Source organism: Roseovarius aquimarinus (genome assembly GCF_043661195.1).
Lineage (GTDB): Bacteria > Pseudomonadota > Alphaproteobacteria > Rhodobacterales > Rhodobacteraceae > Roseovarius > Roseovarius aquimarinus.
This window is the reverse complement of the sequence record NZ_JBIHMM010000004.1, coordinates 54,941-249,528: the sequence shown is the minus strand read 5'-3', so window position 1 is coordinate 249,528 and position 194,588 is coordinate 54,941. Positions and strand designations below refer to the sequence as shown.

Annotated in this window: 178 protein-coding genes and 1 pseudogene (1 of these 179 cut by a window edge); 109 read left to right on the top strand and 70 right to left on the bottom strand. The window is 65.4% G+C overall.

Annotated elements, in window-relative coordinates:
- Positions 1–343 precede the first annotated feature (343 nt).
- The 10 genes from ACGRVM_RS14890 to ACGRVM_RS14845 form a co-directional block, all read right to left on the bottom strand.
- A complete protein-coding gene (locus ACGRVM_RS14890; RefSeq protein WP_377173297.1) occupies positions 344–856 on the bottom strand; it encodes a hypothetical protein in 513 nt (170 codons plus the stop codon).
- A complete protein-coding gene (locus ACGRVM_RS14885) occupies positions 849–3,680 on the bottom strand; it encodes a 2Fe-2S iron-sulfur cluster-binding protein (RefSeq protein ID WP_377173298.1) in 2,832 nt (943 codons plus the stop codon). Before ACGRVM_RS14885 ends, ACGRVM_RS14890 begins: the two co-directional genes overlap by 8 nt.
- The gene (locus ACGRVM_RS14880) at positions 3,677–3,943 is read right to left on the bottom strand and encodes a sarcosine oxidase subunit delta (protein WP_377173300.1); all 267 of its coding nucleotides are present in this window, start codon (positions 3,941–3,943) and stop codon (positions 3,677–3,679) included. Before ACGRVM_RS14880 ends, ACGRVM_RS14885 begins: the two co-directional genes overlap by 4 nt.
- Before the next feature lie 12 nt (positions 3,944–3,955).
- Positions 3,956–5,206, bottom strand: a complete 1,251-nt coding sequence (locus ACGRVM_RS14875) for a sarcosine oxidase subunit beta family protein (RefSeq protein ID WP_377173339.1) — start codon at positions 5,204–5,206, stop codon at positions 3,956–3,958.
- Complete coding sequence (locus tag ACGRVM_RS14870; RefSeq protein ID WP_377173301.1) at positions 5,206–5,877, bottom strand: TetR/AcrR family transcriptional regulator; 672 nt, start codon at positions 5,875–5,877, stop codon at positions 5,206–5,208. Before ACGRVM_RS14870 ends, ACGRVM_RS14875 begins: the two co-directional genes overlap by 1 nt.
- A gap of 3 nt (positions 5,878–5,880) precedes the next feature.
- Entirely contained in the window at positions 5,881–7,428 is a 1,548-nt protein-coding gene (locus ACGRVM_RS14865; protein ID WP_377173302.1) for a trimethylamine methyltransferase family protein, read from the bottom strand.
- Positions 7,425–9,878, bottom strand: coding sequence for a GcvT family protein (locus ACGRVM_RS14860; RefSeq protein WP_377173304.1), 2,454 nt, complete (start codon positions 9,876–9,878; stop codon positions 7,425–7,427). Before ACGRVM_RS14860 ends, ACGRVM_RS14865 begins: the two co-directional genes overlap by 4 nt.
- Before the next feature lie 1,071 nt (positions 9,879–10,949).
- Positions 10,950–11,345: a carboxymuconolactone decarboxylase family protein gene (locus tag ACGRVM_RS14855; protein ID WP_377173305.1), complete on the bottom strand. Its 396-nt coding sequence runs from the start codon at positions 11,343–11,345 to the stop codon at positions 10,950–10,952.
- Entirely contained in the window at positions 11,345–12,472 is a 1,128-nt protein-coding gene (locus ACGRVM_RS14850) for an aromatic ring-hydroxylating oxygenase subunit alpha (RefSeq protein ID WP_377173307.1), read from the bottom strand. The genes ACGRVM_RS14855 and ACGRVM_RS14850 overlap by 1 nt, the downstream gene beginning before the upstream one ends.
- Positions 12,469–13,380, bottom strand: a complete 912-nt coding sequence (locus tag ACGRVM_RS14845; protein ID WP_377173309.1) for a MurR/RpiR family transcriptional regulator — start codon at positions 13,378–13,380, stop codon at positions 12,469–12,471. The genes ACGRVM_RS14850 and ACGRVM_RS14845 overlap by 4 nt, the downstream gene beginning before the upstream one ends.
- A 68-nt stretch (positions 13,381–13,448) precedes the next feature.
- Here ACGRVM_RS14845 and ACGRVM_RS14840 point away from each other — a divergent pair, with 68 nt between their 5' ends.
- From ACGRVM_RS14840 to ACGRVM_RS14795, 10 genes are all read left to right on the top strand, one after another.
- Positions 13,449–15,899 carry an FAD-dependent oxidoreductase gene (locus ACGRVM_RS14840; protein ID WP_377173311.1) on the top strand — a complete coding sequence of 817 codons (2,451 nt, stop codon included), beginning with the start codon at positions 13,449–13,451 and terminating at the stop codon, positions 15,897–15,899.
- An 8-nt stretch (positions 15,900–15,907) separates the two neighbouring features.
- The gene (locus tag ACGRVM_RS14835; RefSeq protein WP_377173313.1) at positions 15,908–16,972 is read left to right on the top strand and encodes an alcohol dehydrogenase family protein; all 1,065 of its coding nucleotides are present in this window, start codon (positions 15,908–15,910) and stop codon (positions 16,970–16,972) included.
- Positions 16,969–18,075 carry a mandelate racemase/muconate lactonizing enzyme family protein gene (locus ACGRVM_RS14830; protein ID WP_377173315.1) on the top strand — a complete coding sequence of 369 codons (1,107 nt, stop codon included), beginning with the start codon at positions 16,969–16,971 and terminating at the stop codon, positions 18,073–18,075. The genes ACGRVM_RS14835 and ACGRVM_RS14830 overlap by 4 nt, the downstream gene beginning before the upstream one ends.
- Complete coding sequence (locus tag ACGRVM_RS14825) at positions 18,072–19,187, top strand: mandelate racemase/muconate lactonizing enzyme family protein (RefSeq protein ID WP_377173317.1); 1,116 nt, start codon at positions 18,072–18,074, stop codon at positions 19,185–19,187. Before ACGRVM_RS14830 ends, ACGRVM_RS14825 begins: the two co-directional genes overlap by 4 nt.
- Positions 19,184–20,287 (top strand): mandelate racemase/muconate lactonizing enzyme family protein, encoded by a 1,104-nt coding sequence (locus ACGRVM_RS14820; protein ID WP_377173318.1) that lies wholly within the window; start codon positions 19,184–19,186, stop codon positions 20,285–20,287. The genes ACGRVM_RS14825 and ACGRVM_RS14820 overlap by 4 nt, the downstream gene beginning before the upstream one ends.
- 9 nt (positions 20,288–20,296) lie before the next feature.
- Complete coding sequence (locus ACGRVM_RS14815) at positions 20,297–21,577, top strand: aspartate aminotransferase family protein (protein WP_377173320.1); 1,281 nt, start codon at positions 20,297–20,299, stop codon at positions 21,575–21,577.
- A 42-nt stretch (positions 21,578–21,619) separates the two neighbouring features.
- Positions 21,620–22,657 (top strand): ABC transporter substrate-binding protein, encoded by a 1,038-nt coding sequence (locus tag ACGRVM_RS14810; RefSeq protein ID WP_377173321.1) that lies wholly within the window; start codon positions 21,620–21,622, stop codon positions 22,655–22,657.
- Positions 22,658–22,712: 55 nt separating this feature from the next.
- A complete protein-coding gene (locus ACGRVM_RS14805) occupies positions 22,713–23,768 on the top strand; it encodes an ABC transporter ATP-binding protein (protein WP_377173323.1) in 1,056 nt (351 codons plus the stop codon).
- A 76-nt stretch (positions 23,769–23,844) separates the two neighbouring features.
- Positions 23,845–24,654, top strand: coding sequence for an ABC transporter permease (locus ACGRVM_RS14800; protein ID WP_394624065.1), 810 nt, complete (start codon positions 23,845–23,847; stop codon positions 24,652–24,654).
- Positions 24,644–25,441, top strand: a complete 798-nt coding sequence (locus ACGRVM_RS14795; protein WP_377173326.1) for an ABC transporter permease — start codon at positions 24,644–24,646, stop codon at positions 25,439–25,441. The genes ACGRVM_RS14800 and ACGRVM_RS14795 overlap by 11 nt, the downstream gene beginning before the upstream one ends.
- A gap of 302 nt (positions 25,442–25,743) precedes the next feature.
- Here the strand turns inward: ACGRVM_RS14795 and ACGRVM_RS14790 are convergent, their stop codons facing one another.
- The gene (locus tag ACGRVM_RS14790) at positions 25,744–25,992 is read right to left on the bottom strand and encodes a DUF6552 family protein (RefSeq protein WP_377173328.1); all 249 of its coding nucleotides are present in this window, start codon (positions 25,990–25,992) and stop codon (positions 25,744–25,746) included.
- Positions 25,982–26,686 (bottom strand): SDR family oxidoreductase, encoded by a 705-nt coding sequence (locus ACGRVM_RS14785; protein ID WP_377173329.1) that lies wholly within the window; start codon positions 26,684–26,686, stop codon positions 25,982–25,984. The genes ACGRVM_RS14790 and ACGRVM_RS14785 overlap by 11 nt, the downstream gene beginning before the upstream one ends.
- Before the next feature lie 118 nt (positions 26,687–26,804).
- On the opposite strand from ACGRVM_RS14785, the gene ACGRVM_RS14780 reads away from it, so the two are divergent.
- Both ACGRVM_RS14780 and ACGRVM_RS14775 read left to right on the top strand, forming a co-directional pair.
- Entirely contained in the window at positions 26,805–27,692 is an 888-nt protein-coding gene (locus ACGRVM_RS14780) for a LysR substrate-binding domain-containing protein (RefSeq protein WP_377173331.1), read from the top strand.
- 27 nt (positions 27,693–27,719) lie between these two features.
- The gene (locus ACGRVM_RS14775; protein ID WP_377173333.1) at positions 27,720–27,917 is read left to right on the top strand and encodes a hypothetical protein; all 198 of its coding nucleotides are present in this window, start codon (positions 27,720–27,722) and stop codon (positions 27,915–27,917) included.
- A 220-nt stretch (positions 27,918–28,137) separates the two neighbouring features.
- Here the strand turns inward: ACGRVM_RS14775 and ACGRVM_RS14770 are convergent, their stop codons facing one another.
- On the bottom strand, positions 28,138–28,554 hold the full coding sequence (locus ACGRVM_RS14770) for a MerR family transcriptional regulator (protein ID WP_377173336.1): 417 nt from the start codon (positions 28,552–28,554) through the stop codon (positions 28,138–28,140).
- A 438-nt stretch (positions 28,555–28,992) separates the two neighbouring features.
- Here ACGRVM_RS14770 and ACGRVM_RS14765 point away from each other — a divergent pair, with 438 nt between their 5' ends.
- Both ACGRVM_RS14765 and ACGRVM_RS14760 read left to right on the top strand, forming a co-directional pair.
- On the top strand, positions 28,993–29,982 hold the full coding sequence (locus ACGRVM_RS14765; RefSeq protein ID WP_394624064.1) for a permease: 990 nt from the start codon (positions 28,993–28,995) through the stop codon (positions 29,980–29,982).
- A 32-nt stretch (positions 29,983–30,014) separates the two neighbouring features.
- A complete protein-coding gene (locus ACGRVM_RS14760; protein ID WP_394624063.1) occupies positions 30,015–30,485 on the top strand; it encodes a DUF411 domain-containing protein in 471 nt (156 codons plus the stop codon).
- Between the two features lie 136 nt (positions 30,486–30,621).
- On the opposite strand, the pseudogene ACGRVM_RS14755 reads toward ACGRVM_RS14760, so the two are convergent.
- The 3 genes and pseudogenes from ACGRVM_RS14755 to ACGRVM_RS14745 form a co-directional block, all read right to left on the bottom strand.
- A pseudogene (locus ACGRVM_RS14755) lies at positions 30,622–30,897 on the bottom strand (transposase); the annotation flags it as partial.
- A 192-nt stretch (positions 30,898–31,089) separates the two neighbouring features.
- Positions 31,090–31,980: a LysR family transcriptional regulator gene (locus tag ACGRVM_RS14750; protein ID WP_377172466.1), complete on the bottom strand. Its 891-nt coding sequence runs from the start codon at positions 31,978–31,980 to the stop codon at positions 31,090–31,092.
- A gap of 139 nt (positions 31,981–32,119) precedes the next feature.
- A complete protein-coding gene (locus ACGRVM_RS14745; RefSeq protein WP_377172467.1) occupies positions 32,120–32,986 on the bottom strand; it encodes a dioxygenase family protein in 867 nt (288 codons plus the stop codon).
- 227 nt (positions 32,987–33,213) lie between these two features.
- Here ACGRVM_RS14745 and ACGRVM_RS14740 point away from each other — a divergent pair, with 227 nt between their 5' ends.
- The 14 genes from ACGRVM_RS14740 to ACGRVM_RS14675 all read left to right on the top strand — a co-directional run bounded on the left by ACGRVM_RS14740 (position 33,214) and on the right by ACGRVM_RS14675 (position 46,274).
- Positions 33,214–33,594, top strand: coding sequence for a hypothetical protein (locus ACGRVM_RS14740; protein ID WP_377172468.1), 381 nt, complete (start codon positions 33,214–33,216; stop codon positions 33,592–33,594).
- Positions 33,591–34,439 (top strand): alpha/beta fold hydrolase, encoded by an 849-nt coding sequence (locus ACGRVM_RS14735; protein ID WP_377172469.1) that lies wholly within the window; start codon positions 33,591–33,593, stop codon positions 34,437–34,439. Before ACGRVM_RS14740 ends, ACGRVM_RS14735 begins: the two co-directional genes overlap by 4 nt.
- Positions 34,440–35,666 carry a benzoate/H(+) symporter BenE family transporter gene (locus tag ACGRVM_RS14730; RefSeq protein WP_377172470.1) on the top strand — a complete coding sequence of 409 codons (1,227 nt, stop codon included), beginning with the start codon at positions 34,440–34,442 and terminating at the stop codon, positions 35,664–35,666.
- Between the two features lie 39 nt (positions 35,667–35,705).
- Positions 35,706–36,551, top strand: coding sequence for a BKACE family enzyme (locus ACGRVM_RS14725; protein ID WP_377172471.1), 846 nt, complete (start codon positions 35,706–35,708; stop codon positions 36,549–36,551).
- 125 nt (positions 36,552–36,676) lie between these two features.
- Positions 36,677–37,837: a muconate/chloromuconate family cycloisomerase gene (locus tag ACGRVM_RS14720; RefSeq protein WP_377172472.1), complete on the top strand. Its 1,161-nt coding sequence runs from the start codon at positions 36,677–36,679 to the stop codon at positions 37,835–37,837.
- Positions 37,838–37,885: 48 nt separating this feature from the next.
- The gene (benA, locus tag ACGRVM_RS14715; protein WP_377172473.1) at positions 37,886–39,280 is read left to right on the top strand and encodes a benzoate 1,2-dioxygenase large subunit; all 1,395 of its coding nucleotides are present in this window, start codon (positions 37,886–37,888) and stop codon (positions 39,278–39,280) included.
- 5 nt (positions 39,281–39,285) lie between these two features.
- Positions 39,286–39,822: a benzoate 1,2-dioxygenase small subunit gene (benB, locus tag ACGRVM_RS14710; protein WP_377172474.1), complete on the top strand. Its 537-nt coding sequence runs from the start codon at positions 39,286–39,288 to the stop codon at positions 39,820–39,822.
- A gap of 78 nt (positions 39,823–39,900) precedes the next feature.
- Entirely contained in the window at positions 39,901–40,917 is a 1,017-nt protein-coding gene (benC, locus tag ACGRVM_RS14705; RefSeq protein ID WP_377172475.1) for a benzoate 1,2-dioxygenase electron transfer component BenC, read from the top strand.
- On the top strand, positions 40,914–41,693 hold the full coding sequence (gene benD, locus ACGRVM_RS14700; protein WP_377172476.1) for a benzoate diol dehydrogenase BenD: 780 nt from the start codon (positions 40,914–40,916) through the stop codon (positions 41,691–41,693). Before benC ends, benD begins: the two co-directional genes overlap by 4 nt.
- Before the next feature lie 42 nt (positions 41,694–41,735).
- Positions 41,736–42,911, top strand: coding sequence for an ABC transporter substrate-binding protein (locus ACGRVM_RS14695; protein WP_377172477.1), 1,176 nt, complete (start codon positions 41,736–41,738; stop codon positions 42,909–42,911).
- A 67-nt stretch (positions 42,912–42,978) separates the two neighbouring features.
- Entirely contained in the window at positions 42,979–43,842 is an 864-nt protein-coding gene (locus ACGRVM_RS14690; protein WP_377172478.1) for a branched-chain amino acid ABC transporter permease, read from the top strand.
- 57 nt (positions 43,843–43,899) lie between these two features.
- On the top strand, positions 43,900–44,850 hold the full coding sequence (locus ACGRVM_RS14685) for a branched-chain amino acid ABC transporter permease (RefSeq protein WP_377172479.1): 951 nt from the start codon (positions 43,900–43,902) through the stop codon (positions 44,848–44,850).
- Complete coding sequence (locus ACGRVM_RS14680) at positions 44,843–45,586, top strand: ABC transporter ATP-binding protein (protein ID WP_377172481.1); 744 nt, start codon at positions 44,843–44,845, stop codon at positions 45,584–45,586. The genes ACGRVM_RS14685 and ACGRVM_RS14680 overlap by 8 nt, the downstream gene beginning before the upstream one ends.
- Complete coding sequence (locus ACGRVM_RS14675) at positions 45,579–46,274, top strand: ABC transporter ATP-binding protein (RefSeq protein ID WP_377172483.1); 696 nt, start codon at positions 45,579–45,581, stop codon at positions 46,272–46,274. The genes ACGRVM_RS14680 and ACGRVM_RS14675 overlap by 8 nt, the downstream gene beginning before the upstream one ends.
- Before the next feature lie 574 nt (positions 46,275–46,848).
- Here the strand turns inward: ACGRVM_RS14675 and ACGRVM_RS14670 are convergent.
- Both ACGRVM_RS14670 and ACGRVM_RS14665 read right to left on the bottom strand, forming a co-directional pair.
- On the bottom strand, positions 46,849–47,877 hold the full coding sequence (locus ACGRVM_RS14670) for a trans-3-hydroxy-L-proline dehydratase (protein WP_377172485.1): 1,029 nt from the start codon (positions 47,875–47,877) through the stop codon (positions 46,849–46,851).
- 1 nt (position 47,878) lies between these two features.
- Complete coding sequence (locus ACGRVM_RS14665; protein WP_377172486.1) at positions 47,879–49,918, bottom strand: oxidoreductase; 2,040 nt, start codon at positions 49,916–49,918, stop codon at positions 47,879–47,881.
- Positions 49,919–50,030: 112 nt separating this feature from the next.
- Between ACGRVM_RS14665 and ACGRVM_RS14660 the strand changes: the two genes are divergently transcribed.
- Positions 50,031–50,675 (top strand): TetR/AcrR family transcriptional regulator, encoded by a 645-nt coding sequence (locus ACGRVM_RS14660; RefSeq protein WP_377172488.1) that lies wholly within the window; start codon positions 50,031–50,033, stop codon positions 50,673–50,675.
- A gap of 31 nt (positions 50,676–50,706) precedes the next feature.
- Here ACGRVM_RS14660 and ACGRVM_RS14655 read toward each other — a convergent pair whose 3' ends face one another.
- Together ACGRVM_RS14655 and ACGRVM_RS14650 are read right to left on the bottom strand one after the other, a co-directional pair.
- A complete protein-coding gene (locus ACGRVM_RS14655) occupies positions 50,707–51,600 on the bottom strand; it encodes an SMP-30/gluconolactonase/LRE family protein (RefSeq protein WP_377172489.1) in 894 nt (297 codons plus the stop codon).
- Positions 51,597–52,367, bottom strand: a complete 771-nt coding sequence (locus ACGRVM_RS14650; RefSeq protein ID WP_377172672.1) for an SDR family NAD(P)-dependent oxidoreductase — start codon at positions 52,365–52,367, stop codon at positions 51,597–51,599. The genes ACGRVM_RS14655 and ACGRVM_RS14650 overlap by 4 nt, the downstream gene beginning before the upstream one ends.
- 192 nt (positions 52,368–52,559) lie before the next feature.
- On the opposite strand from ACGRVM_RS14650, the gene ACGRVM_RS14645 reads away from it, so the two are divergent.
- From ACGRVM_RS14645 to ACGRVM_RS14620, 6 genes are read left to right on the top strand one after another with little or no spacing between them, the layout of a single operon-like run.
- Positions 52,560–53,546, top strand: a complete 987-nt coding sequence (locus ACGRVM_RS14645) for a glycosyltransferase (protein WP_377172490.1) — start codon at positions 52,560–52,562, stop codon at positions 53,544–53,546.
- Positions 53,521–54,186, top strand: a complete 666-nt coding sequence (locus ACGRVM_RS14640; protein WP_377172491.1) for an acylneuraminate cytidylyltransferase family protein — start codon at positions 53,521–53,523, stop codon at positions 54,184–54,186. The genes ACGRVM_RS14645 and ACGRVM_RS14640 overlap by 26 nt, the downstream gene beginning before the upstream one ends.
- Positions 54,183–55,166: a phosphoglycerate dehydrogenase gene (locus ACGRVM_RS14635; RefSeq protein WP_377172492.1), complete on the top strand. Its 984-nt coding sequence runs from the start codon at positions 54,183–54,185 to the stop codon at positions 55,164–55,166. The genes ACGRVM_RS14640 and ACGRVM_RS14635 overlap by 4 nt, the downstream gene beginning before the upstream one ends.
- Entirely contained in the window at positions 55,163–57,472 is a 2,310-nt protein-coding gene (locus ACGRVM_RS14630; protein WP_377172493.1) for a glycosyltransferase family 2 protein, read from the top strand. The genes ACGRVM_RS14635 and ACGRVM_RS14630 overlap by 4 nt, the downstream gene beginning before the upstream one ends.
- Before the next feature lie 44 nt (positions 57,473–57,516).
- Complete coding sequence (locus tag ACGRVM_RS14625; protein ID WP_377172494.1) at positions 57,517–58,509, top strand: GDP-L-fucose synthase family protein; 993 nt, start codon at positions 57,517–57,519, stop codon at positions 58,507–58,509.
- The gene (locus ACGRVM_RS14620) at positions 58,470–59,609 is read left to right on the top strand and encodes a glycosyltransferase (RefSeq protein WP_377172495.1); all 1,140 of its coding nucleotides are present in this window, start codon (positions 58,470–58,472) and stop codon (positions 59,607–59,609) included. The genes ACGRVM_RS14625 and ACGRVM_RS14620 overlap by 40 nt, the downstream gene beginning before the upstream one ends.
- On the opposite strand, the gene ACGRVM_RS14615 is transcribed toward ACGRVM_RS14620, so the two are convergent.
- A complete protein-coding gene (locus ACGRVM_RS14615) occupies positions 59,521–60,333 on the bottom strand; it encodes an ABC transporter permease (protein WP_377172496.1) in 813 nt (270 codons plus the stop codon). The genes ACGRVM_RS14620 and ACGRVM_RS14615 overlap by 89 nt on opposite strands.
- A gap of 128 nt (positions 60,334–60,461) precedes the next feature.
- On the opposite strand from ACGRVM_RS14615, the gene ACGRVM_RS14610 reads away from it, so the two are divergent.
- Genes ACGRVM_RS14610 through ACGRVM_RS14595 form a run of 4 tightly spaced genes read left to right on the top strand, consistent with a single transcriptional unit; the run spans position 60,462 to position 64,619 of the window.
- On the top strand, positions 60,462–61,646 hold the full coding sequence (locus ACGRVM_RS14610) for a sugar transporter (RefSeq protein ID WP_377172497.1): 1,185 nt from the start codon (positions 60,462–60,464) through the stop codon (positions 61,644–61,646).
- Positions 61,647–61,656: 10 nt separating this feature from the next.
- Positions 61,657–62,316, top strand: a complete 660-nt coding sequence (locus tag ACGRVM_RS14605) for an ABC transporter ATP-binding protein (protein ID WP_377172498.1) — start codon at positions 61,657–61,659, stop codon at positions 62,314–62,316.
- Positions 62,317–62,364: 48 nt separating this feature from the next.
- The gene (locus ACGRVM_RS14600; RefSeq protein WP_377172499.1) at positions 62,365–63,084 is read left to right on the top strand and encodes a sulfotransferase; all 720 of its coding nucleotides are present in this window, start codon (positions 62,365–62,367) and stop codon (positions 63,082–63,084) included.
- Entirely contained in the window at positions 63,081–64,619 is a 1,539-nt protein-coding gene (locus ACGRVM_RS14595) for a glycosyltransferase (protein ID WP_377172500.1), read from the top strand. Before ACGRVM_RS14600 ends, ACGRVM_RS14595 begins: the two co-directional genes overlap by 4 nt.
- Here the strand turns inward: ACGRVM_RS14595 and ACGRVM_RS14590 are convergent.
- Entirely contained in the window at positions 64,553–70,411 is a 5,859-nt protein-coding gene (locus tag ACGRVM_RS14590) for a glycosyltransferase (protein ID WP_377172501.1), read from the bottom strand. The two genes, ACGRVM_RS14595 and ACGRVM_RS14590, sit on opposite strands and share 67 nt — an antisense overlap.
- A 140-nt stretch (positions 70,412–70,551) precedes the next feature.
- Here ACGRVM_RS14590 and ACGRVM_RS14585 point away from each other — a divergent pair, with 140 nt between their 5' ends.
- Positions 70,552–71,322 carry a hypothetical protein gene (locus tag ACGRVM_RS14585; RefSeq protein WP_377172502.1) on the top strand — a complete coding sequence of 257 codons (771 nt, stop codon included), beginning with the start codon at positions 70,552–70,554 and terminating at the stop codon, positions 71,320–71,322.
- A gap of 7 nt (positions 71,323–71,329) precedes the next feature.
- Here the strand turns inward: ACGRVM_RS14585 and galE are convergent, their stop codons facing one another.
- Positions 71,330–72,319: a UDP-glucose 4-epimerase GalE gene (gene galE / locus ACGRVM_RS14580; protein ID WP_377172503.1), complete on the bottom strand. Its 990-nt coding sequence runs from the start codon at positions 72,317–72,319 to the stop codon at positions 71,330–71,332.
- Between the two features lie 221 nt (positions 72,320–72,540).
- Here galE and ACGRVM_RS14575 point away from each other — a divergent pair, with 221 nt between their 5' ends.
- Positions 72,541–73,707, top strand: a complete 1,167-nt coding sequence (locus tag ACGRVM_RS14575; protein ID WP_377172504.1) for a nucleotide sugar dehydrogenase — start codon at positions 72,541–72,543, stop codon at positions 73,705–73,707.
- Between the two features lie 17 nt (positions 73,708–73,724).
- On the opposite strand, the gene ACGRVM_RS14570 is transcribed toward ACGRVM_RS14575, so the two are convergent.
- Entirely contained in the window at positions 73,725–76,460 is a 2,736-nt protein-coding gene (locus tag ACGRVM_RS14570; protein ID WP_377172505.1) for a hypothetical protein, read from the bottom strand.
- Between the two features lie 193 nt (positions 76,461–76,653).
- Between ACGRVM_RS14570 and glf the strand changes: the two genes are divergently transcribed.
- The 5 genes from glf to ACGRVM_RS14545 all read left to right on the top strand — a co-directional run bounded on the left by glf (position 76,654) and on the right by ACGRVM_RS14545 (position 82,636).
- Entirely contained in the window at positions 76,654–77,766 is a 1,113-nt protein-coding gene (gene glf / locus ACGRVM_RS14565) for a UDP-galactopyranose mutase (protein ID WP_377172506.1), read from the top strand.
- A 180-nt stretch (positions 77,767–77,946) separates the two neighbouring features.
- Positions 77,947–79,368, top strand: a complete 1,422-nt coding sequence (locus tag ACGRVM_RS14560; protein WP_377172507.1) for a mannose-1-phosphate guanylyltransferase/mannose-6-phosphate isomerase — start codon at positions 77,947–77,949, stop codon at positions 79,366–79,368.
- 48 nt (positions 79,369–79,416) lie between these two features.
- Complete coding sequence (gene gmd / locus ACGRVM_RS14555; protein WP_377172508.1) at positions 79,417–80,532, top strand: GDP-mannose 4,6-dehydratase; 1,116 nt, start codon at positions 79,417–79,419, stop codon at positions 80,530–80,532.
- Complete coding sequence (locus ACGRVM_RS14550) at positions 80,529–81,473, top strand: GDP-L-fucose synthase family protein (protein WP_377172509.1); 945 nt, start codon at positions 80,529–80,531, stop codon at positions 81,471–81,473. Before gmd ends, ACGRVM_RS14550 begins: the two co-directional genes overlap by 4 nt.
- On the top strand, positions 81,470–82,636 hold the full coding sequence (locus ACGRVM_RS14545; protein ID WP_377172510.1) for a DegT/DnrJ/EryC1/StrS family aminotransferase: 1,167 nt from the start codon (positions 81,470–81,472) through the stop codon (positions 82,634–82,636). Before ACGRVM_RS14550 ends, ACGRVM_RS14545 begins: the two co-directional genes overlap by 4 nt.
- A 6-nt stretch (positions 82,637–82,642) precedes the next feature.
- On the opposite strand, the gene rfbA is transcribed toward ACGRVM_RS14545, so the two are convergent.
- The 4 genes from rfbA to rfbC are packed head-to-tail and all read right to left on the bottom strand — an operon-like array spanning position 82,643 to position 85,963.
- The gene (gene rfbA, locus ACGRVM_RS14540; protein ID WP_377172511.1) at positions 82,643–83,515 is read right to left on the bottom strand and encodes a glucose-1-phosphate thymidylyltransferase RfbA; all 873 of its coding nucleotides are present in this window, start codon (positions 83,513–83,515) and stop codon (positions 82,643–82,645) included.
- Positions 83,512–84,354, bottom strand: a complete 843-nt coding sequence (gene rfbD / locus ACGRVM_RS14535) for a dTDP-4-dehydrorhamnose reductase (protein WP_377172512.1) — start codon at positions 84,352–84,354, stop codon at positions 83,512–83,514. The genes rfbA and rfbD overlap by 4 nt, the downstream gene beginning before the upstream one ends.
- The gene (gene rfbB, locus ACGRVM_RS14530; RefSeq protein WP_377172513.1) at positions 84,351–85,394 is read right to left on the bottom strand and encodes a dTDP-glucose 4,6-dehydratase; all 1,044 of its coding nucleotides are present in this window, start codon (positions 85,392–85,394) and stop codon (positions 84,351–84,353) included. The genes rfbD and rfbB overlap by 4 nt, the downstream gene beginning before the upstream one ends.
- Positions 85,391–85,963 carry a dTDP-4-dehydrorhamnose 3,5-epimerase gene (gene rfbC / locus ACGRVM_RS14525; protein ID WP_377172514.1) on the bottom strand — a complete coding sequence of 191 codons (573 nt, stop codon included), beginning with the start codon at positions 85,961–85,963 and terminating at the stop codon, positions 85,391–85,393. Before rfbC ends, rfbB begins: the two co-directional genes overlap by 4 nt.
- Before the next feature lie 424 nt (positions 85,964–86,387).
- Here rfbC and ACGRVM_RS14520 point away from each other — a divergent pair, with 424 nt between their 5' ends.
- Positions 86,388–87,290, top strand: coding sequence for a hypothetical protein (locus tag ACGRVM_RS14520; RefSeq protein ID WP_377172516.1), 903 nt, complete (start codon positions 86,388–86,390; stop codon positions 87,288–87,290).
- Positions 87,291–87,317: 27 nt separating this feature from the next.
- On the opposite strand, the gene ACGRVM_RS14515 is transcribed toward ACGRVM_RS14520, so the two are convergent.
- Both ACGRVM_RS14515 and ACGRVM_RS14510 read right to left on the bottom strand, forming a co-directional pair.
- A complete protein-coding gene (locus ACGRVM_RS14515; RefSeq protein ID WP_377172517.1) occupies positions 87,318–87,851 on the bottom strand; it encodes a hypothetical protein in 534 nt (177 codons plus the stop codon).
- A gap of 150 nt (positions 87,852–88,001) precedes the next feature.
- Positions 88,002–89,168, bottom strand: coding sequence for a hypothetical protein (locus ACGRVM_RS14510; protein WP_377172518.1), 1,167 nt, complete (start codon positions 89,166–89,168; stop codon positions 88,002–88,004).
- 159 nt (positions 89,169–89,327) lie between these two features.
- On the opposite strand from ACGRVM_RS14510, the gene ACGRVM_RS14505 reads away from it, so the two are divergent.
- The 4 genes from ACGRVM_RS14505 (at position 89,328) to ACGRVM_RS14490 (ending at position 93,246) form a co-directional block, all read left to right on the top strand.
- Entirely contained in the window at positions 89,328–90,854 is a 1,527-nt protein-coding gene (locus ACGRVM_RS14505; protein WP_377172519.1) for a DUF2793 domain-containing protein, read from the top strand.
- 10 nt (positions 90,855–90,864) lie between these two features.
- Complete coding sequence (locus ACGRVM_RS14500) at positions 90,865–91,161, top strand: hypothetical protein (protein WP_377172520.1); 297 nt, start codon at positions 90,865–90,867, stop codon at positions 91,159–91,161.
- 141 nt (positions 91,162–91,302) lie between these two features.
- The gene (locus tag ACGRVM_RS14495; RefSeq protein WP_377172521.1) at positions 91,303–92,160 is read left to right on the top strand and encodes an O-fucosyltransferase family protein; all 858 of its coding nucleotides are present in this window, start codon (positions 91,303–91,305) and stop codon (positions 92,158–92,160) included.
- A gap of 96 nt (positions 92,161–92,256) precedes the next feature.
- A complete protein-coding gene (locus ACGRVM_RS14490; RefSeq protein ID WP_377172522.1) occupies positions 92,257–93,246 on the top strand; it encodes a KpsF/GutQ family sugar-phosphate isomerase in 990 nt (329 codons plus the stop codon).
- A 5-nt stretch (positions 93,247–93,251) separates the two neighbouring features.
- Here the strand turns inward: ACGRVM_RS14490 and ACGRVM_RS14485 are convergent, their stop codons facing one another.
- Entirely contained in the window at positions 93,252–94,028 is a 777-nt protein-coding gene (locus tag ACGRVM_RS14485) for an IclR family transcriptional regulator (RefSeq protein WP_377172523.1), read from the bottom strand.
- 229 nt (positions 94,029–94,257) lie between these two features.
- Between ACGRVM_RS14485 and ACGRVM_RS14480 the strand changes: the two genes are divergently transcribed.
- The 12 genes from ACGRVM_RS14480 (at position 94,258) to ACGRVM_RS14425 (ending at position 109,950) form a co-directional block, all read left to right on the top strand.
- Positions 94,258–95,730, top strand: a complete 1,473-nt coding sequence (locus ACGRVM_RS14480; RefSeq protein WP_377172673.1) for an ABC transporter substrate-binding protein — start codon at positions 94,258–94,260, stop codon at positions 95,728–95,730.
- A gap of 99 nt (positions 95,731–95,829) precedes the next feature.
- Positions 95,830–96,747 carry an ABC transporter permease gene (locus ACGRVM_RS14475; protein WP_377172524.1) on the top strand — a complete coding sequence of 306 codons (918 nt, stop codon included), beginning with the start codon at positions 95,830–95,832 and terminating at the stop codon, positions 96,745–96,747.
- 22 nt (positions 96,748–96,769) lie between these two features.
- Positions 96,770–97,666, top strand: coding sequence for an ABC transporter permease (locus ACGRVM_RS14470; RefSeq protein WP_377172674.1), 897 nt, complete (start codon positions 96,770–96,772; stop codon positions 97,664–97,666).
- 4 nt (positions 97,667–97,670) lie between these two features.
- Positions 97,671–98,678, top strand: coding sequence for an ABC transporter ATP-binding protein (locus tag ACGRVM_RS14465; RefSeq protein ID WP_377172525.1), 1,008 nt, complete (start codon positions 97,671–97,673; stop codon positions 98,676–98,678).
- Positions 98,675–99,664, top strand: a complete 990-nt coding sequence (locus tag ACGRVM_RS14460; RefSeq protein ID WP_377172526.1) for an ABC transporter ATP-binding protein — start codon at positions 98,675–98,677, stop codon at positions 99,662–99,664. The genes ACGRVM_RS14465 and ACGRVM_RS14460 overlap by 4 nt, the downstream gene beginning before the upstream one ends.
- Positions 99,665–99,681: 17 nt before the next feature.
- On the top strand, positions 99,682–101,250 hold the full coding sequence (locus ACGRVM_RS14455; RefSeq protein ID WP_377172527.1) for a gamma-glutamyltransferase family protein: 1,569 nt from the start codon (positions 99,682–99,684) through the stop codon (positions 101,248–101,250).
- A 3-nt stretch (positions 101,251–101,253) separates the two neighbouring features.
- Complete coding sequence (locus tag ACGRVM_RS14450) at positions 101,254–102,642, top strand: M20 family metallopeptidase (protein WP_377172528.1); 1,389 nt, start codon at positions 101,254–101,256, stop codon at positions 102,640–102,642.
- Between the two features lie 65 nt (positions 102,643–102,707).
- The gene (locus ACGRVM_RS14445; protein ID WP_377172529.1) at positions 102,708–104,483 is read left to right on the top strand and encodes an ATP-binding protein; all 1,776 of its coding nucleotides are present in this window, start codon (positions 102,708–102,710) and stop codon (positions 104,481–104,483) included.
- Positions 104,480–105,811 (top strand): sigma-54-dependent transcriptional regulator, encoded by a 1,332-nt coding sequence (locus tag ACGRVM_RS14440; protein WP_377172530.1) that lies wholly within the window; start codon positions 104,480–104,482, stop codon positions 105,809–105,811. The genes ACGRVM_RS14445 and ACGRVM_RS14440 overlap by 4 nt, the downstream gene beginning before the upstream one ends.
- A gap of 209 nt (positions 105,812–106,020) precedes the next feature.
- Positions 106,021–107,004 (top strand): TAXI family TRAP transporter solute-binding subunit, encoded by a 984-nt coding sequence (locus tag ACGRVM_RS14435; protein ID WP_377172531.1) that lies wholly within the window; start codon positions 106,021–106,023, stop codon positions 107,002–107,004.
- Positions 107,005–107,106: 102 nt separating this feature from the next.
- Positions 107,107–109,362 (top strand): TRAP transporter permease, encoded by a 2,256-nt coding sequence (locus ACGRVM_RS14430; RefSeq protein WP_377172532.1) that lies wholly within the window; start codon positions 107,107–107,109, stop codon positions 109,360–109,362.
- A gap of 114 nt (positions 109,363–109,476) precedes the next feature.
- Positions 109,477–109,950, top strand: coding sequence for a flavin reductase family protein (locus tag ACGRVM_RS14425; RefSeq protein WP_377172533.1), 474 nt, complete (start codon positions 109,477–109,479; stop codon positions 109,948–109,950).
- 24 nt (positions 109,951–109,974) lie between these two features.
- On the opposite strand, the gene ACGRVM_RS14420 is transcribed toward ACGRVM_RS14425, so the two are convergent.
- The 3 genes from ACGRVM_RS14420 to ACGRVM_RS14410 all read right to left on the bottom strand — a co-directional run bounded on the left by ACGRVM_RS14420 (position 109,975) and on the right by ACGRVM_RS14410 (position 112,675).
- Positions 109,975–111,345, bottom strand: a complete 1,371-nt coding sequence (locus ACGRVM_RS14420; protein WP_377172534.1) for a glutamate--cysteine ligase — start codon at positions 111,343–111,345, stop codon at positions 109,975–109,977.
- A 77-nt stretch (positions 111,346–111,422) separates the two neighbouring features.
- The gene (locus ACGRVM_RS14415; protein ID WP_377172535.1) at positions 111,423–111,953 is read right to left on the bottom strand and encodes a hypothetical protein; all 531 of its coding nucleotides are present in this window, start codon (positions 111,951–111,953) and stop codon (positions 111,423–111,425) included.
- Positions 111,950–112,675: a 16S rRNA (uracil(1498)-N(3))-methyltransferase gene (locus ACGRVM_RS14410; RefSeq protein ID WP_377172536.1), complete on the bottom strand. Its 726-nt coding sequence runs from the start codon at positions 112,673–112,675 to the stop codon at positions 111,950–111,952. The genes ACGRVM_RS14415 and ACGRVM_RS14410 overlap by 4 nt, the downstream gene beginning before the upstream one ends.
- A gap of 12 nt (positions 112,676–112,687) precedes the next feature.
- Between ACGRVM_RS14410 and ubiA the strand changes: the two genes are divergently transcribed.
- From ubiA to ACGRVM_RS14370, 8 genes are all read left to right on the top strand, one after another.
- Positions 112,688–113,659: a 4-hydroxybenzoate octaprenyltransferase gene (gene ubiA / locus ACGRVM_RS14405; protein WP_377172538.1), complete on the top strand. Its 972-nt coding sequence runs from the start codon at positions 112,688–112,690 to the stop codon at positions 113,657–113,659.
- A gap of 61 nt (positions 113,660–113,720) precedes the next feature.
- Positions 113,721–115,667 (top strand): OmpA family protein, encoded by a 1,947-nt coding sequence (locus ACGRVM_RS14400; RefSeq protein ID WP_377172539.1) that lies wholly within the window; start codon positions 113,721–113,723, stop codon positions 115,665–115,667.
- Complete coding sequence (locus ACGRVM_RS14395) at positions 115,654–115,977, top strand: hypothetical protein (protein WP_377172540.1); 324 nt, start codon at positions 115,654–115,656, stop codon at positions 115,975–115,977. The genes ACGRVM_RS14400 and ACGRVM_RS14395 overlap by 14 nt, the downstream gene beginning before the upstream one ends.
- A gap of 156 nt (positions 115,978–116,133) precedes the next feature.
- Positions 116,134–116,967: a flagellar motor protein MotB gene (locus ACGRVM_RS14390; protein WP_377172541.1), complete on the top strand. Its 834-nt coding sequence runs from the start codon at positions 116,134–116,136 to the stop codon at positions 116,965–116,967.
- Positions 116,968–117,086: 119 nt separating this feature from the next.
- A complete protein-coding gene (locus ACGRVM_RS14385) occupies positions 117,087–118,391 on the top strand; it encodes a flagellar hook protein FlgE (RefSeq protein ID WP_377172542.1) in 1,305 nt (434 codons plus the stop codon).
- 51 nt (positions 118,392–118,442) lie between these two features.
- Positions 118,443–119,903 (top strand): flagellar hook-associated protein FlgK, encoded by a 1,461-nt coding sequence (gene flgK / locus ACGRVM_RS14380; RefSeq protein WP_377172543.1) that lies wholly within the window; start codon positions 118,443–118,445, stop codon positions 119,901–119,903.
- Positions 119,900–120,907 carry a flagellin gene (locus tag ACGRVM_RS14375; protein ID WP_377172544.1) on the top strand — a complete coding sequence of 336 codons (1,008 nt, stop codon included), beginning with the start codon at positions 119,900–119,902 and terminating at the stop codon, positions 120,905–120,907. The genes flgK and ACGRVM_RS14375 overlap by 4 nt, the downstream gene beginning before the upstream one ends.
- On the top strand, positions 120,904–122,016 hold the full coding sequence (locus ACGRVM_RS14370) for a flagellar basal body P-ring protein FlgI (RefSeq protein ID WP_377172545.1): 1,113 nt from the start codon (positions 120,904–120,906) through the stop codon (positions 122,014–122,016). The genes ACGRVM_RS14375 and ACGRVM_RS14370 overlap by 4 nt, the downstream gene beginning before the upstream one ends.
- A gap of 12 nt (positions 122,017–122,028) precedes the next feature.
- Here the strand turns inward: ACGRVM_RS14370 and glpK are convergent, their stop codons facing one another.
- From glpK to glpD, 8 genes are all read right to left on the bottom strand, one after another.
- Positions 122,029–123,528, bottom strand: coding sequence for a glycerol kinase GlpK (glpK, locus tag ACGRVM_RS14365; RefSeq protein ID WP_377172546.1), 1,500 nt, complete (start codon positions 123,526–123,528; stop codon positions 122,029–122,031).
- A 67-nt stretch (positions 123,529–123,595) separates the two neighbouring features.
- The gene (locus ACGRVM_RS14360; RefSeq protein ID WP_377172547.1) at positions 123,596–125,320 is read right to left on the bottom strand and encodes an ABC transporter substrate-binding protein; all 1,725 of its coding nucleotides are present in this window, start codon (positions 125,318–125,320) and stop codon (positions 123,596–123,598) included.
- A 50-nt stretch (positions 125,321–125,370) separates the two neighbouring features.
- Positions 125,371–125,643, bottom strand: coding sequence for a DUF2160 domain-containing protein (locus ACGRVM_RS14355; RefSeq protein WP_377172675.1), 273 nt, complete (start codon positions 125,641–125,643; stop codon positions 125,371–125,373).
- 4 nt (positions 125,644–125,647) lie between these two features.
- Positions 125,648–126,445, bottom strand: coding sequence for a carbohydrate ABC transporter permease (locus ACGRVM_RS14350; protein WP_377172676.1), 798 nt, complete (start codon positions 126,443–126,445; stop codon positions 125,648–125,650).
- Between the two features lie 75 nt (positions 126,446–126,520).
- Complete coding sequence (locus tag ACGRVM_RS14345; RefSeq protein WP_377172548.1) at positions 126,521–127,390, bottom strand: carbohydrate ABC transporter permease; 870 nt, start codon at positions 127,388–127,390, stop codon at positions 126,521–126,523.
- Positions 127,387–128,469, bottom strand: a complete 1,083-nt coding sequence (locus ACGRVM_RS14340) for an ABC transporter ATP-binding protein (RefSeq protein WP_377172549.1) — start codon at positions 128,467–128,469, stop codon at positions 127,387–127,389. The genes ACGRVM_RS14345 and ACGRVM_RS14340 overlap by 4 nt, the downstream gene beginning before the upstream one ends.
- Positions 128,470–129,552 carry an ABC transporter ATP-binding protein gene (locus ACGRVM_RS14335; RefSeq protein WP_377172550.1) on the bottom strand — a complete coding sequence of 361 codons (1,083 nt, stop codon included), beginning with the start codon at positions 129,550–129,552 and terminating at the stop codon, positions 128,470–128,472.
- 16 nt (positions 129,553–129,568) lie between these two features.
- Positions 129,569–131,164, bottom strand: a complete 1,596-nt coding sequence (glpD, locus tag ACGRVM_RS14330) for a glycerol-3-phosphate dehydrogenase (RefSeq protein ID WP_377172551.1) — start codon at positions 131,162–131,164, stop codon at positions 129,569–129,571.
- A 261-nt stretch (positions 131,165–131,425) separates the two neighbouring features.
- Here glpD and ACGRVM_RS14325 point away from each other — a divergent pair, with 261 nt between their 5' ends.
- Entirely contained in the window at positions 131,426–132,232 is an 807-nt protein-coding gene (locus ACGRVM_RS14325) for a DeoR/GlpR family DNA-binding transcription regulator (protein WP_377172552.1), read from the top strand.
- On the opposite strand, the gene fliP is transcribed toward ACGRVM_RS14325, so the two are convergent.
- Genes fliP through fliF form a run of 4 tightly spaced genes read right to left on the bottom strand, consistent with a single transcriptional unit; the run spans position 132,194 to position 135,418 of the window.
- On the bottom strand, positions 132,194–132,922 hold the full coding sequence (gene fliP, locus ACGRVM_RS14320) for a flagellar type III secretion system pore protein FliP (protein ID WP_377172553.1): 729 nt from the start codon (positions 132,920–132,922) through the stop codon (positions 132,194–132,196). The two genes, ACGRVM_RS14325 and fliP, sit on opposite strands and share 39 nt — an antisense overlap.
- The gene (locus ACGRVM_RS14315) at positions 132,919–133,227 is read right to left on the bottom strand and encodes a FliM/FliN family flagellar motor switch protein (protein WP_377172678.1); all 309 of its coding nucleotides are present in this window, start codon (positions 133,225–133,227) and stop codon (positions 132,919–132,921) included. Before ACGRVM_RS14315 ends, fliP begins: the two co-directional genes overlap by 4 nt.
- Entirely contained in the window at positions 133,227–133,811 is a 585-nt protein-coding gene (locus tag ACGRVM_RS14310) for a FliH/SctL family protein (protein WP_377172554.1), read from the bottom strand. Before ACGRVM_RS14310 ends, ACGRVM_RS14315 begins: the two co-directional genes overlap by 1 nt.
- The gene (fliF, locus tag ACGRVM_RS14305; RefSeq protein ID WP_377172555.1) at positions 133,811–135,418 is read right to left on the bottom strand and encodes a flagellar basal-body MS-ring/collar protein FliF; all 1,608 of its coding nucleotides are present in this window, start codon (positions 135,416–135,418) and stop codon (positions 133,811–133,813) included. Before fliF ends, ACGRVM_RS14310 begins: the two co-directional genes overlap by 1 nt.
- A 123-nt stretch (positions 135,419–135,541) precedes the next feature.
- Between fliF and ACGRVM_RS14300 the strand changes: the two genes are divergently transcribed.
- The 10 genes from ACGRVM_RS14300 (at position 135,542) to ACGRVM_RS14255 (ending at position 145,199) form a co-directional block, all read left to right on the top strand.
- Positions 135,542–136,042 (top strand): flagellar basal body-associated FliL family protein, encoded by a 501-nt coding sequence (locus tag ACGRVM_RS14300; RefSeq protein WP_377172556.1) that lies wholly within the window; start codon positions 135,542–135,544, stop codon positions 136,040–136,042.
- A gap of 9 nt (positions 136,043–136,051) precedes the next feature.
- On the top strand, positions 136,052–136,417 hold the full coding sequence (locus ACGRVM_RS14295) for a hypothetical protein (RefSeq protein WP_377172557.1): 366 nt from the start codon (positions 136,052–136,054) through the stop codon (positions 136,415–136,417).
- Entirely contained in the window at positions 136,414–136,998 is a 585-nt protein-coding gene (locus ACGRVM_RS14290; protein WP_377172558.1) for a MotE family protein, read from the top strand. Before ACGRVM_RS14295 ends, ACGRVM_RS14290 begins: the two co-directional genes overlap by 4 nt.
- Positions 136,999–137,082: 84 nt before the next feature.
- Positions 137,083–137,952: a flagellar motor stator protein MotA gene (gene motA / locus ACGRVM_RS14285; RefSeq protein ID WP_377172559.1), complete on the top strand. Its 870-nt coding sequence runs from the start codon at positions 137,083–137,085 to the stop codon at positions 137,950–137,952.
- Positions 137,952–139,973 (top strand): hypothetical protein, encoded by a 2,022-nt coding sequence (locus tag ACGRVM_RS14280; RefSeq protein WP_377172560.1) that lies wholly within the window; start codon positions 137,952–137,954, stop codon positions 139,971–139,973. The genes motA and ACGRVM_RS14280 overlap by 1 nt, the downstream gene beginning before the upstream one ends.
- A gap of 79 nt (positions 139,974–140,052) precedes the next feature.
- Complete coding sequence (locus tag ACGRVM_RS14275) at positions 140,053–140,832, top strand: transglycosylase SLT domain-containing protein (RefSeq protein ID WP_377172561.1); 780 nt, start codon at positions 140,053–140,055, stop codon at positions 140,830–140,832.
- Complete coding sequence (gene flhA / locus ACGRVM_RS14270) at positions 140,829–142,910, top strand: flagellar biosynthesis protein FlhA (RefSeq protein WP_377172562.1); 2,082 nt, start codon at positions 140,829–140,831, stop codon at positions 142,908–142,910. The genes ACGRVM_RS14275 and flhA overlap by 4 nt, the downstream gene beginning before the upstream one ends.
- On the top strand, positions 142,907–143,680 hold the full coding sequence (locus ACGRVM_RS14265) for a flagellar biosynthetic protein FliR (protein ID WP_377172563.1): 774 nt from the start codon (positions 142,907–142,909) through the stop codon (positions 143,678–143,680). Before flhA ends, ACGRVM_RS14265 begins: the two co-directional genes overlap by 4 nt.
- Positions 143,680–144,765 (top strand): EscU/YscU/HrcU family type III secretion system export apparatus switch protein, encoded by a 1,086-nt coding sequence (locus ACGRVM_RS14260; RefSeq protein WP_377172564.1) that lies wholly within the window; start codon positions 143,680–143,682, stop codon positions 144,763–144,765. The genes ACGRVM_RS14265 and ACGRVM_RS14260 overlap by 1 nt, the downstream gene beginning before the upstream one ends.
- Positions 144,762–145,199, top strand: coding sequence for a hypothetical protein (locus tag ACGRVM_RS14255; protein WP_377172565.1), 438 nt, complete (start codon positions 144,762–144,764; stop codon positions 145,197–145,199). The genes ACGRVM_RS14260 and ACGRVM_RS14255 overlap by 4 nt, the downstream gene beginning before the upstream one ends.
- Here ACGRVM_RS14255 and ACGRVM_RS14250 read toward each other — a convergent pair.
- Genes ACGRVM_RS14250 through ACGRVM_RS14210 form a run of 9 tightly spaced genes read right to left on the bottom strand, consistent with a single transcriptional unit; the run spans position 145,171 to position 149,756 of the window.
- Entirely contained in the window at positions 145,171–145,692 is a 522-nt protein-coding gene (locus ACGRVM_RS14250; RefSeq protein ID WP_377172566.1) for a flagellar basal body-associated FliL family protein, read from the bottom strand. The two genes, ACGRVM_RS14255 and ACGRVM_RS14250, sit on opposite strands and share 29 nt — an antisense overlap.
- 10 nt (positions 145,693–145,702) lie before the next feature.
- On the bottom strand, positions 145,703–146,431 hold the full coding sequence (flgH, locus tag ACGRVM_RS14245; protein WP_377172567.1) for a flagellar basal body L-ring protein FlgH: 729 nt from the start codon (positions 146,429–146,431) through the stop codon (positions 145,703–145,705).
- Positions 146,432–146,439: 8 nt separating this feature from the next.
- Positions 146,440–146,856: a flagellar basal body P-ring formation chaperone FlgA gene (gene flgA / locus ACGRVM_RS14240; protein ID WP_377172569.1), complete on the bottom strand. Its 417-nt coding sequence runs from the start codon at positions 146,854–146,856 to the stop codon at positions 146,440–146,442.
- Positions 146,856–147,641, bottom strand: a complete 786-nt coding sequence (gene flgG / locus ACGRVM_RS14235) for a flagellar basal-body rod protein FlgG (protein ID WP_377172570.1) — start codon at positions 147,639–147,641, stop codon at positions 146,856–146,858. Before flgG ends, flgA begins: the two co-directional genes overlap by 1 nt.
- An 11-nt stretch (positions 147,642–147,652) precedes the next feature.
- On the bottom strand, positions 147,653–148,372 hold the full coding sequence (locus ACGRVM_RS14230) for a flagellar hook-basal body complex protein (RefSeq protein ID WP_377172572.1): 720 nt from the start codon (positions 148,370–148,372) through the stop codon (positions 147,653–147,655).
- Between the two features lie 3 nt (positions 148,373–148,375).
- Positions 148,376–148,645 (bottom strand): flagellar biosynthetic protein FliQ, encoded by a 270-nt coding sequence (locus tag ACGRVM_RS14225; RefSeq protein WP_377172573.1) that lies wholly within the window; start codon positions 148,643–148,645, stop codon positions 148,376–148,378.
- Between the two features lie 4 nt (positions 148,646–148,649).
- Positions 148,650–148,934 (bottom strand): flagellar hook-basal body complex protein FliE, encoded by a 285-nt coding sequence (gene fliE / locus ACGRVM_RS14220; protein WP_377172574.1) that lies wholly within the window; start codon positions 148,932–148,934, stop codon positions 148,650–148,652.
- Positions 148,935–148,967: 33 nt separating this feature from the next.
- Positions 148,968–149,357, bottom strand: a complete 390-nt coding sequence (gene flgC / locus ACGRVM_RS14215) for a flagellar basal body rod protein FlgC (protein ID WP_377172575.1) — start codon at positions 149,355–149,357, stop codon at positions 148,968–148,970.
- 12 nt (positions 149,358–149,369) lie between these two features.
- The gene (locus ACGRVM_RS14210; RefSeq protein WP_377172576.1) at positions 149,370–149,756 is read right to left on the bottom strand and encodes a FlgB family protein; all 387 of its coding nucleotides are present in this window, start codon (positions 149,754–149,756) and stop codon (positions 149,370–149,372) included.
- Between the two features lie 87 nt (positions 149,757–149,843).
- Here ACGRVM_RS14210 and ACGRVM_RS14205 point away from each other — a divergent pair, with 87 nt between their 5' ends.
- Positions 149,844–151,292 carry a FliI/YscN family ATPase gene (locus tag ACGRVM_RS14205; protein ID WP_377172577.1) on the top strand — a complete coding sequence of 483 codons (1,449 nt, stop codon included), beginning with the start codon at positions 149,844–149,846 and terminating at the stop codon, positions 151,290–151,292.
- 33 nt (positions 151,293–151,325) lie between these two features.
- On the opposite strand, the gene ACGRVM_RS14200 is transcribed toward ACGRVM_RS14205, so the two are convergent.
- The 6 genes from ACGRVM_RS14200 to ACGRVM_RS14175 form a co-directional block, all read right to left on the bottom strand.
- Positions 151,326–152,129: a DUF1217 domain-containing protein gene (locus ACGRVM_RS14200; RefSeq protein ID WP_377172579.1), complete on the bottom strand. Its 804-nt coding sequence runs from the start codon at positions 152,127–152,129 to the stop codon at positions 151,326–151,328.
- On the bottom strand, positions 152,126–152,530 hold the full coding sequence (flbT, locus tag ACGRVM_RS14195; protein WP_377172580.1) for a flagellar biosynthesis repressor FlbT: 405 nt from the start codon (positions 152,528–152,530) through the stop codon (positions 152,126–152,128). The genes ACGRVM_RS14200 and flbT overlap by 4 nt, the downstream gene beginning before the upstream one ends.
- Complete coding sequence (gene flaF, locus ACGRVM_RS14190; RefSeq protein WP_377172581.1) at positions 152,527–152,904, bottom strand: flagellar biosynthesis regulator FlaF; 378 nt, start codon at positions 152,902–152,904, stop codon at positions 152,527–152,529. The genes flbT and flaF overlap by 4 nt, the downstream gene beginning before the upstream one ends.
- A 75-nt stretch (positions 152,905–152,979) precedes the next feature.
- On the bottom strand, positions 152,980–153,855 hold the full coding sequence (locus tag ACGRVM_RS14185) for a flagellin N-terminal helical domain-containing protein (RefSeq protein ID WP_377172582.1): 876 nt from the start codon (positions 153,853–153,855) through the stop codon (positions 152,980–152,982).
- 206 nt (positions 153,856–154,061) lie between these two features.
- Positions 154,062–154,418, bottom strand: a complete 357-nt coding sequence (locus tag ACGRVM_RS14180; protein ID WP_377172583.1) for a flagellar protein FlgN — start codon at positions 154,416–154,418, stop codon at positions 154,062–154,064.
- Entirely contained in the window at positions 154,408–154,689 is a 282-nt protein-coding gene (locus ACGRVM_RS14175; RefSeq protein ID WP_377172584.1) for a rod-binding protein, read from the bottom strand. The genes ACGRVM_RS14180 and ACGRVM_RS14175 overlap by 11 nt, the downstream gene beginning before the upstream one ends.
- A 111-nt stretch (positions 154,690–154,800) precedes the next feature.
- On the opposite strand from ACGRVM_RS14175, the gene ACGRVM_RS14170 reads away from it, so the two are divergent.
- Both ACGRVM_RS14170 and ACGRVM_RS14165 read left to right on the top strand, forming a co-directional pair.
- Entirely contained in the window at positions 154,801–156,108 is a 1,308-nt protein-coding gene (locus ACGRVM_RS14170) for a flagellar hook-length control protein FliK (protein WP_377172585.1), read from the top strand.
- 12 nt (positions 156,109–156,120) lie between these two features.
- Complete coding sequence (locus ACGRVM_RS14165) at positions 156,121–156,798, top strand: flagellar hook capping FlgD N-terminal domain-containing protein (RefSeq protein ID WP_377172586.1); 678 nt, start codon at positions 156,121–156,123, stop codon at positions 156,796–156,798.
- Positions 156,799–156,832: 34 nt separating this feature from the next.
- On the opposite strand, the gene ubiB is transcribed toward ACGRVM_RS14165, so the two are convergent.
- Together ubiB and ubiE are read right to left on the bottom strand one after the other, a co-directional pair.
- A complete protein-coding gene (gene ubiB / locus ACGRVM_RS14160; protein WP_377172587.1) occupies positions 156,833–158,368 on the bottom strand; it encodes a 2-polyprenylphenol 6-hydroxylase in 1,536 nt (511 codons plus the stop codon).
- Between the two features lie 3 nt (positions 158,369–158,371).
- Positions 158,372–159,115 carry a bifunctional demethylmenaquinone methyltransferase/2-methoxy-6-polyprenyl-1,4-benzoquinol methylase UbiE gene (ubiE, locus tag ACGRVM_RS14155; RefSeq protein WP_377172588.1) on the bottom strand — a complete coding sequence of 248 codons (744 nt, stop codon included), beginning with the start codon at positions 159,113–159,115 and terminating at the stop codon, positions 158,372–158,374.
- Positions 159,116–159,200: 85 nt separating this feature from the next.
- Between ubiE and mutM the strand changes: the two genes are divergently transcribed.
- The 7 genes from mutM to gyrB all read left to right on the top strand — a co-directional run bounded on the left by mutM (position 159,201) and on the right by gyrB (position 168,151).
- Complete coding sequence (mutM, locus tag ACGRVM_RS14150; protein ID WP_377172589.1) at positions 159,201–160,052, top strand: bifunctional DNA-formamidopyrimidine glycosylase/DNA-(apurinic or apyrimidinic site) lyase; 852 nt, start codon at positions 159,201–159,203, stop codon at positions 160,050–160,052.
- A gap of 82 nt (positions 160,053–160,134) precedes the next feature.
- Complete coding sequence (locus ACGRVM_RS14145; protein WP_377172590.1) at positions 160,135–160,911, top strand: enoyl-CoA hydratase; 777 nt, start codon at positions 160,135–160,137, stop codon at positions 160,909–160,911.
- A 198-nt stretch (positions 160,912–161,109) separates the two neighbouring features.
- Complete coding sequence (rpsT, locus tag ACGRVM_RS14140) at positions 161,110–161,373, top strand: 30S ribosomal protein S20 (RefSeq protein ID WP_377172591.1); 264 nt, start codon at positions 161,110–161,112, stop codon at positions 161,371–161,373.
- Between the two features lie 476 nt (positions 161,374–161,849).
- Positions 161,850–163,220, top strand: coding sequence for a chromosomal replication initiator protein DnaA (gene dnaA / locus ACGRVM_RS14135; RefSeq protein ID WP_377172592.1), 1,371 nt, complete (start codon positions 161,850–161,852; stop codon positions 163,218–163,220).
- A gap of 149 nt (positions 163,221–163,369) precedes the next feature.
- On the top strand, positions 163,370–164,488 hold the full coding sequence (gene dnaN / locus ACGRVM_RS14130) for a DNA polymerase III subunit beta (protein WP_377172593.1): 1,119 nt from the start codon (positions 163,370–163,372) through the stop codon (positions 164,486–164,488).
- Between the two features lie 44 nt (positions 164,489–164,532).
- Positions 164,533–165,636, top strand: coding sequence for a DNA replication/repair protein RecF (recF, locus tag ACGRVM_RS14125; protein ID WP_377172594.1), 1,104 nt, complete (start codon positions 164,533–164,535; stop codon positions 165,634–165,636).
- Positions 165,637–165,733: 97 nt separating this feature from the next.
- Complete coding sequence (gyrB, locus tag ACGRVM_RS14120) at positions 165,734–168,151, top strand: DNA topoisomerase (ATP-hydrolyzing) subunit B (RefSeq protein WP_377172595.1); 2,418 nt, start codon at positions 165,734–165,736, stop codon at positions 168,149–168,151.
- Between the two features lie 42 nt (positions 168,152–168,193).
- Here gyrB and ACGRVM_RS14115 read toward each other — a convergent pair whose 3' ends face one another.
- From ACGRVM_RS14115 to ACGRVM_RS14105, 3 genes are all read right to left on the bottom strand, one after another.
- The gene (locus tag ACGRVM_RS14115; RefSeq protein ID WP_377172596.1) at positions 168,194–168,790 is read right to left on the bottom strand and encodes an SDR family oxidoreductase; all 597 of its coding nucleotides are present in this window, start codon (positions 168,788–168,790) and stop codon (positions 168,194–168,196) included.
- 135 nt (positions 168,791–168,925) lie between these two features.
- Positions 168,926–170,311 carry an aminotransferase family protein gene (locus tag ACGRVM_RS14110; RefSeq protein ID WP_377172679.1) on the bottom strand — a complete coding sequence of 462 codons (1,386 nt, stop codon included), beginning with the start codon at positions 170,309–170,311 and terminating at the stop codon, positions 168,926–168,928.
- Positions 170,312–170,427: 116 nt separating this feature from the next.
- Positions 170,428–171,006 carry a DUF1285 domain-containing protein gene (locus ACGRVM_RS14105; RefSeq protein WP_377172597.1) on the bottom strand — a complete coding sequence of 193 codons (579 nt, stop codon included), beginning with the start codon at positions 171,004–171,006 and terminating at the stop codon, positions 170,428–170,430.
- A gap of 67 nt (positions 171,007–171,073) precedes the next feature.
- Here ACGRVM_RS14105 and ACGRVM_RS14100 point away from each other — a divergent pair, with 67 nt between their 5' ends.
- The 4 genes from ACGRVM_RS14100 to ACGRVM_RS14085 are packed head-to-tail and all read left to right on the top strand — an operon-like array spanning position 171,074 to position 177,775.
- Positions 171,074–172,099, top strand: a complete 1,026-nt coding sequence (locus tag ACGRVM_RS14100) for an AAA family ATPase (protein ID WP_377172598.1) — start codon at positions 171,074–171,076, stop codon at positions 172,097–172,099.
- Positions 172,099–172,989, top strand: coding sequence for a DUF58 domain-containing protein (locus ACGRVM_RS14095; protein WP_377172599.1), 891 nt, complete (start codon positions 172,099–172,101; stop codon positions 172,987–172,989). The genes ACGRVM_RS14100 and ACGRVM_RS14095 overlap by 1 nt, the downstream gene beginning before the upstream one ends.
- Positions 172,989–175,736, top strand: a complete 2,748-nt coding sequence (locus tag ACGRVM_RS14090) for a DUF4159 domain-containing protein (protein WP_377172600.1) — start codon at positions 172,989–172,991, stop codon at positions 175,734–175,736. The genes ACGRVM_RS14095 and ACGRVM_RS14090 overlap by 1 nt, the downstream gene beginning before the upstream one ends.
- The gene (locus ACGRVM_RS14085; protein ID WP_377172601.1) at positions 175,733–177,775 is read left to right on the top strand and encodes a hypothetical protein; all 2,043 of its coding nucleotides are present in this window, start codon (positions 175,733–175,735) and stop codon (positions 177,773–177,775) included. The genes ACGRVM_RS14090 and ACGRVM_RS14085 overlap by 4 nt, the downstream gene beginning before the upstream one ends.
- 6 nt (positions 177,776–177,781) lie before the next feature.
- On the opposite strand, the gene ACGRVM_RS14080 is transcribed toward ACGRVM_RS14085, so the two are convergent.
- Entirely contained in the window at positions 177,782–178,150 is a 369-nt protein-coding gene (locus ACGRVM_RS14080; protein WP_377172602.1) for a hypothetical protein, read from the bottom strand.
- A gap of 111 nt (positions 178,151–178,261) precedes the next feature.
- Between ACGRVM_RS14080 and ACGRVM_RS14075 the strand changes: the two genes are divergently transcribed.
- From ACGRVM_RS14075 to ACGRVM_RS14050, 6 genes are all read left to right on the top strand, one after another.
- Positions 178,262–179,701, top strand: a complete 1,440-nt coding sequence (locus ACGRVM_RS14075) for an FAD-linked oxidase C-terminal domain-containing protein (protein WP_377172603.1) — start codon at positions 178,262–178,264, stop codon at positions 179,699–179,701.
- A gap of 55 nt (positions 179,702–179,756) precedes the next feature.
- A complete protein-coding gene (locus tag ACGRVM_RS14070) occupies positions 179,757–180,893 on the top strand; it encodes an FAD-binding protein (protein WP_377172680.1) in 1,137 nt (378 codons plus the stop codon).
- Positions 180,893–182,221, top strand: coding sequence for a glycolate oxidase subunit GlcF (gene glcF / locus ACGRVM_RS14065; RefSeq protein ID WP_377172604.1), 1,329 nt, complete (start codon positions 180,893–180,895; stop codon positions 182,219–182,221). Before ACGRVM_RS14070 ends, glcF begins: the two co-directional genes overlap by 1 nt.
- A 62-nt stretch (positions 182,222–182,283) precedes the next feature.
- Positions 182,284–183,102, top strand: a complete 819-nt coding sequence (locus ACGRVM_RS14060) for a trypsin-like serine peptidase (protein ID WP_377172605.1) — start codon at positions 182,284–182,286, stop codon at positions 183,100–183,102.
- Complete coding sequence (locus ACGRVM_RS14055) at positions 183,099–183,905, top strand: trypsin-like serine peptidase (protein ID WP_377172606.1); 807 nt, start codon at positions 183,099–183,101, stop codon at positions 183,903–183,905. Before ACGRVM_RS14060 ends, ACGRVM_RS14055 begins: the two co-directional genes overlap by 4 nt.
- A gap of 135 nt (positions 183,906–184,040) precedes the next feature.
- Positions 184,041–184,508 (top strand): Hsp20 family protein, encoded by a 468-nt coding sequence (locus ACGRVM_RS14050; protein ID WP_377172607.1) that lies wholly within the window; start codon positions 184,041–184,043, stop codon positions 184,506–184,508.
- 65 nt (positions 184,509–184,573) lie between these two features.
- Here the strand turns inward: ACGRVM_RS14050 and ACGRVM_RS14045 are convergent, their stop codons facing one another.
- Together ACGRVM_RS14045 and ACGRVM_RS14040 are read right to left on the bottom strand one after the other, a co-directional pair.
- Positions 184,574–186,043, bottom strand: coding sequence for an NAD-dependent succinate-semialdehyde dehydrogenase (locus ACGRVM_RS14045; protein ID WP_377172608.1), 1,470 nt, complete (start codon positions 186,041–186,043; stop codon positions 184,574–184,576).
- A gap of 164 nt (positions 186,044–186,207) precedes the next feature.
- A complete protein-coding gene (locus ACGRVM_RS14040; protein WP_394624062.1) occupies positions 186,208–187,227 on the bottom strand; it encodes a P1 family peptidase in 1,020 nt (339 codons plus the stop codon).
- A 144-nt stretch (positions 187,228–187,371) separates the two neighbouring features.
- On the opposite strand from ACGRVM_RS14040, the gene ACGRVM_RS14035 reads away from it, so the two are divergent.
- A complete protein-coding gene (locus tag ACGRVM_RS14035) occupies positions 187,372–188,580 on the top strand; it encodes an aminopeptidase P family protein (protein WP_377172610.1) in 1,209 nt (402 codons plus the stop codon).
- Positions 188,581–188,650: 70 nt separating this feature from the next.
- Here the strand turns inward: ACGRVM_RS14035 and ACGRVM_RS14030 are convergent, their stop codons facing one another.
- Complete coding sequence (locus ACGRVM_RS14030) at positions 188,651–189,280, bottom strand: inner membrane-spanning protein YciB (protein ID WP_377172611.1); 630 nt, start codon at positions 189,278–189,280, stop codon at positions 188,651–188,653.
- A 206-nt stretch (positions 189,281–189,486) separates the two neighbouring features.
- Between ACGRVM_RS14030 and ACGRVM_RS14025 the strand changes: the two genes are divergently transcribed.
- The 6 genes from ACGRVM_RS14025 to ACGRVM_RS14000 form a co-directional block, all read left to right on the top strand.
- On the top strand, positions 189,487–189,753 hold the full coding sequence (locus ACGRVM_RS14025; RefSeq protein WP_377172612.1) for a hypothetical protein: 267 nt from the start codon (positions 189,487–189,489) through the stop codon (positions 189,751–189,753).
- Between the two features lie 11 nt (positions 189,754–189,764).
- A complete protein-coding gene (locus tag ACGRVM_RS14020; protein WP_377172613.1) occupies positions 189,765–190,343 on the top strand; it encodes a DUF1523 family protein in 579 nt (192 codons plus the stop codon).
- Between the two features lie 169 nt (positions 190,344–190,512).
- Positions 190,513–193,356 (top strand): molybdopterin oxidoreductase family protein, encoded by a 2,844-nt coding sequence (locus ACGRVM_RS14015; protein WP_377172614.1) that lies wholly within the window; start codon positions 190,513–190,515, stop codon positions 193,354–193,356.
- Complete coding sequence (locus tag ACGRVM_RS14010) at positions 193,353–193,544, top strand: hypothetical protein (protein ID WP_377172615.1); 192 nt, start codon at positions 193,353–193,355, stop codon at positions 193,542–193,544. The genes ACGRVM_RS14015 and ACGRVM_RS14010 overlap by 4 nt, the downstream gene beginning before the upstream one ends.
- Complete coding sequence (locus ACGRVM_RS14005; RefSeq protein ID WP_377172616.1) at positions 193,541–194,305, top strand: 4Fe-4S dicluster domain-containing protein; 765 nt, start codon at positions 193,541–193,543, stop codon at positions 194,303–194,305. The genes ACGRVM_RS14010 and ACGRVM_RS14005 overlap by 4 nt, the downstream gene beginning before the upstream one ends.
- Before the next feature lies 1 nt (position 194,306).
- A protein-coding gene (locus ACGRVM_RS14000; RefSeq protein ID WP_377172617.1) for a dimethyl sulfoxide reductase anchor subunit family protein crosses the window boundary here: on the top strand, positions 194,307–194,588 show its beginning. Its footprint extends 597 nt past the window's final position; 282 of the gene's 879 nt are visible here — the first part of the coding sequence; the start codon lies at positions 194,307–194,309; its stop codon lies beyond the right edge, outside the window.

Here is a 194,588-nt window from a genome sequence, read left to right as displayed (position 1 = left end):
GCGGGATGGAGCAGCCCGGTAGCTCGTCAGGCTCATAACCTGAAGGTCGTAGGTTCAAATCCTACTCCCGCAACCAACACTAATTCCTCAATATCTTCAATGGCTTGAGCTTCGTCGCTCAGGCCCCTCCGCCGCGTGCCGCCCAGGCCCAGCATGAGCAGCGCAGCGAGCGCGCCTTCAAGATGGATGGCCTTCAACAACCACCAACGCTCACACTCATCGCTTGGCGGCGGGCCGCCAACCGTGGTCTCTTCACTACGAAACGAAGAAATCCAACTCGATCTGCAGGTGCAAAAAGTAGCTTAATTTTCGCCTTATCCTATTGAATCACTGGGGGAGCAGCTCAGTGGTCTGAAATCCCATTCAGAAAGCGGGTCACGAATGTGATCTCAGCCCCCAGCACCCAAAGCGCGAAGCCGTCCGGCAAGCCGGTGACAAGCATTGTTCGGTGCGCAAACCGCACGGCGCAGGAAAGCGAGCCGACGGGAAGAACAGAGTTGAGCCCGTGGCCCAGAATGGCCTCAGCCCGTGGCCCGCGTAAGGTAAACAATGCGTATGCATCCGGAGCAGGCGACAGGGCGAACCCCTCCGGCTGCCAACCCGATCGGCGCTCGACAGGGCGATCGGTCACCAGCGCGGCATGATCGCGGGAAATCGTAATCATGTAGTCCGAGCCTGCCGGAACGTCCGCAAGGCCCAGTTTCTGCGCACCCGAGGCAAGTGTGAGAGAAATCAAGCCAAGATCGCCTGACACAAGGGTCACATGAGGAACCGCCTCGCGGGATATCCGACAGTCCCGCTTTTCAAGTGAGTGGCCGATTTGCAGCGGTCGGTCTGTCCATATGCGCTCATCCATGAAGCCGTTCACCTTTCGGATCGAAGGAACATGCGGCAGCGACCGTCGCGTCGTATATCGCTCCATTGTCGAAGACCTTGACGGTCTCACCGATACGGCTCTGTCCTGCCTCCAGAAGCGCGAGGGCGATGGGGCGACCGAGTGTGGGGCTGAGGTAGCTGGACGTCACGAAGCCGAGCGACCGGCGTTGACCGTCCTGCGGCACGAGATGGGCGCCCGTTGGCAGCGGCGGCGCGCCAGGCGGAACGGTCAGGCCGACGAGTTGTCGCCTCCGCTCGCTATTGGCCGCCTCGGTGAACAGAGATCGCTTGCCCAGATATTCATCCTCCCGCCGGTCGCGTGGGCCACCCCAACCAAGATCGTGGGGCATGGTCAGACCGTCCGTGTCCTTGCCGATCAGGATGTATCCTTTCTCCGCCCGGAGGATCATCACCGCTTCAAGCCCGATCCAGCGCCCTTCATGGGCGCCTAGCGCGCTGTCCAGAGCCGCCCGCAGGCCTTCGCCATAGCGTGTGGGCACGCTCAGTTCATAGCTCACATCGCCCGTAAAGCTGATGCGCGCCACCCGTAGCGGCGCGTGCTGCCATTTGGTCTCGAGCACGCTCATATGCGGCATAACCGGCAGGACGATCCCGGCATCCGCAAGAAGCGTGCTCGCACGTGGCCCGGTCACGGTTAAAGTCGTATAGGCCTGCGTCACGTCGTGGATGAAGACAGCGCCGCGCCCGACGCGATCTTGACGCGCGTCCTCGAGGGCGAAGCGCACACCGTCCACATGGCTGGAAGAGGCCGAGACGATGAACCGTGTGTCCTCCAGCCGCAGCACAACGCCGTCATCATAGACGACACCGCTTTCCGACAGGTTGAAACCGTAGCGCGCGCGGCCCGGCCTCACTGTGGACATGCGGATATAGCTGGTGAAATCCAACAGTTCGGCGGCGCGCGGGCCGATCACCTCCAGTTTCCCGAGAGGGGACGCATCAAAGATCGCAACAGTCTGCCGCGCCGTGCGGGCCTCGTCCTGTGCAAGCGCCGCCTCGTCTCCCGCGCCGTAGACCGAGGGTCGTAGCCATCCGCCATATTCGCGGAATCGCGCGCCTCGACTCGCGTGCGCCTCTTCCAGCGCCAAACGCTTGGGTGCGTGATACAGATCGCCGCGCCACGGCCCCCCGATCAGGTTGAGAGGCGTCGGCTTGAAGGGCGGACGATATGTCGTCGTGCCCGTTTCCGGGATGGTCTTGCCGGTCAGGTCCGCCATCGCCGCAAGCCCGGCGAAGTTCGAACTCCGGCCCTGATCGGTCGCCATGCCCAATGTGGTATATCGCTTCAGATGCTCGACCGATCGGAAACCTTCACGATGCGCAAGGGCCACATCCTTGAGCGTCACATCATTTTGCATGTCGATCCACTGACGACCGGGGAGCGCAGGATCGGGGCGCAGCGCGATGCCGGCTGTCGCCGCACCGGTGGCGAAGGGTGGCGCGCCTTCCCCGCCGCCCGCCCGGTGCCCTTCGGCGAGGGCCGAGGGCAGGTCAAGCGTTCCGTTGGCCCCTCCGATCACGACCATTGGTGCGGTGCCGGGTCGTGGCACCAGCACGTCGCGCGTCGCGTCCCAATCGAGTTTGCCCCCTGCCTGGCACCACAGATGCACAGTCGGTGTCATGCCGCCCGCACACAGGATGGCGTCGCAGGCAATGCGGCGCTTGCCGAGGCTTGCAGCGGTGACACCACTTCGCCCATGGGCCGCTGTGACGCGGGCGCCCTTGATGTGCTCTACGTTTTCGACATCCGGCGCATCCGGACGGGCATCCACAAGAATGACCTCTGCGCCTGCCGCGCCGAGCGCCGAGGCGATAGCGGTGCTGCGATCGCTCGCAGTGGCAAGAAGCACGCGTCGTCCGGGCAGGACCCCGTGGCATGTCAGGTAGAAGAGGGCCGCTTCGGCGGACATCACACCGGGCCGGTCATTATTCGCAAACCACAAGGGGCGTTCGATGGCCCCCGCCGCAACGATGGTTTCGGTGGCCCGAATGCGCCAAAGCGTGTCGAGCGGGCCACGCTGCCATGCCGCGAACGTGCCGTGATCGAAGGCAGCCCAGAGCGTCGTGTCCATCATGACCCTGCCGCCCGCATTCGCGATGTCGTCCTGCGTTTGATGAACGAAATCCTGCCAAGGGGCTTCGTCTATCACGCCACTCCGCCAGCGCAATGCGCCGCCTGCCCGATGGGCATCCTCGACCAGCCAGACGCGCTTGCCCCGGCGGGCGGCGGCGCGCGCGGCGGCAAGTCCCGCAGGGCCGGCACCAATCACGAGCACGTCGCAGTTCGCAACCTGCCGGGGGCAATCGGCGGGTGGAGCATGCGTGCCGTCGAGCCGCCCCAATCCGGCTGCGCGACGAATGAGAGGCTCGTAGAACTTCCATGGCAGCCGCATCATCGTCTTGTAGTAGAATCCGGCCGGAATGAAGCGATGGGCCAGGTCCATCCACCCGAAGATATCACGCCGCGCATTCGGCCATGCATTGACCGACCGCAACTCCATTCCGTCTTTCAACGGCGTCAGCGTGGCGCGCGCGTTCGGCTCGACATCGGCACCGTCGCGCAGATCGACGATGGCGTTCGGCTCTTCCGCACCCATGCCCCACAGGCCGCGGGGGCGATGATACTTGAAGCTGCGGCCGATACAGCGCTGGCCCGATGCAAGCAGGGCCGAGGCCAGCGTGTCGCCTCGATACCCGGTGAATGACTGACCGTCGAAGCGAAAGGTCAGGGCGCGCGCGCGGTCGATTTCCGATCCGGCGGAAGGATGACGCCACCCCGTCACGGCTTGACCCCGGGCAACGGCTCGGACCCGTCGATGTGGCGCGTGACCGTGTCCCGGGTCATCACGAAATACTCCCCGCAGGTCACGTGCAGCCATATTTCGAGCGCTGCGCCCTTCGGGGAACGATTTTTATAGAGGTAGCCGGCCCAATCCGTGTCCGACACCTCGGTTGCCGGTTCGGGTCGGGAATGCCCGGCCTCTACGGCGAAACGGAATTCGGTTTCGTCACGCGGGCCGCAGAATGGGCAGATGAAAACTTGCATCTTTCGAGCTCCTCAATGCGCAATACCGGAGCCGGCGGCTTCATCGATGAGATGACCGGTCTCGAAACGGTCGAGATCGAACGGGCGGCTGATCTCGTGATGCGCGCCCGTCGCCAGAAGGTGGGCGAGCAGCCAGCCGCCGGCCGGGATGGTCTTGAACCCGCCGGTGCCCCAGCCGCAGTTGATGAACAGACCTTCCGGCCCGGCCGGGCCCAAAAGAGGCGAGCTGTCGGGCACGACATCGACCACGCCGCCCCATTGGCGCAGCAGCTTGAGTTGGCCGAAGGCGGGAAACATCTCCAGCAGCCCGGCTGTCACTTCTTCCTGCACCGGCAGGTTGCCGCGCTGCCCATATGTCGGGACGCGGTCCAGACCGCCGCCGAAGACAAGCTCGCCCTTGTCGGACTGGCTCACGTAAGTGCCGGTCCCGAGATAGAGCAGCACCGTATCGAGGCAGGGTTTCACAGGCTCGGACACAAAAGCCTGAAGCGCGTAATTGTGGATCGGCAGATCGACATCCACAAGCGCGGTCAGACCCGGCGTCGCGCCCGCGGCGGCGATGCCCAACCGCTCCGTACGGATTGGGCCGAGGGTTGTTTCGAGACCGCTGATCGCTCCGTTTCGTACGTCGATGCCAGTGACTTCGCAGTTCTCGATGATGTCGATGCCCATTGCGCTGGCTGCGCGTGCATAGCCCCAAGCGACCGCATCGTGGCGCGCGGTGCCGGCGCGGCCCTGCCAGATGCCGCCCATCAGCCTGTAGCGCGCGTCAGGTCCGGTATTGACCAGCGGGACACGCGCCGCGGCCTCCGCCGCGTCCATCAGCTTGCCATCTACCCCGTTCAACTGCATCGCATTGGCGATCCGATTGCATATTTCCATCTGCGCGGGGGTATGCGCGGCGATCAGCATCCCGCGCTGGCTGAGCATGACGTTGTAGTTCAGCTCCCGGCTGAGCCCTTCGTAAAGGCGCAGCGCCAAATCGTAGAGAGCGACGCTTTCGGGATAGAAGTAGTTGGATCGGCAAACGGTCGTGTTGCGCCCGGTATTCCCTCCCCCGATCCAGCCTTTTTCCAGAACGGCTACGCGGGTCATGCCGTGGTTCTTGCCGAGGTAGTAAGCCGTGGCGAGACCGTGCCCGCCGCCGCCGATGACGATGGCATCATAGGCCTCCTTCGGACGTGCGCGTTTCCAGGCAGGGGTCCAGCCGGTATGACCCGTGAGCCCCTCCCGGAAAAGCGACCATGCCGAATAGCGCTGCATCATGTCAGGGCCATCTTCGCTACGTCATCGAGGAACCGTGCGACCTCCTCGGTCTCCGGTTCCTGCCCGGTGAAGCCCCGCAGGTAGGGCACGACACGCGACAGGCGCGTGTCGATATCCTCGCGCACGTCCAGCGCATGATAGCCGAGCTGCATGAAGTAAAGGATGCGCGCGCGGGCATGGGCATCAGCCGGTGTATAGCCGTAACGCAGGAACATCGCGGTGACGGCGGCAAGGCGCGCCATGTCGGCGGCATCGACCCGGGCGCGCAATGCTTCGTCCCGGCGCGACCATTCCCGCACGGCGAAATCAAGGCCACGGTCGAAGCGCGAGGGGTCGATGAAGCATCGAAAAAAGTTCAGTACGGCCTCGTTGATCGTCGTGGCTCGCCGCTCGCAATGCTCCACGACACGGGCGGTATTCGATGTTTCCCAATCGTCCAGAAGTGCCTGTAGCAGATCGTCACGGTTGGAAAAATACCAGTAGAAGCTGGACCGCGACACCCCCATGCGGTTGGCGAGAACGAGGATCTTCACCTCTCCCGCACCATCCTTGACCAAAGTGTCACGCGCCGTGGCCAGCCAGTCTTCGCGCGTGACCTTGGTGTGACCGGGGAGCGGTTCGCGATCGGGATCGTTGCGGTGCAAAACAGGGCTATCGGTCGCGGCCATGGTTCAACTTTCCGGCGGCGCGCCACCTTCGGCGGCGCGTTTGTCGATGAAGGCCGCGAGCGCTTCGAGCCGGTCGGGCGGTGTTTGCGAAAGGGGGGGACTTGTTAGGACGCTCTCCCAGACAGATGTCGCGCGGGCGTTGGCATCCATTGCTCCGCGCTCGGTCCAGGTGCCGAAGTTCGCGTAGTCGTGAACGATCGGCTGATAGAATTCGGTCGTGTAGCGGTCCATGGTCTGTGGTGCGGCGAAGAAATGGCCCGAGGGCGCGACTTTGGCCAGCGCGTTGGCAAAGCCGATCTCGTCGGTGCCTGCCTTGTTGCCCGCGCAAAGCTCGGCCACCATGTTCAGGACTTCGACGTCGGTTATGATCTTTTCATAGGAAACGGTCAGGCCGCCTTCCAGCCAGCCCGCGGAATGAATGATGACCGTGGCCCCGCCGAGCAGGCAGCCCCAGAGGCCAAGCTGGTTCTCGTTCGCCGCCTGCACATCATTGGTGTTGGATGCCGATCCGGCGGCCGATCTCCATGGCAGGCCCAGCATCCGCGCCATCTGGCCTGCGGCGAGTGAGGCCTGGAAATGCGTCGGAGTGCCGAAGGCCGGCGCACCGGACTTCATGTCCACATTCGACGTGAAGGTGCCGTAGCAGACCGGCGCGCCCGGGTTGACCAGTTGCGTCAACGTGATCGCCGCGAGGCATTCGGCATGGCTGAGCGTGATCGCGCCCGCGACCGTGATGGGCGCCATCGCTCCCATCAAAGTAAATGGGGTGACGATCGACATCTGCCCATGACGGGCGAAATCGATGAGACCCTGCGCCATGGGGATATCGAGCGTGCGGGGGCTGTTGGTATTGATGATCGTGTAGGCATGAACACCCGACTGGAATTGCTCGTCCGAGAGACCGCGCGCGATGCGAAGCATCTCGAAATTATCGAGCGTCTGGGGGGTGCCGCGCGCGAAGAGAAAGGGAAACTTGTCGGTATGCTCGACTTGAGCTCGCGTGGTGAAAAAATGCCGCAAATGCGTCGGGATATCTTGCGGCTCGATCGAAGGCGACATCATCTGGAACACGTCGAAATGATGGGCAAGACGCGTGTATTCGACGAAGTCGGCGCCCGAGCCGGGCCGCCGGCCGCGTATGAGATCGGTGACATGCGGAGCGCCCGCACCGGGCTGGAAGGCCAGTGCGCCCAGCTCTAGCGTCACGTCGCGCGCCGGGTTGCCCGCGACGCAATGGATGGATCTGGGCGCCGTTGCCAAGGCTGCGGCCACCATCTCGCGCCCGATGAAGACCATGTCGTCCTCGACCCGCGCACCACCCGAGGCATAGACCTTGCGCGCCTCGGGCAACAAGACACGCATGCCCAGTTCTTCGAGCGTTCTGAGCGCGGTTTCGTGCATGTTGGCCGCCTCGTCGTCGGAAAAGACGGACGTGACAGGGAAAGGGTTGCGCAATTGCCGGTAGTTCGGCGCTCTTGCAGGGGCCGCGGGCGCCGCGCTTCGTCTGCCGCGTCTGTGCGGCGCAGCTGGCGTCTGTATGGACGCGCTCATTCAGCGGCCTCCACAATCTTCTTGTCCTTGAGTGCGGCGTGATTGCCGCGCATCGCCAGGCCCTCGGGATCGTAAGGTGAGGGCGCGATAACCCTGGCGTCCCGCTCCTGGCCAACGATGTGAACCGACAGCGCGGTCCCGATCCTGGCGCAGGCACGATCGACCATCGCCAGCGCGTAGGATTTACCAAGCGTGTGGCCATAGCCGCCCGAGGTCACGAACCCGACTCTGCGACCTTCCTGCCAGACCGGCTCGAAGCCGCTCGCATCGGCATCGCCTTCGGCCACTTCGAGCATCGCGATCACTTGCGCCGGACCATCTCCGGCGCGTTCGGCAAGGGCCGCCTCGCGTCCCACGAAGTCTTCCTTGTCCCAGGCGATCCAGCGGTCCATCCCAGTTTGGGCCGGGGTGTAGCCTTGGGTGAATTCCGCATTCCAGATACCAAAGCTTTTTTCCAGTCGGAGCGACAGCAGGGCATTGAAGCCGTATTCGCGGATACCGAGATCCGCCCCGGCGGCGAGGAGCAGACGGCGCAATCCGATATGTTCCGATGCCTTGCAGTGGATCTCGTAGCCAAGTTCCCCCGCGACAGACAGCCGCCCGACCTTGCAATGGTAGAGCCCGATATCGAAGCCGCCGCAGCCCATGAAAGGCAGGTCGGCGATGGGGCCTTCGGTCAGCTTTTCGAGCGCCTCTCGGGAATTTGGTCCGGCGAGTGAGAAGCCGACGATGGCGTCCGAGAGATCCCTGATTTCGACATCTGCATTCATGTGATCGTGGAACCAGCGCATATGCCATTCGCGCAGGTAGTAGCTTCCCATGATCCACCAGGTCCCGTCACCCCAATTGAAAACGGTCAGATCGCCTTTCAGCTTACCTTCGGGCGAGAGCATCGGCGCGAGCCGCGCCCGGCCCGGTCCCGGCAAGCGCGAGGCCATGATCCGATCGAGCCATGCCTCGGCACCGGCGCCCGATACCTCGAACCGCGAGAAACCGGAGATATCCAGCAGGCCCACTGCTTCGCGGACCGCTTTGCATTCCTCAGCCACGATCTGATGCGTATTTGGCCGTTTCAGCGTGGGTTTCTCTTTGAAGGACGCATCCGGCGCGAAATAAAGCGGGACTTCCAGACCGTAGCTCGCACCCCAGCGGCACCCTGCATTGGTCATGTCGGTATAGGCCGGCGACATCCGCAGCGGGCGGCCCGCCGGCAGTTGCTCATTGGGGTAGGTCATCACGAAGCGCCGGGTATAGAACTGCCCCGTCGTTTCCTTGATGAAGCGCTTGTTCTGCGCGTAGTCGCCGTAGCGCGCCACATCCATTCCGAACACATCCGCTTCCGGCTCGCCATGGATCATCCATTCGGCGAGCGACTTGCCGACGCCGCCGCCTTGGAGGAAGCCCGCCATAACGGCGCAAGCGCACCAATAGCCGGGCTTGCCCCGCACCGGGCCGACCAGCGGATTTCCGTCGGGCGAGAAGGTGAAGGCGCCGTTAACCCATGTCTTGACGCCGACCTCCTGCAAGGCAGGGTAGCGCTCGAAGCCGAGGGTCAGCTCCTTTTCGATGCGGTCAGGGTCTTCCTTTTGCAACTCGAACCCGTATTCCCACGGCGCGCCATCGACCATCCAGTGTTCGTGGTCGATCTCGTAGATGCCCAACAGGATGCCCTTTTGATCCTGCCGCATGTAGGTGAAGCCCTCGAGATCCACGACGAGGGGCAATTCGCGATCGAGTGCCGCGACTTCGGGGATCGTGTCGGAAATCAGGTAGTGGTGGTTGAGGGGGGAGACCGGCAATTCGATACCCGCCATGCGGCCCACCTGCTTGGCCCAGAGCCCGGCTGCGTTCACCACGTGCTCGCAGTTGATCGTGCCTTTCTCGGTCACGACCTCCCAGCCGTCGGCGGTCTGGTTCAGTTCCAGCACCCGGTTGTTCTCGATCACCGAGGCGCCGTATTTCTTGGCTGCTCCGGCATAGGCATGCACCGTGCCGGTCGTGTCGATATAGCCTTCCCGGTCGGCCCACATCCCGCCCAGAATGCCGTGCGGAGACATGATCGGGCAAAGTTCCGTAGCCTCTTCGGGCGTGACGAGGCGCACGTCCTCGATCCCGATTGACTGGAAAGTCCGGTAGGCCGATTGCAGCCATTCCCAACGGTCCGGCGTACCCGCGAGCGTCAGCCCGCCAGTCATATGCATGCCAACCGACTGGCCGGATTCCTTCTCGATCTCGGACAAAAGGTCGATCGTGTAGGCTTGGAGGCTTGCGATGTTGGGGTCTGCATTGAGCGCATGAAACCCGCCCGCCGCGTGCCAGCTCGACCCCGCCGTCAACACCTTGCGTTCGATCAGGCAGACATCGGTCCAGCCCATCTTCGCCAGATGATACAGCACCGAGGTGCCGACAACGCCCCCGCCGATAACCACGACCCGATAATGGCTGTTCATGACTGTCCTCCCTTGATCGTCACGAAAAACGCTAGTCGGCGTTTCAGCGTCTGTCTAGACACAAGTGTCCATAGGTTTGATGTCTTTCCGTGCTGGTCAGCAGCGTGACTTGGATAAAGAGCGGGGTGAGAGGTCTCTGACGCCAGCTCAGACCATGGTCTCTTGATGTGTGTCTGGCCGCGGCTGACTGCTTCTGTCGAGGCCTGCCATCCGCTGCGGCCATGGCCATGAATTCGGCCGCGGCAGGAGCGATCAGGGCTGTGTCAAACGCCTTACGAGTTGCATGACGTCGCACGCGCATACCGTCCGCATCGTGATATGCCGCCGCCTGGGTTGGAGCATGAGTGATGACCGACGCCCCCTCCAAAAGGGTATCGGCAGCCGTAAAGCCAAGGGCCAATTCGACACGGGCGTCGACGCGGTCGGACAGGCCAGCTATCTGCCATCTCGACCGCGGGAAGTCCTGCCCGTCCGATGGCGAAAGTATTGGTCTCGTGCTGAAACCCGGTGATGGCGATCCGTGGCAAGGGGGGCTGGCGAAGGCCAAAGTATCGGACAATAGGAGGTGGCGAAATGAACCACCACCCTGTGACCTGTCATGACCCGAGAGCCGATGCCGTAGAGCGGCACTGTGAGCTGCATTCCCTCGCCCGATGGGTCAAGCGTTGGATCGGTATCGCTGTTGCGTTGGCAAAGTGGCGGCCGATCGCTTTTTTGTCCTCCGTCATGTCTTTCATTCGCCTGTAGAAAGGTGACGGATCGCTACAGGCGGTCGGCGCAGACGGCGAGCGTTCAGCAACATTCAAAAAAGGATCAAACCCATAATAAAGCAAACATCTGAACGCGTGCCCCTATTGTAAGAGGTTAACGGCAACTTATAGCCGATTACGTGGGTCAAGGGGACGGCCTATGAGATCTTGGCGCGACTGAGGCGCCAAAAGTCAAATTCTTCGCCGGATTCGAGTGCCCGATACCCAAAGGCGTGAAGCCGCCATCGGCAAAAATAGAGCCGACCATGAAAAGTGTCGGTCGTCGTTCTGTGCGAGAGGAGCGAAAACAAACTGGTTGCGCTCAGTTGTCCAGCTCGCCGGCTTCCACCAGCACCTTGCGCGCGACGCGGAAGCATTCCAAGGCTTGCGGCACGCCGCAATAGATACCGATCGCGTGGATGATCGCGCGGATCTCGTCGCGGGTCACACCATTGGTCAGGGCACCGCGGCAATGTATTTCCCATTCGTGCATCTTGCCCAAGGCGCCGATCATGGCGAGGTTCATCATCGAGCGGGTCTTGGGCGGGATCACCTCGTCGCCCCAGCCGAATCCCCAGCACCACGCCGTCATGGCTTCTTGAAATGGGCGAGTGAAATCATCCGCCGCGGCGAGATTTTTCTCGACATATTCTGCCCCCAGCGTTGCCTTGCGCTGCGCGAGACCCTTGAGAAACAAATCTTCGTCAAACGTATCCATCAGTGCTGCTCAACCTTTCCAGCATCGCCCATATCCACAGCATCGCGCATCCACTGCTGCAATATCTGCACCGAATGTTCAGAATTCAGGCCGCATGCCGGGTCTAGAACTAGCGGCCCGGGCCGGTATCCCCGGCTTTGTAGGCCGCGATAAACGCTCTCGACCAAGTGGATATCCTCTTCGACCGTGGTGGCGCGATCCTGGATGGCAAGGCGGCGAACCACCTCGCTGTCCTCGCCGTGCGGGCTGAACCAGCCGCGCCAGACTGTACATGAACCGACATCATGCGCGCGCCAATGATAGGTGTTCAGAACGTTGCCCGGATAGACTTGGAACGAGAACATCGGCCACAGGAAGAAGCTGCGATATTCGGCTGCATGGGGCTGCGACAGGTCGATGTCGTAAGTCATCGCCTCCATGGACTGGCATTCGGTGGTGTGGCGCAGGACGTACCCTTGAGCTGAAGGCTGGATGTCGTAGGTTTCGGGCTTGATCACGCCGGTCGAAAATGTCGGGTGATTGAGCGAGCAATGATAGCATTCGGAGTAATTCTCGACCGAGACCTTCCAGTTGCAATGCTCGGCGATCTCGACCCATTCCAGCGGCTCCAGCGTGTCGATCTGCGGCACGTACTCGCCCAGCTCTTCGCGCACGCCCGGGTACCACGTGTCCATCGGCGCGGCGTCATTGTCGAGATTGACGAAAATGAAGCCGTGGAAGAGTTCGGTGCGTACCGATGTCAGGCAAATCTTGCTGCGATCGAAGCCCGGCACCGATTTGGTGTTTGGGCCCGAGCGCAGCTCGCCCGTCATCTCGTAGGTCCAGGCATGGTAAGGGCAGACGACGACGCGGGTCGTGCCCGAGCCCGACACCAATTGATGCGCGCGGTGCTGGCAGACATTGTAGAACGTGCGCAATGCGCCGTCGCGCCCGCGGATGCAGAACAGGCTTTCGCCCGCCACGTCGAAGCTGAAGTAGTCGCCCGCCGAACGCACCTGGCTTTCATGCCCGGCATAATGCCACGTCCGGGCCAGCAGCCCCGTGCGCTCCTTCTCGAAGATCGCCGGATCGGTGTAGTAGCGCGCCTCGAGCGAGAGGGCCGGAGCCGGAGGCTTGTGAGCGGTCATGTCTTCCAATCCTTTTCCTCGACATAGATACCCAAGGCTTGCCGCTGGGCGTGATACGATTCGATCGACGCCACGACGTCTTCGCCCGCCTCGGCGATGATGAATGCGATCAAGACTTCGAAAAACGCTGTCAGCGCGATCGTCGATATGAAGAATTGTGGCGTCTCTGTCGGGACGGTGAATCTGTGCTGGGCGTTCACCATGATCGGGCACACCGGGCTGTCGGAGACGGCAATGACGCGCACGCCCTTGGCGCGGGCCGCGTCCACCGCCTCGACGATCTCACGCCGATAGGGTCGGAAAGTCATGGCGATCACGATATCGCCCGCACCGGCGCGCGCGATGCCGTCCACCGGGAGTGTGCCGCCCTGCGGGAGGGCGTGGACATTGTCGATCGCCATGCCGGCGAGATAGGCAAAGTTGCGGGCCACCGCATTGTTCACTCCGACGCCCAGAACGTAACAGCGCCGGGCGGCGACGATATCGCGCGCCGCAGCCTCGATAAGACGGTGATCAATCGACGCAAATAGACTTTCGATGTTGTCGATGGCCGACTCGGCGCTTGCGACGTAAAGCGCACCCATCTCACCGCGCTGCGCGAGGGACTGAAGCCAGCGGGCGCGGTCTGGATAGGTCTCGCGGCCCTGGCGGATTTCGTCGCGGAAAACTTCGCGAAACGAATCGTAGCTCTCGATACCGAGGCTGCGGGACAAACGTACCAAGGTGTTTGGCTTGACGTCAGCTTTGGCGGCAAGCTGCCGGATCGAGCAGACTCCAATCTCGAAAGGATTCTCGAGCAGAAAATCAGCCAGTTTTCTGAGCTCAGGCGTTAAATCGGCACGTGCGGCCTGGAGCGCCTCCAGAAGATCGGCGGGTGTCGCGGGGGATGGGACATTTGTTTTATTCATGATTGACGAGGCTACATTTGTCGCATACGCCTGTCTATAGAAAACATTTGTTTGGAAGGGTGCCTCACATGGTTCCGTCTCACGCTCGGGTCGTCATTATCGGCGGCGGTGTCATGGGGTGCGGTCTTGCCTATCACCTCGCACATGAAGGTTGGACAGACGTCGTGCTGCTGGAAAAAGCAGAGCTGACTTCGGGGTCTACCTGGCATGCCGCGGGGCAGATCACGCATTCCACCTCCAGCTTCGCCTTGGGGAAATGCGTTGGCTACAACATCGATCTTTATTCGAAAGTGCTCGAGGAGGAGACCGGCCAGTCGGTCACCTGGCATGGTTGCGGATCGCTGCGGCTGGCTTATACCGAGGATGAGATGGACTGGCTCTACCAGACGATCTCGGTCGGAAAGGGCCTCGGCTTTCCGATGGAGATGGTCGGCCCGGATCGCATCCGCGAGTTGCATCCCTTCTACAATCTCGACGGAGTGAAGGCGGCGCTGCATACGCCCGACGATGGCCATGTCGATCCCGCCGGCGCGGCTTTCGCGCTCGCCAAGGGCGCACGTCAGCTGGGGGTCAAGGTGATCCGCCAGTGCCGCGCCACGAATGTCACCCAAGATGCGAGCGGCGAATGGCTGGTCGAAACGGAACAGGGCGATATCACCTGCGAACATGTGGTGAACGCGGGCGGCACCTATGCGCGTCAAATGGCGCTTTGGTCAGGGTATGACCTGCCCACGACCTCGATGACGCACCATTATCTCATCACCGATACCGTGCCGGAATTCGAGGCGCTCGACGCCGAATTGCCGGTCGTCCGCGATGATCGATTGGTGTCGGGCTATATCCGGATGGAACAGAAATCGGGCCTGATCGGGATCTACGAGAAGTCCAATCCGAATACCGTCTGGGAGGATCATTGCCCGTGGGACGCCGAGCATGAGCTCTTCGAGCCCGATTACGACCGCATCATGCCTTGGCTCGAGAACGCTATGGATCGGATGCCGGTCCTGTCCGAGCTTGGCATCAAGCGTGCCGTGCATGGCGCGATCAGCCATCCGCCCGATGGCAACCCGCTCATCGGCCCGGCGCCGGGCTTGCGCAATTACTGGTGCTGCTGCGGCACGCAGATCGGCATCGGCTGGGGGCCGGGCCTCACGCGCGAGCTGGCCCGCTGGATGGTGCATGGAGCCGCCGACATCAACATGCGCGAATTCGATCCGCGTCGCTTCGGGCCTTACGCAGATCACGCCTACCAGATCGCCAAGGCCAAGGAAGACTATCTTCTGCGCCATGAAATCCCGTTCCCGCATTTCAACCGACTGGACGCACGCCCTGTCAAACCCTCGGCGCTTTACGACGACCTGAACGCCGCGGGCGCGGTGTTCGAGGAGGTGTTCGGTCATGAGCGGCCCCGCTGGTTCGCGCCCGAAGGTGTCGAGGCGAAGGACATCTACGGCTTTCGCCGCACCGCGCTGCACGACATCGTCGGCGCCGAGGTGCGCGCCGTGCGCGAGCGGGCAGGGATCATGGACATCTCGGCCTTCTCCAAGATCGAGGTTTCCGGCCCCGATGCGGCGGGGTTCCTCGACGCGCTGGTGCCGAACCGGTTGCCTTCCGCGCCGGGCCGCATCGCGCTGACGCATCTGCTGACCGAAGGTGGACGGATCGAGCTGGAGATGACTATCGTCCGGCTGGCCGAGGATCGGTTCTACCTGGTCTGCGCCGCCTTCTTCGAACAGCGGCTGGCAGACTACCTGACCTTCGCGCGCGCTGCGCAGAATGTCACCATCACCAATCGCTCGACCGAATGGGGCGCCTTTGCGCTGAACGGCCCTCTGGCCCGCGAAATCCTATCGGCCTGCACGGATGCGGACCTTTCGAATGCCGGGTTCCCTTGGATGACGGCCCGAATGATCCGCGTCGGCGGCCATGATCTCTGGGCCTTCCGCATGTCCTATGCCGGCGAGCTGGGCTGGGAGATCCACGGCCCCCGTGACGCGATCCTTGCTGGCTTCCGGGCGGTTCGCGCTGCGGGTAAGGCGCATGGTCTGACCAATTATGGCTCCTTCGCGATGAACGCGATGCGGATGGAGAAGGGTTTCAAGGGTGCTGGCGAGCTCACCAACGAGGTCACGCTGCCCGAGGCCGACGTGATGCGCTTCGTGCGCATGGACAAGGCTTTCCGCGGCAAGACGGCAACCGAGACAGCGTTATCAAAGCCTTTGCGCTGGACCTGCGCTTATCTCGAGGTCGAGGATGATGGCACTTCTGACGGCAATGGCGGCGAGGCGGTGCTGTCGGAGGGTCGGCAGGTGGGCACCGTCAGTTCCATCGCTTTCGGTCATGCCGTGGGCAAGCTTTTGGCTTTCGCTTATGTGAAAGCAGATTACGCCGCACATGGAACGCCTCTCGAGGTGGTCGTGATGGGAACGCCGCGCCGCGCCAGAATCCTCACATCGCCTGCATATGATCCCGAGAACGCGCTGCCTCGCACAGATGCGCGGGCGGTCGCCGCGCAATGACCGCGACCATGAAAGCGATGGTTCTGACGGGGCATGGCGGCCTCGACAAATACGTCTGGCACGAGGATTGGCCGCGGCCCGAGCCCAGCCCGATGGAAGCGCTGATCCGCGTCGGCGCCTGCGGGCTGAACAACACGGACGTCAACACCCGGTCGGGCTGGTATTCCAAAACCGTCAGCGAGGCGACGACTGGCGGCGCCTACGCGTCCGTCGCCGACGATGATCCGACATGGGGCGGGGCGCCCATCACCTTTCCGCGGATTCAGGGGGCGGACGCCGTGGGCGAGGTGGTCGCGGTCGGCGAGGGCGCGGATCCCGCGCTGATCGGCAAGCGGGTCATGACCAATGGCTGGTGCCGTGACTGGTCGGACCCCGAGAACATGAAGAAGGCCAAGTATTTCGGCTCGGAAGTCGATGGCGGCTTTGCCGAGTACACCAAGACCGACATCCGCGACATGGCGGTTGTTACGTCGGATTTGAGCGATGCCGAGCTTGCGACGTTCTCATGCTCCTATTCGACCGCCGAAGGCATGCTGTCTCGCGCGCAGGTCACCGCGCAGGACACCGTTCTCGTTCCGGGCGCATCCGGGGGGGTCGGCGGCGCGCTGGTCCAGCTCGCCAAACTGCGCGGGGCACGTGTGATCGCGATGGCGTCCGACGCGAAACATGGCGATGTCTCAAGGCTCGGCCCCGATCGGATCCTGCCGCGCGCACCCGATGATCTGCGTGCCGCGCTCGGCGATGAGAACGTCACCGTCGTGGCAGATGTCGTCGGCGGGCCTTATTGGCCGATGCTGATCGATATTCTCGAGCGCGGTGGACGCTACACCTGTTCCGGAGCGATCGCGGGGCCGATGGTGACGCTGGATCTGCGCACGCTCTATCTGCGGGATCTGACATTCACCGGATCAACCGTCATTCCGCTGCACGTCTTCGGCGATCTTGTCAGCTACATCGAGCGCGGGGATATTCAGCCCGTCCTTGCCGCAACCTACCCGCTGCGCGACTTACGCGAGGCGCAGCAAGCCTTCATCGACAAGCGCCACGTCGGCAATATCGTCGTGATACCATGAAAATCACCCGCATCCGTGTCTTCAAGACCGACCTGCCCTATGTCGGCGGCAGCTATGGCTGGGGTGCCGGCAATGCGATCACCGTCTCGCGGGCTTCGGTTGTGGTGATCGACACGGATGCCGGGCTACAAGGCTGCGGCGAATTCAGCCCATGCGGCGAAAACTACATGGTCGCCCATTCCGAAGGGGTCGAGGCCATCGCCCGATTGATCGCGCCAAAGCTGATCGGCGAAGACCCCCGCCAACTGGCCCTCATCGAGCGGATCATGGATCACTTGGTTCAGGGGCACGGCTATGCCAAGGCACCGTTCGATGCGGCCTGCTGGGATATTTTGGGTCAGGCGCTGTCTACCCCGGTCTGGATGCTGCTGGGTGGCAAGCTGACGGATGGCGCGCCGATGTACCGGGTCGCACCGCAAAAGCCGACGCAGGAAACCATCGTCGAAATGGATCGCTACCGCGAGCAGGGATACCGGCAGTTCCAGATCAAGGTCGGGGGCGACTGGGCGGCTGATATTGATCGCATCCGGTCGACGGTGCCGCTGCTCAAGGCGGGCGAAAAGGCCATGGCCGATGCCAACCAGGGCTGGCGGGTGGATAATGCGATCCGCGTCGCCCGGGCGACGCGCGATCTGGATTTTATTCTGGAACAGCCCTGTCAAACCTACGAGGAATGCCAGCAGGTCCGCCGCGTTGCGCAGCAGCCGATGAAACTGGATGAATGCGTAACCGGAATGAAGGCGGCGCAGCGCATCGTAGCGGATCGCGGTGCGGAAATCTGTTGTCTCAAGATTTCGAACCTTGGCGGCCTGTCCAAGGCGCGCCGGGTCCGCGATTTCCTTGTCGACAACCGCATTCCCGTCGTCAGCGAGGATACCTGGGGTGGTGAAATCACGTCCTCTGTGGTTGCGCATTTCGCCGCCTCCACCCCGCCCGAATACCTGCAGAACACCACCGACCTGATGAACTACAACACACGCTCGACCGGCATCGGCGGACCGGTGGCACGGGATGGCATGCTCTATGCCACTGATGTCCCCGGTCTGGGTGTGACGGCGGATTTCGACAGCCTCGGCGGACCTGTAGCGGAGTATGGTGCGTGAAGATCACTCGCATCACCGTCTGGGCGCTCGATCTGCCGCTCTCGCAGCCCTACTGGCTGTCCGGCGGGCGGCTCAAGTTCGAGCGGCTGGACAGTACCTTCGTATGCATCGACACTGACGAGGGGATCAGCGGCTGGGGCGAGGGGTGTCCCTGGGGCAATACCTATCTGCCGGCGCATGGGCCGGGCATCCGCGCCGGCATCGCCACTTTGGCGCCTGCGCTGCTGGGGCGCGATCCGCGCAGTTTGCGGGCGTTGAACGACGCGATGGATGTGCAGTTGCCGGGGCATCTCTATGTCAAATCCGCGATCGACATCGCCTGCTGGGACATTCTGGGGCAGATCGCCGGTGTGCCGCTCTGGCAGCTTTTCGGAGGCGACCACGCCGCGCCGGTAGCGGTCAACTCTTCGATCTCGACGGGTACGCCTGCGGAGATGATCGCGCTCATTCGCAGCGCCAGCCGACAAGGCTATCGCGTCCATTCCGCCAAGCTGGGGGGGCATGACATCGCCGCCGATATCGCCCGGATCGAGGCGATCTCCGCCGCCTTGCCGACGGATGAGAAAGTGACATACGACATCAATCGTGCCTGGACGCCCGGCGTGGCGGTGCAGGTGCTGAACACCGCGCCCTCGCGCGACTGGGTCGAACAGCCCTGCGAGACGCTGGATCAATGCGCCCATGTCGCGCGCCGTGTGTCGAACCCGATCATGTTGGATGAATGCCTGCACAGTTTCCAGAATCATCTGGAGGCTTGGCGGCTGGGCGCCTGCGAGGGCGTCAAGGTCAAGCCGAACCGCGTCGGCGGCCTGACGCGCGCACTTCAGATCCGTGATTTCGGCGTCTCGGTCGGCTGGCAGATGCATATCGAGGATGTAGGCGGCTCGGCGCTGGCCGACACGGCGGCGATCCATCTGGCCAGCGCCACGCCAGCCGCGAACCGTCTGGCCAGTTGGCTATGCCATTATCACCTCTCGGTCGACCCGGTGGCGGGGCAGGGTGCGAGGAACGAGGGCGGGTTCGCGGTACCGCCCTCAGCCCCCGGCCTCGGCGTCATGCCGGACCCATCGGCGCTGGGCACGCCCGTTGCAACCTACGAGAGCGCGCTATGAAGATCACGAAACTGACCCTCTGGCATGTCGAACTGACCAGCCACGTCGCCTACCACATGGCTGCCGGCAAGACCTGCGACGCCGTCATCTCGGCCGTTTTGAGGGTCGATACGGATGCGGGCGTGTCCGGATGGGGCGAGGTCTGCCCGATCCCTCATTATCTTCCTGCCTATGCCGAGGGCGTGGGCCCCGCGCTGGAATACTTGGCTCCTGTTTTGCTTGGTGGGGATCCGCTGGGCGCCGAGGCGTTGATGGCGCGGGCGGATGCCTATCTGCAAGGCCATGTCTATGCAAAATCCGCGCTCGACATCGCGTTCTGGGACATCACCGGCCGTGTCGCGGGCCTGCCGCTTCATACGCTTCTGGGCGGACGGCAGGCGGCCGACTTGCCGCTCTACCACTCGATCACCTGCGTGGCGCCCGAGGAAATGGCCCGCATGGCGCGCGAGGCGCAGGCCGAGGGCATCACGCACTTTCAGGTCAAGCTGGGAGCCGACGGCGACTGGCAGGCCGACGTGGCGCGGCTGCGCCTGGTGCGCGAGGCGGTAGGCAATGGCCCGCTCGTCTATGGCGACTGGAACTGCGGCGCCACGCGCATGGATGCGACCCGGGTCGGCCGGGCGGTGGCGCATCTCGACATCATGCTGGAGCAGCCTTGCGCCACGCTGGAGGAATGCGCGGCGGTACGCGCCGCCACCAACCTGCCTATGAAGATCGACGAATGCTGCTTTGATGCCGCCTCGCTGCTAAAGGCGTATGATCTGGGCTGCATGGATGCGCTGGCCCTGAAGCTGTCGAAATTCGGCGGACTTTCGGCCACGCGCCGTGCCCGCGATCTGTGCCTGCATCTCGGGGCAAAGATGTGCATCGAAGACACCTGGGGCTCGGACGTGACCACGGGGGCGTTGCTGCATCTTGCCGCCGCCACGCCGCCCCGGATGCTTCTGAATACGTGCGATTTATCGGGCTATGTCGGCCCGCGTCTCGATGCGGGTGCGCCGATGCGCAAGGCCGGCCGCATTGCCCCGCCCGAGGGCCCGGGCCTCGGCGTGACGCCGGATTCGGCCATCCTTGGTGAGCCCGTGGCGATCATTGATTAGGAGAATGCGATGCTCGACAACGCACCGATGAAAAGCTGGGCCGAGCGCGCCCGCGCGGTTCTGCCCGCCGGCGGATTCGGCAATTTCGATCCGTCGATGTTCATACGAAGCGGCAAGGGCAGCCGTGTCTGGGACGAGAACGGCAAGGAATATGTCGACTACCTGATCGGCTCGGGTCCGATGCTCTTGGGCCACGGCCATCCCGAGGTGCTGGAGGCGGTGGCCGAACAATTGCCTAAGGGCATGACGTTCTTTGCAAATAACTGCGCCGGAGTGGAACTGGCCGAGGAAATCTGCCGCGCCGTTCCCTGCGCCGAGCAGGTCCGTTTCCTGGCTTCGGGCGGAGAGGCGGACATGTATGCGATGCGCCTTGCGCGGGCCTATACCGGGCGGGACAAGATCCTGAAATGCGAGGGCGGCTATCATGGAATGTCCGCCGAGGCGCAGATGAGCCTTGCGCCCTCGAGTATGGTGAATTTTCCGCAAGCCGTCCCCGACAGCGCCGGCATTCCCGAAGCGGTGCGCGCCGAGATGCTGATCGCGCCCTTCAATGACCCCGACTATCTCGAAAGCCTCTTGGCCGAGCATGGTGACCAGATCGCCGGCATGATCGTCGAGCCGTTGCAGCGGATCATTCCGCCCGCCCCCGGCTTTCTTCAGGCGGTACGCGATCTGTGTGACCGCTATGGCATCGTTCTGATCTTCGACGAGGTGGTCACGGGTTTTCGCTTCGCCTATGGCGGCGCGCAGGAGGCCTATGGCGTGATGCCCGATCTTTGCACTCTGGGCAAGATCATCGGCGGCGGCTTCCCCCTCGCTGCCGTGGCCGGGCGCAAGGACATCATGGATCACTTCGACAAGGCGATCGTCGGGGCCGATCGCTGGCTGATGATGCTGGGCACGCTGTCGGGCAATCCGGTCGCGGCGATCGCGGGCCTCAAGACCATGGAGATCCTGCGGCGCGATGGCGCCTATGACCTGCTCAGGTCGCATGGTGCCCGGCTGATGAAGCTTTATTCCTCGCATCTGGATGCGGCGGGCGTCGCGCACCGAATCGTCGGCCACGAGACATTGTTCGATGTCGTGTTCACCGGTCGCGACGTGCTCAACTACCGCGATGTCTCGCAGGCCGATGCCGCAAGGAATGCCCGTTTCAACGCGGTGCTGCGCGAGCACGGCGTCTTCAAATCTCCCGGCAAGACCTATCCTCATCTGGCCCTGACCGAAGAGGACTTCGAGCTGACCGATGCGGCGATCGCCAAGGCGGCTGAGGCCATCGCCGGAGACTGATGGAACTGCACGAAAACTCAATTTAACAAGGGAGAACAGACAATGTCACTTTCGAAACATTTGATTGCTTCTGTTGCAGCCGTTTCCTCGGCTGGAATGGCGCACGCCACCGAAAGCCTCAACGTATCCGCCTACGGCGGCAGCTGGGGTGATGCGCTGGCGTCCTGCATTTTCACACCGTTCGAGTCGGAGACGGGCATCGCGATCAAGTTGGAGCCGAGTGCCTCGACTGTCACCCTCTCCAAGCTTCAGGCCGAAGCCTCGGCTCCGGTCATGGATGTCGCTTGGATGGACGGCGGCGTGTCAGAGTTGGCGCGTGACAGCGGCGTGGTCGCTGCCATCGACCCGGCAATGGCACCCGGACTGAGCGGTGTGGCCAATCAGGCAAAATACATGACGGAAGGTGGCGACATCTATGCCGTCGGCAATGGCTATTTCGCGGTCGGCATCGTCTACAATACCGAAGAGATCACGACTCCGCCGACCTCATGGGAGGACCTGTGGAACCCCGACTATGCTGGGCGCGTCATCCTTCCCAGTGCCGTAAACTCAATCGGAGTTCCTGTTTTCGCAGCTTTCAACAGCCTGGCTGGCGGCACGCTTGAGGATCTGGCCCCCGGGGTCGAGAAAATGTCAGCGCTCGAAGCTGCACTTTTCTTCGACTCCTCGGGCGTCGCAAACAGCGGCTTTCAGACCGGTGAGGGCGTGATCGGCGCGCATTACGCGACGCAGGCCTTCACCATGGCCGACGGCGGGCTGCCCATCGCCTACGCGATCCCCGAGGAAGGTGCGATGGCATCCGACATTCGCATACACATCGTCAAGGGGACCGACGACTTGGAAGCCGCGCATCAGTTGGTCGATTTTGCGGTTCAACCCGCACAAGCAGGCTGCCTGGCCGCAGCCTTGCAGGTGGGTCCGGCAACCGAGGGTGTCGATCTGCCCGCGGATGTCGCGGCCCGGATGCCGTGGGGACCGAATGGATCGATTGACGATCTCGCCGTCGCGGATTGGAGTTCGATCAACGCCCATCGAGATCAGTTGAACGAAGCTTGGAGCCGGATTGCCACGAGTCAGTGAAAATCAGTTCCGGCGGCAGGGTTGCCGCCGGGCCGTTTTCTTGAAAGGCGACGCAATGTTCGACGACCTTATCCAACTCGATAGCATATCGCGCAGGTTTGGATCCGTCACCGCGCTGTCGGATGTATCGCTCTCGGTCAGGCGGGGTGAGTTTCTGGCGCTACTCGGTCCCTCAGGGTGCGGCAAGACAACTCTTCTTCGCTTGATTGCTGGCTTCCTCGATCCGTCTTCCGGCACATTAATGATCGGCGGGATTAGAATGAACAACGTCCCGCCTGACAAGCGGCCGGTCAATACCGTCTTTCAGAATTACGCGCTCTTTCCGCATATGGATGTTTCGGAAAACATCGCTTTCGGCCTCAAACGCAAACGTCTCGGAAAGGCCGAGATTCGAAGCCGCGTGATCGAGGCTTTGGAGATGGTCGGCATGGAGAGTTTCGCCGAGCGTTGGCCCGCCGAACTTTCGGGCGGTCAGCAGCAACGCGTGGCGCTTGCGCGTGCGCTGGTCAATCGCCCCGAGGTACTCCTTCTGGACGAACCGCTGGCCGCACTGGATCTGAAGCTGCGCAAGCGCATGCAGATTGAGCTGAAACGACTGCATGAACGGCTGGGGATGACGTTCATTCTGGTCACGCACGACCAGGAAGAGGCCCTGACGATCGCCGACCGGATAGTTGTCATGGATCATGGCAAGATCGCGCAGATCGGCACGGGCAAGGATCTGTACGATGCGCCAACTGATCGCTTCGTCGCCGACTTTATCGGCGAGGCGAACCTCCTTGCGCTTGCCAGCACGGAGGGACGCGCCGAGAGCGCGGGGCTGATTTTGCCGGACGCCTTGCAGGTTGATACGCGGAGCGCAGATGCGATCATGGTGCGGCCCGAGACCATTAGGCTGATCCAAGGAAATGCGCCGGAGGGCTGGATCACCGGACAAGGCACGTTGGCCCGCAAAATTTTTCGCGGCGTCGCATGGCGGCTCTTTGTCAACATGCCATCCGGCGAAGAGCTACTGATCGACACGCAGCAGGACGAGGTGAGCTCTTTCGAAGCCGGCAGCCATATCAACTTCGGCTGGCCCGCCGGACGCTGCAAGGTGCTGGGCAAGTGAGCGGCCGGGAAGGGGCTGGGGCGTGAGGTTGGGGATCTGGACGACCGTTTTGTTGCTGGCGGGGCCTGTTGCCTTCATGTTGGCATTCTTCGCGGCACCATTCGCAGCTGTCGTCGTGACCAGCCTGCACGATCAGGAGGGCGGCTGGAGTGTCGCCAATTATGTCCGTCTCATCAGCGATCCGTATTACCGCGGGGCGCTCTGGACGACGCTCAGCATCGCGCTTCAGGTGACCGTCATCACGCTGATCCTTGGCTATCCGCTGGCCTACTTCATAACGTTCCGCGTGCGCAACAAGTGGCTTAAGCGGCTGATATACATTGTGGTGGTCACACCGCTCTTTACCAGCAACGTGGTGCGCGCGTTCAGCTGGATCATCCTCCTAGGGCGCAACGGCTTCGTAAACGACATGCTACAGTGGTTGCACCTGACGGACGAGCCCTTACCGCTGTTGTTCAACAAGGTGTCCATCATTATCGGCCTCAGCTACATCATGCTGCCGTTTATGGTCTTGTCGGTTGCGGCGATCCTTCAGAACACCGACATTCGGCTTAAGGACGCGGCGCGCGATTTGGGTGCAGGGCCGTGGTCGACCTTTGCCTTTGTGACCTTACCGCTTAGTCTACCGGGCGTGGTGTCGGGCGCATTGATGGTCTTCACGCTCTGTGTTTCGGCCTACGTCACGCCCAGCATTCTCAGCGGCGGCCGCGAGGTTGTCATGTCTATTCTGGTCTTCCAGCAATATGCAACCGTGCTCAACTACGGCTTTGGCGCGGCGCTGGCTGTTGCCCTGCTCATCACCGCATTCGCGCTACTGGGTGCCTACCAGATTGTGCGGATCATATTTGGGTCATCACGCAGAAGGCGCGCTTTTGATGCTGCATAAACTCGTTGGGCGCTTTGGTCTCGGCCTCTATAGCTGGGTGGTCATTCTGTACCTGTTCTTTCCGCTGGTTGTGTTGATCGCCGCATCATTCACTGCCGGTGACTTTCTCGCATTCCCACCCGAGGGGGTTTCATTGAAATGGTATGCGCGTCTTGCAGGAAATGAGGGGTTCTTGGAAGCCGCTTGGGTTAGTATCAAATTGGCTGCAACGGCATCTCTACTGTCGCTCATTCTCGGGGTTCCTGCGGCTCTGGTCCTAGCGCGTCAGAACTTCGCGGGTAAGTCTGCCATCGGCGCATTATTCATCTCACCACTGCTTTTGCCTGCGATCGTGATCGGCGTGGCCATCTTGCAATACGCCCATCTGCTTGGCTTCGCGCGCAGCTTTCTTGCGCTTCTGGTTGGGCATGTCGTGATTATGGTGCCCTACATCATTCGCACCACCATGGCGTCGCTGGGCGGATTACCGATGAACATCGAAGAGGCTGCCCAAGATCTTGGGGCCAATCGTGTCGAGACATTTTTCTTGATCACGCTTCCACAGATCAAACCGGGTGTGATTGCGGGCGCCCTCTTCGCCTTCATCATATCCTGGATCAATGTCGAGGTGAGCATTTTCAATTCCACCGCCGATCTAATTCCTATTCCTGTCAAGCTGTTCAACTACATCCAGTACAACATTGATCCGCTGGTCGCTGCGATATCGGCCGTGACGGTCTATGTCGCTTTTGTAGCCGTTTGCCTTATCGATATATTGATCGGTTTGGACAAGGCTACATCTGGATAGAGCTGGTAATGCAAGGATCAGGAACGTTAATTCTGTCCACTTTGTTTAGACTAGTAAAACTGTCTTTCAATAACGCGGTGGATCGCCGATCCGTGCGGGAGAATCCACATAGCAAGTGCCGCCCGCACTGAGAACTGCTGGATGAAGATCGCCGAGTTGTTGACTGAAGTTCGCGATGGGTGCGGCCGCGGCTGCGCAGCATCGAATCTCTGCTATCCGAATATTCGTGAAGGAAGCTGTTCTCGGCCCAGAGCCGACCTTCACCCCTTTTTAAACAAACATCCGCTACGCATCCAAGCCCATCACCGGCTCGCCATTCCGACCAGCATCGAGCCGAGCGCAACGAAGTGGACCAGCATCAGCGCCCGGTCGTTCCAGAGGACGCCCACCAGCAGCCAGCCCAAAACACCGACGAGAAAGAGATAGAGGTTCCACGGCGCCCATCCGAACCCGGTCGCCCCATAGCCCATGATCTGGATGACCGAGGCCACCCATTTCACAACGAATGCGGTCCGCCCTCTCTCGGCGATATCGGTTGCCTCAGACGCCACGGGTCAGGCCTCCGTCGATCCGCCAGTTCTGCCCGGTGACGTAGCCGCCGCCCTCGGACGCCAGCCATCCGATCAGCGAGGAGACCTCATCCTCTTTGCCATACCGACCCATCGGAATGCGGACGCGGCGGTCTTCTGTCTCGGGAAGGCTGTCGATGAAGCCGGGCAGGACGTTGTTCATGCGGATGTTCTGCGCCGCATATTTGTCCGCGAAGAGCTTGGTGAAGCCTGCAAGGCCGGCGCGGAAAATGCCCGAGGTGGGAAAGAGTGGGTCGGGCTCGAAGGCCGCGAAGGTCGAAATGTTGATGATCGCGCCACCACCCTGTTCGATCATGATCGGCGTGACCAGCCTTACGGGCCGGATCACGTTCATCAAGTAGACATCCATCCCGGCGTGCCAGTCTTCATCCGACATCTCGAGGATGTCTTCCTTGGGTCCATGGCCAGCCGAGTTCACCAGAACGTCGACGCGGCCCCAGCGATGCATTGCGCCCTCGACGAGCCTTGCGAGATCCTCCTTCGACTGGTTCGATCCGGTGACGCCGAAGCCGCCGAGTTCCTGGGCCAAGGCCTCTCCCTTACCGGAGGAAGACAGAACGCCGACCTTGAAGCCATCGGCCGACAGGCGCCTTGCCGCCGCAGCTCCCATGCCGCTGCCACCTGCCGTGATAAGCGCCACTTTTTCTCTGGTCATGATCTTTGCCTCCTTCTTCGGCCGGGCCGTGTAAGACTCTTCTGTTCATACCCAGATAGTCGGCCTACGATGATCGAACCAGCCAGGCGAGCTGTTGCGTGAATGTAGGAAAACTATAGTGTCTGATGAGTCAGATCTTCCGCCTCTGAACGGTCTTCGAGCGTTTGCGGCGGCGGGCAGGCATCTGACCTTCCGCGCGGCGGCCGGGGACTTGGGCGTGACCCAAGGGGCTGTGGCGCAGCAGGTTCGCGGCCTCGAAGAGCATCTCGGCCTCCGCCTGTTCCTGCGGGAGCCGCGCGGCCTTGCGTTCACCGAGGAGGGCCGCGCCTATCACGCGGCGGTCTCGCGCGCGTTCTCCCAGCTTTCCGAGGCGACCGCCGCACTCCGTGCAGCCCCTTCGCGGGTGACGATCAGCGTAACTCCGACTTTTGCCTCGAAATGGCTCATCCCGCGGCTTGCAGAACTCACCAAAGCCCACCCGGACATCGACCTCAGGATTACCGCCACCGAGCGCGTTTCGAGCTTCCATGCCGACGGGATCGATCTCGCGGTGCGGCAAGGACGACCGCCTTTCGGGGCGAGCCTACGCGCGGACCTTCTTTTCCCGCAGGAAGTGATCGCCGTCTGCTCACCCAATCTGCTCGGACACCGGAATCTCCCGCTCAATGCGGTAGCGACGACTGGCTTGACGCTGCTGCATGACACGCACGATCTCTGGCCCGCATTCATCGAGCTTGCTTTCGGCCCTGACTTGGATCTGCCGCATGGCCTCCGGTTCAACCAAACGACGCTAAGCCTCGACGCGGCTCTTGCCGGCCAGGGGATCGCCTTGGCGAGCCGCTTTCTCGTCCAGCGAGATCTGGATGCCGGTCGCCTAGTGCAACCGATCGACAAAACCCTCGCGGGTGGATCGGACTTCTACCTCTTGGCACCACGACAGGGCGCATCCGGCGCCTCGCTGAATGTGCGCGACTGGCTGCTCGGTATGACGAGCGACACGGATTGAATTCATGGTTCTACATTTCTGCCGTTCGTGCGTAGCGCAGCGAATGGCAGCTCTTCGCCCAATCTGCGCGCCACCTGGCAGCCGGATCAGGGGTGGCTCGAGGATACGGCGGTGCGGTTCGGCATCGAGAACCTGCTGGATGAGGCCTATGTCGGGCACCTGTCCTCGCCCACACGGCCGGCGCCGGGCCTGACGTTCAAGGTCTCGGTGACGCGGACATTCTGACGAAGCGCGAGATGGCGGGCGCCGCTTGGCTCCGGCCATCGACATCATCCGGCAAAGAAGAGAGGCGTGAGCGTTCGGTTCTCGCGAGGCGCCCAGTGTAGTTTACGGGACTGACGAATTTTCATTTCAAACGAAACTCTCGCTTCGAGCCATCGCCGTAACCAGCCCAAGTGACGAAGTGTATTGGCAGGCTGCTATCATCCCACCGATCCTACACGCTCTAACGGTGATCGGTCAGACAGGCGGCGTGATCGCTCAGCACCTCGAGGACGCGGCAATCCGCGACCGTGTCATGGCGGCATTCGCTCAGCATGCGCTTCAGTTCCATTCGCAATGCCTCAAGCCGGACGATGCGCGCTTCGACCTCCTTGAGTTGGCGATGCGCGATACGGTCGATATCTGCGCAGGACTGGTTGGGGTTGTCCGATAGATCTAGCAATTCACGGATCGCGTCGAGCGTGAAGCCTAGTTGGCGCGCGTGGCGAATGAAGGAGAGGCGGTCGAGATCGCCGTCGTCATAGCGGCGCTGACCGCCCGCCGTCCGGCCCGGTTCGGGCAAGAGGCCGATCTGCTCGTAGTATCGGATGGTCTGCACCTTGGTGCCGGTTCGCTGGGCAAGCGTGCCGATAGAAAGCATGCGAAGTCTCCTGATTTCTACAGCCAATGTAGATTTGGGCTTGGCCGTTCACAAGAAATCCAGACGGCCTGGCACGCCGTTCATGAAGGCTAGGTGCCGGTCATCGCGATTCTCAGCGGGATCAAGGCGCTGAGGAATTCGATCATATTAAACGGCGCGCAGTGAGCAGGAAACCGGTTCGGAAAAAACTTTCGAAACCCCATTGAACCTACAGCGGCTAGAGGGCGCATATGCCGACTCGTGACTGGAAAGAACGACATGAGCGATAGCCGCGCCAAGACTGGAACACGATCCTGCGACGTGGACACGTTCGTCCTGCCGGAAAGTCCGCCGTCGCGGACCGCGTCCGCCTGTTGCGGCGGAGGTGGGCAGACGGCGGTGTCTTGCTGTGGTCCATCGTCGAGCGAGACCGCACCGCTTTGGCGGCGCTTCGACTGGATGCTCTGGGGCTCGGGCTCCATCATTCTCGTCTCTTGTCTTGCGGCGTTCCTCCTGCCGCATGACGCGTCCCTCGGCCTAGGGGTTTTCACCCATGGCGTGCAGGAGATGATGAACCTGATGTGGTGGGGCATCCTTATCGGCATGCTTGCCGTCGGCCTGATCGACCGTGTGCCCCGGCAATTCGTCATCGGCATCATCGGTCGCGATCAGGGCGCGAGCAGCCTCGTGCGCGCGGTGCTGGCCGGGGTGCTGCTAGATATGTGCAATCATGGCGTGCTGATGGTCGGTGCCAAGCTTTACGAGCGCGGAGCGAGCCTCGGACAGGTCTTCGCCTTTCTCATCGCCTCGCCGTGGAATTCGCTCTCGCTGACCATCATCATCGGGGTGCTGATGGGCTGGGGATGGATGGCGGTCTTTCTTGTGGGCTCTCTGGTCGTCGCGTTCGTCACCGGCCTCGCTGTCGAAGCCTTGGAGCGCAAGGGGAAGGTGAAGCCCAATCCGAACCGCGTGGATCTGCCGGCGGATTTCCATGTCTGGCGCGAGGCGAAAGCTGGTCTGCGCGCTACCCGGTATGAATTAGATTTGCTGCGGGATATCGCGCGCCGCTCTGTCACGGCGAGCCGCATGGTCCTGCGCTGGCTCTTGTTCGGGGTGGTGCTCGCGGCGCTGATTCGGGCGACGGTGCCGACCGAGATTTTCGAGACATGGTTCGGTGCGACGCTTCTTGGTCTCTTCATCACGCTTCTTGCCGCGACGATCATCGAGGTCTGCTCGGAAGGGTCGGTGCCGATCGCCGCCGACCTGATGACGCGCGCGGCCGCGCCGGGCAATGCCTTCACCTTCCTGATGGCGGGCGTGGCGACAGACTACACCGAGATGCTGGTCCTGCGAGAAGTCACGGGACGCCTGAAGGCGGCGTTCCTCCTGCCGCTGCTGACTGTGCCTCAAGTGCTTGTGATCGGCTGGGCCTTGAACGCGGCGGGATGAGAGTGCAGACCGTTTGAAATGGAGGGACGATCATGCCGAACCTGAACCGCCGCAACCTGCTCATCGGAGCCGCGAGCTTCGCGGCTGTCGCGCCGCATGTCGGCCTTGCCGGGGCCGTGCCCAAGATCCACGTGCTCAAGGACCGCAATTGCGGCTGCTGCGGGGCGTGGGTTGAAATTCTGAGCGCCGACGGCTTCGACGTGTCGACCGAAAACAGCTTCGGCACGCTTCTGACCCGCCACAAGATCGATGCGGGCATTCCGGACGCGATGATGTCCTGCCATACCGGCGAGATCGAAGGTTATTTCATCGAAGGACACGTGCCACCCGCAGATATACGCAGGCTCCTAGCTGAGCGGCCCGACGCGATCGGCCTTGCCGTGCCGGGAATGCCTTACGGCTCTCCCGGCATGGGGCCCGAGGACCAGCGCGAGGCTTATGACGTATTCCTGATCCGCCGTGACGGAAGCACCGAAGTATTCTCGAGCTACGACGCCGCATGAGCTTTTCATCTCGCTCGTTTGCGCGATGCAGGTATCGGTCCGGGTATGGGCATTCTTAATCGTGACAATGCTCGGACGATCGAACACGGCATCGCAGTCGTGGGCCGTGTCCCGGGTCATGGGGTGGGTGCTCGACTCATAGCCAGTAGATGAGGGTTGCGGCGAGCGGGGTTGCTGAGAGGAAGACCTTAGGACATCGGTCGTAGGGTGTCGCTATGCTTCGTCAGTCCTGCAGTCTTCCGAACATGATCTCGATCCGGCTGCGACATTTGTATCGCCGCTTGTCGTTTTTTACGGCCGCCTTGCGTTGCTTCCGGCCAGGGATGCAGGCACGTATCCCTATGTCTTCCAACTCTTCTCAGAACCAATCGGCGTCATAGCTGCGGTCCCCAGGCAGCCAGTCGATCCTCGGCGGGCTCGCTCCGCGGGAGTATCACCAACGGTCAAGAGAGGACCAAACCCTGAACAGAGCTAACCAATAAACGCGGAATCAAAGAGGAGCAGGTTACGACCACTGTCCCAAGGCCTTTCTGCAAGCAATCGCGTTCACCGCATTCGCAATTTTTTGATTGTAAGTTCTGAGCCTAAATTCAAACACACAACTTCAAAAAATCTTACGTGCAACACGCTGCGCGATATTTATGAACTGGCGCACGTGAACGCCTTGCTCGTCGAGGCGATAGTTCACCGAAAGCGCAGTTTGCGCTAGATCCGGTTCGATCTTAAGGAACTTGATCCCGTTGCGCTGCGCGTTGCCGACCGAGGCGGGTACGATGCACACGCCTTCTCCAATCGCCACGAGGCTGAGCGCGGTTTGCAAGTCCATCGTGAATACGCGGTTCTTGATTTCGACGCCCTTCGCGGCGCAGGCCTCGAGTACGAAATCTGCGTAGCTAGGGCGCGGATATTCTGGGTAGAGAATCATGTTGTACTTGGTGAATTGTGCCAGATCGGCGCTGCGCCGGTTGCCGGTGTCGATTGTGTCGGGCGTGGCAAGAACCAGCGGCTCTTCCCCGAGTTTCTTGACCGTGATCTCGACATCGACAAGCGTGGGGCGCGCAAAGGCCACATCGATGGCGCGGTTGATCAGTTGGCGGTGTAGCTGGGCGTTGTTCATCGGCAGCAGACTGAGGTTGATCTGCGGGTAATTGGCGCGGAACGACTTGATGATATTCGGCAAAATTCCGTAGGTCGCGGACCCTACGAAGCCGATGCGCAGGCGCCCTTCGGCGCCTTGGCCGATGCGCCGCACTTCCAATTGCGTATCCTCGATCTGGTTCAGGATATCGCGGCCACGCTCGTGCAGGCGCTCGCCTGCTTGCGTCAAGGTGATTGAGCTACGCCCACGGCTGAAGAGGATGGCTCCCATATCCTCTTCCATCTGCTTGATCTGGCGCGACAAAGGCGGCTGCGCAATGCCCAGCCGCTCGGCCGCCCGGCCAAAATGCAGCTCGTCTGCGACGGCCATAAAATACGTCAGTTGTTTAAGATTCATCTAAGGCTTTCCAACAGTCGCTCGACTGTATCCAACTCTGCGGGAAAGGTGTTAACTATTTCGGGAGCACGTGATCGGGGTGGCGCAGCATGCAAAAAGAACGGCCAACGAGGGCCGCCCTTGATGCGCTTCCGGTGGATCAGGCCGCCTTGGCAGGGGCCTCTGCCTTGAGCACGAAGTCGAACTTCATGTGCAGGTCGGTGCCCAGCGACGGGTCGGCCTTTTCGAACTTGCCGATCAGACTGTCCTTGACGGCAAAAACGCTGTCATCTTCCAGCCAGCCGCTATCGGCATCGAAGATCTGGCTGACAAGGGGGCGATAGCCATCCTTGGAGACGATGAAGTGCATATGGCCGGGGCGCATGGCGTGGTGGCCCATGTAACGCAGCAGCTCGCCCGCCGTCTCGTTGTCGGGAATGGGGTAGGGCACCGGGCGCACTGCAACGAAGGCATAATGGCCGTTCTCGTCCGTCTCGAAGCGGCCACGCAGGTTGTATTCTGGCTGATCGGGGTCGAGGTTTTCGTAGATCCCGTTGGGCGCGTCCTGCCAGACATCCATGGTCACACCGGCCAGCGGGTTGCCGTCCGTGTCGTGGATGTAGCCCTCGTAATAGGCGGTTTCCTCATTGTCGAAATGCTTCATGATAGTCGAGGCGCCCTTGGGTAGGACGGGCGGGTTTTCGCGGTAGAACGGGCCAAGGACCGTCGAGGCGCTCTCGCCTTTTTCGACCGGGTTGGTCAGCATGTCGGCCAGTACCTCGATGCCCAGAATGTCGCCGAGAAGGATGAATTCCTGGCGGTTGTCGTCGCAGGTCTGGCCCGCGCGCTTGAGAAATTCGCAGGCTTGGATGAATTCGCTGTGCTGCAAGTTCACTTCTTTGCAAAAGTCATGCATGTGGCGCACCAGCGCGGACATGATCTCGCGCTGGCGGTCGCTAATATCGCCATTCTTGCCCAGTGCCGCGATGACGACGTCTGTGATGTTCTCTTGTGATACGATGCCCATTTGGGTCCTCCTGATACGATCCTGATACGGTACGGACTGACACATGAGGGCCCCGTGTTCCCTCCTCCCTGTGTTGACTCACCTTTTCTCAAATGCCCACCGATCCCAATACCTCGACCGGTATCAGGCGATACTTTGACCGGACCGCAAGGATGCTGTCGTTTCAGCGGCAATGACCGCAAAAACGCGCGGCGACGCTCCAAGGACATCAGACAAGGACGCTGGACGTGATCGACACACTCAAGACGATGCAAGAGGCGCTGAACGGTACGCCCCACCTGCGGCGATTGGGTCGGCTTTTCTCCGAGACAGTGCTGCTGGGCGTGGACGAGAACGAGTATTATCTGACCTTCGACAAGGGCGCGTTGGTCGACATCGCCGAGGGACCCAGCCGCAAGACGCCGTATCGGTTCTCGTATCACACCGACAGCGAGGCGCTGGAGAAGTTTTGGGAGCCACTGCCGGCGCCCGGCTTTCACGATATTTTCGGCCTTGTGAAGATTGGGCGCGGACGCATCTCTGGCGATATCCTCGTGCTGGTCAAGAATCTGCGGTTTTTCAAGGAGTTCATGATGTTGCCGCGCGATATCACGGGAGGCCGGGCATGAGTATCGAGCCGATCACCGGGCGCTACCTGACAATCCAGGTAGACGGCGCCCCGCGCCGCATTTACTTCGAGGAGGCGGGGAAGGGCACGCCCGTCCTTTGTCTGCATACGGCGGGCGCGGATACGCGCCAATGGCGCCACTTGATGAACGATACCGAGATCACAGACGCGTATCGTCTGATTGCCTTCGATATGCCGCTGCATGGCAAATCCCTGCCGCCCGAAGGCTATGAGACCGAAGAGTACCTACTGACGACCGAGGCGTATATCGAGACGATCCTCGCCATCATGAATGGTCTTGGCCTCGACACTCCTATCTTGGCTGGGTGTTCGATGGGGGGGCGTATCGCGTTGCAACTCGCCGCGCTCCACCCCGAGCGGTTCGCGGGCTTCATCGCCATCGAGGCCAGTGATTTTCAGCCCGCCTGGTATGATATCGACTGGTTCCATCGTCCCGACGCGCATGGTGGCGAGATGGGTGCAGCGCTGGTTTCCGCCAACATCAGCCCACATGCCCCACATGCGGAGCGCTGGAATACACTGTGGATGTTCATGCAATCGGGGCCGGGCGTTTTTCGCGGTGATCTAAGTTTCTACACGCGCGACGAAAGCCTGGTTGCGCGCCTTGGCCAAATCGATACGGCCAAGACGCCGGTGCATATCATCGTCGGCGCCTATGATCTGACCTGCACGCCCGAAGATGCCAAGCGCACGGCGGATGCTATTCCCGGCGCTACGCTGGCGGTGATGGACGAGGTAGGCCATTTTCCGATGTCTGAGCATCCAGCAGGCTTCCGGCCATTTTTCATCGATGCACTGGCCAAGATGCCAAAGGACGCAGCCTGAGTGAGCGCCCCTGCCAATACGCGCGCGGCCGAGAACGCCGGCAGCCATGGCCGTAGTTTGATGCGCGATGCGTCGGCCTCGGCCATCGCGGCGGGGTTCCTGGCGGTGCTGGTGTCGAATGCGGGGCCGCTCCTGATCTTCTTGCAATCGGCGCGGGCGATGGGCGTGTCCGAGGCGGTTTTTTCGGGCTGGGTCGCCGCCATCTCGCTAACGGCAGGGCTGGCCTCCATCGGGCTCAGTCTGGCTTTTCGCGCGCCCGTGCTGGTCGCGTGGTCGGCGCCAGGCGTCGTTCTTTTAGGCACCGTGGGGCCGGGCCTGCCATTCCCGGACATCGTGGGGGCCTATCTGGTCTCGGCCGGGATCATTCTATTGGTGGGGCTCAGCGGCCTTTTCGACCGGCTCTTGTCCCTCGTTCCGCCCGCCGTGGCGAGCGGGATGATGGCAGGCATCCTCTTTACCTTCGGCGCAAGTGCGATGAGCGGCTTTGCGACGGCGCCAATCATGGTTGGTGTTCTCCTTCTGGCCTTCGTGGTGCTGTCGGTCATCACGCCGCGCTTTGCGCTGATCTGGCTGTTGGCCGGTGTGCTGATCCTGACATTCGCGGCTGCAGACGGCGGGCAGGGGGCGCCGCGCGTCTTTCCTCAACTGGCCCCGACTTGGCCGACTTTCTCGGTCACGGCGCTTTTGGGGCTGGCCCTGCCGCTGGCGCTGACCACGCTGACGGGGCAGTTCCTTGCGGGTCTTGCGATCCTGCGGGCGCATGATTTTCGTCTGCCTGCACGCCCCATTCTGGTTGTCGCCAGCCTCGCCTCCTTCGCCGGAGCGATCTTCGGCGGGATCACCACCGCGCTTGCCTCGATCACCATGGCGCTGGGCGCCAGCGCCGAGGCGCATCCGGATCCGTGCCGCCGCTATGTGGCCGGCGTGGCGACGGGCAGCTTCTTCGTGCTCTGCGCTCTCTTCGCGGGCACGATCGGCTGGGCCATGCTGCGCATTCCCGCCGAGCTTATCGCTCTTCTGGCCGGGCTGGCCCTCTTGGGCGCCATCGCCAAGGGGTTGACGGACATGCTGGGCAGCGGCGCCGACATGCAGGCGGGCATGTTGACCTTCATCACCACAGCCTCGGGCGTGACCATCTTCGATATAGGATCCGCCTTCTGGGGCATCCTTGTCGGGATTGTCGCGGTGCATGCCGCCCGCCTGACCCAACGATTGCGCGGCGCCTGAGCGGGCGCCCATCCATCTTTCATCGATAGGACGTATCTCATGACGAAACCTTGCATTCTATGCGTCGCAATCACCGGCTCTTTGCCCACCAAGGCGCACAATCCCGCCGTGCCCATCAACATTTCGGAGCAGGTCGAGAGCACGCAAGAAGCCTTTGAAGCAGGCGCTACGATCGCCCATTGCCACGTCCGTGACGAGAGCGGCAAACCCACCGCCGACCCCGAGCGCTATGGCCGCCTTCTGGAAGGGCTGCGGCAGCATTGCCCCGGCATGATCGTCCAGCTCTCAACGGGCGGTCGTTCGGGCGCGGGGCGCGAGCGAGGCGGCATGCTGCCGCTGCGGCCCGACATGGCATCGCTGGCCGTCGGATCGAACAACTTTCCGACTCGCGTTTACGAGAACGCGCCGGATCTCGTCGATTGGCTGGCTTCGGAAATGCGCAGCTACGATGTGCTGCCCGAGATCGAAGCCTTCGATCTGAGCCATATACATCAAGCCGCTGCAATGCATGCGGACGGACGCCTGCCGCGCAAGCTCTATGTGCAGTTCGTCATGGGGGTGAAGAACGCGACGCCAGTAGATCGCGATATCTTCGACTACTACGTCAAAACGATGGAGCGCATCGCGCCGGACGCCAATTGGTGCGCGGCTGGGATCGGGCGGCATCAACTGACGGTCAACGAATGGGCCATCGCGGCGGGCGGGCACACGCGCACCGGCCTCGAGGATAACGTGCGCCTAGACAAGGGTAGGCTGGCGCCGTCCAACGCCGCGCTGGTCGCCCGCGCTGCCGCCCTCTGCGAAAAATACGGGCGCCCGGTCGCCACTTGGCAGCAGGCGCGCGATATCCTCGGTCTGGCGCAGCCGAAACAGCGCGCCGGGTAACGATTTCGCGCCTTTGGGTATCAGACCTTACCGAAGCGGTATTGGACTTGGCCCCTGCAGAGGCGCACCCTCCCAATCAATGCAAGCGTGCAGACTTAAGCGAAGACCAAAAAGGGGACACGGCTTTGCCCAAGATCGAGACTATCAGCACAAGGATCGTCGATTTGCCCACTATCCGCGGGCATGTCCTTTCGATGGCGACGATGACGGTCCAGTCCGTGGTGCTGGTCCATGTGCAATTCTCGGATGGCTCGGTCGGCATCGGCGAGGGCACGTCCATAGGCGGTCTCAGCTATGGCGCCGAAAGCCCCGAGAGCATCGCGTCCGCTATCGAGACCTACATCACCCCGGCCATCGTCGGCCGCGATGGAGACAACGTGAACGCCGCCCGCCGCGCTGCCGAGCGCGCCGTGATGGGCAATCCCATCGCGCGCTGCGCGGTAGAGAACGCCCTTTGGGACGGCCTCGGCAAGCGCGCGGGCAAGTCCGTAGCAGAGCTTTTCGGTGGTGCGCTACACTCCGGCCTCGAGGTGGCGTGGACGCTGGCCTCAGGCAACGCGTCGCAGGATATCGAAGAGGCGATGTCGATGCTAGAGCAGCGCCGCCATCGCCAGTTTAAGCTGAAGATCGGCAAGCGAGCCGTCCGCGACGACATCGTCCATGTCGCCAAGATCAAAAGCGCGCTTGGCGATCGCGCCAAGGTGACGGTCGACGTCAATCAGGCCTGGAGCCTGCATGACGCGCGCATTGGCCTTGCTGGCTTGCAAGAGATTGGCGTTGATATGGTCGAGCAGCCCATAGCGGCTTGCCATCGACACGCGCTGGGCACGCTGACGCGTGATTATCAGATCGCCGTCATGGCCGACGAGGCGCTGCGCGGCCCCGAGGATGCGCTCAACCACGCTTGTGAGCATGCTGCAGACGCCTTTGCGGTCAAGATCGCGCAATCAGGCGGTCTCAGCCGCGCGGCCGAGGTCATTGCCATCGGGCAGGCCGCCGGGCTGGGTCTTTATGGCGGCACCATGCTGGAATCCGGTGTTGGCACTGCCGCCGCACTACAACTTTTTTCGACCACTCGCCATCTGGCATGGGGGACCGAGCTGTTCGGCCCTCTTCTGTTCAAGGACGACATCCTGACGCAGTCACTGGTCTATTCGGACTTTCAGGTGCATGTCCCCGACGGGGATGGATGCGGTGTGACGCTGGATCAGGACAAGGTTGATTTTTATACGCGCGGCCGAAGCCGCGCGGTGCCCACGCACACAAATATCAAGGCAAGCGTCTGAAACCCGGAGGAGGGGACAGACGATGACCAACGAGGAGGAGAATACATCATGCTGACACTGCCCAAACTGGACGAGCTTGATCGTCGTTTGCAGAACATCGTGCAGGACGACCCAGAGAACGGGGTGTATCGCGCCCGCCGCGATATGTTCACCGATCCCGACCTTTTCGAGCTGGAGATGAAGCACATATTCGAAGGCAACTGGATCTACATGGCCCATGAAAGCCAGATACCGAACCCTGGCGACTACTTCACGCTGCATATGGGCCGCACGCCTGTCGTCATCACCCGCGATAAGGATGGCGAGTTGCACGCGCTGGTGAATGCCTGCTCGCATCGAGGCGCCATGCTCTGCCGGTTCAAACGCCGCAATCAGAAGACGTTCACCTGCCCGTTCCATGGCTGGACCTTCTCGAACACCGGCAAGCTCTTGAAGGTCAAGGACCCTAAGGGCGCTGGCTACCCAGAGCAGTTCAATCAGGATGGCAGTCACGACCTGACGCGCGTCGCCAAGTTCGGCAACTATCGCGGCTTCCTCTTCGGCTCGCTGAACCCCGATGTGGAGGAGCTGGAGGATTACCTCGGCGAAGCCAAGAAGATGATCGACCTTGTGGCCGATCAGTCGCCCGATGGGTTGGAGGTTTTGCGCGGTGCGTCGACTTATACCTATGATGGCAACTGGAAGCTTCAGGCCGAGAACGGCGCAGATGGGTATCACGTCTCGGCAGTGCATTGGAATTACGTGGCCACCACTGGCCGCCGCACTCAGGACGGGAAGGAAGACAAGATTAAGGCCACTGATGCGTCGAAATGGGCAAAGCAGAAAGGCGGTTTTCACTCCTATGTAAACGGCCACCTGCTGCTCTGGACGACATGGGCCGACCCCACCAACCGTCCCAACTATGCCAAGCTGGGTGAGTGGACCGAGCAATTCGGCAAGGAAAAGGCCGAGTGGATGACAGGCGTTCTGCGTAACCTCTGCCTCTACCCCAACGTCTTCCTGATGGATCAGTTCTCGAGCCAGCTGCGTATCTTTCGCCCCATCTCGGTCGATCAGACTGAAGTGACGATCTACTGCATCGCCCCCAAGGGCGAGAGCAAGGAAAGTCGCGCACACCGCATCCGCCAATACGAGGATTTCTTCAACGCCTCGGGCATGGCAACGCCGGACGACACCGAGGAATTCCGCGCGACGCAGCGCGGCTATCAAGGTGGCGCGCACGCCAAGTGGAATGACCTGACGCGCGGTGCGGTGCAATGGATCGAAGGCCCGGACGAGGATGCAAAAGCCTTGGGTATCAACCCGATCTTGTCGGGCGCGCGCACCGAGGATGAGGGTCTTTTTGTGATCCAGCACAGCCAATGGGCCGAGCGGATGCGCGATGCGGTAAGCGCAGAGCGTCAGGTTTTGTCGGGCGAAGATAAGCAAGTGGCGGCGGAGTGATCGACATGAGCACTAACACCATTGAAAAACCCGCCGCCGCCGCTAACGCGAAATCCATCAGCTACGAGGAGATCCAGCAGTTCCTCTTTGCCGAGGCGCGCTGCCTCGATGACCGTGACTGGGATGCATGGCTGGATTTCTACCATGCGGATTGCGAATTCTGGATGCCCGCATGGGATGACTTCGACACGCTGACCGAGGACCCTCAGTCGGAAATGTCGCTGATCTGGTACCCCGACAAGTCCGGGATCGAGGATCGCGTGTTTCGGATCAAGACGGACCGTTCGTCGGCGACGTCACTGCCCGAGCCGCGCACGGCGCATTATCTGGCCAATATCGAGGTGTTGTCGCGTGAGGGCACTGAAATAAAGCTGCGGTTCAATTGGCAGACGCTGAGCTTCCGCTACGGTCAGACCGACCGGCACTGGGGCACATCGTTCTACACGCTGGATGTCAGCGGCAAGACGCCCCTGATCGCGGCCAAAAAAGTGGTGCTGAAGGACGACCACATTCACCACGTGGTCGATGTCTATCACACCTGAGCCTACCCGGCCCCCACAGAACTAAAGACGCGCGCAATCCGGCCATTCGTTGGATCGCCACGAGGGAGGAGTATACGCATGGCCTTTCAGGTCGCATTGAATTTCGAAGACGGCGTGACCCGCGTGATTGACGTGGACGAGGACGAAAAAGTCACCGACGCCGCCTTTCGCCAAAAGATCAATCTTCCCATGGATTGCCGCGATGGCGTCTGCGGCACCTGCAAGTGCAAGTGCGAGGAGGGTGCATACGAACTCGAGTTCTACATGGACGAGGCTATGACCGACGAAGAGGCCGAGGAGCGTTTTGTTCTGGCCTGTCAAATGACAGTCGAAAGCGATTGCATCATCTCGGTCCCGGTCTCGTCGCAGGTCTGCAAAACGGGCGCGCAGACGGTTGCCGGCAGCGTGCAGTCCATCGACGCACTTTCGGACACTTCCTACAACCTCACGGTGAAGCTGCATAAGCCCATGGGGTTCCTGCCGGGCCAATACGTCAACATCAGCGTGCCCGGCACCGACGCGCACCGCTCATATAGCTTTTCCTCGCGCCCTGGCGCCGAGGAGGCCACATTCCTCATTCGTAATCTCCAAGGCGGCGTGATGTCGAGCTATCTCGAGGCTGGATCAACCGGCGACGAGGTCAAGCTGACCGGCCCGATGGGCGCGTTCTATCTGCGGAGTCTGGAGCGGCCCCAGCTTTGGCTGGCGGGGGGCACCGGCCTTGCGCCCTTTCTGTCGATGTTGGAGACGCTGGCTGAGCAGGGCACCGAGCAGGCGATCACGCTCTATTACGCCGTGACCAATGCCGCCGATTTGGTTGAGCTCGCGCGCGTACAGGAGCTGGCCGAGAAAATTGGAACGGTCCGCGTCATCACGATCCTCGCGTCGGAGGATGAGGATCATGAGCGTAAGGGCTTTGTCACCGATCACGTTACCGCCGAGGAACTGAACGGCGGCAACGTCGATGTCTATCTCTGCGGCCCGCCCCCCATGGTCGAGGCCGTGCGCCAGCACTTCAAATCGCTGGGCACCGAGCCTGCGAATTTCTACTTTGAGAAATTCACACCCAATGATGCGATCGAGGTCGCTGCATGAAACCGCGCTTTGAAAATAAGCGCGCGGTGATCACCGGCGCGGGGCAGGGCATAGGCCGCCGCGTGGCTGAACGCATGGCCGCCGAGGGCGCCGAGGTGCTGGTCGTCGATCGCTCTGACGCGCGCCACGATACGGTCGCGTCCATCAAAAAGGAGGGCGGCACCGCGCATGAGCTGGCCGTCGATCTGGAGACATATGAGGGCTGCCAAGCAGCTATCGCGAAGGCGGTCGAGCTGTGGGGCCGGGTCGACATCCTGGTGAATAACGTGGGCGGCACGATCTGGGCAAAACCGTTCGAGCATTATGAGCCGCACCAGATCGACGCTGAGATCAGCCGCTCGCTTATGCCGACGCTCTATGGCTGCCACGCCGCGCTCGAGCCGATGCTGAAGGCCGGATCGGGCGTCATCGTCAATGTCAGCTCCATCGCCACGCGCGGGCTCAACCGCGTGCCCTACGGCGCGGCGAAAGGCGGGGTGAACGCCATCACTGTCAATCTCGCTTGGGAAGTGGCCGAGCGCGGCATCCGCGTTGTCGCCACCGCCCCCGGTGGAACAGAGGCGCCGCCGCGCCCCGTGCCGCGCAACCCGAACGCCGCGGAGGAGCAGCGCGAGGATTGGTACCAGACGCTCGTCGAGCAAACGCTCCAGTCGAGCTTCATGAAACGCTACGGCACGCTGGATGAGCAGGCAGGGGCGATCTTGTTCCTCGCGTCGGATGACGCGTCGTACATCACCGGGGTCACGTTGCCAGTCGGCGGCGGGGATCTCGGATAACCGGTCTCACGGACCAAGTTGTTTTCAGGGAGGAAACACATAATGAAAAAACTGACACAAACGGCCGCAGCGGCGCTTATCGCTGCACTCGGAACTTCGGCGGCCTACGCGGAGGATATCAAGGTCGGGCTGCTTCTGCCTTACTCCGGCGTCTATGCATCGCTCGGCAACGAGATCGAAGCGGGTTTCCGCCTTGGCCTCGAGACTTTCGGCGGCGAGACCGACGACACCTTCACCATCGTTACCGAGGATACCGAGGTGAAGCCACCTGTCGCTCTTGGCAAGGCCAAGAAGCTGGTCCTGCAGGATGAGGTCGACGTGATGGTCGGTATCGTCAGCTCGGGCGTTCTGGGCGCCGTGCGCGATTTCGTCGATGGCGCCAAGGTGCCGTTGATCGTTGCCAACGCGGGCAATGACGAAGCGACCGGCGAGGCGTGCAGCGCTTACATCACGCGCCTCTCATTCTCGAACCAGCAGGTCAACCGCCCGATGGGCACGCATCTCTACGAGCAGGGCGTGCGCAAGGTGTTCACTATGGCATCCGACTATGCTGCAGGCCGCCAGATGATCGGCGCCTTCGCGGACGCGTTCACCGAGGCGGGTGGCGAGATTGTTGGCCAAGAATGGACTCCGTTCCAGAAGACGCAGGATTTTGGCCCCTATATGGCGAACGCACAGGCCAGCGGCGCCGATGCCGTCTATGTCTTTTACGCGGGCGGTGAGGCGATTTCCTTCGTCAAGCAGTATGACAGCTTTGGCCTCAAGGCGGATTTGCCGCTCTACGGCGCGGGCTTTCTGACGTCGCCCCTCTATGTCAACGCGGAAGGCCCGGCGGCTATCGGCGTGATCGCGGCGCTGCACTACGTGCCGACCATCGACAACCCCGAGAACAAGGTCTTTGTCGATGCCTTCATGGCGGCGAACGACCGCGCCCCGTCCGAGTTCGCGGTCCATGGCTTCGATGCGGCGCGCGCGCTGGTTCTGGCCTCGGCTGGCGGTGCGAATGATCGCGAAGCGCTGGCTGCGGCCCTCAGCAAGACCTCCTTCGACGGCCCGCGCGGCACCACCTCGATCGACCCGGCGACCAACAACATCGTCCAGCCGATCTATGTCTACGAGACCGTCGCGATGGAAAATGGCGAAGGCCTGACCCAGAAGGTCTTGGCGACGCTGCCCGCCACCGCCGATCCGGCCAATGGCTGCACGCTGGCAAACTGAGCCAGCCTACCGGGCCGCGCACCCACGGGCGCGCGGCCCCTCCTCATTCCCCGAAAGGTGACGCAAGATGGACGTCGGTTTCTGGCTTTTCCAAACGCTGAATGCATTGCAGCTGTCGATGCTGCTGTTCCTGCTGTCCGTCGGGCTGACGGTCATCTTCGGATTGATGCATTTCGTGAACCTCGCGCATGGCTCGCTCTACGCATTCGGTGCCTATGTCGCCGCCGGAACGGCGGGCGTAATCGGCTATTGGGGCGCGTTCATCCTGGGGCCCATCGTGGTCGCCGTGATTGGCTTCATCCTCTACGCCACTTTGATCCGCCGGATGCGCAAGTCCGGGCCGATGGCTCAGGTGTTAGTCACCTTTGGGCTGATCTTTGTCTTGCTCGACATCACGCGCATCATCTGGGGCGATCTGGCGTTGGGTATCCAGCTTCCCCCCATCCTGTCTGGGCGCGTGTCGCTGGGCGCGCTGGAGTATCCGCTCTATCGCGTCTTCATCATCGCATTGGGCATTGCGATCTTTGTCGCGCTGTCGCTGGTGCTGAGCCGCACACAGATCGGCGCAATGATCCGCGCGGGCGTCGACAATGACAACATGGCGGCCTGCCTCGGCATCAATGTCGAGAAGCTCTTTTTCGCGGTCTTCTGTGTCGGCTGCGCCCTAGCGGGCCTTGCCGGGGTTGTCGCGGCGCCGATCCTATCGGTCACGCCCGATATGGGTCTGCAAATCCTCATCCCGACGCTGATTGTCATCGTGATCGGGGGCCTCGGATCGCTTAAGGGCGCGTTCATTGGATCGCTGATCTATGGCTTCGTACAAACCTTCGGTGCGGTCCTGGTGCCCTCGCTGGCCTCGGTCATCGTCTATGCGCTGCTGGCCATCGTGCTGGTGACACGGCCCACCGGCCTGTTTCCGGCAAAGGTGTAACTTATGTTCAGGCACACTCCTCTCCGCATCGCAACGCTACTGGCCCTTCTGGCGGGCATGATCGTCGCGGCTTTTACCGCAGGCTATTTCGGCCTCGAGATCCTGGCAGAGATCGTCGTTCTGGCGATCCTCGTCGTCGCGCTCGATCTGGTTGCGGGGTTCGGTGGGATGGTCTCGCTCTGCCACGGCGCTTTGCTGGGCTTTGGCGCCTACACATTCGCGGTGCTCACCGGCACCCTGGGATGGGACGCGCTGCCCGCTATGGCGGCGGCGATCGCCATGACAGGCGCGGTCGCTTGGATCATCGGGGCGATCTGCTCGGGCAGTCATGGGATCTACTTCATCATGGTCACGCTGGCCTTTGGCCAGATGGCTTATTCCTATATCTTCAGCAGCCCTTTTCTTGGCGGCGATGACGGCTTGGGCGGTATTTCCCGGCCAGATCTTTCGATGATCGGCTTCAACCTGAACGACAGCCGGACCTTCGTGCTCTATGCGCTGGTCTGCGCGGTGATCGCCTATCTCTTTGCAGCCGCCTTCCTGCGCTCGGGCGTCGGGCGCAGCCTTGTCGGCGTCAAGCAAAGCGAGCAGCGGATGCGCGCGTTGGGTCTGGTTCCATGGCGCACCAAGGCACATGCTTTCGGGGTCTCGGGCCTTATCGCGGGTCTGGCGGGCGTTCTGGCTGCGCAACATATCATGTATATCTCGCCCGGGCTTCTGTCATGGACAGTCTCGGGAGAGGCGCTGGTAGTCGTCATCTTAGGCGGTCTTGGCACGCTAGTCGGTCCGATGGTAGGCGCAGTAGCCTTCGTTCTGATCAAGCACGAGATCAGCGCCATAACACCCTATTGGCATCTTTTCGTCGGTGTCATCCTCATTGCGGTGGTGATGAGTCGAGCAAATGGTATTTTCGGCTTTGTCGAAGCGCGGCTGGAGGCGCGGCGCAAGCGGGCAACGCTTAAAGAGCCGACCACGAGAGATCTGGAGCCCGAGGTGCGCGATGCTTGAGGTGAAGGGACTGGACAAGAGCTTTGGCGCGATCCACGTGACGCGGAACGTGTCGCTGAAGCTTGAAAAGGGCGAGCGGCGGGTGATCCTCGGCCCCAACGGGGCGGGCAAGACGACCCTCTTCAATCAGCTGGTGGGCGAGCTGACACCCGATAAGGGCAGCGTCATCTTGGATGGCGAGGATATCACGCCGCTTGGCGTCGCCGCCCGCGCGGGCAAAGGCCTGTCGCGCAGCTATCAGAAAAACACGCTTTTCGATGAACTGAGCCTCCGCGATAATCTAAGCCTCGCCGCCGCGATCCGCACAAGGGCCAGCCGCTCGTTTTTCCGTGACTCTCTGTCGGACAAGGGCGTGGCTGAGATCGTCGCCGAGACGGCCAAGCTCGTTCATCTGACGCCGCACCTGGATCTTATGGTGTCCGAGGTATCGTATGGCATCCGCCGCCAGTTGGAGGTCGGCATCGCACTCGCCACGCGGCCTCGCGTGATCCTTATGGACGAGCCGACATCGGGCATCGGCCCCGAGATGAGTCATGCGTTCCACGCCATGCTGAACGAACTGCCGCGCGATCTGACGCTGCTGATCATCGAGCATGACATGGATCTGGCCTTCGACGTAGCCGACAGCATCACGGTGCTGAACTATGGCGAAGTCGTTTTTGATGGTACGCCCGAGGCGGCGCAGGGCTCGAGCATGCTTAAAGAGATTTATCTAGGGAGCTGGGAAGATGCTTGAACTCAAAGGCGTCGAGTCGGGTTACGGCGACACTCAGGTTCTCTATGGCATTGATTTCAACGCGCAGGCGGGCCGCGTTCTGGCCGTTCTGGGCCGTAACGGCGCGGGCAAGAGTACGACGCTTAAGACCGTCATGGGATTGCTGCCGCTCAAGGCCGGGACGATTTCACTTGACGGGTCGGTCATCAACGGCACAGCGCCCTATGATGTGGCGCGCGCCGGCATCGGTTATGTTCCCGAGACGCGCGACATCTTTCCGTCACTGACAGTGCGCGAAAATCTCGATCTGGCCGCATCGCGTGGCCGGACCGGCGATTGGACCATGCAGACCGTTACGGATCTATTCCCACGTCTCGGCGAGCGGATGGATAATGGCGGCCAACAGCTGTCGGGCGGCGAGCAGCAGATGCTTTCCATCGCGCGGGCACTTCTGCTCAATCCACGACTTCTGATCCTCGACGAGCCGACCGAGGGTCTGGCCCCAATCATCGTCAAACTCATCCACGACAAGCTGCAGGAACTGCGCAGTGCAGGCTTGTCTATGGTGCTGGTCGAGCAGAATTTCGGATTTGCGACCTCGCTCGCCGATGACGTCGCCGTGGTGTCTAAAGGGCAGGTTGTATGGACCGGAACACCTTCGGACATACGGAAAAACACCGAGCTTCAGCATAAATGGCTTGGAGTGTAGCTCGAGTGATCTAGTGTTTGTCGTTTGAATTTACTTTTCTGATCGAAATGACGTTAGAAATGTGAGCGATTTTTAAATAAGAAGTCGATCTCGAGTGAGCGGCCAGTTATATTGGCTTCTTACATTGATCTATCTTTTTTAATCAAATTGCGAACATATTTTTCAGTATATGCTGGATCAAAATCTACCTGCTGCTAACTAATCGATCTCGCTGAAAAATTACGGGTGGTATGTTCCTTGGCAGATCGTGGTAAAATAAGAAATACACAAAGTAGTAACTTGAACCCTTGATTTCGAAACGGCCATATAAAGCATTTGCATCCTCCTCCCCACGAATAATCTGTTTCATATGCCACATATTTCTGGAATCCAACAGAGCGACAGCGCATTCGAAACAAACCGTTCATCAACGCATGATCCCGCTTTTGCTGATCTCTGACAAACAATGTTTAAATCGAGCTCCCGCAACCAAATCAGCCAAAAACACCACCTGGACCGAAGCAACGCCGAGCGCCCAATGCGCAAGCCGCGCGGCCAGCGGCCAAGCCTCAGGCATTTTCCATCCCTCAAAACCTCACCGCGCTCCCCATGTGTCCGAAAGCTTGTAGCCTCGCGGCCAAGGGTCGGTGGGGTCCAGCATGTGCTGATGGATGCCGGTGATCCAGCCGCGGCCCGAGAGTTCCGGGTGGATGGCGGTACGCTCGCCTACACGCGTTTCGCCGAGGATGCGTCCCGCGAAGCTCGACCCGATGATCGAGCGGGCGGTCAGTCGGTCTCCGGTCTTCATCACGCCTTGCGCATGCAGGAGCGCCATGCGGGCCGAGAGGGCCGTGCCCGTGGGCGAGCGGTCTACCTTGCCGGGCCGGATTGCGACGGCGGCGGTCGTCTCCAGGCCTGTCGCACCGTCCGAGAGAGGACCGGCGAAGAGGCAGAAGGAGATATGGCGCCAGTCCGGGTTTTCGGGATGATCGAAGCCGATCTGCTCATTGGCCGCAGCGGTGATCCGCATGCCGAGCGTCGCGATATCGTGGGCCTCGTCCTCGGTCAGAGCGAAGCCCAACGCCGCCGCATCCACGATGACGAAGCTGTCGCCGCCATAGGCTGTATCGACACCGAGGCTGCCCAGCCCGTCCACCTCGAGCGCGCGGCCCATCTCGGCCGCGAAGGAGGGCAGGTTCCGCACGAAGATCCGCTCGGCCTTGCCATCCCTGCATTCTGCGCGCACGCGGACCAGCCCGCCGGGCGCTTCGAGGACGAGATGCGTCTCCGGCTCCTGCATCTCGATAATGCCGGCATCCAGAAGGACGGTGGCGACGCAGATGGAATTGGAGCCGGACATGGGCGGCGTATCCTCGGGCTCCATGATGATCCACGCCGCCTGCGCCTCGGGGTGCTTGGGCGGCACCAGCAGGTTCACATGACGAAAGACGCCGCCGCGCGGCTCGTTCAGGACGAAGTCGCGCAGCGTGCCGTCCCTGGCGATCCACCGGCTCTGTTCCCAGAGCGTCTCGCCGGGGGGCGGAAGAACGCCGCCCACGATGACATCACCGACCTCGCCCTCGGCATGGGCGGAAATGACGTGGATGGTCTTGCTGGAGCGCATGTCAAAGCGCCTTGCAGAGGCGCAGCGCGTCATAGATTGCGGCATGGGTGTTGCGGGCGGCGACGGCGTCGCCGATGCGGAAGAGCCGATAGCGGCCCGTGGGGTTGCGGACGACCGCCTGGGGCCGCCCCGCGATCAGGGCATCGTGATCCACCTCGCCGCCGTTCAGCGCGCCCTCGACCAGATCGAAATAGAGATCGTCGAGAGGGCGCGTGCCGTGATTGACGACCACCTGATCGACGCGCCGCTCGCGGGTTTCGGAGATGTAATCGCTGCCGATGGTGGCGACGAGATGATTGCCGTCCCGGCGCACATGGTCGAGCTTCCATGTGACGGTGAAGGTCACATCGCGCTTTTGCAGCTCGCGCATGGCGGGGGTGAGGGACATGGCCATGACCTCTGGTGCGAAGCTCCGATCGCGGGTCATGATCTCGACCGACGCGCCCGTCGCCGCGATCTTCTCGGCGGCCTGAAGCCCGGCGAAATCGCCCGCCTCGTCGTAGATGAGAACATTGCTTCCGGGGCTCGCATCGCCCGAGAGAATGTCCCAAGCCGAAACGACCAGCGCGTCGGCCCCCTCGAACATGTCGGTATGGGGCAGGCCGCCGGTTGCGACGATCACCACATCGGGTCGCTCGGCCACCACCGTGCCTGCATCGGCGAAGCTGTTGAAATGGAAGGTGACGCCCATCCGCATGCATTCCGCGTGACGCCACTGGATCAGCTGCATCATCTCGGCGCGGCGCGGCGTTCGGGCCGTCAGGCGGACCTGGCCGCCCGGGTCGCTGGCGGCCTCGTGGACGATCACCTCATGGCCGCGCTCGGCGGCAACGCGCGCCGCCTCCATCCCGCCGGGGCCGGCGCCGATGATGACGATGCGCTGGCGCGTCTCGGCTTTCGGCACGACATGCGGCTCCTCGAGCTCGCGGCCCGTCGCCGGGTTGTGCAGGCACAGCGCGATGCCGCCCTGATAAATTCGGTCGAGGCAATAATTCGCGCCGACGCAGGGACGGATGCGGTCTTCCTCGCCGCGCAGGATCTTCGCCATGATATGCGGCTCGGCGATATGGGCGCGGGTCATGCCGACCATGTCGAGCTTCCCGCTCGCGATCGCGTGGCGCGCGGTGGCGACGTCCTGGATCTTGGCGGCGTGGAAGGTGGGGAATTGAGTGGCGGCCCTGATTTCGCCGGCGAAGTCGAGATGCGGATTGGCGCGCATCCCCTGCACAGGAATGACGTCGGTCATGGCCGCGTCCGTCTCGATATGGCCGCGCACGACGTTCAGGAAATCCACCAGTCCGCTGGATTTGAGCCGCCGGGTGATCTCCATTCCCTCGGTCTTGGTGATGCCGCCTTCCATGTCCTCGTCGGCGACATAGCGGATCCCGACGAGGAAATCGGGGCCGACCCGCGCGCGCACCGCCTCGAGCACCTGCATCGACAGGCGCATGCGGTTCTCGAGGCTGCCGCCGTAATCGGTGCCCTCCATCGCGTTGCTGGCGGGTGACCAGAACTGGTCGAGCAGATGGCCGTAAGCCTCGAGCTCGATACCGTCGAGCCCGGCGGCCTGCATCCGCTCGGCGGCCTCGGCATAGTCGCGGACGATGCGCTCGATGTCCCAGATCTCGGCGCGTTTGGCGACGGCGCGGTGAGCGGGCTCGCGCTCGCTCGTCGCCGAGATGGTGGGCAGCCAGTCGCCCTTGTCCCAGCGCGTGCGGCGCCCGAGATGCGTGAGCTGGATCATGACGGCGCATTCATGCTCGTGGCAGTCGTCGGCGATCTTCTTCATCCATCCGATGACCTCGTCCTTGTAGGCGAGGATGTTGTTGAAAGCGGGAGGGCTGTCGCGCGACACGGCGGCCGAGCCCGCGGTCATCGTGAGCGCGACACCGCCCTTCGCGCGCTCGCGGTGGTAGGCGCGATAGCGGTCCTTGGGCATGCCGTCCTCGGGATAGGCCGGCTCGTGACTGGTGATCATCAAGCGGTTCTTGAGGGTGAGATGCCTCAGCCGGTAGGGCTGCAAAAGAGGGTCGTTGGACATGGCGCACTCCGCAGGAACGGTTGACGATCCCGCAAAATGTTCACTAGTGTCAAGAAATATGTCGCGACGGCCATGAGGCCTGTGACGGCTGCGTGAAGACGGGACGGACCCGATGAAAAATGCCGAGGAACGCGAGCGGGATACCGGATGGCGCGGCTCGCGTGCGCTCTGGCTGGGCGCGGCCAAGACGGCCTTTGTCGAAACCGGCCTCGATGCGGTGAAGATCGCGCCGCTGGCGGCGCGGCTCGATATCTCGCGGACCAGCTTCTACTGGTTTTTCAAGGATCGCGCGGCGCTGCTCGATGCGCTTCTGGAGGATTGGGACGCCAAGAATACCGGCGCCTTCGTCACCGCTTGCGCGGCGGACGCGCGCACGATCCCGGAGGCCGTTCTGAACCTCATCACGGTCTTTCACGACGAGGCGCTTTTCGAGCCGCAGCTCGATTTCGCGGTGCGTGGCTGGGCGCATCGGTCGGACGCGGTGATGGAACGGGTCAATGCGGCGGATGCGGTGCGGCTCGATGCCATCCGCGCGATGTTCATGCGCTTCGGCTTTGCGCCCGACGAGGCGGATGTGCGCGCGCGGACCGTCTATCTTGTGCAGATCGGCTATATCTCGATGCAGGTCCGGGAAGATCGCGCCGAGCGAATGAGCCGTGTTCCAGCCTATGTGCAGACCTTCTGCGGCGCGGCCCCAAGCGCCGAGGAACTTGCGCGGTTTCACGCGCGGATCGCGTTCGATCCCGTGTCGGGATAGGTGCCTCGTTCCCGGTTTGCCTCGAAAGCGATCAGGGCGTGCCGTCTTCGCCATGTCTGAATGTGTCGAGCCGCACGCGATGCTCCGCCTGGCCACTGACGCCGGAGGGAGCGCGGAATGTCTGGCCCGACAGCGGCGCGGCGGCCCGCTGCTGCCTGCCCAGCCCTTTTGTCGCGCTGGTCACGAAGAGGGTGCCCAGATCCTCGCCGCCGAGAGCGGGACAGGATGTGTTGGGCGCGGGCAGCGGGATCGCCGCGAGCAACTCGCCGTGCGGCGCGTAGCGCCTCACGCTCGATGCGCCCCACAGGGCGATCCAGAGAGCGCCCTCACCGTCGATCACCGCGCCGTCCGGCGCCAGACCTTCGGCGGAAAGGTCGAGGCAACACTCGGGCGCGCCGATCGGCCAGCCGTCTGGTCCGAGCGCGACGCGCATGATCCGGGCGGTGGGTGTGTCGCAGAAACAGGCGCTGCGCTCATCGGGGGCGAAACAGATCGCGTTGGGGATGGTGAGGGACGCGTAAAGCCGCCGCATCTCGCCGCGATACCAGCGCCAGATCGCACCGGCGCCGCGTCTTTCGCCCTTGTGCATCGTGCTGATCCAGAAGCCGCCTTGCGGATCGGCGCGCCCGTCATTGGTCCGTATCATGCTGCCTTCTGTCTCGAGAGGAGCGATCAATCGCCGCTCTGCGCTTTTCAGATCGAAATACCAAAGACCGCTTTCGGAGGCGAGCAGGAGCCCGCCTTCATCGATCCAGCCGGCGGCGGAATGCATTTCGTCGAACGCCCATTCACGCGCAACCTCGCCCTTGCGCGAGAGCATGCGGCGCCCGGTGATGTCGAACCAGAAGAGCTCCCGGCGCATCGGATGCCAGAGCGGGGCTTCGCCCAAATCGCAGACGCGATCGTCGAAGACCCGCGCGCTCATCCCGTCGTTACCACGCCGCCGTCGATGACGAGCGCCTGTCCCGTCATCATCCGGCTGGCCCGCGATGCGAGAAAAAGCGCGCCGCCGGCAATGTCATGCGGGGCGAGCGGCTCCTTGAGGCACTGGCGGCCCAGATGCGCCTCGAGGGCTTCGGGCGTCACCCACATCTCGCGCTGCTTTCGGGTCATGACCCAGCCCGGCGCCAGCGCATTGACCCGGATTCCGTCCGCCCCGAACTCACGCGCGAGCGCGCGGGTAAGCCCGTTGATGCCCGAATTCGCCGCCACATAAGCCGGATAGCCCGCGTTGCCCATCATGTAGCTGATCGACGTCATGTTCACGATGGAGCCGCCACCGAGCGCGCGCATGCCCGGAATGACAGCTTGGGATGTCATGAAATACGCCTTGAGATTGACATCCATGAGGCGGTCCCAGTCTTCGCCGGTGGTGTCGAGCGTGCCGTGCCGCGCGTCGTTCGCGGCGTTGTTCATCAGGATCCGCACCGGCCCATGCACTTCCGCGGCCTCGGCGATGGCGGCCCGCATCGCGGCGCTGTCGGTCACATCGCAGCGCAAAAAGAGGGGCCGATTGCCCGTGAGGCTCTGCATGGCGTCGCAGAATGGGCTGGCATCGGACCTTTGCGAAAAGGCGACGCGGCTTCCCTGGCGTAGAAAAGCCTCCGTCAGGGCCGCGCCGATCCCGCTGCCGCCGCCGGTGATGAAGACCGACGCGCCTTCGAGATCGGGAAAGACGGGCAGATCGATCATGTCGGGGCGGCTCTCGGCGGACTTGTTCAATTGCGATCCTATCACAGCTTGTCTCGCCGAAATCAATCTATGCGTGTGTTTTTCTGGACAACGCAAACGAATGGCTCATAAATGGTCACGCAACACGTTAAAGATGCGCGATTAATCAGTGCGCTCTCATGAGTTGCTCGGTCAACGGCAGGGGGCAGCCATGTGCCCCTTCTTCGGGAGCGGCTAGTGCGCGCGAGCGTCGTCATTCGGACCTTGAACGAGGCGGAGCACCTCGACGACCTGATGCGCATGATCGCGCGGCAGGTGACGCCCGATTTCGATGTCGAGACCGTGCTGGTGGATTCGGGATCCAAGGACGGCACGGTCGAGATCGCCCGGCGGCACGGCGCGCGCATCACGACCATCTCGAAATCCGAATTCTCCTTCGGGCGGTCGCTGAACCGGGGCTGCGGTTTCGCGGCCGGCGATCTTCTGGTGTTCGTGTCGGGCCATTGCGTGCCCGCGGATGAGCATTGGCTTGCCCGGCTATGCCGCCCGCTGCTCGACGGCAGGGCGCACTACACCTACGGGCGGCAGATCGGCGATGATCGCAGCAATTACAGCGAGCGGCGCATCTTCGCGAAGTATTATCCCGAGACGTCGCAGCTCCCGCAGGCGGATTTCTTCTGCAACAATGCGAATTCCGCGCTCTTGCGCGCCGTGTGGGAGGCATATCCGTTCGACGAGACCCTGACCGGCCTCGAAGACATGGACCTGGCCAAGAGGCTGACGGCGACGGGGATGCGGATCGGGTATGTCGCGGAGGCGGCGGTCTTTCATCATCATCAGGAGACGTGGCGCGAGGTGAAACGCCGCTTCGAGCGCGAGGCGCTCGCCCTGCGCTCGATCATGCCCGAGGTGCATCTGTCATGGCTCGACGTGCTGCGCTTCGTGGCGGTCAGCGCGGTGGGCGACTGGCGCTCGGCACGGCGGAACGGCACCACATCGACGCCCCTTACAGGCATGATCCGCTATCGCTGGAGCCAGTTCTCGGGGTCCTACAAGGGCAATCACGAGCACAGGATCCTGTCGCAGTCCGCGAAAGAAAGATTTTTCTACCCGAACATTTCGAGAGAGGCAGACCAGGATGAGTGGCTCAAACCGATGCGTCGCACTGCTCCCAATGAAATTGAACAGCCAGAGGGTTAGCGGCAAGAATTTCCGTGATCTGCGGGGCAGGCCGCTCTTTCGGTGGATCCTCGAGAGCCTGCTCGCGATCGACGAGATCGACGAGATCATCATCAATACCGATGCGCGGCAGATGCTGGCGCAGAAGGGCCTGGCCGATGGCCCGCGCCTGCGTATCCGCGACCGCAAGCCGGAACTGTGCGGTGACGCCATCTCGATGAACCGGATCCTCGCCGACGATCTCGAGGCGGTGGAGGCGGGATGCTATGTGATGACGCATACGACCAACCCGATGCTGACGCCCCGGACGATCCGCGCCGCTCTTGCCCGCTACAGGGACGGCATGGCGCGCGGGACGGCGGATTCGCTCTTTACCGTCACCAAGGTTCAGGCGCGGTTCTACCGCGCCGACGGGAGCGCGGTGAATCACGACCCGCAGAACCTGATCCAGACCCAGGATCTAGAGCCGTGGTACGAGGAGAATTCGAACCTCTTCATCTTCTCGCGCCGGAGCTTCGCGGCCACGGGCGCGCGGATCGGACGCGCGCCGATCCTCCACGAGATGAGCAAACTGGAAGCCATCGACATCGACACGCCCGAGGATTGGGCGCTGGCCGAAGCGGTCGCCGGGATGGCTCGGCGCGCGATGGAGGCGGCATGAAGGACGTTCTGGTGACCTGCCCGCCGATGCTGGGCCAGATCGAGCGGTTTCACGATTTCGCGGCCGAGCGGGGGCTGAGGCTTCATCCGGCGGAAGTGACCCAGGTTCTGAGCGAGGACGCGCTCTGCCGTCTTCTGCCGCGTTATGACGGGTGGATCATCGGAGACGATCCCGCCACGAGGCGGGTGTTCGAGACCGCGCGGCGGGGCCGGTTGCGCGCTGCGGTGAAGTGGGGCATCGGCGTCGACAATGTCGATTTCGTCGCCTGTGAGGCGCTGGGCATTCCCATCACCAACACGCCGAGGATGTTCGGGGCCGAGGTGGCGGATGTCGCGACGGCCTATGTCATCGGGCTGGCCCGGCATCTCTTCGAGATCGATCGCGGCGTGCGTGCCGGGGACTGGCCGAAGCCCGCCGGGATCAGCCTGACGGGGCGCCGCTGCGGCCTTGTCGGCCTCGGCGATATCGGTCAGCACACCGCGCGCCGCTTGATGGTCTTGGGAATGGAGATCGTCGCCTATGATCCGGGCGTCGAGGGCGATGCCGGGATCGAGGGCCTCGAGCGCGCGGTCTGGCCCGAAGGTATCGGGACGCTCGATTTTCTGGTCTTCACCTGCGCACTCAATGCGCGCAATCGCCACATGCTGGATGCGGAGGCGCTGGCGCGGTGCAGCCAGGGCGTGCGCATCGTCAACGTCGCCCGCGGTCCGCTGATCGACGAGGCGGCGCTGGTCGCGGCGCTCCGCTCGGGCCGGGTACATTCCGCCGCGCTCGACGTGTTCGAGGAAGAGCCCTTGCCGCCGACAAGCCCGCTGCGCGAGATGGAGCGGTGCATCTTCGGCTCGCATAACGGCTCGAACTCCGTGGATGCGGTCATCCGCGCCAGCCACGAGGCGATCACGCGGCTGGCGGCGTTCCATGCCTCGGACCGGCACCGCGTGGTGCAGGGGCGGACGGGCGGCGTTCGGTGTGCCTCATGACCGCGCGCTTCGATCTTTCGATCATCGTGACGGTCTACAATTCCGAGGATTATCTCGACGCGTGTCTCGCCAGCATCGAGCGGCAAACTGTCGAACGGCTCGAGGTCGTAATCGTCAATGACGGAAGCACGGACTCGAGCGAGGCGATCATCCGGAGCTTTTTGCGCCGCAATCCGGAGTGGCGGTATTTCAGCCAACCGAACAAGGGCGTCGGGTTCACCCGCAATCGTGCCCTGCTTCTGGCGCGCGGCGACTATGTCGGGTTTCTTGACAGCGACGATCGGGCCGAAGATGCGATGTATGGCGATCTTCTGCATATCGCGCGCCGGGACGAGGCCTGCGTGGTGCTGTCGAATTTCTCGAAATGGGATTACACGGCGCGATGCGAGATCACCGAGCGGAAGGACCGCTTCACTGAGCTATCCGCGCTGAGCGACGAGGAGCGGCTCGCCCATATCTTCGGCGGGAAGATCTTCGGGATGGCCTGCTGTTCCATCTTCCGGCGGGCGCTCTTTCTCGAGGCCGGGTCGTTCTTTCCGGTCTCGACGTTCCACGAAGACATCTTCGTCATGCCTATCCTCTACGCCCATGCGGCGCGCATTTCGGCGTCGCCTGACAAGGGATATGTCTGGCGCATGCGGCCGCAGTCGGAGAGCCATTCGATCAACAGCAAGCATGTCCTCGGCGTGATGCACGCCCTGAGCCACCTTCAGGCCCATCTCGTGTCCCTCGGCCAATACGATGCCTTGAGGCGCAATTTCACGACCTATTGCATCATGTATCTCAACGGCCTCCTGAAGCGTGTCGAGAGTCTTGCGGAAAGTGTGCCGTCGAAGTCCTACCTTCTCGATCTGATGGGCTCCGCCACGAACCAGATCCTCGCCGACAAGCGGGATTTCGTTCCGCTCCATGCCGGCTCCTACGGCCCCTTCGTGGCTTTCGCAGAGGCGGCGCGCGCTTCGCAGAAGAAGATCGTGAATGCGGCCCTCGTCAAACCGCTTCGGTCCTTTCACTGCGACGTGGCCTTCTTTCCGCACAAGACCTATCACACGCTCACGATGCTGCCGATCGCGCGCGCCTTGCAGGAGCGTGGTCTTTCTTGCGCGTTCATCGACATGAGCGAGGCCTATGCCGACGAAGGCGCCTATGCCGCGTTCGACCGCTCCGAATTCCCGGTCGTCTCCTTTGCCGAGCTGGGCGCGTCGAGCGCGAGCTATGCGGCTTCGGTCTTCATGAATGATTGGGATGTCAAATGCGCCCTGCCCACCGTGCTCGCGGATAACGCGAGGGGGCGCGCGACCTTCGGCATCGTGGAGGGCATTCAGGATTTCTGGGATGTCGACACCGGCCGGCACCGGAACGCCTATCAATATGTGCGCTACCTGATCGCCGCCGGCGCGCATGACCTGCGCCATTTTACGGCGGGACTGCACAAGGACGTGCATATCGGCGGGGTTCCGAGGATCGCGCCGCTCTTGCAGAGAGACGCGCGGTTTCCATCCGAGAAGACCGCGCTCATCAACGTCAACTTCACCTATGGCGTTCTGGAAAGCGAGCGGGCGGCCTTCATCGCGTCGGCCGTCGCCGCGTCGCGCGCTGCCGGGTTCCGGCCGCTCCTCACTCGGCATCCACAGGATCTGGGGGATTTGAGCGGTCATGAGGTCGCCGCTTGCGACATGTACAGCGCCATCGACGGGGCGTCGGTGCTCATCAGCCGGTTCAGCAGCGCGATCATCGAGAGCGTCGCGATGGGCAAGCCAGCCATCTATTTCAATCCCGGCCTCGAGCGCGTCGACAAGTTTCTCGAGCCTCTCGGAGCGTTCGAGATCTGCCGCTCGGAAGACGCGCTGGCGGCTGCGCTGCGCGCGTTGGCGAGAATGCTCGACGAGGCGCCTGCGGAAGCGATGGGAAAGAAAGTGCGCGGGGCTGCCGCGCAATTTCTGGAACGGCATTGCGGCGTCGGCTCTGAGGCGGCGACTTCGGACGCCATCGCAGAATTCATCGCGTCGAAAACCGAGGTGCTGTCCTGGAGTCCGCCGCGCCGCGACGGTCTGCCGGTGGTCTCTGTCTCGCCGGACGCCTTGCCACCGCAGGAGGATACCGCGGTCTCGTCCCTGCGCGCCGCCGCGACCGCGCTTTTGCTCGACCCCGCTACGGGATTGGCGCGGATCGGGCGGGACGGTGATCTCGCCGGTCCGGTAGCCAAGGCGCTCGCGCAGGTCTCGGACGGCGCGCCGATCAGGGTGCATTTCGAGAAAGCGCGCGCTTTTGCCGAAGCCGCATCGCGTGCGCGGGTGACGGGATGAGCCTCGACGGACCTGCCCACGAATTGGGGCCCCTTGGGTGTGCCGTGCCAACCGCGCTGCGCCCGCAGCGCATCTTTCTCGCGGGGCATGCCGGAATGGTCGGAAGCGCCATCGTGCGGCAGCTCGGCCAGAGGCGCGAAGCGGGTGCTCCCATCGAGATCATCACCGCCCCGCGCGGCACCCTCGATCTGCGCGATCAGCGCGCCGTGCGGGACTTCATGCAGGCCGAGCGGCCCGATCTGGTCATTCACGCGGCGGCGAAAGTCGGCGGAATTCTCGCCAATTGCGGCCAGCCCGCCGATTTCCTCTTCGAGAACCTGATGATGAGTTGCAACGTCATCAACGAGGCTTACGGCGCGGGCGTGCGCAGGCTGCTCTATCTCGGCTCGTCCTGCATCTACCCGCGCGCGGCGCCGCAGCCGATGCAGGAGGGCGCGCTTCTGACCGGGCCGCTCGAGCCGACGAACGAGCCTTACGCCATTGCAAAGATCGCGGGCATCAAGCTCTGCGAGAGTTACAACCGGCAACATGGCACCGATTACTGTTCGGTCATGCCGACCAATCTCTACGGGCCCGGTGACAATTTTCATCCCGAGACGAGCCATGTGATCCCCGCCCTGATCCGCCGCTTTTACGAGGCTGCGCGGCGCGGAGACGATGCCGTGCGGATATGGGGGACGGGCCTGCCCCGGCGCGAGTTCCTCCATGTCGACGATCTGGCCGAGGCGGCGCTTTTCGTGCTGGACCTGAGCCAGGCCGATTACGCGCGCCGGACCGAGCCGATGCGGAGCCATTTGAATGTCGGCACCGGCGAGGACGTCACGATCCTCGAGCTTGCCGCCATGGTCGCGCGCGTGACCGGCTTCGATGGCCGAATCGAGACCGATGCGAGCAAACCCGATGGCGCGCCGCGAAAGATGCTCGACGTCTCGCGCCTCTCGGAGATGGGGTGGCGCGCGCGGACGGGGCTCGAGGACGGGCTCGCGCAGACCTATCGATGCTTCCTCGCGCAGGATCCCGCAGCGATGCGCATGTGACGGGGGCGGGTGCCGAAAACGCCGCCGAAGGGCGCAGGCTCGTCGCGGTCGTCGTCACCTGCAACCGCCTTGCGCAATTGCGGGCGACGCTCACGCGGCTTCGCGCGGCGAAGGCCGAGGGGCTCGGCGACATCATCGTCATCGACAATGCCTCGAGCGACGGGACCGCCGAGTGGCTGGCGGGGCAGAACGGTGCGGGAGTTTTCATCGAGCGCTGCGCCGAGAACCGTGGCGGCGCGGGGGGCTTCGCGCTGGGCCTCCGGCTGGCGGCCGAGCGGTTCGGCGCGGACTGGACACTCGTCATGGACGATGACGCGCGGCCCGAGCCGGGTGCGATCGCCGCCTTTCTCGCGGCGCCGCGCGGCGACGCGATGGCCTGGGCGGCAGCGGTCTATCATCCGGATGGGCGCATCTGCGACATGAACCGCCCGGCGCTCAATCCCTTTTGGGACGCGAAGGTCATGCGGCGCACCGTCCGGGCGCTCCTGTCGCGGCGAAGCAGGGACGGCTTTCACCTCGGCGCCTCCGATTATGCCGGGGCGCGCCAAGTGCCGGTCGACACCGGCTCCTTCGTCGGGCTTTTCGTCTCGCGCGCCGCGATCGACGCTGTGGGACATCCGGATGCGTCGCTCTTCATCTATGGCGACGATGTGCTCTACTCGCTCGCCATTCGGCGTGCGGGCGGGAGGATCCTTTTCGATCCCGCCATCAGGTTCGAGCATGATTTCCAGACGATGACGCGGGCGGACCCGCGGTTTCACCCCTTGTGGAAGACCTATTACCATTACCGCAACCTGCTGATCGTCTACCGTATCGCTGCGGGTGGCTGGTTCTGGCTCATCCTGCCTCTCTTCGTGACGAAATGGGCCTTCAAGGCGAAATTCCACAGGCACGAACGGGGGCGCTATCTGGCGCTTCTCGCGCGCGCGGTGCGCGACGGGCTTCGGCGCAGGACGCAAGTGCCGCACGGCCTGGTCCTCTCTTGGTCGGGCGCTGCGGAGGCGGCTCCGTTCAACGATTCAGGATCATGCGATGATACCGGCCCAGAAGCACGACCCCGAGAAAGAGACAGACCAGCGACACTCCGGCGACGAAGCTGATACTGACATAGGCCGCGTCGTAATTGCCGTAGAAGCCGCGCCGCATGAGGCCCGTGATGTGCAGCAGCGGATTGAACCAGAGAATATCCTGAATGAGAGGCGGCATGTCCTCGTAAAGGAAGAAGACGCCCGAGACGAAGAAGAGCGGCCGCGTGGCGATGCTCCAGATCTGCATCCAGACATCGAAGAGGCCGAAGAGCACACAGTTGAGGACGCCGACGCCCAGCCCGAAGAGGGCGGTGAGCGCCACCGCCTCGACGATGGTGCCGAGGTCGAGAAGTGCGCGCGTGTCGCTGACGATCAGAAGGCCGGTGAAAAGGATGCTCATCACCACCACATGGGTGAGCACCGTCAAAATGAACCGCGCCAGAACCGCATCGACCCACGTCACCGCCGGGTAGAAGAGCAGCGCGCGCGAGAAATTGATACAGCGCCCGATATCGTTGGCCATCTGCTGATACATCGTGAAGGGCAGGAAGGCGGTCGCGAAGAAGAGAAGAAAGCTGCTGCCGACGGGCGGGGTGCGGATCAGGAGCGAGAGGCCGAAGCCCAGCACGATGATGCCGCCCAAGGGCTCGAGCACCGCCCAGGCATACCCGCCGGGCGAGCGGCCGTATCGCGTCGCCATTTCGCGCAGGATCAGCGCCATGACGGCGCGGAACGTTCCGAAGCGGCGATTGGGTCCGGCCCCGACCCTGGGCGTCTGCGGTGCGCGCGCGTGCATCTGTGGTCAATCCCGTGCTGGCAAATGAAAAGGGACCATGTAAAAGAGAATTAAGGACACGTTAATGTCTTTAAGGTTGTATAGTGAACGATATTGCCAAGAAAGACGTTAACGTGGTTGCAGCGAATATGCCGGGCAGCGAGCGGCAGCGGGCGCACATGGGCGAGGCCAAGCCGCGCCGCCCCGTGCGCGCCGCGCGCTTTCGCAAACGGCATTACGGTCTTGCGGTCTCCTTCGCCTGTATCGTGCTGATCCCGCTCACCGTCGCGGCGCTCTATCTCTTCTTCGTCGCCGAGAAGCAGTACGGCTCTCAGGCCGGGTTCACCGTCCGCCAGGAGGAGGGCGGCGGGGCGTCCGAGCTCCTCGGCGGGTTGGCGAGCCTCGCGGGCGGGTCGATGGCCTCGGATGGCGAGATCCTCTACGAGTTCATTCTCAGCCAGCAGCTCATCCGCCAGATCGACGCGGCGCTCGATCTTCGCGGGCATTACAGCGCGCGTTGGAGCAGCGATCCGGTTTTCGCGCTGCGCCCCGACGCCAGCATCGAGGAGCTCGAGGAATACTGGAGCCGCATCGTGCGCGTCGCCTATGACCGCAGCTCGGGCCTCATGGACATGCGGGTGCTGGCCTTCACGCCCGAGACGGCGCAGCAGATCGCGGCCGAGACGATCCGTCTCAGCCAGGACATGATCAACGAGCTGAACGAGCAGGCCCGCAGCGATGCGATGCGCTATGCGCGGGCCGATCTCGACGAGGCGGTCGCGCGGCTCAAATCCGCGCGCGAAGACCTGACGCGCTTTCGCTCGGGAAACCAGCTCGTCAATCCCGACGCGGATCTTCAGGGGCGCATGGGCGTCATGAACAACCTGCAGCAGCAATTGGCCGAAGCGCTGATCGACATGGATCTTCTCAGCGGCACGACCAGCGAGAGCGATCCCCGGATGCGGCAGGCCGAGCGGCTGATCGAGGTCATCCGCGGGCGCATCGCGAACGAGCGCGAGCAGCTGGCCTCGGGCGGGGTGACGACGGACGGCCTGGGCGAGGATTATCCGAGCCTCATCGCGGCCTATGAGGGGCTGGTCGTGGACCGGGAATTCGCCGAGGAGAATTACCGCGTCGCGCTGGCCGCGCTGGATCTGGCGCGCGCCAATGCGCAGCGGCAGAGCCGGTACCTCGCGACCTATATCAAGCCGACCCTCGCCCAGACGAGCGAGTATCCCCGCGAAGCCGTCATCCTGGGCCTCGTCGCACTCTTCCTGACGCTCGGATGGTCGGTCATGGCGCTGGTCTTCTACTCGATCCGCGATCGCAGCTGACGGGGGCGCGATGATCCGTTTCGAAAATCTCACGAAAACCTACCGCGTTCAGGGCGCCAGAAAGACGATCATAGACGATCTCACGATCGAGCTGCCGACCGGCACGTCGCTGGGCCTTCTGGGCCTCAACGGCGCGGGCAAGTCGACGCTCATGCAACTCATAGCCGGGACGTTGCGGCCCGACAGGGGCCGGGTGATCTCGGACGGGTCGATCTCGTGGCCGGTGGGGTTCGGCGGCTCGTTCCATCCCGACCTGACGGGCGCACAGAACGTGCGCTTCATCGCCCGCGTCTACGGCGTCGACACGGACGAGCTGATGGCCTTCGTTGAGGAGTTCTCGGAGCTCGGCAAGCATTTCCACATGCCGGTGCGCAGCTATTCGGCGGGGATGAAATCGCGGCTCACCTTCGGGGCGTCCTTCGGCATCCGCTTCGATACCTACCTCGTGGACGAGGTGACTTCGGTCGGGGACGCCGCGTTCCGCCGCAAGAGCGAGGCGCTTTTCAAGGACCGGATGCAAGCCTCCAGCGCGATCCTCGTCAGTCACGAGATGGGCCAGCTGCGCAGTTACTGCGATTCCGGCATCGTCCTCGATCGCGGCACGCTGACCTATTTCGACGATATCGAGGACGCGATCGAGGCGCATCTCGCGACCGTCAGGAAGAGCTAGGTTGCGAGGGCCGGGAATGGGAGGGGCAAGCATGGGGATCGGGGCCGCGTGAAACGTTTCGTCATTCTCGGGCTGCCGCGCAGCGGATCGACCTATCTCATGACGTTGCTCGGCGCGCATCGGGATGTCTTTTGCAGCGGTGAGCAGTTCAATCCCTACGCCGTCATCGGGATCGGTGCGCAGGACGACAGTCACGAAGCGGTTCTGCGCCGGGACAAGGATCCCGTGGGGCACATGAACGCGTTTTTCGCCGCCGAAAAGGTGCGCGGCACGGCCTGCGCCGGGTTCAAGTTCATGATAGGGCACAATATCCGCCTGCTCGAGGAGCTTGGGAGGCGATCCGATATCGCGATCATCCATGTGTGGCGCGACAACCGGCTGGCGCAGGCTTCCTCGCTGATGAAAGCGGCCAAGACCCGCAACTGGGCGCAGACCCGGCGCGATGCGCATGTGCATCAGAAGATCCACGCGACGCCCCGGCAAATCAGCCATCGCTGGCACGAATACGCGACGTTCGATCATCTCGTCACAATCTGGCTGGCGTCCTTGCCGCATCATCGCATGGCCGTGGAATATCGCGAGATGTTCAAGCCGGGCTTCGAGCAAGAGATATGCGCCTTTCTGGGCATCCGGCCCCACGCGGGCATGAAAAGTCCGCTCGTCAAGCAGGGCAGCAATGCCATCCTCGATCGTTTCTCGCAGCCGGCGCCGCTGCGTTATTACTTCACGCAGCTCGGGCTCGAGCATTGGCTGGGCGAGGAATTGTGACGGCCCCTCTTCGTGTCCTTTACTACAACTGGGTCGATTACCTCGATCCCGAAGGGCGGGGCGGGGGCGTCACGCTTTATCAGGCGAACCTGATGCGGGCGCTGGGCGAGACGCGGGGCGTCGAGGCCGTCTTTCTCAGCGCGGGCGTCTCGCATGATCTGCGGCGTCGCGCCCCTCGGTGGGAGCGAGTGCGTCACGGCCCCGATACGGACCGGGGCAGGCGTTTCGAGATCGTGAACTCGGGCGTGCTCGCGCCCGCGCATCACAGCTTCGGAGATGCGGCGCAGCTCTCGCATCCGGCGACGCGAGACGTCTTCTTCGATTTCATCGAGCGGAACGGCCCGTTCGACGTCGTGCATTTCAACAATCTCGAGGGGCTGCCCGCCGACGCGCTCGCGCTGCGCGAGCGGTGGCCGCAGATGCGCGTCGTGCTGTCGCTCCACAATTACTACGCCTTCTGCCCGCAGGTGAACCTTTGGCACAATGAGCGCCGCTCCTGCGAGGATTTCGGTGGCGGCGCGCGCTGCATTGGGTGCCTGCCGCACCGCCACGATGGCAAATCGCTACGGCTCGCGGATGCGGTGGCCTACAGGATGAAACGCGCGGGGGTGCGTCCCGGCGGCTGGGCCTTCGATGGCGTCTTTCGCTTTGGTCTGCGCCCGGTGGGGCGTGCGCTCCGTATCCTCGGCAAGCTTCGGCGGAAGGCGCGCGCGCCGCGCGCGGAGGCGGCTTTCGCAGAGAGGCGCCGCCGCATGGTCGAGACCATCAACCGCAATTGCACCGATGTCCTTTGCGTCTCGGACGCGGTGCGCACGCTGGCCGAGCGCTACGGGATCTCGGCCGAACTGACGCGCACCGGCTATATCGGCACGCGGGCCGCCGAGCTTTTCGCGCAGACGGCGCCTGCGCCGAAACTGCCGAAGAGCGCGCTTCTGACGCTGGGGTTTCTCGGCTACATGCGCCGCGACAAGGGCTTTTACTTCCTGCTCGGCGCGCTCGAGGCGCTGCCCGCACAGATCGCACGGCGCATCAAGCTGGTCGTGGCGGCCCGCGCTGGCGGGCGCGAGGCGATGGACCGTCTCGCCGCGCTGCGGGGGCATCTGGGGGACGTCGTGCATCATGACGGCTATACCCATGACGCGCTGGACGGCCTTCTGGCCGAGGTGGATGTCGGGGTGGTTCCGATGCTCTGGCATGACAACCTGCCGCAAGTCGCCATCGAGATGCATGCGCGCCATATCCCGCTTCTGGTCTCGGACATGGGCGGCGCTTCCGAGCTCGGCCGCTGCGCCGACATGGTTTTCACAGCCGGAAGCATGCAGGATTTCGCCCGTTGCATCACGCGTCTCCTAAGCGGCGAGATCGACATGGACGCCTATTGGCGCGGCGCGATGCCGCCTCCGGACATGCGCGCGCATGTGGCCGATCTTCTCCACCTCTATCGCTCGTCCGAGGCGAATGTCGTCGATCAGGAGCCGAGACGGCGGCGCACGAAAGGCACGTCCGACCAGCGCATCGAGAGGTCCGCGTCGTAGATCACGCTCCGGCCCTCCGAGGCGAGGGCGAGGTATTTTCGGTATTCCTCGGCATCGTTGAAATGCTGGCCGCGCGCGACTTCGGCCTGTGCCTTGCGGCGGAAATCCGAATTGTACTTGAAATGCCCGAAGATGAGCTCGCGCTCCGCCACGCGCGTGCCGCCGACGAAGTGAAGTCCCGCCGAGAGGCGCATCCACGGCTGATATTTCAACAATGCGAGCTTCTGCGCGACGAAGAGATTCTGCGGCGAAGCGGGGATGAGCCTGTGGCGCAGCGCCGAGGTCCAGCAGGGCTGATCCGAGAAGGGACCTCGCCCGAGCGTGTTGCGCAAGAAGGGCTCGGCATCCGCGTATCCGGCCTCGGCGAACGGATCGCCCGAGGCGAAATCGGCCTTTTCGAGCGGGCCGCCCGGATACATGTCGAGCATGAAGACGCGGGCGGCATCGGCATTCTTAAACGCGGCGCCGGCCAGAAGGTCTTGCAACGTCTGGTCGCGGTTTTCCTGCCAGACCAGCAGCTCGTCCGCATCCGCGATCAGCGACCATTTCCCGACGCGGAACGCGGCCAGCATGGCCTGCTGCCACGCCACGCCGTAATGCGACAGCCTGTAATCCGTATCGACCGAGAAGAGCGCCACATCCGGCTGATCGGCCAGATATTCCAGCGTGCCGTCGACGGAGGAGTTGTCGGCGATGAGGAACGCCTCGACGCCGAGACGGCGGTAATGGGCGAGGAAATGTGGGAGCATGAACATCTCGTTGCGCATGCAGGCGACGACGGCGACCGGCGCGTCGCGGGCCGCTCTCACGCTGGCCTCGCCGCTGACCAGCTCGAGCGCGTTGCTCTGGTAGCCGAGGCGCGCGTTCTGATAGCTCGGCCAGATCTTGCGCGGCCAGAGACCGGGGGCGGAGAGGCGCTTCAGTGCGTCCCGTTGATCGAGATGTGTGTCGAGATGCACGAGGTGCACCGGCGCGGATCGGCTGGGAAAGAAGCTGTTGAGCCAAGAGGCCACGGGAATCGCCTTCGGGTGCGCGCGCCGCCGGATCGAGACGCGGTATTCCTCCTGCGAGACGCGGATGTCGCGCATGGCCAGAAGATCGCCCAGCATCTTGTCCTCCATGAAGGCGGCCGCGATGAGGCGGCGGCCTTCGGCGCTCGCGGCGGCGTCGAGCGCCGCGCGCATACCCCGCCGGCTGAGCGTGTAGCCCGACCCGCCATCCGCGTATTCCGAAGGCTCCGGCGACTTGTCGAGATCCATGCGCCCGCGCTCCGAGGTGGATTTGGCCTGATGCCAGACGCGGTCGAGCTGGCCCGGAACGCGGTGGAGCCGCCGGCCGTGATAGTCGAACTTGCGATAGGTGAGCGCGCCGAAGAAAAGCGGGGCGTTCAGAAAGCAGTCGTCATCGATCTTGAGCATGTGGCCGAAGCGGGTGTTGCGGTGAACCCAATCGATCGCCGCCAATGTCTTTTGCGGCAGACCCTCGTAATCGTCGGGCGCATCGAGATGAAGAATATCCCCCTCGAGCGTGCCGTCGCCGCCGCCCACCACCACGATGAAAGGGATCCCGAGTGGCTCGAGCAGGCTGAGCCAGCCGCTGCGCAAGGCGGGAATGCGCGTTTCGAGATAGGGCCTGCAGGAGAAAACAACGACGAGCGTATCGAAGAGGGGCGCGCCATCGGGCAGGCCGCCGGCATCACTGCCGCTCGGCGCCACGTCCAGCCGATCGAGCTGGTCAAGAAGGTGGCGAAGCGCGGCCGGGGGGGCGGACATACGGAGCAAACGGCGCGCTGGTCCCTCGAGCGCGGTCGCGGCACGGCACGCGGTATCGCCCGCCTTGTCCATCCGGCTCGCGCTCCATGTCGCCAGTGTCGCGACATCGGCGGCATTGGTGTCGCGGAATCCCGCGATCACCGAGAGCGCGATGCCGATCCCGAGGTGATGCGACGCGGCATCGCAAAGGGGCGCGAGCGCGCCGAGCAAGCCGGGTATGAGCCGCTGCTCGTCGAGGCTGCGCCGGGCGAGATCGGCAGCTATATGCTGCGCGGCGAGCTGCGGCGCGCGGGGCGTTTCGGGGTAAAGTTCAGCGAGCCGTTCGGGGAGCGTGTCCGCCGCCCTGTCAGGTAGATCGCAGCTCCCGGGGAATGCCATGTGCCGCAGCACGTCACCCGTGGGCGCGCGGCTCGGGTCCGACAGCTCGCGCCGCAGGCGGGGTGCGTCGATTGCATCTGCCGCATCGAACGTTGCAAGCGCCTTGTTCGTAGTCTCGCCGGAAGACATGGCCGCGAATGCGCCCCGCAGCTTCGTCATCTCGCGGGGCAGGGTTTCGCCTTCCAACGCCGACCAGAAGACTGGCGAGAGCGCGTAGATCCGGCCGAGCCTGTGCATGGTCTCGTCGCGGAGCGGGCGGGGAAGGCGGCGCCTGCGCTTCACGATCTGGGCCGCCGCGAGAGTGAGCTCGCGGCAATGGGCGCGGTCCCAATAGCCCGAGGCCTGAGCGGTCAGGAATTCGAGAAAGGCCGCGGTGATCCAGCCGAGACTGTCCTCCGGGAGCGTTCGATCCTCGAAGGCGCGCTGCAAGGTCCAACCGATCGCGGGCGTCACGATCCATTCGTCGCTCGGCCCCGCCATCGCATGGAGCGCGTCCGAGACATCGGTGTAACGCTTGGCCATCATCGAGAAGGGCAGGCTCGCCGAAAGCGCCCAGCGTCCGGGGGGCGGCGCAAGCGGCAGAAGGCACCGCGTGGCGGCGATCTCGTGAAGTCCGTCGAAATCGTTGCCCGAAAGGCAGAAGAACTCGGTCAACTGGAGAAAATAGGGGATAGTGGCCGCAGCGGAAATCTCGGTATCCGCAACGATGGCCAGCGGGTCGGGCCGCTGTCCTTTCGGGGCGATCTGGCTCTGGGCGAGGCGCGCAACGGCGCTGTCGATCTCGGCGCGCAGACGGTTCTGCGGCACGGGCGGGGGTCTGCTCGGCGCGAGACGGATCGATGGGGCAGCTGCGAGGAATTCCGAGAGACCGAAATGCCGCGCGATCTCATCGGCCCGCCGCCCCGCCTCTTCGCTGAGGCGCGGGCGCAGATCGGCATTGCGCATATGCTCGAGGATCGTCAAGCAAAGCGCGCTGTCCTCCACGGCGAGGGGCAGGCGTAGCAGGGCGTCGATGCGGGCGGCGATCTCGGCGCGGGTGATGCAGAAGGGCGGTTCATGCGCCATGCCTTTGGCCGAAATGACCAGCGGATCTTCCTCGCCCACATGCTGCCAGAGGCGTCCCGGCAGCATCGCCCTTCCGCCGTTCCGACCCGGCGCCGGGTCGATCTCGAGCGCGGTGCCATGCGCATCGCAAAGATGGGTCGCGCCGAAATGCTCGGGAACGCGCAGATCGAGCCGCGCGTCGAGGCTGATCCCGCCGCCCGTCTCGAGCGGGCAAAGCACCGTGGAGACATGAACCCCTCCGCCGATCTCGAAGCCGGTCGCTTCGTGCAGGCCCGCGAAGCGTCTGCGGCGGGGCAATGGGCCTTTGGTGGACCCGAAAATCTCGCGCTCATCGAGGGATACGCAAAGCTGCCGGTCGTCGAAGCGTATCGACAGGCGCGTGGTAATTTGCTCGAAAGTCGCAGCGCAACGATGCTCGCGGCGCCAGGTCAGGTCGCTGCGTTGATCGTTGAACACGACAACGCCCTCTTGAGGGCGGATCGAGATGTGGAGAAGCGCCGGCCCGTCGCTGCGCGCGGCGAAGGTGATGTTCGCATGCGCGCCGCCGCTCAGATCGGCGCGGCAATCGATGAGGGCGCCCTGCCCGCCATCCAATGCGTGCAGCCTTCGGGCAGATTGAGGCGCGGCCACCGGCGCGCGCGCGATGGCCTCGGCGATGAGAGCGCGGGGTCGCAGCACCTTGGCGAGCTTGGGGCCGATCTGCGGATCGAGGCCTGCGGCGCGATCCTGCCCGTAGCCCAGCCGTGCGGAGGCGAGCGCGGCATGCGTCGCCAGCATCATCCGCGCCCGGCGGGAATGTGACGTCCCGAAATAGGCCCGCTCGCGCAGCGCGCGCGCGAAAAGACGGCGCTCCCACCCGGAGGGCAGCGCGGCGCGCGTGTGAGTGGGCAATGTTGCCTTGAGCGTCGCCACGAGAATTGCATGGCTGCGCCGAAGCATGCCGGGGGCCTCGGGCCGATGCCACCGCGCGAAGCCGTCCCCGATCAGGGGGATCTCGGCTCCGGCCTCTGCGAGATAGATGCATCGCTCGGCCAGCAGCGCGGCCGCGAGACAGGGCGCCCAGTCGGAGCGTGGACCTTCGGAAAAGCGAATGCCGTGGGCCTCTATGAACGAACGGCGAAAAATTTTGGCCGAAGCATGCGCTTCGAGGCTGAGCGCCTGCGCCGGTGTGAGGGAAACCTCCCCGGCGACCGGCGTGCCCATCGGACAGGGCGCCATGTCGTGGATACCGTTATGCCAGATCGCCTGCGGATCGTCTTGCCGAACAAGCCGCATCGGGGCGAAACCGAAATCGGCTTCGCTGCGCAGCATGGCTTCTGTTCGCAGGAGAAGATTGCCTGGCGGCAGCGTGTCTCCGGCCAGTAGGAACACGACAAAAGCCCCGCGCGCATGCGCCAGCCCGTGATTGAAGGCGGCGCCCTCGTCGGGCAATTCGGAATGCGTGATGGTCCAGTTCGAGGGAAGATCGGGCAAGGCAGCTTTCGCTTTTCGCTGCGCAGCGAAAGTCTCGCAGACGAGCCGGACTTCATGGCCCGGCGAGGTCTGCTGCAGGAGGCTTCGGGCGGTGTTCGACAGGGCTTCGGTGTCCTCCCCGTTCCATGCGATCACGATGGTGAGGGGCAGATCGCCCTCCATCTCCACCCGCCAACTCTGCGCGATGTCGTCGTCCCAATTCGGCTCGAATGTCAGGCCGTTCGTCTGGAAATGACGCTGCGCGGCGGCGGCGAAATCGGCGCGGCGCTCCGGGTTGGCGAGGATCGTGCTGCGCTCGAAGACGAGGCGGGTTGCGATACGCGAGAGCGCCCTTTGGGCGCCTGGCCTGTTCGAGCGCTCGAAGATGCCGCGCAACCTGTCCAGAACACCCAACTGCTCGAACACGCGGTCGTCGTCGAGGCTCGTGATCTGGCCGCTCCGGTCTCGGGTCTGGATGTAGAGCGGCTCGGGCAGATGAAGAAGATGATCGGTGCGCGCGGCGGCGGCATGAAAGAAGGCGTGATCCTCGAACCATGTACCCTCGTCGAACCGAAGCCCGTCGATCAGGCTGCGCCGGTAAAGCTTGTTCCAGACGGAGGGAAAATGCGGGATTACATCGCACCAATCGCGAAAGCGGTAGAGGCGCCGCGCCCCATGCCAAGCCATATCGGGCGCGCCGTGGATCGCGGAATGGCGCCCTCCCGTGCCGTCCGGCAATGAGAATTGGATGCCGCAAGCGGCCCAATCGGCGCCGGTCTCGTCGAGGCTGCGCCAAAGCCGCGACAGGAAATCGGGCGCGAGCCTGTCGTCGCTGTCGAGAAAGGCGATGAAGGCGCCGCGCGCGAGATCGAGCCCGGCATTGCGCGCGGCGCTCAGCCCGGCATTCGCCTGCCGGACGAGACGAAACCGGCAATCGCCGCAGATCGCCTCGGCGGCGCGCGCCGCGCTGTCGTCGGTCGAGCCGTCGTCGATCAGGATCGCTTCGAAATCGGCAAGTATCTGCGCGCGCAGGCTCTCGATGCATTTTCCGACATGGGTGGCGACATTGTGGATCGGCACGATGACGGACACGAGCGGGCCGGCGTGCGGGGCGCGCCGGGTCATGGTCGTGAAGCAGGGTCGCGCCGTCTCATGTCTCTTTTCTTCCGCAATTTTAACGGGAGGTAAAGTGTTTCTGTTGCTCCATAGAATGTGCGGTGATACCAACGCCGCCAGTGAGGCCGAAACCTGCCGGAGCGCTTCCATTGAGTGAGCCATATCTCATCTGGACGATGCGCCGGACCGGGGGCACGACCCTTGCCAGCCTGCTCGCCAGCCTCTCGGAACATCCCAAGATCGAACATGAGCCGTTCAACCATGACAGGGCGCTGGGCCATGTCTTCCTGAGGTTCAAGGAGACCGGGGACGAGGCGATGCTGCGCGCGATGCTGCGCGAGTGTCTCGGGGCGCGACCTCTCATCAAGCATTGTCACGAGCTGAAGCCCGCCGCGTTCAACCTCGCGTTGCTTCAGGTGGCGTGTTCGCTCGGCTATCGGCAGGTCGTGCTCGACCGACGCAACGAGATCGACCGCATCCTATCGCTCGAACTGGCGGCGCTGACCGGTGCGTGGGGTGGCGCGGAGGCGCGCCGCATCTATCCCGCCATCGAGGCCGGCACGCAAACGCTGCCTGCGATGGACCTGCCGCGCCTCTTGCGCGAGATGACGCATTGTCATTTGCGTCGCCGCGAACTGGCCGAGATGATGCGGCAGATCGGGGCTGCGCCGTTCGTTGTTTATTTCGAGGATATCTATGCCGAGCATGCGCAGGGCCGTGCGCTGATCGAGCGGCTTCTGGCGTTTCTCGGCATCGATCCGGCGGAGCATGAGGGCTACGAGCGGCTGGTGGAGGAGGCGCTCCTGCGCCGGGGTCAGAACTCGGCACGGATCATGGACGCGGTGCCGAACCTTGCCGAGATGAAGGCGGAAATGGCGCGCCACGAGGCGGAATGCCGCCCGGTATTCGAGGCGTCCTGACCGCGCGTCAGGAGCGGGCGCGCTCCGCGAAGGCCCAGGCGTCGCGCACGATGGTTTCGAGATCGCTGTGCCGCGGTCGCCAGCCCAGAACCTCGCCCGCGCGCGTCGCATCCGCGATAAGGCGGGCGGGATCGCCGGGGCGTCTCGGATCTTCGGAAACCGCGAATTCGCGGCCCGTGATCCGCCGCACCGCGTCGATCACCTCCCGCACGCTCTGGCCCGCGCCGGTGCCGAGGTTGATCGGCTGAAAACCGGGGGCCTCCTGCGCCAAGAGATGCGAGACCGCGGCGACATGGCCCGAGGCGAGATCGCTCACGTGGATATAGTCCCTGATGCAGGTGCCGTCGGGCGTGTCGTAATCGGTGCCGTAGATCCGGATCTGCGCTCGCTTGCCTTGCGCGGCTTCGATGACGAGCGGGATGAGGTGCGTTTCGGGATCGTGCCGCTCGCCCGTGCGGCCCTCCGCATCGGCGCCCGAGGCGTTGAAATAGCGCAGGGCAATCGCGCGCAGACCGTGAGCGGGCACGCAGCGCTCCAGGACGGTCTCGACCATCGCCTTGCTGTCGCCGTAGGGATTGATCGGATCGCGCGGCAGCGTCTCGGGCAGGAGCGGCGCGCCCGCCTGATTGCCATAGACCGCGGCGGTCGAGGAAAAGACGAGGCGGCTCACCCCGGCGGCGTTCATCGCGGCGAGGAGGGAGAGCGTTCCGGCGACGTTGTTCTCGAAAAAGGGCAGCGGCGTCAGAACGGATTGCCCGGCCTCGATGAGCGCGGCGAAATGGATGACGCAGGCGATGTCATGCGTCTCGAGCGTGCGCGTGAGGTGTGCCGTGTCCGACAGTTCCCCCTCGACGAGCGCGTCGCCGAAACAGGCATCGCGGTGACCGGACGAGAAGTTGTCATAGACGACCGCGCCGAACCCCGCGTCGCGCAGGGCGAGCACGGTATGCGAGCCGATATAGCCGGCGCCGCCTACCACGAGTACGTTCTTGCTCATCCGGTGCATCCTGTCGGAACGGTCCCTTCATCCGCTGATGCCAGCTTGCCGCCAATCGCGCAAGCCCGGCGCGAGTGTCGCACCGGCGCATCGCCCGGCGGCGCAATGCCGGGCCCGGTGCATTCGATCTGGCGCCGCGGCGCGCGGCGCCGCATAGTCCGCCCAAGAATTGCGCAGGCGGGGCCGCCCCGCCTAGCGCGACAGAGGGGCAGGAGCGAGACATGAAAATAGCGGTTGCGGGGCTTGGATATGTCGGGCTGTCCAATGCGGTCCTTCTTGCGCAGCATAACGACGTCATGGCCGTCGATCTCTCGGCCGAGCGCGTCGCGGCCGTCAACGCGCGGCGCAGCCCGATCGTGGATCCGGATATCGAGGACTATCTGGCGACCCGCGACTTGTCGCTCACCGCGACCACGGACGCGGCAGAAGCCTTCGCGGATGCCGAGTATATCCTGATCGCGACGCCGACCAATTACGACAGCGAAACCAACTACTTCGACACGTCGAGCGTCGAGAGCGTCGTCGCGCAGGCCCTTGCGCTCAATCCGCGCGGTCATATCATCATCAAGTCCACCATCCCGGTGGGCTTTGTCGAGAGGCTGCGCGCGGAGACGGGAACGGACCGCATCGTCTTCAGCCCGGAGTTCCTGCGCGAGGGCCGCGCGCTTCATGACAACCTTCATCCCAGCCGCATCGTGGTCGGGGCCGAGACCGACGCGGCCCGGCGCTTTGCCGAATTGCTGGTCGAAGGGGCCATCGCGACAAACATTCCGGTGAAATTCACTGGCCCGTCCGAGGCGGAGGCGATCAAGCTTTTCGCCAATACCTACCTTGCAATGCGCGTCGCCTTCTTCAACGAGCTCGACAGCTATGCCATCGTGCGCGGGGTCGACAGCCGCCAGATCATCGAGGGCATCAGTCTCGATCCGCGGATCGGCAACCATTACAACAACCCTTCCTTCGGCTATGGCGGCTATTGCCTGCCCAAGGATACCAAGCAGCTTCTGGCGAATTACTCGGAGGTTCCGCAGAACCTCATCCGCGCCATCGTGGACACGAACCGGACCCGCAAGGATTTCCTCGCCGATCAGATCATCGCGCGCAGGCCGCGCGTCGTGGGTGCCTACCGCCTCGTGATGAAGGCCGGATCAGACAATTTCCGCCAGTCTTCGGTGCAGGGGATCATGAAGCGCATCAAGGCCAAAGGTATCGAAGTCATCGTCTACGAGCCCGCGATGGAGGAGGAGACCTTCTTCAACTCGCGCGTGCTGCGCGATCTCTCGGCGTTCAAGGCCGAGGCGGATATCATCATGGCGAACCGCATGACCGCCGATCTCGACGATGTGGTGGGCAAGGTCTTTACCCGCGATCTTTTCGGCGGAGATTGATCCGGCTCGCCCGGCGATCAGCCGAATATGAAATGATCCGCCGTGAGGTGCGACATCATCATGTCCTCGAGAATGACCTGACCGTTGTGCAGCTCGATCACGGTGTCGTGGTTCCACTGCCAGATCTGCAATCCTTCGAAGGCGACCGGGCTCACGTCGATATGGATCATGTCGATCCCGCGCTCGAAATCCCTGATGCGATCGAAGCCTGAATCCCGAAAGCGGAAATAGAAGGTGTCGGCCCCGTCGCCGCCGATGTTGACGTCATTGCCCGGCCCGCCGCGCAATTCGTCGTGTCCGCGCCCGCCATGAAGGACATCGTCGCCGTCACCGCCCCCCAGCAGATCGTTGCCGTCATCGCCATAGAGCGTATCGTGGCCCGAGTTGCCCCAGACGAAATCGTCGCCGTCATCGCCGTGCATGATGTCGTCGCCGACGAAGCCGCCGACCGTATCGACGCCCTCGCCGCCGCTGAGCGTGTCATCGCCCGAGCCGCCCCAGACCAGATCGTTGCCCTCTTCGCCGAAAAGCCTGTCGCGATGGTCGCCGCCGCCGAGCGTGTCGTTGCCCGCGCCGCCCCATCCCCAATCGTCGCCCGCGTTGCCCCAGACCACGTCATTGCCCGCACCGCCGTGGAAAACATCGTCGCCGAGAAAGCCGCCGAGCGTGTCGTTTCCGGCGCCGCCATGGAGCGTGTCGTTGCCGATATCGCCCCAGACGCCATCGCTGCCGTCGCCGCCGAAGATCTCGTCGTCACCATCGTCGCCATAGAGCGTATCATTGCCGCCGCCGCCTTCGATCGTGTCGTCCCCGTCGCCGCCGAAGGCGAGGTCGGCGCCGTCGCCCGCATCGAGACTGTCGCGCCCGCCGTCGCCGTAGAGGCGGTCGTCGCCCTCCCCGCCCTCGAGCGTATCGTTGCCCGCTTCGCCGCGAAGCACGTCGGCGCCGATATCTCCGCGCAGCGTGTCGCGCCCGTCATGTCCGACAAGCGTATCCGCTCCGTCGGTGCCGATCATGAGATCGTCGCCCGCGTTGCCGCCCATCCAGTCATCCCCGGCGCCGCCCTCGAGCCGGTCGTTGCCGTCGCCTCCGATCAGGATGTCGTCGCCTGTCGATCCGCGCAGCGTGTCGTTGCCGCTTCCCCCGTCGAGCGTGTCGTTCCATGCGTCGCCCTCCAGAAGGTCCGGGCCAGGGGTGCCGAGGCGGCTCACGCCTTCTCCCGGAAGGAGCGGGGGTGCAGGCGGCTCCGTCCGCTCGAGAACGGGGATGCGGTCGGGCCAGCTGAAGAAGGGGCCGAAGATGTCGCTCCGCTCGAGGCGGCCGCCATCGGCGCTCCGCAGATCTAGGGTGGTGCTCCCGATGCGCAGGCGCGCGCCCCATGAGGCGGGGCTCAAGGTGACTTGGTCCGGACCGCGCAGCATCGCGAAGCCCGAGAGGTCCAGCCGGTCGAACGCCGGGTCGAAATCGAGGATCCGGGCGCCCGAATGTCCATCGGCCAGCACGAAGAGATCGCGCCCCGCGCCGCCCGTGAGCCGTGCGCCCGCCGCACCGACGAGAATGTCGTCGCCCGCGCCGCCGTTCAGCGTATCGTTCGTGCCCGCAATCATCAGATCATCGAGCGCGCCGCCGGTGAGGCTCGCGGCCGGACCCAAATCGCCGCGCGAGATCGCGCCGAGGCGCGAGAGATCCACCTCGAGCCGGCTGACGCCCCGAGAGGCGCCGCTGCTGACGAATATCTGAAGGCGGCTGCCGATCATGGCCAGCTCTATGGCTTCGACATTCATCAGACCCGTGCCCGTCGCGGCTGCGAGCGACTCGAGATGGAGGAGCCTGCCGCCGGGCAGGAGCGTGAAGAGGCTGAGCCCGTCATCCGCGCCGCCCGCGACGATGAAGACGCGGTCTCCCACGCTCAGGGCACCGACGGAGGTGACCCTACCGAAGCGGGTTTCGAGCGTATCCATGACATGATCGACCGCGCCGAGCGTGCCGGTGGGCGAGAGCGAGAGCACGCTGAGGCTCGAGCTGCCCGCGGCGCCGAGGATCACCCATGTCTGGCCGAAGGCGGTGACGGTCTCGAAGGCGGTGGGGGTGCCGATCCCCAGACCCTGCTCGGCCCCGATGCTGCCCGAGGAGGTGACGCCGCCCGTCGCCGCGTCGATGCGGTAGCTGCCGATCGCGTCGGTGGTGTGGGAGGAGGCGAGAAGAAAGCTCTGCCCGCCAGACCAGGCGATGCCGATATCCGTCACCCCGGCAAGCGTTGGACCCGCGCCGGTGAGACTGCTCACGTCGAGATGGCCGGAGGCTGTGGCGCCCGCGCGCTGGAGCTGGCCGGTTTGGGAAGAGACCGTGTAGAAGGCGGGGCCGCCGACGAGTTCATGCGCGGCGAGGGCGGTGATACCGGAGCTGCCGGCAATCGTGCCGCCGCCGGTGAGCGCCCCGGTCGCGGTGAGGGTGACGCGATAGGCGTTGGTGTTGGCGTAGCTGCCCAGCGTGATCGCCGCCGCGTTTCCCGAGACGGCCGCCACGAGCATGCCGCCCGATGTAGGCGCTCCGGTGCCCGAGAAGACCTGCATCCCGGCGACCGCGCCCGCCGCGCCGTCCGGGCCGAGCCGATAGCTGCTCAGCCCGCCGCTCCGGCCCGTCGCGGCCAGAAGGAAGGAGACGCCGCCGAGCTGGACGATCTCGAGATGGCGAATGTCCACGTCGAGCGCCTCGATGCCCGCAAGGATGCTTTGCCGGTGCGTGAGATACATGTGGGATGACCCGATTGATGCTGGCGCGCCTGTGTTGGTGCCGCAGCATCGGGGATGAGCCCGGGCCCGAATCTGGCGAAAACGGGCCGTTTCGCGCGAGTTCGAGACTGATTTTAAGGATGTTTTAACGAGTGCGCGTCATCTTGCTGAGCAAGGCTGCGCCGGGGTTTCGGCGCCGATCGAAAGGCGCAAGATGAAGATCCTCATTGTCGGAGCGGGTCTGAGCGGGGCGGTGCTCGGCCGCAGTTTGGCCGAGGATGGACACCAAATCACGGTGATCGACAGCCGACCGCATGTGGCGGGCAATTGCCATACGGAGCGGTGCCCCGAGACCGGCGTGATGGTGCATGTCTATGGCCCGCATATCTTCCACACGGACGATGCGGAAGTCTGGGATTTCGTCAATCGTTACGCGCGCTTCATGCCCTACCGCAACCGGGTCAAGAGCATGGCGGGCGGCATGGTCTATGCGCTGCCGATCAATCTGCACACGATCAACCAGTTCTTCGGCAAGGCCATGCGGCCCGAAGAGGCGCGGGCCTTCATCGAAGAGTTCGAGGCCGACAGATCCATCCGCGATCCGCAGAGCTTCGAGGAACAGGCGCTGCGTCTCGTCGGGCGTGGCCTCTACGACGCCTTCCTGCGCGGCTATACCGAGAAACAGTGGGGCTGCGCACCCGATACCCTGCCGGCCTCGATCCTGAAGCGGCTTCCTGTGCGGTTCGACTATGACGACAACTATTTCGCCCATCGCTTTCAGGGCATCCCGGCGGAGGGCTACACGGAGATGGTCGAGGCGATCCTCGATCATCCGATGATCGACGTGCATCTGAATACGCCCTATGCACCGCATCATGCGATGCGGGCCGAGCATATGGTCTGGTCAGGGCCGCTCGACGGCTTTTTCGATTACCGTCTGGGCCGTCTCGGCTATCGCACGCTCGATTTCGAGCGGTTCACGGCGGACGGCGATTGGCAGGGATGCGCGGTGATGAATTACCCCGACCGCGACGTGCCCTGGACCCGCGTGACCGAGCACAAGCATTTCGCGCCGTGGGAGGTTCATGAGCGCACGGTGTGCTACCGCGAATTCTCGCGCGCCTGCGGGGCAGAGGATATTCCCTACTATCCGATCCGTCTGGTCGAGGAAAAAGCGCTGCTGAAAGCCTATGAGGCACTGGCGGCGCGAACGGAAGGGGTGACCTTCGTCGGCCGGCTCGGGACCTATCGCTATCTCGACATGGATGTGACGATCCGCGAGGCGCTGGATGCGACCGCGAAGATCACCGCGCGCCGGGCGGCCTGACGCGGGGCGGCGATGCCATGGGTGGCAGGAATTGCGCGGATATGCCGGGAATGCCCTTGCAAAGGCATGGTGTAAAATGCTGACTGAGGGCGGAATTGCGCGGCTTGGCCCTGCCGCGCTGCGCCCGGGTCATGTCGTGCTCGGCGCCACAGGAACGCCGAAACACGGGACGAGCGCCTCATGATACATCCGGTTCTTCTTTGCGGTGGCTCGGGCACGCGTCTCTGGCCGCTCTCGCGCCAATCCTACCCCAAGCAATTCGCGCGCCTCACCGGCAATGAGAGCCTCTTTCAGGGGTCCGCGCGGCGGCTTTCGGGCGCGGGTTTCGTAGCGCCGCTCGTGGTGACGGGCGATCCTTTCCGCTTCATCGTGACCGAGCAGTTGGCGCAGGTGGGCATGGCGCCGCAGGGCATTCTGATCGAGCCGGAGGGGCGCAACACGGCCCCCGCCGTGCTGGCCGCGGCGCTTTGGCTCGCCCGGCGGGACGCGGCGGCGCTCATGCTGATCGCGCCGTCGGATCATGTGATCCCCGACGATACGGCGTTCCGTGCGGCCGTCGCCGCAGCGGTGCCCCAGGCCGAGGCCGGCGATCTGGTGACCTTCGGGATCGCGCCCACGCGCCCCGAAATCGGCTATGGGTATCTCGAGCTGGCCGCCGGGGCACAGGCGGACGCCGCGTCGCCGCAGCCATTGGCGCGCTTCGTCGAAAAACCGAATGCGGCGCGGGCGGAGGAGATGCTGGAGGCCGGACATTATCTCTGGAACGCCGGAATTTTCCTCTGCACCGCCGAGGCGATCGTCGCCGCGTACAAGACCTACGCCCCCGAGATGCTGGAGGCGGTCGCCGCCTCGGTGGAGGATGCCGAGACCGATCTGGGCTTCACGCGGCTTGCCGCCGAGCCTTGGGCGCGCGCCGAGAACACCTCGATCGATTTCGCGATCATGGAGAAGGCGGGCAACCTGGCCGTCATGCCGTATGCGGCGGGTTGGTCGGATCTCGGCGGCTGGGATGCGGTCTGGCTGGAATCGGGGCCGGATGCCGCGGGCAATGTCTGCTCGGAACATGCCACGGCCATCGCCTGCGAGGACACACTCCTGCGCTCGGAGAGCCCGGATCTGGAGCTGGTGGGCATCGGTTTGCGCGACGTCATCGCCATCGCGATGAACGATGCGGTGTTGGTCGCGCACAAGTCCGAAGCGCAGCGCGTCAAGGAAGCGGTGAGCGCGCTCAAGGCGCGGGGCGCGTCCCAGGCGGTGCAGCTTCCGCGCGACTACCGGCCTTGGGGCTGGTACGAGAGCCTTGCGCTGGGCGCGCGCTTTCAGGTCAAGCGGATCGTGGTCAATCCGGGCGCGAGCCTCAGCCTGCAAAGCCATCACCATCGGTCCGAGCATTGGGTCGTCGTCGAGGGCACGGCGCGCGTCACCGTGGACGGAGAGGTCAGCCTTCTGGGTGAAAACCAGTCAGTCTACATCCCGCTCGGGGCCGTGCACCGGATGGAGAACCCCGGCAAGCTGCCGATGGTGCTGATCGAAGTTCAGACCGGCAGCTATCTGGGCGAGGACGATATCATCCGTTATGAGGACGTCTATGCGCGCAGCTAGCACCGGAAGGATTCGGCGCGCGCGGCGAAAGGTGAAGGAGAGACGTCGATGAAGAAGGCTTTCATCACGGGCACGACGGGGCAGGACGGCTCGTATCTGGTCGAGTTCCTGCTGGAGAAGGGCTATGAGGTGCATGGCCTCAAGCGCCGCGCGTCGTCGTTCAACACTCAGCGGATCGACCACCTGTTTCAGGATATCCACGAAGAGCCGCGCTTACGGCTGCATTACGGCGATCTGACCGACAGCTCGAACCTCACGCGGCTCCTCTCCGAGATCGCGCCCGACGAGATCTACAATCTCGGTGCGCAAAGTCATGTCGCGGTCAGTTTCGAGGCGCCGGAATACACCGCCGATGTCGATGCGATCGGCACGCTGCGCCTCTTGGAGGCCATGCGCTTTCTGGGGATGGAGAAGACCTGCCGCTTCTATCAGGCCTCGACCTCCGAGCTTTACGGGCTGGTGCAGGAGACGCCGCAGAGCGAGACGACGCCCTTCCATCCGCGCTCGCCCTATGGCGTGGCCAAGCTCTATGCCTACTGGATCGCCGTGAATTACCGCGAGGCCTATGGCATGTATGCCTGCAACGGCATTCTCTTCAATCACGAGAGCCCGCGCCGGGGCGAGACCTTCGTCACGCGCAAGATCACGCGGGGCCTCGCCAATATCGCGCAGGGCCTCGACGACATGCTTTACATGGGCAATATCGACAGCCTGCGCGATTGGGGGCATGCGAAGGATTACGTGCGCATGCAGTGGATGATGCTCCAGCAGGACACGCCCGAGGATTTCGTGATCGCGACGGGCGTTCAGCATTCGGTGCGCGAGTTCATCACCTGGGCCGCAGAAGATCTGGGCATCACGCTGGCGTTCGAGGGCAAGGGTGTCGACGAGGTGGCCGTGGTCGAGCGGGTCGAGGGCGATGACGCGCCTCACGTGAAACCCGGGCAGGTCATTATGCGGATCGACCCGCGCTATTTCCGCCCCGCCGAGGTGGAAACGCTTCTGGGCGATCCGAGCAAGGCGAAGGCCAAGCTCGGCTGGGTGCCCGAGATCACCGCACGCGAGATGTGCGCCGAGATGGTCGAGGCCGATCTGAACGCGGCCCGGCGCCACGCGCTTCTGACCGCGCATGGCTATGACGGCGCGCAGGGGTTTCACGAATGAGCGATGCCGGGGCGCGTGGCCGCATGCTGCTGACCGGCGGGCGCGGCATGGTTGGCAGCAACATCCGCGAGCATGTGCGCGCGGCCGAATGGGAAATCCTCGCACCGACCAGCGCCGAGCTGGACCTGACCGATTTCAGGGCGACGGCCGACTATATCGCGCGGCATCGGCCCGATATCGTGGTGCATGCGGCGGGTCGGGTCGGGGGCATCCAGGCCAACATGGCCGATCCCGTCGGGTTTCTCGACACCAACACGGCCATCGGTCGCAGTGTCATCATGGGGGCGCGGGCGGCGGGCGTTCCGCGGCTACTCAACCTCGCCTCCACCTGCATCTATCCGCGCGACGTGTCGGGTCCGCTTTCCGAGGAGATGGTCCTGACCGGCCCGCTCGAGCCGACGAACGAGGGCTATGCGCTCGCCAAGATCATGGCGCTGCGGCTTTGCCAGTATATCCGCGCCGAGGCGCCGGGGATGCAGTACAAGACGCTGATTCCGTGCAATCTTTATGGCCGGCATGACAGCTTTGACGCCGCCGCCTCGCATATGGTGCCCGCCGTCATCGCCAAGATCCATGCGGCGCGCACGGCGGGAGAGGACAGGGTCGAGATCTGGGGCGACGGCACCGCGCGGCGCGAGTTCATGTATGCGGGCGATCTGGCCGATGCGGTGCTGCGCGCGGCGGCCGAGCCGGGCGCGCTGCCGGATCTTATGAATGTCGGCGTCGGGTCCGACCATTCGGTGACCGAGTATTACGCCGCCGCCGCCGAGGTGATCGGCTGGACGGGGCGCTTCACCTATGATCTGAGCAAGCCCGTCGGCATGAAGCGCAAGCTTTGCGACACGACCCGCCAGACCGCATGGGGCTGGCGGCCGCAGACCGATTTGCAGGCCGGCATGGCGGCGACATATCAATTCTATCTCGAAAGGCTGTCTTCATGAGCGCGCGTTTCCCTCTTGCCACCTCCTCCTGGGATCAGGCCGAGCAGGATGCGCTCCAGCGCGTCATCGCCTCCGACCGTTTCACCATGGGCGCCGAGGTGGCCGAGTTCGAGCGCCGCTTCGCCGCGCATTTCGGCAGCCGCTTCGCCGTCATGGTCAATTCCGGCTCTTCCGCGAACCTGCTCATGGTTGCGGCCCTGGCTTATACATCGAACCCCGATCTGCGGCTGAAGCCCGGCGACGAGGTGATCGTGCCTGCGGTCAGCTGGTCGACCACGTACTATCCGCTCCACCAATACGGGCTGAAACTGAAATTCGTCGATGTCGATGCCGAGACGCTCAACTACGATCTGGACGCGCTCGCCGATGCGGTGACGGAGCGCACCCGCGCGCTGATGGTCGTGAACCTTCTGGGCAACCCGAACGATTTCGACGCCATCGCGCGCATCACGAATGGGCGCGGCATCGTCATGATCGAGGACAATTGCGAGTCGATGGGCGCGCGGCTCGGCGGCAGGCAGTGCGGCACGTTCGGCGTGATGGGCAGCTTCTCGACATTCTTCTCGCACCATATCTCGACCATGGAGGGCGGCGTCGTCGTAACCGACGACGAAGAGCTTTACCACGTGATGCTGTCCTTGCGCGCGCATGGCTGGACGCGCAACCTTCCCAAGAAAAACCATGTCACCGGCACCAAAAGCGACGATCCCTTCGAGGAGAGCTTCCGTTTCGTGCTGCCCGGCTACAATCTGCGCCCACTCGAGATGTCGGGCGCGCTGGGGATCGCGCAACTCGACAAGCTGGACGGGCTGATCGCGGGACGCAGGCGCAACGGCGCGGCCTTCGTCGAGGCGATGCAGGACCATCCGAAGTTTCGCATTCAGCGCGAAATCGGCGAAAGCAGCTGGTTCGGCTTTTCGCTCATCCTGCGCCCCGATCTCGAGTTGAGCCGCGCCGACGTGGTGCGGGGACTCGAGGCCGAGGGGTTCGAGTGCCGCCCGATCGTGGCGGGAAATTTCGCGCGCAAGGAGATCGTGAAGCATTTCGACTTCGAGATTCACGGCGATTTGGCGAATGCCGATTATCTCGACGGGCGCGGGCTCTTCGTGGGCAATCACCACTACCCCATCGACGAGGCGATCGCCGCGCTGGCGGCGTTCTGAATCCGGCTACTTCGTCAGTCCCAGAAGATAGGCGCCGTAGCTGTTCTTGGAAAATTTCTCGGCCCGCACACGCAGATCCTCGCGGGTGATCCAGCCCTTGAAATAGGCGATTTCCTCGGGGCTGCCGACCTGTAGCCCTTGGCGGCTGGACAGTGTGCGCACGAAGTTTCCGGCGTCGAGAAGGCTCGCATGGGTGCCGGTGTCGAGCCACGCATAGCCGCGCCCCATCTGCTGGACCGTCAACGTGCCGTCTTGGAGGTAGCTTTCCAGAAGCGACGTGATCTCGAGCTCGCCGCGCGCCGAGGGCGTGACCTTGCGCGCACGATCGGGCGCCGTGCCGTCGAGAAAATAGAGACCCGTGACCGCGTAGGGCGACGGCGGCACGTCCGGTTTTTCGATGATCGCGCGCACCGTGCCGTCCTCGGCGAAATCGACGACGCCGTATCGCTGAGGATCGTGGACGTGATAGCCGAAGACCGTGCCGCCAACCGTGCGGGCATCCGCTTCGGCGAGGCGCTCCGGCAGGCCGTGGCCGAAGAAGATGTTGTCTCCCAGCACCATGGCGCTCGGGGCACCGCCCAGAAAATCCTCCGCCAGAAGATAGGCTTGCGCCAGCCCGTCCGGCGAGGGCTGCGCGATGTAGCTGAGCGACAAGCCCCATTGGCTGCCATCGCCGAGCGTGCGCTGAAACTGGTCCTGATCCTGCGGCGTCGTGATGATCGCGATCTCCCGGATCCCGGCGAGCATGAGCACGGAGAGCGGATAGAAGATCATGGGCTTGTCGTAAATCGGCAGAAGCTGCTTCGAGACGCCCAGCGTGATCGGATAAAGCCTCGTGCCCGATCCGCCGGCGAGAATGATGCCTTTGCGCTGGGTCATGTCCTGAGCCTTTCGATAATGTCCGCCAGCGCGGCCTTCCAGTCGGGAGGCGCGATGCCGAAATCGGTGGTGGTCGACATGCAGTCGAGCCGGGAATTGAGTGGTCGCCGGGCGGGGGTGGGATAATCGGCGGAGGGAATGCCCGTGACGTCTACGCTCCGTCCGGACGCCCGGAAAATCTCGCGCGCGAAGTCGCACCAACTGACCGAAGGGACGCCCGCGTAGTGATACGTCCCGCCAGCATGGCCTTCTGAGAGGGGGAGGGCCATGACCAGAAGGGCTTCGGCGATGTCACCCGCGGGCGTGGGGCCACCGATCTGGTCATCGACGACCGACAGGGCGCTGCGCGTTTCGGAGAGGCGCAGCATCGTCTTGACGAAATTCGCGCCATGTTCGGAGAAGACCCACGAGGTGCGCAGGATCACATGCCGCGCGCCCGTGGCGCGCACCGCCGCCTCGCCTTCGGCCTTCGTTCGGCCATAGACCCCGAGCGGCGAAATGGGCGCCTCCGGTTGAAAGGGGGCTGTGCCCGCGCCGTCGAAAACGTAGTCTGTGGAGATGTGAAGGAAGGGAATGTCGAGCGCGGCGCAGGCCTTCGCCATGGCTCCGGGCGCCGCGCAGTTGACGGTATGGGCAAGCTTTGGCTCGTCCTCGGCGCGGTCGACGGCGGTATAGGCGGCGGCGTTGATGACGATGTCGGGGCGGGCCTCGTGAATGGCGTCGGCGCAGGTGGCCGGACGAGACAGATCGGCGCTGTCGCGGCCCAAGGCGATCACCTCGGCCTGCGCTTGAAGGGCGCGCGCGACCTGTCCGGTCCTGCCGAAGACGAGCGTCTTCATCTTGCCTGTCCCAGTCGCGTGCCGACGCCTTCACGCCCTTGCAGCGCGCGCCACCAATCCTCGTTGTCGAGATACCATTGCACCGTGCGCTCGAGCCCTTCCTCGACCGTGACGGAGGGCCGCCAGCCAAGCTCCCCTGCGATACGGGACGGATCAATGGCATAGCGCGCATCGTGACCCGGTCGGTCGGTCACGAAGGTGATGAGGTCGGCATAACTGCCCTCCGCGCGTGGCCTCTTCGCATCGAGGATTTCGCAGAGCGTGCGCACAAGTTCGAGATTGCTGCGCTCGTTTTCGCCGCCGATATTGTAGGAGCGGCCCGTTCGCCCGCGCTCGAGAACGCAAAGCAGCGCGTCGGCGTGATCCTCGACGAAGAGCCAGTCACGCACGTGGGAGCCGTCCCCGTAGATCGGCAGGGGCTTGCCGGCGAGGGCGTTCAGGATGATGACGGGGATGAGCTTTTCCGGGAAATGGAAGGGCCCGTAATTGTTCGAGCAGTTGCTGAGCACGATGGGCAGGCCGTAGGTTTCGCCCCAGGCGCGAACGAGATGATCGCTCGCGGCCTTCGAGGCGGAATAGGGGCTGCGCGGATCATAGGGCGTGTCCTCGGTGAAAGCGCCCGTGGGGCCGAGCGAGCCGAACACCTCGTCCGTCGAGACATGGTGAAAGCGGAAGGTCTCGGGCCTGCCCGACGCGGTCCAGTAGCTGCGCGCGGCTTCGAGCATGTTGTAGGTGCCGGTCACGTTCGTTTCGATGAAGGCCCCGGGCCCGTCTATCGATCGATCGACATGGCTTTCTGCGGCGAGATGCATGATCGCATCCGGCCGGTGCGTTTCGAGAACGCGGTCGATGGCGGCGCGATCGCGGATATCGGCGTGTTCGAACGCGTATTCCGGGCGATCGGCGACACTGGCCACATTATCGAGGCAGGCCGCGTAGGTGAGCGCATCGAGGTTGACCACGTCAAGCCCGCGCTCGACGGCGAGCCGCACGACCGCCGAGCCGATGAACCCGGCACCGCCCGTGACGAGAAGCTTCATGGGCGCGATCCTTTGAAGATGAAGGGGCTTTCGATCTCGCGGAGGAGCGGTGCCGCGGCGTCTTTCGCAGAGAGCACCGGCGCGGCATCGCCGAGCTGCCAGTCGATCCCGATATCGGGATCGTCGAACCGGACCGCGGCATCGCAATCGGGCGCGTAGTAGTCCGAGCATTTGTAGATGATCTCGGTCTCGTCCTCGAGCGTGACGAAGCCGTGAAGAAAGCCCTCGGGAATGAGAAGCTGGCGGCCGTTTTCGGCCGTCAGGACGGCGGACGCCCATTGTCCATAGGTCGGACTGCCTTTGCGGATGTCCACCGCGATGTCGAGCAGGGAGCCGCGCCCGCAGCGCACGAGCTTGGCCTGTGCATGGGGCGGCCTCTGGAAATGAAGACCCCGGACGGTGCCTGCCGCGCGCGAGAGCGAATGGTTGTCCTGCACGAAATCGTGGTCGAGCCCGAGAGCCGCCATGCGCGCCCTGTTCCAGCTTTCCGAGAAAAAGCCGCGCGCGTCGGCATGACGGGCGGGCGTCAGGATGACGACGCCCTCGAGCGCGGTGTGTTCAACATCCATTCGTGAGACGGTCCTTTGGCCTTCGTAGTCAGCCCTTCTTGCCAGATCGGCGGAAAAACACAACCCGACGTCCGGTTCCGGCAGGATTCATCGACGTGATTACTCGGCTCATGCACCGCCCATTGCGCATTTTGCTGGAATCGCAAGGCGAACCTGCTCAAGATGCGATGCAACCTATGAGGGAGTTTCGTCCGTGCCGGAATTTTCGAGCATCAGAGCCGCGAAGCGGTTGGTCGTGATGGCATCCGAGCCGCTCGGCGCGCAGATCGAGGCGCATCTCGCGGCGCTTCTTGGGCAGCCGGTTGCGCTCTATGGGGCCATCGCACAGGCTGCCGATCGCGCACCGGGTGCGAGGATCATCGCCGTGGTCGAAAGCTGTTCGGAGGCCGTTGCGCGGCGCTTGTCCGATGGGGTCGCGCCCGAAATGGCGCTCGCGGACTGGGTGAAATCCTCTCAACGTATGCTCCGCGGTGCGCGGCGGCTGCACAGGCAGGTCTTGCTGTGCGACGCGCGGGCGCTGCTGGAAAATGACGCCGAAGTTCTTGCTCATCTGGCGCCAAGCCTCGATGCGGCGCCGGTCGCCGAGGATGTGCCGGCGGCGCCGAACGCCATCTGGCTCGTTCTTGCGGACGCTTTGGTCAAGCGGGATGAAGAGGCTGCGCGCTGCGCCGCAGAGATCGCGGCGATGCGCATTGGGACCGGACGGGAAATGGAGACCGGCGACGCCAGCACTGCGCTCGGCGAAGTGCGCGACATGAAGACCGCACTGGATCGCGCGCAGGATGAGATGCGGGTCCTCGTCGAAGAGAGGCAACTCCTTCGGGATCATATCGCATTGCAGGAAGAGACGATCGAGCGCGCGGAGGCGCGCAGCCATGCGGTCGAGCGGCTCGAATCCGAGATTGCCGAGTTGCGCCGGGATAACGAGATGCTGCGCGAGGCGGCGCGGCGGCACACGGATGAGGCGTCCGAAACCGCGGCGCGCATATGCGATCTCGAGGCGGAATATGGCGTGATGCAGCAAGCTTCGGCCGACCGACACCTCCTCAAGGCGAAGGCCGACGCTCTCCAGCGCCGGATCGAAGTCGAGCGGGAGGAGCAGGCCCGGCGCGCGGCTTTGCTCGGGTCGCTCCTTTTGGCCGACCAGCGTGATCTCGATACATCCGCAGGGCGCATCGAGGCGCTCGAAGGCCGGGTTTGGGAGTTGGGGAACGAGGTCGCTCAGCTACGCGCCGATCTCGACAGTGTCTATTCCTCGAGATCGTGGCGTTTGACACGCCCGCTCAGATCCGTGCGCGCGATGCCGAGGCTGGTGCGCGGTGCGTGACGGGAACTCCGGCTGGGACTGAACCTGTTAGACCGAACGACTGCCCAGCGTTTCGGAGATCGCGGGCATTCCCTCGCCGGAGGCGACGTGAAGGAGCCGAAAGTCTTGAAGATCGAATGTCAGCGAGCGGTGAGGGAGCGGCAAGACGAGCGTGTGAAAGCCTGCGCCATCCGTCAGAGGATCGCTGGCGGCGACAGGGTGAAAGAGGATCGAAGTGCCCCCGCTCGATGAGACGGTGAGCGTCTCGGCAAGGGGCGTGTCGCGGCACGTGCCGCCATGGTCCGTGCGGATGAACGGGTGAATATCGAACGGGTCCGGCGCACGAAGGTCCGCGATGATGCCGATGACGTCACCGATGGCGAAGTCGCCCGTCTCGAGGCTGATGTTGAGGCTCATCCATTCCGGGGCGCCATCGACGGTGATCTCGGCCCGGAAAAGCCCGCCTTCGAGAGGAGCAAGCTCGATCTCCACGGTGCTGCGCGAGGTGTCCGCGCTGAAGTAGATGCCTTGTGAAAACCGCGCTTCCGCCTCGATCCGCCCCGTGATGCGGGCCTCTCGCAAGGCTCGGACGGATCGCGCCGTGGCGGCAACGCAGGGATGTGTCACGGGTATGGCCTTCTTGCTATGATGGTAATCAAGTAGCGTAAGCGGTTCGGTCTGTCAGCCCGGAATGCGTGCAGGCGTGTTCGCCAGTCGAAACGGCGGCGCGCTTCAAGCGTCAATTGCGGACAGCTCGGCGGCGAGCGTCGACCGACGAAAGACCTCGAGGGCGCCGCCTTCGGTGCAATTGACGATCTGCGCGCCTTTGGCGCGATAGGCGCGATCCGCCTCGATGAAGACGCGTGTCATGTGGCCGGTATCCGCGGCCTGCCAATATTTGCCGCGGAAATAGTTCGGATCGAAGTGATTTCGGTCCTCGTCGATCTGGTGCAGAAGCGTGCCTTCGGTCGCGGCCTCGGGCTGATGATAGGTGTTGTCCATACCGATCAGCAGGACGCGGCGGTACCCGGCGCCGAGCAGGACCTGGAGCCAGAAGAAGCTGACCGTCGCATGCCATGCGATCCGTTCCGTCGGCTCGTCCGAGAAGAAGAGCGGCCCACCGAGCGCGTTGAGCCAGATCGTCTTGGGATCATCTTCGAGCACATGCGACAGGCCTGCAGGCAGAACGCGCCATTTCCCGAGGTCGAAGAAGTCTTCGGGGGCTTGCTCGGCAACGAAATAGTTCGAGACCGCGACGCCGCGCGCCAAGGGTGACAGGATCGGGTGACGGGTGGCGTAGTTCGAGATGAAGATGTCCTGCCCATCGAGACGCGAGAGGTCGGTGCGGTTCAGGGAGGGGCCGTTACCGACGAGAATTGCCGTGTCGCTGCGCCTTTCGCTCGCGAATTGCTCGAAGCGCTGACGTCCGAGGGTCAGCAGCCGGGTGATCCATTCGGGATCGAAGGACCAATGCAAATGGTTTGCGGAATAGGGATAGGGCCGCTCGGCACGGGTGAGGAAGTCTGCCGGATCCGCCAGAAGATCCGCCTCGAGTTCCTGTGCGCGCCGCTCCGTGATGGCTGTGCAGGGCGCACTGGGAATGGCCTGTATCTCCATCCAAGAGAAGAGACTTGCGGCATCGTCGTCGCCGGCGCGGGCGGCGGCTATGATGCGCCTGCGCGTCTCGAACGAGGCGTTGAAGATGCGCGCGAGCGTCGCGGCACGCCGGATCGCCTCTACGTCGTCCGCGTGTTCGGGCAGGTCCGCGAAGAGCGCGTCGAGCGGAACGAAGCCCTTCTCGGCGCGCAGCGCGGCGCAGCGAGTGGCGACTTCAGCGGACACAAACGGGTGCGGCACGACGCGGATCCGTAGCGTGGGGAGCGGCGCGAGGCGCTGCATGACGCCTCGATGCTAGCCTATGCCACTCCGGAGCGGAATGCCCGGGGTGACATCTGGTGGTTTCACGAAGTCGAGGCGGACCGAACGGTGCCGTGAAGGTCTCTTTACCATGCCTGTGCAGGGTGTGCCAAACCGCTGGAAATGGAAAGGTCTCTCCCTGTGTCGCAAAGCTCATCGAGGCTGGCGCTGCCGTATCTGCAACCGCAGCAGGCGCAAAAGCATGTCACGCATAACGAGGCGCTTCAGCGGCTCGACTATCTCACGCAGCTCACCGTCGTCGAATATGACGCGGTAACGCCGCCGGTCACCCCGCAGGAGGGAGAGGTCTGGGCGCTCGGCGCGACCGCCTCGGGGGTGTGGAGCGGGCAGGGCGGCAAGCTGGCCGGGTGGTTCAACGGTGGCTGGCTCTTCATCGCGCCGCAAGAGGGCTGGCGCGCGGCGCGCGGAGCGGATCTGCGCATCTGGACCGGCACAGAGTGGAGGACACCGGCGGGGCCGGAGCCGCAGAACCTCGTTGGCGTCGGGATCAATGCGGAGTCCGATCTGGTCAACCGGCTGGCGGTATCGGCGGATGCGACGTTGCTGACCCATGAGGGCGCCGGGCATCAGCTCAAGATCAACAAGGCCGCCGAGACCGATACCGCGAGCCTGCTCTTTCAGACGGCATTCTCGGGCCGTGCCGAGATGGGCACAGCCGGCGCCGATGATTTCGCGATCAAGGTCAGCGCCGATGGCGCGGCGTGGTCGGAGGCGATGAGGGTGCGCGCGGTGGACGGCCGGGCGGCGTTTCCGTCCGGCGCGGGCATCGCCGATGGCAGTGCGGCCGCCCCGTCGCTCGGCTTTCTGTCCGAGACGGGGACCGGCCTTTATCGGAGCGGCGCCAAATCGCTCGGCATCGCCATCGACGGGCAGGAGCGGATGCGGATCGCCGATGGCGGCGTGAGGATCGACGGCGCTGTCATTGGTGCTGCGGTCACGCAATCCGCGACGGACATGACGGCGGGGCGGCTCGTCAAAACGGGCGATTTCGGCCTCGGCGATGCGATCGCCCTGACGGCGGCGGACAATCTCAACATGCTGACGGTGGCCGGGCTTTTCTACAATCCGACCAGTGGAAATTGCGCGAACAACAACTATCCGATCTTTTCCGCCGGGGTTCTGGTGAACCAGCGGCGGACGAATACGAACTGGGCGCAGCAATTCATCTCCTATGGCGGCGATTCGACGGTGGGTGCGATCCGGCAATTCACCCGGTCCTACGGCGCCCTCGGGTGGACGCCCTGGTCGGAGGTCATCCATCAAGGCCGCCTTGTCGGGCCGGTCTCGCAATCGGGCGGCATGCCGACGGGCTGCGTGATCGAGCGCGGATCGAATGCGAACGGATCGTACATGCGCTGGGCGGACGGCACGCAGATCTGCACTTTGCGCCGCTCGGTTTCGACCGCGATCGCAACGGGGCATCTCGGCGGGTTCCGCTCGGGCAACGAGGTCTGGGTCTATCCAGCGCAGTTCGCGGTCGGGACGCTCCCTGTGATGAGCGGTGCCGCGCTCGATGGGACGGCGATCAGCGTCGTCTTCCCGGGCGGTGCGACGGCGCAGCAGGCCGCGTGGAGCGTCACGGCGATCACCAGCCAGAGCGCCGCCACGCGCACCGTCACGATGTCGGCCATCGGCCGCTGGTTCTGAGGAGAGATAAATGCGGATCACGTTTTTCCCGTCGCGCGGCGACGCCCCGATGAGCCTCTCGCGCCTCGGCGGCAGCCTCGTCATCGATGGGCAGGAGATTGCCCTCGACAGCTATGTCGCGGGCGCGCACGAGCGCATCATCGGACAGCCGGAATTGGTGGACGGCGAGTGGCATGTCGATCTTGTCCTGCCGCATGGCGCGAATGCGGGCGACGCGGCGCTTTTTCCCGAGCGGCTCACGCTCGACGGGGATGGCCCCGTTGCGCTGCCCCCTTTCGATGCCGATGAGGCTGTGTTCTCGATTTGAATGCCCGATCCCGGTAAATACAACTTGCGCGCGAGTTGCGGCGGGATTTAGATCGATGCCATGGCTCAGCCCGGCATGGACACAGCGTTTCAAGGCGCAAGACAAGGCGAGGCCGCATTGGCCTCGCCTGCGCATGTCGTAATGCGGCCCCATCTTTTCATCGATGTGCAGCACGGTCTGGGCAACCGTCTGCGGGCGCTCGCCTCGGCTGCGGTCATCGCGGAGGCGACGGGGCGCCAGCTCGTCGTCCTCTGGCTGCCGGACCGTCATTGCGAGGCGCGGATCGGCGATCTGCTCCGCTATCCCGATCCGGTGATCGAAACCGATTGCCGCGACGAGCTGCGTTCGCGCTGCGCGCATGTCCACAATTACATGGAAATCGAGGAGGGCTCGGCGTTTCAGGAGCTTGTTCTCGCTCGCGGCGAGGCCGCGCGGGGCGATGTGTTCATCCGTTCGGCCTATACGCTCGCCAGCCCGTATCATGACCGCGCCGCCGAAGATGCGTTCTTGCGTGGTCTGCGCGCGGCGGAGCCCGTACTGGAGATGGTGAAAAGCGTGGATCATCCGTCGGACGTCGCCGTCCATATCCGCATGGCGACAGGGCCGGCCTTCGATCACCTGAGTTACGAAGCGCCCGCGAACTGGCCCGCGGAGCGCCACCGCGAATTGACGGAGTGGCGGCGCAAGAGCGATGTATCGCGGTTCATCCGGCGGCTCGATGCGATGATCGCGGCAGGCGCGGCGGAGACCATCTTCGTCGCGGCGGATCTGCCTGCGAGCTATGCCGCATTGATCGAGGCTTATGGGCGCCGGGTGCGGTATCTGCCGCGGGCCGAGTACGACCGCTCGGCGGGGCAGTTGCAGACGGCCCTCGCGGATATGATCCTGCTCACATCGGCCCGCCATTTTCTCGCCAGCACATGGAGCTCGTTTTCCGACATTGCCCAAAGGCTTGCAGCGCCGGGGCGTCCATGCGAGCAGAGCGGCACGGATTTCTGAGCGCCGCCGCTGTGCGCGCTTGGACTGGTCTCGCGCGGGGCAAACCGATACCCTCTGCGGCGACCGTGCGTTCCCACATGTTTCAAGGGCCTTTCCATGACCGCAACCACCGCCAGCCCTCCGTCCCCCGAGCGCCGCGATCAGAGCATCGCGGCCGCGCGCAAGGTTCTGGGCACGGAGGCCGACGCGCTGCGATATCTCGCAGACAACCTGCCCGAGGATTTCGCCACCGCAATCGAGACGGTGCTGGCCTGCAAGGGGCGCGTGATCGTCTCGGGGATCGGCAAGTCGGGGCATATCGGGCGAAAGATCGCGGCGACGCTCGCCTCGACAGGAACGCCCGCCTATTTCGTGCATGCGACCGAAGCGAGCCACGGCGATCTGGGCATGATCGGCCCTGAGGATGTGTGCATCCTCATCTCCAATTCGGGCGAGACGACGGAGCTGCGCGATATCGTCTATCATACGCAGCGCTTCGGCATCCCGATGATCGGCATTTCCTCGAACGCAAGCAGCACGCTGATGAAGGCGGCGGATCATCGGCTGACGCTTCCGAATTGCCCCGAAGCATGCCCGATCGGCCTCGCCCCGACCACCTCGACGACAATGACGCTTGCGCTCGGCGATGCGCTGGCCGTGGCGCTGATGGAGCGGCGCGGCTTCGTGGCCAAGGATTTCGGGGTCTATCATCCGGGCGGCAAGCTCGGGGCGCAGATGCGCAGCGTCTCGGATCTCATGCATACCGGCGACGCGCTGCCGGTCTTGGACGAGGCGGCGCCGATGGCGGATGTCCTGCTGGCCATGACCTCGAAGGGCTTCGGCGTCTGCATCCTGACGCGCGCGGGCGTCATCAGCGGGGTTATCACCGATGGCGACTTACGCCGCAACATGGATGGCCTGATGGAGCGCCTTGCCCGCGACGTGGCGAGCAAGACCCCCTCGACGGTGCCGCCCGATTGCTCGGCGCCGGAGGCGCTTGCGCTGCTGAACACACGCGCGCAGACGGTCCTGATCGTGGCCGATGCCGAGAGGCGCCCGGTGGGCGTCCTGCATCTGCACGATCTTCTGCGCGCGGGCGTCGTCTAGCGCGCCTAGCGGGGCATCTGCGGAGATATCGAGCCTGCCGCGTCCTGAAGCCAGGGCAGGATTTCCTGCCGGATGCGCGCGTCGTCCCAAAGATGCGCGGAGACCGAGCAATGGACCGCGGCCCAGGCGCGCCCGTCCGGGCCGCGGATCGCGCAGGCGACGCCGATTTCGTTGAGAATCATCTGGCCATGCGTGATGGCATGGCCCGCCTCGCGCGCGGCTTCGATCTGCGCGGCGATGCTGGCGCGGTCGGTCGTGGTCTGGGGCGTGTGCGCCTCGAGATGCCACTCGCGGATCGCCGCCGCGCGAAACTCGTCTGAATGGGTGGCGAGAATCGCCTGCCCCGCCGATGTGCTGAGCGCGGGCACCATTCGGCCGGGAACGGAGGCGGCGAATATGGTGCGCGTGCAGGGCAGGCGGGCCGCGTAGATGATGTGCTCGCCCGACAGCTCGGCGAGGTTCACCGTCTCGCCGATGCGCTGCGAAAGGTCGATGAGCTTGGGCATGGCGCGCGCCACGAGCGGGTCCGACCAGTAATAGGCATAGGCGAGGCGCAGCCAGGCATGACTGGGCCGATAGCGCCGCGTCACCGGATCCTTATCGAGCATGCCTTCGACGTGAAGCGTGTTGGCGAGGCGCTGCACCGCGCTCTTGTCGAGGCCGGTCAGCTGCGCGAGCGCGCCGAGCGACAGCTCGGTGTGGCTCTCGTCGAAGGCGCGCAGAAGGCGCAGCCCCTTGGCCAGAGAGCCTACGAAAAGGGTGTTCTGCTTGGGTTTCGTCATGAAATCTCGGGTCTTGTGTATCGGCTGGGGCCGCCTCGGAAAATTGGCGCTTGATTTTCCCGCAACCGTGGGTTTCAAATAATTACATCGTGATCTGATGTATTGCTATATGATACAGATCGAAATGCAAACCAAAACACGAGACCGCAATTCGCTGCGGCAGGGAGACAGCAAGATGAAATCCACATTTCTGAAAACCACCGCGCTCGCGCTGGCGCTGGGCGTCGGCATGACCGGCGCCGCGCTGGCCGACAACGCCAGCGGCACCCTGAACGTCGCCTTCACCAAGGAGCTCGAGAATGTCGACAGCTTCTTCAACTCGTCGCGCGAGGGCGTCGTCATGCAGCGGGCGGTCTGGGACGGCCTGATCTACCGCGATCCCGAAACCAACGAATACAAGGGCAATCTCGCGACCGAGTGGGACTGGATCGACGAGCGGACGCTCGAATTCAAGCTGCGCGAGGGCGTCAAGTTTCATGACGGGTCCGACTTCACCGCCGATGACGTGGTCGCCACCGTCAATTTCGTCGCCAAGGAAGAGAACGGCGTCAAGACGCAGCGCAACGTGAACTGGATGGAGAGCGCCGAGAAGATCGACGACTATACTGTGCGCATCACGACCAAGGACGTGTTCCCGGCGGCGATCGAATTCCTGTCGGGTCCGGTCTCGATGTATCCGTCCGACTATTACGAAGAGGTCGGACCCTCCGGCATGGGCCTCAAGCCTGTCGGCACTGGCCCCTACAAGGTGGTCGAGGTTGAGCCGGGCCAGCATTTCGTGCTCGAGAAATACGAGGATTATCACGACAGCCCCAAGGGCCAGCCTTCGATCGAGCGTATCGACATCCGGACCATTCCGGACGTCAACACACAGCTTGCCGAGCTTTTCTCGGGCTCGCTCGATCTGATCTGGCAGGTTCCGGCGGACCAGGCCGAGAAGATGGCGGCGATGGACGACCGCTTTACCGTGGCGAACGAATCCACCATGCGCGTCGGCTATCTCGCGATGGACGCTGCCGGACGGACGGGCGCCGAGAACAACCCCTTCACCGATCTCAACGTGCGCCGCGCCGTCAACCATGCGATCGACCGTCAGGCGCTCGTCGACAACCTGCTCAAGGGCAAGTCCAAGGTCGTCTCGACCGCGTGCTTCCCCAGCCAGTTCGGCTGCGCGCAGGACGTGACCAGCTATGAATACGATCCCGAGAAGGCGCGCGCGCTCCTGGCCGAGGCCGGCTATCCCGATGGGTTCACGACGGATTTCTACGCCTATCGCGACCGCGAATATGCCGAGGCGATCACCAGCTATCTGAACGCGGTCGGTATCCAGACCAATTTCAAGATGCTGCAATACTCCGCCCTGCGCGAGGCCAACATGAAGGGCGAGGTTCCGATCTCGTTCCAGACATGGGGCAGCTACTCGATCAACGACGCATCCGCGATGGTCAGCCAGTTCTTCAAGCATGGCAGCCTCGATGACGCGCGTGACGACGAGGTGCTGGAGATGCTGAACACCGCCGACAGCTCGACCGACCCGGAAGAGCGCAAGGAGTTCTATCGCAAGGCGCTTCAGCGTATCGCCGATCAGGCCTACTGGGCGCCGATGTTCAGCTACAACACCAATTACGTCATGACCAAGGAGGTGAGCTACACCCCCACGGCGGACGAGGTGCTGCGCTTCACGGACATGACCTGGAACTGATCCGGTCCCTTCGGCCCGGCGGGCGCGCGCGTCCGCCGGGCCATTGCCGTTTTCACCGATCGCCAACCAACCGCAATTCCGGCAGGGAGGTCGCAGCGCATGCTGCCATTCATACTCAAGAGGTCGGGCCTCGCCCTCCTCGTGGCCTTCACGGTCAGCTTCATCAGCTTTTCGCTTCTGTTCCTCTCGGGCGATCCGGCGGCGGCGCTGGCGGGCGAGACGGCGAGCGGCGAGGATATCGAGGCGATCCGCCGGCTCTACGGCTTCGACCGTCCGATGCTGGTGCAATACGGCGAATGGCTCTTGAGCGCGCTGCGCGGCGATTTCGGCGAGAGCTATTATTTCAAGCTGCCGGTCGCCTCGCTGATCGGCGACCGCCTGTCGGTCACGATGACCCTGGGCGTCTGCGGCATCAGCTTCGCGCTCCTGACCGCCGTGCCGCTGGGCGTGGTCGCGGCGATCCGGCCCAACTCGATCATCGACCGCGTGGCGCTCTTCCTGTCGGTCGCGGGGCAGGCGATGCCCAGCTTCTGGTTCGGTCTGATCCTGATCGTTCTCTTCGGCATCACGCTCGGCTGGCTGCCGCCCTCGGGCGCCGATAGCTGGCGGCATTTCATCATGCCGACCATCGTGCTTGGCTATTACGCCATGCCGGCCATCATGCGCCTGACGCGCGCGGGCATGCTCGAGGTTCTCAATTCGGACTATATCCGCACCGCGCGGGCCAAGGGCGCCGGGGAGGGGCGCGTTCTCTTCAAGCACGCACTGCGCAACGCGATCATTCCGGTGGTCAGCCTCGCCGCGGTGCAGATGGGCTTCATGCTGGGCGGCTCTATCGTGGTCGAGTCGGTCTTCGCCCTGCACGGCGCGGGCTATCTCGCGTGGGAGAGCATCGCGCGCAACGATCTGCCGACGGTGCAGGCGCTCATTCTCATTTTCTCGATGTTCTACATCATCTTCACTTTCCTGGCGGACGTGCTCAACGCGTGGCTCGACCCCCGCATGAGGAGCTCGTGACATGGCGATGAACAAGACGACGATCAATCGCACGACCGACCCGCTGCTCGAGGAGATCCAGGGGCCTACGCCGCGCCAGATCCTGCGCAAGCGCGTGACGGGCCACAAGGGCCTCATCTTCGGCCTCGTCGTGGTGCTGCTTCTGGTGCTGGTCGCGATCTTCGCGCCGCTGCTCGCACCGCACGATCCTTATGCGCAGAACCTCGGCAACCGCATGGTCCAGCCCGTCTTTCTCGGCGGCACGTGGGAGCATCCGCTCGGGACCGATCATCTGGGCCGCGATTATCTCTCGCGCCTCATCTACGGCGCGCGCGTGTCGCTTCTCATCGGCGCGGTCGCCGCGCTCATCTCGGGCGTGATCGGCACGGCGATGGGCGTGGCCGCCGGGTATTTCGGCGGCAAGGTGGATGCGGCCGTGACCTTCCTCATCAATGTGCGCCTCGCCATGCCCGTGGTGCTGGTGGCGCTCGCCGTGGTCGCGATCCTCGGCGGATCGCTTCAGGTGGTGATCGGCGTTCTCGGGCTTTTGCTGTGGGACCGCTTCGCCGTCGTGATGCGCGCCTCGACGCTTCAGGTGCGGCGCCGCGAATACGTCGCCGCGGCGCAGGCCATCGGCGCATCGACGACGCGCGTGGTGCTGTCCGAGATCATGCCGAACATCGTCAACAACCTGATCGTCATCGTCACGCTTGAAATGGCCCACGCGATCCTGCTCGAGGCGGCGCTCTCGTTCCTCGGGCTAGGTGTTCAGCCGCCCACCCCCAGTTGGGGGCTGATGGTCTCCGAAGGCAAGAACATGATGCTGTTCGAGCCGTGGCTGGTGCTGATCCCGGGCGTCGTCCTCTTCGTGCTGGTGCTGGCGATCAACCTCATGGGCGATGGTCTGCGCGACGTGACCGCCCCCGAAAACCGGAGCTGATGCGATGAGCCAAGAGAACGCAAAACCGCTCCTGTCGGTGCGGGGCCTGACACTCGACATTCCGCTGTCGAGCGGCGTGCTGCATGCCGTGCGCGGCATCGACTTCGATCTGCGCCGGGGCGAGACTCTTTGCATCGTGGGGGAGAGCGGATCGGGCAAGTCGCTCACCTCGCTCGCGATCATGGGGCTTCTGGACAAGAACATCCGCCGCAGCGCGGAGCGGATGGATTTCGACGGGACCGAACTGACCACCGCCAGCCGCCGCCGGATGCGCGCGCTGCGCGGCGACCGGATCGCGATGATCTTTCAGGAGCCGATGACGTCGCTCAATCCGGCCTACACGATCGGCGACCAGCTTATCGAGGCGCTGCAACTGCACCGCAATGTCAGCCGCGACACTGCCCGCAAGCGCGCGGTCGAGCTTCTGGAGAAGGTCGGCATCACCGCCGCCGCCAGCCGTCTTGGCCAGTATCCCCACCAGCTTTCGGGCGGGTTGCGCCAGCGCGTCGTGATCGCGATGGCCCTGATGTGCGAGCCCGAACTCATCATCGCGGACGAGCCGACGACCGCGCTCGACGTGACGATCCAGGCGCAGATCCTGCGGCTTCTGGTCGATCTGACCAAGGAAATGGATGTGGCCATGATCCTCATCACCCACGATCTGGGTGTCGTCGCGCGCGTCGCGGACAAGGTGGGCGTGATGTATGCGGGCGAACTGGTCGAGACGGGGCCCGCCTCGCAGGTCTTCGGCACGCCGCTCCATCCCTATACGCGCGGTCTGCTGCAGTGCATCCCGCAGCCGGGCAAGACCGAGCGCGGCAGCGCGCTCGGCACCATTCCCGGCATCGTGCCCTCGCTTGTCGGAGAGGTCGAGGGCTGCGCCTTCCGCACCCGTTGCCCGCACGCCGTGGATGCCTGCCGCGACGCCATTCCGAGGCGCGGCGACGAGAGCCACGAATTTCTCTGCGTCCACCCCGATGGCGCCCGCGCCGCCGAAGGAGAGCCCGCATGAGCGCCCCTGTTCTCGAACTTCGAAACGTCGCCAAGACCTACCGCGTCAAGCAGGGGCTCTTCGGAAAGGCCAAGCCGCTGACGGCGGTGAACGATGTCTCGCTCACGCTGGGGCGGGGTGAGGTGCTGGGCCTCGTCGGCGAGAGCGGCTGCGGCAAGTCCACCCTCGCCAAGATCCTTCTGGGCCTCGAGGCACCGACCTCGGGCAAGGTCATGGTCGATGGCGAGGAGATCGGCGGTCAGGACCGTCTGGCCCTCGCGCGGCGCATCCAGCCCATCTTTCAGGACCCCTATTCGTCGCTCAACCCGCGCAAGACCATCGCGGATATCGTCTCGCTTCCCCTGCGCGTCCATGGCATCGGCGATGCGGCCAGCCGCGAGAAATCGGTGCGCGAGACGCTGGATCTTGTCGGCTTGCCGGCGCGCGTTCTGAACACCTATCCCAGCCAGATGTCGGGCGGTCAGCGCCAGCGCGTCGCCATCGCCCGAGCGCTCATCATGCGCCCCGAGATCGTCATCTGCGACGAGCCGACTTCGGCCCTCGACGTGTCCGTCCAGAGCCAGATCCTGAACCTCTTGAACGAGCTGCGCGAGGAATTCGGGCTGACCTATCTCTTCATCAGCCACGATCTGGCGGTGGTCGAGCATCTGGCGACGCGCGTGGCGGTGATGTATCTCGGCCGCATCGTCGAGGAGGCGCCCGTGGGCGGGCTTTTCGATGCGCCGCGCCACCCTTATGCGCGTGCGCTCCTCAACTCGGTCCTGACGCCCGATCCCGATCTCGGCGTGCCCGACACGCAGCTCGGCGCGGCCTATCCCAACCCGATCGCGCCGCCGCCCGGCTGTCATTTCCATCCGCGCTGTCCCTTCGCCGAGGCGCATTGCAAATCCACCGCGCCGCGCCCCGTGCCGCGCGAGGAAGGGCGCGTCGAATGTCATCTGCATGATCCCGAAAGCCCGATGTACCGCGCGGGCTTCACCGTCTGACCCATCAAGGATTGACCATGGCCAGTTCCCTGTCGCGTACGGCGCGCACCGCCAAGACTGTCATCGAGACGAAGGGCGGCGTCGTCGCGGCCCAGCATCGCCTCGCCGCCGAGGCCGGGGCCGAAGTGCTGCGGGCCGGGGGCGATGCCGTAGATGCCGCCGTCGCCACCTCCTTCGTGATCGGCGTGCTCGAGCCCTGGATGAGCGGGCCGGCGGGCGGCGGCGCGATGATGCTCTGGCGCGCGGGCGAGGAAAAGGCGGTGGCGGTCAATCACGGCATGCGCGCACCCAAGGGGCTGCGCGTCGAGGACTATCCCCTGTCGGGCCGGGGCGTCGCAGGTGACCTTTTCCCGTGGGAGCATGTCACCGGCGACGTCAATGTCCAGGGCGCCAAGGCGATCGCCGTGCCGGGTGTCGTCGACGGTCTGGGGCAGGTGCATGAGCGTTATGGCCGGATGCCGTGGGCCGATCTGCTGACCCCCGCGATCGCGCATGCCCGGCGGGGCATGCTGGTCGATTGGTACGCCGCGCTCGTCATCGCATCGACCACCCGCGCGCTGGCCGAGGACGCGGACGCCGCGGCGCTTTTTCTGGAGGACGGACAATGGCCGACCATCTCGGGCTGGACCGCGCTGGCCGAGAAGCGGCTGGATCAGAGCCGCATGGCGGAAAGTCTCGGGATCATCGCGCAGGACGGCGCCCGCGCGCTCTATGACGGCGATCTAGGCGCGGCTCTGGCGAAGGACGTGCAGGACAAGGGCGGCTCGCTCAGCCATGAAGACCTGCGCAGCTACCGCGCCGAGATGCAAAAGCCGCTCAGCATCGCCTACCGCGATGCGCGCTTTCACCTCGTGGACGGGCTGACCGCCGGGCCGACCTTCGCGCATGCGATGGGCGATCTGGAAGGCCGCGATCTGGGCGCCAAACCCGACGCCTTCGCCGCCTATGCCGAGGCCCTGCAAGGCGCCTATGCCGCGCGCCTCGGCACGATGGGCGATACCGGCGAGAGCCCCGAGGCGCCCGGCTGCACCACGCATTTCTCGGTCGTCGATAGGGACGGCAACATGGTGAGCCAGACGCAGACGCTCCTGTCGATCTTCGGAAGCCGTGTCGTCTCGCCTTCGACGGGATTCCTGATGAACAACGGCATCATGTGGTTCGACCCGGTGCAGGGGCGCCCCAACTCGCTCGGGCCCGGCAAGCGGTGCCTGATGAATGTCTGCCCGGTGATCGGGGAGCAGGGCGAGCGCCGCTTTGCCTTCGGCGCCTCGGGGGGGCGCAAGATCGTGAGCGCCATGACCCAGATGGCCTCTTTCGTCACCGATTTCGGCATGGATATCGAAGAGGCGTTCCACCATCCGCGCATCGACGTGTCGGGCGGGCCAAAGGTTGTTGCCGACGAAGCGCATGCCCCCGAGGTGCTCGCCCGTCTGCGCGAGAGCAACGATGTCGTGCTCGCCCCGCGCACCGTCTTTCCCTTCGCCTTCGCCTGCCCCGCCGGCGTGATGCGCGCGGGCGAGACGAATACCGGCTGCACCGAGATCATGTCGCCCTGGGGCGATGCCGCGCTTGAAAAAGAGGACTGAGCCATGAGCCGCGAGACCGCGATCGACACCGTCACCGCCTATTTCGACAAGGGCGTCTTTCAATCCGAGCTGGCCGATCTGGTCGGCTACCGCACCGAAAGCCAGAAGGAAGGCACCGGCCCCGAGCTGCGCCGCTACCTCGCCGAGGCGATTGAGCCGAGGCTGGCCAGGATGGGGTTCGTTTGCGAGATCATCGACAATCCCGATCCGCGCGGCGGCCCCCTTCTGATCGGCGAGCGGCGCGAGGGCGACGATCTGCCGACCGTGCTGACCTACGGCCATGGCGACGTGATCCGCGCGCAAGAGGGCATGTGGCGCGAGGGCCTCGCGCCTTTCGATCTGGTCGAGGAGGGCGACCGTCTCTATGGGCGCGGCACGGCGGACAACAAAGGCCAGCATCTCATCAATATCGCCGCGCTCGAGGCGGTTCTGGATGCGCGCGGCAGCCTTGGCTTCAACACGCGCATCGTTCTGGAGATGAGCGAGGAAGTCGGATCGAGCGGCCTCGCCGACGTCTTCCGAAGCCACAAGGACCGGCTGACCGCCGATGTGCTGATCGCGTCCGACGGCCCGCGCCTTCAACCCGAGGTGCCCACGGTCTTCATGGGCTCGCGCGGGGGCGTGACCTTCGATCTGAAGCTGACCTTGCGCGAGGGCGCGCATCATTCGGGCAACTGGGGCGGGCTTCTGGCCGATCCGGCGATGATCCTCGCCCATGCGCTGACCACGATCTGCGACCGGCGGGGGCAGATCCAAATCCCCGAGTGGCGCCCCGACAGCCTGACGGACGATGTGCGCGCCGCGCTCGACGGTCTGCCCGTCACCGGCGGCGACGGCCCCGAGGTGGACGAGGATTGGGGCGAGGAAAGCCTGACCCCCGCCGAGCGCGTCTATGGCTGGAACAGCTTCGCGGTGCTGGCGATGACGAGCGGCGTGCCCGAGGCGCCGGTCAACGCCATTTCCGCCAGTGCGCGCGCCACTTGCCAGCTGCGCTATGTCGTCGGCACCGATCCCGAGGACATCATCCCCGCGCTGCGCCGCCATCTGGACGCGCACGGCTTTCAGATGATCGAGATCGTGCCGCATGATCGCGGGTTCTTCGCGGCGACGCGGCTCGATCCGGGGCATCCTTGGGTGCGCTTCGTCACCGGCTCGATCGAGAAGACGGCGGGCAAGGCGCCCCATATCCTGCCGAACCTCGCCGGATCGCTTCCGAATGACAGCTTCGCCGACATTCTCGGCCTGCCCACCGTGTGGGTGCCCCATTCTTATCGCGGCTGCTCGCAGCATGCGCCGGACGAGCATGTGCTGAAATCATTGAGCCGCGATGCGCTGCGGGTGATGGCGGGCGTCTTCTGGGACGTGGGCGCGGGCGGCACGCCGGCAGGCTGAGAGCGCGCCGACGCATCTGGCGCCGATCCGCGCCGCGCGCTAGTCTGGCGCGCATGTTCGCGCGCATGACACAGAATTCGGCGGGATGGCGGCTGGCCCTGCAACTGGCGCTGGCGGCGGTCCTTCTGGCGACGCTCGTCTGGCCGAGGGTCGAGCGGTATTTCCTTCAGGACGCCGCCGCGCAGAACCGCGTGACGCTGCGCCTCGTCAGTGACGGTCTGCGCGCCGCGCTCGACCGCTATGCGCCGCTGCCGCATCTCATCGCCGCGCGCCCCGAGCTCGCGCGCGTGCTGCGCAATCCCGACGATCCCCTGCTGGTCGAGACGGTGAACAGCATCCTTCTGAATACCGCGATCTCGGTGACGGCCTCGGATGTCTACCTGATGGACATGGACGGCATGACCCTCGCCGCGAGTTCCTATCGCAAGGAGCGGTCCTTCGTCGGGCGGAATTTCAGTTTCCGGCCCTATTTCACCCAAGCCGCCGCCGGGGGGCTGGGCCGGTATTTCGCGCTCGGCACGACATCGGGGGAGCGGGGATATTTCTTCGCCGCGCCGGTGCGGGACGGCCCGCGCATCCTCGGAGTGGTGGCGGTGAAGTTCACGGTCGAGGCCTTCGAGGCGGGCTGGCAGGCGGCCTCGTCGAATATATTGGTGACCGATCCCACGGGCATCGTCTTCATCGCGAGCGAGCCTGCATGGCGGTTGCGGGCGAGCGTGCCGCTCACGCCGCGCGCCCTGAGCGTGATCCGCGCGAACCAGCAATACCCGGTCGAGCGCCTGACGCTTCTGGACATCGCGCGCCGCGTCGAGGCGGGTGTCGATCTGACGGTGATCGACGGCACGGAATACATCGCCTCCTCGGGCGACGCGCTCGCCAGCGCGGGCTGGACCGTTACGGCCCTGCGGCGCGCGGCCCCTGCGCGGCTTCAGGCGGGCATGGTATTCGCCGCGATCGCGCTTCTGGTCGTCCTCGCGATTTGCGTCGCCTCCTACCTGCGGCACCGCGCGGCGCAGCGCGTGCAGGTCCACAGGATGCTCGAGCAGCGGGTCGAGGAGCGCACATCGGCGCTGCGCTTCGAGGTCGAGGAGCGTCGCCGCACCGAGGAGAAGCTGCGCCGCACGCAGGCGGGTCTGGTTCAGGCGGGCAAGCTGTCGGCGCTTGGGCAGATGTCGGCGGCGCTCAGCCACGAGTTCAACCAGCCCTTGCAGGCGGTCAAGGCCTATGCCGAGAACGCGCGGACCTTTCTCGACCGGGGCGAGACGGACGAGGTGCGCGACAATATCGGGCGCATCAGCCGCATGGCCGACCGCATGGCCGCCATCTCGCGCCATCTGCGCAATTTCGCGCGCCGCCCCGGCGAGGCGATCGGGCCGGTTCCGCTCAACCTCGTGATCGACGACGCGCTCGCGGTCAGCGCGCCCAAGCTCAAGGCGGGGGGCGTGACGCTCGACTACAGCCCGGCGGCGGGCACGCCCTGGGTGATCGGCGGGCATGTGAGGCTGCAACAGGTCTTGGTCAATCTCATCTCGAACGCGGTCGATGCGATGGGGGGCGCGGGGCGGCTCACGCTTGCGGCGGCGCCCCATGACGGCGGCTGGCGCGTCACCGTGCGCGACGAAGGGCCGGGCCTGCCCGAGGGCGCGGCCGAGCAGATGTTCGATCCTTTCTTCACGACCAAGCCGATGGGGCAGGGCCTCGGCCTCGGCCTAAGCATTTCCTACAATATCGTGCGCGATTTCGGCGGCACGCTCTGGGGCGAGGATCATCCCGAGGGCGGCGCCGTCTTCGGGGTCGATCTGGCGGCGGCGGACGCGCCCGCGCAGGAGGCGGCGGAATGAGCGGCGAGGTGCTCTTTGTCGATGACGAGGAAGAGCTGCGCTGCGCCGCGGCCCAGACGCTCAAGCTCGCGGGGCTTTCGGCCTCGGCGGTCCCTGATGGCGAGATGGCGCTGGCCCGGCTCGCGCGGGATTTTCCGGGCGTGCTCATCACCGATATCAGGATGCCGGGAATGGATGGCATGACGCTGATGCGCCGCGCGCTCGAGATCGACCCGGCGCTTCCGGTCATCATCGTGACCGGCAATGGCGATGTGGAGCTGGCCGTGCAGGCGATGCGCGACGGCGCCTATGATTTCCTCGAGAAACCCTACGATCCGGCGTATCTGGTGCAGGTCGTGGGCCGCGCGCTCGACAAAAGGCGCCTCACGCTCGAGAACCGCGCGCTGCGCAATCAGGTGGGCGGGCGCGACGTGATCGAGGCGCGGCTTATCGGGCGCTCGGACGTCATGGTGCGCCTGCGCGAGCAGGTCCGCGCCGTCGCCGCGACCGAGGCCGACGTGCTCATCATCGGCGAGACGGGCACCGGCAAGGAGGTGATCGCGCGCGCGCTGCACCGCGCCTCGGCCCGTCAGGGCAAGCCCTTCGTGCATATCAATTGCGCCGCGCTGCCGCGCGATCTGGTCGAGATCGAGCTTTTCGGCCATGTCGCGGGTGCCTTCTCGGGGGCGCATCGCACGCGCTATGGCAAGCTCGAGCATGGGCGCGGCGGCACCGTCTTTCTCGACGAGATTGACAGCCTCGATACAGGGGTGCAGGCCAAATTCCTGCAAGCGATCCAGAGCCGCCAGATCACGCCGCTCGGCTCGAACGATCCGGTGGATCTGGATGTGCGCTTTATCGCCGCCTCCAAGGACCGGCTGGAGCAGGCGGTGGAGGAAGGGCGTTTCCGCGCCGATCTTCTCTATCGGCTGAATGTCGTGACGCTGCGCGCGCCGCCCCTTTCGGAGCGGCGCTCGGACATTCCGCTTCTCTTCGTGCATCTCGTTCAGGAGGCGGCGGCGCGCTACAAGCGGCCCGCGCCCGAGGTGGGGCCGGCGACGCTGGCCGAGGCCGCCGCGTGCGACTGGTCGGGCAATGTGCGCGAGCTGCGCAATGCCGCCGACCGCTTCGTTCTGGGTCTGCCTGCCGAGGCGCCTTCCGCCGAGGAGGGCGCGGCGACCGGGCCTCTGCCCGCGCAGGTCGCAGCGCATGAGCGCGCGCTCATCGCTGCGGCGCTCAGCGCGCATGGCGGCGCGCTGAGGCCCACCTACGAGGCGCTCGGGATCAGCCGCAAGGCGCTCTACGAGAAGATGCAGAAGCACGGGCTGGACCGCGAGAGCTTCACCTGAGGAGGCCGCGCAGCCCACCTTGTGCGGTTTTCCACCCGCTTTCCGGCGCCGATGTCCCCTTTTCGACCCATCGGCTGCGATTTTGTGTCGCATGCCTGCCTTGGACCGGTCCAACGCACTTGCCCTGATGCCATGCCGCCGCTCTAGTCCGCCGTGGTCGCGGCTCCGGGAGGGTGCCGCGCGACAGTCATGGTTTCAGGGAGAGAGACATGAAATTCACAGCGATCCTCGCATCGACCACCATCCTCGCGGCAGGCGCCGCCTTCGCGCAGGACGTCGACAGATCCGACTGGCCGAGCAGCTTCACCGTCGGCACGGCAAGCCAGGGCGGCACCTATTTCGCCTATGGCTCGGGCTGGGCGAACCTCGTGGCCGAAGAGCTGGGCATCACCGGCGGCGGCGAAGTCACGGGCGGCCCGATGCAGAACATGGCGCTGGTGCATACCGGCGAAGCCGCGTTCGGCATGACCACGATGGGCCCGGCGGCCGAATCGCTCGCGGGCACCAACCCGATCGCGCCCGGCCTCGAGATGACGCAGGCCTGCGCGATGTTCCCGATGTACCAGACGCCCTTCTCGGTGACGGCGCTGGCCTCCTCGGGCATCACCTCGGTCAGCGAGATCCCGGATGGCGCCAAGATCGGCTTCGGCCCCGCGGGCTCGACCTCAGACACCTACTTCCCGCGCATGATGGACACGCTGGGCGTGAATTACGAGCGCCGCAACGGCGGCTGGTCGGACCTCGGCGGTCAGCTTCAGGACGGTCTTCTGGACGTCATCGCCTTCGCGGCGGGCGTGCCGGTTCCGGCGGTCAGCCAGCTCGAGGTGCAGACTGATGTGAACATCATCGAGTTCACCGAGGCGGAGCAGCAGAAGCTTCTGGCGGAATTCCCCGTCTCCGACTTCTCGATCAAGGCGAGCACCTACACCACGCTCGAGAATGACGCGCGCTCGGTGTCCATGTGGAACTTCGCCATCGCGAATTGCGATCTGCCCGCGTCCTTCGTGAACGCGGCGGTGGACGTGGTCATGTCCGACAACGAGCGCATGACCGGCATCCACAAGGCCGCCGCATCGACCCTGCCCGAGAACTGGGACAAGAACAAAGTCCTCAAGTGGCATCCCGGTGCCGCTGCATGGTTCAAGGAAAACGCGGGCGCGGACATTCCCGACGACATGATCTACGGCAACTGAGCCTCGGATCGAAACTGCACATGCCGCCCCTCGCAATGGGGCGGCATGACTTGATTGCGTGCCGGGAATGCGGCGCGCGATACTCCGGGGAGGGGAGTTTTGATGTCGGAGCAGACCAAAGGCGAGACCGCCGAGCTTGATCCGCAAGGGCCGATCGTCGCCGAGGGCGTCGACGAGGAAGCGGTCGAGAGCAATCGGCGCATCTTCGAGGGGCGGGGCTATCTGGTCGTAGCCGCCTTGTCGGCGATCTATGCCTTCTTCCATGTCGCGGCGCTGAACGGTCTTTCGATCTACGAATGGACCGGCGTGAGCATTCCGCTTCTGCCGACCTTCCCGATGGAGACGTGGAATTTCCGCATCGTGCACGTCGCGGGCGCGCTCATCCTCGGCTTCACGCTCTATTCCGCGCGCGGATTTCTGGACGAGGGGCAGGGCACCGGGCGTCACCCGCTCGATTTCGTCGCGGCGATCGCCCTCATCCCCGCGCTCTACGCCATCTGGACGGCGTTCAGCATCGCGGGCCAGATCGCGGCGGGCGCGCAGTGGAACGGGATGAGCCCCGAATTCAAGTCTCAGGAAATCTACCATTTCGGCCTGCCGCTCCTGGCTGCCACCGCCACGGGGATCGTGATCGGCTGGCTGCGCACGCGCGAGCGCGGTCAGGTGGTTATCGCCGATCTTCTCCTGTCGCTCTGCGCCATCGCGGTCGCGGTCTATCTCATCACGATGTACGGCACGCTCATGCGCAACTCGACGGGCACGCCCTTCGCCCCCATCGGCATCAGCCTCGCCGCCGTGGCGGGCACCGCGCTCATCATGGAGATGACGCGCCGCGTGGCGGGTCTCGCGCTGATCGTGATCGCGGGAATCTTCCTCGTCTATGTCTTCGTCGGGGACATGCTGCCCGGCTTTCTGAATGCGCCGAACATCCAGTGGACGCGTTTCTTCAGCCAGGTCTACACCGATGCCGGCATCCTCGGGCCGACGACGGCGGTCAGCTCGACCTACATCATCCTCTTCATCATCTTCGCGGCTTTCCTGCAGGCGTCGAAAGTCGGTGACTACTTCGTCAATTTCGCCTTCGCCGCCGCAGGGCGCGCGCGGGGCGGCCCGGCCAAGGTGGCGATCTTCGCCTCCGGCCTCATGGGCATGATCAACGGCACCTCGGCGGGCAATGTCGTGGCGACCGGCTCGCTCACCATCCCGCTGATGAAGAAGGTCGGCTATCACAAGAAGACGGCCGGCGCGGTCGAGGCGGCGGCCTCGACGGGCGGGCAGATCATGCCGCCCATCATGGGCGCTGGCGCCTTCATCATGGCCGAGATCACGGGCATTCCCTATACGGACATCGCGATCGCGGCGATCATTCCTGCGATCCTCTATTTCGTATCGATCTATTTCATGGTGGATTTCGAGGCGGCCAAGCTGGGCATGCGGGGCATGCGCGAGGACGAGCTTCCGAAATTCCGCGACATGGTGCGGCGCGTCTTTCTGTTCCTGCCGATCATCATCCTGATCGCCGCGCTCTTCATGGGCTATTCGGTGATCCGGGCGGGCACCTTGGCGACGGCGGCGGCGGCGGTCGTCTCGTGGCTCACGCCCTACCGCATGGGGATCCGCAGCATCCTCAAGGCGTTCGAGCTGGCGGGCATCATGTCGATCCAGATCATCGCGGTCTGCGCCTGTGCGGGCATCATCGTGGGCGTCATCAGCCTCACCGGGGTCGGCGCGCGCTTCTCTTCGGTGCTTCTGAACCTCGCCGATACGAGCCAGCTTCTGGCGCTCTTCTTCGCGATGTGCATCTCGATCCTTCTGGGCATGGGCATGCCGACCACAGCCGCCTATGCGGTCGCGGCCTCGGTCGTGGCGCCGGGTCTCGTGCAGCTCGGCATTCCGCAACTCACCGCGCATTTCTTCGTCTTCTATTTCGCGGTGGTCTCGGCCATCACGCCGCCGGTGGCGCTGGCCAGTTACGCGGCGGCGGGCATATCGGGCGCGAACCCGATGGAGACGTCAGTGGCCTCCTTCAAGGTGGGCATCTCGGCCTTCATCGTGCCCTTCATGTTTTTCTACAACGGCGCGATTCTGATGGACGGAAGCTGGCCGGAGGTGCTGCGCGCGGGCGCGACGGCGGTCTTCGGGGTCTTCCTGCTCTCCTCGGGCGTGCAGGGCTGGTTCATGGGCGGGCGCGTCGCGTGGTTCATGCGGCTCGGCCTCGTGCTCGCGGCGCTCTGCATGATCTCGGGCGGGCTGGTCACGGACCTGATTGGGATCGGCCTCACGGTGCTCCTCTTCCTCGTGCAGCGCCAGTTCGCCCCTGCGCCCGATGCGCAGATATCGGTGCGCGGCAGCGATTGAGGCATGAAGGCCCCGGCAGGGGGTGCATCGCCGGAAAGGTGTCTGTAGAAGGGGCGCGTGCCAATCGGGGCGCGCGCCCTATCCTCTTGCCAGCACAACATCGCCGGAGCCTTCATGACCGTTACAGATACCCGCGCCCTGCGTGACGCCTTCGGCCGGTTCGCCACCGGGGTGACCGTGCTGACCACGCGGGAAGCCGATGGCACGCCGCGCGGCTTCACGGCCAATTCCTTCACGTCCGTCTCGCTCGAGCCGCCGCTCGTGCTCGTCTGCATCGGAAGCAACGCGCTGAGCGGACCCGCCTTTTGTGCGGCGCCCCATTTCGCGATCAACGTCCTCGGGGCCGCGCAGAAAGACACGGCGACGCTTTTCGCATCCCGCAGCGACGAGAAATTCGAGCGGACGGACTGGTATCCGGGCCTGCACGATCTGCCGATTCTGCCCGGCGCGATCGCCACGCTCGTCTGCGCCCGGCACAATCTGGTCGAGGCGGGCGATCATGTCATCCTGATCGGCGAGGTGCTGGAGACCGCGATAGATGACGGTCCGGCGCTGGGCTATCACCGGGGCGGCTTCATCACGATCTGAAAAGGTCGAGGCGGCGGGATCCCCTCAGTAGGAATATTCGGCGTAAATCCGGCTCAGATCGCCGTTCCATTCGCCATCGTAGCGCGCCAGCAGCTCATCGGCGGGCACCTGTCCCGACTGGATACTCTCGCGCAGAGCGTTAAGGAAATGCGTTTCGTCCGGAATGAGGCCTTCGGCGCCGGGACGCGCGCGCGCCTTCAGACCGGCCTCGGAGATGTCGAGCGCGCGGCGCGCCACCTCGTGCATGTCGATCCCGTCCACCTTCGCCTGCAGCCCGTCGACGCTGGCCGCGATGCGCAGCGCCTCGCGCTGCTCGGCGGTCCAGCCGCGCGCCAGATCCCATGCGGCATCGAGGCTGTCGCTGTCGTACATGATGCCCGTCCAGAAGGCCGGAAGCGCGCAGAGCCTGCGCCAAGGGCCGCCATCCGCGCCGCGCATCTCCATGAATTTCTTGATCCGCGCCTCGGGAAAGGCGGTCGTGAGATGGTCGGCCCAATCGCTCAGCGTCGGCTTCTCGCCCGGCAGCGCCGGAAGCGCGCCGCGCAGGAAGTCGCGGAAGGACTGGCCGAGCGCATCGACATACTTGCCGTCGCGATAGACGAAATACATCGGAACATCGAGCGCGTAGTCGACATAGCGCTCGAAACCCATGCCCTCCTCGAAGACGAAGGGCAGCATGCCGGTGCGGTCCGGGTCGAGATCGCGCCAGACGCGGCTGCGCCATGACTTATGACCGTTCGGCTTGCCCTCGAAAAAGGGCGAATTGGCGAAAAGCGCGGTGGCGACGGGCTGGAGGGCGAGCGCCACGCGGAATTTCTGCACCATGTCCGCCTCGGACGAGAAGTCGAGATTGACCTGAACAGTGCAGGTGCGGCGCATCATGACGCGCCCCATCGTGCCGACTTTCTGCATGTAGCTGTCCATCAGCTTGTAGCGGCCCTTGGGCATGAGGGGCATGTCCTCATGTGTCCATTCGGGCGCGGCACCGAGGCCGATGAAGCCAACGCCGACGCGGTCGGCCACGTCCTTGACCTCGCGCAGATGCGCGTTCACCTCGTCGCAGGTGGCGTGGATCGTCTCGAGCGGTGCGCCCGACAGCTCGAGCTGTCCGCCCGGCTCGAGCGAGACGTTCGCGCCCCATTTCTCGAGGCCGATCAGCTTGCCGTCCTCGGTGACGGGCGACCAGCCATGCATGTCGCGCAGCCCTTCCAGAACCGCCAGAACACTGCGCTCGCCCTCGTAGGGGATGGGCTTGTGGGTGTCCTTGCAATAGCCGAATTTCTCGTGCTCGGTGCCGATGCGCCAGTCCGCCGCGGGCTTGCATCCGGCCTCGAGATACTCGGCCAACTGGCCGTGATGTTCGATCGGCCCGCCGCCGGATTGAGGAATGGACATTGGCAGAGCCTCCGCTGGAATTCAGGCCTCAGTAGGTGGCGCGGGGGCGGGGGGGTGTCAACCCGCGACGCACAGGATCAGGTGAGGCGCAGATGCGGCGCGTCGGCGTCGGGGCGGCGCCACAAAATCGCGCGGCCAGGCTCGCTCCGGCGCATCTCGGCCAGCATCCGCTCGGTCCGCATGCCGGGCAGGGCGGCGAAGACATCGAAGAGCACATCGGCCCCCGCCGCCGTCAGGGGGATCATCACATCCTCTTGGCCGGGCTGGCTGAGCGCCCAATGCGCGGGCCTGCCGGTGCGGTCGAGCGCGAGCGCGGTCATCTCGGAGCGCGCGATGACGCCGCCGCCGAGCGGGCCGAAATAGCCGATCGCGCCCTCGTCGATCTCGACGACCCCCGGCCCGCCGCTGCCGCCCGCGAAGCGCATCCGCTGGAGCGCGGCGACGAGCGACACAGCGCCCAGAGCGGCAATGGCGCAGCCCAGCCAGAAGGTGACGCCGAAGGAGGCGAGCGCGATCATCGCGCCCGCCGCGATGACGCCAAGACTGATGAGCGCGCCCCGCCAGCGCGCGAGCGCTCCCAGCGCCTCGGGTCGCAGGAAACTGCTCACACCCAATCCCCGAGCCGGCTTTGCCAGAGCGTCAGCGCCGCGACGGCGGCGGTATCGGCGCGCAGGATGCGCGGGCCGAGGCGCATGGCATGAGCATGGGGCAGCGCGGCGAGGCGCGCGCGCTCGGCCTCGGAAAAGCCGCCCTCGGGGCCGATGAGGATCGCCCAGGGGCCACCATCGCGGGGCATATCGAGAGCCTCGCCACTCGCCAGCGTCTCGTCGCAGAAAAGGATGCGCCGCGCCGGATCCCACGCGTCGAGCAGGCGGCCCAGCTTGGCCAGATCGTCGACCGGGGGCACGAAAGTGCCGCCGCATTGCTCGGCAGCTTCGACGGCATGGGCTTGCAGACGGTCCTGCCGGATGCGCTCGGAATTGGTGAAATCGGTCTGCACCGGACAGATGCGCGCCGCGCCCATCTCGGTGGCCTTCTCGACGATGAAATCGGTGCGGGCCTTCTTGATCGGCGCGAAGAGAAGCCAGAGGTCGGGCGGCATCCGCTGAGGTTGGATCTGGCGCAGGCATGTGAGCGCGCCCGCCTTCTTGCCGGCCTCGGCCACCTCGGCCAGCCACTCGCCGTCCGTGCCGTTGAAGAGCGCGACGGGCGCGCCCACGCCCTGCCGCATCACCCCGAAGAGGTAATGCGCCTGGCCCTGCTCCAGACGAACCGTTTGCCCCGGCCCCAATGGCTGCTCTACATGTAATCTGATCTTGGCCGTATCCATGAGGGGCAACATATGACCGGGCGCCAGCCGAAGCCAGAGGGCACCGTCGCGGATTCGGTCGCCGATTCCGTCAAGGGCAATTGGGTGGATCGCTACGCTCCGGCCTCCGCACGCCCCTACCTGCGGCTGAGCCGGGCGGACCGGCCGATCGGCACATGGCTGCTGCTCCTGCCCTGCTGGTGGGGGCTCGCGCTGGCCATGCTGCATGATGGGCACGCGCGCTGGTTCGACCTGTGGATCTTCGCGGGCTGCGCGCTGGGCGCGTTTCTCATGCGCGGCGCGGGCTGCACCTGGAACGACATCACCGACAGGCATATCGATGGCAGCGTCGCGCGCACCGCCTCGCGGCCCATCCCCTCGGGACAGGTGAGCGTGAAGGGCGCGCTCGCATGGCTCGTCGCGCAGGCGCTGCTGGCCTTCTGCATCCTGCTGACCTTCCCGCCCATGGCCATCGCGCTCGGCATCCTCGCGCTCGCGCCGGTCGCGGTCTATCCCTTCGCCAAGCGGTTCACGTGGTGGCCGCAGGTCTTTCTGGGGATCGCGTTCAACTGGGGCGCGCTCCTTGCCTGGACGGCGCATACCGGGCGGCTCGAATGGCCGGCGGTGGTGCTCTACCTCGCCGGGATCGCGTGGACGCTCTTTTACGACACGATCTACGCGCATCAGGATGCCGAGGACGACGCGCTGATCGGGGTGAAATCGACCGCGCGTCTTTTCGGCGATCGCTCGCCCGTCTGGCTCCGCCGCTTTCTAGTCGCGACGGTCGTGCTGATGACGGCGGCGGTGATTCTTGCCGCCCGTGGCGGTGATCCGGTGGCGCTATTGGTCGCACTTCTGGGGCCGTGGGCGTTCGGCCTGCATCTTGTCTGGCAGATGACGCGGCTCGACACCCGCGACATGCAAGGGCTTTTGACCCTTTTCAGGTCCAACCGGGATGCCGGCCTCCTGCCCCTGCCGTTTTTCGCCGTCGCCCTGCTGGTGTGATTGAATTACCGGGGTCAGGGGCCTAAACACGGGTGATTGTTTCCTGAAGAGTGGGCCAAGCATGCGCCTTTCCTCCATTTTCGCGATCGCCGGGACGTTTCTTCTGGCCGCGATTCTCTGCCTCGTCGCCGCGAGCTTCTCGGTGCGGGTGATCGAGGACAATGCCCGGCACAGCGTGCGCAGCGAGCTGGACAAGGAAGGCATGACCTGGACCGAGGTGGATGCCGACGGGCTACAGGTCTTTCTCGCCGGTGTCGCCCCGAACGAGGCGAAGCGCTTCGCCGCGCTGACCGTGGCGGGCCGGATCGTGGACGCCGCGCGCGTGATCGACCAGATGCTGGTCGAGGACAGCGCCGAGATCGCGCCGCCGCGCTTTTCGGTCGAGATCCTGCGCAACGATCACGGCATATCGCTCATCGGTCTCATCCCGGCCTCCATGGAGCGCGAGGAATTTCTCGAAGAGATGAAAGACGCGGCGGACGGCGGCGAGGTGACGGACCTTCTGGAATCGGCGGATTACCCCGTGGGCGCGAGCTGGGACTCGGCCATCGACTATGCCGTGCGGGCGCTCAAGCAGCTCGACCGGGCGAAGATCTCGGTCGATGCGGGCCGGGTCGCGATCATCACCATGGCCGACAGCCCCGAGGAAAAGGTCGAGCTGGAGCAGAGCCTCCAGCGGCGCGTGCCGTCGAACCTGCGCGTCGCGGTCGATGTCTCGGCACCGCGCCCGGTCATCACGCCCTTCACGCTGCGTTTCCTGATCGAAGAGGGGATCGCCCGGTTCGATGCCTGCTCGGCGGACACGCCCGAGGCGCAGCGCCGCATTCTCGAGGCCGCGCGCGCGGCGGGCCTTGAAGGCGCGGCGGACTGCACCATCGGCCTCGGCGTTCCGACGCCCGAATGGGGCAAGGCCGCCGCGCTCGCCATCAAGGCGGTCGGTGATCTGGGCGGCGGCAGCGTGACCTTCGCGGATGCCGACATCGCCCTGCTCGCCGCGCAAGGCACGGCCGAGTCGACCTTCGACGACGTGGTCGGCGGGCTCAACAGCGATCTGCCCGATGTCTTCGCCCTCCAGGCCGTGCTGCCCCCGCCCGAGACGGAAGGCGCGCCGGTCATTCCCGAATTCGTCGCCACGCTTTCGCCCGAAGGTCAGCTTCAGCTCCGGGGCAAGCTCGGCAGCGAGCGGATGCGCGAGACAGTGGACAGCTTCGCCAAGGCGCGGTTCCGCTCGGACGCGGTCTATAACCGCGCCCGCGTGGTCGAAGGATTGCCCGCCGAATGGCCGATGCGCGTTCTCACGGGTCTCGAGGCGCTGGGGTTCGTCTCGCAAGGCGCCGTCGTCGTGACACCGACCGAGCTCACACTGACCGGCAAGACCGGCCGCAAGGAAGCCGGATCGCAGATCGCGGGACTTCTGGCCGAGAAACTGGGCGAGGCCGCGCAATTCGATATCGACGTCGAGTACAAGGAGGCGCTCGATCCCGTCCTGGGCCTGCCGACTCCCGAGGAATGCATTGCGCAGATCGCGGCCATTCAAGACGAGCGCAAGATCAATTTCGAGCCCGGATCGGCGACGATCGACGCCAACGGGGCCGCGATCATGAACGACATCGCCGACATTCTCGACAAATGCGGCGAGATCCGCATCCAGATCGGCGGCCATACGGACAGCCAGGGCCGCGAAGAGATGAACGCCGAGCTGAGTGAGGCGCGCGCGAATGCCGTGCTCGACGCGCTGCGGGCGCGCCGGGTGCTCACCTCGAGCTTCACCGCCAAGGGCTATGGCGAGAGCGTGCCCATCGCCGGCAACGACACCGAGGAAGGCCGCGAGGCCAACCGCCGCATCGAGTTCAAGCTGATCGAGGCCGAGCCTGCGCCGGAGCCGGAAAACTCGGGGCTTGAAAGCCTCGAGCAAGAGGGGCAGGAAGAGGAAGCCGCGCCGCAGGAAGGCTCCGGCGACGACAGTGGCGATGCAGAGGAAGAAGGCTCGGGCGATGAACAGAACTGAATTCATCATTGCCACGGCGATCATCCTCTTCGTCGCCTTCGCGCTCGGATGGTTCGCCAACTGGCTGGTGCATCGGTTCATTCGCGTCTCGCATTCGGATGTGGGCGAGCTCGACCGCATGGCGCAGGAGCTGCACGAGGCCGAGGAAACGCGCGATCAGGCGATCACCTATCTTCAACAGCGCGAGGCCGAGCTGACCAACCAGCTCAGTCAGACCGAGGCCGAGCTTGCCGCCACGATGGACGGCCTGCGCGAGGCGCGGCAGGAGGCCGAACACATGCGCGCCTATTACGAGCGCGGTCAGGGCTGAGCCTTCCGCCGCGCGTTGCTTGCGTGGCTCAACCTTGCCTGACCGATGAAAGACGCGGCTTGGGGCGCGCGCGAAATGACGACAAGTTGAAGTGTTAAGCGCGCGGTAACGTCCGGAATGCTACCCCTTGGCTCGGGTGAGTTGAGAGGTGGTGAAATGAGCGCGCAAAGCAATGCGGCGCCGGTCATCATCAAGAGAAAGAAGATCGTCGCGGGCGGCGGGCATCATGGGGGTGCCTGGAAGGTCGCCTATGCGGATTTCGTCACGGCGATGATGGCGTTCTTTCTGTTGATGTGGCTGCTGAACGCGACGACGGAGAAACAACGCAAGGGCCTTGCGGACTACTTCAGCCCCGTTGTGCCCATCAGCCGCGTCTCGAGCGGGGGCGACGGCCATTTCGGCGGCGACAGCGTCATGTCCGAGGACACTCTGGTGAGTGATGGGCTCGGCGCGTCGAGTCTTCGGGCGACCGAGTCGCGCATGGCGCGCGGCGTGACCGGCACCGAGGCCGATACCGCGCTCGAGGAGTTGCAACGCCGGATAGAAAGCGCGCTTGCAGGCTCCAGCGGTGACAGCAGGATACCCGCCGGGCTGAAGCGGCACATCCTCACGCGCGTGACCGATGAGGGGCTGGTGGTCGAGCTCTTCGATCTGGCGGGCGCGCCCCTTTTCATCGAGAGCAGCGCCGAGCCGACCGCGATCCTCGTCGCATTGGCGACGCTTCTCGTCGATGTGGGCGCCATGGTGACCAACCCCGTCGCCGCCGAGGCGCATATGCGCGCCGCGCCCGTGGTGCTCAGGGAAAATCCAGTCTGGGAGGTGTCGACGGAGCGCGCGCAGGCGATGCGCGCGCTGCTCAAGAGTGCCGGACTGCCGCCCGAGCGCGTGGCCCGCGTGACGAGCCATGCCGATCGCGACCCGGCGGTGCGCGATCCGATGGCCGTGCGCAACAACCGCATCGAGGTGATCTTCCTGCGCAGGCCCGGATGAGGCGGTGAATGCGCCGGACGGCGCGGAAGCGCATCGGATTTTATCTGTTAGGCGAATGTTAAAGGAGCGCGCGTAAGTCTGTTCGGCAACGAAGGTCGATGCAGCAGAAAGGCGTATCCATGACAATCTCCTCCTCGCTCAATGCCGGGGTCGCGGCGCTCGCCGCCAATGCCAACCGGCTGGCCGCGATCTCGGACAACATCGCGAATTCGGCGACCTACGGCTACAAGCGGATGGAGACGGATTTCCAGTCCATGGTGATCAGTGGCGCGGGCGGCAGTTATTCCGCCGGCGGCGTGCGCTCGGTCAATCAGCGCCTGATCGACCAGGGCGGCTCGCTCACGACCACCGCGAACGCCACCGATCTCGCCGTGCGCGGGCGCGGCATGCTTCCCGTCGCGAGATCGAGCGAAGTCGCGCTCGGCAACGGCTCCCAGCAGATGCTGCTGACCTCCACCGGATCGTTCCGCACCGACGCCGACGGCATTCTCAAGACGGAAAGCGGCCTCGTGCTTCTGGGCTGGCCCGCCAACCCGGACGGCACGGTGCCGAGTTTCCCACGCGACACATCCGACGGGCTCGAGCCGGTGCGCATCAATGTGAACCAGCTCACCGGGGAGCCGACCACATCGATCAATCTCGGCCTCAACCTGCCCGCCACCGAGACGGATGCGGCCGCCACGGGCGCGCCGCAGATGCTCTCGGTCGAGTATTTCGACAATCTCGGGCGCTCGGAAAACGTCAAGATCGAGTTCACGCCGACCGTGCCGGCCACCGGCACCTCGAACGAATGGACGATGACCTTGCGCGACTCGGCGCAGGGCGATGCGCTGATCGGGGAATACACGCTCGTCTTCGACGATGCGCGCACCACCGGCGGCACGCTTCAGTCCGTGACGCCGGGCGGTATCGGCGGATCCTATGATCCGGCCACGGGCTCGGTGATCGTGACGGTCGATGGCGGCCCGATCGAGGTCGGGATCGGCAGGCTGGGCGCGCGCGACGGGCTCACGCAGCTTTCGGACAAGTTCGCGCCCCTCTCCATCGCCAAAGATGGCTCGCCGGTCGGCAACATGACATCCGCGAAGGTCGATCAGAACGGCTTCGTGCATGCCGCCTTCGACAACGGCATCTCGCGGGTCATCTACCAGGTGCCGCTTGTCGATCTGCCCAACCCGAACGGCCTCGTGTCGCTCGACAACCAGACCTTCATGCCGTCGCCCGACAGCGGCTCGTTCTTCCTGTGGGATGCGGGTGACGGGCCGACGGGCGACGTGGTGGCCTTCGCCCGCGAGGAAAGCGCGACCGATGTGGCGGGCGAGTTGACGGACATGATCCAGACGCAGCGCGCCTATTCCTCGAACGCCAAGGTCATCCAGACCGTCGACGAGATGCTGCAGGAAACCACCAACATCAAGCGCTGACGCGCGCGACATGCCGGGGCGCCGCCCTATTCTGCCTGAAGGATTGCCGCGATGAGCCTCACCTCCGCATTGTCGAACGCCATATCCGGCCTTGCCGCGAATTCCCGGGCGGCGGGCGTCGTCGCCGCAAACCTCGCCAACATCCAGACCGATGGCTATGGCCGCCGCGAGATCACGATGACACAGGCGGCGAGCGGCACCGCCGGTGGCGTACGCGTGGCGGCGATCACGCGTCATGTCGATGCCGCCGTCCTGTCCGACCGGCGCCTGGCCGATGCCGAATTGGCGCATGGCGAAACGCGCGCGGCGTTTCTGCGCGGCGTGCAGGAGAGCTTCGGCACGCCGGACCAGCCGGGATCGCTCCTCGCCCGGCTCGCCGCGCTCGAGGCGTCGCTCGTCACCGCGGCCAGCCGGCCGGACGCGCTCGATCGTTTGCGGCAGGTCGGCCTCGAGGCGGGCGCATTGAGCGATGCGTTCAATCGCGCATCGCAGGAAATTCAGGAGGGCCGCACGCGCGCCGAGGCGCAGATCGATGCCGCCGTGACGGGCCTCAACGCCGATCTCGCGCAGGTGCATGAGCTGAACCTCCGCATTCAGGCAGCGCAGCGGAAGGGCGCCGATGCGGCATCGCTGCTCGATCACCGGCAGGTCGTCACCGACCGCATTGCCGCGATGATCCCGGTGCGCGAGGTGCCGCGCGAGGATGGCGCGGTGGCGCTCATGACCCCCGGCGGAGCGCTCCTCGTCGACACCGGCGCCGCGACGTTCTCATTCTCGCGCGCCAACCTCATCGCGCCGCACATGTCCCTCGAGAACGGCGCGCTGTCGGGGCTGAGGCTGGGTGGCGAAGAGATCGCCCCCTCGGGAGCGCGCAGCCCGATCGCCGGCGGGCGGCTTGCGGCCCTCTTCGAGACGCGCGACGTCTTGGCCGTGGATGCCCAGCGGCAGCTCGACGCGCTGGCGCGCGACGTGATCGAACGGACACAAGACCCCGGCTGGGACACCACCATCGGCGCTGGCGATGCCGGCCTCTTCACCGATGCCGGGGGGCGGCTCGATCCGGCAAACGAGGTCGGACTTGCCGGGCGGCTTCGGTTGAACGCCGCCGTGGATCCGGCGCGCGGGGGTGACGTCAGCCGCCTGCGGGACGGTCTGGGCGCGCTCGGCCCGGGGCCTGCCGGGAATGCGGACCGGCTCCACGCGCTCGCCGACGCGCTGGCCGGTCCGCGGGTGATGGCCTCGGGCGATCTCGGCCGCGGGGCGGCCTCCGCTTCGGACCATGGCGCCGCCTTCGTCACCCGCCTCGCCCAGGGCGTGCTCATCGAGGAGCGCGCGACGAGCTTCGCCGCCATGCGACAGTCGAGCCTCGAGGAGCGCCTCTTGGCCGACGGGGTCAATTCGGATGACGAGACAGCGCGGCTTTTGCTGATCGAGCAGGCCTATGCCGCGAATGCGCGCATGATCCAGACGCTCGACGACATGATGGAAACCCTTTTGAGGATCCGACCATGACTTTTCACGCGATAGGCGATCTTGCGCAGTCCTTGTCCTTGCGCCGCCATGCAGCGGCCGCGCAATCCGATGTCTTGCGGCTCGGCCAGGAGCTCGCATCGGGGCGGGTCGCGGCGCTTTCCGATCATCTGGGCGGCAGCTTTGCTCAATTGTCCGACATGGAAAGCCGTCTGGCGCGCGTCGCCGCCCAATCCGCAGCGGGCGCCGAGGGATCGGTGCGCGCCGAAATGATGCAAAGCGCGCTCGAACATGTCGAGACGCAGCTCGGCGCCCTTTCCGGCCACGCCCTGCTCGCCGATCACGAGGGCGAAGGGCCGGCCCTCGGCGCCATCGCGGCGGAGGCCGGGCGCGCGCTCGAAAGCATGGTGGGCGCGCTCAACACGCGGGTCGCTGGCCAGAACATCTTCGCGGGCGATGCGCCGGATGCGTCGCCACTTGCGGGTGCGGCATCGCTCATGTCGGCTGCGCGGGCGGCTGTCGCGGGCGCAGGCGATGCGGCGTCCGTCCGGGCCGCGCTCGATACGTTCTTCGACGGCGCGGGCAGCGGGTTCGAGACCCTGATCTACCGCGGCGGCACGGCCGATGCATCGCCGCACCGGCTCGGCAATGGCGAGGAGGTGAGCCTGTCGATCCGCGCGGACGACGCGCGGCTGCGCGATGCGCTCAAGCAGACGGTCGCGGCGGCGCTGTCGGCGGACGACACCCTGGCGCTCCCCGGAGCCGAGCGGGTCGCGCTTATGCGCGGGGCGGGGGCCGGGATGGCGGGCGCGATCGAGGCCATCGTCTACCTGCGGGCCGATCTCGGGTTCGCCGAGGCCCGGATCGACCAGTCCATGTCCCGCAACGCGTCCGAGGCCGCGGCGCTCGAAATCGCGCGGAGCGATCTCGTGTCGGCGGACCCTTTCGAGACGGCGACCGCGCTCGAGCAGGCGCAGCTTCGGCTCGAGACGATCTACACGCTCACCGCGCGGACGCAGCGCCTCAATCTGGTGAATTTCCTTTGAGACATATCCGCTCCCTGATCGCCGGCTTCGCCATCCTGATCCTCGCCGGTCTGCCCGCGCTGGCAGGGCCGATCCGCATCAAGGATCTGGTGGAGTTCGACGGCGTGCGCGGCAACGATCTCGTGGGCTACGGCCTCGTCGTCGGGCTGAACGGCACCGGGGACGGCCTGCGCAACGCGCCCTTCACCGAGGAGATCATGTCGAACATCCTCGAGCGGCTCGGCGTCAATGTCGCGGGCGAGCAGTTCCGCCCGAAAAACGTCGCCGCCGTGCTGGTCACGGCGAGCCTGCCGCCTTTCGCGCGCGCCGGAGGGCAGATCGACGTGACCGTCTCGGCCATCGGCGATGCCGAAAGCCTTCTGGGAGGCACGCTCGTCATGACGCCGCTCAACGCGGCGGACGGGCAGATCTACGCCGTGGCGCAAGGCACGATCATCGCGGGTGGCGCGGCCGCGCGGGGCGAGGCCGCCGAAGTGGTGCAGGGCGTGCCGACCTCGGGAACGATCCCCGCGGGCGCGCGTGTCGAGCGCGAGATCGCCTTCGAGCTCGGCTCGCTCGATCAGCTGCGCCTCGCCCTGCGCGAGCCCGATTTCACCACGGCCGGCCGCATCGAGGCCGTCGTCAACAGCGCGTTCGGGCGCGCGGTCGCGGTCATGCTCGACAGTGGAACGGTGCAACTGGACATCGCGCGCACGCGCACGGCGTCGCCCGCGCATGCGCTGGCGCAGATCGAGAACCTTCTGGTCGAGCCCGAGCGCAAGGCGCGCGTCGTGGTCGATCAGCGGTCGGGCACGATCGTGATGGGGCAGGACGTCCGGATCAGCCGGATCGCCGTGTCGCAGGGCAACCTGACGCTCAGGATCGAGGAGACGCCAATCGCCGTGCAACCGAACCCCTTCGCCGAGGGGGAGACCGTCGTGGTGCCTCGGACCGCCGCGGCCATCGACGAGGAGCCCGGCATCGGCCTCGCCGAGGTGCCGCCGGGCACGACACTCTCCGAGGTCGTCGCCGGGCTCAACGCGCTGGGCGTCGCGCCGCGCGACATGATCGACATTCTCAAGAGCATCAAGGCCGCGGGCGCGCTTCACGCGGAGTTCGTTGTGCGCTGAGCGAAGCGCGGCTCAGACCTGCTGCGCCGCCGCGACGGCGCGTTTCCATGCGCGGTATTTCTCGCCGCGCAGGCTCTCGGGCATTTGCGGCGTGAAAGTCCGTTCGAGCGCCCACATCTCGGCGAAGCTTTCCTGCGCCGGGTAGAGGCCGGCGCGCAGACCCGCGAGCCAGGCCGCGCCCATCGCCGTCGTCTCGAGCGTGACGGGGCGATCGACCGAGGCGCCGATGATGTCCGAGAGGAACTGCATGGTCCAATCGGACGCGCTCATGCCGCCATCGACGCGGAGCGTCGCGGGGGCGCCCGCGTGGTCGCTCTCGCCGCTCCAATCGAGATGCATCGCTTCGAGGAGATCGCGGGTCTGGTAGCCGACGGACTCGAGCGCGGCGCGGGCGAGCTCGGCGGGGCCGGAATTGCGCGAGAGCCCGAAAATGGCGCCACGGCATTCGGCGTTCCAATAGGGCGCCCCGAGGCCGGTGAAGGCGGGCACGAGGATCACGCTCTGAGCGGGGTCCGCCGCCTCGGCCAGAGGCTGCGTCTCGCTCGCCGCGCGGATCATCTTCAGGCCGTCGCGCAGCCATTGCACGACCGCGCCCGCCACGAAGATCGAGCCTTCTAGCGCGTAGGTCGGCGTGCCGTCGAGCTGATAGGCGATTGTGGTCAAGAGGCGATTGCGCGACCGCACGGGCGTCGCGCCGGTGTTGAGAAGGGCGAAGCAGCCCGTGCCATAGGTCGATTTGAGCATGCCGGGCCGGAAACACGCCTGTCCGATCGTCGCGGCCTGCTGATCCCCTGCGACACCGAAAATGGGGATGGGCCGCCCGAAGAGGTCATTGCGCGTCACGCCGAAATCGGCCGAGCAATCCTTGACCTCCGGCAGCATCTCCATCGGGATGTCCAGCAGATCGCAGATCGTGCGGCTCCAGCGCCCCTTTCGGATATCATAGAGGAGCGTGCGCGCCGCGTTCGTTGCATCGGTGACATGCGACGCCCCGCCGGTCGCCTTCCAGATGAGGAAGCTGTCGACCGTGCCAAAGAGCAGCTTGCCCGCCTTGGCGCGGGCGCGAGCGCCCTCGGTGTTGTCGAGGATCCATTTGAGTTTGGTGCCCGAAAAATAGGGATCGAGCAGCAGGCCGGTGCGCTCGGTCACCATGTCCTCGTGGCCGGCCTCGCGCAGCGCAGCGCAGATGGCAGCGGTGCGGCGGTCCTGCCAGACAATCGCGTTGTGGATGGGCTGGCCGGTTTCACGGTCCCAGACCAGCGTCGTCTCGCGCTGGTTGGTGATGCCGATGGCGGCGATCTCGGCGGCGGTGATGCCCGCGCGCTCGATCACCGCGCGGCAGGTGCCGGCGACGGTGGACCAAAGGTCCGAGGCGTCATGCTCGACCCAGCCCGATTGGGGATAATGCTGCGGAAATTCCTCCTGCGCGACGGCGGTCACGTGCAGCGCCTCGTCGAAAAGGATGGCGCGGCTGGAGGTGGTGCCCTGATCGATCGCGAGGATGTAGGTCATGTAATTCGGAGTCGTTTCGGTGATTGGGTCCGGGGCGCGCCACTGACGCGCCCCGGAAGGATGGGCCTTACTGCTCCCAGGATTTCACCAGCTCGTCATAGCTGATGGTCTGGGGCTCTTCGTCCTCGTTCTCGAGCTTGGGCTTCGGGGCGCCCGGCTGCTCGAGCCAATAGGAGGGATCCTGCTCCTCGTTCAGGACCGGGCCAAGATCGCCCTGGATGCCGGCACGCTCGAGGCGGGCCATCACGTCCTCCATGTCGGCGCAAAGCTGGTCCAGCGCCTCCTGCGAGGTCTTGGCGCCCGACATCGCGTCACCGATATTCTGCCACCAGAGCTGTGCCAGCTTGGGATAGTCGGGCACGTTGGTGCCGGTGGGCGACCACTGCGTGCGCGCCGGCGAGCGGTAGAACTCGACGAGGCCGCCCAGTTTATCCTTGCGCTGGGTGAAGTGGTCCGAATCGATGGTGGACTCGCGGATGAAGGTCAGGCCCACGTCGGATTTCTTGACGTCGACCGTCTTGGAGGTGACGAACTGCGCATAGAGCCAAGCGGCCTTGGCGCGATCCTCGGGCGTCGACTGCATCAGCGTCCAGCTTCCCACGTCCTGATAGCCGACCTTCATGCCTTTCTGCCAATAGGCGCCATGCGGCGAGGGGGCCATGCGCCACTTGGGCGTGCCGTCCTCGTTCATGACGGGCAGATCGGGCGTCACGGTCGCAGCTGTGAAGGCGGTGTACCAGAACATCTGCTGCGCGATGGAGCCCTGGCCCGGGAAGGGACCGGCCTCGCCGAAGGTCATGCCGGCGGCGGCGGGGGGCGAGTATTTCTGGAGCCACTCGATCGCCTTGTCGACGGCATAGACCGCCGCGGGCGAATTCGTCGCGCCGCCACGGGCCATGCAGGCGCCGACGGGTTGGGACTTCTCGTTCACGCGGATGCCCCATTCGTCGACGGGCAGACCGTTCGGCTCGCCCACGTCGCCCATGCCGGCCATGGACATCCATGCATCGGTGTAGCGCCAGCCGAGCGAGGGGTCCTTCTTGCCGTAATCCATGTTGCCGAAGACTTCGCCCTCGACGCCCAGATGGCTCAGATCGCGCCCGGTGAAGAACTCGGCGATATCCTCGTAGGCCGACCAATTGCGCGGAACGCCGAGATCATAGCCATAGGCCTCCTTGAAATCGGCCTTGTTCTTCTCGTCGTTGAACCAGTCGTAGCGGAACCAGTAGAGGTTCGCGAATTGCTGATCCGGCAGCTGGTAGAGCTTGCCATCGGGCGAGGTGGTGAACTCGGTCCCGATGAAATCGTCGAGATCGAGCGTCGGCAAGGTCACATCGGCACCCTCTCCGGCCATCCAGTCGGTCAGGTTGCGGACCTGGCCATAGCGGATATGCGTTCCGATGAGATCGCTGTCGTTGACATAGGCGTCGTAGATGTTCTCGCCCGATTGCATCTGTGTCTGAAGCTTCTCGACGACATCGCCCTCGCCGATCAAATCATGCGTGACCTTGATGCCGGTGATGGCCGTGAAGGCCGGCGCGAGCACTTGCGATTCGTATTCATGCGTCGTGATCGTTTCCGAAACGACGTTGATCTCCATCCCCTCGAAGGGCTGGGCCGCGTCGATGAACCATTGCATCTCGGCTTCCTGCTCTTCGCGGGTGAGCGTGCTGATCCCGGCGATTTCCTCGTCGAGGAAGGTCTTGGCCGCCTCCATGTCGGCAAAGCCCGGTGCGGCCACCAGACCGAGGACGAGCCCCAGCGCGGTGGTCGATCTGAGTGTAACGTTCATTTTAGGTTTCCTCCCTTTGGTTGAACGGTATTGATCTTGGCGCCGCCCCCCTAGACCCAGCGGAAGACCGCCGCGGCATAGCCGAGGCAGACGAGCAGCGCGAAATATTGCGGGCCGAGGCCGAGGCCCAGCCACGCGAGATTGATGAAGGCCGAGCCCAGCAGCGTGATGAAGAGACGATCCCCCCGTGTCGTCTCGATCCGCAGGATGCCCACGCGCGGCGTCTCGGGATATTTGATCGCGAGGATCGTGAAGACGATCAGCAGCGCGGCGATGGTGCCGAAGAACGCGGCGGTCGGCCATGTCCATGCCATCCAGTCCAGCATATCACACCCTCCCCAGGGCAAAGCCCTTGGCGATGTAGTTGCGCACGAAATAGATCACGAGCGCGCCGGGCACGATGGTCAGAACACCCGCGGCGGCGAGCACGCCCCAATCGACGCCCGCCGCGCCCACGGTGCGGGTCATCGTGGCTGCGATTGGCTTGGCGTCGACGGATGTGAGTGTGCGGCTGAGCAGCAATTCGACCCATGAGAACATGAAGCAGAAGAACGCGGCGACGCCGATGCCCGAGGCGATGAGCGGCGTGAAGATCTTGATGAAGAAGGCCGGGAAGGAATAGCCGTCGATATAGGCGGTCTCGTCGATCTCGCGCGGCACGCCCCGCATAAAGCCTTCGAGAATCCAGACGGCCAGCGGCACGTTGAAGAGGCAATGCGCGAGCGCGACGGCAATATGCGTGTCGAAAAGGCTGATGGACGAGTAGAGCTGGAAAAAGGGCAGGGCGAAGACGGCGGGCGGCGCCATGCGGTTCGTCAGCAGCCAGAAGAAGAGATGCTTGTCCCCCATGAAGCTGTAGCGGCTGAACGCATAGGCGGCGGGCAGGGCGACGGCGAGGCTGATGACCGTGTTCATCACCACGTAGATCAGCGAGTTGACATAGCCCATGTACCAGCTCGCATCGGTCAGGATCTTGGCGTAGTTGGCGAAGGTCAGGTCCTGCGGCCAGAGCGAGAAGGTGCCGAGGATCTCGGCATTGGTCTTGAGGCTCATGTTCAGCAGCCAGTAGATCGGCAGCATCAGGAAGATGAGGTAGAGCGCCATCACGATGGCCGAGCCGTTCATGCGGCGCGCGCGGCGGCGCGGGGCGGTGATGCCGGGATCGGGAGCGAGATCGGGTGTTGCGGGACGCACCATCGCTCAGCCCTCCCGTCTGTCGAGCGTCGTCATCACGGTGTAGAACACCCAGGAAATGACGAGGATCACGAGGAAATACATCAGGCTGAACGCGGCGGCGGGGCCCAGATCGAACTGGCCGAGCGCCATCTTGACGAGGTCGATGCTGAGGAAGGTGGTGGCATTGCCGGGGCCGCCTCCGGTGACGACGAAGGGCTCGGTGTAGATCATGAAACTGTCCATGAAGCGCAGAAGGACCGCGATCATCAGCACGCCCGCCATCTTCGGCAACTCGATATAACGGAACATGGCCCATCGGCTCGCCTGGTCGATCTTGGCCGCCTGGTAATAGGCGTCGGGGATCGAGCGCAGGCCCGCGAAGGCCAGCAGCGCGACGAGCGATGTCCAGTGCCAGACATCCATGACGATCACCGTCACCCAAGCATCCACGGTGTTCTGCGTGTAATTGTAATCGATCCCGAGCGCGTCGAGCGTATGGCCCAGCAGGCCGATATCGACCCGCCCGAAGATCTGCCAGATCGTGCCGACCACGTTCCACGGGATCAGCAGCGGGAGCGACATCAGAACGAGGCAGAAGGACGACCAGAAGCCGGATTTCGGCATGTTGAGCGCCACGTAGATCCCCAATGGGATTTCGATGGCGAGGATGATGCCCGAGAACATGAGCTGCCGGCCGAGCGCGCTCCACATGCGGTCGGAATGGAGCATGTCGTCGAACCAGTCGAGGCCCGCCCAGAAGAACTGGTTGTTCCCGAACGTGTCCTGCACCGAGTAATTCACGACGGTCATCAGCGGGATCACCGCCGAGAAGGCGACGAGGACGAGAACCGGCAGGACGAGGAACCACGCCTTTTGGTTAACGGTCTTGTTCATGCGGCCTCCCCGGATGGTGCGACGCGCCAGTCATCGGCGTAGATGTTGATGCCGCCCGGGGCGAAGCGGATGCGGTCGGTGCCTGCGGGGATCGTCTCGCCCTCGCCGGCGATGGCGCTGACGGGCGTGCCGCCCGCGTCGAGCCGCACGATCTTGTGGCGGCCCACATCTTCGACGCGCGTGACGCGCGCGGGAATGCCCTCGCCGCCCGAATGGAGCGTGATGAATTCGGGGCGCACGCCGATCTGCATGCGGCCCGTGGCGGCATAGCCCTGCCCGAGGTCTATCGTGGCGCCCGCGACCTGCGCAATCGTGCCGTCGATCCGCGCGTCGAAAAGGTTCATCCCCGGCGAGCCGATGAAGTAGCCCACGAAAGTGTGCGCGGGCCTCTCGAAAAGCTCCTGCGGCGTGCCGATCTGCACCACGCGTCCGTCATGCATCACGACGACCTTGTCGGCGAAGGTCAGCGCCTCGGTCTGGTCGTGCGTGACGTAAATCATCGTATGACCGAAATCGGCATGCAGCTTCTTGAGCTGGGTGCGCAGCTCCCATTTCATGTGCGGGTCGATCACCGTGAGCGGCTCGTCGAAGAGTAGCGCGTTCACGTCCTCGCGCACCATCCCGCGCCCGAGGCTGATCTTCTGCTTGGCGTCCGCCGTGAGGCCCCGCGCCTTGCGCGATAGCTGGTCCTCCATGCCGATCATTGCCGCGACCTGCCGCACGCGCGCCGCGATCTCGGCGGCGGGAAGGCCGCGATTCTTCAGCGGAAAGGCGAGGTTTCCCTCGACGGTCATCGTGTCGTAGACGACCGGAAACTGGAACACCTGCGCGATGTTGCGATCGGCGGTCGGCGCGTGGGTCACATCGCGCCCGTCGAAGAGAACGCGGCCCTGAGAGGGCGTCAGGAGGCCCGAGATGATGTTGAGCAGCGTGGACTTGCCGCAGCCCGACGCGCCAAGAAGCGCGTAGGCCTCGCCATCGGTCCAGTCGTGGTTGAGTTCCTTCAGCGCGAAATCATCCTCGGATTTCGGCTTGGCCATGTAGGAGTGGGCGAGGTTGTCGAGCGTGATCTTGGCCATTCAAGCCGCCTCCGCGTAGCTGGCAGGCGCGACGAGCGCGCCATCTTCGGCGAAGATATAGACATGCGCCGGATCGAGATAGACCGGCAGCGCCTGCCCCGCCCGCAGATCGCGCAGCCCGTGAACAAGGCCCACCCAGCGATCGGCGCCGTGGTCGAGATGCACGAAGGTCTCCGATCCGGTGATCTCAGTCACGTTCAGCACGGTGTCGAACCGGATCGCGCCCTCGCGCGGCTCGAGCGAAAGGTGATTGGGCCGAAATCCGGCCATGTAGCGCCCATCGGCCAAGGATTGCCCCAGCGCGCCCGCCGCGAATTCGGTGCCCGCGTGCTGCATGCGCGCGCCGCGCTTCTCGAGCGTCAGAAAATTCATCGGCGGATCGGAAAAGACCCGCGCGGTGGTGGCGTCGGCGGGCTGGCGATAGACCTGCGCGGTCGGGCCGAACTGCGTCACGCGGCCCTCCCAGAGCGTCGCGCAATTGCCGCCCAGCAACAGCGCCTCTTCCGGCTCGGTCGTGGCATAGACGAAGATCGCGCCGGAGGCTTCGAAGATGCGCGGGATCTCGGCGCGCAGCTCCTCCCGCAACTTGTAGTCGAGATTGGCCAGCGGCTCGTCGAGGAGCACCAGCCCCGCGTTCTTGACGAGCGCGCGGGCGAGCGCGCAGCGCTGCTGCTGGCCGCCCGAAAGCTCGAGCGGCTTGCGCTCCAGCATCGGCCCCAGCTGCATCAGCTCCGCCGTCTCGCGCACGCGGGCATCGACCTCGGCCTTCGGCACGCCCATCAGGCGCAGCGGCGAGGCGATGTTGTCATAGACGCTCATCGACGGGTAGTTGATGAACTGCTGATAGACCATCGCGATCTTGCGGTCCTGGACGCGCTGGCCGGTCACGTCCTCGCCGTTCCACAAGATGCGGCCGGTGCTCGGCTGATCGAGGCCGGCCATCAGGCGCATCAGCGATGTCTTGCCCGCGAGCGTCGGCCCGAGAAGGACATTCATCGTCCCCTTGTCGAGCGTGAGCGAGGTGGGATGGATATGGGTGCGCCCTGCGACTTCGAGCGTCACGCCTTCCAGTTGCAATGTCATCGCCATGATCCTCCGCTCATTCCGCCGCGGCCGAGATCGAGGCGGGAGCGCGCCGGGCCACATAGGCTTCGAGCGCGTCGACCTCAGGCCCCGTCAGGCGCAGGCCCAGCTTGGTCCGGCGCCACAGGATGTCCTCGGCGGTGCGGGCATACTCGCGATCCATCAGCCAGTCCACCTCGGCGGCGGTCAATGTCGCGCCGAAATGCTCCCCCAGATCCTCGGCCTTTCTCGCGTCCCCCAGCACAGTCTCGGCCTCGGTCCCGTAGGCGCGCAGAAGGCGGCGCGCCCAGGGCTCGCCCAGGAAGGGATAGGCGCCGAGGAGGCCCGAGATCCGGCTTTCGACCTCCGAGACGGCGAAATCTCCGCCGGGCAGGGGCGCGCCTGCGGTCCATGCCGGCTTGATGCCGCCAAGCTCCTTGCCCACCAGCTCCATCGCGCCCTCGGCAAGGCGGCGATAGGTGGTGATCTTGCCGCCGAAGATGTTGACGAGCGGCGCGCCCGCGCTGCGATCCACCTTCAACGTATAGTCGCGCGTCGCCGCCGTCGCCGATGTGGCGCCATCGTCATAAAGCGGGCGCACGCCCGAATAGGTCCAGACGATATCCTCGGTCGAGATCGGCTCCTTGAGATAGGCGTTGACGAAATCTACCATGTATCGCTGCTCGGCGGGCGTGCAGACGGGGGGCGTCGTGGGGTCTTCGTGTTCCTGATCGGTCGTGCCGATCAATGTGAAGTCGTCCTCGTAGGGAATGGCGAACATGATGCGCCCGTCGGTGCCCTGGAAGAAATAGCATTTCTCGTGATCGAAAAGCCGCCGGGTGACGATATGGCTGCCGCGCACGAGACGCACGCTGTCGGTGCTGCGCGACTGCACGGTGTCGCGGATCACGTCGCCCACCCAAGGCCCGCCCGCATTGACGAGAACCCGCGCATGGACGGTGCGGGTGGCACCCGTGCTTATGTCCTCGAGCGTCACGGCCCAATGGCCGTTCTCCTGCCGGGCCGACGTCACGCGGGTGCGCGTCAGAACGCGCGCGCCATGCGCCTGCGCGTCGCGCGCGTTCAGCACCACGAGGCGCGAATCCTCGACCCAGCAATCGGAATACTCGTAGGCCTTTGCGAAACGCTCCTGCAAGGCGCGCCCCTCGGGGGCGGAGGTCAGATCCACCGTCGCGGTCCCGGGCAGGATCTTGCGCCCGCCGAGATGGTCGTAAAGGAAGAGCCCGAGCCGGATGAGCCAGGCGGGGCGGCGTCCGCGCATCCACGGCATCGCAAGGTTGAGAAGCTTGGACGTGGGCGTGTCGCCCTCGAAGCGCATGTCCTTGTGGTAGGGCAGAACAAAGCGCATCGGCCAGGAGATATGCGGCATCGCGCGCAGCAGGGTCTCGCGCTCGATCAGGCTCTCGCGCACGAGCCGGAACTCGAAATACTCGAGATAGCGCAGCCCGCCGTGGAAAAGCTTGGTCGAGGCGGACGAGGTGGCGGAGGCGAGATCGGACATTTCGGCGAGCGTGACCGACAGACCGCGCCCCGCGGCGTCGCGAGCGATCCCGCAGCCGTTGATGCCGCCGCCGATGATCAGCAGATCCTGGATATCGTCGCCGACTGTCACCGCCCCTCCCTGCGCTGCGCGAAAACTGGCGTGCAGATTAGCAAAGGGCGCGGAAAAGAACAGGCATTGTTTTCGGTTTTGTTCGATTTGGAATTTATGAACTATGTCAATTGTTTATCTGGATCGCGCCTGGTCGTCCAGAGGGAGGAGCGCGGTCAAAACCGCCCGATTCGGCGTCGTCGCATCGAAAATGCTGCGCTTTTCGGCCCCGTCTTGCTAAAAACGCGCAATCGCGCGCGGTGCGCCAGCTTGGATCGTGTCATGTCCCAGACCATTCGCTATCCCGAAATTCTCGATCTCGTGCGGCGGGACGGCAAGGTCACGGTCGAGCATCTGGCCGAGCATTTCGGCGTGACGCTCCAGACGATCCGGCGCGATCTGTCGGATCTGGCCGATGCGGGCCGGATCGAGAGGGTTCATGGCGGCGCGGTCCTGCCGTCGGGCACGATCAACATCGGCTACGAGGAGCGGCGGCGCATCAACGCCGAGGGCAAGCGCGCCATCGCGCGCGCCTGCGCCGCGCGCATTCCCGAGGATTGCGCCATCTTTCTCAATATCGGCACCAGCACCGAGGCGGTCGCGGCCGAGCTCATACACCATCGCAATCTTCTCGTCGTCACCAACAACATGAACGTGGCGAACATCCTCGCGCAGAATCCCGATTGCGAGGTGATCGTGACCGGCGGATCACTCCGCAGGCTCGATGGCGGGCTCATCGGCGACATCACCAAGGCGTCGATCGCGCAGTTCAAATTCGACATCGGCATCGTCGGATGCTCGGCGATAGATCCCGATGGCGATGTGCTCGACTTCGACGTCGAAGAGGTGGGCGTGAGCCAGGCCATTCTCAGCCGCTCGCGTCGCCGCATGCTGGTGGCCGATCATGGCAAGTTCCAGCGCACGGCCCCGGCGCGCATCACCCCCCTGGCCGAGATCGACATGCTCTTCACCGACCGCCCGCTCGAGGCGCCGCTCGCCGCGCTTTGCGCCGAATGGCAGACCGAGGTGGTGGTGGGCGATCAAGGCGTGTCAGAAATACCCGCGCACGAGGCTGCCGGCGATCAGTGACCAGCCATCGGCGATGACGAAGAAGGCGAGTTTGAAGGGCAGCGAGACTATGGCGGGGGGCACCATCATCATGCCCATGGACATCAGGATCGCGGCGACCACCAGATCGATGATGAGAAAGGGCAGAAAGACCAGAAAGCCGATCTGGAAGGCGCGCGCGATCTCGCTGAGCAGGAAGCTGGGGATCAGCACCGAAAGCGGCGCGTCGGGGCCGGGAAGGATGCCTGCGGCATCGGGCCGGAGTGCCGCCATCGCGGCGAAGGTATCGCCGTCGAGCCGCCCCGCCATGAATGCGCGAAAGGGCTCGAGCGCGCGGGGCACGGCCGTCTCGAGCGTCATGGTCTCATTCACGAGCGGCCCGATCCCCTCTTCCCATGCGGTGACGAAGACCGGCTCCATCACGAAATAGGTAAGAAAGAGCGCAAGGCTCACGATCAGCATGTTGGGCGGCGATTGCTGAAGGCCGATGCCCTGCCGCAGGATGCCGAGCACAGTCACCATGAAGGGAAAACAGGTGATCATGATGGCGAGGCCCGGCGCGAGGCTCAGCACCGTGATGAGCGCCAGAAGTTGCAGGGTGCGCGCCGAGAGGGAGCCGCCTTCGCCGAGCGACAACGAAAGATCCTGCGCGGCGGCGGGTGCGGCGGAGAGCACGAACAAGATAACCGCCAGCGCAGCGAAACGCGTCATGCGAGGCCGTCCGCCAGATCGGCCACCTCGGTCAGGCGGACGGCGAGCTGTCCCTTCTGATCGCCCTCGAGCTCCTCGAGTTCGCCGCGCGCGATGAGACGGTCGCCGACGTAAAGCTCCACCGGATCGTCGACGCGCTTGTCGAGCGGGAGCACCGCGTCCCGGCCCAGTTTGAGCAGATCGCGGATGAGCGGGCGCGCCTTGCCCACCGAGATCGTGATCTCGATCGGAACCGAGGAAAAGGGGCTCGCCGGCTCCGGGCTGCGGCGCGCGCCGTCCATCGGGGTGTCGTGGCTCGTATCCATCATGCGCTCTCCTTCAGTTCTTCGTCGAAAAAGCCGCTCAGCGCGGCGTCGATCTGGCTCAGCACGGCGTCCATGTCGATTTCCTGCTCTCTGTCGCCCGCGCGGATATGAACCTGCCCGTCGCCGAGCGATGGCTCGGTGCCGATCGTGACGCCAGCCAGCCCGCGCTCCTCGATGAGCGCCTTGAGCGCGGCGGCATTGCCGGGCGCCGTCACGAGGCGAATGGGCCCCTCCATCGCGGTCCGGGCCATGTCCTCGAGCGCGTCGACGACATGCGCGCCGATTGTGCGATGCGCCATCCGCGGCAGGACCTTCTCGACCATGCCGGTCATCAGCGGGCGCAGCTGCCCCAGGAGATCGCGCTGCGCTTCGGCGAGGGTGAAGGAGACATCCTGAAGATTGGCCGCGAAATCCGACGCGATACGCTCGCCATCCTCGCTCGCGGCCTTCACGGCATCCTGCCAGCCAGCCTTGTAGCCTTCCTCGAAGGCCTCGATCCGCTCGTCCTCGCGGGCGCCGGCGCCTATGGTGTCCGGCGCTCGGGCCACGCCCGCGAAATCCTCGAGAAGGTGGGATATGCTCATCACGCGTTTTCCTCTTCGCCTTCGAGCCAGCTGCGCAGGATCTCGACCGTTTCGTCCTGACGGTCCGAAATCATGCCGCGCAGCCTCGCGACGGGATCGTCGCCCGCGTCCGTGGCCGCCGCGATGGCGGCGCGTCCCGAGACGACCGGCAGGCTGTCGGTGTCCATCTCCGAGGTGTCGATCTCGCCCGTGAGCGCATCGCTCGCGGGCGCCGCGGCTTGCGCGGAGGCCGACCGGCGCGGCGCTTCGAGCGCGGCGGGCGCCCCAATCCGTGGCTGAGCCAAGATCGGCCGGATCACGAAGAGCCCGAGGCCCAGCGCGACGAGGCCGAGGACCGCCGCCTGAATGAGCGACATGACGTCGAGCCCCATCGACATCCAGAGCGAAGGCTCGGCTGCCGTGCCCAGAACGCCTTGTGGCTCGAATTGCAGCGATTTCAACGTGATGACATCGCCGCGCGCTTCGTCGAAGCCGACGGCGGAGGCGACGAGATCGCGCAGCGCCGCCATCTCCTCGTCGCTCCGGGGCGCATTGGTGTCCGTTCCGTCCGCGCCCGGCGTGCGCGTGCCGTTGACCAGAACGGCCACGGTCAGCCGCCGGATCGCGCCGGGGGCCTGCGTCACCTCGCGCTCGGTCTGCGAAACCTCGTAATTGATGCGCTCGCGCGTCTCGTTCGTGCGGCTGCTCGAGCCGCCATCCGCCGCGGCGTCGCCGCTTGGCAGATTGGAGGCGACGGTGACGTCGCCGCCCGCGGCGCCGGCCTCGGAATTCGTGCGCTCCTCGGTATCGACGCTGATGGCGACGCGGCTGTCGGGATCGATCACCGTTTCGCGGATCATCTCGGTCGTCTTGATCGTGTCGACGCTGACCTCCACCACGGCGTTGCCCGGACCCACGCGCGCCTCGAGCAGGCGCTGGACCCGCTGGCGCAGCGCCTCCGAGCGATCCTCGCCAAGGGCGGAGGGAGCTTCCTCGGCCCCGCCGATGAGGCCGCCCGCGCTGTCGATGACCGACACGTCCTCGGCCGTGAGGCCGGCCACAGCGCTCGCCACGAGAAACTTCAGCGCCTTGGCCTGCGCGGCGGGAAGATCGCCCCCGGCGGTGGTGATCATGACCGAAGCGGTCGGGCGCACGTCGCGCTGGAAGGGGTTCGAGCCGGTATTGGCGATATGCACGCGGGCCGAGGCGATGGCGGGATTCGAGACGATCGTGCGGGCCAGCTCGCCCTCCTTGGCGCGCCAATAGGCCGCATCGAACATCTGCGAGGTGGTGCCGAACCCCGAGAGCGTGTCCAGAAGCTCGTAGCCCTGGCTCGAGTTGCTGGGCAGCCCCTCGCTCGCCAATGTCATGCGCAGCGTGTCGCGCTGGCCGGCCTCGACGAAGATCGCGCCGCCGCGCACCTCATAGGCCACGCCGCGCTGCTCCAGCGCGCGCACGACATCGCCCGCAGGCCCGCTCTCGAGCCCTGCATAAAGCAGCGTCATGCTCGGCGTCGTCGCCATGCGCGACAGGCCGAGAACCGCCGCGAACATCGCGATCGCGGCCAGAATGATGACGATGCGCTTGCGCGCATCCAGAGCGGTCCAAAGGGTCGCGATATTCTGCAAGATCCTTGCCTCCTCAAGCCCCGCGTTCTGCCGGACGGTGAGGTCATGTTTGGCTCATCGGCCTTAACAATCGGTTAGTGCCTGCCGGTTATGTTCGAGCCTGACGAAAACGAGGGCCGAGGAATGGCGAAGACCGAAGAAGAGGCGGCTGACGCGCCTGCGAAACGCTCGAAAAAACCCTTGCTGATCGGGGTGATTCTCGCATTGGCGGGTGCGGGAGGCGGATTTTTCGCCGTGCAGTCGGGCCTGCTGCCGCTCGGCGAATCGGTGCACGCGGGGCATGAGGCCGCGCCCGATGCGCATGCCCCCGCGGGTGCGCTTCCGGATGTCGCCTATGTGCCGATCGATCCGCTTGTGATCTCGCTCGGCGACGGCGCGAGCGGCAAGCATCTGAGGTTTCGCGCCCAGCTCGAGGTGGCGCCCGCCCACCGCGCCGATGTGGAGCTACTCATGCCGCGCGTCGTCGACGTGATGAACTCCTACCTGCGCGCGCTCGAGCTGGCCGATCTGACCGACAAGACCGCCCTCCTGCGGCTGCGCGCGCACATGCTGCGCCGCGCGCAGATCGTGACGGGCGAAGGGCGGATCAAGGATCTGCTCATCATGGAATTCGTACTGAATTGAGGACAGAACATGGAACAGATTGCCGATATCCTGCTGGTGGCCGGCGCGCTCGGCGCCGCCTTCTATTGCTTCGTGCTGGGCCGGAGGCTGGCGCGTTTCAACGATCTCGAGACGGGGGTGGGGGGCGCGGTCGCCGTGCTTTCCGCGCAGGTGGACGATCTCACGAAGACGCTCGAGGCGGCGCGCAGCACGGCGGGCGCTTCGGGCGAGGCGCTCGAGGCGCTGACCGAACGGGCCGAGGCCGCGGCCAAGCGGCTCGAGCTGATGGTCGCCTCGATGCACGATCTTCCCTCAGCTGCGCCGCCGCCTCCCGAGGTGAAATCGCCGCTCGGCCCGATCTTTCGGCGCCATGATCCCGCGGGACGCTCGCAATGAGCCGGCCACGCAATCGTCGGCGCGCATCGCGCGGCGCGCTCGCAATCATCGGCTGCCTTCTTGCGCTCTCGGCCGTCCTGCGCCTCGGCGGCGATGCCGGAAAGGCCTGGGCCCGCGTGTCCGAGACACCGGCCGACTCGCTCGCCGCCGCCGCGCCCGAATGCACGGGCGAGGACGAGCTTCACGCGATGCTCAAGAGCTTTCAGGACCGCGAGGCCAAGCTCCAAATCCAGGAGGCCGAGATGGCGGGCCGGCAGAGTGCGCTCGAGGCGGCGGATGCGCGCCTCGATGCCAAGCTCGCCGAACTGAGGGCCGCCGAGGAGGAGCTCCGCCGCACGCTGACCATCGCCGACACGGCGGCGGACGGCGATGTCGAGCGGCTGACGAAGGTCTACGAGACGATGAAGCCCAAACAGGCCGCCGCGCTCTTCGAGGAGATGGATCCCGCCTTCGCGGCGGGCTTTCTCGGCCGCATGAAGCCCGAGGCCGCCGCAGGCATCCTCGCGGGCCTCAGCCCCGAGGCGGCGCACATGTTCTCGGTCGTGCTGGCCGGGCGCAACGCCGGCGCGCCCAGAGAGTGATCCCGCATCCGGCCGGATCGCCGGTCAGCATATCTTAACCCGGCGCCGCCAACATGCCGGGGCACGCGTCTTTCGGAGTGGAACATGATCGGTCTTATCGGAATCGTCGTCATTTTCGTGATGGTCTTCGGCGGCTATCTCATGGCGGGCGGCAAGCTGGGGATCATCCTCAAGGCGCTGCCGTTCGAGCTGATGATGATCGGCGGCGCCGCCACCGGCGCGTTCCTGTTGAGCAACGACATGGCGGGTGTCAAACATACGCTCAAGGATGTCGGAAAGGTCTTCAAGGGCCCGAAGTGGAAAGAGGCCGATTACCGCGACCTTCTGTGCCTTCTCTTCGAGCTCGTGCGCCTCGCCCGGCAGAACCCCGTCGCCATCGAAGAGCATATCGAGGCGCCGGAGGCGTCCTCGATCTTCGGCAAGTATCCCCGTATCCTCGCCGACAAGGAGGCCGTCGCGCTCATCAGCGATACGCTGCGCTCCGCGTCGATGAACTACGACGATCCCCATCAGGTCGAGGAGGTGCTCGAAAAGCGGATGGACGCGACGCTCACCCACGCGCTCCATTCGAGCCATGCGCTCCAGACGATGGCCGACGGTTTGCCCGCCCTCGGGATCGTCGCCGCGGTGCTTGGCGTCATCAAGACGATGGCCTCGATCGACCAGCCGCCGGAAATTCTCGGCAAGATGATCGGCGGCGCCCTTGTCGGCACGTTCCTCGGCGTCTTTCTGGCCTACGGCCTCGTCGGGCCTTTCGCCGCCAAGGTGAAGGCCGTGGTCGAGGAGGATGCGCATTTTTACCACCTCATCCGCGAGGTGCTCGTGGCCAATCTGCACAATCACGCGACCAATATCTGCATCGAGGTCGGGCGTCAGAACACGCCCGCGCATTGCCGGCCCTCCTTCGGCGATCTCGAGGAGGCGCTCAAATCCCTCAAACAGGATGCCGCCTGATGAAGATCCGGCTTGCGATCGCCTGCGCCGCTCTGACGGCCTTTCTGGCTCCGCCCCTCCATGCGCAGCAAGCCGCGGTGCGCGCGGGAGAGCATGACGGCTTCACCCGGCTCGTGCTCTATCTTCCCCGCCGCGTCGAATGGAGCGTTACGGGGGACGGCTTCCGGCGCGAGGTCGAGCTCGCGGGCTTCAAGGGACGGCTCGATCTGTCGCGGGTCTACGACAAGATGTCGGGCACGCGCATCGCGCGCGTGGAGGCGTTGGCGGAGGGGCCGGGCCTCGCGCTCGACATGAATTGCAGCTGCGATCTCGAGATCGCTTGGTATGCGCCGCGCATGCTCGTGATCGATGTGAAAGGCGAGGTGCCGAGCGTGGATGAGGCGCCCGCGCAGCCGGTCGCAGAGCCGTCGCCGCTCGCTTTGCCGCTGCCAAGCCAGGCCCTCTCCACGACCGTGGCCGACGATCTGGTCGAGGCGCAACTCGCCCCTTTGCTCCCGATCGACACGGCCCCGAATGTGCCAAGCGCCGCCGCTGTCGAGACTGCGCGGGCCAGCATCGCGGAGGATATTTCCGAGGCGGCCACGATGGGGCTTCTGAACGTGGTGGAGGATAGCCCGTCGGCGTGGATGCCCGAGACGCCCGCGCCCTCTGCGCCGATGCCCACGCTGCCAGAAGTCCTCGCGGCGCATCTCAACATCGACACGCAGACCGCGTTCGATCTCATCGATGCGCCGGGCGGCGGCGTGCAGACGGCAACGGGCGCCGCCTGCATCGATGATGCCGATATCGACATCGCGTCCTGGGGGGGCGACGGCCCATTCTGGCGCCAACTCTCCGACGCGCGCGCCGCGCTGACCGGGGAATTCGATCGCCTCTCGCCCGATGCGGCGCTGCGCACGGCGCGCCTCTACCTTCATTTCGGCTTCGGGCTCGAGGCGGCGCAGATGATCGAATTCGCGCGACTCGAAGGCCCTGAGGCCCGACTTGCCCGGGCGATGGCGCAGATCATCGAGGACGAGCCGGGCGCGGCAGGGCCGTTCGTGGGTCAGATCGGCTGCGATGGCGCGGCGGCTCTCTGGGCGGCGCTCGCGGGCTCCGGAACTGCGCAGGAGGCGCCCGATGTCGATGCGATGCTTCGCACGCTCGCGGCCTATCCCGGACATTTGCGCGAATTGCTGGCTCCGCGTCTGGCCGGCATCCTGACGGGCCAGGGCCGACCGGAAGACGCCGCGCGCGTGCTGCGTCTGGCCGAGCGCGCGCGCCTGCCTGAAAGCGACGCGCGCAAGATGGCGTCGGCCGAAACCAAGGCGGCGCTCGGCGCGCTTGACGTGGCCTCCGGGACGCTCGCGGAGATCGTCACGGGCAATTCCGAATTCAGCGCCGACGCGGTGGCAAGGACCGTCTGGCTTCGGCTGGAGACGGAAAGCGCCATCGAGCCGGACCTCGTGGAGCTGCTCGAAAGCCATGCCGTCGAGCATCGTGGGACCCCTTTGGGCGACCGGCTCGAGAATGCGCGGATCGCCGCACTCGCCGCGTCGGGACGGCATGACGACGCGGTGTCGTCCCTGTTCGGCGGCGAAGCGGCGGCGCGAGGCGGCTTCGAGCCGCGCACGTTCGATGCGGTCGCCGCGGCGCTCACCGAGACCGCGAGCGACGTGACCTTCCTCAAACATGTGTTGAACCGACCGGCGGCGGAGTGGAGCCGGGTCTCGGTCGAGCGCGCCGGGGCGATCGCGGCGCGCCTCATGCAACTCGGTTTCGAAGACGCGGCATCGGGTTTCTCGGAGCGCTTGGATGACGGTCCCGCAGTCACGAATGTCCGCAGCGCTACGGAGATGCCGGAGAATTCCGAGGCGGAGCAGAGCGCAGAGCTATCGCCGGGAACGCTGCCACCCTCTGAGGAAGCCCTTCCCGGCCAACTGCAACGCGGCGCGGCGTTGCTCGCAGAAAGCGAGGCCGCGCGGGGCGAGATCGAAGCGCTGCGCGCCCAAAGCCGGCAGGTGCCGACTTCGGCGGAGTGAAGGCGGCGCGCGCTAAGGGTTTCTAAACCCACCGCGCGTAGGCTCGAGTCGATCTGCAGAATGTGGAAGGAATCGAGTATTGGCACAGAAAGCCGCGTTGCCGCGCAAGGCCGCCGCGCATGCACGCCCGAGCGCTCCGATGCGCGCCGGACTGCTCGCCGTCATCTTTGCAGCCTGCTCCACCATTGTGGGCATCTGCCCGAAGAACGCGGCCGCGAGCACGTCCAGGCTCTGCGATGCCGCCGCTCGGCATGCCGCCGAGAGATCGAACGTGCCGCTCGAGGTCCTGCTCGCCATCACGCGCAGCGAGACCGGCCGCAGCATCGAGGGCGCCTTCCGGCCATGGCCCTGGACGGTGAACATGGAAGGCGTGGGCAAGTGGTTTTCCACGCGCGCCGACGCGCTGGCCTTCGTGCAGGCTGATCATAACGCGGGGGCGCGAAGCTTCGATGTCGGGTGCTTTCAGGTGAATTACCGCTGGCACGGCATGCATTTCGCGTCGCTCGACCAGATGTTCGACCCCGAGGCCAACGCGCTTTATGCCGCGCGTTTTCTCGCGTCGCTCCGTGACGAGACGGGCGACTGGCCCTCGGCGGTGGGCGCCTATCACTCGCGCACGCCCGAGCATGCGGCGCGCTACCGCGCCCGGTTCGACGAGATTCTCGCCGCATTGCCTGAAAGCCTGGAATGGCAGCGAGCCGATCAGTTCCGCACCGCGGGCGACAACGCTGCTCCCACGCCGAACACCTATCCCCTCCTCAAACCCGCCGCCAGCGAGCCGCGCTTCGGCTCGCTCGTTCCGCTGGGAGGCGAGACCGTTCTTCTGTCGCTCTTCGCGGGCCGCGAGGCCTTGCGATGAGCAAGTTCTCTATTCGCGATGTCTTCCAGCCGACAGTGCTTCTCGCGCTGGCGCTCATGGCGATCATCGTGATGATGATCCTGCCGGTGCCAGCCTGGGTGCTCGATGTCGGCCTCGCCGCCTCCTTCGCGCTCGCCATCCTCATTTTCACGGTCACGCTCTTCATCGAAAAACCGCTCGATTTCTCGGCCTTTCCGACGATTCTGCTTGCGTCCCTGATGCTGCGCCTCGCGCTCAACGTCTCCTCGACCAAGCTCATCATCGGGCAGGGCCATACCGGGACCGATGCGGCCGGAGATGTGATCGAGGGGTTCGCCAGCTTCGTGATGAGCGGCAGCGTATTTTTGGGGCTGGTCGTCTTCGGTGTGCTCCTCATCGTCAATTTCATGGTCATCACCAAGGGCGCTGCGCGCATGGCCGAAGTCGGCGCACGCTTCGCGCTCGACGGCATGCCCGGCAAGCAGCTCGCGATCGACAGCGACATGTCGGCGGGCGCCATCGACCACGCGCAGGCGCGCGAGCGGCGCGAGCGCGAGCAGCAGGAAACCACGTTTTTCGGCTCGCTCGACGGTGCGTCGAAATTCGTCAAGGGAGATGCGGTGGCGGGCCTGCTCATCACGCTTCTGAACCTCGTGATGGGGCTCATCATGGGGATCGTGGTGCATGACATGCCGCTCGGCACCGCCTTCGAGACCTATACGATACTCACGGTGGGTGACGGCCTCGTCACGCAGATCCCGGCGGTCATCATCTCGATCGCGTCCGCGCTCCTTCTCGCGCGCGGGGGCGCAACGGGCGCGACCGACCTTGCGCTGACGAGGCAGCTCGGGCGTCATCCGGCCGCCCTCGCGACGGTCGCGGTGCTCATGGCGATGTTCGCGCTGGTGCCGGGGCTGCCCTTCATGCCCTTCATGATCGGCGCCGCCGGCCTCGGCGCGGTCGCGTATCTCAGCCACCGCAAGGCGCGCGCCGCGCCGGCGGCGGAGGCCGCCGTTTCCAATGAAAAACCGCGCGAGAAATCGCTGGGCGACATTCTCGAGCTCGACGACATCCATGTCGAATTTGCGCCCGACCTCGTCAATCTTGTGCTCGATCCGGGCACGGGACTCGACGCCCGGATCGCCAACATGCGCACCCATGTCGCCACGCGCTATGGCCTCATCCTTCCCGAGATCCGGCTGACCGACGATCCAGCCCTGCCGCCCGGCAGCTACGTGATCCGCATCCAGGGGGTCGAGCAGGGGAAGGCGCAACTGAGGCTCGACGAGGTGCTGCTGCTCGATCCCGGATCGATCGCCGACCTGCCGCCCGGCGAGAAAGTGACCGAGCCGGTCTACGGCGCGCCCGCGCGCTGGATATCGGTCGAGGCGCAGGAGAGCGCGGCGCTCGCGGGGGCGACCATCGTCGCGCCGACCGAAATCCTCGCCACCCATCTGCTCGAGGTGATCCGCAGGAATCTCAGCCGCCTTCTGACGATGAAGGCGATGCGCCGGCTTCTCGACGAGATGACGAATCTGGGCGATCCCGCGCGCTCCGAGGCCAATCGCAAGCTTCTGGACGAGATGATCCCGGACCGGGTGCCCGCCGATCTTCTGCATGCGGTGCTGCGGCTTCTGCTGGCCGAGCAGGTCTCGATCCGGAACCTGCCGCTCATCATCGAGGCGACGGCGGAGGCGCGGCAGATCGTGCAGGGCCCCGAGGCGATCTGCGAACATGTCCGCCAGCGTCTGGGCTTTCAGCTCGTCGCCGCACTCCAGCGGGCGGATGGCACGCTGCCCCTCATCCAGCTGGCGCCCGAATGGGAGGATACCTTCGCCACCTACCAGATGGACACGGACGCGCGGCGGCTCGACGTGGCGCTGCCGCCGGAGCTTTTCAACGCCTTGACGAGCTCGGTCTCGAGCGAGGTCGCGCGCGCGGCGGATATGGGCATCTATCCCGCGATCGTCACCTCGACCGCGCGGCGGCGGTTCCTGCGCACGGTTCTCTCGGCGCGCAGCATCTCGAACCCGGTCCTTTCCTTCGAGGAAATCGGGGTCGAGGCGCAGCCCTCGCTCGTCGGCGTCGCCGCGGCATGACGGGCCTCGCGCAGCTCTTGCAGGTGAGCGAGGACATGCTCTGGCTCCACGCGATCGTGTTCCTGCGGATCGGGCCGATCGTCGCGCTCTTTCCCGGCTTCGGCGAGCAGACAATTCCAGTTCGCATCCGGCTGGCCGCGGCCCTCGCATTCACGGTGATCGTCGCGCCCGCCGTCGCCGCCGACATCCCCATCGGCGCGGCGCAAGGGACGGCGCTCTACCGGATCATCCTCAATGAAACGGCCATCGGCCTCATGTTCGGGATCGGGCTGCGCCTTTTTCTTCTGGCGCTCCAGACAGCGGGCTCGATGGCGGCGCAGGCGACCTCGCTGGCACAGATCCTCGGCGCGGCGGGGGCGACGCCGCTCCCGGCCATCGGGCATCTGCTGACGATGGGCGGCATCGCGCTCGCGATGATCCTCAACCTGCATGTCGATGTCGCGCGCATGATGATCGAGACCTACGGCGTCTTCGCGCCGGGCGCGCTGCCCTCGGCGGCGGCGGTCTCGCAATGGGGCATCGCGCAGGTCTCGGGCGCTTTCGCGTTGGCTTTCAGCCTCGCCGCACCCTTCGTGCTGATCTCGGTGCTCTACAACCTGACCTTGGGGATCATCAACCGGGCGATGCCGCAGATGATGGTGGTCTTCGTCGGCGCGCCGGTCATCACGCTCGGCGCGCTCGTCCTTCTGTTCCTGCTGGCGCCGGTGATGCTGGGGATCTGGGTTGCGGCTTTCCAGGGATATGTCGCCAATCCGCTGGGTCTTCGCTGATGGCCGAGCAGGAGGACGACACCGAAAAGACGTTCGAGCCGACGCAGCACAAGCTCGACGAGGCGCGCAGGAAGGGCGAGCTGGCGCGCTCTGCGGATCTCACGGCGGCGGCGGCCTATTGCGGTTTTCTTCTGACCGGGCTGATCGCGGGGGCCTATTCGGTCACAGCCGTCAGCACGGAGTTGATGGTGCTGATCGACCAGGCCGATGGTCTCGCGCGCCAGATCTTCGCCGGGCATGCGACCGCGCCCGCAGGAGGAATCATCGCCGGCATCTTCGGCGGGCTTGCCGCGTGGTTCGTGCTGCCGGCGGCGCTCGCGCTGCTCGCGCTTTTCGCCGCGCGCGGCATCGTCTTCACGCCCTCCAAGCTGACGGCCAAGCTCTCGCGGATCGACCCTGTCTCGAACGCGCGCAACAAGTTCGGGCCGAGCGGGCTTTTCGAATTCGCCAAGAACACGGTGAAGCTCGGCGTCTATTCGGTGGTGCTCGGCTTTTTCCTCATGGCGCGGCTGCCCGAGCTCGAAGGCTCGCTTCATGCCGATCCGGGCGGGATCGGCGCGCTTCTGGGAAGGGTTCTCATCGAATTCATGGCCGTCGTCTGCCTTGTCGCGTTCGTCATCGGCGGCATCGATTTCCTCTGGCAGCGCTTCGATCATCTGCGCAAGAACCGCATGTCGCATCAGGACATGCGCGAGGAGACCAAGCAGCAGGAGGGCGATCCGCACATGAAAGGCGAGCGCCGCGCGCGGGCGGCGCGGATCGCGTCCGAGCAGATGATGGCGGATGTGCCGAAGGCCGATGTGGTGCTGGTCAATCCCACCCACTACGCCGTCGCGCTCAAGTGGAGCCGCGAGCCGGGCGCTGCGCCGCATTGCGTGGCCAAGGGGGTCGATCACATGGCGCTCGCCATCCGCGCCCGCGCCGCCGAACATGGCGTTCCGGTCAGGCACGATCCGCCGACGGCGCGCGCGCTTTATGCGGCCGTGCGGATCGGCGAGCAGATCGACCCCGATCATTACCGCGCCGTCGCCGCCGCCATCCGCTTTGCGGATGCGATGCGTCGCCGGGCCGGGGCGCGCCCGTGACGGAGCTCGCGCGCCTTCGGGAGGCGCTCGAGGCGGCTCATCAGGCCGCTGCTGCGGCGATGCAGGCGATCTTGCGCGAGGAAGAGGCGCTGCGCTCGGCGATACGCGATCTCGAGGAGCGCCTCCGGGAGGCGCGCGCCTTGCCGGGCGATCTGCTCGCCGCGCCGCGCGCCATCGGCGCCGATATCCTTTGGCGTGGCTGGACCGAACGGCAGCGCCGCATGCTCAACACCGAGCTGGCCCGCGTGCTCGTGCGCAAGGCCGAGAAGGCCGACGCGCTGCGCCTGAGTTTCGGGCGGGCCGAGGCGGCGCGGCACCTGGCCGATGAGGCGGAGGCGGCCCGGCGCAAGGCTGCGCTGGGCCGGGAGGCGGAACGGCTTGAGAGCCTTGCGGTGACCCTGCGCCTCAGAGAGGCTGGCGGACGAAATCCGTAATGAGCACCGATTTGACCGCCGGGCCGATGACGCCTGCGGCGCTCTCGACGAGGCCGCTGCGCAGCGTGTCGAGCCGCGCGGTGTCGGTGAAGACGCCCGCGAAGCCGCCCATGTTGGCGTGATCGAACATGACCTGAAGGAACACATCGCGCAGTTTCGGCTCGTGCGCATAGACCGCCTCGGCGCCGCCGGGGCCGACTTCGAGACTGAGCGACATGACCATCACCGCCTCGACGGCGCCGCGCTCGACCACGGGCACCACGAACTGATTGTTGAGCTTGATGTATTCGGCGGGCGCCGCGTGATCCTCCAGCGCCGCCGCAGGCTGCGCCATAGGTTCTTCGGCTTCGGCGGGCGGCTCGGGCGCGCCGGGATCGCCCGAGAGCGCGGCGTCGCCCGAGGGCGCATCGGCGGCGGGGCGCAACGCGAGGCCCGCCCCGACACCGCCGCCGATGCCGAGGAGAAGCAGGATCAGGGGGAGGAGGATCTTCATCGCGCGCCTTTCAGAAGGGCAGCACCGCGTCCAGCACCTGCTGGCCGTAGCGCGGCTGTTGCATGTCGGTGATCTGGCCGCGCCCGCCATAGGAAATGCGGGCCGAGGCGATCTTGTCGTAGGTGATCTCGTTCTGGCGCGAGATATCCTCGGGGCGCACGTAGCCGGTCACCAGAAGCTCGCGCATCTCGTAATTGACGCGCACTTCCTGGCTGCCCTGGATCGAGAGGACCCCGTTGGGCAGCACCTCCATGATCGTGGCCGCGACGCGCAGCGTCAGTTCCTCGCGGCGGCTGACCGATCCGTCGCCGCCCGATTTGCTGGCCGAGTTGATCGAGATGGCATCGGCGAGGCTCGCGCCGTCGGGAAGCTTTTCGTCCACCCGCTGCGGCAGGCCGAAAAGCTGGGGAATCCCGAGGCTCTCCGAGCCGGAGCGGGAGCGCGACGTGGAGTTCGAGATCTCGGCCTCGTCGTCGATCTCGATCACCACGGTCAGGATATCGCCGCGCTTCATCGCGCGCCGATCGCCGAGAAGCGATTGCTGGCCCGCTGTCCAGAGCGAGGCCTGATCGGCCTGGCGGCGATAGGTGGTCGTCTCGGGCAGGCCGGGGCTGAACATCGCGGCATGCTCGGCCGAGTCCATGATCGGCGTGAATTCGGGCGCCTTGCCGATATGGCCCGCGCGCCCGCAGGCGGCGAGGCCGAGACAGAGGAAAACACCGGTGAGAACAGGACGCATGGCCCCTCCTATCTGGAAACGAGAACGCGGCCGTCGGGCAGAACCTGCCCGGAGACGGTGATCCGCGACGACATGTTCATGACCCGCACCGTCTCGCCCGGCCCCGCGCGCGAGAGCGAGCGGCCCTCGGCCGAGATGCTGAGGCCCGAGGCCCCGTAGACGAGCGAGATGATCTGGTTGCGCTCGACGAGCGCGGGCGGGCCGAAATCGCCCGGCCGGATCGGGCGCCCGGCATAGAGCGCGACGCGCGCCTCCTGCCCGGCGACGAGGGCGGGGTCCGAGATCGCGCCAGCGACGTCGACATCCTTCACCACGAGATCCTGCGGCAGGATGAGGCTCTGGGCGCGGATCGTGCGCGCCGCGAGAACGGTATCGGCGGCGGCGGGCGCGGCCAGAAGACAGGCTGCAAGGGCGAGGCGTCTCATCAGCGCACCTGCGTCGTCGCGCCGAGCATCTGGTCGGCGGCGGAGATCACCTTGGAATTGAGCTCGTAGCCGCGCTGGGCCTCGATCAGTTCGGTGATCTCGCGCACCGGATCGACGGAGCTGTCCTCGAGATAGCCCTGGCGCAGCGTGCCGAGCCCGTCCTGCCCGGGCGTCGTGCTGAGCGCGGGGCCCGAGGCTTCGGTCTCGGTGAAGAGGTTGCCGCCGCGCGCCTCGAGCCCTTTGGGATTGGTGAAATTGGCGAGGCTGAACTGGCCCAGAAGCTGCGCGTCGGGCGTGTTCTGGAAATAGGCATAGACCTCGCCGTCGCCATTGATCGAGATGCTGCGCGCATCGTCCGGAATGACGATCTCGGGTGCGACGGCAAAGCCGTCGGACGTCACGATCACGCCCTCGGCGGAGCGTTTCAGCGCCCCGTCGCGGGTATAGGCCGTCTCGCCCGAGGGGAGCCGCACCTCGAGATAGCCATTGCCCTCGATCGCGAGATCGAGATCGCCGTTCGTCGCCGAGAGCGCGCCTTGCGACAGATGTACCGAGACGGCGGCGGGCCGGACGCCGAGGCCGAGTTGCACGCCCGTGGGCAGCACCGTGCCATCGGCGGCGTTCACGCTGCCGGGACGGGCGAGCTGCTGATAATGCAGGTCGGCGAATTCGGCGCGGCGGGCGTTGTAGCCCGTGGTGGACATGTTCGCGAGATTGTTCGAGATCGTCTCGACCCGCATCTGCTGAGCCGCCATGCCCGTGGCGGCGATTTTCAGGGCGTGCATTTCGGAATCTCCTATCTGGATTGAATGAAGGTCTGCACCGCCGAGCGGATGCGCCTGTCCTCGCTGTCGAGGAAGCTCTGCCCCAGCTCGTAGGCGCGCTGGATCTCGATCATGCGCGCCATCTGGCCGATGGGGTCCACATTGGCTCCCTCGAGAAAGCCCTGAAGGATGCGCCCGTTCTGCGCCGGCTCGTAGCCGTCCTCGGCGCGGAATCTCACGCCGTCCTCGCGCACGAGGCTCGAGCGGTCGGCGGGCGCGACCAGTCCGATCTGCGCGAGCGGGCGGCCACCGTCGCTGAGCGTGCCATCGGGCGAGACGGCGAGGCTCGCGGCGTCCGGCGGCACGAATACGGGCGCGCCGCCGGCATCGAGCACGCGAAAGCCGTCATGCGTCACCAGATCGCCCTGCGCCGAGACGGAGAAGCCGCCCGCCCGCGTCAGACGCTCGCCCGCGGGCGTCTCGATCAGGAAGAAGCCGTCGCCCTCGATCGCGAAATCGAGCGTGCCGTTCGTCTGGGTGAGCGCGCCCTGCACCATCGACGTGTTGCGCACATTCGCCGTGGCCATCGACAGCGACGGGCCATCGGCCATGCGCATGACATGCTCGGCGAAGATCAGACCCTCCTGCCGATAGCCGGTGGTCGCCGCGTTGGCGATGTTGTTGGCGACGACCTGCATCTCGCGCATGAGGCCCGATTGGCGGGTCAGCGTGGTGTAGCCTGCGTTTTCCATGGCTCAGCCTCCGATGATGAGCGGGATCAGCCGATCCTGAAAGAAGGACACGAGCGCCATCGTCATGAAGCCCATCGTCACCCAGAAGACCGCGACGATGGCCGCGAGCTTGGGCACGAAGGTGAGCGTCATTTCCTGAATCGACGTGAGCGCCTGAAAGAGGCCGACGACGAGGCCCGCGAGGAGCGCGACCGAAAGGATCGGGACCGAGATGACCACGGCCACCCACAATCCCTGCCGCAGCGTGTCGTAGAAGATCACTTCGCTCTGCATCGGCCTAGACCGGCATCCGAAGGATTTCCTGATAGGCCTCGACCACCTTGTCGCGGACAGCCACAGCGGTCTCGACGGCGAGTTCGGTCTGGGCGAGCGCCTGCACCAGCGCGTGCGGATCCGCGCCGCCGGTCATCGCGGCGGTCGAGATCGCCTCGCTTTCCTGCAAGGTGGCGGCGAAATCGCGCGCGAGGCTCGCGGCGAGGCCCGAGGCGCTGCCGGAGACGGGTTCGGTGGCGGGACGCGCGGCGGCATAACGGCCGGCGGCGCCGAGGGCGGAAAGTTCCATTCTGGAAGTCCTTTCGGTTTAGAGGGATGAAAGTCAGCGGCGCAGAAGGTCCATCAGGCTCGAGGACATCTGCCGCGCCTGATCGAACATCTTGAGATTGGCCTCGTAGCTGCGCTGCGCCTCGCGCGCGTCGGCCAGCTCGATCACCAGCTCGACATTCGAGCCCGCATAGGTGCCGCTCTCATCGGCGAGCGGATGCGAGGGGTCGTATATCTGCTCGAGCTCGCCCGGATCGAGCCGCACGCGCCCCGTCTCGACCGCGCCGGGCGTCTCGCCCCTGAGGACGGTCTCGAAGGCCACGGTCTTGCGCCGGTAGCCCGGCGTGTCGCTGTTCGCGATGTTCTCGGACAAATGGCGCAGGCGTTGGGATTGGGCCTGAAGCCCCGACGAGGACAGGGACAGGGCATCGGAAAAATCACTCATCTCGGGTCTCCTTTAGCGGCGCCCCGTGGCGGCGCGCAGAACGGTGAGGGACGATTTGTAGATGGCGAGGGCGCGGTCGTGCTGACGCTTGGCGTCCACGGCCTTGAGCATCTCCTGCTCGAGCGCGACCGAGTTGCCGTTGGGATCGGCGGTGCCGCCGTGCCGCATGCGGATGTCCGCCGCGTGGCCGCCGAACGCGCCCGACAGATGACCGGGGCGCGTGGCCTTCAGCGCCTGCCCCGCGCCGCTTCCGACGCTATCGGTGAAGGGCGCGATGTCGCGCGCCGCGTATCCGGGCGTGTCGGCATTGGCGATGTTGCGCGCCAGGACCGCCTGCCGCGCGCCCGCATGCTGCGCCATCGCATGGGCCATCCTGAATATCTGGAGGGTGTCGAACATCGGCTCGCCTTCTTTCTCGTCGTCTTCAACCAAGGATTAACTGTGATTCCTTTAGAAATTGTTTTCAGAAGATTTTTGGAGAGTGCGATGCGCAGAAATAATGGTGCCGCCGGTCTGGCGGGGCTCGGGGCGCAGATCGGCGGGCTCAGCCCGAGGCACGCGGTCGGGCGCGTTCGCGCCGCAGGCGGCGCGACGCTCGAGATCGCGGGGCTCGATCAGGCGGCGCGGATCGGCGACAGGCTCGCCGTGATGCGCCGCGATGGCTCGTGGCTCGAGGGCGAGGTGCTGAACCTTGCCGGCGGCTGCGCGGTCATGCTGCCGGACGAGGCGCCGACGGGCGTCGCGCTCGGCGATCGCGCGGTCTTGCGCGGCGCGTCCGGCATCGCGCCATCGGCGGCGTGGCTCGGCCGCATCGTCGATCCCTTCGGCAGGCCGATCGACGGCCGTGCGCTGCCGCGCGGTGCGCGCGAGCGGCCCTTGCGCGCATCGCCGCCGCCGGCCGCGCTGCGCGAGCCGCTCGGGGCGCGGCTCGAGACGGGGCTCGCCGTCTTCAACACGTTCCTGCCCATCGCGCGCGGCCAGCGGCTGGGGCTGTTCGCGGGATCGGGCGTCGGCAAGTCGAGCCTCCTGGGGCATCTCGGCCGCCGGATGCAGGCGGATGTGGTGGTTTTCGCGCTGATCGGTGAGCGGGGCCGCGAGTTGCGCGACTTCGTCGAGACGGTGCTCGGCCCCGAGGGCATGGCGCGTTCGGTGATCGTCGCGGCGACCTCCGATCAATCGGCGCTGGTGCGACGGCGATGCGCCTGGGCGGCGATGAGCGTGGCCGAGCATTTCCGCGAAGAAGGTCTCGACGTGCTGCTTCTGGCCGATTCGATCACCCGCTTCGCCGAGGCGCATCGCGAGGTGGCGATGGCGGCGGGCGAAATGCCGAGCCTGCGCGGCTATCCGGCTTCGACGGCGCACATGATCATGTCGCTATGCGAGCGCGCGGGGCCGGGGATCCCGGGGGAGGGCAGCATCACCGGGCTCTTCAGCGTGCTCGTCGCGGGTTCGGACATGGACGAGCCGGTGGCGGACATCCTGCGCGGCGTTCTCGACGGGCATGTGGTGATGGACCGCACGATCGCCGAGCGCGGGCGCTTTCCCGCGATCGACGTGCTTCGTTCGGTCTCGCGCAGTCTGCCGCGCGCGGCGACGGAGGCGGAGAACGATATCCTGGTCCGCGCCCGCCGCCTGATGGGCGCGCATGACCGCTCGGCGACGATGATCCGCGCGGGGCTCTATGCCGCAGGCAGCGATCCCGAGCTCGACATGGCCGTGAAGGCGTGGCCCGATCTCGACCAATTCCTCGCCGAGAGCGAGCCCAATACCGCTCAATCGAGTTTCGACCGGCTCGCCCTGATCCTGCGCCGGGCGGAGACCGGGCAAACCGCCTTGCGCCGCGCTCCGGCCCAGCGCCCAGAATCGGTTGCGCCCGCACCGAAGGCCGGGGGACGGATGCGGCAGATGCCCGCTGCGCCCGGCAGGCTTCAATGAGGCGGCGGGCATCGGCGCCTGAGCAACGCGCGCCTAGGAGAGCCTCGGCGCAGATTGAAGAAGCGTGAGCGCCACGGCGCCCGGCGATTGCTGCGCGAAGGCGGCCACCTGATCGCGCAGCAAGAAGCGCCGGATGACCGCCTCCTGCGCGGCCGGGTCCGCAAGCTCCGACAGGTCCGATATGCCGAGCTGCCGTTTCGCCCTGCCCGCGAATTCGGCCACCTGCGTGTCGAGGTCGGCCTGCGCGAAACCGGCGGGCAGGCCGAGCGCCGTCTCGAAAACCTGCCGCAAGGGCGGATTGCCCATGATCCGTAGCCAGCGCGTTTCGGAGGAGACGCTTCCTTCGGCGATGCCGGGAAGACTGCGCTGGGCGTCCATTGCGAGGCGCAGGCTCTGGTCCCGGTCGCCGACCGCGACCTCGAACTGCTGGCGCTGGAATTTCGCCACGATGTCCCGCGCCCAGCTCGGGCTGCCGGTGAGCGCGCCGCCGGGATTGCCGAAGCCGAAGGCCTCGGCGAAGTCGCGGTAGCGCGTGTCGGCGAGGCGGTTGGCCAGCGCGTCCGGCTCCGCCGTGCCGCCTTCGAGAATCGCGCGGATGAAGGCGCGGCTGTCGATATCGGATTGCAGCCCGAAGGCGCCCAGCGCCACCCGCAACAGCCGCCGGTCCGACACCAGCGCCTCGGCGCTGCGCACGCTCTCGATCGCCTCACGGAAATACTCGGTGTCGCGCCGGATCTGCGGGCTTCGCGCGAAGCTGTCGGTCTGCGTCTCGAGCGTCCGGCTCAAATAGCTCCAGCCCGTGAGGCCGCTCGCCGGAAGAACGGGCTGGAACGTCACGGCCAGCAATGCGCCAAGAGGCGCTCCTCCCGCGGCAGAAGGAGGCGCAGCGCCTTGAGGCAATGATAGAACTGCCCGTCGATCACCGATTGCGTCGCGGCGCCGAGATGGCGGCGGCTGTCGGGATCCGTCATGATGCGGCTGAGCTCCTCGATATGGCGCAAAAGCGGAAGACGTACCTCTTCGGCGGGCGCGTCGCCCGACAGGACGAGTTGCGCGAGATAGCACACGCGGCGCACGGGCGTCGTCGCCTCCTCGGGATGGATCGCGTCGCGCAGGCGCAGGATATGGGCCTTGGGCGTGACGATGGACAGGCGCGCGCGTTTGTCGCCGTTCTCGATCACGGCACCGTTGACGAGGACCCTTTCCTTGGGCGCGAGCTTCAGGACGAGGCCGCTCACGTCGGTGCACCCGCATCGCGCAGGCCGCGCATCACGGCGGTGTTGATCTCGATCAGCGCGTCTGCCGAAGCCTGCCGGGCCAGAACCTTGCGGCTATGGGCCGTGGTGAATTCCGACAGGTAGAAAAGGCGCGCGCGCAGGTCCTGGGGCAAAGGGTTGCCGGGATCGGCGACCTCGATGGCGAAGAGGGCCCAAAGCTCGCGGTTCTCGTCGATCGCGCCCGCGAGCGCGCGCATGTCGACGGGCCGCGCGTCGGCGGCGGCCTTGAGCCTTTGGGTGATGCGCGCGACGGCGTCGTATTCGGTGCCGCGCGCCGTGCGGATGGGCCGGCTGGACAAGCCGTAGGCGTTTTGCGCCTTGAGAATGGCGTTCACATCGTGATCCTTCTGGAAAATGGAAATGCCGCGCGAGGAGCCGGGAGCGCGCTGGCCGCGCCCCCGGCCGACTCATCAGCGGAAGAGCGACAGGATCGCCTGAGGCGCCTGGTTCGCGATCGAGAGCGATTGCGTCGCGAGCTGCTGCTGAACCTGGAGCGCCTGGAGCCGGGCCGAGCTTTCCTCCATATCGGCATCGACGAGCGCGCCGATGCCCGACTTCATCGCGTCCATCACCTTGCCGACATAGCTGTTCTGATCGCTGATCCGCTTGGCGGAGGCGCCGAGCGCCGCCGCGCCGTCCACCGCCGTCTGGATATGCGTCTCGAGCGCCGTGAGCGAGGTGGCCGCGGCAGCCGCCGAGCTGACGTCGATATCGCCCAGAATGTTGGCCGCGCCGATCGTCGCACCCGTCGCGGCGGCGGTCGCACCGCCCAGAAGCTGGGTTTCGAAATCCTCGCTCGCCACGACGATGTTCGCGTTGCTCACGGTGTTCGTCGCGGAGCGATTGATCGAGGACAGAACGTTGATGTCGGCGCCTGCGGCATCGAGCAGGTTGGTGCCGTTGAATTGCGAGCCACGGATGATCGAGCCGATCTGCTCCTTCAGCTTGTTGACGTCATCGGTGATCTTCGTGTGATCGACGTTGTCACCGGTCGCCGCGACGACCTTCTCCTTCATCTCGTTGAGAAGGTTGGTGATCTGCTCCGCTCCGGCCGAGGCGACGGCGACGGTTGATTCGCCCAGCGACAGCGATTTCGCGACAGCCTTGAAGCCGCTGACATCCGATTCCATCACCTTCGAGATCGCCCAGATGGCCGAATTGTCCTTGGCCTTGCCGACTTCCTTGCCGGTCGAGATCATGTCTTGGGTCTTGGCGAGATTGCTGTTGACCGATTTCAGGGTCTGAAGCGCGACCATCGCGCTGTTGTTCGTCAGAATGCTGGACATAGCATGTTCCTTTGGTTCGCGGCGCTTTGCGCCGATGAGATGACCCGTCCCCGAGGGGCGGCGTGCTGCGTCATTCTGACGGGTGCGGCGGCGTGAAGCCGGTGCCGCGCCATCCGGATCGGATGCAGGCCGACCATGCCGCGTCATGTGCTAAGGGAATGCTAAAGCCGGTCCTCCAAGTCATTGGGATTTTATGTAAATCCATATCACGCGCGTTTCTCGACCTGATGCTCGATCACGTCCGAGATGCTCGATTTGCGGCCCGTGCGGTCATAGGTTTCAAGCGTGCGGCGGATGCGGCGCAGCGTGGTCAGGCGTCCGGCCACCGTCCTGATGCCTTCGAGCGCGCCGTCGAGAAGCGCCTGATTTCGCAGCGCCTTGCCGGCAAGCTTCGCCGGGCGCGGCGCGTCTGCACCGGCCGCTTTCAGCCGTTCGAGCAAATCCTCCTTGTGGCGCATCAGCGCGCCGACCGTGTCCAGATCACCCGTGAGGAGCGCCGCGCGCTCGGCGTCCAGAAGCCTGTCCAAGTCCGCGAAGATACGCTCGGCGCTGTCAATCGTCATGGCGGGCCTCCATCATCGAGCGAAAGAACGCGTCGGCAAGACCGATCCCGCCCGCTTCGGCCAGCTTTTCGGCGAGGGCCTGGGTGTGGAAGGAGGCGAATTGGTTCTCACCGATGCCGCCCCCGAATTCTGCGGTCCGGCCGAGTCCTGCGGATTTGAGCATTTCGGCGAGAAACGTCGCCTCGAGTTTTCGGGCCGCGGCGCGCGCCTGTTCGATAGGCTGCGGCTGGGCTGGTGCGGTGGACGCGCCCGGCGGTGATATGGCTGTCATCGGCTTCTCTCCAATTTGAGGAACTTTCCGGCATTTGACCTCAAAGCGGTAAAGAAGCGGTAACCGGCTGCTGGCATTCTGGGTCTCGTGACGAGAATCCCCGGGGGCACCATGCTCGCTTTCATGACGACAGATCTGCGGCCTACAGCCTCGCCCGGCACCGCCGCGGCATCCGCGTCCCGCGCGGGTGAGGGGCAGGCTGGCGCGGCGGATTTCCAGGCGGTTTTGACCCAACTTGAAGCCGAGCGCGGAACGGAATCGCGCGAAACGGAGGTGGTGGCGGCTGCGCCGGATGGGGATACAGTGGAGACTGTGCAGGGTGGCGCCGAGGTGGATGACAGTGAAGTCGCGCCCGTTGAGGCAGGTGACGGATCGGAAGTGATTGCGATACCTGCGCCCTTCGGCCTGTCGCCGCAAACTGACGGCGCGAAGGCAGACCTTTCCCGCGAAATTTCGGAGCAATCTGCGGCAGAGAACGATCCTGATCCCCTGGCGGACGTGGCCTCGGTGACTTCTGGTCACGTTTCGATCGATCCGCCAGCAGGAGACGTTCCCGCCGACGCGGGTGTCGTGGATGTCATCCTTAAAGGCGCTGTATCGTCGCGCGAGGCGCCTTTGATGGGACCGCAAAGAGCGCGCAGCCCCGAGGCGCACATCTGGCGGTCCGGCGGGGTCGTGTCCGGTGGCACCTTGTCGCAAAGCGCGCCGCTCACTGTATCCGCCCCCGCGCTGATCGGGGATGGAGCGGCGGCAGTGCCCGCGACTCAAGGCGGTGAGGCCAACGGGTCCGGAGGCTCTCTCGCACAGGCGGCGCACGCCGAGCCTGGCAGACCACTTGCGATCAATTCAGCTACGGCGCCGCGGTTCGAGGAGATGCGCCCGGCGCCGGTCGCCATATTCAGCGGCAAGGAGGGCGCGATCCCGGTGGAAGCGGCTGATCCGCTGCGCGCGGGCAGTGACGCCGCGCCGGTGTCGGATGCGCCGCCGCGCGCCGCTGGCGATCTGCGCCATGCGGGCATCGCTCACACGCCGCAAGCGGCGCGGCATGTCGCGGTGCAGATCGCGCATGCGGCGGCAGAGGGGCGCGAACGCAGCATCGATGTGCTTTTGAACCCGTCCGAGCTGGGCCGCGTGCGCGTGAGCGTGACGCAGGGGGAGGCGGGGCTAGTCGTGGCCGTCGCGGCGGAGCGCGCGGAGACGCTCGATCTCATGCGCCGCAACGCGGATCTGCTGAGCCGCTGTTTCGAGGAGATGAGCGCGGGCGGCGCCTCGTTCAGCTTCTCGCGCGAGGGAGGCGCGGCGGATCGGCAAGCGGCGGAGCCGTCTGCCCCCGTGCTCGTCATCCATGAGGCGGACGGCAAGGCAGCCCCGTCGAATGGCCTGATGCTGCTGGCCGACCGGCTCGATATTCGTCTTTGAAAGGAACCCACCGTGGACATTCTCACCCAGAACACGCTCGCCGGCTCCGGAGGGGCCGCGCCGCCCGCGGCGGCGCCGAAGGCGCGCACCACGCTCAATTCGGATTTCGAGACTTTCCTGAAGATGCTGACGGCGCAGATGAAGAATCAGGACCCGCTCAATCCCGTCGAGTCGACGGAATTCGCCTCGCAGCTCGCCGCCTTCTCGACGGTGGAGCAGCAGGTTCTGACGAATGACCTGCTGGCCGGACTCGGCGACCAGATCGGCCTTCTGGGCATGGGGCAATTGCAAGGCTGGGTCGGGATGAACGCGCGGGCCGAGATGCCCGTCTTCTTCGATGGGGACGCCGTGCCGCTCACCTTGCGCACGCGCGAAGGCGCGGATCTCGCGCGGCTCGTCGTGCGCGACGCGGCGGGCGGGATCGTGGCCGAGGAGACGGTGCCGACGGCGGGGGGCGCTTACCTCTGGTCCGGGCGCGATTCGGCGGGCAGGCCGCTGCCCGGCGGGACCTATGCGATTTCGGTCGATTCGTTCCAAGGCGCGGAGGTGCTCGGCTCCGACCCGGTCGAGAGCCAGGGCCGGATCGTCGAGGCGAGGCTCTCGGAAGGGCGCACCGCGCTCGTACTCGAAGGAGGGCGCATCATCGCTGCCTCGGAGGTGATCGGGCTGAGCGCGCCGGCGGGCTCTTGATCGGGTCGGGACGCTCAGTGACTTGCGCTTCGTCTCAGCCGATATGCAACACGATCGCTGTGGCGAGGCCGCCGAAGATGCCGCCCGAAAGCGCCCAGAGCGCCAGATCGCGCCGGCGGCGACGCGGCGGCTCGGGCGGGGGCGGGCTTGCGCTGCGCATCAGCGCCTGCTCGACCAGTTGGGGCAGGCGCGGGCCGAACCGGGCGAGGACCGCCGCCGTGCGCCCGAGGCTCTGCGCGACGGCGCGCGGGCCGAGGCTCTGGCGGATGTAATCCTCGACCACGGGCTTGGCGACCTGCCAGATGTTGATCTGCGGGTTGAGCGAGCGCGCGACCCCTTCGACGACGACCATCGTGCGTTGCAGCAAGATCAGCTCGGTCCGTGTCTCCATCCCGAAGCGTTCCGTCACCTCGAAGAGATAGCTGAGCAGGTTGCCCATGCTGATGCGGCTCGCGTCCATCCCGAAGATCGGCTCTCCCACGGCGCGCAGGGCACGGGCGAATTCGTCGACATCGCGGTCACGCGGGACATATCCGGCCTCGAAATGCACCTCGGCGACACGGCGATAGTCGCGCTTGATGAAGCCGTAGAGGATCTCGGCATAGACGCGCCGGGTATATTCGTCGATATGCCCCATGATGCCGAAATCGTAGATGATGATATTGCCGTTCGGTGCGACCTTGAGATTGCCCTGGTGCATGTCGGCGTGGAAATACCCATCGCGCAGCGCATGGCTGAGGAAGAGTTGCAGCACCCGGTTGCCGAGATCGCGGCGGTCATGCCCGGCGGCGTCGATGGCATCGTTGTCGCCGAGCGGCACGCCATCGGCCCAGCCCATCGTCATCACGCGGCGGCTGGAGAGCGCCCATTTGATCGGCGGCAGTTCGAAGCCGGTATCGCCTTCGGTATTGGCCGCGAATTCCGACGCCGAGGACGCTTCGAGCCGCAGGTCCAGCTCGCCCATCACGACGCCTTCGAAATGGGCGATGACATCGGTCGGGCGCAGGCGCCGCGACGAGGGCGAGAGGAACTCGATCATGTTCGCGGCGAAATAGAAGGCGTCGATATCGACGCGGAAGGCGCGTTCGATACCGGGGCGGAGCACCTTGATCGCGACGGCCTCGCCGGTCTCGCGCAGCCGCGCCTTGTGCACCTGCGCGATCGATGCGGCGGCGACGGGCGGGCTGAAATCGTCGAAGAGCTGCTCGACCGGAGCGCCCAGCTCCGACTCGATGGCCGCCTTGGCGGTCTCGTTCGGGAAGGGCGGCAGCTTGTCCTGCAGAACGCGCATCTGCTGCGCGAGGTCGCTGCCGACGAGATCGGGCCGGGTCGAGAGGATCTGGCCGAACTTGATGTAGGCCGGGCCGAGTGCGGTGAGCGCGCGCGGCGCGGGCGGCATGTCCGGATCGCCCTTCGCCCCCAGCCATTTGAACGGCCAGGCCAGCAGCCGCAGCGCCGCGCGGACTTGCGGCGGCGCGTCCATCGCGTCCATCACGATCGGCATGGCGCCCGTACGCTCGAGCGTGGCGCCCGTCCGGATCAGGCGAATGATGTTGTGCGGACCGCGCATCGGCTAGATCTTCCAGCCGGAATGCAGGCAGGCGATGCCCATGCTCAGGTTGCGGTACTTGGCATTGCCGAACCCGGCCTGACGGACCATCCGCAGGAAGGTTTCCTGATCGGGGAATTTTCGGATCGACTCGACGAGATACTGATAACTCTCGCGGTCTCCGGCGATCGCCTGGCCCATGCGCGGAATGATGTTGAAGCTGTAGAGGTCATAGATCCGCTGCATGAGCGCGTTGGGAATCTGGCTGAACTCGAGCACCATGAGCCGCCCGCCCGGACGCAGCACGCGATATGCCTCGTTCAGCGCCTCCTGCGGGCGCGTCACGTTCCGGATGCCGAAGCTGATCGTGTAGACGTCGAAGCTGTTGTCCTCGAAGGGCAGGGCCATCGCGTCGCCCACCACCCAATCGAGGCTCGCGGCCATGGCCTCGGCCTCGGCGCGCTTGCGCCCCTCGATCAGCATGGGCTCGGTCAGGTCGAGCACGGTAGCATGGCCGCTGCCCGCGCGTTTGAGAAAGCGGAAGGCGATATCGCCCGTGCCGCCCGCGACGTCGAGCAGGCGCTGGCCTGGACGGGGCGCGAGCCAGTCCATCATCGCGTCCTTCCAGACACGGTGGATGCCTGCGCTCATGACGTCGTTCATCACGTCGTACTTGCTGGCGACCGAGCCGAAGACGCCGCGCACGCGGCCCGCCTTCTCCTCCTCGGGGATGTCCTGAAAACCGAAATGGGTGGTGTTCTCGCTCATCGCTCTTGCCTTGCGCCGTGATCGACCCTTGTTATAGGGCGCGAGGCCGCGGACACAATGCGGCGCGGTTGCAGAAGGCCAGGACATGCCCGAATTACCCGAAGTCGAGACGGTGCGCCGAGGTCTCGCGCCCGTGATGGAAGGGGGCGTGATCGCGCATGCCGACGTCAACCGGCCCGACCTGCGCTGGCCCTTTCCCGAGAACATGGCCGCGCGCCTCGAAGGTCAGACGGTGCTGGGGCTGCGGCGACGCTCGAAATACATCCTCGCGGATCTGTCGGGCGGCGAGACGCTGCTCATCCATCTCGGCATGTCGGGGCGCATGCTGATTTCGGGCGATCCGCTCGGCCAGTTCGTGCACGAGCATCCGGCGGCGGAAAAACACGATCATGTCGTCCTGCACATGGCCAGCGGCGCGCGCATCACCTTCAACGATCCGCGCCGCTTCGGGGCGATGGACATGTTCGCCACCGCCGCCGCCGAGGCGCATCCGCTCCTCGTGAAGCTGGGGCCGGAGCCCTTGGGCAATGGTTTCGACGAGGAATATCTCGTCGCGGCGCTGAAGGGTCGGAACACGCCGATCAAATCGGCGCTGCTCGATCAGCGCATCGTCGCGGGGCTCGGCAACATCTATGTGTGCGAGGCGCTCTTTCGGGCGGGCCTATCGCCGCGGCGGCGCGCCGGGAACATCGGCGCGAAGCGAGCGGCGTCGCTCGTGCCGATCATCCGCGACGTGCTGCGCGACGCGATCCATGCGGGCGGCTCTTCCTTGCGCGATTTTCGGCGTGCGGACGGCGAGCTCGGCTATTTTCAGCACCGTTTCGATGTCTACGACCGCGAGGGCCTGCCCTGCCGGCGCAGCGGCTGCGACGGCACGGTCGCGCGCGTCGTGCAATCGGGGCGCTCGAGCTTCTATTGCGGGACATGCCAAAGATGAGCGGGCACTTAAGATTGGGTTGATCCGCCGCGCCGTGGTGGTAAGACTGCCCGTCTGACAGAAACAAGCGAAAGCAGATTTCATGGCCTATGAGACGATCATCGTCGAAGTAGAAGACCACGTCGCCCAGATCACCCTTAACCGCCCCGACGCCCTGAATGCGCTGAACGAACAGCTGCTCGAGGAGCTGGTGGATGCGCTTCGGGACGCGCAGCAGAACGACAAGGTGCGGTGCATCATCCTCACCGGCTCGGACAAGGCTTTCGCGGCCGGCGCCGACGTCAAGATGATGGCCGACAAGAGCTTTGTCGAAATGTTCTCCGAGGATTTCTTCGGCGCGCAGCACGACGCGATCACCCGCATCCGCAAGCCGATCATCGCCGCCGTTTCGGGCTATGCGCTGGGCGGCGGGTGCGAATTGGCCATGATGTGCGATTTCATCATCGCTTCGGACACGGCCAAGTTCGGACAGCCCGAGGTCAATCTCGGCATCATGGCGGGCCTCGGCGGCTCGCAGCGCCTCACGCGCTTCATCGGCAAGTCGAAGGCGATGGACATGAACCTCACGGGCCGCTTCATGGATGCCGAGGAGGCGGAGCGCTCGGGCCTGGTGAGCCGGGTCGTGCCGTTGAAGAAGCTGAAGGAAGAGGCGCGCTCGGCTGCGGGCAAGATTGCCGAGAAGTCTATGATTTCGGTCACGGCCATCAAGGAAGCGGTCAATCGCAGCTACGAGACCACGCTGAGCGAGGGACTGCTCTTCGAGCGGCGGGTGTTCCATTCGCTCTTCTCGACCGAAGACCAGTCCGAGGGCATGGCCGCCTTCAAGGAAAAGCGTCAGGCGCAATTCCGCGACAAGTAGGGCCGCGCCCGGGGCGCAAGGCACGAGGGCGGTTGCATTCATGGCCGCTTGGCCTTAAAAGCCGCCCTCATACATGCGCGCGATGCCCGCTCAGGCAAGAATCACTTCGGTCCCCTTCGGAAGGCGACTCGAGGGCCCGGACGGCGTCATCATGTGCAGACAAGTTTGAACAGACAGCAGTCCGAAGGTAGAATTCTCATGGCAAATACGCCCCAGTCCAAGAAACGCGCTCGCCAGAGCGAATCGCGACTCGCGATCAACAAGGCGCGCCGCTCGCGCATCCGCACGTTCCTGCGCAAGGTCGAAGAAGCGATCGCATCGGGCGACAAGACCGCCGCCGAAGCCGCCCTGCGCGCCGCTCAGCCCGAGCTGATGCGCGGCGTCACCAAAGGCGTTTTCCACAAGAATACCGCGTCTCGCAAGATGTCGCGCCTCTCGAGCCGCGTGAAGTCGCTCGGCTGAGAAGTCATTGATCTCGATCAATAAAAGGCGCCTCGAATGGGGCGCCTTTTCTCGTTTTCAGGGCCGCTGTGGCGCTGAAAGATTCTTTTCACGCAAAATCAGAGTCAAGGGATAAGATAGGTTGCCGCAGCGCGCGGCGGCTTGCTAACTTCACTCTGCGATTCACGCTTGGGGGGACAGGCTGATTCCGGTGGCGGGCCTTTGGGGGGCCGACGTCTCGGCGATCTCTCGGGGAAACCCGGCATGTCCAAATAAAGCATACCGACGCCGATCGCGACGTGCCGGGCCTTGGTCCTGCATCTCGCATCCAGTGCGCCGTGCACCCGCCCGCTCCGAGAGGAAAGGGCGCAGCCGCAGAACAACGGTTCTGCGGTAAGGTGATGCTTTGTCTTCGGCGGTGAAGCGCAGTCGATGCGCAGGGTCTCGGGCGGCCTTGTGTGAATTGGAAACGCTAAGAGCCGCGGAAGCAGGAACGCATGACACAAGAACAATGGGGTCAACTCAAGCAGGACCTTTTGAAGTCGATCGGCAAAAGCAATTACAAGAGCTGGATCGAACCGTTGGAACTGTCGCATGTCGAGGAAGGCGTTGCGACATTCGCCGTCCCGACCAGCTTCGTCGGAAATTACGTCTCGCAGAAATACGGCGACCAGATCCTCTACCACGCGCGCAGCATTTCGCCCGAGATCCGGCGCGTGCATTTCAGCGTTCCGGCCAATCAGAGCGCCCGTCCGGCGATGGCGCGCGCAACCGCCGATGCAGGCTCCGGGGCACAGCCCGCCGCGCCCGCGCAGCGCGAGGGCAGCATGCCGACCGCGCCGCTCGACCGCCGCTTCACTTTCGACACGTTCGTGGTCGGCAAGCCCAACGAGCTGGCCCATGCGGCGGCCAAGCGCGTGGCCTCCGGCGGGCCGGTGACGTTCAATCCGCTCTTCCTCTATGGCGGCGTCGGCCTCGGCAAGACGCACCTCATGCACGCGATCGCCTGGGAACTTTCACAGCGTCAGCCCGATCTCAACGTGGTCTATCTCTCGGCCGAGCAGTTCATGTATCGGTTCGTTTCGGCCCTGCGCGAGCGCAAAATGATGGATTTCAAATCCATGTTTCGTTCGGTCGATGTCCTGATGGTCGATGACGTGCAGTTCATCGCCGGGAAGGACAGCACGCAGGAGGAGTTCTTCCACACGTTCAACGCGCTGGTGGACGGCGGCAAGCAGATCATCATCTCGGGCGACCGCGCGCCGGGCGAGATCGAGAACCTCGAAGAGCGCATCAAGTCGCGCCTGCAATGCGGCCTCGTCGTCGATCTGCACCCCACGAATTACGAGCTTCGCCTCGGCATTCTTCAGTCGAAGGTCGAGTATTACCGCACGCAATATCCCGGCCTCTTGCTGGCCGATGGCGTGCTGGAATTCCTGGCGATGCGCATCACCAAGAACGTCCGCGTTCTGGAAGGCGCGCTCACACGGCTCTTTGCTTTCGCGTCCCTCGTCGGGCACGAGATCACGATGGAGTTGACGCAGGACTGCCTTGCGGACGTTCTGCGCAGCAGTGAGCGGCAGGTGACGATCGAGGAAATCCAGCGGCAGGTGTCGGACCATTACAACATCCGCCTCAGCGATCTGATCGGGCCCAAGCGCGTGCGCGTCTTCGCCCGTCCGCGCCAAGTGGCGATGTATCTGGCCAAGCACATGACCTCGCGCAGCCTGCCCGAGATCGGCCGCCGCTTCGGCGGGCGCGATCACACCACCGTCATGCATGGCGTGCGCCGCATTGACGAGCTGCGCGTGGCCGACGCGCAGATGGCCGAGGATATCGACATGCTGCGCCGCGCGCTGGAGGCGTAAGCGCGGAGCGCTGCGGCCCGCCCTCAGGGGCGGGGCTTGACCCCTTGGCATTTCCTCATCAAAAACCCAACAAATGACTTGCGCCGCAAGGCCGTTTCGATACCGTGCCAGTCCCGGCTCGGCGCCGGGACCAGAATGGGAGAATGGGCATGAAGCTCAGCATCGAACGTGGAACCCTGCTCAAGGCCGTGGCCCAGGCGCAATCGGTCGTCGAGCGGCGCAACACGATTCCCATCCTCGCCAACGTGCTGATCGAAGCCGAAGGCGACACGGTGAATTTCCGCGCGACCGATCTCGATGTCGAGGTGAGCGACAAGGCGAGCGCGCAGGTCGAGCGCCCCGGCGCGACGACCGTCTCGGCGGTGACGCTGCACGAGATCGTGCGCAAGCTGCCCGACGGCGCCTTGGTGACGCTCGCCGATGACGGCACGTCCGGGCGCCTCACGGTCGAGGCGGGACGCTCGAACTTCAATCTCGCGACCCTGCCCAAGGAAGACTTCCCGGTCATGGCGTCCTCGGAATACGCGAGCAATTTCTCGGCCAAGGCGCCGGTGCTCCGGCGTCTATTCGACAAGTCGAAATTCGCCATCTCGACCGAGGAGACGCGCTATTATCTCAACGGCGTCTACATGCATGTCGCGACCGGCGAGGATGGCCGCGTTCTGCGCTGCGTGGCGACCGATGGCCACCGCCTCGCCCGCATCGACGCCGATCTGCCGCAGGGCGCCGAGGAGATGCCGGGCGTGATCGTACCGCGCAAGACGGTGGGCGAGCTGCGCAAGCTTCTGGACGATGACGACATGATGATCGCCGTGTCGGTGAGCGAGACCAAGATCCGCTTCGCCACGCCCAACATCACGCTGACCTCCAAGGTCATCGACGGCACCTTCCCCGATTACACGCGCGTCATCCCGCAGGGCAACACGCGCAAGATGGAGGTGGACGCCGCCGAGTTCGCCAAGGCGGTGGACCGCGTCGCGACCGTCAGCAGCGAGCGGAGCCGCGCCGTCAAGCTCTCGCTCGACGAGGATCGGCTGATCCTGAGCGTGAACGCGCCCGACAGCGGCGCCGCCGAGGAAGAGCTGGCCGTCGCCTATGGCGACGAGCGGCTCGAGATCGGCTTCAACGCGAAATACCTGCTCGAGATCGCAAGCCAGGTTGATCGCGAGAACGCGGTGTTTCTCTTCAACTCCGCCGGCGATCCGACGCTGATGCGCGAGGGGAATGACCAGAGCGCGGTCTATGTCGTCATGCCGATGCGCGTGTGACGCGCCGCGGGTTTGACCAGTCTCGGACAGATGAAAGTGAGGGGATGACAGGTTTGTATCTGTCATCCCTTCGTCTTTCGCATTTCCGCTCGCATAAGTCGGCGGCTCTGGCGCTCGATGGGCGGCCCGTGGCGATCCACGGGCCGAACGGCGCGGGCAAGACGAACCTGATCGAGGCGGTCTCGCTCTTCTCGCCGGGTCGCGGCATGCGGCGGGCGGCGGCGCAGGACATGGTGCGCCGTCCCGAGGCGCTGGGTTGGAAGCTGTCGGGCGCGCTGCATTCGCTGGACCGGATGCACGAGGTCGAGATCTGGGCCGAGGAGAGCGGCGCGCGCCAGCTGAGGATCGACGACAAGGCGGCCCCGCAGCTGGCGCTGGGACGGCTCGCGCGGGTGCTGTGGCTGGTGCCGTCGATGGACCGGCTCTGGATCGAGGGGGCCGAGGGGCGGCGCCGGTTTCTCGACCGGGTGACGATGAGCTTCATCCCCTCGCATGCCGAGGCGGTGCTCGATTTCGACAAGGCGATGCGCGAGCGCAACCGCCTCCTGAAGGACCAGGTGCGCGACGCGCATTGGTATCTCGCGCTCGAGGCGCAGATGGCCGCGCGCGGGGCCGAGATCGACGCGGGACGCCGTTCCGCGCTGGAGGAGCTGCACGCCGCGCAGGCGGAGGCCGAGACGGCCTTTCCCGTGGCCGAGCTCGAGCTGACCGCGACCGATGGCGAGATGCCGGGCAGCGCGGACGAATATCGCGCCGCGCTGGCCGAGAGCCGGTTTCGCGATCTGATGGCCGGGCGCAGCCTTGTGGGTCCGCACCGCGCCGATCTTTACGGCGTCTATGCGGCCAAGGGCGTGCCTGCCCGCGATTGCAGCACGGGCGAGCAGAAGGCGCTGCTCGTCTCGCTCATCCTCGCCAACGCGCGGGCGCTGGCCAAGTCCTTCGGCGCGCCCCCCATCCTCCTTCTGGACGAGGTCGCCGCGCATCTCGATGCGGGGCGCCGCGCGGCGCTCTATGACGAGGTGTGCGCGCTCGGCGCGCAGGCCTGGATGACCGGCACGGGCCCCGAGCTTTTCGCCGAGATGGAGGGCCGCGCGCAGCATTTCGAGGTCACCGAGACGGACGGCGTCTCGCAGGTCGCGGTGCTCTGATCCGGGGCGTTGGAGGCAGGCGGAAAAGGGCGCATAGCTGCGTGACATCCCCTGCCGGAACCAATATAAAATAGCAAAATTACCAGGGGTTTTCCGCATGTCCGAGGCTGTGGCCGCGCCAGAAGAATATGGCGCCGATTCTATCAAGGTTCTCAAAGGTTTGGATGCCGTCCGCAAGCGGCCCGGCATGTATATCGGGGACACGGATGACGGCTCGGGTCTGCATCACATGGTCTACGAGGTCGTCGACAACGGCATCGACGAGGCGCTGGCCGGCCATGCCGACCGCGTGACCGTCACGATCCACGGCGACAGCTCGGTTTCGGTGAGCGACAATGGCCGTGGCATTCCCGTCGCGATCCACGAGGAAGAGGGCGTCAGCGCCGCCGAGGTCATCATGACCCAGCTTCATGCGGGCGGGAAGTTCGATCAGAATTCCTACAAGGTGTCGGGCGGTCTGCACGGCGTGGGCGTGTCGGTCGTCAACGCGCTGAGCGACTGGCTCGAGCTGCGCGTCTGGCGCAACGACAAGGAGCATATCGCACGCTTCGAGCGGGGCGATACGGTCAGACATCTCGAGGTCGTCGGCCCTGCGGAGGGCCGCAAGGGGACGGAAGTGCGGTTCCTCGCCTCGACCGACACATTCTCGAATCTCGCCTACAGTTTCGACACGCTGGAAAAGCGCCTGCGCGAGCTGGCGTTCCTTAATTCCGGCGTGCGCATCCTTTTGCGCGACGAGCGCCCCGAGGAGCCGCGCGAGAGCGAGCTTTTCTACGAGGGCGGCGTGCGCGAGTTCGTCAAGTATCTCGACCGGCACAAGACGGCGATGCTGCCCGATCCGATCTTCATCACCGGCGAGCGGGACGATATCGGCATCGAGGTCGCGATGTGGTGGAACGACAGCTATCATGAAACGGTGCTGCCCTTCACGAACAACATTCCGCAGCGCGACGGCGGCACGCATATGGCGGGCTTTCGCGGCGCGCTGACGCGGACCATCAACAACTACGCGCAGTCGAGCGGCATCGCCAAGAAGGAGAAGGTCAACTTCACCGGCGACGACGCGCGCGAGGGGCTGACCTGCGTGCTGTCCGTCAAGGTGCCCGATCCGAAATTCTCGAGCCAGACCAAGGACAAGCTCGTCTCGTCCGAGGTGCGGCCCGCGGTGGAGAACCTCGTCTCGGAGAAGCTGGCCGAGTGGTTCGAGGAGAACCCGAACGAGGCCAAGGTCATCACCTCGAAGATCGTCGAGGCCGCGCTCGCCCGCGAGGCGGCCCGCAAGGCGCGCGAATTGACGCGCCGCAAATCGGCGATGGATGTGAATTACCTCGCGGGCAAGCTCAAGGATTGCTCGGAGAAGGACCCGACCAAGACCGAAGTCTTCCTCGTCGAGGGGGACAGCGCCGGGGGCAGCGCCCAGACCGGGCGCGACCGGAGCACGCAGGCGATCCTGCCGCTCAAGGGCAAGATCCTGAATGTGGAGCGCGCGCGTTTCGACCGTATGCTCGGCAGTCAGGAGATCGGCAATCTCGTGATGGCGCTCGGCACCGGGATCGGGCGGGACGAGTTCAACATCTCCAAGCTGCGCTACCACAAGATCGTGATCATGACGGACGCCGACGTGGACGGCGCGCATATCCGCACGCTTCTGCTGACCTTTTTCTATCGCCAGATGCCGGAACTCATTGAAAACGGGCATCTTTATATCGCGCAGCCGCCGCTCTACAAGGTGACGCGCGGCAAGTCCGAGGTCTATCTCAAGGACGAGGCCGCGATGGAGAACTACCTGATCGACCAGGGTGTCGACGGGGTCACGCTCCGGCAGGGCAATGGCGAGGATATCGCGGGGCAGGATCTGGCGCGCGTCGTCGACATGGCCCGGCAATTGCGCCGTGTGCTCGACGCCTTCCCGACGCATTATCCGCGCCACATCCTCGAGCAAGCGGCGATCGCCGGGGCCTTCGCGCCCGGTGCGGTGCAGGAGGATCTGCAAGGCGTGGCCGACAAGGTGGCCGAGCGTCTGAACCTCATCGCGCTCGAATACGAACGCGGCTGGCAAGGCCGGATCACGCAGGATCACGGTATCCGCCTCACGCGCATCCTGCGCGGCGTCGAAGAGGCACGCACGCTCGACGGCCCCGTGCTGCGCGGCGGCGAAGCCAAGCGGACCGGCAGCTTCACGCAGCATTTGCAGGACATCTACGACAAGCCGGCCAAGCTGATGCGCAAGGACCGCAGTCAGATGATCTACGGGCCGATGGACCTGCTCGACGCCATTCTGGCCGAAGGCGCCAAGGGCCTCTCGCTCCAGCGATACAAGGGTTTGGGCGAGATGAACCCCGATCAGCTTTGGGAGACGACGCTCGATCCCGAGGCGCGCACCTTGCTGCGGGTCGAGGTGGATGACGTGGCCGAGGCCGACGATCTCTTCACCAAGCTGATGGGCGACGTGGTGGAGCCGCGCCGCGAATTCATCCAGCAGAACGCGCTCAACGTCGAGAATCTCGACTTCTGATCGAAGGACCGGGCGCGCGGTGGCGCCGCCCGGTCCGGATCGTCAGGCCGATTGCATCAGCATGGTCTTGTTGGCCCAGGCATCGCTCGATACCGCATCGGCGAGAACGGCGGCGACATCGCCGCGCGCGGCCTCGGCGGTTTCATCGACATCGTCGCCGAAGAGCATCTGGCGCGTGCCGTCCTCATCGGTCAGGCTGACGGGCCGCAGGATCGCGTAGGTAAGCCCCGAGGCCTTCAGATGCTCGTCCGCATCCTGCTTGGCCTGTAGATAATGCTCCATCTCGCCGCCTTTTTCGGGTTTGTCCGCGCCGACCGAGCTCAGCATAACGAAGCGCGACGCGCCCGATTTTGCGGCGAGGTCGATCAGGCGCATCGCGCCTTTACGGTCCACCTTGTCGGTCATGTCCTGACCGGTATCGGCGCCCGACCCGGCGGCGAAGACGACGGCGTCGCAGCCGTCGCAGGCGCCTTCTTGCAGGTCGGTCAGATCGCCCTGCCGTGTCTGCGCGCCTTCTGGCAGAACGCTCGTATCCGAGCTTTCGCGCACGAGGGCGATGGGCGTATGGCCGTGGTCTTGAAGGGCCTGCATCAGGCGGCGGCCGGTCTTGCCTGTGGCTCCGGCGACGAGGATGTTCATGGCGTAGCTCCTTTGACATGCTGAGGGGGCCGCGCGAAACCGCGCGGCGCCACGGGAATGCGGCATGTCAACGGAGTGCGGGGCGGGCTTGTTCCGCCGCGCCGGGCAAAGCGGCGCGGCGGGATGTTTTGCGGCTCAGCCGAAAACCTTGGTCAGCGCTTTGTCCGTCGCCTCGATCAGCTCGTCGATATCACTCTTGGTCGCGATGAGAGCGGGCGAGTAGCAAAGCGTGTTGTTGAGGCCGGGCAGCGAGCGGTTCGTCATGCCGATGATGACGCCTTGCGCCATGCAATCGCCGGTGACGGCGGCGACAGATTTCTCGTCCATCGGCTCGCGCGTCGTGCGGTCCTTGACCAGTTCGGCGCCAAGAAAGAGGCCCTTGCCGCGCACGTCGCCGATGACCTTGTGCTTGTCCTTCAGCGCATGGAGCTGGTCGAGCATGTAGTCGCCCATCTGGACGGTGTTCTCCAGAAGGCCCTCTTCCTCGATGATGTTCATGTTCTCGAGCGCGGCGGCGGGGCCGGCCGTGCAGCCGCCGAAGGTCGAGATGTCGCGGAAGTAGTTGAGCGGGTCGGTGGCGTCGTCCTTGAACATGTCGAAGACGCGCTCGGACGTGACGCAGCAGGCGATGGCGGCATAGCCCGAGGCGACACCCTTGGCCATCGTCACGAAGTCAGGCTCGATCCCGAAATGCTGATATCCGAACCAGGTGCCGGTCCGACCGATGCCGCAGACCACCTCGTCGATATGCAGAAGGACGTCGTATTTGCGGCAGATTTCCTGCACGCGGGGCCAGTAGCCCTCGGGCGGCACGATCACGCCGCCGCCCGCCGTGACCGGCTCGAGGCAGATGGCGCCCACGGTGTCGGGACCTTCGCGCAGGATCACGTCCTCGATCGCGTTGGCGGCGGCGATGCCGTAATCCTCGCCGGTCAGATCCCATTGCGCGCGGTATTCGAGGCAATGCGGCACCTCGACGAAGCCGGGGGCGAAGGGGCCGTATTGCGCGTTGCGCTCGGGCTGGCCGCCCGCCGAGAGACAGGCGATCGTGGTGCCGTGATAGTCGCGCTCGCGGAAGAGGATCTTGTGCTTCTTGCCGCCATGGCGCTTGTGCGCGATCTGGCGGACCATCTTGAACGCCTTCTCGTTGGCTTCCGAGCCGGAGTTGCAGAAATAGACCCGGCTGAGGCCCGGCATCTTCTCGATCAGACGCTCGGAGAACATCGCGCCGGGAATCGAGCCTGCGGAGCCCGCGAAGTAATTGAGCTTGATGAGCTGGTCCCGCACCGCGTTGGCGATGCGCTCGCGGCCATAGCCGACATTCACCGTCCAGACGCCGCCCGAGACGCCGTCGATATGCTCCTTGCCCTTCTGATCCCAGACGCGCATTCCCTTGCCCTCGACGATCACGCGCGGATCGGAGGTCTCGTAGGGTTTGTGCTGGCTCAGATGGTGCCACACATGGGCCCGGTCGGCTGCGACGACCTTGTCGATATCGTTGTCCAGAAACTTGCCGTCCATCATGTGTCCTCCATCGGGTCTAGGTCCGGCGAAAGGCCGGGCGCAGGGCAGATGCCGTATCCTAGCACCTTGAACCGCGATTCGGGGATAAGTCCAGTCCGGCGTCGCGCCGAGGCTCAGGGCAGCTCCTCGGAGGGGATGAAGCCGAAGAACGCGCCCTGCGACCAAAGACCGAACCAGCCATCGTGATGCGCGCCGATATCCACCAGCCGGTAGAAGGATTTGCGGTCGATCAGCGCCTCGAGATCATGACGGACGAGAACATAGGGCGAAGGCTCGCCCGTCTCGGGATCGCGCACGACGCGGATCGGCGCATCGGGGCCTGCGGTCACGCTGTCGTCGACATTGGTGTGGAACGTCAGGCGCTGCTCGCGCCCCTCGCCATGCACGTCGAAATCGACCGCCACGAAGGGCGCGTCCTCGACAATGATGCCCACCTTCTCGACCGGAGTGACGAGGAAATACTTGCCCTCGTCGCGCCGCAGGATGGTCGAGAAAAGCCGCACGAGGCCGGGGCGCCCGATGGGCGTGCCCTGGTAGAACCACGTGCCATCGCGCGCGATGCGCATGTCCAGATCGCCGCAGAAGGGCGGGTTCCAGTCATGCACGGGCGGGATCTTGCGGCCCTTGGAGGCGGCCCGCGCCGAGGCGGCGATGCCCTCCGCTGACGGGGACGTGATCGGATGATCGCTCATTGCTTTTGCCATTTTCGTCATGCGCTATACACTCCTTGAAGGATATAGCCCAAGCCGGAGAATTTCCATGCAGGACAGCGCCGAAACCACCCATGGCGATCTCGTCGCCGGTATTGATGCGCTGCAATCGCGGCTGGCCGAGGCCCGCGCGCAGGTCGCGCGGCGCTTCATCGGACAGGAGCGCGTGGTGGACCTGTCGCTCGCCGCCCTTCTGAGCGGCGGACATGGTTTGCTGGTCGGCCTGCCCGGCCTCGGCAAGACGCGGCTCGTCGAGACGCTGGGCGTCGTGATGGGGCTCGGGACCAACCGCGTGCAGTTCACGCCCGATCTGATGCCCGCCGACATTCTGGGCAGCGAGGTGCTCGAGACGGGCGCCGATGGCAGCCGCGCGTTCAAGTTCATCGAGGGGCCGATCTTCTGCCAGCTTCTGATGGCCGACGAGATCAACCGCGCCAGCCCGCGCACGCAATCGGCCCTCCTTCAGGCCATGCAGGAGCGGCAAGTAACCGTCGCGGGCGAGAACCGGCCCCTCGAGGCGCCGTTTCACGTTCTCGCCACGCAGAACCCGATCGAGCAGGAAGGCACCTATCCGCTCCCCGAGGCGCAGCTCGACCGGTTTCTCGTGCAGATCGACGTGCCCTATCCCGACCGCGCCGCCGAGCGCGACATCCTTCTGGCCACGACCGGCGCCGCCGAGGCCGCGGCCGAGCCTGTCTTCACCGCGCCCGAGCTGATCGCGGCGCAGGCGCTCTTGCGGCGTATGCCGGTGGGCGAGGGGATCATGGACATGATCCTCGATCTCGTGCGCGCCTTCCGCCCGGATCAGCCGGGCGCCTCCGCGCGCGTTCAGCACAGCGTCGCCTGGGGCCCCGGCCCGCGGGCCGCGCAGGCGTTGATGCTCACCGTGCGGGCGCGCGCGCTCCTCCAGGGGCGTCTTGCACCCAGCGCCGAGGACGTGGCGGAAATGGCGCAGCCGGTGCTGATCCACCGCATGGCGCTGACCTTCGCGGCGCGGGCGCGCGGCGACACGCTGGCGGCGCTCATCGAGGATACGCTGGCCGATCTGGGCCACACGCGCGCCGCCGCCGCGTGATGGAAACCGCCGCCCTTCCTGCCGCAGACCTGCGCCGCCGCGCCGAGGCAGAGGCCGCACGCCTGCCCGCGCTGCTGGCGCGGGCGACGCGGCTCGCGGGGGCGGTGCAGATGGGCGAGCACGGGCGCCGCCGCTCGGGTGTCGGGGATGACTTCTGGCAATACCGCCCGGTCCGGGAAGGCGATCAGCGCCGCCAGATCGACTGGCGCCGCTCGGCGCGCTCGGACGCGGAATATGTACGCGAGCGCGAATGGCAGATCGCGCAGACGGTGATGCTCTGGGTTGACGGCGCCGCCTCCATGCGGTTCGCTTCCGAGCCGCGCTTGCCCGAAAAGGCGGATCGCGCGCAGCTTCTCGCGCTCGCGGCGGCCATCGTGCTCGACCGGGGCGGCGAGCGCGTGGGCCTTGCGGGTCACGCCTTGCCGCCGCGTCGCGGCTCGGCCCAGATCGCGCGGCTGGCGGGTCTGCTGACGTCGCACGCGGCGGGCGCCGATTACGGCGCGCCCGACATGCGGGGCATCCCCCCGAAGGCGCGCGCGCTTTTCCTCTCGGATTTTTTCGGCGATATCGAGGCCATCCAGTCGGCCGTGGGCGCGGCCGCCGATCGCGGCGTGGGCGGCGTTCTCTTTCAGGTGCTCGATCCCGCCGAGGAAAGCTTTCCCTATCGCGGCCGCGCGATCTTCGAGTCGGTCGGCGGTACCTTGGCGCATGAGACGCTGAAGGCGAACGATCTGCGCGCGCGCTATCTCGAGCGTCTGGCCGAACGCAAGGATGCGCTGCGGCGCATCTGCCGCCGCACGGGCTGGGAATATGCCTGTCATCACACGGATGCCAGCCCGCAGGCGGCGCTCTTGCAGCTCTACCGCCTTCTGGGCGAGGGGGCGCGCTGATGCTCGGCGCCATCGGGTTCACCGCGCCGTGGCTTCTGACGGCGCTGGCGCTTCTGCCGGTGCTCTGGGTGCTGTTGCGCGCCGTGCCGCCCGCACCGGTGCGCCGCCGATTTCCGGGCGTTGCGCTGCTTCTGGGGCTGCGGGACGAGGACAGCACGGCGGACCGCACGCCCTGGTGGCTCCTCCTGCTGCGGATGCTGGCGCTGGCCGCGCTGATCGTGGGGCTTGCGGGGCCGGTGCTGAACCCAAGGGACGAGGCCGCGGCGCGGGGTGATCGCCCGCTTCTGGTGGTGCTCGACGCAAGCTGGGCCTCCGCCCGCGACGACCGCGCCGCCAAGGCGCTCCTCGACGGGGTGCTGGCCGAAGCGGGGCGCGACGGGCGCACGGCCTCAATTCTCGAGCTGACGGCGCCCGAAGCGCCCGTCTTTCAATCCGCCGATGCGTGGCGCAGCCGTCTCGGCGGCCTCGATCCGGCGCCGTTCCCGCCCTCCGCCGATGCGATGGAGCGGGCGTCCGCGCTCCTGCCCGAAGAGCGGTTCGACACGCTCTGGCTCTCGGACGGGCTGGCGCGCGATGGCCGCGAGGCGCTTCTTGAGGCGCTCGAAGCGCGTGGATCGGTCACGATCCGCGAAGGCGCGGCACCGCTTCTCGCGCTCCTGCCCCCGACGAATGCCGACGGCGCTCTGGAGCTGACCGTGCGCCGCCTTGCGCCCGGCACGGCGCGCGAGGTCGACATCCTCGCGCATGGCCGCGATCCTTCGGGCGCGCCGCGCATCCTGGCGACGCTGCCCGTCAGCTTCGAGGACGGCGCGCGCGAGGCCAAGGGCGCTCTCAGCCTTCCCGCCGAGCTGCGCGCCCGTGTCAGCCGGTTCGAGATCGCGGGGCAGGGTCATGCCGGCGCGGTGCAGCTTGTCGGCGATGCGCTGGGCAGGCGCGAGGTCGCGCTGATCGCGGGACGCGACGAGCGCGAAGGGCTCGAGCTGCTGTCGCCTCTGCACTATCTCGAGCGGGCGCTGCGTCCGACCGCCGATCTTCTCGGCGGGGCTCTGATGGATGTGCTGCCCGCCAATCCCGACGCGATCGTTCTGGCCGATGTGGCCACGCTCTCGCCCGACGAGGCGGAGGGGCTGCAAAGCTGGGCCGAGGAGGGCGGCACGCTGGTGCGTTTCGCCGGTCCGCGCCTTGCCGCGAGCGATGTGTCGCGCCGCGCCGAGGATCCGCTCATGCCCGTGCGGCTGCGCGCCGGAGGCCGCAGCGTCGGCGGCGCGATGAGCTGGGGCGCGCCCAAGGCGCTCGCACCCTTCGCCGAGGATAGCCCCTTCGCCGGGCTGGAGATCCCCGAGGACGTCACCGTCACCTCGCAGGTGATGGCGCAGCCCGACCCGACGCTGGCCGAGCGTGTGATCGCGCAGCTTGGCGACGGCACGCCGCTCGTCACGCGCAAGCGCATCGGTCAGGGGCAGGTCGTGCTTTTCCACGTCACCGCCAATGCCGAATGGAGCAGCCTGCCGCTTTCGGGCCTTTTCGTTCAGATGCTCGAGCGGCTTGCGGTCGGCGATACCGACGGCGTCCCGGCGCCCGAAGAGCTGGCGGGCACGACATGGCAGCCCGCCGAGGTGCTCGACGGGCGCGGCATCCTGCGCAGTGGCGACACCCTGCCGGGCGTCGCGGGCGAGGATCTGCTGACCGCGCCGCTCGGGCCGGACCTGCGCCCGGGTCTCTACGAGGGCGAGGAGCGGCGGATCGCACGCAACGTCATGGCCGCCGATGCCGACCTAAGCGCAATGGAATGGCCCGCCGGCGCCGATGTGATCGGCCTCGAGCGGCAGGAGGAGACGCCGCTCATGGGCTGGCTTCTGGCCGCCGCGCTGTTGATGCTGAGCGCGGACATTCTCGCCTCGCTCGGCCTTTCGGGACGGCTCTTGCCCGTGCGCGGCACCGCGCTCGTGCTGGGTGCGCTGATGCTTGTCCCCGATCCATCCGCCGCGCAGGAGCGCCCTGCGGACGAGCTGGCCGCCGAGGTGACGCTCGCACATGTTCTGACGGGCGAGCGCGCGCTCGACGACATGGCGCGGGCGGGGCTCGAAGGATTGGGCCAGACGCTTTTCTTCCGCACGACGGTCGAGCCCGCCGCGCCCCAGGGCGTCGATCTCGAGACGGACGAGCTCGCCTTTTTTCCGCTTCTCTACTGGCCGATCACGCCGACGCAGGCGATTCCCTCGGATGCCGCCTATGCCAAGCTGAACGCCTACCTGCGCAGTGGCGGCATGATCCTCTTCGACACGCGCGATGCCGATATCGCGGGTTTCGGTGCGTCCTCGCCGAATGGGGCGATGCTGCAACGCCTTGCGGAGCCGCTGGACATTCCGCCCCTCGAGCCGGTGCCGAATGATCACGTGCTGACGCGCGGCTTCTATCTGCTGCAGGATTTCCCGGGTCGGTATTCCGGTCGCCCGGTCTGGGTCGAGGCGTCGCCCGCCGATGCCGAGGCCGCGCCGGGAATGCCCTTCCGCAACCTCAATGACGGGGTGACGCCCGTGGTGATCGGCGGCAATGACTGGGCCGCGGCATGGGCGGTCGATGCCAACGGCAATGCACAGCTGCCGGTCGGGCGCGGCTATTCGGGCGAGCGGCAGCGCGAGATGGCCTACCGTTTCGGCGTCAATCTGGTGATGCATGTGCTGACCGGGAACTACAAATCCGACCAGGTGCATGTGCCCGCACTTCTCGACAGGCTCGGCCAATGACGAGCGTGATCGTCTTCGACCCCGTCCTGCCGATCTGGCTGATCGCGTCCCTCGCCGGGATGGCGCTGGCCGCGCTGGCGCTGGCGGCGTGGCGGGGTCTCTCGGGCTGGGCTCTGCGGGGTCTGGGCGCCGCGCTGATCCTCGCCGCGCTGATGGGGCCGGGCCTCAGCCGCGAGGACCGCGAGGATCTGACCGATATCGCGATCATTGTCGAGGACGCGAGCGCGAGCCAGCAACTCGCCGACCGCGCCGCCATGACGTCCGAGGCTGCCGAGACGCTCGAGGCGCGGCTCGAGGCGCGCGGTGTCGAGGTGCGGCGCGTCCGGGTGGATGACGGCGCCGAGAACAGCGGCACACAGCTCATGACCGCGCTGTCCGATGCGCTGGCGAGCGAGCCGCAGGGCCGCATCGCGGGCATGTTTCTCGTCAGCGACGGGCGGCTTCACGACATCGAGCGCGCGCCGGGCCTGCCCGCGCCGCTGCATCTCGTTCACACGGGGCGCGAGACGGACTGGGACCGCCGCCTCATCGTCGAGGGGGCGCCCGCCTTCGCCATTCTGGACGAGGAGATCACTCTGACGCTGCGCATCGAGGACAGCGGCGCCGCGCCCGGCGACACGGAGGTGCCGCTCGACATCTCCGTCGATGGCGAGACGCCGCAGCGCTATACCGTGCCCGTGGGCCGCCCGATCGAGTTGCCGCTGGCGCTGCCCCATGGCGGGCGCAACGTGCTCGAGTTCGTCACGCCCGAGGGCGAGGGCGAATTGACCGCGCGCAATAATACCGCCCTCGTGCAGATCAACGGCGTGCGCGACCGGCTGCGCGTCCTTCTGGTGTCGGGCGAGCCGCATGCGGGCGGGCGCACATGGCGCAACCTGCTGAAATCGGACAGCGCGGTCGATCTGGTGCATTTCACCATCCTGCGCCCGCCCGAGAAGCAGGACGGCGTGCCGGTGGACGAGTTGAGCCTCATCGCTTTTCCCACGCGCGAGCTTTTCCTCGAGAAGATCGACGATTTCGATCTCATCATCTTCGATCGCTACAAGCGGCGCGGCATCCTGCCCGCACTCTACCTTCAGAACGTGGTCGAGTACGTCGAGAAGGGCGGCGCGGTTCTCTTCGCCGCCGGGCCGGATTTCGCCGGGGCCAACAGCCTCTATCGCTCGCCGCTCGAGGCGATCGTGCCCGCGCGTCCGACCGCCCGCGTCATGAGCGAGGCCTACAGCCCCGAGATCACCGATCTGGGCGAGCGGCATCCCGTCACATCCGGGCTGCGGGACATGCATGATGGGCCGTGGGGCCGCTGGCTGCGCCAGATCGAGGTGGGCGAGCCTGCGGGCGACGTGCTCATGTCGGGGGCCGAGGACGCGCCTCTCCTGATGCTCGACCGCGTGGGCGAGGGCCGCGTGTCGCTTCTGGCGTCGGATCACGCATGGCTCTGGAATCGCGGCTACGAGGGCGGCGGACCGCAGCTCGAATTGCTGCGCCGCCTCGCGCATTGGATGATGAAGGAGCCCGAGCTCGAGGAAGAGGCGCTCTATGCCGAGGCGACGGGCCAGACCATGCGCATCATTCGCCGCAGTCTCGAGGAAGAGGTGGAGGACGTCACCGTCACGGGTCCGGGCGGCTCCGAGGTGACGCTGCCGCTCGAGGAGGTCTCGCCGGGCCGCTTCGAGGCGATCTACGCCGGGCCGGAGATCGGGCTTTATCGCCTGACGAGCGGCGATCAGAGCGCGGTGATCGGCCTCGGTCCCGCGGCGCCGCTCGAGTTCGAGCGGACCATCGCCTCGGGCGAGGCGCTCGCGCCGCTGATCGATGCGACGGGCGGCGGGGTGCGGGCGCTGGAGGAAGGCGTGCCCGCCATCCGCGAGGTGCGCGAGGGGCGTCCGGCGGCGGGGCGCGGCTGGCTCGGGATCACGCCGCGCGGTGCTTATGTCACGCAATCGGTGACGCTGACGCCGCTTCTGCCCGCATGGCTCGTGCTGGCGCTGATCGCGGCGATGGTGACGGGCGCGTGGCTGCGCGAGGGGCGGCGCTGAGGCGGCTCAGAGCGGAATTTCGACCGCGACCGGCTCCTTGGTGGCGGCACCTTTAGAGCAATGCGCGCGAATGAAGACGCGCCGCGTGCCGTCGGGCAGCAGGACCTGCCGAAGACTGCGGGTGAAGGGCTGCTCCTCGACATGTGGATGATGCAGCGTCCGCGTCGCCAGGACCGTTCCGTCCTCGGCGAGCACATCCCAGCCGTTTGCGTAGTGATCCCAGCCGGTATCCTCGTGCCGGATCGTCACGGTGAATTTCCAGCCCATATCGTCGCGCGCGGCTTCGGCGTGCAGGATTTCGGGCGGGCCTGCGAACGCGCCGGAGGCGGCGATCGACATGAAGGCGGCGAGCATGGGGGCAAGAATCGTTTTCATGCATCCTATATAGCGCGCTGCGGCCCATCCGCACGCCCCCCGAAGGCCGGTTTCGCGCATCTTGCACCCGCGATGCGCGCACAATACCGTGAGATGAAGGGAGGATGAGCCATGGACATGCCGTCGCCGAACGCATCTATCGTCGCCGCGAAGGACCGGATCGTCGCCAGATTGCGCGAGGTTCTGCCCGAGGATGCGATCATTTCGGACCCCGCCGAGACCCGCGCCTATGAATGCGACGCGCTCGCGGCCTATAGCTGCGCGCCGCTCCTCGCGCTTCTGCCGCGCAGCACGGAGGAGGTCGCGGCGGCGCTGCGCATCTGTCACGAGATGGGTGTGCCGGTCGTCCCGCGCGGTGCGGGCACGTCGCTTGCGGGCGGCGCGCTGCCGACGGCCGATTGCGTCATCCTCGGCACCGCGCGCCTGACCGAGGTGCACGAGACCGACCTCGCCAGCCGCTTCATCCGCGTCGGCACGGGGCGCACGAACCTGTCGGTCACCGCCGCGGTCGAGGAGGCGGGGTTTTTCTACGCGCCCGATCCGTCGAGCCAGCTCGCCTGCGCCATCGCGGGCAACATCGCGATGAATTCGGGCGGCGCGCATTGCCTCAAATACGGCGTGACCACCAACAATCTTCTGGGCGTCACCTTGGTGCTGATGGACGGCACAGTGACGCAGATCGGCGGCGCGCATCTCGATGCGGGCGGGCTCGATCTTCTGGGGCTGATCTGCGGCAGCGAGGGCCAACTCGGTATCGTGACCGAGGCGACCTTGCGCATCCTGCCCAAGCCCGAGGGCGCGCGCCCGGTACTCATCGGCTATGACAGCAACGAGGTGGCCGGGGCGTGCGTGTCGGACATCATCAAGGCGGGCATCCTGCCCGTCGCCATCGAATTCATGGACCGCCCCATCATCCGCGCGACCGAGGATTACGCCCATGCCGGCTATCCCGATTGCGAGGCGCTACTGATCGTCGAGGTCGAGGGCAGTCCGGCCGAGATCGACGCGCAGCTCGAGATGATCGAAGAGATCGCGCGCCGGCACGATCCTGTCGAGCTGCGCCGCAGCGCCTCGGCCGAGGAATCGGCGCGTATCTGGCTGGGCCGCAAGTCGGCTTTCGGTGCGATGGGGCAAATGGGCGATTACATGTGCCTCGACGGCACGATCCCGGTCAGCCAGCTGCCTTTCGTTCTGCGCCGTATCGGCGAGCTGAGCGACGAGTTCGGGCTGATGGTGGGCAACGTCTTTCATGCAGGGGACGGCAACATGCACCCGCTGATCCTCTATGACGCCAACACGCCCGGGCAGCTCGAGACCTGCGAGGCGCTGGGCGCCGAGATCCTCAAGCTCTGCGTGGAGGCGGGCGGGTGCCTGACCGGCGAGCATGGCGTCGGCATCGAGAAGCGCGATCTGATGAGCTATCAATACGCGCCCGAGGATCTCGAGATCCAGATGGCCGTGAAGGACGTGTTCGATCCGCGCTGGCTGTTGAACCCGGCCAAGGTCTTTCCGCTGGGGGCGAGCGCCGCGCGGCGGATGGCGGCGGAATGAGCGCAGCGCGCCTGCGATGCGCGTGCGAATGAGTGTTTGAGGAAAGATGAGCGTGCTGGAACCCAAGACCGAGGCCGAGCTTGCCGAGGCGATCACCGAGGCGCGCGGACCGCTGCGCATCGTCGGCGGCGGAACGCGCGGCACGGGGCCGGGCGCGGGCGAAGTCCTTTCGACCGCCGGGCTGCGGGGCATCACGCTTTACGAGCCGGGCGCGCTGACGCTGGTCGCGCAGGCGGGAACGCCTCTGGCCGAGATCGAGGCGGCGCTTGCCGAAGAGGGCCAGTCGCTCGCCTTCGAGCCGATGGATCACCGCGCTATTCTTGGCACGTCCGGTACGCCCACCATCGGAGGCGTCGTCGCCGCAAATGTCTCGGGACCGCGCCGGATCGCGGTGGGGGCCTGCCGCGATTTCATGCTTGGTGTGCGCTTCGTCGACGGAGCCGGACGCGTGCTGAAGAATGGCGGGCGCGTGATGAAGAACGTCACGGGCTATGATCTGACCAAGCTCCTGACCGGGAGCCGCGGCACGCTCGGCGTACTGAGCGAGGTGGCGCTCAAGGTTCTGCCCGCGCCGCGCGCCAGCATCACGCTCGCCGCCGAGGGGCTGGAGGACGAGCGCGCGGTGGCCGCGCTATCGGCGGCGCTCGGCTCGCCCTTCGAGGTGTCGGGCGCGGCGCATGTGGCCGTGGGCGCGCCGCGCACGCTCATCCGTCTCGAAGGCTTCGAGGCTTCGGTCGCCTATCGCGCCGAGCGGCTTCGGCATCTGCTGGCGGAGTTGGCGGAGTGGGCGCCGGTCGAGGATGCGGCGACGCTCTGGCGCGGCGTGCGCGACGCGGTGCCGCTTGCGGGCGGCACGGGCGACATCTGGCGCGTCTCGGCCCGTCCGGGCGAGGGGCCGCGCCTCGCCGCCATGTTGCCGGGCACGGATCGCATCTTCGACTGTGGCGGCGGCCTGATATGGCTGCGCCTGCCCGAGGGGTGCGATCTGCGCGGCATTCTGGGGGCGTTCGACGGCCATGCGACCCTCGTGCGCGCGGCGCCCGAGACGATGGCGCGGCTGGGCGCCTTCCCGCCCGCTGCGGCGCCCGTCGCCGCGCTCGAGGCGGGTCTGCGTGCGCGTTTCGATCCGCGCGGTCTTCTCAACCAAGGGCTGATGGCGCCGGCGCCGGCCCAAGCGGCAGGAGGCGCCTGATGCAGACGTATTTCACGCCCGAGCAACTGAGCGATCCCGACATCGAGCGATCGAACCAGATCCTGCGCGCTTGCGTGCATTGCGGCTTCTGCACCGCGACCTGCCCGACCTATCAGGTGCTGGGCGACGAACTCGACAGCCCGCGCGGGCGCATCTACCTCATCAAGGACATGCTCGAGAACGAGCGGGTGCCGGATGCCAAGACGGTCAAGCATATCGACCGCTGCCTTTCCTGCCTCGCCTGCATGACGACCTGCCCGTCGGGGGTGCATTACATGCATCTGGTGGATCATGCCCGCGCCTATATCGACCGGAATTACACGCGCCCCTGGCATGATCGGGCGCTGCGCTGGGTGCTGGCGCGCATCCTGCCCTATCCGGGGCGGTTCCGTCTGGCCCTCCTGGGGGCCAAGATCGGGCGGCCCTTCGCGCGGCTCATGCCCGATGCGCGGCTGCGCGCGATGCTCGAAATGGCGCCGAAGCGCATCCCGCCGGTCAGCCGCAACGACGATCCGCAGACGCACAAGGCGCGCGCGCCGCGCCGCAAGCGCGTCGCGCTCATGACGGGCTGCGCGCAGAAGGCGCTCAACACCGATATCAACGATGCGACGATCCGGCTGCTGACGCGGCTCGGCTGCGACGTGGTGGTGGCCAAAGGCGCGGGCTGCTGCGGCGCGCTCGTGCATCACATGGGCAAGACGGAGGAAAGCCACGAAGCCGCCGCCGCCAATATCCGCGCCTGGCGCGCCGAGATGGAGGCGGGCGGGCTGGATGCGATCGTCATCAACACATCCGGGTGCGGCACGACGGTCAAGGATTACGGGCATATGTTCCGCAACGATGCGCTTGCCGGGGATGCAGCGCGCGTGTCGGAAATCGCGATGGATGTGAGCGAGCTTCTGATGCAGCTCGACCTGCCCGAAGCCGCGCCGCAGGAGCTGACGGTCGCCTATCACGCCGCCTGTTCGCTCCAGCATGGCCAGCAGATCAAGACCTATCCGAAGGACCTGCTGCGCCGCGCGGGATTCGAGGTGGTCGAGCCTGCGGAGAGCCACCTTTGCTGCGGTTCCGCCGGCACCTACAACCTCATGCAGCCCGCGATTTCCAAACAGCTCAAGGCGCGCAAGGTGGCGGCGATCGAGGCGCGCGCGCCCGACGTGATCGCCGCCGGAAACATCGGCTGCATGATGCAGATCGGGAGCGGTACGGACATTCCCATCGTGCACACGGTCGAGCTTCTGGACTGGGCGACGGGCGGGCCGATCCCGCCCGCGCTGAGCGACGCGCAGCGCGTGCCGGATCTGCGCCGCGCGGTGCAGGACGCCTAACTTTCGCCCCAAATCCGGGGTAGTCTGAAAGCCGACTCTTCTCGTCACGGTCGGAGACCCTCATGCTGCGCACCTTGCTGACCGCCCTCGCCGCGGGCCTGATGTCGGGCGTTCTGGCGATGCCGTCCGGTGCCGGGGAAAGCGCGCTCAAGCGGCTCGATACCGGCGATGACGGGCGCGGTTGGGAGGCGGTAGGCCGTCTCGAGCTGGCCGGGCGGGGCTTTTGCACTGGGGCGCTGATCGCGCCCGATCTGGTGCTGACGGCGGCGCATTGCCTGTTCGACAGCGATACCGGACAGCGACTCGACCATGAGAAGATCGAATTTCTGGCCGGTTGGCGCAACGGGCGCGCCTCGGCCTATCGCTTCGTGCGCCGCGCGGTCGTGCATCCGAGCTATGTCCAGAAAGGCGAGGTCGCGGCCGAGCGGGTGCGCAACGACGTCGCGTTGCTCGAGCTGCGTCACCCCATCCGCAACGCGCGCGTCGCGCCCTTCGCCACGGATGCGCGTCCCGAGCCGGGCCAGCGCATCGGCGTCGTGAGCTATGCGCGCGGGCGGGCCGAGGCGCCGTCGCTTCAGGAGGTTTGCGACGTGATCGCCCGGCAGGAGGGCGTTCTCGTCATGTCCTGCGACGTCGATTTCGGCAGCTCCGGCGCACCGATCTTCACCTTCGACGGGGGCGCCCCCCGTGTCGTGTCGGTGGTCTCGGCCATGGCCGAGGTCGATGGGCGCAAGGTGTCGCTCGGCACGCAGCTGCAACTGCCGCTCGAGGTGCTGCGGGCAGAGCTTGCCGCCGGGATGGGCGGCAGCGGGGGCAGCGGCCCCACGATGGCCGAGGTGGGCGAGGTGCGCGAGACGGGCGCCAAGTTCGCCAAGCCATGAGGGGCGCGGCCCGCATCCTGGCGTTCGGCGCCGCGATCATTGCGCTGGGCCTTCCGGCCTTTTCGGGCAGCAGCCTGATTCGCCTGACGGACCGCGAGGATCTCTTCGGCTGGGAAGCGGTCGGCCGGCTCGATCTCGAGGGCAAGGGCTATTGCAGCGGCGCGCTGATCGCGCCCGATCTCGTGCTGACGGCGGCGCATTGCGTCTATGACGACGCGGGCGCGCCGCTCGCACCCGAAAGCATCACCTACCGCGCCGGTCTGCGCGACGGCGTCTTCATCGCCGAGAGCGGCGTGGAGCGGATCGCGGCGCATGAGGGCTATGTCCCGGCGCAGCGCCTGACCGGCGAGATGATCCGCCACGATGCCGCGCTTCTGCAATTGGCGGCGCCGATTCCCGCCGCCGTGGCAAGCCCCTTCGCGCTTGCGGGCATCCGCGCCGAGGCCGGCCAGACCGTCAGCGTGGTGAGCTACGGACAGGGGCGGGACGCCGCGCTTTCGTGGCAGCGCGAATGCGCGGTGACGGCGGCGGGGCAGGGCGTGATGGCCTTCGATTGCGACGTGACCTTCGGCAGCTCGGGCGCACCGGTCTTCGCGCGGGGGCGGGGCCAGCGGGCTCGGATCGTCTCGGTGATCTCGGCGGGCTCGTCCGATACCGCCTACGGGATGGAGTTGCCGAGGCTCGTCGAAGAGCTCAAGCGCGATCTGCGCGCGGCGGGCAGCATGCCGAAACGCATCGGCGACGGGTTCGGAGGCACCGCCCTCGGCGGCACCGCGTCGGGCGCAAAATTCGCCAAGCCGTGAGCCGTGCGCCGGGACTTGAAACCGGGCGCACCCCTTCCCAGATATCTCTCGCCGGACGCCTCACGGGTCCGTGCAGGCCGCCTGTCCCGGTTCGGGAAGGCACACATAATGGTATCGCTCAATGGAGGATGACCCATGCGAAACTTCGATCTGGCCCCGCTTTATCGGGCCACTGTCGGTTTTGACCAGATCGCGGACATGATGGACCGCGTGCTGACGGCGGATACGCCGCAACCGACCTATCCCCCCTACAATATCGAGAAGACCGGCGAGGATGCGTGGCGCATTTCCGTCGCGGTCGCGGGCTTTGCCGAGGACGATCTTTCGGTTGAGCTGCGCGAGGGCGCGCTGATCGTGTCGGCCCGCAAGGCGGATGACGGGCAGGAGCGCACCTATCTGCATCGCGGCATCGCCACCCGCGCGTTCGAGCGGCGCTTCCACCTCGCCGATCATGTCCGCGCGACCGGCGCGACCCATGCGGACGGCATGCTGCATATCGATCTGGTGCGCGAAGTGCCCGAGGCGCTCAAGCCGCGCCGGATCGCGATCGAGAGCCGCAAGAGCCGCGACGAGGATGTCGTCGAGGCGAAATCCGTAAACTGAGACGCGAGCGCCCCGCCGGAGACCCGGCGGGGCGCATTGCCGTCCTACGCTGCGCGGTCTGAAAATCAGACCGACAGGCAGATGTATTTCATCTCGAGATAATCCTCGATGCCGTGATGGCTGCCTTCGCGGCCAAGGCCCGATTGCTTGACGCCGCCGAAGGGCGCGAGCTCGGTCGAGATGATGCCCGTGTTCACGCCCACGATCCCGTATTCCAGCGCCTCGGCCACCTTGTAGACCCGGCTCAGATCCTTCGCGTAGAAGTAGCTGGCGAGGCCGAAGATCGTGTCGTTCGCCATCGCGATCACGTCATCCACATCGTCGAACTTGAAGAGCGGGGCCAGCGGTCCGAAGGTCTCGTCCGTGGCGACCTGCATGTCCTGCGTGGCGCCGGTGAGGATGGTGGGGGGAAGGAAATTGCCCTCGCGCTGCGCGGGCTCCCCGCCGCCCAGAATGACCTTGGCGCCCTTCGAGGTGGCGTCCGCCACATGTTCCTGCACCTTGGTGATCGCGTCCTTGTTGATGAGCGGGCCGAGGTTCACGCCCTCTTCCATGCCGTCGCCCATCTTCAGCTTCTCGACCGCCGCCTTCAGCTTCTCGGCGAAGGCGTCATAGACACCGGCCTGCACGTAGATGCGGTTGGCGCAGACGCAGGTCTGGCCGTTGTTGCGGAACTTGCACATGATGGCGCCCTCGACGGCGGCATCGAGATCGGCATCGTCGAACACGATGAAGGGCGCGTTGCCGCCCAGCTCCATCGAGCATTTCATGACCTGATCGGCGGCCTGGCGCAGCAGGATGCGGCCCACCTCGGTCGAGCCGGTGAAGGTCAGCTTGCGCACGGCGGGATTCTCGCAGAATTCCTTGCCGATGTCGGAGGAGCGCGAGGAGGTCACGATGTTGAAGACGCCCGCGGGAATGCCCGCGCGCTCGGCCAGCACACCGAGCGCCGTGGCGCTCAGCGGCGTTTCGGCGGCGGGGCGTCCGACGAAGGCGCAGCCCGCGGCCAGCGCGGGCGCGGCCTTGCGGGTGATCATCGCGTTGGGGAAGTTCCAGGGCGTGATCGACGCGGCGACGCCAATGGGCTGCTTGATGACCATGATGCGCTTGTCGCGCTGGTGGCCGGGGATCGTCTCGCCATAGACGCGCTTGGCCTCTTCGCCGAAGAATTCGACGAAGGACGCGCCATAGGCGATCTCGCCCTTGGCCTCGGCCAGCGGCTTGCCCTGCTCGGCGGTCATGATCTTGCCGAGATCCTCCTGGTTCTCCATCATCAGATCGAACCATTTGCGCAGCACGGTGGCGCGCTCCTTGCCGGTCCACTTGGCCCATTCCTTCTGCGCGGCCTCGGCGGCGGCGATGGCCTTGGCGACCTGATCGCGGCTGAGATCGGCGACCTGCGCGATGACGTCGCCGCGCGCGGGGTTCGTCACATCGAAGGTCTTGTCGCCCGAAACCCATTCGCCGTTCACATAGGCCTTCTCGGCCAGCAGGCTGGGATCCTTCAGCAGGGATTTGAGATTGGTCTCGCTCATGGCATCGTCCTCCTTTTTGCGGTTGCCGCAAGGCAAACCACCTTGCGCGGACATTGTCCAGATGCAGGCAGCCCCGGCCGGGTGCCCATAGGCACGGGTTATCGCTCGATCCGTGGACGGGGCTTCGCATCATCAACGCGGGTCGGCGTCAGCGGGATCCGGGCTCAGGCACCGGCCCTGCCATGACGATCCTGCCAGCAGGGGAGCGGATCGCCCGGCGCAGGGCGGGCCAGCCAGACCGCCCGCGCGATGGCCCGCGCAAGGCAGATGGATGCGGCATGGCCCAAAAGCATAACGTCGCGCGCGCCGTCGATGGGACGCGCCCCGGTGCTCGCGGCGAAGACGAGATCGCCGTCCATCGGCGTGTGCGACGGCAGCAAGGCGCGGGCCATGCCGTCATGCGAGGCCGTGGCGAGACGGGTGCATTGCGCCTGATCGAGCGCCGCGTCCGTCGCGACGATGGCAATGGTGGTGTTGCCGCCGTCCATCTTGGTGCGCGGCGTGTGCACGTCGCCATGTTCCCGCGCCGCGCCCAGACCGCCGAATTCGCCCCCGATCTCGAAGGGCGCCGCCCAGAAATGCGGCCCGCCGCCGACGGTTGCCGAGCCGAGCGCGTTGACCGCCACGATCGCGCCGACCGTGTGTCCCGAGGGGAGCACATAGGAGGCCGAGCCGAGCCCGCCCTTGAGATCCGCCGTCAGCGCGCCCGTGCCCGCGCCGCTGCTGCCCAGATCGAAATCGGGTCCGCATGCGTTTAAAGCTTCGCGCCCGAGGCGTTTATAGGGGTTCTCGGTCCAGTCCTTGTCGCCGCCGTTCAGGAGATCGAAGAGAATCGCGCCCGGCACGATGGGCACCCGCGCCGGCCCCACGGCGAAGCCGCGCCCCATCGCCGCGAGCGCATCGGCGACGCCCGACGCCGCATCGAGCCCGAAGGCCGATCCGCCCGACAGAACCAGCGCATCCACCTGCTGCACCGTCCGGTCGGGTGCCAGAAGATCCGTCTCGCGCGTGCCGGGGGCGCCGCCCATAACATGCACGCCGCAGGTGAAGGGCGCCTCGGCCGTCAGTACCGTCACGCCTGTCCTGATGCCCGCATCCGAGGCATTGCCGACGCGCAGCCCAGCGACATCGGTGATCAGATTGAGCGGGCCGGGAGAGCCGTGAGAGCTTTGCGCGCGGGTCATGCGAAACATCTTGCCAGAATGCGCGGGATCGGCAAGAACAGCCTCAGCCGGAGCGGTGGCGCCGCTCGCCCCCTATCGGGCCAAGGCTGCATATCCCAACAGTCCTGAACGCCGGGACCTTTTCTGTTCAAGGAAAGGTTTATCATGACCGCACGTCCTGAAATGTACCGCTTTCACAATGGTGAGAAGGCGCCCCTCCAGTTCGAGGCCGCCGAATACGATGCGCGCCTCAAGGGCCTGCGCGCCCGCATGAACGATCTGGGCGTGGAGGTGGCCGTCTTCACCTCGATGCACAATATCGCATATTATTCGGGCTTTCTTTATTGCGCCTTCGGGCGCCCTTATGGCCTCGTCGTCACCGCCGATCAGGACGTGACGATCTCGGCGGGCATCGACGCGGGCCAGCCCTGGCGCCGCTGCCATGGCGACAACATCACCTATACCGACTGGCAGCGCGACAATTACTGGCGCGCGATCCGGTCGGTTTCGGGCGAGGGGCGCGTCATCGGCTACGAGGCCGATCACCTGACGCTCCTTCAGAAAAGCAAGCTCGACAGCTTTCTCAAGCCGTCGAAGTCGGTCGACATCGCGCCCACCACGATGGTGCAGCGCATGCACAAGAGCGCGGCCGAGATCGAGCTCATCCGCCGCTGCTGCAAGGTGGCCGATGTGGGCGGCTATGCGATCCGCGACGCCGTGAAGGAGGGCACGCGCGAGATCGACGTGGCCATGGCGGGCCGCGACGCGATGGAGCTGGAGATCGCCAAGGAATTCCCGGATGCCGAATACCGCGACACTTGGGTCTGGTTCCAGTCGGGCATCAACACCGATGGCGCCCATAACCCGGTGACCGCGCGCCGGCTCGAGCGCGGCGATATCCTGTCGCTCAACACCTTCCCGATGATCTCGAGCTATTACGTCGCGCTCGAGCGCACGATGTTCGTGGGCGAGGTCGATCCCGCATCGCTCAAGGTGTGGGAGGCGAACGTCGCCGCGCATGAATACGGAATGAGCTTGCTCAAGCCCGGCGTCTCCTGTGCCGAGGTCACGCACAAGATCAACGATTTCCTCGAAGAGCGGCAGCTTCTGCAATACCGCACCTTCGGCTATGGCCACAGCTTCGGCGTGCTGTCGCATTACTACGGCCGCGAGGCCGGTCTGGAGCTGCGCGAGGATATCGACACGGTGCTGGAGCCCGGCATGGTCATCTCGATGGAGCCGATGCTGACCATCGCCGACGGTCAGCCCGGCGCCGGCGGCTACCGCGAGCATGACGTGCTTATCATCACCGAGGATGGCAACGAGGACATCACCGGCTATCCCTACGGCCCGGAATTCAACGTCGTCGGGTAATGGCGGCCGGATCGGTGAGCGAGACGGGCGGCCCGTGACGGGCCGCCCTTTTTCGTGACGCCGCGGCGCATCATGCCTTCTTCCGGCGCCGTTTCTTCGGTTTTTCCGGCTTCATGCTCGCATGATCCACGAAGAGCGCGATCTGCGTCATGAAGAAGATCGCGATCAGGACGGGCATCGCAAGCGTCTCGAACAGCACCCAGAACTTCTCCGACTGCGTGCGCCAGACCAGCTCGTTCAGCGCCGCCGATGCGAGGAAGAGGAGGGTCACACGCTTGGTGAGGATATTCCAACCCTTGGCGGTCATCGGGACCATGTCGTCCATGATGTATTCCAGCCAGGATTGCCCCCGCACGAGGCCGAGGCCGAGGATGAAGGCGAGCAGGAGATAGACTGCCGTCGGCTTCATCTTGAAGAGGCTGGGATCGTTCATCCAGACGCCGAGGCCGCCGAAAAGAACGACCATCACCGCCGTGGCGATCTGGATTTTCGCGACCTTGCCCGTCAGGAGCCAGAGCGCGCCGATACCGGCGAGGAATACCGGAATGAACGCCGCGGTCACCGCGACGAAGCCGGTGTAGTCGGTGCCGAGGACCCTGAAGGTCTCGTTCCGAAAGATCAGGTAGGCGACGAGGAAGCCGACGAGCGGGCCGAACTCCAGCAACGCCTTGACCCCGGAATGCAAAGGCTTGGCTGTCATTGTCTTGCGTCTTTCCTCTTGTACCGTGGACCGCGCCGCGATCCGGATGCGTCCGGGCACCCCTAGCATAAGTCCGAACGCCGGGGGGCATTTTCAAGCTGCCCGGCGCCGGTTTCGTGCGCGGCGGCCATCGGGACACATCGCATTTCCAAATCCCGCCGTTTCGCCCTACATATGCCTCAAGGCACACGGAACCGGGAGGCATCATGGCCGCACTCTTGAAGCTCATCCTCTTCGGCGGGATCATCCTGACGGTGATCTACATCATCTTGTCGATCTACTCGCGGCAGGTGCGGCGCGGCAAGCTGGAGGCCGAATGGCTGGTGCAGGGCAAGCCGGGCGATCGGGACGCTTTCGTCGAGGCGGGGCTCAAGGAATATGACGGCTCCTTGCGTCGAAAACTGATCTTCGGCGTTTACGTCGTGCCGGTGACGGTGGTGGCGATTGTCGTCTACCTGACGAATTTCAACTGAGAGGGGCAGGGATGGTCTACGTGAAATGGGTTTTCTGGGGTGTGTTCTGGACGATCGTCCTCGCCTTCCTGCACTACACGCTGCCGCAGCACGATATCGTCCGCATCACGGACACCTACGAGACGCGCGAGGATTTCGACTACCCGTTCTTCTGGGCCAATCCCCCCAGCGCCGAGACCGGTGCGCCGACCAATCGCGACGTCTTCTTCATTCAGACCTTCCGCGCCGACAACGAGCCGATGATCTACCGCAACGAGGATACCGGCTGGGGCTGGCCGCCCTATTTCAAGTTCGACACGGCCAATCTTCAGGCCGAGGCATCCGATCTCGTCTCGACGCGCAGCGCGAGCGTCGCGCAATGGGTTTCGATCCGGCATTACGGCTGGCGCAGCGAATTCCTGTCGATCTACCCCAACGCCATCTCGGTCAAACCCGTGGCGGGCCCCGATGTGCGCATCATCCCGTGGTTCAACATCATCCTGCTGACGCTGCTGGCAGCGTTCGCCTGGGGGATCTGGGCGCGCTGGCGCAAGTTCCGCGCGCGCCGCGAGCGGCGGCATGTGGACGAATTCACCGAAGGCTGGGGCTGAACTTCGGCCGCCGGATGGATCGCCGCAGGGGACAGATCATCCGTGACAAGCGGATGATTGTTCTGCTTTAATCGGCGCAGACAAAACCCGATCCCGCCGCCCAGCCCGGCCTTGGAACGCCGTCTTGTGCGTCGCCCCCAAGGCCCCGACAGAAAGCCAAGCGCCGCCCGTGCCGCATCGCCAGCCAGATCTCGACCTCAGCCCGCATGTCTCGGACGAGGTGCGCCGCACGACCTGCTACATGTGCGCCTGCCGCTGCGGCATCAATGTCCACATGAAGGAGGGCGCGGACGGCGAGAAGAAGGTCGCCTATATCGAGGGCAACCGGGACCACCCGATCAACAAGGGCGTTCTCTGCGCCAAGGGCAGCGCCGGGATCATGCAGCACAACTCGCCCGCCCGCCTGCGCGCCCCGCTGAAGCGCACCGGCCCGCGCGGCTCCGGCGAGTTCGAGGAGATCGGCTGGGACGAGGCGCTCTCGCTCGCCGCAGAGTGGCTCGCCCCCCTGCGCGCCGACGCGCCGGAAAAGCTGGCCTTCTTCACCGGGCGCGATCAGTCGCAAAGCTTCACGAGCTATTGGGCGCAGAATTTCGGCACGCCGAATTACGCGGCGCATGGCGGCTTCTGCTCGGTCAACATGGCGGCGGCGGGCATCTACACGATGGGCGGCGCCTTCTGGGAGTTCGGCAGCCCGGACTGGGAGCATACCAAGCTCTTCATGCTCTTCGGCGTCGCCGAGGATCATGACAGCAATCCGATCAAGATGGGCATCGGCCGCATCAAGGCGCGCGGCGCGCGGGTGATCGGCGTCAATCCGATCCGTTCGGGCTATAACGCGGTGGCCGACGATTGGGTCGGGATCACGCCGGGGACCGATGGCCTCTTCATCCTCGCGCTGGTGCACGAGTTGATGCGGACGGGCCGGATCGACCTCGAGTATCTCGCGCGCTACACCAACGCGCCGGTGCTGGTGAACGGCGATCCGAAATCGCCGGAGCATGGGCTTTTCCTGCGCGACGGCGAAGGCAAGCCGCAGGTGATCGACCGCAACACCGGCAAGCTCGCGGCCTTCGACGCGAAGGGTGTCCGCCCCGATCTGCATAGCGCCCACCGCGCGGCGGGCGTCACGCATCGCCCGGTGATGCACCTGATGGCCGAGCGCTATCTCGATCCGCAATACGCCCCCGAGGCCGTGGCCGAACGCTGCGGCATCACCGCGCGGAAGATCAAGGCGATCGCCGCCGAGCTGGCCCGCGTCGCCTTCGACGAGGCCATCACGCTCGAGCGCGAATGGACCGATTTCCGTGGCGAGACGCACAAGACCATGACCGGCCGGCCCGTCAGCTTTCACGCGATGCGCGGCATCTCGGCCCATTCGAACGGCTTCCAGACCTGCCGCGCGCTGCATGTGCTGCAAATCCTTCTGGGCAGCGTCGAGGTGCCCGGCGGCATGCGTTTCAAGCCGCCCTATCCCAAGCCCGCGCATATCCACCCGCGCCCCCACAGCAACACCGCTCCGGGCAAGCCGCTCGACGGGCCGCATCTGGGCTATCCGATGGGTCCCGAAGACCTCTGCCTGAGGCCCGACGGAAGCCCCGCGCGCATCGACAAGGCGTTCACATGGGAAAACCCGCTCAGCGCGCATGGCCTGATGCACATGGTCATCTCCAATGCCCATGCCGGGGATCCCTACAAGATCGACACGCTGATGCTCTACATGGCGAACATGGCGTGGAACTCGTCGATGAACACGGCGGGCGTGATGCGCATGCTGACCGACACGGACGAAAACGGCGATTACGTGATCCCGCGCATCATCTATTCGGACGCCTACAGCAGCGAGATGGTCGCCTATGCCGACCTCGTCCTGCCCGACACGACTTATCTCGAGCGCTACGACTGCATCTCGCTGCTCGATCGGCCCATCTCCGAGCCGAACGGCGCCGCCGATGCGATCCGCTGGCCCGTGGTCGCCCCGGATCGGGACGTCCGGGGCTTCCAGTCGGTGCTCTGCGATCTCGGCGCGCGGCTGGGCCTGCCGGGCTTCACCAACGAGGATGGCAGCCAGCGCTACAGCGATTACGCCGACTACATCACCCGTCACGAGCGCAAGCCGGGCATCGGCCCGCTCGCCGGTTGGCGGATGGGCGAGACGGGTCTCACCCACGGGCGCGGCGCGCCGAACGAGGCGCAGCTCGACAGCTACATCAAGAACGGCGGCTTCTGCGTTCAGCACATCCCCGACGAGGCGCAATACTTCAAGCCGTGGAACATGGGCTATCAGGACTGGGCGGTGAAGATCGGCATCTTCGATGCGCCCCAGCCCTATCTCTTCGAGCTTTATTCGGAGCCGCTGCGCCGCTTCCAACTCGCCGCCGAGGGTCATGGCGAACGCCAGCCGCCCGATAACCTGCGCGAGCGCATCAAGGCCACGATGGAGCCGCTGCCCATCTGGTATGCGCCGCTCGAAGACGGCCATGTGGACGAGGCCGAATACCCGGTCCACGCGCTCACCCAGCGCCCGATGGCGATGTATCACTCCTGGGGCAGTCAGAACGCATGGCTGCGGCAGATCCACGGGCATAACCCGCTCTACCTGCCGACCCGCCTCTTCGAGCGGCACGGCTTCGCCGATGGCGACTGGGCGCGCGTCACCTCCGCGCATGGCGAGATCACGGTGCCCGTGGCGCATATGGCCGCGCTCAACCCGCATACCGTCTGGACCTGGAACGCGATCGGCAAGCGCAAGGGCGCCTGGGCGCTCGGCAAGGACGCGCCCGAGGCGACGAAGGGCTTCTTGCTCAATCACCTCATCCACGAATTGCTGCCGCCGAAGGGCGACGGGCTGCGCTGGTCGAATTCGGATCCGATCACCGGCCAGGCCGCATGGTTCGATCTGCGCGTCAAGATCGAGAAAGTGCCCGCCCCCGCCGAGGCCCACCCCGTCATGGGCGCGCAGGCCTCTCCCGTGGGCGAAGGCCCCACGCAGCTCGCATGGAAGGTGGGCCGATGAGCGGACCGCAGCGCACCCTTCTCGCGATCCTTCTCTTCGTGGCGCTCGTCCTTGGATCCTTCATCTGGTTCATCGCCACATGGGGCGACAAGGCCGCGGCGCGCCCCGCCCCCGTTCTTCTTGCAGCAAATATCCCGGGGTCCGGGGCGGAGCCCCGGTCCGCCGCGCCGGAGAGCGCCGAAACATGACCGCCCTGCCGCCCGACACGCCCCGCAAGATGGGCCTCGTGATCGATCTCGATACCTGCGTCGGCTGCCATGCCTGCGTGATCTCCTGCAAGGGATGGAATACCGAGAATTACGGCGCGCCGCTCAGCGATCAGGAGCCTTACGGCGCCGAGCCCTCGGGCACTTTTCTCAACCGCGTGCACAGCTACGAGGTTCAGCCCGAGGCGGGTGCGGCGCAGCTCGTTCATTTCCCGAAATCCTGCCTTCACTGCGAGGATGCGCCCTGCGTCACCGTCTGCCCCACCGGCGCCAGCTACAAGCGCGCCGAGGATGGCATCGTTCTGGTGAACGAGAGCGATTGCATCGGCTGCGGTCTCTGCGCCTGGGCCTGCCCCTACGGCGCGCGCGAGATGGATGCGGCCGAGGGGGTGATGAAGAAATGCACGCTCTGCGTCGATCGCATCTATAACGAGAACCTGCCCGAGGTGGACCGCGTGCCGGCATGCGTGCGCACCTGTCCTGCGGGTGCCCGCCATTTCGGCGATTTCGCCGACCCGGACAGCCATGTCAGCCGCCTCACCGCCGAGCGCGGCGGCTTCGATCTGATGCCCGAGCAGGGCACGAAGCCGGTCAACAAGTATCTGCCGCCGCGCCCGCGCGACACGCTCGAGCACGGCGCGGAGCCGGACGAGACCGACATCCTCGCCCCCTTCCTCGACACGCCCATGACCGGGCAGCGCGGCTTCGTCGCGTGGCTCGACCGCGCGCTTTCCAAGGTCTGACATGCATCCCGCCCCGTCCGTCATCATCTTCACCACGCTCTCGGGCCTCGGCTTCGGCCTGCTCTTCTGGCTCGGCGCGGGGATCATCGCGCCGACGGGCTGGGTCGGTTTCGTCTTCTTCGCCATCGCCTATGTGCTGGCCGTGGGCGGGCTGCTCGCCTCGACCTTCCATCTCGGCCACCCGGAACGCGCGCTGAAGGCGTTCAGCCAGTGGCGGACGAGCTGGCTCAGCCGCGAGGGCTGCGCGGCGGTCGCGGCGCTTGTGGTGATGGCGCTCTACGGG

What these genes read in the sequence shown, in the direction of transcription:
- ACGRVM_RS14890 (WP_377173297.1), bottom strand. Translation starts at nt 856, where the DNA reads ATGGATGAGCGCATATGGACAGACCGACCGCTGCAAATCGGCCACTCA.
- ACGRVM_RS14880 (WP_377173300.1), bottom strand. Translation starts at nt 3,943, where the DNA reads ATGCAAGTTTTCATCTGCCCATTCTGCGGCCCGCGTGACGAAACCGAA.
- ACGRVM_RS14875 (WP_377173339.1), bottom strand. Translation starts at nt 5,206, where the DNA reads ATGCAGCGCTATTCGGCATGGTCGCTTTTCCGGGAGGGGCTCACGGGT.
- ACGRVM_RS14870 (WP_377173301.1), bottom strand. Translation starts at nt 5,877, where the DNA reads ATGGCCGCGACCGATAGCCCTGTTTTGCACCGCAACGATCCCGATCGC.
- ACGRVM_RS14865 (WP_377173302.1), bottom strand. Translation starts at nt 7,428, where the DNA reads ATGAGCGCGTCCATACAGACGCCAGCTGCGCCGCACAGACGCGGCAGA.
- ACGRVM_RS14860 (WP_377173304.1), bottom strand. Translation starts at nt 9,878, where the DNA reads ATGAACAGCCATTATCGGGTCGTGGTTATCGGCGGGGGCGTTGTCGGC.
- ACGRVM_RS14855 (WP_377173305.1), bottom strand. Translation starts at nt 11,345, where the DNA reads ATGGATACGTTTGACGAAGATTTGTTTCTCAAGGGTCTCGCGCAGCGC.
- ACGRVM_RS14850 (WP_377173307.1), bottom strand. Translation starts at nt 12,472, where the DNA reads ATGACCGCTCACAAGCCTCCGGCTCCGGCCCTCTCGCTCGAGGCGCGC.
- ACGRVM_RS14845 (WP_377173309.1), bottom strand. Translation starts at nt 13,380, where the DNA reads ATGAATAAAACAAATGTCCCATCCCCCGCGACACCCGCCGATCTTCTG.
- ACGRVM_RS14840 (WP_377173311.1), top strand. Translation starts at nt 13,449, where the DNA reads ATGGTTCCGTCTCACGCTCGGGTCGTCATTATCGGCGGCGGTGTCATG.
- ACGRVM_RS14835 (WP_377173313.1), top strand. Translation starts at nt 15,908, where the DNA reads ATGAAAGCGATGGTTCTGACGGGGCATGGCGGCCTCGACAAATACGTC.
- ACGRVM_RS14830 (WP_377173315.1), top strand. Translation starts at nt 16,969, where the DNA reads ATGAAAATCACCCGCATCCGTGTCTTCAAGACCGACCTGCCCTATGTC.
- ACGRVM_RS14820 (WP_377173318.1), top strand. Translation starts at nt 19,184, where the DNA reads ATGAAGATCACGAAACTGACCCTCTGGCATGTCGAACTGACCAGCCAC.
- ACGRVM_RS14815 (WP_377173320.1), top strand. Translation starts at nt 20,297, where the DNA reads ATGCTCGACAACGCACCGATGAAAAGCTGGGCCGAGCGCGCCCGCGCG.
- ACGRVM_RS14810 (WP_377173321.1), top strand. Translation starts at nt 21,620, where the DNA reads ATGTCACTTTCGAAACATTTGATTGCTTCTGTTGCAGCCGTTTCCTCG.
- ACGRVM_RS14805 (WP_377173323.1), top strand. Translation starts at nt 22,713, where the DNA reads ATGTTCGACGACCTTATCCAACTCGATAGCATATCGCGCAGGTTTGGA.
- ACGRVM_RS14800 (WP_394624065.1), top strand. Translation starts at nt 23,845, where the DNA reads ATGTTGGCATTCTTCGCGGCACCATTCGCAGCTGTCGTCGTGACCAGC.
- ACGRVM_RS14795 (WP_377173326.1), top strand. Translation starts at nt 24,644, where the DNA reads ATGCTGCATAAACTCGTTGGGCGCTTTGGTCTCGGCCTCTATAGCTGG.
- ACGRVM_RS14785 (WP_377173329.1), bottom strand. Translation starts at nt 26,686, where the DNA reads ATGACCAGAGAAAAAGTGGCGCTTATCACGGCAGGTGGCAGCGGCATG.
- ACGRVM_RS14770 (WP_377173336.1), bottom strand. Translation starts at nt 28,554, where the DNA reads ATGCTTTCTATCGGCACGCTTGCCCAGCGAACCGGCACCAAGGTGCAG.
- ACGRVM_RS14765 (WP_394624064.1), top strand. Translation starts at nt 28,993, where the DNA reads ATGCTCTGGGGCTCGGGCTCCATCATTCTCGTCTCTTGTCTTGCGGCG.
- ACGRVM_RS14760 (WP_394624063.1), top strand. Translation starts at nt 30,015, where the DNA reads ATGCCGAACCTGAACCGCCGCAACCTGCTCATCGGAGCCGCGAGCTTC.
- ACGRVM_RS14750 (WP_377172466.1), bottom strand. Translation starts at nt 31,980, where the DNA reads ATGAATCTTAAACAACTGACGTATTTTATGGCCGTCGCAGACGAGCTG.
- ACGRVM_RS14745 (WP_377172467.1), bottom strand. Translation starts at nt 32,986, where the DNA reads ATGGGCATCGTATCACAAGAGAACATCACAGACGTCGTCATCGCGGCA.
- ACGRVM_RS14735 (WP_377172469.1), top strand. Translation starts at nt 33,591, where the DNA reads ATGAGTATCGAGCCGATCACCGGGCGCTACCTGACAATCCAGGTAGAC.
- ACGRVM_RS14725 (WP_377172471.1), top strand. Translation starts at nt 35,706, where the DNA reads ATGACGAAACCTTGCATTCTATGCGTCGCAATCACCGGCTCTTTGCCC.
- benA (WP_377172473.1), top strand. Translation starts at nt 37,886, where the DNA reads ATGCTGACACTGCCCAAACTGGACGAGCTTGATCGTCGTTTGCAGAAC.
- benB (WP_377172474.1), top strand. Translation starts at nt 39,286, where the DNA reads ATGAGCACTAACACCATTGAAAAACCCGCCGCCGCCGCTAACGCGAAA.
- benC (WP_377172475.1), top strand. Translation starts at nt 39,901, where the DNA reads ATGGCCTTTCAGGTCGCATTGAATTTCGAAGACGGCGTGACCCGCGTG.
- benD (WP_377172476.1), top strand. Translation starts at nt 40,914, where the DNA reads ATGAAACCGCGCTTTGAAAATAAGCGCGCGGTGATCACCGGCGCGGGG.
- ACGRVM_RS14695 (WP_377172477.1), top strand. Translation starts at nt 41,736, where the DNA reads ATGAAAAAACTGACACAAACGGCCGCAGCGGCGCTTATCGCTGCACTC.
- ACGRVM_RS14690 (WP_377172478.1), top strand. Translation starts at nt 42,979, where the DNA reads ATGGACGTCGGTTTCTGGCTTTTCCAAACGCTGAATGCATTGCAGCTG.
- ACGRVM_RS14685 (WP_377172479.1), top strand. Translation starts at nt 43,900, where the DNA reads ATGATCGTCGCGGCTTTTACCGCAGGCTATTTCGGCCTCGAGATCCTG.
- ACGRVM_RS14680 (WP_377172481.1), top strand. Translation starts at nt 44,843, where the DNA reads ATGCTTGAGGTGAAGGGACTGGACAAGAGCTTTGGCGCGATCCACGTG.
- ACGRVM_RS14675 (WP_377172483.1), top strand. Translation starts at nt 45,579, where the DNA reads ATGCTTGAACTCAAAGGCGTCGAGTCGGGTTACGGCGACACTCAGGTT.
- ACGRVM_RS14670 (WP_377172485.1), bottom strand. Translation starts at nt 47,877, where the DNA reads ATGCGCTCCAGCAAGACCATCCACGTCATTTCCGCCCATGCCGAGGGC.
- ACGRVM_RS14665 (WP_377172486.1), bottom strand. Translation starts at nt 49,918, where the DNA reads ATGTCCAACGACCCTCTTTTGCAGCCCTACCGGCTGAGGCATCTCACC.
- ACGRVM_RS14660 (WP_377172488.1), top strand. Translation starts at nt 50,031, where the DNA reads ATGAAAAATGCCGAGGAACGCGAGCGGGATACCGGATGGCGCGGCTCG.
- ACGRVM_RS14655 (WP_377172489.1), bottom strand. Translation starts at nt 51,600, where the DNA reads ATGAGCGCGCGGGTCTTCGACGATCGCGTCTGCGATTTGGGCGAAGCC.
- ACGRVM_RS14650 (WP_377172672.1), bottom strand. Translation starts at nt 52,367, where the DNA reads ATGATCGATCTGCCCGTCTTTCCCGATCTCGAAGGCGCGTCGGTCTTC.
- ACGRVM_RS14640 (WP_377172491.1), top strand. Translation starts at nt 53,521, where the DNA reads ATGAAATTGAACAGCCAGAGGGTTAGCGGCAAGAATTTCCGTGATCTG.
- ACGRVM_RS14635 (WP_377172492.1), top strand. Translation starts at nt 54,183, where the DNA reads ATGAAGGACGTTCTGGTGACCTGCCCGCCGATGCTGGGCCAGATCGAG.
- ACGRVM_RS14630 (WP_377172493.1), top strand. Translation starts at nt 55,163, where the DNA reads ATGACCGCGCGCTTCGATCTTTCGATCATCGTGACGGTCTACAATTCC.
- ACGRVM_RS14620 (WP_377172495.1), top strand. Translation starts at nt 58,470, where the DNA reads ATGCTTCCTCGCGCAGGATCCCGCAGCGATGCGCATGTGACGGGGGCG.
- ACGRVM_RS14615 (WP_377172496.1), bottom strand. Translation starts at nt 60,333, where the DNA reads ATGCACGCGCGCGCACCGCAGACGCCCAGGGTCGGGGCCGGACCCAAT.
- ACGRVM_RS14610 (WP_377172497.1), top strand. Translation starts at nt 60,462, where the DNA reads ATGCCGGGCAGCGAGCGGCAGCGGGCGCACATGGGCGAGGCCAAGCCG.
- ACGRVM_RS14605 (WP_377172498.1), top strand. Translation starts at nt 61,657, where the DNA reads ATGATCCGTTTCGAAAATCTCACGAAAACCTACCGCGTTCAGGGCGCC.
- ACGRVM_RS14590 (WP_377172501.1), bottom strand. Translation starts at nt 70,411, where the DNA reads ATGACCCGGCGCGCCCCGCACGCCGGCCCGCTCGTGTCCGTCATCGTG.
- galE (WP_377172503.1), bottom strand. Translation starts at nt 72,319, where the DNA reads ATGAGCAAGAACGTACTCGTGGTAGGCGGCGCCGGCTATATCGGCTCG.
- ACGRVM_RS14575 (WP_377172504.1), top strand. Translation starts at nt 72,541, where the DNA reads ATGAAAATAGCGGTTGCGGGGCTTGGATATGTCGGGCTGTCCAATGCG.
- ACGRVM_RS14570 (WP_377172505.1), bottom strand. Translation starts at nt 76,460, where the DNA reads ATGTATCTCACGCACCGGCAAAGCATCCTTGCGGGCATCGAGGCGCTC.
- glf (WP_377172506.1), top strand. Translation starts at nt 76,654, where the DNA reads ATGAAGATCCTCATTGTCGGAGCGGGTCTGAGCGGGGCGGTGCTCGGC.
- ACGRVM_RS14560 (WP_377172507.1), top strand. Translation starts at nt 77,947, where the DNA reads ATGATACATCCGGTTCTTCTTTGCGGTGGCTCGGGCACGCGTCTCTGG.
- gmd (WP_377172508.1), top strand. Translation starts at nt 79,417, where the DNA reads ATGAAGAAGGCTTTCATCACGGGCACGACGGGGCAGGACGGCTCGTAT.
- ACGRVM_RS14550 (WP_377172509.1), top strand. Translation starts at nt 80,529, where the DNA reads ATGAGCGATGCCGGGGCGCGTGGCCGCATGCTGCTGACCGGCGGGCGC.
- ACGRVM_RS14545 (WP_377172510.1), top strand. Translation starts at nt 81,470, where the DNA reads ATGAGCGCGCGTTTCCCTCTTGCCACCTCCTCCTGGGATCAGGCCGAG.
- rfbA (WP_377172511.1), bottom strand. Translation starts at nt 83,515, where the DNA reads ATGACCCAGCGCAAAGGCATCATTCTCGCCGGCGGATCGGGCACGAGG.
- rfbD (WP_377172512.1), bottom strand. Translation starts at nt 84,354, where the DNA reads ATGAAGACGCTCGTCTTCGGCAGGACCGGACAGGTCGCGCGCGCCCTT.
- rfbB (WP_377172513.1), bottom strand. Translation starts at nt 85,394, where the DNA reads ATGAAGCTTCTCGTCACGGGCGGTGCCGGGTTCATCGGCTCGGCGGTC.
- rfbC (WP_377172514.1), bottom strand. Translation starts at nt 85,963, where the DNA reads ATGGATGTTGAACACACCGCGCTCGAGGGCGTCGTCATCCTGACGCCC.
- ACGRVM_RS14520 (WP_377172516.1), top strand. Translation starts at nt 86,388, where the DNA reads ATGGCGCTCGCGGACTGGGTGAAATCCTCTCAACGTATGCTCCGCGGT.
- ACGRVM_RS14510 (WP_377172518.1), bottom strand. Translation starts at nt 89,168, where the DNA reads ATGCAGCGCCTCGCGCCGCTCCCCACGCTACGGATCCGCGTCGTGCCG.
- ACGRVM_RS14500 (WP_377172520.1), top strand. Translation starts at nt 90,865, where the DNA reads ATGCGGATCACGTTTTTCCCGTCGCGCGGCGACGCCCCGATGAGCCTC.
- ACGRVM_RS14495 (WP_377172521.1), top strand. Translation starts at nt 91,303, where the DNA reads ATGCGGCCCCATCTTTTCATCGATGTGCAGCACGGTCTGGGCAACCGT.
- ACGRVM_RS14490 (WP_377172522.1), top strand. Translation starts at nt 92,257, where the DNA reads ATGACCGCAACCACCGCCAGCCCTCCGTCCCCCGAGCGCCGCGATCAG.
- ACGRVM_RS14485 (WP_377172523.1), bottom strand. Translation starts at nt 94,028, where the DNA reads ATGACGAAACCCAAGCAGAACACCCTTTTCGTAGGCTCTCTGGCCAAG.
- ACGRVM_RS14480 (WP_377172673.1), top strand. Translation starts at nt 94,258, where the DNA reads ATGACCGGCGCCGCGCTGGCCGACAACGCCAGCGGCACCCTGAACGTC.
- ACGRVM_RS14475 (WP_377172524.1), top strand. Translation starts at nt 95,830, where the DNA reads ATGCTGCCATTCATACTCAAGAGGTCGGGCCTCGCCCTCCTCGTGGCC.
- ACGRVM_RS14465 (WP_377172525.1), top strand. Translation starts at nt 97,671, where the DNA reads ATGAGCCAAGAGAACGCAAAACCGCTCCTGTCGGTGCGGGGCCTGACA.
- ACGRVM_RS14460 (WP_377172526.1), top strand. Translation starts at nt 98,675, where the DNA reads ATGAGCGCCCCTGTTCTCGAACTTCGAAACGTCGCCAAGACCTACCGC.
- ACGRVM_RS14455 (WP_377172527.1), top strand. Translation starts at nt 99,682, where the DNA reads ATGGCCAGTTCCCTGTCGCGTACGGCGCGCACCGCCAAGACTGTCATC.
- ACGRVM_RS14450 (WP_377172528.1), top strand. Translation starts at nt 101,254, where the DNA reads ATGAGCCGCGAGACCGCGATCGACACCGTCACCGCCTATTTCGACAAG.
- ACGRVM_RS14445 (WP_377172529.1), top strand. Translation starts at nt 102,708, where the DNA reads ATGACACAGAATTCGGCGGGATGGCGGCTGGCCCTGCAACTGGCGCTG.
- ACGRVM_RS14440 (WP_377172530.1), top strand. Translation starts at nt 104,480, where the DNA reads ATGAGCGGCGAGGTGCTCTTTGTCGATGACGAGGAAGAGCTGCGCTGC.
- ACGRVM_RS14435 (WP_377172531.1), top strand. Translation starts at nt 106,021, where the DNA reads ATGAAATTCACAGCGATCCTCGCATCGACCACCATCCTCGCGGCAGGC.
- ACGRVM_RS14430 (WP_377172532.1), top strand. Translation starts at nt 107,107, where the DNA reads ATGTCGGAGCAGACCAAAGGCGAGACCGCCGAGCTTGATCCGCAAGGG.
- ACGRVM_RS14425 (WP_377172533.1), top strand. Translation starts at nt 109,477, where the DNA reads ATGACCGTTACAGATACCCGCGCCCTGCGTGACGCCTTCGGCCGGTTC.
- ACGRVM_RS14420 (WP_377172534.1), bottom strand. Translation starts at nt 111,345, where the DNA reads ATGTCCATTCCTCAATCCGGCGGCGGGCCGATCGAACATCACGGCCAG.
- ACGRVM_RS14410 (WP_377172536.1), bottom strand. Translation starts at nt 112,675, where the DNA reads ATGGATACGGCCAAGATCAGATTACATGTAGAGCAGCCATTGGGGCCG.
- ubiA (WP_377172538.1), top strand. Translation starts at nt 112,688, where the DNA reads ATGACCGGGCGCCAGCCGAAGCCAGAGGGCACCGTCGCGGATTCGGTC.
- ACGRVM_RS14400 (WP_377172539.1), top strand. Translation starts at nt 113,721, where the DNA reads ATGCGCCTTTCCTCCATTTTCGCGATCGCCGGGACGTTTCTTCTGGCC.
- ACGRVM_RS14395 (WP_377172540.1), top strand. Translation starts at nt 115,654, where the DNA reads ATGAACAGAACTGAATTCATCATTGCCACGGCGATCATCCTCTTCGTC.
- ACGRVM_RS14390 (WP_377172541.1), top strand. Translation starts at nt 116,134, where the DNA reads ATGAGCGCGCAAAGCAATGCGGCGCCGGTCATCATCAAGAGAAAGAAG.
- ACGRVM_RS14385 (WP_377172542.1), top strand. Translation starts at nt 117,087, where the DNA reads ATGACAATCTCCTCCTCGCTCAATGCCGGGGTCGCGGCGCTCGCCGCC.
- flgK (WP_377172543.1), top strand. Translation starts at nt 118,443, where the DNA reads ATGAGCCTCACCTCCGCATTGTCGAACGCCATATCCGGCCTTGCCGCG.
- ACGRVM_RS14375 (WP_377172544.1), top strand. Translation starts at nt 119,900, where the DNA reads ATGACTTTTCACGCGATAGGCGATCTTGCGCAGTCCTTGTCCTTGCGC.
- glpK (WP_377172546.1), bottom strand. Translation starts at nt 123,528, where the DNA reads ATGACCTACATCCTCGCGATCGATCAGGGCACCACCTCCAGCCGCGCC.
- ACGRVM_RS14360 (WP_377172547.1), bottom strand. Translation starts at nt 125,320, where the DNA reads ATGAACGTTACACTCAGATCGACCACCGCGCTGGGGCTCGTCCTCGGT.
- ACGRVM_RS14350 (WP_377172676.1), bottom strand. Translation starts at nt 126,445, where the DNA reads ATGAACGGCTCGGCCATCGTGATGGCGCTCTACCTCATCTTCCTGATG.
- ACGRVM_RS14345 (WP_377172548.1), bottom strand. Translation starts at nt 127,390, where the DNA reads ATGAACAAGACCGTTAACCAAAAGGCGTGGTTCCTCGTCCTGCCGGTT.
- ACGRVM_RS14340 (WP_377172549.1), bottom strand. Translation starts at nt 128,469, where the DNA reads ATGGCCAAGATCACGCTCGACAACCTCGCCCACTCCTACATGGCCAAG.
- ACGRVM_RS14335 (WP_377172550.1), bottom strand. Translation starts at nt 129,552, where the DNA reads ATGACATTGCAACTGGAAGGCGTGACGCTCGAAGTCGCAGGGCGCACC.
- ACGRVM_RS14325 (WP_377172552.1), top strand. Translation starts at nt 131,426, where the DNA reads ATGTCCCAGACCATTCGCTATCCCGAAATTCTCGATCTCGTGCGGCGG.
- fliP (WP_377172553.1), bottom strand. Translation starts at nt 132,922, where the DNA reads ATGACGCGTTTCGCTGCGCTGGCGGTTATCTTGTTCGTGCTCTCCGCC.
- ACGRVM_RS14315 (WP_377172678.1), bottom strand. Translation starts at nt 133,227, where the DNA reads ATGGATACGAGCCACGACACCCCGATGGACGGCGCGCGCCGCAGCCCG.
- ACGRVM_RS14310 (WP_377172554.1), bottom strand. Translation starts at nt 133,811, where the DNA reads ATGAGCATATCCCACCTTCTCGAGGATTTCGCGGGCGTGGCCCGAGCG.
- ACGRVM_RS14300 (WP_377172556.1), top strand. Translation starts at nt 135,542, where the DNA reads ATGGCGAAGACCGAAGAAGAGGCGGCTGACGCGCCTGCGAAACGCTCG.
- ACGRVM_RS14295 (WP_377172557.1), top strand. Translation starts at nt 136,052, where the DNA reads ATGGAACAGATTGCCGATATCCTGCTGGTGGCCGGCGCGCTCGGCGCC.
- ACGRVM_RS14290 (WP_377172558.1), top strand. Translation starts at nt 136,414, where the DNA reads ATGAGCCGGCCACGCAATCGTCGGCGCGCATCGCGCGGCGCGCTCGCA.
- motA (WP_377172559.1), top strand. Translation starts at nt 137,083, where the DNA reads ATGATCGGTCTTATCGGAATCGTCGTCATTTTCGTGATGGTCTTCGGC.
- ACGRVM_RS14280 (WP_377172560.1), top strand. Translation starts at nt 137,952, where the DNA reads ATGAAGATCCGGCTTGCGATCGCCTGCGCCGCTCTGACGGCCTTTCTG.
- flhA (WP_377172562.1), top strand. Translation starts at nt 140,829, where the DNA reads ATGAGCAAGTTCTCTATTCGCGATGTCTTCCAGCCGACAGTGCTTCTC.
- ACGRVM_RS14265 (WP_377172563.1), top strand. Translation starts at nt 142,907, where the DNA reads ATGACGGGCCTCGCGCAGCTCTTGCAGGTGAGCGAGGACATGCTCTGG.
- ACGRVM_RS14260 (WP_377172564.1), top strand. Translation starts at nt 143,680, where the DNA reads ATGGCCGAGCAGGAGGACGACACCGAAAAGACGTTCGAGCCGACGCAG.
- ACGRVM_RS14250 (WP_377172566.1), bottom strand. Translation starts at nt 145,692, where the DNA reads ATGAAGATCCTCCTCCCCCTGATCCTGCTTCTCCTCGGCATCGGCGGC.
- flgH (WP_377172567.1), bottom strand. Translation starts at nt 146,431, where the DNA reads ATGCGTCCTGTTCTCACCGGTGTTTTCCTCTGTCTCGGCCTCGCCGCC.
- flgA (WP_377172569.1), bottom strand. Translation starts at nt 146,856, where the DNA reads ATGAGACGCCTCGCCCTTGCAGCCTGTCTTCTGGCCGCGCCCGCCGCC.
- flgG (WP_377172570.1), bottom strand. Translation starts at nt 147,641, where the DNA reads ATGCACGCCCTGAAAATCGCCGCCACGGGCATGGCGGCTCAGCAGATG.
- ACGRVM_RS14230 (WP_377172572.1), bottom strand. Translation starts at nt 148,372, where the DNA reads ATGGAAAACGCAGGCTACACCACGCTGACCCGCCAATCGGGCCTCATG.
- ACGRVM_RS14225 (WP_377172573.1), bottom strand. Translation starts at nt 148,645, where the DNA reads ATGCAGAGCGAAGTGATCTTCTACGACACGCTGCGGCAGGGATTGTGG.
- fliE (WP_377172574.1), bottom strand. Translation starts at nt 148,934, where the DNA reads ATGGAACTTTCCGCCCTCGGCGCCGCCGGCCGTTATGCCGCCGCGCGT.
- flgC (WP_377172575.1), bottom strand. Translation starts at nt 149,357, where the DNA reads ATGAGTGATTTTTCCGATGCCCTGTCCCTGTCCTCGTCGGGGCTTCAG.
- ACGRVM_RS14210 (WP_377172576.1), bottom strand. Translation starts at nt 149,756, where the DNA reads ATGTTCGACACCCTCCAGATATTCAGGATGGCCCATGCGATGGCGCAG.
- ACGRVM_RS14205 (WP_377172577.1), top strand. Translation starts at nt 149,844, where the DNA reads ATGCGCAGAAATAATGGTGCCGCCGGTCTGGCGGGGCTCGGGGCGCAG.
- ACGRVM_RS14185 (WP_377172582.1), bottom strand. Translation starts at nt 153,855, where the DNA reads ATGTCCAGCATTCTGACGAACAACAGCGCGATGGTCGCGCTTCAGACC.
- ACGRVM_RS14180 (WP_377172583.1), bottom strand. Translation starts at nt 154,418, where the DNA reads ATGACGATTGACAGCGCCGAGCGTATCTTCGCGGACTTGGACAGGCTT.
- ACGRVM_RS14175 (WP_377172584.1), bottom strand. Translation starts at nt 154,689, where the DNA reads ATGACAGCCATATCACCGCCGGGCGCGTCCACCGCACCAGCCCAGCCG.
- ACGRVM_RS14170 (WP_377172585.1), top strand. Translation starts at nt 154,801, where the DNA reads ATGCTCGCTTTCATGACGACAGATCTGCGGCCTACAGCCTCGCCCGGC.
- ubiB (WP_377172587.1), bottom strand. Translation starts at nt 158,368, where the DNA reads ATGCGCGGTCCGCACAACATCATTCGCCTGATCCGGACGGGCGCCACG.
- ubiE (WP_377172588.1), bottom strand. Translation starts at nt 159,115, where the DNA reads ATGAGCGAGAACACCACCCATTTCGGTTTTCAGGACATCCCCGAGGAG.
- mutM (WP_377172589.1), top strand. Translation starts at nt 159,201, where the DNA reads ATGCCCGAATTACCCGAAGTCGAGACGGTGCGCCGAGGTCTCGCGCCC.
- ACGRVM_RS14145 (WP_377172590.1), top strand. Translation starts at nt 160,135, where the DNA reads ATGGCCTATGAGACGATCATCGTCGAAGTAGAAGACCACGTCGCCCAG.
- rpsT (WP_377172591.1), top strand. Translation starts at nt 161,110, where the DNA reads ATGGCAAATACGCCCCAGTCCAAGAAACGCGCTCGCCAGAGCGAATCG.
- dnaA (WP_377172592.1), top strand. Translation starts at nt 161,850, where the DNA reads ATGACACAAGAACAATGGGGTCAACTCAAGCAGGACCTTTTGAAGTCG.
- dnaN (WP_377172593.1), top strand. Translation starts at nt 163,370, where the DNA reads ATGAAGCTCAGCATCGAACGTGGAACCCTGCTCAAGGCCGTGGCCCAG.
- recF (WP_377172594.1), top strand. Translation starts at nt 164,533, where the DNA reads ATGACAGGTTTGTATCTGTCATCCCTTCGTCTTTCGCATTTCCGCTCG.
- gyrB (WP_377172595.1), top strand. Translation starts at nt 165,734, where the DNA reads ATGTCCGAGGCTGTGGCCGCGCCAGAAGAATATGGCGCCGATTCTATC.
- ACGRVM_RS14115 (WP_377172596.1), bottom strand. Translation starts at nt 168,790, where the DNA reads ATGAACATCCTCGTCGCCGGAGCCACAGGCAAGACCGGCCGCCGCCTG.
- ACGRVM_RS14110 (WP_377172679.1), bottom strand. Translation starts at nt 170,311, where the DNA reads ATGGACGGCAAGTTTCTGGACAACGATATCGACAAGGTCGTCGCAGCC.
- ACGRVM_RS14105 (WP_377172597.1), bottom strand. Translation starts at nt 171,006, where the DNA reads ATGAGCGATCATCCGATCACGTCCCCGTCAGCGGAGGGCATCGCCGCC.
- ACGRVM_RS14100 (WP_377172598.1), top strand. Translation starts at nt 171,074, where the DNA reads ATGCAGGACAGCGCCGAAACCACCCATGGCGATCTCGTCGCCGGTATT.
- ACGRVM_RS14095 (WP_377172599.1), top strand. Translation starts at nt 172,099, where the DNA reads ATGGAAACCGCCGCCCTTCCTGCCGCAGACCTGCGCCGCCGCGCCGAG.
- ACGRVM_RS14090 (WP_377172600.1), top strand. Translation starts at nt 172,989, where the DNA reads ATGCTCGGCGCCATCGGGTTCACCGCGCCGTGGCTTCTGACGGCGCTG.
- ACGRVM_RS14085 (WP_377172601.1), top strand. Translation starts at nt 175,733, where the DNA reads ATGACGAGCGTGATCGTCTTCGACCCCGTCCTGCCGATCTGGCTGATC.
- ACGRVM_RS14080 (WP_377172602.1), bottom strand. Translation starts at nt 178,150, where the DNA reads ATGAAAACGATTCTTGCCCCCATGCTCGCCGCCTTCATGTCGATCGCC.
- ACGRVM_RS14075 (WP_377172603.1), top strand. Translation starts at nt 178,262, where the DNA reads ATGGACATGCCGTCGCCGAACGCATCTATCGTCGCCGCGAAGGACCGG.
- glcF (WP_377172604.1), top strand. Translation starts at nt 180,893, where the DNA reads ATGCAGACGTATTTCACGCCCGAGCAACTGAGCGATCCCGACATCGAG.
- ACGRVM_RS14060 (WP_377172605.1), top strand. Translation starts at nt 182,284, where the DNA reads ATGCTGCGCACCTTGCTGACCGCCCTCGCCGCGGGCCTGATGTCGGGC.
- ACGRVM_RS14055 (WP_377172606.1), top strand. Translation starts at nt 183,099, where the DNA reads ATGAGGGGCGCGGCCCGCATCCTGGCGTTCGGCGCCGCGATCATTGCG.
- ACGRVM_RS14050 (WP_377172607.1), top strand. Translation starts at nt 184,041, where the DNA reads ATGCGAAACTTCGATCTGGCCCCGCTTTATCGGGCCACTGTCGGTTTT.
- ACGRVM_RS14045 (WP_377172608.1), bottom strand. Translation starts at nt 186,043, where the DNA reads ATGAGCGAGACCAATCTCAAATCCCTGCTGAAGGATCCCAGCCTGCTG.
- ACGRVM_RS14040 (WP_394624062.1), bottom strand. Translation starts at nt 187,227, where the DNA reads ATGACCCGCGCGCAAAGCTCTCACGGCTCTCCCGGCCCGCTCAATCTG.
- ACGRVM_RS14035 (WP_377172610.1), top strand. Translation starts at nt 187,372, where the DNA reads ATGACCGCACGTCCTGAAATGTACCGCTTTCACAATGGTGAGAAGGCG.
- ACGRVM_RS14030 (WP_377172611.1), bottom strand. Translation starts at nt 189,280, where the DNA reads ATGACAGCCAAGCCTTTGCATTCCGGGGTCAAGGCGTTGCTGGAGTTC.
- ACGRVM_RS14025 (WP_377172612.1), top strand. Translation starts at nt 189,487, where the DNA reads ATGGCCGCACTCTTGAAGCTCATCCTCTTCGGCGGGATCATCCTGACG.
- ACGRVM_RS14020 (WP_377172613.1), top strand. Translation starts at nt 189,765, where the DNA reads ATGGTCTACGTGAAATGGGTTTTCTGGGGTGTGTTCTGGACGATCGTC.
- ACGRVM_RS14010 (WP_377172615.1), top strand. Translation starts at nt 193,353, where the DNA reads ATGAGCGGACCGCAGCGCACCCTTCTCGCGATCCTTCTCTTCGTGGCG.
- ACGRVM_RS14005 (WP_377172616.1), top strand. Translation starts at nt 193,541, where the DNA reads ATGACCGCCCTGCCGCCCGACACGCCCCGCAAGATGGGCCTCGTGATC.